The following is a 224,751-nucleotide window of genomic DNA, read 5'->3' on the forward strand; positions in this document are numbered from 1 at the left end:
GGCTCAGGCTCAGGCTCAGGCTCAGGCTCAGGCTCAGGCTCAGGCTCAGGCTCAGGCTCAGGCTCAGGCTCAGGCTCGATGACCGGGTCGGCAGCCAGTTCGTCCGGGGTCAGCCCGTCCTCCGGGCCTTCTTCCACCGGTTCTGCATGGACCGGCGGTTCGTCAGCATGTGCGTCGTCGAGCCGGACATCCGCATCCTGCGGTGCGGGCTCCTGTGGTCCTTCCGGAACAGGGGCCAGGACCGGATCGGCGGACAGTTCCTCCGGCGTCAATCCGTCTTCGGGAGCATGGTCGACGGGCTCGGCGTGTACCGGTGGTTCGCCGGGGCGCTCTTCGCCGGCTGGCACCGCTGCCTCAACCGCGGGATCGGGAGCCGGTGCGCCTTCCTTGTCTTTCCCGAAGGAGAAAACCTTTTTGATGAAGTTGAACGCCATGCGGGCTCGGTACCTTTTCGATGTCAGTCTGCGGCGAAATCCGCCGTTTGCATTTGATCCACCGGCCCGGCTACCACGTCGCCGGTCAGGTGATCCGCGGTGCGGCCATTGACCCTTACCAGAGCCATCTGGCCCCGTGGCGCGTCAGGCGCAACCACCGGGGTGAAATTTTCTGTTCGCGCGGTGCCTGAAAACTCGACCAGCACCGTGTGCGTCTGTCCCGCCGCAGCCATGGCGGAGAGGTGGGCATCATAGGCCTGTTCTCCCCGTTGTCTCAAGCGTGCGGCGCGCTGCTTGACCAGCCCGCGGTCGAGCTGCGGCATCCGGGCGGCCGGTGTTCCCTGCCGCGGCGAATAGGGAAAGACATGCAGGAAGGCAATGCCGCATTCGTCGATCAGTTCCAGCGAGCGGGCAAACATGTCCTCGGTCTCGGTCGGAAACCCGGCAATCAGGTCGGCCCCAAAGGCGAAACCGGGCCGCAAGTCGCGGACCTGACGGCAGAACCGCACCGCATCGTCGCGGCCATGCCGCCGCTTCATCCGCTTGAGAATCACATCGTCGCCATGCTGCAGCGACAGGTGCAAATGCGGCATGAAGCGGGGTTCGTTTGCGATCAGGTCCATCAGCGTGTCGTCGACCTCGATCGAGTCGATCGATGACAGCCGCAGCCGCCTGAGCTCGGGCACCTGCCTGAGGATGGTGGCGGCCAAGGTGCCGAGCGTCGGGCTTCCGGGAAGATCGGCGCCATAGCTGGTGGCGTCGACGCCGGTGATGACGGCTTCCTGGTAGCCGTTGCCGACGAGCTTCTCGATCTGTTCGACCACCGCGCCCATCGGCACCGAGCGGGAATTGCCGCGACCATAGGGGATGACGCAGAAAGTGCAGCGGTGATCGCAGCCGTTCTGAACCTGGACGAAGGCACGGGCATGGCCTTCGACCGCCTCGATCATCTGCGGCGCGGTCTCGCGCACCGACATGATGTCGTTGACGCGGATCTTCTCGCTTTCGGCAACACCGAAATCGGGCAGCTTGCGATAGGTCGCGGCCTGACCCTTGGCATCGTTGCCGATCACCGCGTCAACCTCGTCCATCGAGGCGAAGGTTTCGGGTTCGGTCTGGGCGGCGCAACCCGAAACCACGATGCGGGCTTCTGGGTTGTCGCGCCGGGCGCGGCGGATGGTCTGGCGGGCCTGGCGCACCGCGTCGGCGGTCACCGCGCAGGTGTTGACCAGGATCGCGTTGTTGAGGCCCGCCGTCTCTGCGGCCTTGCGCATGGTTTCCGATTCATAGGTGTTGAGCCGGCATCCGAAGGTGAGAACGCGAACACCGCTCACGCAGCCACCTCATCGGCCTGCCAGTCTCCGGTCAGCGGATCGACGGTTCCGGAAAATTCCCATTCGGCGGGGCCGGTCATGATGACGTGGTTGTCCTCGCGCCATTCGATCTTGAGCGGCCCGCCCGGCACATTGACGGTCACGGTCCGCCCGGTGCGGGTGGTACGGGCGGCGGAGACGCCGGCGGCACAGGCGGCCGAGCCGCAGGCCCGCGTCAGGCCGACGCCGCGTTCCCAGGTTCGCAGGTCCAGCGTCTTGTCGTCGATCACCCGGGCGATCGAGATATTGGCGCGCTCGGGGAAGATCGGGTGATTTTCCAGAAGCGGCCCGAAACGTTCGAGGTCATGGGACCAGACGTCATCCTTGACCCAGAAGATCGCATGCGGGTTGCCCATCGACGCCACCGAGGGGGAATGCAGCACCGGATCGTCAATCGGGCCGATCTGCAGCTCGATGCGGGTGGTGTCGTGAAATTCCTCCGCCAGCGGGATCTTGTCCCAAGCGAATTCCGGCCGGCCCATGTCGACGGAAATCAGCCCGTCATCATGTTCCTGGGCGGTGAGAATGCCGGCCAGCGTCTTGAAGGTGAAGCTCTTGCGCCCGGTTTCGGATGCCAGCGCCTGGACCACGCACCTGGTGCCGTTGCCGCAGGCCTGGGCGCGGGAGCCGTCGCGGTTGAGGATGTCGATGCGGTAATCGACACCGTCGATGTCGGTGTCGTGGATCGCCATGATCTGGTCGAAACCGGTCTTGTCGCCGCTGGCCAGCGCGATGGCGGCTTCAGGCGTCACGGCATCCTTGCTGCCACGCATGTCGATGACGACAATGTCGTTGCCCAGTCCGTTCATCTTGGCAAAAGGAACCGTTGATTCCATGACGCGCACCCGTTTCATGTTCGGGGCCTATATGGCGGAAAAATGCGGTGATTACCAGTGTCGGCGCACCGGCCGTTCACTCAGGCCACGGAAGGGTAATCCCAGGATTCGCCGACATGCAGCGGCCGGAAGCGGTCTTTGGAGACGCCTTTCTCGGCAAGCTTGGCCTGAAGCACTTCGGCGGGCGCCTCGCGGCCTTCGTCTGTGAGCTGGAAGGTGCCCCAGTGATGGCCCAGCGCATACTCGGCGCCCGACATCAGGTAGCCTTCGATCGCCTCGTCCGGATTCTGGTGCTGGTCCTTCATGAACCAGCGTGGCTCGTAGGCGCCGACGGGCAGGATCGCGGCGCGGAACCTGCCATGCCTGTCGCGGGCATTCTGGTAGGGCCGGCCGTTGTCGAAGCCGGTGTCGCCGATATGCAGGATCTTGCCGCCGGGCGTTTCCAGCACGAAGGCCGCCCAGAGCGCCATCGAACGGTCGTTCATGCCGCGCGCCGACCAGTGGTGGCAGGGCTCGAAATGCACCGTCGCCGGGCCGGATGTGATCGCGTCGCCCCAGTCGCCCGTCATCACGCGCATGGTTGGCACATGAGACTTGATGATCGCGTCATTGCCGAGCGGGGTGATGACCAGCGGATTATGCGACAGCCGGAGCCGTGCCAGCGTGACCAGGTCGAGATGGTCGTAGTGATTGTGGCTGAGCAGCACCAGGTCGATATCGGGCAGATCCTCGAACGCAATGCCGGGCGCGGTGACGCGTTTTGGTCCGGCGAAGGAAAGCGGGCTGGCGCGATCCGACCAGACCGGGTCGGTGAGAATATTGAGCCCGGCGGTCTGGATCAGCATGGTGGCATGGCCGACCATGGTGATGCGCAGGCGGTCACCCTCGATGCGTGGCTCGGGACGGGCCGGGGCGAACGGGCTTTTGACGATGTTCGGCCACTTGGCCTGGTTGCCGCCGAATTTCCATTTCAGCAGGTCGGAAAACCCCTTGGGGGCCGCGCCGTCGGGATTGAAAAACCGGGTGCCGTCGAAATGATCGCTGACCGGCCCCGAATGATAGGGATTGGAAGTGCGTGCGACAGCCATTGCGGTCCCCGATGCGCCAAGACCGAACAGGGCGGCGAGCGCTGAAAATTTGAGAAAGGAGCGGCGTTTCATGCGGTGAAATATGGGGGCGAGGGCTGAAGCGTCAAGGCAAGACGGAATTTGCCGGCCCTGATTGCATGCCTGGCGATCAGCGAATGGAAGATATCAGCTCGGGCCACTGTTTGAGGAAAGCCTTCCTGTTCCTGATCCCGGCGGAGCCTTTCTCGCGCTTTTCATCCTGATTGAGCCGGGCAAAAACCACTGTCCGATCTCCCTTTGTGGCCCATCCGACGAACCAGCCCCAGCTCTTTGCCCTGTCAAAAGATCCATCCGCCTGCCGGGGATAGGCGGCGCCGGTCTTGCCGAACACTCTCCAGCCATCGCCCGCAGGTGTGGCTTCGACAATTGCCATGGTCAGATCCATGGCGCGGGGTGCAACCGGCAAACCGCGATTGACGAGTTTGCGCAGGAAGGCGACCTGCTCCAGCGGCGCGATCTTCAGCGAGGAACTGATCCAGGAGCGTTCGAGCGCGTTGTTCTTGCCCGGATCGCCGGAGATATCTGCATTTCCATAGTCGAAAGCCTGCACGTATTTCTGCAGCTTTCCGATACCGAGATCAGCGGTAAGCCGTTGGGAATACCAGACCACCGAATATTTCATCCACCGGGCCGGATCGGTTGGCTGCGTCCAGTTCCTGCCGCCCCAATCTGGGTCTCCGGGCTTGAAGGGCAGAACCGGTGCGTTGATCGTGGTGAGAAAGCCTGAATCAAATCCCATCAGGCCGAGCGGGATCTTGAAGGTCGAGGCGGGGGTGACCCGGGTGCTGCAATCACCCTGGCTGAGCAACACCTCTCCGGATTCCGCATCGGCAATAAGGGTGCAGATGGTCTTCGCATTGGCGGGGGATGCCGACGAGATAAGCACGACCAAAAGCGGGAGGATGTATTTCATGGATTCGGGTCCGCAATACAGCACGGTTGGTTGGCCATAAATCGAGTTTTCGCACTGTTTTACGGCGGCCGCAACTTTGCAGGGGGCCTCGGCCTGCAAGTCACCAAGGCCACATGAACCGTTCATGAATGGTGGCTTCAGAAACGGTTCAAGCGAGGGGGATCAAGGTGAGGTCATTGAAACACACCACACCCGGAGCCAGACAATGTTCAACAAATCCATTCTCGCCCTCACCGCCGTCACCCTGACAACGCTGATGATCCAGACACCGGTTCAGGCGCGGGATTCATCCAGCACCGTCCGCGATCACCGCGGCACTGTTGAATTCAAGCTGCGTGACCACCGGGCTCCGGCGCAAGCCCAGACCCGCGACCACCGTGCCGGCAAGCAGGACAAGGTTCGCGATCACCGCAACGGCCGCAAGAATGAAGTGGTCAAGGTGAGCCGCAAGGATTGCCGCAGCGGTGCCGAAAACCTGCGCCGCTCGGGCTATCGGCAGATCAAAATGCTCGACTGCCGCGGAAGCGAATATTCCTACCTGGCCAAGAAGCACCACGCCCTGTTTGGCGCCAAGATGAACGCCTATTCCGGCAAGATCAAAGTCTCGTTCCTCGGTCCGGTGCGCTCGCACTAGACCTGGCAATTTCCAAGATTAATGCAATGAACCAGTCACAAACATCGTCAGGGAGGCCGGGGTTCGGCTTCCCTGACATCACATCACCGAACCAGTTGATGGATCACCGGGCCTGACGCAGTCAGGCGAAATGCTCTCGTGAGCTTTTGTCATGAAACGCATTTTACAAGTTACCGCCGGAAGTCCGGCGCTGGTGATAATCAATACCGCAACCCCAGCAACCGGCCAAGAAGGTCAGCAATGACAGGGCGGCGAGCGCGGACAATCCGAGAAATGAGCGACGTTTCATGCGGTGAAAAACGGGGCAAGCGGCGAAGGGCTTAAAGAGGAGGGCGCGCGGGATAGCCGCCGGACGCCGGACGGATGGCAAAGCTTCGTTAGGAAAACTCGCGTATGACTGGAGCAGAAATATCCGGACAGTGCGGCGGAAAGCCCGCTCTGCCGGATTGCCTGAAGGATTGACGATGAACTTTTCCACCCCGATCCTGCTTGTGATCGCGATGCTCGTGATCCTTTTGGTCGGACGAATCATCACGTCGCCGGAAGCACCCGGGCGAACAGCCTTCGGGCTGGCTGCCGTGGCATCGATCTGGTGGATCGCCATGGTCGTGCTTCGACTCAACAGTGCGGAACTGGCGGACAAGGTCCTCTTCAACCGACTCGCCTGGTTCGGCATCATTGCGACGCCGCTGTTCTGGTCGGCAGGTTTTCTTGATCATGCAGGCTTCAGTCAATTCACCAGGCGCCGGTCAATCACCATCATGCTCGTGATCACTGCGATTGCGGGTTTCGCTGCGTTGACGGATGGCTATCATCATTGGCTCTATGTGGAAATCATCAACATAGAACGGCCGAGCTTCTCCTACGGATGGCTGTTTTACGCGTTGTTGGGGGGAATGTATCTGTGCATGCTGATTGCCTGCCTGATGTCGATTTCCCAGTTGAAGCACGCTGCTCGTCTGCACAGGCGCCAAATGATCGCGCTCCTGGTTGCAACATGTGTGCCCTGGGCATGCAATGCGGCTTTCGTCCTGTTCGAATTCCGGCTCTTCAACGATGATCCGACGCCCTTTGCCTTCAGCGCGACCGTGCTGGCGGTGCTTTTTGCACAGCATCGCGGAAAGCTGTTTATTGCACCGCCTATTGCCCGGGACATCATTTTCTCGGTTTTGCCGGACCCGATCGTGGTGCTGGAACCGAGCGGCCTGGTTCTCGAGACCAATCCCGCGGCAGAAAAGCTGACAGGGTTCAGTGCAGATACCGTGGGAACGAAACTTCCGCCCACCCACCCGCTGATGGCCTTCATCGCAGAAGACATACAGACCGGACCCGCGAAGCCGATCATTCACTTCGACGCCATGGAAAAGACTTTCGAGGTGTCCGTCCAGCCGCTGGAGCAATGGGGCCGGCAAGGCAGTGTCATGATCGTGTTGCGCGACGTCACCGCCCGCGAAGCCGCGCAGAAAAGCCTTCTGGACGCCGGGGAAGCGCTGACGCTGCGCCTTGAAGAAAATCTGCGGCTGCAGCAAAAACTGGAACAGCAGGCTTTTCGGGACCACCTGACCGGCCTCTTCAATCGCCGTCACGCCAGCACCGTCATCCCGCCTGTGCTGGCGAGCGCGAGCGAGAATGCGCCGGTATCGTTGATCATCGTGGATCTCGATTACTTCAAGCAGGTCAACGACCGCTATGGGCACGATGTCGGCGACAACGTCCTGTCGTCCTTTGCCAAGATCCTCGGCGATAGCCTGAAAGGCGCAGAATTCGCGTTCCGCTATGGTGGCGAGGAATTCCTCATCGTGTTGCCCGCCACCGCCCGCGATTCCGCGCTCGAACGTTGTGCGCAGTGGCGGCACGAACTTGCCACCCTGACCATTGCCGAGCTGGGGGACGTCGCCTTGTCGTTCTCGGCCGGTATCGCAATCGCTCCCCAGGCCGGAACGTCATTGCTGGAGTGCACAAAGACGGCGGACATCGCTCTTTACCGATCCAAGATTTCCGGGCGCAACAAGGACACCGTCTGGGGCGAGCATCTTGACGGCATGGACCGCGGAGGGCCTGTCTCCAAGGGTCCTGCCGACGGCCACGACGGCCACGACGCCTGCACAGCCCTGTCAGGCCGTAAGGCAATGCTGCCTTGATCTGAACTTGGCAGAAGGCGCTCTGACTGGGGCTCTTTCATGCGTTTGTTGACCGGGCGAAGTCGCTGCCGACCGCCATGGTGGCGGCCCACCTGGCGCGGTAGCCGGTCACTGGTGGGCGTGTGTGGTGAGCGTCGAAAGGTTGGCGATCATGCCATGGATTGGATAACCTGCCGGCCTTGCCATCTCCAAGACAACTGAAAAACCGCAGGGAGAGACAAAAGCCCTTGCATTTGCATGCAAATCCTGTTGAATGCGCCTCACCACAGGGGTGCCGCGTAGAGCCGCGGCTGAGATGCGGGCGCCAAGCCCACGGACCCTCGAAGCTGATCTGGATAATGCCAGCGTAGCAAGGAGGAACCAAGATGTTCGCAGGCGCGCAAGTATCCCTTTACCCCATGACCGACGGGTTCGTGGACGTGATTTTGTCGTCGCTTGAGGCGCTCGATCCCTACCGCGAGCGGCTCAGGATCGAGACCGACGATATTTCCACCCTGATTGTCGGCCCACCCGAAGTGCTGTTTCCGGCGCTGCGCGATCTCTATGTCGCGGTTGCAGCCTCCCGGCATCACGTCGTGCTTCGCGCCACGCTGTCGCGCGGATGCCCCGGCGAGCCGGATGACCCGATCTGCCAGACCGGTGCATTGGCAAACCCGTCCGAACCGCTCGAAAGTCGCCAGGCCGGGGCCCTTGCCGCGCTGACTGAGGCACCGATGACCGGGGAGACCGCGCGGGCGCAGTTCTCGCTCTACGTGATGGGTGCCGGTGACCACATGGCCGAAATCATGGGCTGCATCGATTTTCTCAAACAGAGCGGCACCTTCGACCGGTCGAAGAATTTCTGCACACGGCTGATCGGCGATTCAGGCCCGGTGTTTGCCACCCTGCAGGAAGCCTTCTGCCGCTTCGGGCCACCCGCCGGTCACGTCACCATCGACCTGACGGTTTCAGCCAACAGCCCGTCGATCAGCTGATCTCATGGCTCATTCTCCGTCCGGTACTCCGGCGGCAAGGCTTATCCAGGGCCTGCCGGCCATTCTCAGTGTGCTCACCGCGCTTTGTGTGTGGGAGCTTTACGTGCGGCTGTCGGGCATCCCGGCGCTGGTGCTGCCCGCGCCGTCGCGGGTGGCCGAGCAGATCGTGGTCAACCGCGCCATGCTGTGGGCCAACACCTTGCCGACACTGCAGGCGACGCTGACCGGCTTCGCCTTCTCTGTTTCAGTGGCGTTTTTGCTGTCGCTGCTGATCGATTTCACCCCGAAGCTCAGACGGGCGCTGTTTCCGGTCTTCGTCATCAGCCAGACCCTGCCGCTGGTGGCGATTGCACCACTGGTTGTGCTGTGGTTCGGTTTCGGGCTGACGCCAAAGATCCTGCTGGTGGCGCTGGTCACCTTCTTCCCGATGCTGGTGGCACTGGTCGATGGCTACGCGTCCACCGAACCCGACATCGAGGCGCTGCTCGGCTCGATGGGTGCCTCGCGCTGGAGTATCTTCCGCCGCGCCCGGTTTCCCTCGGCAATGCCCTATTTCTTCGCCGGTCTGCGGATCTCGATCACCTATGCGGTGGTGGCGGCAATATTCGCTGAATATGTCGGCGCCCGCGCCGGCCTCGGCATTGTCATTCTCAACGCCAAGAACAGCTTTCGCCCCGACCTGATGCTGGCCGCGGTGGTGATCAGCTCGTTGCTGACGCTGCTGCTGTTCGGCGCCACTGCGCTGCTGCAACGGCTGGTCCTGGGCTGGCGCCATGCGGGGGCTGCGCCATGAATGCGCTGGACATCACAAATGTTTCCCTGACGCTGGGCGGCACGCCGGTGCTCGATGACATTTCGCTCCGCGTCGAAAAAGGCGAGTTCGTATCGATCCTCGGACCATCCGGCTGCGGCAAGTCGAGCCTGTTCCGGCTGCTCACCGGGGCGCTCACTCCGGACCGCGGCACGATCTGCGTCAACGGCGCGCCGCTGTCGTCAAAGTCCCGGGCCTTTGCCTTCATGCCGCAACGCGATGCGCTGATGCCCTGGCGGCGGATCATCGACAACGTCATTCTCGGGCTGGAAGTGCAGGGGATGGACCGGGGCGAGGCGCGGGTCAGGGTGCTGCCGCTGTTCTCGACCTTCGGCCTCGAAGGCTTTGAACAGCATTATCCGGCGCAACTCTCTGGCGGCATGCGCCAGCGCGCGGCGCTTCTGCGCACCATCGTGCAGGACCGGCCGATCCAGCTGCTCGACGAGCCGTTCGGCGCACTTGATGCGCTGACCCGGGCGGAGATGCAGGGCTGGCTGGAAAGCCGCTGGAGGCAAGCGCACTGGACCACGTTGCTGGTCACCCACGACGTGCGCGAGGCGGTGGCGCTGTCGGACCGGATCTACGTGTTTTCGCGCCGGCCGGCGCGGATCATCGCCGAATTCAACGTGCCCTGGCTACGTCCCCGCCTCGGCCGCGCGCTTCCCGCAGAAGCCAGCCAGCTTGAGGCGCAGCTTCTCGACACTCTTCTTGCTCAAACCGGAGACCGATCATGAAACACATTCTCACCGCGCTCGCACTGCTTGTTGCCGTGCCGGCGACGGCTGCCGAAAAGCTCACCGTCGCGCTCGACTGGACGCCCAACACCAACCATGTCGGGCTCTATGTCGCACAAGCCAAGGGCTGGTTCAGCGATGCCGGTCTCGACGTCGAGATCCTGCCCTATACCGACACTTCGTCGGGCACGCTTGTGTCGACCGGTATCGCCCAGTTCGGAATCCTCAGCGCCGTCAGCTTTTACAGCCAGCGCTCGATGGGCGCCGACATGACGGCGGTGATGGCCGTGGTGCAGCACGAAACCGGGCGGCTGGTGTTCAATGGCGAGCGCGAGGATATCCAGCGTCCCGCCGATCTCGACGGGAAGATCTATGCCGGTTTCGGCAGCGCCTGGGAAAACGCGTTGATCGCCTCAATCATCCGCCATGATGGCGGCGAGGGCACATTCGACACGGTGACGCTCGGCACCTCGGCCTATGAGGCGCTGGCCAACGGTTCGGTGGATTTCACACTGGAAGTCAGCACCTGGGAGGGCGTCAATTCGGTGCTTCTGGGCCGGCCGCAACGCGCGTTCGCCTATGCCGATTACGGCGTGCCGGACCAGCACACCACATTCCTGGGTGGCAACTCGTCCTGGCTTGCGGCGAACGCGGATACCGCGGACGCTTTCGTCAAGGCGGTGCAGCGTGGTTATGCTTTCGCTGCCGACAATCCGGAAGCCGCCGCCGATATCCTGATTGCCGGGACGGATGGCATGCTGTCCAACCCGGATCTCGTCCACGCCTCGATGAAGGCGCTGGTCGAGGATGGTTTCCTGCGGGATCCGGGCGAATCCGTCGGCCTGATCGATGACACTCTGGTGGCCGATTTTACCGGCTTCCTGTTCAAGGCGGGCATCCTGCGCGACGCCAATGGCGATACGCTCAAGGAGATGCCGGACGTGTCGGGCTGGACCACCAACGCCTATCTCGCCAGGTAGGGCCGAGACAAAACCGGAGCCGTCCCGATGGCTCCGGTTGATCTGCATACGCGTTGCGAAAACCGGTTGACCGGCAAATGCGGTCATGCAACCCAAGTCGGACTTGTGCACATCGCACGCCGCGCAACGGGATGGGTTTCATGACCACCGACCAGATCATGCTTTTCGGAATTCTGATCGTCCTCTTCGGCATGCTGGTCTGGGGCCGCTTCCGCTACGATCTCGTCGCCTTCGTGGCGCTGCTGGTCACGGTGCTGGCCGGGCTGATCGAGCCGGACCAGGCGTTTCACGGCTTTGGCCACCCGTCCGTTGTCATCATCGCTCTGGTGCTGATCGTTTCGCGCGGGCTGATGAATTCCGGCGCGGTCGAATTCATCGCCCGTTTCGTCACCAGCCCCGACCGGTCCCTGCCGGTGCATATCGGCATCATGGCGGTGGTCGGCGCCATTCTGTCGGCGATCATCAACAATGTTGCAGCGCTTGCGCTGCTGATGTCGCTCGACATGGACGCGGCGCGCAAGGCCAAGCGGGCGGTGTCGCTGACGCTGATGCCGTTGTCGTTCGGCACCATCCTTGGCGGCATGATCACGCTGATCGGCACGCCGCCCAACATCGTCATCGCGCAATATCGTCAGGACGTTCTCGGCACGCCGTTCTCGATGTTTGATTTCGCCCCGGTCGGCATCGCGGTGGCGGCGGTCGGGATCATCTACGTCGCCTTCATCGGCTGGCGGCTGATTCCGGCCCGGCCCGACGCGATGTCGCTTGAAGGCGATGCCGGGCTTTATGTCGCCGAGGCGCGGGTCAAGGAAGGGTCCAAGGCGATCGGCCAGTCGGTGGGCGAGCTCTATCCCGTCGCCGACGAGAACGACGTTACCATCCTCGGCCTGGCGCGGCAGGGCAAGCGGCTGCCCGGCCTGTCGCAGAGCCGGGAAATCCGCGAGGGTGACTTTCTGGTGCTGGAGGGCGATCCGAAACAGATCGAGGCCTTCATGGGCGCCGCCGAACTCGATGCCGTCGGCACCGAGGAGCACAAGGGCCTGATGGGCAAGTCGCTTTCTCTCGTCGAGGCCATCGTGCCGGAAGATGCCAATGTCGTCGGCCGCACCATGCTGGGGATGCGGCTGATCCAGCGCCACGGGGTGACGCTGCTCGGCGTTTCCCGGCAGGGCCAGAGGTTCCGCGAGCGGGTCAACAGGCTGACGATCAAGGCCGGCGACCTGCTGCTGCTGATCGGGCCGGACAAGAACCTTGCCGCCGCCAGCCAGTGGCTCGGCGTGCTGCCCTTGGAAAACCGCCGGCTCGAGGTGCTGCAGCGGACCAAGGCGCTCTTGGCCATCTCCATCTTTGCCGCGGCCATCGCGCTGTCGGTGCTGGGGATCACCTCGCTGGCGATTGCGCTGGGACTTTGCGTGGTGGCCTACCTGCTGCTCGGCATCATTAACGGCCGCGATTTCTATGCGCTGATCCAGTGGAAGGTGATCGTGCTGCTGGCCTGCCTGATTCCCGTCGCGGCAGCGCTGGAAGACACCGGCGGCAGCCAGCTGATCGCCGATCTGATCGTCACCCAGACCGCCAACCTGCCGGCCTGGGGCGTGCTGGCGGTGCTGATGATCATCACCATGACGCTGTCGGATTTCCTCAACAATGTCGCCACCGCGCTGATTGCCGCCCCGATCGGGGTCAGTGTTGCAAACTCCATCGGCGCCAGCCCCGATCCGTTCCTGATGGGTGTGGCAGTCGCCGCTTCCTGCGCCTTCCTCACCCCCATCGGACACAAGAACAACACCATCATCATGGGCCCCGGCAACTACAAGTTCGGAGACTACTGGCGCATGGGCCTGATGCTGGAAGTGCTGGTGATCGTGGTCGCGGTGCCGATGATCGCTCTCGTCTGGCCGTTCTAGCAGGGAGATTGCAGCGGCCTTTCCGGGTTGAGTTTCTTCGTTGCACATTGAGGATGCAGGGTACCTGGAGTGGTTTGAACCTTGATGGTTCAATGTGGTTCACATACAATCATATTGAACTAGGGAGAGTCATGACCATGTCCGCCTTTACTGTCCGCGTGCCCGACGAGACTGCCAAGCGGCTTGACCAGCTTGCCGAAAAGCAGGAGCGGTCCCGCTCCTATATGGCTGCGAAAGCCATTGAGGATTTTGTCGCCCGGGAAGAATGGCAGCTTGCCGAAATCGAAGCAGGGCTTGGAGAAGCCGAGAGCGGGCAGTTTGCCAGCTCCGATGATGTAGCCCGGGTTATTGCCAAATTTGTGCTGCCTGCTCCCCGGTCATGACACGCCGGACGATCCGGTGGACGCGCCTTGCCCTGAGGCGCCTGGACCACATTGGTGCATTCATTGCCCAGGATAACCGCGAGGCGGCCGTCCGCGTCATAACCCGCATTGTGACCGCGGTGGACGCCCTGGCTGACCAGCCTGCCATGGGGCGCGCCGGCAGGATCAAGACCACGCGCGAGCTGGTGCTGACCGACATTCCCTACATCATTGCCTACCGCGTCACGGACAATCACGTGGATATCCTGACCGTGATGCATGCTGCCCAGAAATGGCCGGAGACGCTTTAGCAAGTCGCGGGTGCTAAGCTTGAGCAACCAGGACACATAAACAATACTAGGTGCCATCCTGCTCGGGCAACGAAGTTTCGGGATTTTCGCGGCCGAGAATACGGACGATGAGAATCAACTCATCATCAATCCTGTAGTAGATGGAGTGCGCCTGATAGACGCTGCGACGGTAGCCTTGGCGAATGTGGTCGATGGCCTGATAGAGGTTCGGCTGCACGGCCAGTTTGTCGAAGCGCTGTTTCATGCCGTTCTGGTAGTCGAGCGCCTGGGCCAGACCGAACTGGTCGATGCCGAACTCAAAAATTCGCTCGAAATCCTGGTCTGCGGCTTTGGTAAGCCTATAGCGTGCCATTCTCGCGCCGCTTTTGGATCACGGCGCTGATGATCTCATCGGGACTGCGCGCGCTGAGTCCGCTGTTTTCGCCCTCGACAAGTGCTGCCTGCAAGGTGCTCACGGCCGTTTCGCGCTCCTCCAGAAGCCGGAGCCCGGCCCGGATGACCTCGCTGGTCGAGCCATATTTCCCGCTTCCGACCTGTGCGCCGACAAATTCCTCGTAATGATTGCCGAGGATGACAGATGTGTTCTTGCCCATGGCCACTCCTTTTGGTGGTACCACTAAACCATATTTGCTGGTATTTGTTCAAGGTCCGGCACCGTGTGGTGTCTTCATTGCGGGGGCCTTGCGGTGGCCGCCTTTTGCACGGTCGCTCACGAAATCGCCGATGCTGCTACAGCGAACCGGATTGCGTCACCAGAACCGAGATGGCCGCAAAAAAACAGGCAGAAGCTGCGATGACAAATCCATGCCAGATCGCGTTTGCGAACTTCATCGTCTTGGACGCATGGAAAACCACGCCAACGGTGTAGAGCAACCCACCGGCGGCGATATATCCAAATGGCAGTTTCCCCCAGGATGACCACACAAGGACAACGCTCATCCAGCCCATGATCAGATAAAGCGCAGGGCCAAAACGGCCAGGCGTGCTCCAGAACACCAGCTTGAGCGTCATGCCGATGATCGCCAGGGCCCAGACCACCCCAAGCACGACATAGGCCATGCCGCTGCCAATCATCACAACCAGTGGCGTATAGGTGCCTGCGATTTTCAGATAGATCGCGGCATGATCGATTCGGCGCAGAACCGGCCGGATGCTCTCCCACGGGGTCATGTGATAAAACGCCGAGGCTGTGAAAGTGGCAATCAGCGTGATCGCATAAATAGATATTGCAGCCACTTCCCAAGGCGAAGCGACCGGGGCAGACCACATCAATAACAGAACGGCCCCAAGCACCGACCCGATGACGCCAATGGCGTGCATGCTGCCGTCAGCAACGCGTTCAGATCTTGTATATTCGGGATACATTCTTTGCCTTCAAGTTCAATATCAAGATGTATTGATAGCAGGACAAGCGGGCAAGATTAAGGAGGACGGACCGGGAATTGTTGCTGCCGTTCGAGCAATTGGAATGGCAGATTGTCAAGGGGGGGCAAGAAGCTTGTCCGCTATGGGAAGAAAAGGCGCGCGTTTGTGAATCGCCCGACAGGCAGAAGGCTGCTGCCTTGCCCAGAACCGCAATGGCAATCCGGCTCGATGGGCTTGCAGTGGTTGCGAAAGCAGCAGTCAGCCTCACGGAACCAGAAACAGCACCTTCACATCGTTCTTCAGGGTGAAATCCTTGGCCGCCCATTCCATCGGCTTGTTCGTGGCTGTCAGCCCGGCGGGCACGCATAGCGAGGCCAGCGTGTCGGCACCTTCGTCCACCTTCAGATGAAATTCGCCGATTGGTCGGTCCGTGTCACGCGCGAGGTAGCCAAGAACCGCCACCTCGCCGAGCATGCCGGCGCGTTGCGCACGGTCCCCCAAAAAGTCCGGCGGGATGCAATAGGCCGTCTTGAAATCATCGGTCAGCCCATGCGGACCCATGTCGTTCGGGTAGCCGAGGATCGGCTTGTAGGTGATGTCGATCCCGGTCTCGCCGGGCGCAAAGGATTGCTGCCATTCATACACCGACTGATAATCCCAGCCCGGCATGATGCCGTCGCCGTGACCCGAAATGAGTTTTTGCATGGCAAGCTGATGCTTGATCTTGTCCGGCAATTGCCCAAGCTTTTCCCGCGCATCCCGGGTGGCGGCAAAAATCGGCACACCTATTTCCAAAAGGTCGGCAGTCAGGTTCCTGGTCCCGGACCAGGCAAATTCATGATGCTTCGGCGCAACCGGTTTCCCATCGACCAAAACCTGAAAGTCCATGTAGTTTTTCAGATTGTCCCGCGCCCTGCCTGGCGCCAGTTCGATGAGACTATCGGGTGTATCGTCCTGCGGCATCTTCGGCATGGCAAACCGCAAGGTTTTCACAACCGGAGCGGCGGCATTCGAGACCAAAACGTAGCGGACATGAACCCGAGCGGCCGAAAGGTCGATATCCTCGCGCGCAACCGATACGTCCTTGTCGGACTTGAACACCACGCCACCCGCCGGGTATCCGGAAACCGCGTCGTCTGCCAGCGCCTGGCCGGAGGCGAGAAACAAGGCCAGAAAACCAGCGCTGAGTGGGAATTGGAGCGTCATCGTCCACGTCCTTCCGGTATCGGAAATCTCTTGAGCGTCTCAACGGGCACAACCGGCCCGAAGGCAGAAACCTTCTGCCCAGACTATGCGGCTGGTCCATGAATGCCAATCGCAAGGCTGCGGTAAGTGGTACCGGCGCGCGCCTCAACATGCGCCTGCCGGAAAGCCAGCTTGCGACCGTCAAGGCCGAGGCTGGAAAGCGCGACATGAAATCCCGGCGTTTCATCCGTGAATTGCTTGATCGGGGAATGCAGACGCTGCGGTAATTTGGGCTTGGGACAGGTTGGTTGAGGCTATTGCGGGGCGCATAAGCCGGATTATGAACCCAAGCCATTATTGAACGCGCTTAGCTTTCACTCGGTTCTGTGAATTCTCTTTTTGCAGGCCATTCTCGGTCTTTTCGCGAATCTCAACGGTTTTCAATTCGCATCCGTTATCGTTTTGGACGGCAGCGGCTGACGTTATGAGAATGAGAGAGACTCCCCCGCTGATGATTTCTCTCATTCAAGTCCTGCCGCTTTTGGACCTGCTTGCGTGCTTAAGATAATCATAGGCGCCCGAATTCAGCGAGAGCGCTCATTGGGCGTCGTTTCAGACTGTTTTGCGCGATTGCCCTTTAGATACCTTCCGGAAAAGCTGAAAGCTAACGGTCTTGATTCTTGCCTTCCTAGGCGTATATATATGCGCATAACGGAGTGTTTCCGATGGAGCGGAACAGTCGGCAGATCATTCGGCGGCTCGAGAAAGACGGATTCGAGCTGGTCAAGGTTAGCGGCTCGCACCACAAATTCAGAAAGAACGGCAAGACCGTGACGGTGCCGCATCCGAAACGGGATCTGCCGGTCGGAACCGTCCGCGCCATCTACAAACAAGCCGGTTGGCTTGAGTGACAATTGGCTTGAGCGACAAGGAGAATTCCCATGCGTCATTATATCGGCGTCGTGCATCAGGATGGGGACAGCGCCTTTGGCGTTCATTTTCCCGATGTGCCGGGATGCTTTTCCGCCGCTGATGAGCTTGATGATTTGCTGGCCAATGCCAGCGAAGCGCTGGCGCTGCATCTGGAGGGTGAGCCGTTGCCGCAAGCGCGCACCCTTGAGGTCATTCGCGAAGATGCGGACGTGGCACGCGATCTCAAGGAAGGCGCCTTCCTGCTGGCCGTGCCCGTAATCCGATTGAGCGGCCGCACCACCAAGGCCAATATCACCATGGATGCGGGGCTTCTGGCGGCAGTGGACGCGACAGCACGCGAGCGTGGCCTGACACGTTCGGCGTTTCTGGCCGATCTGGCACGGCGCGAAATCGCCGGTTAAACCCGTCACACCCCCAAACCTTGACTCAGCCACGCTTTTCCTGTTTATCCCGCTCAAATCTGCGACGAGCATGACTCCGAGCCGCCGACCGGGACCCTAATTGGTATAAATCGATCCCGGAGGCCAACACCCGACAGCGCGATGCGCCCTCGGGTGCTGTTTGGCTTTGCTTGATGCTCGCCCCATATGTGCTGGAGATCTCTTCAGCAAAAACAGGACGACCCTATGTTTGAAAATCTCCAGGACCGGCTTGGCTCCATCCTCAACAATCTGACCGGGCGCGGCGCCCTGTCGGAGAAGGATGTGTCGGAAGCCATGCGCGAAGTTCGCCGCGCGCTTCTGGAGGCCGACGTGGCGCTGGAAGTGGTGCGCGGGTTTACCGACCGGGTGCGCGAGAAGGCCGTCGGCGCCGAAATCGTCAAGTCGATCAAGCCGGGCCAGATGGTGGTCAAGCTGGTCCATGACGAGCTGGTGGCGCTGCTTGGCGAAGAAGGCGTGCCGATCGATCTCAATGCCGCCGCCCCCGTCGTCATCATGATGGTCGGCCTGCAGGGGTCCGGTAAAACCACGACATCGGCGAAGATTGCCGCGCGGATGGAAAAGCGCGACCGCAAGAAAGTGCTGATGGCCTCGCTCGACACGCGCCGTCCGGCAGCGCAGGAGCAGCTCAGGCAGCTGGGCGAACAGACAGGCGTCGCCACCCTGCCGATCATTGCCGGCCAGTCGCCAACCGATATCGCTGCACGCGCGGTGCAGGCGGCGAAACTTGGCGGCCACGACGTGGTCATTCTCGATACCGCCGGCCGCACCCATATCGACGAGCCGCTGATGGCCGAAATGGCCGAGATCAAAAGCCGGGCCAATCCGCACGAGATCCTGCTGGTCGCCGATGCGCTGACCGGTCAGGACGCGGTCAACCTGGCGCGCAATTTCGATGAGCGCGTCGGCATTTCCGGCCTGGTGCTGACCCGCATGGACGGCGACGGCCGCGGCGGCGCGGCGCTGTCGATGCGGGCCGTCACCGGCAAGCCGATCAAGCTGATCGGTACCGGCGAAAAGATGGACGCGCTGGAGGAATTCCATCCCCGCCGCGTTGCCGACCGTATTCTCGGCATGGGCGACATCGTTTCGCTGGTCGAGAAGGCGGCAGAGAATTTCGACGCCGACAAGGCGCAGGCGATGGCCGCGCGGATGAAGAGCGGCAAGTTCGATCTCAATGACCTGGCCGACCAGCTCAGGCAGATGCAGAAGCTCGGCGGCATGGGCGGCATCATGGGCATGATGCCCGGCATGGGCAAGATGAAGGACCAGATGTCGGCGGCCGGCATGGACGACAAGACGTTTGCCCGCCAGCTCGCCATCATCGGCTCGATGACCAAGGCGGAGCGCGCCAATCCAGACCTTCTCAAGCATTCGCGCAAAAAGCGCATCGCGGCCGGTTCGGGTACCGATGCGGCGGCGATCAACAAGCTTCTGAAGATGCACCGGCAGATGGCCGACATGATGAAAGCCATGGGCGGCAAGGGCAAGGGCGGCGGCATGATGCGCGCGGCCATGGGCGGTCTCGCCTCGAAGATGGGCCTGCCCGGCGGCATGGGCGGAATGGGCGGCATGCCGGATCTGTCGAAGATGGATCCCAAGCAGCTCGAAGCGCTGCAGAAGCAGGCCGAAGCCGCGGGCCTCGGCAAGGGCGGCATGCCCGGCGGGCTTCCGGGTGGAATGCCGGGCGGTTTGCCAGGTTTGGGCGGCCCGAAGCTTCCCGGTCTCGGCGGCGGCCTTCCCGGCCTGCCGAAGAAGAAGTGAGGGGCGGGACATGACAACCAACACCGACGCGATCGCGCAGCTTCAGACTTTTCGCAAGTCGATCGACAATTTCGACGCCGCGCTGATCCACATCCTGGCCGAGCGCTTCCGCGTGACCAAGGCTGTCGGCGCGCTGAAGGCTTCGGCCGACCTGCCGCCATCCGACCCGAACCGCGAGGCCGAGCAGGTTGCCCGGCTGCGCGAACTGGCCAAATCCGCCGATCTCGACCCGGATTTCGCCGAGAAGTTTCTCGAATTCGTCATCCGCGAAGTGATCCAGCATCACAAGCAGGCGGCTGCGAAGTAATCACACCGATCTGGCGCTCTCCGGTGCCCGACAAAGACCAACCAAACAGTCAACAAAACTGCACAATCGAAGGAAAAGAAAATGGCACTGAAAATTCGTCTGGCCCGTGGCGGCTCCAAAAAGCGTCCTTACTACCACGTTGTCGTTGCCGACGTGCGCAGCCCGCGCGATGGCCGCTTCATCGAGCGTCTGGGCTACTGGAACCCGATGCTGGCCAAGGACGACGCCACCCGCGTCAGCCTCAACCAGGAACGCATCCAGCATTGGCTCGACCACGGCGCGCTGCCGACCGACCGCGTCGCCCGTTTCATGGCCGAAGCCGGCATGATGACCCGCGAAGCCCGCAACAACCCGAACAAGGCGCTGCCGGGCAAGAAGGCGCAGGAACGCGCTGCCGAGAAGAAGCAGAAGGAAGAGGATGCAGCAGCCGCCGCAGCCGAAGCCGCTGCAGCACCGGCTGAAGCACCTGCCGAAGAAGCAGCTGCAGAATAATCAGCACAGCGTTTGGTCATCCTGACGGATGCACGTTCTGCGCCATAGTGCGGGCGGCTTGATGCCGCCCGTTTCGCGTTGGTCTTTCACTCATGCATGTCGCGTTCACATGGTTTCATTTGAACGGTAACGTAGATGCATCGTTTTAGAATGTTTCAGCGGCCTTTGCGCATTCAAGGGAATGCGCGGCGCTGCAGCGGAGTTGTCCATGACCAAGCTTGAGCACCCCATTCTCATCGGCGTTGTCGGCGCCGCGCAGGGCATTCGCGGCGAAGTCCGGGTCAAGCCGTTCACCGAGGATCCGATGGCGATCGCGGAATACGGTGCGCTCTATACCAAGGATGGCCGCCGTTTCGAGATCCTCGATCACCGCTTTGCCAAGACGGTGGTTGTGGTGCGGTTCCGCGGCATCAACGACCGCAATGCAGCCGAAGCGCTGAAAGGCCTCGAGCTGTTCATCGACCGCTCCAGCCTCGATGACGAGGAACTGGAAGAGGGCGAATACTTCCACGCCGATCTCGAGGGGCTGGAGGCGTGGGATGCCGAGGGCCGGTTCTGGGGAACGATCTCCGGCGTGCTCGATTTCGGCGGCGGCGACCTTCTGGAACTGCGCGACGAGGGCCGGAAGCCGGTGGTGATTCCGTTCACGCTGGCGGCGGTGCCGAATGTCGATCTCGAGGCCGGGCGGATCCTGGTCGATCCGCTGGCGGCGGGGCTGATCGACACCGGCAATGATGACGAGGGCGATGGGGACGGCGGCGAGGCAGGCAAGTGAGTTTTCGCGCCACCGTGCTGACGCTCTACCCGGAGATGTTTCCGGGCCATCTCGGCCATTCGCTGGCCGGGCGGGCGCTGGAACGCGGCGATGCGCTGATCGAGCCGGTCAACATCCGCGACCATGCCACCGGCAAGCACCGCAATGTTGACGACACGCCCGCGGGCGGCGGCGCCGGCATGGTGCTCAGGCCCGATGTGCTGGCGACAGCCATCGATGCGGTCAGCCCCGAGGGTGATCCGCGGCCACGGCTGCTGATGAGCCCGCGCGGGCGTCCGCTGACACAGGCCCGGGTGCGTGAACTGGCCGAAGGGCCGGGCGTGGTGATTGTCTGCGGCCGGTTCGAGGGCGTCGACCAGCGGGTGATCGAGGCACGCAATCTCGAGGAGGTCTCGATCGGCGATTACGTGCTTTCGGGCGGCGAGCCGGCGGCGCTGACACTGCTTGATGCGGTGATCCGGGTGCTGCCCGGGGTCATGGGCAACGCGGAATCGGGCACGCAGGAGAGTTTCGAGACCGGGCTGCTCGAGCATCCGCACTACACGCGGCCGGCGGAATGGGAAGGCCGGGCGATCCCCGAGGTGCTGACTTCGGGCAATCACAAGGCAATCGAGGACTGGCGCCAGGCTCAATCCCTGAAGCTGACGCGGGACCGGCGGCCGGATCTTCTTGCAGGCAACGACGATCAGCTAGCGAAATAATAGCCCGTCAGCAGCAGGCCGATAACGACCACCACGGCACGGATCACCGCCTGTGGCACCCGCCGCGCTGCCCAGACGCCGGCGTGGCCGCCGAGTGCGCCTGCGGGGATCATGATCAGGGCCGGCACCCAGGCGACGACGCCGCCGCTGGAAAACACCAGGATGGCGACGAAGGCGATGACCACGGCGATGACATTCTTCAGCGCGTTGAGCTTGTGGTAGTCACCGCCCTTGGTCACGCCGAGCACGGCCAGCATCATGATGCCCATGCCGGCGCCGAAAAATCCGCCATAGATCGAGGTGACAAACTGGCCGACCATGCCCATCGGGGTAATCGGCTGTTCGGCATGCAGGTGTTTTGGCCGCAGGTAGGGCCCGGCGGCAAAGATCAGGGTCGCCGCCAGCAGCAACCACGGCACCAGCGAGCGGAACGAGGGGTTGGACATCGACACCAGGATCAGCGCGCCTGCAAGGCTGCCCACCAGCGACAGGCCTGCCAGCACCCAGACCTCGCGGCCGCCCTCGCGGATTTCGGTGCGGTAGGCCAGCGCCGAGGTGACGTAGCCGGGAAACTGGGTCACCGAGGAGGTGGCGTTGGCCATGATCGGCGGCACGCCGGCAAGCGTCATGGCGCCGAAGGTCAGGAATGTGCCGCCGCCGGCAATGGCATTGACGACGCTCGACAGGAAGCCGGCGCTGAAAAGAAGGATGACATCGAAGACAGACATGGCACGCCATTTGGAAAGCTGAAGTGACCGGCTATAGAGCATTGCGCAGGTCGCCTCGCAAGTCCGCGCACAATTTTGCTGCCGTGGGCGTGACAAAACAGTAGCGATGGTGTATCTGGCCCCCCGATCGGCAAAGTCCGACAGCCGTGTGATGCGGCGCCTGCCAAACAATGAATGGTGAACCCGCTCCTGCCTTTACCGGCATAGCCACCAGGATGATCCCGAAACCGGGACATGCCAGATGGCGAGATGAGAGCGCTCTGACCGTTTGAGAAGAACGAAAGGTCAAGGACCATGAACATTATTGCCCAGCTGGAGGCCGAACAGGCCGCCAAGATCGAAGCTTCCCGCAAGTTTCCAGAATTTTCCGCCGGTGACACCCTGCGCGTCCAGGTCCGCGTGACGGAAGGCAAGCGGACCCGTCTGCAGGCTTTCGAAGGCGTTTGCATCGCCCGCGCCGGTGCCGGCCTGAACGAAAGCTTCACCGTTCGCAAGATCTCCTACGGTGAAGGCGTGGAACGCGTGTTCCCGATTTACTCGCCGCTGGTTGAAGCCGTCGAAGTGGTCCGCCGCGGCAAGGTCCGTCGCGCCAAGCTCTACTACATGCGCGACCGTCGCGGTAAGTCGGCTCGTATCGTCGAGAACACCGGCACCCGCGCCCGCAAGCTCAACGATGCCGAGCGCGCAGCCCTGGCCGCCGAGAAGGCACGGCTTGAGGCCGAGAAGGTCGCAGCAGCACAGGCTCTGGCCGCCGAGAAGGCAGCAACCGAAGCCGCTGAAGCCGCAGCCGCAAAGGCAGCAGCCGACGAAGCAGCAGCGGCTGCAAAGGCTGAAGAAGCCAAGAGCGAATAAGCCGCTCCATCAAGAATTGACGATCCTTCGGGATCGGATGAAAAGCGCCGGGCAACCGGCGCTTTTTGCGTTCGGGGCAAGGACCGCCGCCGGGGCAGGGCACCCGTGTCCGGGCAATCGTTCAAATCTGCGGGTGCGGATTAATCTCCTGCTAATCCGGATGCGCGAGACTGGCGCTTCACTTGCAGGCGCAATTTTCCATGGCAGGACCAGAATGAGCCTTTCATCCGTGATGAGCACCGCGCTGTCGGGCATGCAGACCGAGCAGAACCGCCTGCTCACGGCCGCCGGCAACATCGCCGGTTCCGGCCCCATGTCCGAAACAGGTTCGGCATCGGAAACCGACGCCGAAATCGACCTCGCCAACGAGTTGCTCAACCTCAGGCAGGCGGAAATCGGCTACAAGGCCAACGCCCTGGTGCTCGAGGCCGGCGCCGACCTCTGGGACGTGCTGATGACCATCAAGCGGGATTGAGACGGCTAACTCCGTCCGGCGCCTGTCCGCCTTCATGCTCCAGCTATTCCGGGTCAATTGCGGGCAGCATCTTCCGGATGTCATTGGGGCACAGTCTCTCCGTCGTCATCCTCGGGCTTGACCCGAGGACCCATCCCGCAATCTCTCCAAAGGCTGTGGACAGGGAAAAATCACGGAATGGATCCCCGGCTCGATGGCCGGGGATGACGACGGAGCGCGGCACAAATCCTCCCACTTTTTCCACACCCTCCCGACCCCATGCCATAATCCGGGCGCTCCCGCTGCCGGATGGACCGCCAACGTGCCGGTCCAGGCGGGAGGAAGGCCTCCGGGGGCTTGTCGTAACGTGCGGCGGGTCGAGGGAGGAGGCGGTGCACCGGCGGGTTCCGCTGGCAGCAGGATCATTCTTTCCGGGATGATCGGCCAAGCCAGCCACCGGAGCCATCCTTGCCCCTTGTGCCCGGCCAGCGCCGGCCGGCTGTCAGGGTGAGGGTGGAGACGGGCCTGTGGCGGGCCGTCTTGCGGATGCGGGATGGGCGTGGCGTTCAATCGCCGTCGCCCTGGCGTGCCCGGATCGTCAACGCAAGGCCCAGCCCGTGCCGGACGAAGCCACCCGTCGCTTACGGTCGCCCGTGTCCGGGCGGCGAAAAAGCGGCAAGCAACTGCCTGCCGGGTGTGGACACCATCCGGCAAAGCTCGGGCCGCGCGCAAGCTGCGCCACCCCGCATGTCTCCGTTTCTGACGGAACATGCACACCAAACCCAATTCCGAACGGCACAGCCTGCGTGCGGCCCTCCGGACTTCAGCCTGTTCAAGCTCCGGCGTTGACGCGCGCGGGCGCAAGTCCTGCTGCCTGCTTCAATCTCCCTCTTGCGGCAGAGGGTGCGGCATTGCAAAGTGCGGCCCCAACCAGTACCCCCGGGGTACATCATTTTCAGCGCCCGAGACCTCATGAGGGAGCCCATTATGTCTTTCGCGAAATCCCTGATCTTTGCCGCCACTGCCGCCGCACTGGCCTTCACTGTTCCGGCCCAGGCCGAAGACCTGCCCGATATGGGTGGCGAAACCGTGGTGGTGGTCACCGAAAACGCCTACCCGCCGCTGCAGTTCATCGACCCGAAAACCGGCGAGCAGATCGGCTGGGAATATGACGCGATGAACGAGATTGCCAAGCGGCTGAATTTCACCGTCGAATACCAGAACACCTCGTGGGACGCGATGATCCAGTCGGTGTCGGACGGGCAGTACAATATCGGCATGACCGGGATTTCGATCAAGGAAGACCGCAAGGAGAAGGTGGACTTCTCCGATCCGTATCTGCGCTCTGAAATGTTCATGCTGGTGCGCGGCGACGAGGACCGGTTTGACGATGCCGAATCGTTCGCGGCGTTCGAGGACGGGCTGGTCGGCGCGCAGCCGGGCACCACGCCGTTCTACGTGGCCGTCTATGACGTGCTCGACGGCGACGAGCAGAACAAGCGCATCAAGCTGATGGAAACCTTCGGCGCCACCGTGCAGGCCCTGAAAACCGGCGATGTCGACATGGTTCTCACCGACGGCGTTGCCGGCAAGGGCTATGTCGAAGCCTCCGATGGCGGCCTCAAGCTGGTCGGCGGCCCGCTCGGCTCGGATGATTTCGGCTTCATCTTCCCCAAGGGCTCGGAGCTGGTCGGGCCGGTGAATGCGGCGATCGCCTCGATGAAGGCCGACGGCACCATCGACGCCATCAACAAGAAGTGGTTCCTCGACTACAAGCTCGGCGATTGAGCCGCTGATGCCGCTCGGTTTTGACGGTTACAGGCCGGGGGCGCCTGGCGCCGTTCTCGGCCTGCACATGGATTATTACGCGGGGCAACCCGGTTTCACGCTCAGCGTCCAGAGCGATGCCGACCAGTGGCAGGGCGGGGTGCGGGAGCAACTGTTCAGGCGCCCGGCGCCGGAGGGTGTCTCCGGGGGAAGTTTGCAGCCGTGACACCAGCGCCGAAATCGACCGACAAGCCCGACTTTCCCTGGTGGCTGCTGGCCGCCTGCGGCATTGCGCTGTTTCTCGCCGTCCAGATCGCGGTCAACGATCTCTACAGCCAGATTTTCACCATCGTCTCCAGGGGCGTCTGGATCACCATCTTCGTCACCATCGTCGGCTTCACGCTCGCCACCGGCTTCGGGCTGTTGCTGGCGGTGATGGGGCTTTCGAAATCGCTGATACTGCGTCAGATCGCGCGATTCTACGTCGAGATCATCCGCGGCATCCCGATCCTGGTGCTGTTGTTCTACATCGCCTTTGTCGGCGCGCCGGGCTTCGTGATTGCCTGGAACGCGCTGATGACGCCGCTGATCGAGGCAGGGCTGCTGGATGAATTGCTGGTGCGGGATGTGTCACTGCTGTGGCGGGCGATCATCGCGCTGACCATCGGCTATTCCGCCTTCATCTCGGAAGTGTTCCGCGCCGGTATCCTGTCGGTGGACGGGGGGCAGGTCGAAGCCGCCAAGGCGCTCGGGCTCACGCCGCTGCAACGCTTCCGCTTCGTCGTGCTGCCGCAGGCGATCCGCACCATATTGCCGCCGCTGGGCAATGACTTCATCGCCATGATCAAGGATTCCTCGCTGGTCTCGGTGCTTGGCGTTGCCGACCTGACGCAGATGGGCAAGGTCTATGCCTCGGGCTCGTTCCGGTTCTTCGAGACCTATTCGATCGTCGCCTATGTCTACCTGCTGCTGACGGTCGGCCTGTCGCTCGGCCTGCGGGCGCTGGAAAAGCGGCTCAGGCGGGCCGACGAGGAACGCTCGGGCCGGCGCGACTAGCCCATGCATGGCTGGCCGCAAAACCCCTGATATCTTGGTGGAAATTCCGGCAAGCGGTTGAATAATATCGGAATTCAATCAAAACACGCAATCGGTTTAGGGTTTTGTTAGCAGCCAGGATGCAGGTTCCGGCGAGTTCAACCCGGGGATCGATGCGTGCCTTCCAGACTCATTGCCAGGGCCTTTGTTGGCTGGTTCGTGCTGTTCGTCAGCCTGCTTGGCCTGGGTACGGTGTTCTTCGGCCCGGTGCTGTGGTTCACGGTTCCGGTTGTCGCCGGCAATGGTTGCATCGGCGGGGGAACCTGCAGCGCCATGGCGGCGGTGCTCGGCCTGTGGCTTCAACCGTCGCTGCTCGTTGCCGCGGCGCTGGTCGGGGCGATTGCATTCTATCGCCGCGGTCTGGCGGTCGGTTCGCGCTTGTGGGCCCTGTTTCCGCTGGCGCTTCTGCTGCCGAACCTGCCTTCGCTATTCATGCTCGGCAATGCCTGGGGTGTGAACCTTGCGGCCGCGTTTCTGTTCTTCCCGCGCTGGAGCCTGCTGGAACTGCTGCCGCTGATGGCGTTCGGGGTGCTGTTGTGCTTCCAGGTGGAATACATGCCGGGATTTGGCCAGTCGATCGCCCGGACGCGGCTTTACAACAGCGTCCCGGTCGGGCTGGCCTATGTCCTAACCTGCCTGTGGATCTGCTCGGATGTTGTGCTGGCGCTGTCGCCGCATTTCGGGCTGCCGGTCGAGGTGGCGCAGGATATTCGCGACGCCCTGCATTATCCGCTTTCCATCGCGGGTGGCGAAGTGTTCGCAGGGCTGCCGCCCTACGGCCAGCGGCCCGACCTGGTGGTTCCCCTCGGCACCCTGGTCAACCTGGTCGTCTTCACTGTTCTGGTGTTCGCGCTGGTGTTTGACGGCTCGGGCCGCCTGCGCCGGGCCGGGGCGCTGATTTTCATCGACAAGTTTGATGGCGATAATAGCAAGCCGCTGTTTCGCCCCGGACGCAAGGCTGGCGATTGACGGGCTCAATTGCGCGAAGCCAATCTGCTCGCGCAGAACAAACGGACCGTTGTCCGCACCGCCCGGCTACCGGATCACAACTATCCAGTTGGCCCGCGTCAGTGCTAAGTGAGCGTTCAGGGAGATTAAAATGACTGAACGCAGCAATGAAGAACTTGAACAGGTCTATGCGGCTAAATCTCCCGAAGAGCTGAGTTCGGCCTATGCGGCCTGGGCTGCGGGCTATGACCGCGACACGTTGGCCGCGGGCTACTGCCTGCCGTTTCAGGTGCTGGCCTGGGTTTCGCGTTACGTCAAACCGGATGCCGGCGCGCTGCTGGACGCCGGTTGTGGCACCGGCCTGTCCGGGCCTTATCTCCAGGCGCTCGGCTATGACCAAATTGCCGGGCTGGATTTCTCCGAAGAGATGCTGCGGGTGGCGGACTCACGCGGTGCTTACGATGATCTCAAGCGGGCAACGTTGGGAGAGAGGTTGCCCTGGGATGACAATCATTTCGCGGCGTTCTTCTCGACAGGCGTGTTCACCGAAGGTCATGCGCCGGCGTCGGGTCTCACCGAATTGTGCCGCATCACCCGGCCGGGCGGGCATGCGGTGTTCACGGTGCGGGACACGATTTTCCACACTGGCGGTTTCTCTGCGATAATTGCAGATCTCGCCGGCCGCGGGGTCTGGCGGCAGCTTGAACAAAGCCCGCCGTTCCGGGCCTTTGCACTGGATGAGCCGGACGTGCTGGTAACGGCGCATGTGTTCGAGGTTCTGGCCTGAGGGGTTTTGCGCGCTTCTTCCTATTTGTCCGTTTTAACCGGCGGCGCGGGCTCGGTTCTGTGCATGTCGGCTGAAACCGCCTTTGTGATCCATTCGCGGAATGCCTTGATCTTCGGAGTGTTGCGGCGGCTTGCCGGATGCACCAGCCAGATGCCGATATCATCGGTGCAATGGTGATTGAATGGCGCGACAAGGCGGCCGGTGGCCAGTTCCTCGGCATAATAGACATGATTGAGGATGGCGACGCCATGGCCGGCAAGGGCCGCGTTGCCGCACAGATCCTGCTCGACGAAATTGTGCCGTTTGTGACCTGACAGATCGGGCGTGGCGAGACCGGCAGTGGCAAACCAGTGCTGCCAGGATTCCTGCTGGGCGCCGATGATCGGCAGCCGCAACAGGTCCTCGGGTTTCGTGACCCCGCCGATGCTTTCGGCAAGCGCGGGGCTGAGCATAGGCGCATAGGAAAACCGGCCGAGCAGGTGGCAGTCATCGCTGGGCCAGGGACCAACGCCCCAGCGGATGGAGATGTCAGCGGGGTCGCGGTTGAAATCGGTGATCCTGCTCACGCGCAAAAGCCGCACCGCAAGGCTGGGGTATTCAAGCTGGAAGTTGCCGAGGTTGCGGGCCAGCCAGTGCGAGGCAAAGGTCGGCGAGGAATGGATCTCCAGGGTCTCGTTGGACATCTGGCTGGCCGACAGCATGGCTTCGGTCAGCAGCTCGAAGGCCTTGCCGACATTGGGCAGCATCCGGTCCGCGGCCTCGGTGTTGACGATCTGGCGCGGCTGGCGAAGGAAAAGCTGTTCGCCGAGAATGCCTTCCAGCAGCTTGATCTGGTAGCTCACCGCCGTTTGCGTCATGCCCAGCTCGTCTGCCGCACGCGAGAAACTGCCGTGCCGGGCGACGGCCTCGAACACGCGCAGCGCGTTGAGCGGAAACTTTCTCGACAGCTTCATGCATAAGCTCTCTTTATGGGCGTAGACGGGAATTCCGTTGGAATGTCCCCGCTTCGAGCGTCTATCTAGCCTCACGACATATCAAAAGGAAAGAGTGATGAGCGATCATGACCGCACTTCGCAAAGCCGCATCGCGTGGCTTGGCGGGCCGGGAAAGCTGTGGCGGTTGGCCCAGCGGCTGGCACGGCGGCTGTTCAGCTGGCTGTGCGGGCGGCGCCTGCATGTGCAGGCCGGTGTGCTTGATGCCCGGATGAGGCAGGACATCGGCATCCACGGCACCGGCCTGGACGATGCGGCGCGGCCGGATCCGCGCGATGATCACTACCGCCGCCTGCTCGGGACCGGCTATCGGCTCGGCTGAACAGGCGCGTCATCGCGGCCGGTTCGGGATCTTCTGGCGGGCACCCGGCGCAAAACAATTGCCCGAACCCGCTAAAATTGGTATGAGCCCGGCCATGGGATCGAAATTCAGATGTCTCGCGCCTCATGTCTTCGTGCTGCAGGATCACAAGCGCCTGCCGGCACGGTTTTTTGCGCGCATATCCGGGGCGCTTTCCGGCCTTCGCGGCTGAAGCCTGTGTCCTTTCTGCTGCTCACCGCGGCATTCGATCCACTTTTCTTCATCTTCCATACGGACCACCACCATGACCGCACCGCGCACACTCTACGACAAGATCTGGGACGACCACCTGGTCGACGAGCAGGAGGACGGCACCTGCCTGCTCTATATCGACCGTCACCTCGTCCATGAAGTCACCAGCCCGCAGGCATTCGAAGGCCTGCGCACCGCGCACCGCACAGTGCGCGCGCCGGAAAAGACGCTGGCCGTGGTCGACCACAACGTGCCGACCTCGCCCGACCGGGCGCAGGGCATCAAGAACGAGGAAAGCCGCATCCAGGTGGAAGCGCTGGCCAACAACTCGGCCGAGTTCGGCGTCGAGTATCTCAACGAGAACGACAAGCGCCAGGGCATCGTTCACATTGTCGGCCCGGAACAGGGCTTTACCCTGCCCGGCACCACCATCGTCTGCGGCGACAGCCACACCTCGACGCATGGCGCGTTCGGCGCGCTGGCGCACGGCATCGGCACGTCCGAGGTCGAGCATGTGCTGGCGACCCAGACGCTGATCCAGCGCAAGGCCAAGAACATGCTGGTCGAGGTCAATGGCGTGCTGCCCGAGGGCGTCACCGCCAAGGACATCATCCTCGCCATCATCGGCGAGATCGGCACCGCCGGCGGCACCGGCCATGTCATCGAGTTTGCCGGCGAGGCGATCCGCGCGCTGTCGATGGAAGGCCGCATGACGGTCTGCAACATGACCATCGAAGGCGGCGCCCGCGCCGGCCTGATTGCGCCCGACGAGAAGACCTACGCCTATTTCAAGGACCGACCCCGCGCGCCCAAGGGCAAGGCCTGGGACATGGCGGTCGAGTACTGGAAGTCGCTGCCGTCCGACGAGGGCGCGCATTACGACAAGATCGTCCGTCTCGACGCCGCCTCGCTGCCGCCGATCGTGTCCTGGGGCTCGTCGCCCGAGGACGTGATCTCGGTCACCGGTGTGGTTCCGAACCCTGACGACATCGCCGACGAAGCCAAGCGCACCTCGAAATGGCGGGCGCTCGATTACATGGGCCTCAAGCCCGGCACCAAGATCACCGACATTGCCATCGACCGGGTGTTCATCGGCTCGTGCACCAATGGCCGCATCGAGGACCTGCGCGCCGCAGCCGCGGTTGTCGAAGGCAAGAAGGTGGCTTCCACCGTCGACGCGATGATTGTTCCGGGCTCTGGCCTGGTCAAGGAGCAGGCGGAAGCCGAGGGCCTCGACGTGATCTTCAAGAATGCGGGCTTTGACTGGCGCGAGCCGGGCTGCTCGATGTGCCTGGCGATGAACGACGACCGGCTGAAGCCGGGCGAACGCTGCGCCTCGACCTCGAACCGCAACTTCGAAGGCCGCCAGGGCTTCAAGGGCCGCACCCACCTGGTCTCGCCGGCAATGGCAGCCGCCGCGGCAGTGGCCGGACATTTCGTCGATATCCGCGAGTGGAAGTAGGCGTTAGCCGGGCTGCCTGACGGCGGTCTTCAAACGAACTTTACAAAAGAACCCGCCGGTTGCCCGGCGGGTTCTGTGGTCTTGGGGGCTTGTTGGTGGCCGGGTCAGCTCAGGCGCAGATGGGCCTCGATGGCGGCGGCGATGAAGGCGTGGCGGGCCTTGCGGGGGATGGCGTCGCCATGGATCACTGCGTCGCAGGCCTGCTCGGCATCATGGTAGCGGCTGCCGTGCGCGTCCGGCCAGTTGCGGTGCAGCAGGTTTTTCGCCTGCCGGGCGGTCTTGACTGTCCGGTGAAACCCCGTCTCGGGATCATCGATGGTGATCGGAGTATTCCAGGCTGTTGATCGCATGATGCTACCTCCTTGGACTTGATGGAGACAGTGTCTGCCTATCCCGGCCCGAGGTCACGCTGATCCCGGCAGCATGGTTACACTGCGGTGTCGCAAAAATGCCGACAGGCGGGGATGTGTGCCGTTACGGAGCAGAAAGTGCGGCAAATGCAGCCGATGCGTCCGACTGGATCATTTTGTGACACTGGTGCGGACGGCAAATGGCCACCTGGGCGGCTGCCGGCAACAGCCGGGGTAAAGACGAGGAGATCGTTCCAGCGCCCGCTTGCGCGCTGCTATGGACGGATCACGCACACGCCGCCGCCGCCACAGGCGCCGGAGTTCTTGTCGATGGTGATGATCTTCGGACCCGGTTTCCTGGTCGAACCGGTCCGGGCATCGCGGTTGCGCCTGATGCGGATGGTCAGCTCGTCGTCGTCGCGGATGGTCCGTGATGCAGGCGCACGCGCCGGATCGGGCAGCGACGGGTCCAGCTTGCCGGCCTTCGAGCGCGAGCTGTGGTCATCCTTGTCGATGACGATGATGGTGACATCGCGGTCATTGTGCCGCTTGGTCTTGCTCGACGGGGGCTTGATTTCGGCGGCCAGCGAGGTGCCGCTCACTGCGAAGCCGATCAGCAGCGCAAGGGTTGCTGCCTGGACAGCTCTGCGGGCGCTTGCGGGCGAAAAAGGCTTGGCGGTCATTTGCGGTTTCCTTCTTGCAGGTCGGGGCTTGCAGGTCGGGGCTTGCAGGTGATGGCAGATGCCGGCAGACAATCCTCACGGTATTATGCCCTGAGCGCATTTTGCATGAGGTGGAAACCGGAGTCACGCCGGCGCCGCGGCAAATGCCGGTTAGAGTTAAAATACGCCGTGTGCCCGCCGGTCCGGGTTGGCGGTGCGATGAGACTTTCGACAGACTTGACCGGGACCGGAGTTTCGACGAAACATGCGGCCCATGGATACGCCCAAGAACATCGACATCTCGCTGTTGCGCCTCAATGACGCGCATCATTTCTCGCCCCTGCTGGCGGCTTACGTGCAGTCGCTCAAGCGTGGCGCGCCGCGTCGGCCGGACGATTTCTACGCCGAAACGCTGCTGCAGGACCGCGTCGCCCAGATTTTCGGCGCCCGGCTTGACGGCGAACTGGTCGGGTTCGTGATTTTCTACGATCTGCCGGACCCGGTGACCGGGATGCGGCTGGGCCAGGTCGACCATCTTTATGTCAGCCACCTGCATCGCAAGATGGGCATTGCACAGGCGATGCTCGACATGCTGGCGGAGGAAAGCGACGCACATGGCTGGTCGCGAATCATCCTCAACGCGCCGCGTTCGTCGGAAGAAGGCCGCAAGCTGTACGAAAAACTCGCCACCAAGGCGGATTTCAGCAGCTGGGAAATGCGATTCGACCATTCGCGCTAAATGTTTTTGCGTTGCAAACGGGTCGATGTTGGCTGATTGCAGGACGTGATTCCGCGCATTCTTGCCTTGTTAAGCATTTTGAATCGTTTGAAGCGTAATGAATGGCGAATTCCGGGTTTGTTTTCGACGAAAAGCGCATTGTTGACTGCAATCCGGGCTTTGACGCGGTGCATATAACGCACTAAAACCACCGCACAGCCGCCGCCGACCGCATCGCGGGTATGCGTGTGGCTCTCCTTGAGGGAAAAAAGGACAAGGTCCCGATGACCAATGTGACGCAGAACCGGCCGTTGTCGCCGCACCTGAGCATCTACAAACAAATTCCAACCATGGTGATGTCGATCATGCACCGGTTTACCGGCATGGCGCTTTATGCAGGCACGCTGCTGGTCGCCTGGTGGCTGGTGGCCGCGGCTTCCGGCGAAGCCTATTTCGACTGGGTCAACGGCATCTTCGGCTCGATCCTGGGCCGGCTGGTCCTGTTCGGCTACACCTGGGCGCTGTTGCATCATCTGCTTGGCGGGATCCGACATTTCATCTGGGACACCGGCCGCGGCTTCGATCCGCAAACCTCGACCAAGATGGCCTGGGCAACGATCGCCGGTTCCATCGTTCTGACGATCCTGGTCTGGATCGCCGGTTACGCAGCCCGTTTCTAGGAGAGAGACATGGATACCAAGAATATGCGTACACCCCTCTCCCGGGTCCGCGGGCTCGGTTCGGCCAAGGAAGGCACCGACCATTTCTGGCGGCAGCGGCTGACGGCGGTGGCCAACGTGCCGCTGATCCTGTTCTTCCTGTTCTTCATCATCGCCTATAACGGCGAACCCTATGAGGTGGTCGTCGGCGCGCTGTCCAATCCGCTGGTGGCGGTGGTGATGGGGCTGATGGTGATTTCGGGCATCATTCACATGAAGCTCGGCATGCAGGTGATCATCGAGGATTATGTTCATGCCGAGGGCATGAAGGTGAGCCTGTTGATCCTCAACACATTCTTTTCAATCGTGGTCGGCGCAGTGTCGCTGTTCGCGGTTCTCAAACTCGGCTTCGGAGGCTGACAGATCATGGTAATGACGTCGAGCGTCAACATTGGCGGACGCGCCTATACGATAGTCGATCACGCCTATGACGTGGTCGTGGTGGGTGCCGGTGGCGCCGGGCTGCGTGCCACTCTGGGCATGGCGGAACAGGGCTTCAAGACCGCCTGCATTTCAAAAGTGTTCCCGACCCGCTCTCACACGGTCGCGGCACAGGGCGGCATCGCCGCCTCGCTGACCAACATGACGCCGGACAGCTGGCAGTGGCACATGTACGACACGGTCAAGGGGTCGGACTGGCTCGGCGATGTCGATGCCATGCAGTACCTGACCATGGAAGCGCCGAAGGCGGTCTACGAGCTGGAACATTACGGCGTTCCGTTCTCGCGCACCGAAGATGGCCGCATCTACCAGCGGCCGTTCGGCGGCCACATGCAGAATTACGGCGAAGGCCCTCCGGTGCAGCGCACCTGTGCGGCTGCCGACCGTACCGGCCACGCCATCCTGCACACGCTTTATGGCCAGTCGCTGAAAAACAACGCCGAATTCTTCATCGAGTATTTCGCGCTCGACCTGCTGATGGAAGAGGATGGCCGCTGCACAGGTGTGGTTGCCTGGAACCTCGACGACGGCACCATTCACCGCTTTTCGGCGAAGATGGTGGTGCTGGCGACCGGCGGTTATGGCCGGGCCTATTTCTCGGCCACATCGGCGCATACCTGCACCGGTGACGGCAACGGCATGATCGCGCGTGCCGGCCTGCCGCTCCAGGACATGGAGTTCGTGCAGTTCCACCCGACCGGGATCTACGGCGCAGGCTGCCTGATCACCGAGGGCGCGCGCGGCGAAGGCGGCTACCTGGTCAACTCCGAGGGCGAGCGCTTCATGGAGCGTTACGCACCATCGGCCAAGGACCTGGCCTCGCGTGACGTTGTCTCGCGCTGCATGACGCTGGAAATCCGCGAGGGCCGTGGCGTTGGCAAGGCCAAGGACCACATCTTCCTGCACCTCGATCACCTCGATCCGGCGGTGCTGAACGAGCGGCTTCCGGGCATTTCGGAAAGCGCCAAGATCTTCGCCGGTGTCGACGTCACCCGTGAGCCGATCCCGGTGCTGCCGACGGTGCACTACAACATGGGCGGCATCCCGACCAATTACTGGGGCGAAGTGCTCAACCCGACAACGGCCGAGCCGGACCGGGTGACGCCCGGCCTGATGGCCGTCGGCGAAGCCGGTTGCGCCTCGGTGCACGGCGCCAACCGCCTGGGTTCGAACTCGCTGATCGACCTGGTGGTGTTTGGCCGTGCGGCGGCAATCCGCGCCGGCGAAGTGATCGACCGGTCTTCGGCTGTGCCGCAGGTCAACGAGGCTTCGTTCGAGAAGATCATGACCCGGTTCGACACCATCCGTCACGCCGATGGTTCGACGCCGACTGCCGTGCTGCGCGAGAAGATGCAGCGCACCATGCAGGAAGACGCGGCCGTGTTCCGGACCCAGGAATCGCTGGAATCGGGCTGCAAGCGGATGAGCCAGATCTGGTCGGAACTTCCCGACGTGAAGGTCACCGACCGCTCGATGATCTGGAATTCGGATCTGATGGAAACGCTGGAACTCGACAATCTGATGGCTTGCGCCATCACCACGGTCTACGGCGCGGAAGCCCGCAAGGAAAGCCGCGGCAGCCATGCCCGTGAAGACTATGTCGATGGTCCGTTCGGCGGCCGCGACGACGAGAACTGGCGCAAGCACACGCTGGCCTGGGTCGACGACAAGGGCAAGGTCACACTCGACTACCGCCCGGTCCACACCGAGCTGATCGCCGAGGGCATCGATCTCGCCAAGATCGCGCCCAAGGCACGCGTGTATTAAGAGGGAACAGAGACCATGGTTGAACTCACACTCCCGAAGAATTCGCAGCCGAAGCCGGGCAAGGTCTGGCCGAAGCCGGAAGGGGCCAAGAACACCCGCGAATTCAAGATTTACCGCTGGTCGCCGGATGATGCGGAAAACCCGCGCATCGACACGTTCCACATCGACACCGACGATTGCGGTCCGATGGTGCTCGACGGCCTGTTGTGGATCAAGAACAAGATCGACGCGACGCTGACGCTGCGCCGGTCCTGCCGCGAGGGCATCTGCGGGTCCTGCGCGATGAACATCGACGGTACCAACACGCTTGCCTGCACCAAGGGTCTCGACGAGATCGACGGTGCGGTGAAGGTCTATCCGCTGCCGCACCTGCCGGTGGTCAAGGACCTGGTGCCGGACCTGACCAATTTCTACGCCCAGCACCGGTCGATCGAGCCCTGGCTCAAGACCGTGTCACCGACACCGGCGAAGGAATGGAAGCAGAGCCACGAAGACCGGGCCAAGCTTGATGGCCTTTACGAGTGCATCCTGTGCGCCTGCTGCTCGACCTCGTGCCCGAGCTACTGGTGGAACGGCGACCGCTATCTCGGTCCCGCCGTGCTGCTGCAGGCCTATCGCTGGCTGATCGACAGCCGTGACGAATGCACCGGCGAGCGGCTGGATGATCTCGAGGATCCGTTCCGGCTCTATCGCTGCCACACCATCATGAACTGCGCGCAAACCTGCCCCAAGGGCCTCAACCCTGCCAAGGCGATTGCCGAGATCAAGAAAATGATGGTCGAGCGCCGGGTGTAGGCCAGGCAAGATCGGACATTGAAAAAGGGGAGCATCTGCTCCCCTTTTTTGTGTTTGATCATGGCCGAGAGTTTGGCGGTCCCCTGATCTCCCCCGCAAGGGGGAGATTGAGAAACTCCGAGTTCCGCACCTATCCCAGCGCTTGTGTCAGGTCAGCAATCAGGTCGTCCGCATCCTCGATGCCTACCGAAACCCGGATCAGGCTTTCGGGGATGCCGGTGTGGGGCTCGATGGTGTGGCGGTGCTCGACCAGGCTTTCGACGCCGCCGAGCGAGGTGGCGCGGTGAAACAGCCTGAGCTTGCCGACGACGGCGAGCGCCTCGGGGCTGCCGCCCTTGACCAGGAACGAGAACAGGCAGCCGAATCCGCCGTGCATCTGGCGTTTGGCGATGTCGTGACCGGGGTGGCTTTCAAGGCCGGGATAATAGACGTCGGCCACCTTCGGATGAGCTTCGAGAAATTCGGCGATGGTTTGTGTCGAGCGGCACATGCGTTCGACGCGCAATGGCAGCGTGCGCATGCCGCGCAGCAGCAGCCAGGCCTCGAACGGGCCGATCACCGCACCGGCGTCGTGGCGGTCGGCCTTGATCTCGGTCCAGATCCTGGCTGCGGGTGCCGAGGTGGCGAGCACGCCGGCGAGCACATCGGAATGGCCGTTGATCGCCTTGGTGGCGGAATGCATGACGATGTCGGCGCCAAGCTCGAGCGGACGTTGCAGGATCGGCGTCGCGGCGGTGGAATCAACCGCCAGCAGGCCGCCGGCCTTGTGGGCGCAGTTTGCGGCGTGGGCGATGTCGACCGTCTTGAGCCAGGGGTTGGATGGGGTCTCGATGAACACCAGATCCGGCTTGTGCTCCGCGCAGGCCTGTTCGAGCGCGGCCGGGTCGGCGGCATCGACCTCGTGCAGGGTGATCTGGCGGCGGGCGGAAAAATCCCTCAGCCACTTGGTGGTGCCCCAGTAGATGCCCGACTGCACCAACGCCGTGGCACCATTGGGCAATGTGCGGAACAGGGCTGCGATCGCTGCCATGCCGGAGGGAAACAGCAGCGCTTCCTCGGCGTTTTCCAGCCGCGCCAGCACGTTTTCGGCGATGCGGACAATGTCGGAATTGTCGCGCAGGTAGATGTTGTCCGGATTGACCAGCGCATAGTCCTCGTCGCGGACGAAGGTGGTCGAGGGCTGCACCGGCGGAACCACGCCGCCCGACGGCATGTCGATGACACCGCCGGCCTGGGCCGCGATGGTGGAGGGCTTGAGATCGTTGGGGAGGGTCATGTCGCGTCATCTTTCCCTGGCAGCGTGGCCAGATTCGGGGACGCCGGCGCGTCCTGTCCTTGCCCTCGTGTCTATGCAGTCCGGTGAGGAATTTCAACGGCCGTGTGCAGGCTTGCCGATCGGGTGGTTCAGGCCGGATCAAGGGTGATGACGACATTGCCTTTCCGCGCCGGACTTTGGAAATACCGGTGCGCGGCAGCAGCCTGATCAAGTGGAAAGCGCTTGTCGATGAAGGGCCGGAAGCGGCCGCTGGCTGCGAGATCGGCGAGAAAGCGCAGGTCTTCGGCGCGTTCGGGTGCATAGCCGCCATAGGCCTTGCGGCCGCCGGTCTTGCGGGCGAACAGCGTGGCTAGAAGTTGCCACAGGTTGGCGGAGACCAGAAGCAGTTGCCCGCCGGGTTTCAGCGCCGCGGCGTATCTTGCGTAGGTCGCGGTGCCGCTGGTGTCGAGGATGATGTCATAGGCTCCGGGGGCGGCGGCGGGATCTTCTTGTTTGTGGTCGATCACCCGGTCGGCGCCGAGGCCGAGCACCATGTCGAGCTTGGCGGGTGAGGCGGTGCCGGTGACGTCGGCGCCAAAGGCCTTGCCCAGCTGGATGGCGGCGCTGCCGACGCTGCCCGCAGCGCCGATGACCAGGACCCGGTCGCCGGGTTTGATGCCGGCCTTGTCGCGCAGGAAACTGAGCGCTGTCGCGCCGCCAAACGGGATTGCCGCTGCCTCGTCAAGGCCGAGGTTTTCCGGTGCATGGGCAATCGCGGCGGTTTCGGCAATCACCGCATGGTCGGCGTAGCCGCCAAAGGTCGCGCCGGGATAGGCAAAGACCCGGTCACCCGGTGCGAAGCGGGTGACGTCGCTTCCGACCGCCTCGACCACGCCCGAAAACTCGGTGCCGAGAACCTGCCGGCGCGGGCGGAACAGGCCGAATACCAGCCTGCCGACCGGGCCAAAGCCCGGCGGCATGTCGAGGCTGCGGGCGCGGTAATCACCGGAGGTAACGCTGGTGGCGTGGATCCGGACCAGGACTTCACCGGGTTTCGGCTCTGGCCGGGGCAGGGTGACGGGCCGAAGGACCTCTGGCGGTCCGTAGCTGGAATAGGCAATGGCTTGCATCTGTCTGATCTCCGTTTCGTGCCGGACATATACTCATGCGATAGCGTAGAATAAATTGACCAGATATGCCGATATGATATGCGAATATGCATGGATTGGAGATCGGTGAATTTCGACTGGAACCGGGCCCGGGCGTTCCTGGTCACGGCGGAGGAAGGCTCGCTGTCCGCGGCGGCCCGGGCGCTCGGCATGGCGCAGCCGACGCTGGGGCGACAGGTCACGGCGCTGGAGCAGGAACTCGGGGTGGCGCTGTTCGAGCGGGCGGGGCGGGGGCTGACGCTGACGCCGAGCGGGCTCGAGCTGATGGATCATGTCCGCGCCATGGGCGAGGCCGCGTCGCGGATGTCGCTTTCCGCGTCGGGCAAGGCGCAGGCGATCGAGGGGACCGTGTCGGTCAGCGCCAGCGAGGTCGATGCGGCGTTCCGGCTGCCGCCGATCATCCGCCAGATACGGGACGTTGCGCCCGGCATCGATGTCGAGATCGTCGCCACCAACACCGAGAGCGATCTGAGGCGGCGCGAGGCGGATATCGCCATCCGCAATTACCGGCCGACGCAGCCCAATCTTGTGGCGCGCAAGATCCATGACATTCATGGCCGGATCTACGCCACGCCGGGCTATCTCGAGAGCATCGGCAACCCGTCTACGCCGGAAGGGTTTGCGCAGGCGGATTTCATCGGCTTCAACCGCTCCGGCGAATTCATCGCCGCGATGCGCCGGTTCGGGCTGACGCTGACGCAGAAGAATTTTCCCATCGTCTCGGAAAGTCACCTGGTGCAATGGAGCCATGTGAAGCAGGGGCTGGGGATCGGCATCATGTCAGCCGATATCGGCGATGCCGAACCGGAGGTGGTCCAGGTGCTGCCCGATCTCGATCCGATCATCGTGCCGGTCTGGCTGGTGACGCACCGGGAGGTTCACACCAGCCGGCGGGTGCGGCTGGTGTTCGATCTGATGGCAAAAGAGCTGGCGCGGCCTTTCGCTGGCTGAGCCGGGCTGCCGCTTCACGGCTTTGTGCGGAAGCGTGAGTTGTCTTCGGCGGGGCCCCGGCTAGGTTCGTGTGAGACAAAGGAGATTTCCATGCTCAGACTGCTGCTGACGTCCGCCGTGTTTGCCACCGTCCTGACCGCAGCGCCGGCCCGGGCCGAAGAGACCGGTATCGCGATTTTTGCCGGGGGCTGTTTCTGGTGCGTGGAATCCGATTTCGATCATGTCAAAGGCGTGACCGAAACCATCTCCGGCTATATCGGCGGCAAGGCCGACAATCCGACCTACAAGAGCCACGTCGCCAATGGCGACCGCGAAGCCGTCGAGATCAGGTACGATCCGGCGGTGGTGAGCTATGCCGAGTTGCTGAAAACCTTCTTCCGGACCATCAATCCGACCGATGACGGCGGCCAGTTCTGCGACCGCGGCCACAGCTACACAACGGCGGTCTACACGCTCAATGACGAGCAGGCCGCACTTGCCAAAGCGGCGAAGGCCGACGCGGAGGCCGTGCTGGGCAAGCCGGTGGTCACGGAAATCGAACCGCCGGCCAGGTTCTGGCCTGCGGAAGACTACCACCAGGATTTCTACACAAAGAGCCCGGTGCGCTACAATTACTACCGCCGTGCCTGCGGCCGCGACCAGGACATCAAATCGCTTTGGGGCGAACAAGCAGCCTTCGGCGTCGTCAAATAGCCATGGCTGTCCGACGATGCCGCCAGGCCTTACGCCATTGACATCAGCCTGAAGGGCTGGCCAGTCTGGCAGTGTCCGGCCGGGTCCGCGACAGGAGAGCGAGATGGCAATGAAGCGCAGCAAGGAGCCGTGGATGGCGGCCGATGATTTCGGGCGCTCGCTGCCGCGGGGCATCGGCATCAACCTTCTGGTCCGTGACATGGCAGCGGAGATCGCATTTTGCCGCGATTGCCTCGGCGCGATGATCCTGGACAGCGACGAGGATTTCGCCGCCATCGAACTGTGCGGATCGGTGTTCATGCTGCATGCCGACCACAGCTATTCGAACCACCCGCTGTCGGGCATCGTTGCCGGGGCGGAAACCCGCGGCGCCGGGGTCGAGATCAGGGTCTACGGGCTTGATCCCGATAAGGTGGAAACACGGGCGCGGGCGCGCGGCGACCACGTGCTGGCGGGCAGCCTCGACAAGCCGCACGGGTTGCGCGAATGCTTCATTGTCGATCCGGAAGGCTATGTCTGGGTACCGGGTATACAAATACGCGGGTGACAATTGAGGTGCGACTGGTGTATTGGCGTCAATAACATTGGATTATCGTCCAGCTAATATGCTCCTTGGGCCGGTTTGCCTTGCAATTTCCATCCTATGGTCATTTTATGCGGTTTAATGGGGCGAACAGCGAAGCACATGTTTCGCGTAACCGGAGCTTATCTATGAAGATGCACACCTTGCTGGTCGCAGTTGCGGTTGCCGCAGCGCTTAGCGGATGCCAGCGGACATCCTTCGGTGGACTGAACACCCAGCAGCAGCCGGCGCCGTTGATGCCTGCCCCGGTGGGCGGGGTCGAATCGGGCCAGCTTGCGCCGCCGATGACGCCGCAGCCGGGTGAGTTTCCTGCCGCGCCGACAGCTCCCGAGCAGACCATGGCACCGCAGGTGGCCGCGACCAACGCACCAGAACTGACGCGCGAAGCGCTGATCGGCCGCTGGTCGGCGGCAAGCAGCGGCTCGACCTGTGACGTGTTCCTGTCGCTGACCAAGTGGACCGGCGGATACCGCGCGGCATCGCGCGGATGTGTCGGCAATGCGGCGGCAATCGCGGCATGGGACGTGCAGGGCAAGCAGGTCATTCTCGCCGATTCCAGCGGCAACCAGATCGCCCGGCTCTACCAGTCGGCCAACGAGCGCTACGACGGTTCGACCTCGACGGGTCAGCCGATTTCCCTTTCCCGTTAAGTTCAGGGTACAGCCTGACGCGATAGGCCCTGCCTTATGAGCTGGAAGAGACACGACACCGTTGCGAGCGCCTATGCGGCCCGCGTGGCAAGCGGCGAATTTTCCCCCGATCCGGCGCAGGTTGCGCTGGCCGAGCGGCTGGACGACCTGCTCAACGAGGTTTCCACCAAGCGGCTCGCCACCAAGTCAAGCGCGCTGGGCTGGATGTTCGGGCGCAAGCGGTCCTCGAACGTGCCGCCGCGCGGTCTTTATGTTCATGGCTCGGTCGGCCGCGGCAAGACCATGCTGATGGACATGTTCTTCGAGCTGGTGCCGGCGAAACGGAAGCGGCGGGCGCATTTTCTCGATTTCATGGCCGACGCGCATGCGCGCATCCATGCCCACCGGCAAAAACTCAAGAACGGCGAGACCAGGGAAACCGATCCGGTGCCGCCGGTGGCGGCCCAGCTGATCGATGAGGCATGGGTGCTGTGCTTCGACGAGTTTTCTGTCACCGACATTGCCGACGCCATGCTGCTCTCGCGGCTGTTCGAGCAATTGTTCCAGCGCGGCTGCGTGCTGGTGGCGACATCGAATGTCGAGCCGGACCAGCTTTACCGCGATGGCTTGAACCGGCAGCTGTTTTTGCCGTTCATCAAGTTGCTCAAGGACAATGTCGACATCATCAATCTCGATGCGCGCACCGATTACCGGATGGAAACAACCACCCGGATGCCGGTGTATCACCAGCTGGGCGATGGTGAAGGCGACGACGCCATGGACCTGGCATGGAAGCAGGTGACGGCAGGCAAGCTGACGGCGCCCGAGGTGGTCGAGGTGCAGGGCCGGGAAGTGGCCGTGCCGGATGCCGGCGCGGGGGCTGCGCGGTTCTCTTTTGCCGGTCTGTGCGAGGCGCCGCTGGGGGCCAACGACTACGCCGCGATCGCCAAGCGCTACCACACGGTTTTTGTCGACCGGGTGCCGGTGATGGCGGAAGCCAGCCGCAATGCGACCAAGCGCTTCATCACCCTGATCGACACGCTTTATGACCGCAAGAACCGATTGTTTGTCTCTGCGGAGGCGGCGCCTGACGGGTTGTATGTCGGCAAGACCGGGACCGAGAGTTTCGAGTTTGCGCGCACGGCTTCGCGCCTGAACGAGATGCAAAGCGAAGCCTATCTGGAAGCAAGCCAGGCAAATCATGCGCAATCAACGTCAGGCGGCGCGTAAAATATTTACGTTTACGTAAGAATTTCATAAGCTAACCGATTGAAAATGCTCATGTCGAAAGTTTGAGTTGCTACTCTTGGTCATTCGGTCTATGCGAAATGTCGAAATCGGGGCCAGGCGTTAGGCAGGTTCCAGAACACAACGACCTGTGGAGAATTTCGATATGGCGCGCAACAAGATTGCATTGATTGGTTCGGGAATGATCGGCGGCACGCTCGCCCATCTGGCCGGCTTGAAGGAACTGGGCGACGTTGTTCTGTTCGATATTGCCGAAGGTACACCGCAGGGCAAGGCGCTCGACATCTCCCAGTCCGCACCTGCCGAAGGTTTTGACTCCCGCCTTTCCGGCGCCAATGACTATTCCGCGATTGAAGGTGCCGATGTCTGCATCGTCACCGCCGGTGTCGCCCGCAAGCCGGGCATGAGCCGCGACGACCTTCTCGGCATCAACCTCAAGGTGATGGAACAGGTTGGCGCGGGCATCAAGAAATACGCTCCCAACGCTTTCGTGATCTGCATCACCAACCCGCTCGACGCGATGGTCTGGGCGCTGCAGAAGTTCTCCGGCCTGCCGAAGAACAAGGTTGTCGGCATGGCCGGCGTGCTCGACTCGGGCCGCTTCCGTCATTTCCTCGCCGAAGAATTCAACGTCTCGATTGAAGACGTCACCGCCTTCGTGCTTGGCGGCCACGGCGACACGATGGTTCCGCTGGCACGCTACTCAACGGTTGCCGGCATCCCGCTGCCTGACCTGATCAAGATGGGCTGGACCTCGAAGGAAAAGCTCGAGGAAATCATCCAGCGCACCCGTGATGGCGGCGCCGAGATCGTTTCGCTGCTGAAGACCGGTTCGGCCTATTATGCGCCGGCAGCTTCGGCGATCCTGATGGCCGAGAGCTATCTCAAGGACAAGAAGCGGGTTCTGCCCTGCGCCGCACATCTTTCGGGCCAGTATGGCGTCAAGGACATGTATGTCGGCGTGCCCTGCGTCATCGGCGAGGGCGGCATCGAGCGCGTCATCGAGATCGAGCTGAACAAGACCGAGCAGAAGGCCTTCGACAAGTCGGTCGAAGCCGTTGCAGGGCTTTGCGAAGCCTGCATCGGCATCGCACCGAACCTGAAGTAATCGGCCACGGATATCGAACGGAAAGCTGCAAACCGGCTTTCCGTTCAGATTTGCGTAAGAACATCGGGTTAGAGCGTTACCAGGCTTAACGAAACGTCAAGACGCTCTCGACCGTTTACTCAATCCAGGAGTTCCCATGAACATCCATGAATATCAGGCCAAGGCCCTTCTCAAGGGTTTTGGCGCGCCGGTGGCCGAAGGGGTCGCCATCTTCTCGGCTGACGAGGCGGAAGCGGCTGCGAAATCGCTGCCGGGTCCTCTCTATGTGGTCAAGAGCCAGATTCACGCCGGCGGACGCGGCAAGGGCAAGTTCAAGGAACTCGGCCCCGACGCCAAGGGCGGCGTCCGGCTGGCGTTCTCGATCGAGGAAGCCAAGGCGCATGCCAAGGAAATGCTCGGCAACACGCTTGTTACCAAGCAGACCGGTCCTGCCGGCAAGGTGGTCAACCGGCTTTACATTGAAGACGGCGCCGACATCGAGCGCGAACTCTATCTCTCGATCCTGGTAGACCGCACCGTCGGTCAGGTGGCCTTCGTGGTCTCCACCGAAGGCGGCATGGACATTGAGGCGGTTGCCGAAGAAACCCCCGAGAAGATCATCACCGTCGCCATCGACCCGATGGAAGGTGTGACGGCAGCGGATCTTGCCAAGCTCAACAGTGCGCTGAAGCTTGAAGGTGACGCGGCCAAGGACGGCGAGAAGCTGTTCCCGATCCTCTACAAGGCGTTTGTCGAAAAGGACATGGCGCTCCTCGAAATCAACCCGCTGATCGTGATGAAGAACGGTCGCCTGCGGGTGCTCGACGCCAAGGTGTCGTTCGACAACAACGCGCTGTTCCGTCATCCCGACATTCTCGAGCTGCGTGACCTGTCCGAAGAGGACGAGAAGGAAATCGAGGCTTCGAAATACGACCTCGCCTATGTCGCGCTCGACGGCAATATCGGCTGCATGGTCAACGGCGCCGGCCTCGCGATGGCGACGATGGACATCATCAAGCTGTATGGCCAGGAGCCTGCGAACTTCCTCGATGTTGGCGGCGGTGCGACGACCGAAAAGGTTACCGCAGCGTTCAAGATCATCACCGCAGACCCGGCCGTCAAAGGCATTCTGGTCAACATCTTCGGCGGCATCATGAAGTGCGACGTCATTGCCGAGGGCGTTGTTGCCGCGGTCAAGGAAGTCGGGCTGAAGGTTCCGCTGGTGGTGCGCCTTGAAGGCACCAACGTGGCGCTCGGCAAGAAGATCATCAACGAAAGCGGCCTTGACGTGATCGCGGCCGACGATCTCGACGATGCAGCCCAGAAGATCGTCAATGCGGTGAAGGGATCCTGAGACCATGTCCATTCTGATCGACAAGAACACCAAGGTCCTGGTTCAGGGCCTGACCGGCAAGACCGGCACTTTCCACACCGAGCAGGCGCTGGCCTATCACGGCACGCAGATGGTCGGCGGTATTCACCCGAAAAAGGGCGGTTCCACCTGGGAAGGTTCGGGCGGCGAGAAGCTGCCGATCTTCGCAACCGTTGCTGAAGGCAAGGCGCAGACCGGCGCCAATGCGTCCGTGATCTACGTTCCGCCGGCAGGCGCTGCGGCTGCGATCATCGAAGCCATCGAGGCCGAAATCGAACTGATCGTCTGCATCACCGAAGGCATCCCGGTTCAGGACATGATCCGCGCCAAGGCTGTTCTCGACAAGTCGAAGTCGCGGCTGATCGGCCCGAACTGCCCCGGCGTGATGACGCCGGACGAGTGCAAGATCGGCATCATGCCGGGCAACATCTTCAAGAAGGGCTCGGTGGGCATCCTGTCGCGTTCGGGCACACTGACCTATGAAGCCGTGTTCCAGACCACCAATGAAGGTCTTGGCCAGTCCAGTGCTGTCGGCATTGGCGGCGACCCGGTCAAGGGCACCGAGTTCATCGACATCCTCGACCTGTATCTCGACGATCCGGAAACCGAATCGATCATCATGATCGGCGAAATCGGCGGCTCGGCCGAAGAAGATGCGGCCGCATGGCTGATCGAGCAGGCCAAGAAGGGCCGCAAGAAGCCGATGGCAGGCTTCATCGCCGGTCGCACGGCACCTCCCGGCCGCACCATGGGTCATGCCGGCGCCGTGATTTCGGGCGGCAAGGGCGGTGCTGACGACAAGATCAAGGCAATGGAAGCTGCGGGCATCCGCGTCTCCCCGTCGCCTGCGCGTCTTGGCAAGACACTGGTTGAAGTCCTCAAGGGATAATCCCGGGGTCAAACAAAGGCTGGACCAATGAGCGACGCCGTGCGCGAAACGCTGGACCGCTACTACGCCGCGCTGAAAGCGGGCGATAGAAAGGCCCTGCGCGGCGTCGTTTCCGACGATATCGAGGTGCATTATCCGGCGCCTGAGGGGCTTCTGCCCTGGGCCGGAGACTGGACCGGGTTCGACGGCTTCGAAGCGTTCATTGCGACCGTGGGCGATCACCTGGTGATCGACACGGTCGAACCGCTTGCAATCCATGTCGCGGGCGACACCGTCATCACGGTGCTCAAGGGCGAATGGACGGTCAAGGCGACGGCACGCAAGGTGCGGACCGAAACAGTCAACATGTTCACATTACGAGACGGCAAGATCGTCCGGTACCAGGTTTTCAGCGACACGGCGGCGCTGGGAACCGGGTTGGGAAGGCTTGCCGCGGCGTGAGTGCCGCACAAGCCTCAAAGTCTAGGGATAGGGCCGGAGAGAGCCCGGAAACAAGGTGAGATCCATGGCACGCAACGACGAAGCCAACGACATCATGGCAGAAACCTCGTTCCTGTATGGTGGCAACGCTGCTTACATCGAGCAGATGTATGCCCGGTTCGAGGATGATCCGGGCAGCGTGCCGGCAGAATGGCAGGCATTCTTTGCCGAGCTGAAGGATGATCCGGACCAGGTGCGCAAGTCCGCTGCCGGGGCATCCTGGAAGCAACCGAACTGGCCAGTGCCTGCCAGTGGCGAACTGATTTCAGCCCTTGATGGCGATTGGGGGTATGTCGAGAAGGTCGTCGGCGACAAGCTGAAGGGCAAGGCCCAGGCCGAAGGCAAGCCGGCTGAAAGCGGCGATGTCACCCAAGCCACGCGCGATTCGGTGCGGGCGCTGATGATGATCCGCGCCTTCCGCATGCGCGGCCATCTGCACGCCAAGCTCGATCCGCTCGGAATCGCCCAGCAACCCGACAATGATTACAACGAGTTGTCGCCTGAAGCCTATGGTTTCACCGAGGCAGACTACGACCGCAAGATTTTCATCGATCACGTGCTCGGGCTCGAATACGCGACCATCCGCGAGATGATCGACATCCTGCAGCGCACCTATTGCTCGACGCTCGGTGTCGAGTTCATGCATATCTCCAATCCGGAAGAGAAGTCCTGGATCCAGGAACGTATCGAAGGCCCCGACAAGGGCGTCGAATTTACCGACATGGGCAAGAAGGCGATCCTGCAGAAGCTGATCGAGGCGGAAGGCTTCGAGCAGTTCATCGACGTCAAGTACAAGGGCACCAAGCGCTTTGGCCTTGATGGCGGCGAATCGCTGATCCCGGCGCTGGAGCAGATCATCAAGCGCGGCGGCAACATGGGGCTGAAGGAGATTGTCTTCGGCATGGCCCACCGCGGCCGCCTCAACGTGCTGACCCAGGTGATGTCGAAGCCGCACCGGGCGGTGTTCCACGAGTTCAAGGGCGGTTCGTTCAAGCCCGACGAGGTCGAAGGCTCGGGCGACGTCAAGTATCACCTTGGCGCATCATCCGACCGCGAGTTCGACGGCAACAAGGTCCACATGTCGCTGACGGCCAACCCGTCGCACCTGGAAATCGTCAACCCGGTGGTGATGGGCAAGGCCCGGGCCAAGCAGGATCTGCTGGCAACGGAATTCGAAGGCGACATCATTCCGCTGAGAGAGCGGGTCAAGGTGATGCCGCTGTTGCTGCACGGCGATGCCGCGTTTGCAGGTCAGGGCGTCGTGGCTGAAATTCTCGGCCTGTCGGGGCTTCGCGGCCACCGGGTCGCAGGCACCGTGCATTTCATCATCAACAACCAGATCGGTTTCACCACCAATCCGGGCTTCTCGCGCTCCTCGCCCTATCCCTCGGATGTGGCGAAGATGATCGAGGCGCCGATCTTCCACGTCAATGGCGACGATCCGGAAGCGGTGGTCTACGCCGCCAAGGTGGCAACCGAATTCCGCATGACCTTCCACAAGCCGGTGGTGGTCGACATGTTCTGCTATCGGCGCTTCGGCCACAACGAGGGCGACGAGCCGGCGTTCACCCAGCCGAAGATGTACAAGAAGATCCGCAGCCACGAGACGGTTGTGACGCTCTATTCGCGCCGCCTGATCGAGGAAGGCGTGATCACCGAGGGCGAATACGAAAAGATGAAGGCCGACTGGCGCGCGCATCTGGAAAGCGAATTCGACATCGGCCAGAGCTACAAGCCGAACAAGGCCGACTGGCTCGACGGTCAATGGTCGGGGCTTCGCACCGCCGACAACCAGGATGAGCAGCGCCGCGGCAAGACCGCCGTGCCGCTCAAGCAATTGCGCGAACTGGGCAAGAAGCTGTCGGAAGTGCCGGCGGACTTCAAGGCGCACCGCACCATCCAGCGGTTCATGGACAACCGTGCCAAGATGATCGAAACCGGCGAAGGCATCGACTGGGCCTTTGCCGAGGCACTGGCCTTCGGATCGCTGGTTCTGGAAGGCACCAAGATCCGGTTTTCCGGACAGGATGTCGAGCGTGGCACCTTCAGCCAGCGGCATTCGGTGCTCTACGACCAGGAAACCGAGGAGCGCTACATTCCGCTCGCCAACCTGGCGCCGAACCAGGCCCGCTACGAAGTCATCAACTCGATGTTGTCGGAAGAGGCCGTGCTCGGGTTCGAATACGGCTACTCGCTGGCGCGGCCAAACGCGCTGACGTTGTGGGAAGCCCAGTTCGGCGATTTCGCCAACGGCGCGCAGGTGCTGTTTGACCAGTTCATCTCCTCGGGTGAGCGCAAGTGGCTGCGCATGTCGGGCCTCGTCTGCCTGCTGCCGCATGGTTACGAGGGACAGGGTCCGGAGCACTCTTCGGCCCGTCTCGAACGCTTCCTGCAGATGTGTGCGGAAGACAACATGCAGGTCGCCAACTGCACCACGCCGTCGAACTATTTCCATATCCTCAGGCGTCAGATGAAGCGCGACTTCCGCAAGCCGCTGATCATGATGACGCCGAAATCGTTGCTCCGGCACAAGCGTGCGGTGTCGACGTTGGCGGAAATGTCGGGCGAAAGCTCGTTCCACAGGCTGTTGTGGGACGATGCCGAACTGCTCAAGAACGAGCCGATCAAGCTGGTCAAGGACAACAAGATCCGCCGCGTGGTGATGTGCTCGGGCAAGGTCTATTTCGATCTCTACGAGGAGCGCGAAAAGCGCGGCATCAACGACATCTACCTGCTGCGCCTGGAACAGCTCTACCCGTTCCCGGCCAAGGCCTTGATCAACGAGCTGTCGCGCTTCCGCAACGCCGAAATGGTCTGGTGCCAGGAAGAGCCCAAGAACATGGGTGCATGGTCGTTCATCGATCCGTACCTGGAATGGGTGCTGGCCCATATCGATGCCAAGTTCCAGCGTGTCCGCTACACCGGCCGGCCGGCATCGGCCTCGACGGCAACCGGCCTGATGTCGCGTCACCTTGCACAGCTTGAAGCCTTCCTCGAGGATGCGCTGGGCGGCTGATGCCGCCTGCGCTGCCGACAACTGAACTGTCTGTCTGACTGAAAAAGAACGGAAACAAATATCATGGCTACTGAAGTTCGCGTCCCGACCCTTGGTGAATCTGTCAGCGAAGCCACCATCGGCACCTGGCTCAAAAAGGTGGGCGACACCGTGAAGGTGGACGAGCCGCTGGTTGAGCTTGAAACCGACAAGGTTTCGATCGAGGTTCCCTCGCCCGTCTCCGGCGTTCTGAACGAGATTCTCGCCAAGGACGGCGAGACGGTCGAGGTCAATGCGCTGCTGGCACACATCGCCGAGGGCGAAGGTGCTGCGGCTCCGGCCAAGGCTGAAACAAAGGCCGAAGCGCCTGCCGCCAAGGCTGCGGCTCCGGCTCCGGCGGCTGCCGCCAAGAGCGAGATGCCGGCAGCTCCCTCGGCCCAGAAGCTGATGGCCGAAAACAAGATCGACGCCGGCGATGTGTCGGGTTCGGGTAAACGCGGCCAGGTGCTCAAGGGCGATGTGCTTGATGCCATCGGCAAGGGGTCGGCCGCTGCTCCGGCTGCTACCGCGCCGCGTTCGGCCTCCTCGGCTGATGATGCGCCGCGCGAAGAACGGGTGAAGATGACCCGTCTGCGCCAGACCATTGCACGGCGCCTGAAGGAAGCACAGAACACCGCCGCGATGCTGACCACCTACAACGAGGTGGACATGACCGCGGTGATGGATCTGCGCAAGAAGTACAAGGACCTGTTCGAGAAGAAGCACGGCGTCAAGCTCGGCTTCATGGGCTTCTTCACCAAGGCTGTCTGCCACGCGCTGAAGGAAGTTCCCGGCGTCAATGCCGAGATGGACGGCACCGACATCATCTACAAGAACTATTGCCATGTCGGCGTTGCCGTTGGCACCGACAAGGGTCTGGTTGTGCCGGTGGTGCGCGATGCCGACCAGATGAGCATTGCCGAAATCGAGAAGGATATCGGCCGTCTGGGCCGTGCAGCGCGCGATGGCGAACTGTCGATGGCCGACATGCAGGGCGGCACCTTCACCATTTCCAATGGCGGTGTCTACGGCTCGCTGATGTCCTCGCCGATCCTGAACTCGCCGCAGTCGGGCGTGCTCGGCATGCACAAGATCCAGGAACGTCCGATGGCGATCGGCGGTCAGGTGGTGATCCGGCCAATGATGTATCTGGCGCTCAGCTATGACCACCGGGTTGTCGACGGCAAGGAAGCCGTGACCTTTCTGGTCCGGGTCAAGGAAAGCCTGGAAGATCCGGAACGTCTGGTTCTCGATCTCTAGGGAGAGGTTGATGGCTTCGGCCCGCCTTGCAGCAACAATCCTTGCGGCCATGATGGTGGCCGCAAGCGGATTGCCGGCACGGGCTGCCTGCCCACAGGCGCTGGCGGTCTATGGCGATGCGGCCTCGGCTGCGGAAATCGCTTTTGCCGGGCCGCTGTCTGATGCCGATGGCATGCAGCACCGGTTCCGGCTGAGTTTTGCCGGCAGCGGTGTTATGATGGACGGCGTTGTGATGATGGCGGGCGAGCCGGACCGGCCCTGGGGCGTGATCCTGCACAATTGCCCGGAAGGTGATGCCACGGGCGCGGAGATCGCCGCCTGCACCGTCTGGGAAGGCCCGATCTATGCCATTGATGCAGAAGGTGAGGCCGGGTGGCTGCCTGTGCTGAATGCAAGTCAAAAGGCCAGCAACAGCTTGCTGCTGCCGGATTTTGCAGCCGCCGTGATGCAGTCCCAGGCCTGGTTGGCCAAAACGGTAACAAGACTTCCCGGCGATGTGTTTCAGCTGAAAGCCTGCCAGGAATGAATTTCGGATCATAAGGACAAGACCATGAGCTACGACGTCATCATCATCGGTTCCGGACCCGGCGGCTATGTCTGCGCCATCAAGGCAGCGCAGCTTGGCCTCAAGGTGGCTGTGATCGAAAAGCGCGCGACCTTCGGCGGCACCTGCCTGAACATCGGCTGCATTCCGTCAAAGGCCTTGCTGCATGCGTCGGAAGTGTTCGCCCACGCCAATCACGGCATGGAAAGCCTCGGTGTCGAGATCGGCAAGCCGAAGCTCAATCTCGAAAAGATGATGGCGCACAAGGATGCGACCGTGAAATCCAACGTCGACGGCGTTGCCTTCCTTTTCAAGAAGAACAAGATCGACAGCTTCATCGGCCACGGCAAGGTGCTGGGCGAGGGCAAGGTGTCGGTGACCGACAATGACGGCAAGGTCACGGAACTTGAATCGAAAAACGTGGTGATCGCCACCGGATCGGACGTCGCGGGCATTCCCGGCGTCGAGGTCGACATCGACGAGAAGGTCATCGTGTCCTCGACCGGCGCCATCGCGCTCGACAAGGTGCCCGGGCATATCGTGGTCGTCGGCGGCGGCGTGATCGGCCTGGAAATGGGATCGGTCTGGGGCCGGCTCGGCGCCAAGGTCACCGTGATCGAATATCTCGACAAGCTGCTCGGCGGCATGGATGGCGAGGTCTCCAAGCAGTTCCAGCGCATTCTTGCCAAGCAGGGCATGGACATCAAGGTCGGCGCCAAGGTGACCGGGGTGGAGAAATCCGGCAAGGGCGCCAAGGTTACCTTCGAACCGGTCAAGGGCGGTGACAGCGAGACAGTCGATGCCGACGTGGTGCTGATCGCCACCGGCCGCAAGCCGTTCACCGAAGGCCTTGGGCTGGAAAAAGCCGGCGTGGTGCTCGACGAGCGCGGCCGGGTGCGCACGGACCATCATTACCAGACCAACGTGCCCGGCGTTTACGCCATCGGCGACGTGATTGCCGGCCCGATGCTGGCACACAAGGCCGAAGACGAAGGCGTGGCGCTGGCCGAGATCCTGGCCGGTCAGGCCGGTCACGTGAACTACGATGTCATTCCGGGCGTGGTCTACACCCAGCCGGAAGTGGCCTCCGTCGGCAAGACCGAGGAAGAACTCAAGGCTGAAGGCGTAAAATACAAGTCCGGCAAGTTCCCGTTCTCGGCCAACGGAAGGGCACGGGCGATGGAGGCTTCGGACGGCTTCGTCAAGGTGCTGGCGGATGCTGAAACCGACCGGGTTCTGGGCGTGCACATCATCGGCTTCGGCGCCGGCGAGATGATCCATGAAGCCGCCGTGCTGATGGAATTCGGCGGATCGTCGGAAGATCTCGGCCGCACCTGCCATGCGCACCCGACCATGTCGGAAGCGGTGAAGGAAGCGGCACTGGCGACATTCTTCAAGCCGATTCACCTGTAGGCGAAGATCGATGAAGCGCGCGGGGCGGCGGACGTGACGAAAGCCCGCGAAATTGCCGTCTCGCTGCCGCATCCGGCCCTGCCGGGTGCGGACTGGGCCGATTGCTTCGAGACCCTGAATGATGACCCCGGCCTGACGGCGGAAGCTGCCGCGCGTCAGGCTTTCGAGCGCATGCCCAAGTGGGTCGACAGGCTGATGGCGCTGAGGAATGTCCTTGTCCGGCCATTCGGCCTGAAAGGTGATCCGGGCGCCGTTTCTGCGGGAGCGCCGCGTGTCGGCATGTTTCCGGTTCTCAGCAAGGATAGCGGCGAGATCGTGCTTGGCTTCGACGACCGGCACCTGGATTTCCGGATCGTGGTGCAGACCGAAGCTTCGGGCGAGCGGCAAGCAACAATCCGGATGATGACGTTGATCAGGCGGCACAACCTGCTTGGCCGTTTATACCTGGCGGTGATCATGCCGTTCCACAAGCTGATCGTCGCCACCACGCTGTCGCGGATTGATTAAGTAAATTGCGTTATCGGATTTTCTCTGATTTTCTGACAAATTCACGTAATCAAATTTTGATTGTCTTCAAGTATATTCATGGTTAATCTTTTTCTTGCTTTATTTTTGGCAAGTTGGGTTAAGCTAATGAAATTTTTGTGTTTTATATTGGTATTTGCTTTGATTCCGGCAAATGCATTTGCGAGTTGCAGTGACTATTTCAACTCAAAAAGAGAGAACCACAAGGCGCAAGCCAAGCTTTTGTGGGAGTACAAAGGCACCGCTGCAACAGTACTCGGATGCGCTGGAGTTTGTATGAATGAGCCGCCTGACAAAGTAGGCGGATGTGTGATTGCATCGTGTGGGCTCGCATGTCTGTTTATCGGTCTGGACAATTGTTTCGACTTTTTCACACAACAGTACGGGCTGGTGCAGAGTGAAAAACGTATTGAAACTTATGGCCGGCAACATCAGTGCAGTAGATGACACGTAGCAACTGCATTGGCCGATATGCAGGCAAACCGGATGCACCGATCGCCCCCTTCACACACTGCCGGCAATAGCGAAACCGCCCGGTGCGGGGCCGGGCGGTTTGTGGGGTTCCATCACTGCCGGGAGGGGAACTGGGTGTGATGGAACGCTCGCGGCCTAGCCGTTGGTGGCGGGCGCCGGGGAAGCGGTGCCATCAGGGTTTGCAGGAGCCGCAGCATCGGGGGCAATCAACGGTGCGTCAGGGGCGGGGACCGGACGGGCCGGTTCTGCGGCCGGGGCGACCTGCTGATTTACCTCGGCGCCGGGTGCCGCGGCGTCAGCCGTCACATTCTCGTCGGCCGTCCAGAAGACGAAACCTGCAATTCCCAGAAGCACGAGCAGAACCAGTGCTGCCAGCGCGCCAGTGGAATTGCCTGATCTGACGACCGTGGTTTCGCGAACATGCTCATGCGGACGACCCTGTTCGCCGGGGCGGGTATGCGGGGTGTAATCGACCATTGGACATCTCCTTTTCTGTCACAGGGCAATAACGTCCTGAACAGGAGATGGGTTCCGGCGAACTCACGCGCTGCCGGTCACGGTTTGTTACCGGACGGGACTGACCGTGTAGCCGGCATCCTGCAGCAGCGCCACCACGCCTTCTTCGCCGGGCAGATGCAGCGCACCGACGGCAATGAAGGCATTGCCGGCATCGAGGACCGGTGCGGCGCGCTCGGCCATGACATGGTTGCGCATGCGCACGATCCGCTCTTCGAACTGGGCATAGCCGTCGATGTCTTCCGCGACGTCTTGCGGCCCGGCTGCGAGGATAAGCGGCATGATCTGGGCGATCTCGCCCTTGAGATAGAGGTCGGTCATGGTTGCCATGATGTCGGGCATCAGGTCGGCGAGCTTGATGGTTTCGACCAGGCCGCGGATGTGGAACTCCATCGGCAGGTCCGCCATGGCGGCCATCTGTTCGCCGATGCTCTCGAGCCCGAGCAGCTGCTTGCCCTCCGCCCGGGCGATCTTGGCGATCTGGATATCGAGGAATTCCACGCCCCGGGCCTTGCGCGCCATCTCGCAGGCGGGCAGGGCGACCAGGCCCGAAATCATCCATGGTTTCATGTGGGAGACCATGGCAAAGGGAATGTCGCGGCGCGACAATTCGGCTTCGATCAGCTTGGCATCTTCCTCGTCGAGAAACGCGGTGAGCTTGGTGCCGTCGGTGAACATGGTGAGTTCGGGCCGTTGTACAAGCACTGCCTGGGCGATGGCCGGATCGAGGATTTCTATTGTCTCGATGACCACGGTTCCGGCGGCATCGAAGGCTGCCTGGGCGGCGTCGGGCATTTTGGTCACCCGGGGGTCGGTGACATGCATGGTGCCAAACAGATAGGAGGGTTCGACACCGGCTTTCTCCACCTTCCAAAGCAGGCCGCTGCCGTTGCGGGTGCCGCTGGCCCTGGCGCGGACCTCGGCCAGCTTCTGAGGGTTGGAGGCGGCGAGTTGCTTGACCAGGCTGACGCCTTGGCAGGCGGATGATTCATAGGCTCCGGCCTTGCCGGTTCCCAAAAGCAGGCCGGCAGCGAGCAGGATCAGAAGTACCAGCGGCAGCGAGATCGCCACTGCATAGACCAGGTTCGGAAATCGTGCGCACGTGGTCCACACTCGGGACAAGATGGGCATGTGATGCATGGCAGGCCGTTCCTTCAGGATCTCGCCCCCATGGTAACGTGAAGCACCTGACAATCCGGTTAACCGCAGCCAAAAATCCAACTGTGGTAAACATCACGTAAACCACCTGTTTTGCCGGATCTTAAGGCCGGCTCCCGCCTAGCTGCCGGGGCGCAGCGCGCCAAGATAATCGGCAATCAGCCCGGGCGTCCGATCATCGGAAATGACCCCGAGATGGGATTGCCCGTCGAGCAAACGGTACTGACCGTGCGGATTGACCGGCTGCATAAGCGGCTCATAGGCGGCAGCAATGAACGATTCGTCGTCAGTCCCGGCAATCAGCAGGAACGGCGGCAGCGCGGCGATGTCGGCGAGGTAGTCGTTGCGCGGCGCATAGGCGGTGTTGAGCCGGTAGCTGTAGCTTGCGGTCGCGGTCTTGCCTTCAGGACCGTCCAGCACCTCGGCGGGGAAATTGAACTGGATCGCGGTCAGGCCGTTCAGCGCGGTGATGCCTGCAGCATTGAGCATGGACAGGCCGATGATGCGGCGGGTCAGCGGGCGGGCCCAGCCGCCGGAATTGGGGCGTGTGGTGGGTGCATTGTACTTGAGATACGGTGCCAGCAGCACCGCACCGTCGAGTTCTGCGCCGTACTTGCCACCGGCATAGCGGATGACCAGGCCGCCGCCGCTCGAATGGCCGCCGAGCACCAGCGGTTGGCCCGGCTTGCGCAGTGCGGCTATCAGGTCGGCGATGTCATCCTCGAACTGGCCGATATGGGCGATGTCGCCGCGGGTTTGCGGGGCGGGGCCGTGGCCGCGCAAATCCGGCAGGGCCACCTCGATGCCGGCTTTTTCGGCAATGGTTCGGGCCAGTCCGTCATAGGCGCCACCGTGCCAGCCCGATCCGTGAATGAAGACGAGCAGCGGCGCATCACCGGCACCGCTGCCGTAATGGCGGTAGCCCAGCGTGGCGCCATCGCGCGCCTGGTAGGTCTGCAGCGGCGCGGGTTCGGGGCTTTCGCTGCCGGTCTGGCCGGAAAAATCGATGGTCGCGCCGGAAACCGTGTCGGAAGGCTGCTGGGAGAGGATCAGTCCGAATGCGATCAGGAAATAGATGGCGACGGAAATCACCGCGAACCGCAGGACAATAAGGAAAATATCGGATGCTGACATGGCTTTGTCGCTGCTCGCTGGCGGTGGGACGAAATGGCTCAGGCATGGTTTCAACCGGAATGGCCGCCTGATGCAAGGCGCGGCGGCCAAATTGTGCCTGTTCAGGCGCCCGGGTCAGGCCCTCGGGTGGGCGCGGTCGTAGATCTCGATCAGGCGGCTGGCATCGACGCCGGTGTAGACCTGGGTGGTCGACAGGCTGGCGTGGCCGAGCAGCTCCTGAATGGTGCGGAGGTCACCGCCGCCGGCCAGAAGATGGGTGGCAAAGGAGTGCCTGAGCGCATGCGGGGTGGCGCTGTCGGGCAGGTCGAGCGCGCCACGCAGACGTCGCATCTCCTTCTGCACGATGGCGGGCTGCAACGGTCCGCCGCGCGCGCCGCGGAACATTGGCGTATCGGGATCGGGCGAATAGGGGCAAAGCCGGCGGTATTCGGCGACCGCCTGCCTGGCGACCGGCAACAGCGGCACGATCCGGGTCTTGCCGCCCTTGCCGGTGATCCTGAGCGTTTCGCCGTCGCGGGGCAGGTCGCCCGCCGTCAGCGACAGCGCTTCGGAGATGCGCAGGCCGCAGCCGTAAAGCAGGGTCAGCACCGCGGCTGTGCGGGCGGCGATCCAGGGTTCGTCGGACATCTGCAGGTCGGTGTCGACCACGCGCAAGGCATCGCGGGCGCTTAAGGGTTTTGGCAGCGACTTGGGCTGGCGCGGCGCCCGGGTTGCCGAGGCGCCGGCGGCATTGGCCAGGCCCTTGCGCTCGAGGTGGCGCAGAAACGAACGGATGCCGGCAAGGCCGCGTCCGAGCGTTCTTGCCCCGGCGCCGCCGCGGCGGCGCTCGGCCATGAAGGCGCGCAGGTCGAGCGGCCGCAGGTCGGCCAGGTCGGCAATGCATGGAGGGCCGCCCAGATGGGTGGTCAGAAAGCTCAGAAACTGGCGCAGGTCGCGCTCATAGGCATCCGCCGTCTTGGGCGACAGGCGCCGTTCTTCGATCAGCTGGTTGAGCCAGCTTTGCTGTTCGGCCATGACGTCTGGTGCTGCTATGACAAGTGGTCGGGGCATGATGGATCCGTCATTCGGAACTGCCTGCCGGAGCGCTCCGGCGGAGGGGCTGCGCGGCCACCTCTGCGGCCAATCTTGGTGCCGACTATTGCATAGTGGCCTTAGCGGGGGGTAAACGGATGCGGTGGAATGATGTCATCATGGCATCATAAACTGTTGCCATAGGTTTTATCAGGCGGGCTAAAGAGGGTCGAATCCATGGCGTATGTGTCTGAGATTTCAGACCGGTTGCAGGTGCTGGCCCATGGCCGCCCCGGGCATATCGTTGATCAGCTGATTGCTGAACGCGGCGGACGGCTGGTCGAGCACCCGGCCTGGCCGCTGATGCGCCCTGTGCTGTATGCCACCTTGAGATATGGCGCGGCGGTGCGGATGGCCGATGCGGTTGCACCGATGTCCGGCCACGAAGCGTTTCAGCATCTGAGCAATCTGCTGCAACTGGATATCGGCTCGCGTGGCGCGGAGCGAATTCCGAAAACCGGCAAGTTCCTGCTTGTTGCTAACCACCCGACCGGCATTGCCGACGGCGTGGCGATGTACGATTTTTTGACCCGGTACCGGCCGGACATGATGATCTTCGCCAACCGCGACGCGGTGCGGGTCAGCCCGCGTTTCAACGAAATCATCATCCCGGTCGAATGGCGCGACGAATTCAAGAGCCGCGACAAGGCGCGTGAAACATTGCAGCTGACCAACCGGGCGGTCCGGGACGGAAAGGCAACCGTGCTGTTTCCGTCCGGCCGCATCGCGTTCTGGAATGAAGGCAAGCTGACCGAACGGCCATGGAAGGTTTCGGCGGTCACGCTGGCCCGGCGGCACGATCTGCCGGTGGTCCCGGTGAATATCGCGGCGCGCAATTCCGGCCTGTTCTACTGGCTGTCGAAGCATTCGACGGAACTGCGCGACATGACCGTGTTCCACGAGCTTCTCAACAAGAAGCGTCACCCGTTCCGCTTCACGGTCGGTGAGCCGATCCTGCCGGAGGCGCTCGACGGAGACCCGGCCGAGGTGATCAAGGCGCTCGAGTACCACACCGTGCACGGGCTGGCTGCGAACCCGGACCGGGCATTCGAGCCGGCGCCTGAAGGCTGGTCGCAGGCTGCCTGAGGGCGCCACTGCTTTTTCCCGATTGTTTGCCCGCCCGGACCTGACCCGATCCGGCCTCATGCGTTTTATGATACCCGCTCATGCAAACGGCCCGGAGTGACCGGGCCGCTGCAATCTGTCTGATCCGGCTTGAGGCCGGTTGCGCCTGGTCAGGCGATGGTCAAGCGATCGTCTGGCCGGTCTTCTTCCAGTCGGCGAGGAAGGCATCGAGGCCCTTGTCGGTCAGCGGATGCTTGACCAGCGCCTTGATGGTGGAGGCGGGAATGGTCGCCACATCGGCGCCGATCAGGGCTGCTTCCTTGACGTGATTGACGGTGCGGATCGAGGCCGCGAGAATCTCGGTGTCAAAGCCGTAATTGTCGTAGATCTGGCGGATCTCGCGGATCAGGTCCATGCCGTCGATACCCATGTCGTCGAGGCGGCCGATGAAGGGCGAGATGAAGCTGGCGCCGGCCTTGGCGGCAAGCAGGGCCTGGTTGGCGGAGAAGCACAGCGTCACATTGGTCATGTGGCCGTCCGAGGTCAGTGCGCGGCAGGCTTTCAGGCCGTCGAGTGTCAGCGGCAGCTTGATGCAGATGTTGTCGGCGATCTTGGCCAGGACAGCTGCTTCCTTCATCATCGCATCGTATTCGGTCGCCGCGACTTCGGCGGACACCGGACCATCGACGATGGAGCAGATTTCCTTGGTGACTTCGCGGATGTCACGGCCGGATTTCATGATCAGGGAAGGGTTGGTTGTGACGCCATCGATCAGGCCCAGCTCGTTGAGCTCCCGAATTTCGTTGACGTCGGCTGTGTCGACAAAGAATTTCATTTCAAACTCCCAAGATGCGCCAACCGGGCTTGTCCGGTGCGCCTATGAATAATTCCGGGTTCCCTTTAGCCCAAAGCGGGGGCAAGGTCACGCCACATGGCAAAAGATTCGCGACAAATTGAAGGCGGGCTGTTTCCCCGCAAGGTGGTTCCCGTGCTGATTCCGATGCCGGCGGAGCGGGCCTATTCCTATGCCTTGCCCGAAGGGGTGGATGCCGGGCCCGGTCAGATCGTGCAGGTGCCGCTGGGGCCGCGGCTGGTGGCCGGCATCGTCTGGGACGGTGAAGCCGACCAGGTCAACCCGGACAAGCTGCGCGAGATCACCCAGGTGTTCGACTGCCCGGCGGTTGTCGAGCCGATGCGGCGGTTCATCGACTGGGTGTCGGCCTACACGCTGTCGCCGCCGGGGCTGGTGGCGCGGATGGCGCTGAGGGCGCCGGCGGCATTTGACCCGGAACCGATGATCGACGCGCTGCGGCTGACAAGCGCCCGGCCCGAGCGGCTGACGCCGGCGCGCGAGCGGGTGCTGGCGCAGGCGGACAACGGGCTGGCCTGGAGCAAGAGCGGGCTGGCGCATGCGGCCGGCGTGACGCCGAGCGTGATTGACGGGCTGTTTGCGCAAGGGGTGTTCGAACCGGTGAAACTGCCGCCGCCGCCGGTGGTGGCAGCACCCGATCCGGATTACCAACCGGCGGTGCTGGAGGACGGGCAGGCGGAGGCCGCGGATGCGCTGCGCGAAACCGTCGCCAGGGGCGGGTTCGGCGTCACCCTGCTTGACGGGGTGACCGGATCGGGCAAGACCGAGGTCTATTTCGAGGCGATTGCCGAGGCACTGCGGAAGGGCCGGCAGGTGCTGATCCTGTTGCCCGAGATCGCGCTGACAAACTCGTTTCTCGACCGGTTTCACGCCCGCTTCGGGGCGCGGCCGGCGGAATGGCATTCGGAACTGGCGCCGCGGACGCGCGAGAAGGTCTGGCGGCAGGTCACCGAGGCGCGGGTCAGCGTCGTGGCCGGGGCGCGTTCGGCGCTGTTCCTGCCGTTTGCCGATCTCGGTCTGATCATCGTCGATGAGGAGCACGATCCGGCCTACAAGCAGGAAGACCGGGTGTTCTACAATGCCCGCGACATGGCGGTGGTCCGCGCCCGGCTCGGCGACATTCCGGTGGTGCTGGCGTCTGCGACACCGTCGATCGAAAGCCGGGTGAACGCGGCGCAGGGGCGCTACAGCCACCTGCTGCTGCCGAGCCGCTATGCCGATGCCGGGCTGCCTGATTTGAAGCTGGTGGATTTGCGGCGGCATGCACCGGCGCGCGGCGGGTTCCTGTCGCCGGTGCTGCTCAAGGCGATGGCCGAGACGCTGGAGCGGAAGGAACAGTCGCTCTTGTTCCTCAACCGGCGCGGCTATGCGCCGCTGACGCTGTGCCGGGTCTGCGGCCACCGCTTCGAATGCCCGCAATGCTCAAGCTGGCTGGTCGAGCACCGGTTCCGCGGGCAATTGCAGTGCCATCATTGCGGCTATGGCGAGCCGACGCCGCAGGCCTGCCCGTCCTGCGGGGCGCTGGATCACCTGACGGCCTGCGGGCCGGGAATCGAGCGGATCGCCGAGGAGGCGGACAAGCATTTCCCGGATGCACGGACCATCGTGCTGTCGTCCGACATGGCCGGCGGCACGCGGCGGCTCAGGATCGAGCTCGAGGCAATCGCCAATGGCGAGGCGGATATTGTCATCGGCACGCAGCTGGTGGCCAAGGGGCACAATTTCCCGCTGATGACCCTGGTCGGCGTGGTCGACGCCGATCTCGGCCTGTCGAACGGCGATCCGCGGGCGGCCGAACGGACTTACCAGCTGTTGTCACAGGTGACCGGCCGGGCCGGGCGCACGGGGCGGAAGAGCCACGGCCTGATCCAGACGTTTCAGCCGCAGCATCCGGTGATGCAGGCGCTGGCCTCGGGTGATCCGGAAGCGTTTTACGAGCGCGAGACCGATGAGCGCAACCGCGCCATGCTGCCGCCGTTCGGCCGCCTCGCCTCGGTGATCATCTCGGCGGCCACCCGGCCAGAGGCGGAAGGCCATGCGCGGGGACTGCGCTCTGCAGCGCCCGCCATGCCCGGCATCATGGTGCTGGGACCGGCGGAAGCGCCGCTGGCGCTGATCCGCGGCCGCTACCGCTTCCGGCTCTTGGTGCATGGCGAACGCGGGAAGGACATGCAGGGGTTCATCCGGCAAATGCTGGCGCAAGGCCCCAAGGCGCGCGGCTCGGTGCAGGTGCAGGTCGATATCGATCCGCAGAGCTTTTTGTGAGGGGTGGGAGGACGATCGCTCTGCAGGCGTTTCAGACATTCGCCACAGATTTTGGTTTGGTGAAAAATGGGCGAGGGAGCAGCCATTCGCTGCAGATCACACCAAGGTCTGCAATTCGGCCAAAGCAGACATGACGCCATGGAATGCCAGCAACCTGTTTTCTATTGGCAGACCTATTCGATGAAACCAAGTTCTTTTCATCTTAAGCGAAGCGACGTTGGACAGGCAGTGACAATTGACAATGCATAACCCGTCGGCTATGAAAAATCATAACCTTGGAGTTATGCTTTATGAACCGACCCACAGACGACATATTTAAGGCCCTTGCCGACCCCACGCGTCGCGGCGTTTTCGAGCATCTCTGCATTGAAGGGGAGCAGACGGTCGTTGCATTGACGAAACGTGCCGGAGTTTCGCAGCCTGCAGTCTCCAAACATCTCGCCATCCTTAAGAAGGGTGGCCTGGTTAGCGCTAAGCAAGAGGGGCGGGAGACACGCTATGCGGCCCAGACGAATGCCCTGGTTCCATTGGTCGATTGGACACGGCGCATGAGCGGGTTCTGGGATTCGAAACTCCAAAGTCTCGAAGACCTGCTCAACAGGATGGACCAATGACAGATGTGAAGAACGAGATGAGGGCAGTCGTCAAGGAGCGCCAGCTTGATCATCCTCCCGAGAAGGTCTGGCGGGCGCTGACGCAAAAGCACCTGGTCGGGGAGTGGCTGATGGAATGTGATTTTGAAGCCGAACCAGGTCATGAGTTCGAGCTACAAGCGAGCTGGGGAACTGTTGCCTGTATGGTACTGGCGGTGGAACCACCGAAGTTCCTCTCATATTCGTGGCAGGCACACGGTCTCGACAGTGTCGTTACGTGGACCCTGACAAATACCGAGACCGGCACACATCTGCGTATGGAGCAGACAGGTTTCGGGATGGATCAGGAGCAAGCGTATCGTGGAGCGACAGCTGGGTGGAACAATTTCCTCGGCAGACTCGAACAGGTCTTGTCCAATCAGGTCTCAAATTTGTCCAAAGGAGCATCGCGTTGACTATTTTTCTGTTGATCCTGCAAGTGCTCCTGGCCTTGCACACGGTAATCGGCGCGGGTTGGAAGGTGTTCAATTCGACGCAGTCGGTACCGACACTTAACGCCATCCCGAATGGCGTCTGGATGGGTCTAGTCCCATTTGAGCTGATCTGTGCCGCTTGTCTGGTCCTGCCTGCCTTCATGCCATCACTTGGTTTTCTGGTTCCACTTGCTGCCATCGGCATTGCAGCTGAAATGTTGCTGTTTTCGGGTGTCCACCTTTTTTCCGGGGCAGCTGACAACGGGCCGTTGCTCTATTGGCTTGGGGTTGCTGCCGTATGCACGGTCATCGCTTTGGGTAACTGGTTTGCGGTGCCACGCTAAGCATGACGATGGGTACCGAAATCAAGAATCTGCTAGCGCAGCCAGATTGGCATAATGAACGCAAGAAGCTGCGCTCGCTGGCCCGCGACTGCGGCCTAGAGGAACGAGTGAAGTGGGGAAAGCTCTGCTACGGACTTGGCAGTGCCAACGTCGTCATTATCTACGGCATGAAAAACTATTGCGCTCTCGGTTTTTTCAAGGGAGCTCTTCTTGAGGACGAGGACCATGTCCTCGTTCCACCCGGCAAGCATTCCCAGGCGATGCGACAGTTGCGGTTTAAGAGCCTAGAAGAAATCGAGCAGCTCACGGATGTGATCACGTCCTTCATTCGAAAAGCTGTTCAGGCCGAGAAAAACGGTCTCAAGATCGATTTTAAGGAGAAGCACTGCCTCGACTACCCCGAAGAGTTCCAGGAAGCGCTTGCTGAAGATCCTGAACTGGCAGAAGCCTTCAAGGACCTGACGTCAGGACGGCAACGCGGATATGTTTTGTATATTTCTGATGCCAAGCAATCCGAAACTCGAGCCCGCCGGGTTGAGAGAATCCGACCACGCATCCTTCAAGGTAAGGGTTTCAACGAACGATAGGTGGAGAACGGAAAGCTGGTGGTTATGAACCTCGTCGCTTCGAGAAGTATGGGCTCTAAGCGGGCCTTTGCTGCACAGAGATAAAACGATGACTTTGGGCTGAAAGTCCCTGTGCAAAGCGTCGCACGGAAGGTCTACATTCCCCCTCGACCCTCACGCATGCCGCTCGCCAATCCCCCACCGCACCCGTGCCCACACCCGCTCATGCACGAAGAAGAAGGCTAGGCCGCTTGCTGCCGTGGAGAGCGCGAAGCTCATGGCGGTGACCATGTCGCCGGTGTGAAACCAGGCCAGCGCGCCGGTCACGGCGAGGCCGAGAGCTTGCCATGTGATGGCTTTGGCGATGGTTCTGAGTTTCGATTCCATGGTCTGCGGTTTCTCCTGTCTGGTGATGAGATGCCTGATTCCTACACCTCCGCAGCATCTGCCGGAATTCTGTATCTTCGCCGCATAAATGCATGATTGTTGATAAAAATCACCATCTGTGGGAAAAGACGGCATGCACAAGAATGAACGCTCAGAACTGTTCCGCACCCGGCTGGCCGCCCGGCTGGCCCTGACCGGGATGAGCCGCAGCGCACTGGCGCGGGCTGCAGGCGTCGACCGCTCGACGATCGCGCAATTGCTGGCCGGCGACGAGGTGCGGCTGCCGAATGCGCATCTGGCGGCGGAATGTGCCGAGGCGCTGGGGGTCAGCGCCGACTGGCTGCTGGGGCTGTCGGACCGGCCCGAAACGGCGGCGGAAGTGCTGTCGGCGAATTTCCGGATGGAAACGGCGCAGCGGACGCCGGCGGACGAGCAGATCATCGCCTGGCACCAGGAGGCCGCCGGGCACAAGATCCGACACGTGCCGGCGATGCTTCCCGACATCCTGAAGACCGAGGCGGTGCTGGAATGGGAATATGCCGCCTTTCTCGACAAGACGCCGGAGCAGGCGCGTGGCGCCATGCACGAGACCACCGAATGGCTGCGGGCACCGGGATCGGATTATGAAATCTGTGTCTCGATCGACAAGGTGAAGTCGCTGGCGCGCGGTCACGGCTACTGGGAAGGGCTGGATGCCGCCACCCGTGCCGAGCAAATCGAGTTCATGGCGGACGGGTGTTCGCGGCTGTATCCGTCGCTCAGGCTCTATCTTTACGATTCGAAAAAAGTGTTTTCCGCGCCGGTATCGATCTTCGGGCGGCTGCTGGCGGTGGTCTATGTCGGGCAGTTCTACCTGGTCTACCGCGACAGTCTGCAGGTCAGCGCCCTGACCGAGCATTTTGACACGCTGGTGCGCGAATCGGAGGTCGAGGCGCGCAATGCCGGAAAGATCATCCGGGAGATTTTTGATCAGGCCTGAATTGGCCGGAAGGGCTGGCGGGTTCCGGCCAAGGATGTAGATTGGCCGTGCATGACACGGATGACGGGTGAGGATTGTGCCGATGACACGGATGCTGAGTGCGATTTTTGCGATGCTGCTGGCCGGACCGGTCGCCGCCCAGGATGGTGCGCCGCGGATCGACGACATCGTCTGGCACAATATCGACAGCTACTGCAGTTTCACGCGGGCTGATCACCGCTTCGCTTACAATGATCCGGAGAGCTGGCGCTGGGTGCTGTTTACAAATTTTCCGGCAGAGGATGGCGTCGATCCGATCGAATCACCGTTCATGCGGATCGACGGACAGCTGAAGCAGCTGGCGCAGACCGGCATCCGGTCACTCGATGGCGGTGCGGTGCGCTCCTACCAGTCTCACGACGCCAATCCCTATCTGGTCGAAGTCAGCCTGCTCGAAGGTGAGCGGGGCATTGAAAGTTCGGCGTTTTCGGGGGTGATCACCGTGTCGCGCAATGGCGCTTCGAGCGAGATTGCCTACAAGGGCGATTGCGGTGCTTGAGTCCTGTCCGGGATCGCCGGCCAGAAAGTTGCTTGAGGTTTTACAGAAACAGATAGGGTGCATGTGCTAACTGCATTCCAGTGAGTTCACCCTGACGCAGCGACCCAAACGAAAGCATTCCCTTGGATCCGATACCCAATCCCCGCCCGGCCCGGCACGATGTCGACCGCGAAGCCATGCCGCCGGTGGCGATGGTCATGGCGCTGTGCACGTTCATGTGCTTCGCCGTGCTGGATACGACGGCCAAATACCTGGTGACGGCGGGCTATGCCGCGATCTTCGTGGTCTGGTGCCGGTTTTTCAGCCATGTGGTGATTTCATTCTTTGCCTTCCAGGGATGGCGGCGGGCGGACATGTACCGGATGGACAGTGTGCCGCTGCAAGTCCTGCGCGGGCTTTTGCTGCCGGCAACCACCTTGTTCAACTTCATGGCCCTGCGCGAGCTGCAGCTGGCACAGACGGTGAGCATTTTTCTCAGCGTGCCGATGCTGGTGACGGCGCTTGCCGGACCGCTGCTGGGTGAATGGGCGGGGCCGCGCCGCTGGGCGGCGATCATGGTCGGCTTCGTCGGTGTGCTGATCGTGGTGCGTCCGGGAACCGACGTGTTCTCGGTGTCGATTGTCTGGTCGATCCTGGCGGCGATCACCCACTCGATCTATTCGATCGTGACCCGCAAGCTGGCATTGCAGGAAAGCCAGACGAGCATGGTGTTCTACTCCAGCATCTTTGGCGCCGTGCTGATGGCGCCGCCGGCGCTGATGTACGGGCAGATGCCGGGGTCGGCTTTCGAGCTGGTGCTGCTTGCCAGCCTCGGTCTGCTGGGGCTGAGCGGCCATGCGCTGCTGGTCAAGGCCAGCCGGCTTGCCAGCGCGTCGAAGGTGGCGCCGTTCATCTACAGCCAGATCTTGTGGATGACGGCGCTCGGCTTCATCGTCTTCGGCGACGTTCCCGACGGCTGGACGCTTGTCGGGGCTTCGATCATCTGCCTGAGCGGCATCTACATCATGAACCGGGAGCGGCAGATCGCCCGTAACGAGCGCAAGCTCAAGGAAAAATCCTGACGGACCTGCGGGCTTGCGGAAAGTTTCGGGTGACAGTGCCGGGGCTTTGGCGGGCGTGCACGGCGTGATAAAGCGGTGACGAGTGGGTTCGAGATCTGGCCTGATGCGTCACTTTGGCGCTGCCTGAAAGCCGAAGGCGCCGGAGAGGAAACGGAGATGCGGGAATGATTGAATTCTATTGGCCAATGACACAGGGCGAATGGGTCGCCTGGTCTTCGGCGCTGGTGACGATCCTGTTCGGGCTGATGCTGCTGTTCGCGCCGCGGCTGTCGCTTCGAATCCTGAGGCTGCAGACCGCGCCGGATCATCCGGAGGCGGTATCTGAGGCGCGGGCCACGATGGCGGGCTTCTATCTCGGGGTCGGCATCTGTGCGATGTTGTTCGCCCAGCCGCTGATCTACCTGGCACTGGGATGCGGGTGGGCGTTCACGGCATTCGGGCGAATCATCTCGATGATGTCGGACCGGGGCGTGACCATCTACAATCTGGCTTCGGTGGTGATCGAGATCTTGCTGGCGGCAGGGCCGCTGCTTTACGGGCTGGGATGGATCTGACCCGATCTGACCCGATCTGGCCTGATCCGGCCCGCCCCCACCTGGCCGGGGGGTGATTCAGCACCTTTGCGGACCCGCAAGTTGGCTGTCTCATCCTAAAGCAGGTGCGTTATGCCGCACCCGGCGTGTTGCGAGTCCTCACGCTCTATGCTAGACGGACCGCGCATTTCGGGAAAAACGAACTTTCGAGCTCGGGTTCCCCGAAATTTACCGTAACAAATTCAGAGGCTTGCCTTTCCGGCTTTCGGTCAAGTGCAGGCGTTTGGATGGCAATGAGAGACAATCCCGCCCGTGGCAGATAACTCCCATCAAATTTCCGGTGTCGCCGAACGGTATGCTTCCTCGCTTTACGAGCTGGCGGCAGACGCCAAGTCGATTGACGCCGTAGCGAAGGATCTTGACCGTTTTCAGGCCATGATCGACGGCAGCGCTGACCTGCAGCGCCTCGTCAACAGCCCCGTTTTTTCCGCTGAAGACCAGTCGCGCTCGATTGTGGCGTTGATGGCCAAGGCAGGCATTTCCGGCCTGGTCGGCAACTTCCTCAAGGTCGTTGCCCGCAACCGCCGGCTTTTTGCCGTGCCCGCGATCATCCGGTCCTATCACGAGACCGTTGCGCGTGAACGTGGCGAAGTGACTGCCGACGTCAAGACGGCGCATGCGCTGTCGGCGGCTCAGGAAAAAGAACTCAAGGCCGCGCTCGCAAGCGTGACTGGGAAAACCGTGACGCTCAACGTCACAGTCGATGCGTCGCTGCTGGGTGGTCTGATCGTCAAGATTGGCTCGCGTCAGGTCGACACATCGCTTCGCACTAAACTTTCCACCCTTAAGCATACACTGAAAGAGGTTGGCTGATGGATATCCGCGCCGCGGAAATTTCCGCAATTCTCAAGGATCAAATCAAGAATTTCGGCAAGGAAGCCGAAGTTTCCGAGGTTGGTCAGGTCCTGTCCGTCGGTGACGGTATCGCCCGCGTTTACGGCCTCGACAATGTCCAGGCTGGTGAAATGGTCGAATTCCCCGGTGGAATTCGCGGCATGGCGCTCAACCTTGAAGCCGACAATGTCGGCGTGGTGATTTTCGGTTCCGACCGGGACATCAAGGAAGGCGACATCGTCAAGCGGACCGGCGCCATCGTGGACGTGCCGGTTGGTCCGGAACTGCTCGGCCGCGTTGTTGACGCGCTTGGCAATCCGATCGACGGCAAGGGCCCGATCAAGTCCAAGACCCGCGCCCGCGTGGACGTCAAGGCTCCGGGCATCATGCCGCGCAAGTCGGTGCATGAGCCGATGTCGACGGGCCTCAAGGCCATCGACGCCCTGATCCCGGTTGGCCGTGGCCAGCGCGAGCTGATCATTGGTGACCGTCAGACCGGCAAGACCGCGATCATTCTCGACACCTTCCTGAACCAGAAGCCAATCCACGAGAATGGCCCTGAAGCTGAAAAGCTGTTCTGCGTTTATGTTGCTGTCGGCCAGAAGCGTTCGACGGTCGCGCAATTCGTCAAGATCCTCGAAGATCGCGGCGCAATGAAATACTCGATCGTGATTGCCGCTACGGCATCCGATCCTGCTCCGATGCAGTTTCTGGCACCGTTTGCCGGTTGTGCGATGGGCGAATATTTCCGCGACAGCGGCAAGCATGCCCTTATCGCATACGATGACTTGTCCAAGCAGGCTGTGGCTTATCGCCAGATGTCGCTGCTGCTTCGTCGTCCTCCGGGGCGTGAAGCTTATCCGGGCGACGTTTTCTACCTTCACTCACGCCTTCTCGAGCGCGCTGCGAAGCTCAACGAAGACAATGGTTCGGGCTCGCTGACCGCTCTGCCGGTGATCGAAACCCAGGCCAACGACGTGTCGGCCTACATTCCGACCAACGTGATCTCGATCACCGACGGTCAGATCTTCCTTGAAACCGACTTGTTCTTCCAGGGTATCCGCCCGGCCGTGAACGTCGGCCTGTCGGTGTCCCGCGTGGGTTCGTCGGCTCAGATCAAGGCGATGAAGCAGGTTGCAGGCTCGATCAAGGGCGAACTCGCGCAGTACCGCGAAATGGCGGCCTTCGCACAGTTCGGTTCCGACCTCGATGCGGCAACGCAGCGTCTTCTCAACCGTGGTGCGCGCCTGACCGAGCTGCTCAAGCAGCCCCAGTTCTCGCCGCTCAAGACGGAAGAACAGGTTGCGGTGATCTTTGCCGGCGTGAATGGCTATCTCGACAAGATCGGCGTTCGCGAAGTCGGCAAGTTCGAGCAGGGCCTGCTGGCTTACATGCGCAGCGAAGGCAAGGACGTGCTCGAGACCATCCGCAAGGAGAAGGCTATCAGCGACGACACCAAGTCGCAGTTGAAGTCGGCTATCGACACTTACGCCAAAACCTTTGCCTAACGGCAACAGACCGAGGACGGATAACGGATGCCTTCACTCAAGGATCTGAAAAACCGGATCGCCTCCGTCAAGGCGACGCAGAAGATCACCAAGGCGATGCAAATGGTCGCCGCGGCGAAGCTTCGGCGTGCGCAGGAGGCGGCCGAGGCCGCGCGGCCCTATTCACAGCGCATGGCAGCAGTGATGTCCAACATCGCCGAGGCTGTCGGCAGCGGTGATGATGCACCGCGGCTGATGACCGGCACCGGCAAGGACGACACCCATCTGCTGGTGGTCTGCACAGCCGAACGCGGCATGTGCGGCGGTTTCAACAGCCAGATCGCGCGTTTTGCGCGCGATCATGTGCGCCGGCTTCTGGCGGACGGCAAATCCGTCAAGATCCTTTGCGTCGGCAAGAAGGGCTATGACATCCTGCGCCGGGAATACGCATCTCTGATTATCGAGCGTGTGGATTTCCGCGACGTCAAGCAGATGAGCTTTACCCAGGCCGAAATGGTCGCGGAAAAGGTCATGGGTCTGTTTGACCAGGGTGGCTTCGACGTCTGCACTCTGTTCTACTCGGAGTTCAAGTCGGTGATCAGCCAGGTTCCGACAGCGCAGCAGCTCATTCCTGCTTCGTCGGGAACAACTGATGCGGATGCAAGTGCATCGGCGATCTACGACTACGAGCCGAGTGCCGAAGAAATCCTCGAGGATTTGCTGCCGCGTTCGATCAAGGTGCAGATCTTCAGGGCACTGCTTGAGAATGTTGCAGGTGAGATGGGCGCGAAGATGTCCGCGATGGACAACGCAACCCGCAATGCAGGCGAGATGATCGACAAGTTGTCGATGAGCTACAACCGTCAGCGGCAGGCGCAGATCACCAAGGAACTCATTGAAATCATTTCGGGCGCGGAAGCGCTCTAAGGTACACGGAAGAGGGTAAGATACATGGCTAAGGCAGCTACCCCGGCAAGCAAGCCCGCAGCGGCGACGAAAACCGCAGCGGCTAAGAAGCCCGCAGCAGCGACGAAGGCGAGCGCAGTCAAAACTGCCGCGGCGAAGTCCGGCGCAGTCGGCCGCGTGACGCAGGTCATCGGCGCGGTTGTGGACGTGGCGTTTGATGAAGGCACGCTGCCGACCATCCTGAACGCGCTTGAAACAGACAACATGGGCAACCGCCTGGTGTTGGAAGTGGCTCAGCACCTGGGCGAAAACGTCGTTCGCACCATCGCCATGGACTCGACCGAAGGTCTGGTTCGCGGCCAGAAGGTTGTCGATACCGGCGATTCGATCTCGGTACCGGTCGGTGAGGAAACCCTCGGCCGTATCCTGAACGTGATTGGCGAACCAGTGGATGACGCCGGCCCGGTCAAGACCAAGGCACGCCGCTCGATCCACCAGGACGCTCCCGAATTCTCCGAGCAGTCCACGGAAGCCGAAATTCTGGTCACCGGCATCAAGGTCGTCGACCTGCTGGCACCTTACGCACGTGGCGGCAAGATCGGCCTGTTCGGCGGCGCCGGCGTTGGCAAGACGGTTCTCATTCAGGAACTGATCAACAACATCGCGAAAGCCCACGGCGGCTATTCGGTGTTTGCCGGTGTTGGCGAACGTACCCGCGAAGGTAACGATCTCTATCACGAGATGATCGAATCCGGCGTGAACAAGGAAGGCGGCGGAGAAGGCTCCAAGTGCGCACTCGTGTTCGGCCAGATGAACGAGCCTCCGGGTGCACGTGCGCGTGTTGCGCTGACCGGCCTGACGATTGCCGAGCAGTTCCGCGACGAAGGCCAGGACGTGTTGTTCTTCGTGGACAACATCTTCCGCTTTACCCAGGCCGGTTCGGAAATGTCGGCGCTTCTGGGCCGTATTCCTTCGGCTGTGGGCTATCAGCCGACACTGAGCACCGACATGGGTGCGATGCAGGAGCGGATCACCACCACGAACAAGGGTTCGATCACCTCGGTGCAGGCCGTTTACGTGCCTGCCGATGACTTGACCGACCCGGCACCGGCCTCGACCTTCGCCCACCTGGACGCAACGACGGTGTTGAACCGTTCGATTGCCGAAAAGGGCATCTACCCGGCCGTTGACCCGCTCGACTCCAACTCGCGCATGCTCGATCCGCTGATCATCGGCGACGAGCACTACGAAGTTGCCCGTGGCGTGCAGGAAATCCTGCAGCGTTACAAGTCGCTTCAGGACATCATCGCCATTCTCGGCATGGACGAGCTGTCGGAAGAGGACAAGGTCACCGTGGCCCGCGCCCGTAAGGTCGAGCGCTTCCTGTCGCAGCCGTTCTTCGTGGCTGAAGTGTTCACCGGCGCGCCTGGCAAGCTGGTTGACCTCGCAGACACCATCAAGGGCTTCAAGGGCCTGGTGAACGGCGACTACGACCATCTTCCGGAGCCGGCCTTCTACATGGTCGGAACCATCGAAGAGGCCGTCGAAAAGGCCCAGCGCCTCGCCGCCGAAGTCGCCTAATCATGAAATTGCCCGCGCAGGTCGGCTTCGGCCCACCTGCGCGGCGCATCCGAACAGCACTGCGATAAAGTGAACGTCATGGCTGACAGCTTCAATTTTGAACTCGTATCCCCGGAACGGTTGCTCTTGTCGGCATCCGTGTCGGAAGTCGTCATTCCCGGTACTGACGGCGAAATGACGGTGATGGCGCATCATGCTCCGACCATGACCACGATCAAGCCGGGTGTGGTTACCGTGGTAAGCGCCGAAGGAAAAAGCGACCGTTTCGTGGTGTTTGGCGGCTTTGTCGACATTCTGCCCGATGGCTGCACCCTGCTTGCCGAATCTGCCGTTGCGGTGGCCGATATCGACCGGGATGCCCTGTCCAAGCGGATCCAGAACGCCCGCGAAGATGTGGCTGATGCAGCCAATGGCGCCGCCAAGCAGAAGGCGCAGGAGTATCTCGATCACCTGACGACGCTGGAAGCAGCAATCTAGGCTGACATCCCTCAGGTGATGATATTTCCAGGCGGCCTGCGGGCCGCCTTTTTTGTTCATCCGGCTTGATGCGGGAATGTCCTCTCGGTCACCGCAGTCTTTGCCCGTTCAGCTCAATCATTTGTGAAATGCTTCGGGATAGGTGAGCGGGCCAGACCAGCCGGCGAGAGCGTCGTGGCACAATTCCAGGGCCAGGAAACGGGGCCCCTGGCATGCAACATCGGCTCCATCGGCGGTGCGTGACTTGAAACCGAACCGGCAATAATAGTCGGGCTGGCCATACACGAACACCGACTTCCAGCCCCGTTCACGCGCCAGCCGCAGCGCATGGCGGACGAGTTCGGTGCCGATCTGCATGTCCCGGTAGGTTGGCTGAATGGCCAACGGTGCCAGAGCCAGGGCACGCTCGGGCCCGGCGGTGGCGGTCATCAGGATATGACCGATAACCTTTCCGTCGAGCTCTGCGACAAGGGACAGCGTATCGGAACGGCCCTGTTGCAAGGCCTCGGCAAGGCCCGCTTCCTCAGCAATGGCGTCCTGGCTGTCCAGCTCCCGGATCGCCGGGAGATCAGTGGGGGTGCTTTCCCGGTAGACTGTTTGGGATGCGAGGCTCATTCGGTCTTGCATAGGTCACTTCCAGTGCGTGTTTCACGGCTGCCTTGGCGTGCAGTCTGGTTGTGTCGTAAATGCGGATTGTGCCGCGGTCAGGGGGAACGATCGCGGTGAGCTCGGAACAGCCGAGAACGACAGCCTCGGCGCCACGGGCATGCAGTTCGTGGATGACTTCGGTGATGAAATCGCGGGCGCCCGAGCGCAGTATGCCACGGGAGAGCTCTTCATAGATGACGCGATTGATTTCGACGCGGTCCTTGGCCTCCGGCGTGATCACACCGGCCTGTGATTCGCTTTGCAACCGTTCGATATAGGGCTCACACTCCATGGTGGAGCGTGTTCCCAGCAGGGCCACGGTCTTGTGCCCGGCCTGCCGGATCTCGGCACCAGTCGGATCGCAGATATGGAAAAGCTCGATGCCGGCAGCATGCTCGACCTGTTCGGCAAACTGATGCATGACATTGCTGGCGATAATAATGAAATCCGCACCGCCGGCCTTCAGGCTGCGCCCGGCGTCGGACAAAACAGAGACCACCTGCTCGAAATCGCCGTTGTTCAAGCCCTGCCTGACCGCACCATTGTCGACCGAATGCAGCAGAATGCGCGCCGCATGCTGACCGCCCAGTTCCTTCTGGGTGAACTCGTTGAGCATCCGGTAATAGCTGGATGTGGCTTCCCACCCGAGGCCGCCCAACATCCCGATCAGCCTCATGTCGCCGGACCCGCAAGATGAGCGAAGGCCGCGACCACCTGGTCATAGGCTTTTCGTTTGAACGGAACGATCAGGCCGGGCAGATCCTGCATCGGTTTCCATTCCCAGGCGTCAAATTCGGCCTTGTGACCGCCCGGCGGTGGATTGATGCTGATCTCGCTTTCCTTGCCGGTGAAGCGCAAGGCGAACCAGCGCTGCCGCTGGCCACGGTACTTGCCCCTCAGGCCAATGCCGATGAGGTGGTCGGGGAGATCGTAATCTATCCAGTCGGGCGCTTCGGCGAGAAGCTCCACCGAATGCATTCCGGTTTCCTCGTAAAGTTCGCGCAGCGCCGCCTGGTAGGGAATTTCGTCGTCATCGATGCCGCCCTGGGGCATCTGCCAGAGTTGAGGCGAACCATCATACTCGGTGTTGCCCTCGGCGATGCGGCGGCCGGCCCAGACAAGGCCATCGCTGTTGAGCACCATGATGCCGACGCACAAGCGGTAAGGCAGGCTGTCGGGGTCGCTGGTGCGTTTGTCGCTGCTGGCCATGATATCCTGCCTATTTCTCCGGATCCTCGGCGGCGGCCGAGGCGGAAACAATTTCAATTCCCCGGGCCTTGGCTTCCTCCGCCCAGGTGGCGATTGCATCGACGCTGACATCGAAGGCCGAAGCAACACCGATGGCGATGCCGTTGCGTCGGGCCGTCCGTTCCAGGTCGTCAAGCTTGGAGAGAATGTAACCCCGCTCCTGGGTGGCGTCGAGCACCATGTCCGATGCGGCGAAGGGCATGCCCAGTGTTTTGGCGAATTGACCGGTCAATGATCGCGCCGAGGTTCCGTCGTCGAGGAACATGATGCCGCGTTCCGCGAGATCGCGCATAACCGGTTCCAGCGCTTCGGGATCGGCGAGAAAGCGGCCGCCCATGAAATTGGTGATGCCGGTGTAATTGGTGATCCGGGCCATCGCGGTGTGCAGGTCGGCAAGATTGGAGTCCGCGCCGGCCTCGACGGTCAGAGTGCCCGCACCGGGATCGTTGGCAGGGTAATCGTAGGGTTCGAACGGAATCTGAAGCAATATCTCGTGACCCTGCCGGCGAGCCTCCTGCATCCAGCGTTGCAGGCTGTTGCCGTTGGAGGCGAAAGCGAGGGTGATCTCTTCCGGAAGCGTCCTGATGGCGTATTGCGTCCCGGTCTGGCTCAGCCCCAGCCCACCGACGATGATCGCCACGCGGGCGCCGCGTGCGCCCGACCAGGGCCGCGCATAGATGTCGAAGGCACGCTCGCCATCGGGGCCGCGCACTGGCAGCGGACCGGCCCCTGTCTCCTCGATCACCGCCGGATCAGGCAAATGGGCAAGGCGTGGATGCTGACCGACCCTTCCCGGCGGGGTGAGCAGCACAGGCCGGTTGTCGGGGCGTTTGACCGGGACGATCTTGTTGATTTCCTCGCCGTCCTCGCCCAGCGTGGTCGAGACCTCGGCGCCGGAGCGTCCGTGCAGGGTCTTGAGCGCCGCATCATCGCCGGGCAGGGCATCGGCGCTGCTGTCGGAACCGGCCGGCTGTTGCGGACCGGTGGTGTCGTCAACGGGGGTCTCGGTCGATGCGGTTTCCGGCTGGTCGAGCATCACCACGGTGCCGCCGGTGTCGAAGCGGCTTCCCGAGAACGCCATCCATGCTGCGGTACCGATGACGGCACAGACCGCGACCGAGCCGAACAGCAGGGTTGACCAGGCGCGCTTAGGCCGGCCTGCCGAGGGTTTCCGCGGCTTCCGGTCCTGTCCCAGCGGTTGATGGATCTTGTCGCCCACGATCTTCTGTCCGAATCCCGATGAGGGCTGATTGAATCAGTCCGCCGCCCCGCATGCAAGCCAGAGAAAATCTGGCGCAGGCGGGGCGGCGGAACAGGTGTGCGTCAGTTCTTGATCGATGCCTGATCAGGATTGGGCGGGAAGGCCGGATCGGTCTTGACGCCACGCAGCAGGTCCAGCGCATAGCCGAGCTGGACGTCGTCCTTGGGATCCGGCGGGACATAGGCGATGGAGCCTGAGCCTTCCTCGTCCTCGTTCTCGCCCTGGATATGGCCGCGCAGCTCGCTTTCACCGGAGGGCTTCACCCGGCCGCGCAGTTCTTCCGGCACGGGCTCCTCGACGCGGATATCGGGCTTGATGCCTGTCCCCTGGATCGATGTGCCCGACGGCGTATAATAGAGCGCCGTGGTCAGGCGAAGCGCGGTTTTGGCATCCAGCGGAATGATGGTCTGCACCGAGCCCTTGCCGAACGATGTCGTGCCCAGAACCGTGGCGCGACGGTGATCCTGAAGAGCACCGGCAACGATTTCAGACGCGGAAGCCGAGCCGCCATTGATCAAGACAATGACCGGCTTGCCGCCGGTGAGATCGCCCGGGCGGGAATTGAACCGGCGGGTTTCTTCCGGATTGCGGCCACGGGTGGAGACAATCTCGCCGCGATCGAGGAAGGCGTCGGAAACGCTGATCGCCTGGTCGAGCAGACCGCCGGGGTTGAGCCGGAGATCGAGCACAAAGCCCTTGAGCTTGTCCTTGCCGACTTCATCGGTGATTTTCTCGATGGCATCGGAAAGATCGTCATAGGTTTTCTCGGTGAACGAGATCACCCTGAGATAGCCGACATCCTCCTCGACCCGGTAGCGGACAGCCTTGACGGCGATGATGTCGCGGACAACCTTGATCTTGATCGGCTGGTCGGCGCCTTCGCGCAGGACAGTGAGTTCGATCGCGGTGTTGACGGGGCCGCGCATCTTGTCGACGGCTTCGCCCAGTGAAAGGCCGCGAACCGGCTCGCCGTCGATTTCCGAAATGAAGTCACCGGCGAGAACACCGGCGCGGGCGGCGGGCGTTTCGTCGATCGGGGTGATGACCTTGACCAGTTCATCTTCCATGGTGACTTCGATGCCAAGACCGCCGAATTCACCGCGGGTCTGGGTGCGCATGTCGTCGGCGGCTTCCTGGTTGAGGTAGCTCGAATGCGGGTCAAGCGAGGTGAGCATGCCGTTGATGGCGTTCTCGATCAGCTTGTCTTCTTCCGGCGGCGTCACATACTGGGCGCGGACGCGCTCGAACACGTTGCCGAAGATCGCCAACTGCCGGTAGGTCTCGCTTCCCGCCGCGTTGGCGGAACCGCTGTAGGAGTTGATTGCGCTCACGGCTGTTGCGCCCATCAACGCGCCAACCATCACAAGAGTCACCTTACGTATCATTGCTTGCCTTTCTCGAAGACATATCGTCTTTCCACCACGATCGCGGGTCGACCGGTTGACCGTCTTTTCTGATCTCAATGTAGAGCGTCGGACGCTCCGATGCCAGCGACAAAGCCGCCGAACCTGCAAATCTCGTCTGCCCCATCGTCGCCAAAGGCTCACCTGCGACTACGAAGCGGCCGGCCGAGACCTTGATCTTTTCCATACCGGCCAAGACCACATGGTGGTTTTCGCCGGCATCGATGATAATCACCTGGCCGTAGCTGCGGAATGGACCAGCATAGGAGATCCAGCCGTCAGCCGGCGCGTGAACCGTTGCACCCTTTTCCGTGGCCAGAACTTCGCCCGTCAGGGTGTGCCCGGTGCCGTCGTCCGAGCCGAAGTAGCGCACCGTCTCGCCGGGCGCCGGCAGGGACAGGGTGCCGGTGAGTTTCGAAAATGCATATGCGGGCATAATGCGGTTTTTGTCGGGCACAGCCACCGCGGCGAAGGCCCGAGCCCGTTCCAGCCGCTCCGCCAGTTGGCGCTGGCGCTCTTCCTCTGCCTTGCGCGCGGCTTCGGCGGCCTGCTTGAGGGCTGTGATTTCGTCGGCCAGCGCGGCGATGACGGATTCGAGTTCGCTGGAGCGGACAGACAAAGCCTCCGCCCGCTGGCGCTCGCGGTCCAGGCGGCGGCGGCTTTCTTCCTGCAGGGCGGCTTTCTCTGATGCCAGATTGGCCAGGCGCTGCTCCTCGGCGGCGTTTTCCTCGAGCGCCGCGGCAAGTGACACACGTTCGGAGGCAATGGCCTGGCGCAGGGCAGCCAGTTCCTTCAGGTCACTGGCAAGCGCTGCTGTTTCGGCGCGGATTTCGGGAACCACCGCGCCAAGCAGGATGGCGCTTCTGACCGAGGACAGGGCGTCTTCCGGGCTGACCAGCAATGCAGGTGGCGGATCGCGGCCAATGCGCTGCAACGCGGCAAGCACTTCGGCCAGCACCGACCGGCGCGACACGAGAGACAGGCGCACGGCCTCCTGGCGCTCGGAGAGGTCGGTCATGGATTGTTCACCGGCGCTGATTCGCTGGTCGAGCTGTGCCCGCCGCGCTGCCGTTTCGGCAATCTTGCGGTCGAGCTCCTGCTGGTCGGACCGAAGCGCGGTGATGTCCGCCTCCAGGGCGGCAAGTGCCTTGGCCGCAAGGGCAGCTTCATCGGCGACAGATTGCAGTTCCAGCCGGCTGGCTTCCTTTTCCTGCTCGAGATCTGTGGCGACCCCGACGGAATCAGGTTCGGTCGCATCGGTGGCATGAGCAGGCGCCGGCCCGCAGGCCAGTATCAGGGCGGAGGTAACCAGGGTGATCGCCAGAGATGCACGCAGACCCCTGTCGACGCGCGTGCGCCTGCTGGCGGCAGCCATTGCTGCGCCAGACGAAACCTGCACGGATCGGGAGCTCCACATGGTTTCACCCTAGCGAATTTCGCGTTAACGCTCCATGAACCATATTGTCCCGGTGCATCAAATCTCCGCGAAGTCGAGGCTGTAGAGATCCCGGGAAAATGGCGAAGCGGCGCTGACACGGATTTCGGGGCCGGTCAGGCGCGGTGATAGGGATGTCCGGAGAGAATGGTGGCGGCGCGGTAGAGCTGTTCCGCGGCCATGATGCGCACCAGCTGGTGCGGCCAGGTCATGCGGCCGAAGCAGATCACGGCGTCGGCCTTTGCATGCAGTTCGGGATCCAGTCCATCGGCGCCGCCGATGGCGATCACCAGGTCGCGGCGGCCGTCATCGCGCAGCCTTGCAAGCGTGTCGGCGAAACCGGGCGAATCAGGTGTCTTGCCGCGTTCATCAAGAAGGATCAGCGCAGCGCCGTCGGGCATGTGGCGGAGGAGCTGGGCCGCCTCTTCTTTCTTGCGCAGCTCAGTGGTCGCGGCACGGCTTTCAGCCACCTCGACGGTCTTGGCGAAATCAAGCCCAAGCGCCCCGCCCGATTTGGCGAAGCGATCCAGATAGCGGCTTGAAAGCTCGCTTTCGGGGCCCGCCTTGAGCCGTCCGACGGCAAACAGTGTGATGCGCATGGTGCCTGTGTTTCTGTGTCGGGATCAGCGCAAGGAATTCTCGTGCCGCCCTGCCACGCATGACCGGGCGGCGTCAGACCTGATCCTGAAAACCGGCCTGCCTGACACCGCGGAGGGAGATCAGGCTATGCCGGTCAGTGCAGTTTTCCGTCTTCGATTTCCGGGGTCTGCCACATCTTCTCGATGTTGTAGAATTCCCTGATCTCAGGCCGGAAAACGTGAATGATGACATCGCCAGCATCGATGAGCACCCAATCGCCGGTCGCCAGACCCTCGACCCGCGGATTGCCGAAGCCGGCATCCTTGAGTTCGCTGATCAGGCGATCGCAGATCGATGCAACATGGCGGTTCGACCGGCCGGAGGCGACAACCATATGGTCCCCCAACGCCGATTTACCTGCGATGTCGATGGCTACGATATCTTCTGCCTTGGAGTCCGCCAAACTGTCGCGGACCAGTGTAAGCTGACGCAGAGCGGCCTGTTCGCCGCTTCCCGTTGCTTGCGAGAAATCGCCTTCGGCGTTTCCCTTCGCGTGTTCTGTTCTCAGAGTGGTTCCTTTCCGTGTCCTGAACAGTCCAACCCGCGTCCCAATCATCAAACCGATTGCGGCGCAGCATAAAGATAGTCACGGACCATGCGTTTTTTCAAGATGTGGCGGTTTTATTCATGGTGCGCTCACTGCGGATGGCGCTGGACGAGAGCGACGAGCGGGGGCCATGGATGAAGGTCCAGGCCGGCGCCTTGAGAAACGGCAACAGGGCCGCGTGGTTTTCATCGATACGGGCGTAGCTGTAAGTCTTGGCCATCTTCGATGACAGGTAGGCAAGTGTCGAACCCGGCCTGTCGATCACCGCGATGGGGAAGGTCTCGGCAATGGCGCGCCAGTCCTGCCATTTGTGAAACTGACGGAGATTGTCCGCGCCCATGATCCAGACGAAATTGATGCCGGGATTGCGGGCCTTGACGAAGGCCAGCGTCTGGGCGGTGTAATGCAGGTCGTGCGCGGCCTCGAAGGCGGTGACCTTGACCCGCGGGCCGGGGGCCATCTTGCGGCTCAGGGCGACACGCTCATCGAGACTTGCAAGCTCGTTGTGGTTCTTCAGCGGGTTTCCCGGCGTCACCATCCACCACAGCTGGTCAAGGCCGATGCGGCGCAGCGCGATTTCGGCAACCAGTTCGTGGCCCTTGTGCGGGGGATTGAAGGAGCCGCCGAACAGGCCGACGCTCATACCCCGCTCGACATGCGGCATCTTCAGGTAGGATGGGGACCTGGCGGACTGTCCGCTCAAGACCGGATCTGGCCCGTGCCGCGGACGCGGTACTTGAACGAGGTCAGTTGCTCGACACCGACCGGTCCGCGTGCATGCATCTTGCCGGTGGCGATGCCGATTTCCGCGCCCATGCCGAATTCGCCGCCGTCGGCGAACTGGGTCGAGGCATTGTGCAGCAGGATGGCCGAATCGACTTCGGTGAAGAAGCGCTCGACCACGGCCGGGTCCTCGGCAATGACGGCTTCGGTGTGGTTCGACGACCACCGGGCAATATGGTCGATGGCGCCATCGATGCCGTCGACAAACCGTGCGGCGATGATGGCATCGAGATATTCGGTGCGCCAGTCGTCCTCGCTGGCAAGGGTTGCCTCGGGCAGAAGCGCCATTACCGCGTTGTCGCCGTGGACCTCGCAGCCGGCGGCGGCGAGGTCGGCGAGGATGTCGGCTGCCAGCCCGCGATCCATGGCGCTGTCGAGCAGCAGGGTTTCGGCGGCGCCGCAAATGCCGGTGCGGCGCATCTTGGCGTTGACGACAATGGCGCGGGCCATGGCGGCATCGGCGGACTTGTCGACATAGATATGGCACAGGCCCTCGAGGTGGGCGAAGACCGGCACGCGGGCATCGGCCTGGACGCGGGCGACCAGGCTCTTGCCGCCGCGCGGCACGATGACATCGACCGTGCCATTGAGGCCGGTGAGCAATTCGCCGACGGCGGCGCGGTCGGAGACCGGGATCATCTGGATGGCGTCAGCCGGCAGGCCGGCGCTTTCCAGTCCCTCGACCAGGCAGGCATGGATGGCGCGGGAAGAATGGAATGAATCCGATCCGCCGCGCAGGATGACAGCATTGCCGGCTTTCAGGCACAGGGCGCCGGCGTCGGCGGTGACGTTGGGACGGCTCTCATAGATCACGCCGATGACGCCCAGCGGGGTGCGGACGCGCTCGATCTTGAGCCCGTTGGGACGCTCCCAGGCGGCAATGACATCGCCGACGGGATCGGCCAGATCGGCGATGGCGCGAATGCCGTCGGTGATCGCGTCGATGCGGCTGTCGTCGAGTTTCAGCCGGTCGACGAAGGATGCCGCCATGCCGCTTTTCAGGGCGGCTTCGACATCAAGCGCATTGGCAGCCAGGATCTCCTGCCGGCGGGCGGCAATCGCCTCGGCCATGGCGTTGAGAGCGGCATTCTTCTGATCGGTCGGGGCAATTGACAGCGGTCGCGCGGCGGCCTTGGCGCGGCGGCCGATATCGGCCATCAGTGCAGCGATGTCAGCTTTGCTATCGGTCTTGTCGAGCATGGTGCTCCTCCCGGCGTGCGATCAGGCAGGTTTCTTACGCAATCGGGGTGGCGCCGTAAAGACAGGACAGGTTTGCCCGGTCCGGCCGATGCCGGCTGCGTGACGCGTTAACCGATCACCATGTCGTCGCGGTGGATCATGGCGGCACGGCCGGAGTAGCCGAGAATGGTTTCGATCTCGGTTGTCTTGCGCCCGGCGATGCGGCGTGCCTCGTCGGCATCATAGGCCGAAAGGCCACGGGCGATTTCGCGTCCTTGGGCATCACAGACCGCGACCGGGTCGCCACGGTGGAAGTCACCGGTCACGTCCCTGACACCGGCGGGCAGCAGGCTCTTGCCGGAACGCAGAGCCTTTTCGGCGCCTGCGTCGATGGTCAGCCTGCCTGCCGGGTCCAGCTGGCCGGCAATCCAGACCTTGCGCGCCGACTGCGGCGTTCCGGATGGCTGGAACCAGCTTGACCTGGCGCCCTGGTCAATGGCGGAGAGCGGGTGATCGGTCTTGCCCGAGGCGATGATCATGGCGCATCCGGCGCCGGTGGCGATCTTGCCGGCATCGATCTTGGTCTTCATGCCGCCACGCGAGAGTTCAGACCCGGCATCGCCGGCCATGGCCTCGATCTCCGGGGTGATTGCCTCGATGGTTTCAAGAAAGCGGGCGTCGGGATCAAGATGCGGCGGCGCGGTGTAAAGCCCGTCGATATCGGACATCAGCACCAGCAGGTCGGCGCCGGCCATGGTGGCGACGCGGGCAGCCAGCCGGTCATTGTCGCCATAGCGGATTTCGCTGGTGGCGACGGTGTCGTTCTCGTTGATGATCGGGACTGCGCCATGGCGCATCAGCTCGGCCATGGTGGCGCGGGCATTGAGATAGCGGCGGCGCTCCTCGGTGTCGCCGAGGGTGAGCAGGATCTGTCCGGCGACAATGCCGTGCGTGGAGAGGCTGGCCGACCAGGCGCGGGCCAGTGCAATCTGGCCGACCGCGGCTGCAGCCTGGCTTTCCTCAAGCCGCAGGGCGCCTGCGGGCAGGCCAAGCACGGTACGGCCCATGGCGATGGCGCCGGACGAGACCACCAGAACCTCGGCCCCGGCCTGTTTCAGGCCGGCAATGTCGGAGCAGAGCGATTCGAGCCAGGCGGCCTTGAGACCGCTTTTGCGGTCAACAAGCAGCGCCGAGCCGATCTTGATGACAATCCGCTTGTGCGCGGAGACCGGTTTGCGATTGCCTGACATCTTCAGTCTTTCGTATCGCCCTTGCCGCCGGTCCTGGCGACCTCTGCCGCATCATCTTCAGCCTTGGCGCCGACGATGACATCGCGCAGGGCGCGCAACGCGCCGGTCATGCCTTCGCCGGTGATGGCCGAGATTTCGTAAGGCGCGCGTCCGGCTGCCTTCTTCAGTGCCTTGACCTTGGCGGCGCGCTGTTCCGCGTCGACCACGTCGACCTGGCTCAGCGCCACGACTTCGGGCTTGTCGGAAATGCCGTGGCCATAGGCCTCAAGTTCGTGACGGACGGTCTTGTAGGCCTTGGCGACGTCTTCCTCCAGCGCCGAGACCAGATGCAACAGCACGCGGGTGCGCTCGACATGGCCGAGGAAACGGTCACCGATGCCGACGCCTTCATGGGCGCCCTCGATCAGGCCGGGGATGTCGGCAAGCACGAATTCGCGTCCGTCGATGGTGGCGACGCCGAGATTGGGGTGCAGCGTGGTGAAGGGATAATTGGCAATCTTCGGCCGCGCCCGGGTGACGGAAGCAAGGAAGGTTGACTTGCCGGCATTGGGAAGGCCGATCAGGCCGGCGTCGGCGATCAGCTTGAGCCTGAGCCAGATGGTCTTTTCCTGGCCTTCGAGGCCGGGATTGGCGTGGCGCGGGGCCTGGTTGGTGGCCGACTTGAAATGGGCATTGCCAAAACCGCCATTGCCGCCGGCGGCCAGACGGTAACGCTGGCCGACCTCGGTCAGGTCGCAGATCAGGGTCTCGTTGTCTTCCTCGAAGATCTGGGTTCCGGCCGGCACTTTCAGGGTGACACTGTCGCCGCCGGCGCCGGTGCGGTTGCGGCCCATGCCGTGACCGCCGGTCTTGGCCTTGAAATGCTGCTGAAAGCGGTAGTCGATCAGCGTGTTCAGCCCGTCGACGGCTTCCACCCAGACATCGCCGCCGCGGCCGCCATCGCCGCCATCGGGGCCGCCGAACTCGATGTATTTCTCGCGCCGGAACGAGACGCTGCCGGCGCCACCGTCGCCGGAGCGGATATAGACCTTGGTTTCATCGAGGAATTTCATCTGGCTTTACCGATCCGGGCTTTCAACGCGCCTGAAGCGTCGCGGGTTTATTCAACCGCACGACGGACGCTTCAGTGATTTACATCTGCCGCAGGATTTTTACCTTGAATCCTATCTTATTCAAGCAATCCCGCGGATACCGGGCTGGCGTGCGCCTCCGGCTTTGCGGGCATCGATAAACGCCTGAGGCTGCAAGGTCAAAGCCTATTGCTGCAGGTGGTAAAGGCCCGGGCCGGTGCCAGTCAGGGTTTGATGGCCTTTGCGCCAGCGAGCGTGGCGGCGAAATTGACCCTGACCCGGGCAATCGGCAAGGCGAATTTGGTCACCAGCGCGGTGTTTCGCAAGGTGCCGTCGTCCTTGAGCACGAGCTTGTCGTGAAAGCGGACAATGTTGGGCTTGCCACCGGGATTGAGATCAACCCGGTAGGTGAAGCGGGCGGTGTTGCCCGACAGGCGGACGGTGGTTTCGCCGACAACATCCTCGCGGGTGCCGGAATAGGTGGCCGGCCCGGTGCGGGTGAAGATCCAGGTCTTGGTGTCGCGTTCACCGTCGTCGTAGCGGAAATCCTCGCGCAGCGTCAGCACCTTGCCGCGGACATGACCGGTGAGATCAACGCGGAAGGCGCGGCTCAGCCCGGTGATGGCGCCAAATGAGCCGTAGGCGTAGGTCTTGCCCTTGAAGAAGTCCTCCAGCCGGAGATCGGCGGCGTGAACCGGCGAGGAGGCGAGGGCGGCAAAAAGCACAAGGGCGAGCGGGCGCAGAAGGGTCATGAGGGTATCCTTTCGGGAGTCATGATCCTTCTACGCCGTTTCGCCCGGGCCGGATTGCTCCGGTCAGCGGTTTTCAGGCTAGCGCTGGTTTGGCCGGTTTTCGTTCGACCAGCTTATCAGCGAAACCCAGGTCTTGCGATCGAGCCTGAACCATTCGACAGCGGCACTGGCATTGATGGCAAGCACATTGATCATGCCGGTTCCCTGGAACTGGAAGCCGCTTTTCTGCAGCACCCGGCGGGAGGCCGGGTTGATGACCCGGCAGCGGGCGTCAATATGCTCGATGTCGCGGGTGCGGAAGGCCATGTCGACGAGGGCATGAACAGCCTCGGTGGCGATGCTACGTCCCCAGAACGGCTCTCCGATCCAGTAGCCCAATTCGAGCGCCTTGCCGTCGGCCGTGGTTTCCAATGAGCAGCAACCAAGCAGTTTGCCGGTTTCGGTTTCTGTGATGGCGTAGACGCAATTGCCATTCCCGCGTTTGGCGGACGTTCGCACAAAGGTTTCGGCGTCCGCGCGGCCATAGGGATGCGGGATGCGGGATACCATGGTGGCGATGGCCGGATTGTCGGCGAGAATGGCAATTGCGTCGATGTCCTCGGCGTGGGGTGCGCGCAGGACGAGGTTTTCGGTCACCAGGACCGGACAATCATAGCTCGAGGCTGTCTGCTCGAAACTTTCGGTGTTGCTCGGGCTTATACAGTCACTGAGGTTGTCTCTGGGGGCCCGCGCACTGACGCTCGGGCCGGAAGCTGGTTCTTGTCTCATGGTCATTCTCCGGTTTTGGACAAAAAGAAAGGGGAGATGGTGTCCCATCTCCCCTTGTCTCTGTCCGGTAGTCCGGAGGATGCCTGCAAAGGCCGGGTCGATGAGACACCGGCTTGCAAAATGCGATCCGGCTTATTCCGCTGCTTCGGCTTTCGCCACAACGGACACATAGGTTCGGCCGTTGGCTGTCTTGCGAAAGTCAACATTGCCCGGCTGCACGGCAAAAATGGTGTGATCCTTGCCAATGCCCACGCCTGTGCCCGGATGCCACTTGGTTCCGCGCTGACGAATGATGATGTTGCCTGAAATCACGGCTTCGCCGCCGAACTTCTTCACGCCGAGGCGCTTGGAGTTCGAATCGCGACCGTTACGCGTGGAACCGCCAGCTTTTTTGTGTGCCATGGGTCTGCTCCTGTTCCGCCCCTTGGGGCGATTTTCTGTTTGCGGCTTTTGGCCGCCAGGGCCCGAACGGGCGGTTGATTACTTGGCGAGTGCCTTGGCCTGTTCGCGCCAATCCGAGATCTGTTCGGCGCTGAACGGCATGGCTTCGTCAATGCGGGTGATGTCGGCGTCGCTCAGAGCGGCAACCTGGGCAAAGGTGGTGATGCCCTGCTCGGCAAGCTGACCGGCTGCGACCGGGCCGATGCCCTTGATCTTGGTCAGGTTGTCAGGCTCGCCTGCCGGTGCGGTGAACAAGGGTGCAGCGGTGGCAGCAGCTTCGGTCTTCGCCGGAGCGGCGGCCTTTGCTTCAGCCTTGGGTGCGGCTTCCTTCTTCGCGGCAGCCTTCTTGGATGGCTTGGCGCCACCGGTCAGGATGTCGGTGATCTTGACGACAGTCTGGTGCTGGCGGTGACCGCGAATGCGCTTGGAGTTCTGGCGGCGACGCTTCTTGAAGGCCAGAACCTTGCGGGCACGGCCCTGCTCGACAACTTCGGCAACAACCATGGCGCCTTCAACGAAGGGGGTACCAACAGTTGCGCCGGCGCCTTCGCCGACCATGAGAATTTCGGTGAACTCGACGGAATCGCCAGCGGCGCCCTCGAGCTTTTCGATCGTCAGAACGTCATTGGCGGCGACGCGGTACTGCTTGCCACCGGTTTTAATGACTGCGAACATCTTTTGTCCTTTCGTGTTCGTCCGGCTCTCACCTTGCGGCGGGCCGTCTTTTTGCCAGTCGGAACGAATCGGCCGGGCCCATTGGGGACACTGCCGGGTGAAGCCTGTCCGGGTTCCGGTGTTCCGGATGGCCCAGACAAAGGCCAACGGCGCAGGAAGCCCCACGCCGCATTCGGGTCGCGAGATACGTGAGACAGGGTCTGGAGTCAAGCCAAATTGGCGGTTCGGGCCCGGTTTGGGGTGCGACAGGCAAACTTACCTCTTGTGCAAGCCGCGCTGCGAGGTTATGGAAGCGCCCGCGCACTGATGTTGCGCCGACCAAAGCGCGGAGAGGTGGCTGAGTGGTCGAAAGTACCGCACTCGAAATGCGGCGTGGGGGCAACTCCACCGTGGGTTCGAATCCCACCCTCTCCGCCATTTGTTTCTTCTATCTGTTGATAGTCCGAAGATCTCTTCACGAGACTTCCCCTTGCCAGGGTGCGGTGCCGGGATTGGCCTGATGACGGGTGCCGGCGTTGGCGTGTGTCCGAACCGAGAGTTGGCTGAAATTTCCCAGGTATGACCGAGGCCAGAATCCTGCCTTGCGGGATGCGGTTGCCGGCTGAGCTGTCCCGGTCAATCGTTGGCGTGACCCGGGTTGGGGTGAGGCATTGGCCGCGCCAAGCCGTGCGGGCGGAATGCCGTCAGAAAACAGCGCATTGGACAAGATGAAGTCAGACGGTCGGGGGAGACTGCGCGAAAGCACTCGCCTGCATACCCATAATATTATCTAATGCTTATTTAACGCATGCTTAAGTTGTGTGTTCTACTGTTATGGGACCAGTCGCATGAACAGATGAAGCAGCAACTGGCAAGACCGCCATGTCGGTTCTTCGCAATGATGGTGCCGGATGCGATTAGAACGGCTGTTATTGATGTGAAACATCGTTTCTCGCGTTGCGAATACGGTGTTTTCGAAACGCAGTCCGTTTTTTGTCACATCAGCACGAAAGGTCATTCACCGATGTTGAGCGTTGCATCGCAAATAGCGGATTTCAGCATCGGCGCATCCGCGCCCGAGGTAACGATTTTCCGCAATGCATCGCGGCCTTCCGTATGCGTGGTCGGAGACGGTGAATTTCTGCTTGCCGTGGCGCTCATCCTGGAGCCGCTGAACTACGCCCGGGACATAGCCGGAAGCAGCGGTGTTTCCGCCGCCCTTGAGAATGGCGATGGCGACACGATCGCGGTGATCGACGGTTCGATCCCGGACAGCCTGGAAATTTGCCAGGGCCTTGGCCAGAACCTTCCGAAAATCCTGGTTTCCTCCGAGGCATCGTTTTCGTTCCGTGTGAAGTGTGCCCGCTCGCATGTGAACACGATCATCAGCAATCCGGTCGACCAGGCGGAGCTCATTCACTGGCTCGAGCATCTGGGCGGGCAGTTCAGCGAACAGCCGGCATCCATCCTGCTGGTCGATGACGATCCGCTGGCGTCGGCGGTCTATGCGGAGCTGCTGCGGGCAAACGGCATGATCGTTTCCGTTCTGAACGACCCGCTCAAGATCATCCAGGCGATCGAGGGGGCCTTCTTCGATATCATCATCATGGACCTGCAGATGCCTGGCACCGATGGCATCGAGATTGCCAAGATCATCCGTCAGTTCCAGAGCCATCTTTCGATTCCGATCCTGTTCCTGTCATCGGAGGAAAACAAGCAGATCCAGATGACAGCGCGGCAATTCGGAGGCGATGATTTCATCTCCAAGCGCGATGACCTCGAAGCCCTGGTCGCTCTCATTCAGCTGCGGGTGCAGCGGGCGCGGGTGATGCGGTCGCTGATCGAGCGGGACGGTTTGACGGGGTTGCTCAATCACCGCCGGTTCAAGGAACGTGTCGAACATGAAATGGCGCGAACCAACCGCACAAACCTGAAATTCTGCGTCGCCATGATCGACGTCGATCACTTCAAGAAGGTCAACGACAGCTGGGGGCACCCGGTCGGCGATCACGTCCTGTCCGTTCTGGCGCGCACGCTGAGCGGCTGGGTCCGGAAGACGGATGTCGTCGGCAGGTATGGCGGCGAAGAATTCGCCGTACTGCTTCTCGACACCTCTCCGGAGGCGGTTTTCGAGGTTATGGAGAAATTCAGAAAGCATTTTGCGGCGATGGTTTTCGACGGCGGGCCGGAGACATTCTCGCTGACCGTGAGCATCGGGATCGCGGGAAGCGAGGCCAACAGCGATTCCGCGGCGCTATTCGCCGAAGCTGACCGCGCACTCTACCTGGCGAAGAACAATGGTCGCGACCAGGTGGTCATTGCACAGACCAGCGAAGCTGAAGCGCCGGCCGCAACACTGCCGGAAGAGCCGGCCGGGAGCATCAATGAAGCTCTCTAGGCGACGCGCTTTGTGCAGCCCGGACACTGAAGGCACTTGTTCGTTCCGAAGGATTGGATCAGGAAAATGAATATCGCCTATCAACAGGCTGCCAATGGCAGCGGGATTGTTCTTGATGGCCGTTCGGTCTGCATTGTCGATGACGACAATCTCTACCGGCAGCATCTGTCGGCACTGCTGGGGCAGGTCCACATCAGAACGCTGGAGGCAAGCGACGGGCGCAGCCTGGTGAGCGTGCTGGACAAGGAAATGCCCGACTGCATCCTGCTTGATTACAATCTCGACTCCGAGAACGGGTTCCGGCTGCATGAGCAGCTGAAGCTGCGCTTTCCGGATCTCGCCCCGGTGATCATGCTGTCGGCGGATGAATCCCAGCGCACGGCGATCAAGGCGTTTCGCATGGGGCTTTACGATTTTCTGCCAAAGCGCAACCTGCGGATCGAGGAGATCACGGTCGCGATCAGCAAATCCATTGCCCGCCATGACGTGGAATCATCGCGCGATGAAGAGGTCTCCGCGCTGCGCAGGAAGGCCAGGTTCGACGACCTGACCGGCATGTACAGCCGTGACGAACTCGACAAGAAGCTGGAGCTGGTTTCGGCCGCGGCCAAACGCAAGAACACGGTCTTCGCCATTCTCGCCATCCGGCTGGCCGAGTACAGGAAGATCTGCACGAATTTCGGCGTTGCCGATGCGGACAAGGCGCTTCGCGATTTTGCAGGCCGGATCCGGGCCAATATCCGCGAGGATGATTTCTGCGGCCGCCACGACGACAATACATTCTACTACGTAATGGACCGCAATACGTCGGAGGCGGGCCTGCGCGAGCGGGTGGAGCGGTTCGCCGAACAGCTCACTTTCTCACACCACATCAAGTCGGCAGAGCTCAAGATGTCGCCAATGATAGCGCTGGCCGCATCCGGCACCAATGGCGAGAGCCCGCAACAGATGGTTCAGTATCTCTCCGGCGAGCTTGATGCCCAGCAGGATGCACGGGGACCGGGCGAGGCGGCCGAGAACTGGAGTTCGCTGCCGGGCGCAGACCCGGAGGCTGACGGCGGTGCGGACGAGAAGGAAAGGCGCAACTCGCTGCGCATGAGAACCCTCCAGCCGGCATTCATTGCGCTTGAGGAGTGGTCATCGAAAATCAGCTGCACCGTGCGCAACACGTCCGACGGCGGAGCGCGCATACGGCTTGAGCGTCCTTTGGCGCTGCCGGAGTATTTTTTGATAAAGATCACCGTGTCGGGTTCATTCCGGCGGGTTCGGAAATGCTGGCACGTGAATGATGAAATCGGCATCGAATTCTGTGACGAGGCGAAATAGGCAGGCTTTTGCGCCAGCCTGGGCGAATGCCGAAACCGGCCTGGCGCTGCGCCAAGGCGGTGTCGAGAGTTGCGCACCGTTGCCAACAACAGGGAGAGCAAGCCCATGGGTAATCAAACGGCGACCGCCAGCAAGATGGATCAACTGCCCGAAGCTGCCCGCGACAGGATCGAGCAGCTGCGGCTGCTTTTCATCGAGAGATCGAAAGAGAACCTGGCGCAGATACGGCAACTGCTTGATGCGCGGAAAACCGCGAACGACCCGCGCTCGATCGACGAGGGCCTGATGACACTGGCGCACTCCCTGGTCGGAGCCTCCGGAATTTTCGGGTTTCCGGAATTGGGTGACAAGGCATTCAGGGTGGAAGCCACCTTGCGCAGTGCCGATTACCAGGAGGCGGATTTCGCCGAGGTGACAAGCGAGCTGATCGAGCAACTCGCTTTGCTCGGCTGACGCGTCGCAAGCGGCAGCCACCGGCGCCTGCCGTGGTTGACCTCGACCCGTGCCGGGATCTTCAAGATCTTGTCAGATGCCAGGCTTGTACCGCTGGTCGATCACTCGCGACAGAGATCCGGATGATCAATTGCCGGCGGATGTGAGCAGGGTCCGGGCTTGCTCGGCCAGTGTCATCGGGTCGAACGGTTTCGAGATAACGCTCGTCGCGCCCAGTTCCATGAACCGCTCGATGTCCTCGGACTGGGTTCTCGCGGTGATGAAAACCACCGGGATATCCGACGTCGCCGGTTCCTGCCGCAGCCGTGCCAGGGTTTCGGGTCCGTCCATGTCCGGCATCATCACATCCAGCAGGATCAGGTCGGGTGTCCATTGGGTCGCGGTTTCCAGTGCGCCTGCGCCCGAATCGCAGCTTCGCGCAGCAATGCCGGAATCCAGCTCAAGCGCCATCACCGCAATTTCACGAATGTCGTCTTCGTCATCGACATAGAGTATTTTCAGCGTCTCGGTCATGTTTCCCTTTCGGTGCTGGTGGGGTTCAGGCGGCCCTGCGCTACCGGTCCTGGAGTGCAAGCTGTTGCTCTGCGATGAGGGTCTCGATTTTCTCGATGATCCTGGGTTCGGAAGCGCGGGATTTGACCATTGCCGAGGCAACCGACTTTTCAACTTCGCTCGACACTTCGCTGGCCGACAGGATCATGACCGGAACCGGCGGATCGGCCAGATCGGTGATGGTTTCAAGCAGCTGGAGGCCGGACCCGTCCGGCAGTTCGATATCCAGCACGACAAGATCGAAGTGTCTTGTCCGCAGCAATTCTTCAGCGTCCTTCAATGTTGCTGCGGGCACCACCTCGATTTTTCCCTGCAGTGACATGGACAGGACCCGGCTGAGATCCTCGTCGTCCTCGATATGGAGAAGCGTCGGCGCCTCCCGCTGCTTGCAATGAAGCAGGCTGCGCTGGATATCCGCCTGGTTTACCCGGCCGGTCACATGCGCTTGCGAGGGTTGCGGCAACTCGACCCAGAAGGTCGTTTCCTTGCCCGGTTCCGAGTCAAAGCCGATGGTTCCGCCCATTCTCTCGACAATCTGCTTGCTGATATGAAGTCCCAGACCACTGCCGCCCTTGATCCGGGTCGAGGAGGAATCGCCCTGCGAGAACTTGCCGAATATCTGGGGCCGGAATTCGTCGGGAATTCCGGAGCCGTAATCCTTCACCGATATGCGGATCCGGTCATTGATGCACCGGGCCGAGACATCGACATGACTGCCCCTGTTGGAGAATTTTGCGGCATTGGAGAGAAGGTTTGCCATTACCTGGGCAAAACGCGCGGCATCGACATTCGAGGAGAGACCGGGATCGATGTCGGCAACCTTCAGCACCACGCCTAGCTTGTCGGCGTAGGGCTGGTTGACCTCGACAGCCTGACGCAGCAATTCGCCGAGCTCTTCCGGCTTCATTTCAAAGCGCATCTGACCGGACTCGATCTTGTCGATATCGAGAATGTCATTGATGAGAAGCGTGAGCCGTTCGCAATTCTTGTGCGCAATGTCGATGAGACGGTTCGCCTTTTCCGGCAGCTCCTTGGCCATCGGCCCGGCTGCCAGTCCCAAAGCGCCGCGGATGGACGTAAGAGGGGTTCGCAGTTCGTGGCTGACGATGGAAACAAAATCGGACTTCAAACGGTCGATTTCCTTCCGCTTGGTGATGTCGAGAATGACACCGAGATAGCCGGTGATCTGTTGGGTTTCATCGCGCATCGGGGTCACGGTCAACTCCACGGGAAGGTGCGAGCCGTCCTTGCGGATGTAGGTCCACTCGTTCTCGTCGATCCCGTGCAGATCTGTTTTTCTGGTGAAGACTTCGAAGCCCGGTTCGACCGGAACACCGAGTTCGGTTGACAGGGCCTGAGCCCGCTCCATGACCTCGGTCTGGTCGTGCCACAAGGCCGGCGTCTGCTTGCCGACAACTTCCTCGGCGGTGTAACCCAGAACGGTTTCGGCAGCCTCGTTGAAAACCATCACGTTGCCATGCAGGTCGGTGGCGATGATCATGTATTCGGTGCTGGCCAGGATGGCTGACTTGAGCGTGTTGGATTCATGCAGCGCCTGGGCCGCGGCCACGGCTTCGCTGGTGTCGCGGATGGTTCCGACAAAGGTGCGCTTGCCGTCGAGGTTCATTTCATTGACGGAAAGATCGATCGGGAAAACCGACCCGTCCTTTCGCGATGCGCTGACCTGCCGGTCGGTGCCGATGATTTTTCGCTCGCCCGAGGTCAGGTATCTGTTCAGGTAGCCATCATGATCAGCCCGGTAGGGCATAGGCATCAGCATATTGATGTTCTTGCCGAGAATTTCCGCCTTTGAATATCCGAACAGCCGAAGCCCGGCCGGGTTGATGGTTTCGATCAGGCCTTCCGAATTGATAGTCAGAACGCCGTCGGAGACGGTGTTCATCACTGTCGAGTTCCGGGTCGCTTCTTCCTTGATGAGGGCGTTGGATTTTTCCAGATATGCAGTCTTCAATCGTGACAGCAATGTCATGTGCGCCGTCATCGCCGACAGGATCGCAATCAGGAAACCGGCGATCAGGACGACACTGGGAAGCTGGGTGCGTTGTGATCTGACGAACTCCGATGTCGGAGTTGTTTCAAGGATCCATTTCTTGTTCAGGATCTGGACTGCCATTTCGAAGGTCCAGCCGTCCTCCGTGGCTTGCGTCTGGTTGCCGAACATGAACTGGGTCTGGCCGTTGTGGGTAATCCGGAACTGGTACCTTTCCAGGACTTCGTGCGAAACATTGCCGTCGAAGAACTCGGCGACCGAGAAAACGCTTGCGAGATAGCCGCTGGAAACATCCGTCCCGGTGAGCGGGAAGTAGGCGACCAGCGCGCTGTCCTTCGCGGTCGTTACAACCGGCGCGCTCAGTCTCGGGTTGTCGTGTCGGATGGCGTTGCGGCCGAGCTGTCCGTTCGATCCCTGCAGAATTGCGTCAACCCAGACGGTGCGTTCATTGCGCGGCGATTGTTCGAATTGCAGCACCGAGCCTTCAGCACCGATCCTGGCAAGGACCCGCAACCCCTTCAGGTCCTCGAGGTAGTTATGGGCGTCCGCCTGCCAAAGCTCTGCCGATTGCCCCTGGGCGAGCTCCAGCCTGCCGACCATGCGTTTGAGCGCCGACATCTTGCTTTCGATCTCTGCAGCGACGAGCAAATCGTTTCTGTGCGTCTCGCTGCTGATCAGGGCCTGGATATTGTGCAATTCCTTGTCGGTGAGCGCTGAGTAGAGGGAGATGGAACCCACCGCGAGGACCGAGAACACCACGGCAGGCAGGATCATGACTTTCCGGCCCAGCATGCTCTCGAAGGTTTCGGTTCGCCAGATTGTCGTGACAAACAGGAACATCGCCAGGAGGAACGTGATCAGAAGCCCGCCGGCCAGGACCAGAATGGGATTGGTGTTGCGCGAGCTTTGCTCGAATCCAAGCGTGCTTTCCCAGACAATCAGCCATTTTTGCTGCATCACCTCGATCTGTTCACGCTTTGAAAAAGCAGGCGCGGAATCTTCGGTATGGCCGTTCCGGCTGTTGTAGATCAGCGCCGCCGGATCCTCGGTGTCACCGTCGTAAACCCGCATGTTGAGCGTGTTTCCCTGGCTTTCGGTGAGACCGTTCATGAAGTTCCTGGCGCTGAAGGGAGCATAGATCCAGCCGTCAAAAACGGAGTTTTCCTCGGTCGATGCGCCAGGCCCGGCTGCGGTATTGTACATCGGGTAGAGAAGCAGGAAACCGGGTGTTTTTTCCTCGTCCTGAACCAGGATGATGCGCTTCGTGATTGCCGGTTTTCCCGTGTCCCGTGACAGGTCGGCTGCCTGTTTCCGGTTTTCCTCGAAGGCAATGTTCAGCCCCAAAGCCTGCAGGTTGATCTTTTCCGGTTCGATGTAGGTAATGATGTAGTTGCCGTCCTTCACATCCCTGGGGTGAAGCTCGAAGGTCGGGGCGCCATCGTCACGTGTCGCCTGCACATAGTTGTCCAGTTCCCCGGGAGCCTTCGACGCGATCCATCCCAGGCCGTTGATGCCGGGAAGGCTTTCTTCAATGCGCAGCATGTCGACATAGCGGCGCCACTCGTCGCGGGTTATCCGCTGAGATCCCTGGAAAAAGGCAACCCCGCCAAGAAGGGCATTGTCATAGGAGATGATGCGGCTCAGGAGTGCCTTCTTGCTCTCTATGGTCAGCGCCTCAAACTGGATGTTGCCATTGTTTGCTGCGGCTTCGGAGGAGATATTCCAGGCGTAAAACGTCAAGCCAAGCGGGACGAGCACGATCAGCATGGCCGCCAACGGCAATTTGTCGAGGAAGTTGCCGCGCCATGTGAGCCTTTGCGGCGTGCCGGGGGCCATCATCATCAAGGGCAGGAACACGATGATGCCGAAGACATCGCCGGACCACCATGTCAGCCAGTTTTCGAGAACCTGGTCGGCGGGCAGAACTCCGGCGTAAAACAAGGCCATAACGCCGGTTGTGGCCGCCACGACACAGGTAACCGGACCGGCGACGATGAAAAGCAGCAACACTTCACGCAGCCGGTTGAAATTCAGCGGAAGCCCGATGAAGCGCCTTACCAGGGCGTAGCCGGCGAGTGATTGCAGGGTTGACCCGGTCGCGATCGCAAATGCGGTCAGCGCTTTCTCGGGAGCCAGCCCTGTCCCGGCGGAATAGGCACCGGAAATGTAGCTGTTGAGCAGAAACGATCCCAGAAGGATTGCCGGCCATAGCCGCCAGCCGAAGATGATCAGCGCGCCCAGAGCAATCCCCGATGGGGGCCAGATCACCGTGGCGTAGCCTGGCGGAACCGCGAGCAACAGGCCGAGCCGTCCTGATGCAAAATAGAGAACGGCAACCAGAAATGTCCGTGCCAGGAAAATGGCGATACCGTTCTGCATCATGTCGTAGCGTTCGCTCTCGGTCTTGTGTCCGTCCCATTCAACGAACGCGGAACCCGGCAAACTGACGATTTTATATTAATTTTAGCTTATGTTTGAGATCCTAATAAACCACTGGAAACCGCAATTACTTGTGGTCTGCCGTTTGATTGCTTGTAGAGTTCGGAACCGTTGCGGGTGCGAAGCCAGATCGGGCGCGCGGTGAGGTCATCATCGAAGAAGTGTGAGCCGGGCTCCAGTTGCCGCGCAAAACAGGTGAGGCAGCCTGTCACAAGGATCGCTTTCCAGCAGGAATGCAGCGGATGTATCGAGGCGCGTCTTCGCGTCATTGGTGCAATCAAGTGTTAACCACCGTGAAATCTTCCGGGCGATACTGGCCGGAAAACGTGCAATTTGGGTCTTCGTAAAGAAAATAAACAGTAGCTTGTGCTGTTATGTCGGGGTTGCATGCGAAGGAATAGTTGATGCCAGCAAAACGCGAGTCCGATTTATCGGCGTTGCAAACCGAGATACTTGAGGCCGTGGCCACAGGCAGCGCTTTTGCGCGGGTTGCGGATACCTTGTGCCAGCGTGCCGAGGCGCTGGCGCCAGGTGCAATCTGCACAATTGCCGCTATTGATGCCGAGGGCCTGATCCATCCGGTGGCCGGGCCCAGCCTGCCTGAATCCTACGGTATAGCGCTCGACGGTTCTGCCATCGGGCCGGAGGTCGGCTCCTGCGGAACCGCCGCCTATTTCGGCGTCCCGGTTGAAGTGACGGATATCGCCACGGATATTCGCTGGAAGGATTACGGTGACCTTGCGTTGCCGCTGGGGCTGAAGGCCTGCTGGTCCAGCCCGATCAAGTCGCCCGAAGGCCGGGTGGTTGGCACCTTCGCCTTCTATTACCGGGAGCCGCGCGGGCCGAGCGAGATGGAACGCCAGCTCGTCGCAACCTGCGTTCACCTGTGTTCCATTGCCATGGAACGGGCCGAAGTCAGCCGCCGGCTGCGGCATCTGGCCTATCATGACCAGTTGACCGGCCTGTCCAACCGGTATGCGTTTGAAGAAGAATTCACGGAAAAGATGACCGCTCCGGCAAGCCGCTTCGGCTTGTTGCTTCTGGACATGGACAATCTCAAGCAGGTCAATGACAGCATGGGCCATTCGGTCGGCGATGGTCTGATCCGCGAAGTCGGCCGCCGGCTTGCTGCGGTGAGTGCGGGTGCCTGTGTCTACCGGCTTGGCGGCGACGAGTTTGCCGTCCTGTGCCCCGATTGCAAAGATGCCGATTCACTGGCGGTGCTGGCAGAGCGCCTGATGAGCCAGATGGACGCGCCTTACGAATGCGATGGCAACACGATCGTGCCGCAAGTGACCATTGGCGGGGTTCTGAGCAACACGGATGGCGCCAGCGCCGATGAGTTGCGGCAGAATGCCGACCTGGCGCTTTACCACGCCAAGCATACGGCAAGAGGCGGGTTCATCCATTTCCACCCCGGCTTGCGTACCTCAATCCAGTGCCGCACCGAACAGACCGCCATGCTGGGCAAGGCGCTGGACGAAGGCCGGGTGTTCGCCCATTTCCAGCCGGTCGTCTGCATTCGACGGGCCAGGATCGTCGGTGTCGAGGCGCTTGCGCGGATCCGGACCGACGAGGGAGAGATCATCAGCGCCGGTTCCTTCGCCATGGGGCTGACCGATTCAAAGAACGCCTTTCGCCTGGCCAGTTGCATGGTCGAGCAGATAGCGGCGGCCATGCGCGGCTGGATCGATGAAGGGCTTGAGCTGCGCCACGTCGCACTCAACCTTTCGACCATCGACTTTCAGCGCGGCGATCTCGAGCAGCGCCTGCGTGCGGCTTTCGACAAGTACAATGTGCCGCTGCGCTATCTCCAGATCGAAGTCACCGAAAACGTGCTGATGGACCAGAACGTGGCCAACCAGGTTGCGCGGCTGAGAGCGCAGGGCATGCAGGTCGCGCTTGACGATTTCGGAACCGGTTTCGCGTCGCTCAGCCACCTGAAGGACTTTCCGCTCGACTACATCAAGATCGACAAGTCCTTTGTCGACAGCCTGCTTACGGATATTGCCTGTGGCGCCATTGTCGAAGCGCTGATCAGCATGGCGCACAAAATGCAGATCGGCATTATCGCCGAGGGGATCGAAACCGCCGAGCAGGCCGAGCGCCTGCTCGAAATCGGCTGTCCGCTGGGGCAGGGCTATCACTATTTCCGTCCCGTCGATGGCGAGACCATCACCACATTGCTGCGATCCCTTGATGGCAAGGCTCCGGCAGATGCGACCGGCACAGAGCCGTTGCGCAATTCCGCCTGAAGCCAAACCGCCCGCAGGATTCCCCTGAGGTCCGGGATGATGTTGCGGGCATTTGTCTGCTGGTTGTTCCTTATGCTTCGATATCGAACAAAACGATCCGGCATCATTTTGTGACGCCCGGTGACCGGGTGCAGTCAGGCGGCCCTGGCTTCGGGGCCGGGGAGCGTGGGCGTCGTGGGCCAGGACCGGCGCCACCCAAGAATTGTTGACCGGTAAAGCTGTTGTCCGTAGGGATGTTTTTCAGGCCGCCCCGCGAAACTATTCGAGTCGTTGAAATTCAAGGTTGAGGGGCGGCATGGCAGCAGTCTGGAGTGAACCATGAGCCTTGACGAGTCGAATCCGGCGCAACCTCCCGAGGCGAAGCGCAAGCGCGGCCAGGGCGTCGGTGCTGTCTACGAGACGCTCAAGCACGAGATCCTGAACCTGACGCTGGAGCCCGGCAGTCCGGTTGACGAGGTCAAGCTCGCCGAACGGTTCGGCATTTCGCGAACCCCGGTGCGCGAGGCGATGGTCAAGCTTGCCGGTGAAGGGCTGGTGGTCACGCTGCCGAACCGGTTCACCATTGTCGCGCCGATCGACTTTCCCAACCTGTCACAGTTTTTCGATGCGCTGTCGCTGATGTACCGGGTTACCACCCGGCTGGCCGCGGCGAACCGGACGGAAGAGGAGCTGGCGGCGATCCGGGAATTGCAGGACGGCTATACAAAGGCTGTCGAGGCCAGCGATGTGCCGGCGATGATCGAGGTCAACCGCAATTTCCATGCGGCGATCGCCCGCGCGGGCAAGAATCGGTATTACACCAAGCTGTTCATCCGGCTGCTCGACGAGGGGCGGCGGCTGCTGCGGCTCTACTATTCATCCTACAACGACCAGCTTCCGCGGATCTATCTGCAGGAACACGAAGACATGCTGGCGGCGATTGCGCAGCAGGATATCGAGGCCGCCGACAGGGTTGCCCGGGCACATGCCGAGCAGATCGTCCGGCAGATCCAGACCGCCATAGTCGAAGACCGTCGCCTGAATGCGGACATAAGTCTCTAATTTTACAATCGAAAACGGAGTGTTCCGGACCGCCTTGCGGCCAGCATTGCGGCGGATTTCTGCCGTTTGAAATTACCACATATTAATTGTCGACAACAAAAATACATTTATCTATAGTTTCCCTGTCTCCGGAGAGAGGCGCACGCGACGGGCTTTCGTTGAGGCGAGACCTGTTGCCGGTCAGAACACCATCAACCGTCCGCGTTGCTGCGCGGTCAGAACACAGAGGGTTCCATGTTTAAGAAAATCAGAAAGTGGGCGCTGGTCTCCATGCTATCTGTCGTGGCGATGCCGGCAGTTGCCCAGGAAGTTACGTGGCAGGTGCCGACATCGGTCCCGGAGGGCTCGCCCTTCTATGTCAATTTCCTTGAGCGTTTCGCCGAGAACGTCGACGTTCTCACCAATGGCCGCGTGCTGATCGAACCGTTCGGCGCAGGCGTTCTGGTTCCCGCGCTGCAGGTTTATGACGGCGTCCGCGACGGCATCATCCAGGCCGGTCACTCGACCCCGAGCTATCTCGTCAACCAGGATCCGGTCAACGCGATCTTCGCCGGCTTCCCCGGCGGCATGGGTCCTGAAGCCTATGTCACCTGGATCTACGAGAAGGGCGGCAAGGAAAAACTCGCCGAACTGCGCGCCAAGGAAGGCTTCAAGAACCTGATCGTCGGCATCGGTTCGTCGGAAGTGATGGCGCATTCGAACGTGCCGATCACCAAGGCCGAAGACCTCAAGGGCATGAAATACCGCACCTCCGGTCCATGGGCCAAGGTGATGGAAGAGTACTTTGGCGCGGTGCCGACCGTTGTTCCCCCGGGCGAAATCTACACGCTGCTGCAGCGCAAGGGCGTTGACCTGATCGAATGGGGTCCTCCGTCGGCCAACCTACCTGAAGGTTTCCATGAAGCGGCCAAGTACATCATCGTTCCGGGCGTGCACCAGCCGACCTTCCTGTGGGAAGTCGTGTTGAAGCAGGAAACCTGGGATGCGCTTCCCGATGATCTCAAGCCGCTGCTGGAGAAGGCTGCGGAACTGACAACCATGCAGGCGCTGTTGCATTTCTATGGCGACGACGTCGTGGCGATGGACACGTACCGCAAGGGCAAGAACGAGGTGATCACGCTGTCGCCCGAGTTCATCAAGCAGTTGTCCGACGCCGGTGTTGACTGGATCTCGAAGACAGCCGAGGCCCAGAAAGCCGAAGGCAAGGCCGAAATGGCCGACATCCTTGCCGATTACATGGCTTTCAAGACATTGTGGTCCGCCGAAAGCAGCTACCTGGTCCGCAACCAGGACTAACCGAGACAACGGAACCCACCGTCATGACCAGGCTTTTCAAACTTGTCGACGCATTTTCCCGTCTGCTGTCCTGGATCGCCCAAATCGTGACGGTGGTTCTGGTTATCTCGATGATCTACGAAGTGGCGGCGCGCTACGTGTTCAACGCGCCGACCATCTGGGCCTTCGATATCTCCTACATGTGCACGGGCACGCTGTTCGTTCTCGGCGCGGCCTACGCGCTGAAGGAAGACGCCCATGTGCGGATCGATTTTCTTGCCCAGAAAATGCCGATCGCGATCCGGCGCAAACTTGAAGGTTTCGTGTTCGTGTTCCTCATCGCGCCGATCTTCGGCGGGCTTTCCAAGTTCGCGGTCGAGCGGGCCTGGCGCGCCTGGGTGACCTCCGAGGTCGAGAATGTCAGCCCCTGGGCGCCGGTGATGTGGCCGTTCTTCGCAATTCTGGCCATCGGTCTGGTGGCGCTGACCCTGCAACAGCTGGTCCATGGCCTGCGGGTGTTCCGCGGCGAAGAAGACCAGCCGTTCAAACTGGAAGCCTGATCCATGACCATCGCCGCCCTGATGTTTCCTGCGCTGTTCGTGCTTGTGCTGACAGGCATTCCGATCGCGTTTTCGCTGGCGATCGTTTCGGCCGCCGCAGGAATCGCCAAATTCGGGCCCAATGCGTTTGCCCAGCTTTACGGCGCGTTCTATTCGGCCTCGACCAATTTCATTCTTGCCGCCATTCCGATGTTCGTCCTGATGGGCGCCATCCTCGAGCGCTCCGGCATAGCCGAGCGGCTGTTCAAGGTAATGCAGATCTGGATGTCCCGGCTGCCCGGCGGCCTGGCCGTCGCGACGATTGCCATGGGCGCGGTGTTCGCCGCAGCCGCCGGCGTGGTCGGCGCGGTCGAAGTGATGATCGGGATGATGGCCATTCCGGCCATGCAGCGCGGCGGCTACCGCAACAGCCAGATTGCCGGGACGATCTGTGCGGGCGGTTCGCTCGGCACCATGATCCCGCCGTCGGTGATCGCGGTGATGTATGCGTCGCTGGCGCAGATGTCGGTCGGCGAACTGCTTGCGGGCATGATGTTGCCGGGCCTGCTGATGGTCGGCCTGTTCATCATCTACCTGATCATCCAGGGGGTGCTGGCCCCGCCGCAGCCGAAGGGCGATGTCGCCGAGCCCGAGATTGCGCTCAGCGAGAAACTGCGCATCACCGTCACTTCGCTGCTGCCGATCTGTGCGTTGATCTTTGCCGTGCTGGGCTCACTTCTGGCGGGCATTGCCTCGCCGACCGAGGCTGCCTCTGTCGGCGCGGTCGGGGCGACGCTGCTGAGCATCTTCTACGGACGCTTCAACCTGGCCATGCTGTTCGATTCACTCAAAATCACGGTGCGGATCTCGGCGATGATCCTGCTGATCGTTGCTGCCGGGACCATGTTCATGGGCACCTTTGCCGCCAATGGCGGCTCGCGGATGATCCGGTCCTTTATCGAGGCCGCCGGATTTGGCGATGCGGGGATGATCGTCTTCTTCCTGCTGATCGTGCTGCTGCTGGGCTTCGTTCTCGACTGGACAGCCAATGTGCTGATCGCGGTGCCGCTGTTCACGCCGTTCATCCGGTCTTCGGGCATCGATCCGGTCTGGTTCGGGACGATGATGATCATCGTCATCCAGACCAGCTACCTGACGCCGCCGATGGCATCGTCGATCTTCTACCTGAAATCGATCGCACCTGCCGACATGACTTACGGCCAGATGTGCCGTGGCGTGGTGCCTTTCATCCTGTTGCAGATTGCAACCCTGCTTGCGGTTGCTCTTTTCCCGCCCCTGTCGACCTGGCTTCCGTCCCAGATCGTGGGTTTCTGATACCGGTTCATTGACATCAAAGGATACATACGATGGACAACTCAATCTTTACCGGCTGCATGCCGGCCCTCATGACACCCTGCAAACCCGACCGTACGCCGGATTTTGATGCGCTGGTGCGCAAAGGCCAGGAACTGATCGCCGCCGGCATGTCGGCCGTGGTCTATTGTGGCTCGATGGGCGACTGGCCGCTGTTGAGTGACGGGCAGCGCATGGAAGGCGTTGCCCGTCTCGTGGCTGCCGGCATTCCGACCGTGGTCGGGACCGGTGCAATCAACACGGCCTCGGCGGTCGCGCATGCGGCGCATGCCGCAAAGGTCGGCGCGCAGGGACTGATGGTGATTCCGCGGGTGCTGTCGCGCGGGACTTCGGTCAACGCCCAGTCGGCACATTTCAAGGCGATCCTGTCGGCTGCCCCGGATCTGCCGGCGGTGATCTACAACAGCCCCTATTACGGCTTCGCCACCCGCGCCGATCTGTTCTTCGCACTGCGCAAGGACCATCCGAACCTGATCGGCTTCAAGGAATTCGGCGGCGCCGCGGACCTGCGTTATGCGGCGGAGTACATCACCTCGGCGGATGACAGCGTCACCCTGATGGTTGGTGTCGACACCAATGTCTATCACGGCTTCGTCAATTGCGGCGCCACCGGTGCGATCACCGGCATCGGCAACGCGCTGCCGCGCGAAGTGCTGCAGCTGATGGACCTGTGCAAGAAGGCTGCGGCCGGCGATGCCAAGGCACGGGTGCAGGCCAAGGAACTGGAAGAGGCGCTCGGCGTGCTTTCCTCGTTTGACGAGGGCGCGGACCTGGTTCTCTACTACAAGTACCTGATGGTGCTGAACGGCGATGCCGAATACACGCTGCACTTCAACGAAACCGATGCGCTGACGGATTCGCAGCGGCAGTATGTCGAAAACCAGTATCAGCTGTTCAAGAGCTGGTACGCGAACTGGAGCGCCTGATCCTCTCTGCCGTTGATCAGTGCTGATGAAATCCAAACCGCCGGATGCGCAAGCTGATCCGGCGGTTTGTTTGTGTCTGCGCTTGCGTTGACTGGCGGTTCCGGCAAAGCTGGATGCTGCTGCCCCGGACCGGCGCCGGTGCGGAAAACCGATGTGATGTCCGAGAGCTGCCAATGCCGCATTTTGCCGCCAACCTGTCGATGATGTTCACCGAACGGGATTTTCCCGACCGCTTTCAGGCCGCGGCCGATGCGGGCTTCGATGCGGTCGAGTTCCTGTTTCCCTATGATTACCGGGCCGAAGACGTGGCGGAATGGTGCCGGGCGGCGGGGGTTGAGCAGGTGCTCTTCAACCTGTCGCCGGGCAATTGGGACGCGGGCGACCGGGGGCTGGCGGCTTTGCCCCGGCGAAAGGCCGAATTTGAGCAGTCGGTCCGGACCGCGCTCGATTATGCCGGGATCATCGGGACGCCACGGCTGCACATGATGGCCGGGATTGCCGATCCGGCGGACCCGGCTTGCCAGGCAAGCTACAAGGACGCGCTTGCCTTTGCTGCCGATGCGGCGGGGGAGAGAGGGATCTGCCTGCTGATCGAGCCGATCAACAGGCGGGACATGCCGGGCTATTTCCTCGACGATTTTGATCGCGCCGCCGAGCTGGTCGACAGTCTTGGCCATCCAAACCTCAAGCTGCAGTTCGATATCTATCACCGGCAGATCCTGCATGGCGACGTGTTGACGGGCCTCAAGTCACTGATGCCGCTGATCGGGCATGTCCAGACGGCCTCGGTGCCTGGCCGCAACGAGCCGGGGTCCGGAGAGCTTGACGATTTTCGGATATTCAGGGCTTTGGACGCGCTCGGGTATGAAGGTTATGTCGGTTGCGAATACAGGCCCAGAGCCGGCACGCTGGAGGGGCTGGGCTGGCTGCAGGGACTGCGCAGCGAGTAGGTCATCCGGCCTGCCGGTCGGCGTGCCGCATCAGGCCGGAAAAGACCAGGGGCATGACCACGAACACGGGCAGCGCCAGATAGATCGCCGAAAAACCGGTGTGCTCGGCGACAAAGCCGATCAGCGAGGGCGCGAACAGAATGCCGGAATAGCCCATGAAGGTGACCACGGAGATCGCCAGTCCCTGCGGCAGGCCGGGCAGGTTGCCAGCCGCCGAGAAGGCGATCGGCACGGTGTTGGCGAACCCGAGGCCGGCAACCGCGAAGCCCGCGATCGCCAGTTCCGGCGTTTGCGCCAGTCCTGCCGTGGTCAGGCCGATCATGGCCAGAATGGCCGATACCCTGAATGTTCTGACCGCGCCGAACCTGTCCCTGACCAGATCGCCGAGAAACCGCATCAACGCCATGGCGGCGGAGAAGGCGCCGAAAGCGAGACCGGACAGCGCCGGATCGGCACCGAGTTCCTCACGCAGATACAGGGCGCCCCAATCGAGAATGGCGCCTTCGGGCGTCATCATGATCAGGCAGATGAATCCGGTCAGCCAGACAGCTGCGCCTGCGGTGAGCAGACCGGGCCGCGGGATGCTTGCGGCGGACTGGTCCGGCTCGGGGCTTTGCCTGTGCGGCGGATCGGCCAGTATTCTCGGCCATGATATTGCGACGATGATGCCGGTCAGGACGGAAGCGACAACGGCGTGCACATGAACGCCGTAGAGTGCGATCAGCACACCGCCGAGACCGGCACCGGCCACGCCGCCGAGGCTCCAGAAACCGTGGCAGGACGACATGATGGCCCGGCCCTGGCGCTTTTCCACCTCCACTGCATTGGCATTCATGGCCACATCCATGCCGCCGATCAGCGCGCCAATCAGAAACAGCGCAATTGCCGCGGTCCAGACCGATGGTGCGACAGTGACGAACATCAGACAGGGGATGGTCGATGCCGCGACGACGCGCATCACCGTGCGGGAGCCGTTCTTTGAAATCAGCGCTCCGACGGCGGGCATGGCACAGAGCGAGCCGATGCCGAAGCACATGATCATCAGCCCGAGTTCGCTTTCGTCCAGCTCCAGGCGGGTGGCGAATTCGGGAATCTTGGGCGCCCAGCTGCCAACCACGAAACCGTTGGCGAGAAACATCAGCGAAACGGCCAGCCGCTGCGGAGACAGCAACGGTGGTGCGACAGGACTGGAGATCGACATTCAGGACTCCGGCTTAAATCGATTGAAAGTCAGGTAATCTGGTTTTGCCCTGAGGTAAATCCGTCCTCTGGTAACACTTGCAGTGACGATGTGACACATCGTGAATTGGAGATTGCGCGAGAAAAAGATGCCGTTTTGGCGGGCGCCGTGATATTGCCGGGCAACTATGTGCCGAGAGCAGCGACAATTGCCCGGCAGGCGAGGAAACAATTCTAGGAGAAATACGAATGGTGACAGGATCAGCGCGGGAGTGGGTGCGCCGTCTGCAACCCTACAGGTTGCCAAGCGATGGGCGCAGCGCGTTCGAGACGGCGCTGACCTTCGGACTGCTGGTGTCGTTCTGGGCGTTGATGTGGTTCGCACTGTCCTACAGCATCATTCTGGCGCTCGCGCTTTCGGTTCCGGCAGCGCTGCTGATGGTCCGTCTGTTCATCATCCAGCATGACTGCGGTCATGGATCGATGTTTACCACAGCCAAATGGAATGACCGGGTGGGCCGGGTTCTCGGGGTGATCACACTGACACCCTACGATTACTGGCGGCGGTCGCATGCGATCCATCATGCCGGATCGGGCAATCTGGAGCGGCGCGGCATCGGCGACATCGATACGCTGACGGTCGAGGAATATCTGGCCCTGTCAGGCGTCGGCCGCTGGAAGTACCGGCTTTACCGGCATCCGCTGGTCATGTTCGGTCTTGGACCGGCCTTCATCTTCATGCTGCAGCACCGCCTGCCGGTGACGGCGCTGAAGGACGGGATCATGTCTTGGAAGAGCGTGATGGCGACCAATCTGGCGATCCTGGTGATGTGGGTTGCGCTGGGCATGCTGGTCGGATTCAAGGCATTTCTGATCATCCACCTGCCGATCATGCTGATCGGTGCCTCGATCGGGGTCTGGATGTTCTATGTGCAGCACCAGTTCGACCCGACCCACTGGGACCATGCTCCGGAGTGGGAGCGGGAATATGCGGCGCTGCATGGCAGTTCGTTCTATGACCTGCCCAAGCCGCTGATGTGGGCGACCGGCAATATCGGCATTCACCATGTTCACCATCTCTCCAGCCGGATTCCGTTTTACCGGTTGCCGCAGGTCCTCAAGGACTTTCCGGAGCTGGGCCAGATCGGCCGGCTGACGTTCTGGCAGAGTCTGCGCTGTGTTCCGCTGGCGCTGTGGGACGAAGAACGGCGTCGGCTGGTGCCGTTCCGTTCGGTGCGTGGCCGGGTTGCCGGGGCGGCCGCGGCTGCCTGATGGACCTTGCGATTGCAGGACAAGAACATGCAGGCGGGCCGGGTTTTCCGGCCTGCTTTATCGCTGATCACGCTTTTGCTTGTGTTGGCGCAAAAAACAGTGTAGAACTGTTCTATCGATTTTTGGACCGGACGACTTGGTCGCTCACCGCCTGAGGCGGAGACACGCTCAACACTTCACTTAAACTCGATGACGAACGCCTGCGCCGAGCGCTTTGAAGAGCGCTTGCGCCGGAAATTATATTCATGGACATAAAGGACTCCCCCCATGAAAACCGGTACAGTTAAATTCTACAACGACCAAAAGGGCTTCGGCTTCATCGCACCTGACGACGGCAGCAAGGACGTTTTCGTCCATGCAACTGCACTTGAGCGTGCTGGCATGCGCGGTCTGGCCGAAGGCCAGAAGGTGTCTTTCGACACTGCTGAAGACCGCCGCACAGGCAAGACTGCAGTTTCGACCATCGAAGCTGCCTGAAAAGCCACTTCAGAGGTCGGCTGGCTAGACTGGTCACTCTGAATTGAATTCGCCCGGGAACTTTCGGTTCCCGGGCGTTTTTCGTTTTGTGCCCGGGAATTTCAGTCTCACTTGCGGTCGTGGGATATTGCAGGCGGCGCGGCGAGCCGGATCCGGCTGGCGCCTTTATGTCGCAGGGCCACAACGAAAAAAGCCGGCCCGCGAGGACCGGCTTTCAAGCCATCAAAGCTTTGAGAAAGCTTATGCGCTTTCCTTCGGCGTCAGAACCTGGCGGCCGCGATACATGCCGGTCTTCAGGTCGATGTGATGCGGGCGGCGCAGTTCGCCGGAATTCTTGTCCTCGACATAGGTCGGGGCCTTGAGAGCGTCAGCGGAACGGCGCATGCCGCGCTTGGACGGTGTAGTTTTTCGCTTCGGAACAGCCATAATAAACTCCTATTGAGCGTACAGGCATGTCCAACGGTCGACCCAAGGGCCGAAACTGACACATGCCGATTTCGGAAATTTGCCGGGCTTATACATGGCATTTGCAGGTTTGACCAGCGGTAGACGCGTTTTTTTGACTCTAGGTCGCCTGAACCGTCCGTGCGGTTTGCCAGCACCGCCTCAGGCTTCGTCCTCATCCACTGTCCATGGTTCGGCCCGGCCGGCCGCTTCCCACTCGCGCCAGGCCGGCAAGGCTTTCATCCTGGCCATATAGTCACTCACGGCCGTGCCGGTTTCGAAGGCGTAGACGTCAAGCCGATTGACGACCGGGGCGAACATGGCGTCGGCAATGGAGAAGCCACCGAACAGGAACGGGCCGCCGCTGCTTTCCAGGCAGCCGCTCCAGAGCTGCTGGATGCGGGCGACATCGGCCAGAATGGCGGGCGAGGTTTCAACCGGCTTGCGCTCGCGCCGCATGTTCATCGGGCAGGCCGAGCGCAGGGCCGGAAATGACGAGATCATTTCGGAGCTCATCGCCATCGCCCTGGAACGGTCTGCCGGGTTGGTAGGCCAGAGACCGGCTTCAGGGTGCTTGCGGGCGACATGATCGAGGATTGCCAGAGATTCCCAGATGGTTACATCGCCATCGACGAGAACCGGAACCTTGCCGGTCGGGGAAAAGGCCCTGAAAGCGGGATTGCCGCCGGCCATGTCGAACGGCACCAGCTTCTCCTCGAAGGCGATGCCGGCGGTGCGCATGCCGATCCAGGGCCTGAAGGACCAGGACGAGTAGTTCTTGTTGCCAATGTAAAGGACCGGGGCGGTCATGTCGGACACCTCATGCTGATGAATGATCGATACCTGGCATGGGTGGACTGGCCGGAAAAGCCAATTCCGTTGAACTCAGTCATAAAGACATTTGATGTAGGCGCCCGACTGCCGGGCCCGCTTCTCGATGACGCCTGCCAGCCGCACCATGCCGCGCGAGGGATTGGCGGCGTTGCGCTTGACCGGGTTGGGCAGGGTGACAGCCAGCAGGGCGGACTGACGCGCCGAGAGCTTTGCTGCGGGGACGCCGAAATAGGCCTGGGCCGCGGCCTCGATGCCATAGATGCCCGGGGCCCATTCGGCGATATTGAGATAGATCTCCATCAACCGCCGCTTGGACCAGAGCAGATCCATCCACATCGCCAGCGGGATCTCCAGCGCCTTGCGCAACACCGAGCGGGTGGACGGCAGGAACAGGTTCTTTGCCGTCTGCATCGGAATGGTGCTGGCGCCGCGGGTGGCTTCGCCATCCAGCGCATCGTCGATCACCAGGTTGAGCGCCTGCCAGTCAATGCCGGAATGGGCGCAGTACTGTCCGTCTTCGGACATCATGACCGATTGCACGAGAACCGGGGCAATGGCATCGAAGTCGACCCATTGCCGCTCGTAGGCCCGGCCGTTCAGGGTTTCGCCAAGCATCAGGGTGGAGACGGGGTGAACCTGGGGCAGCTTGTAGACCGGGATCAGCAGATAGGGCAGCAGCAGCACCAGGATGATGATGCCCAGGCACCATGTCAGCAGCCGGCGCAGCAGCGAACGGCGTGGCGGTTTGCCTGCTTTTTGCTGTGACCTCGTGGTCTGGCTGGTTTTCTGCTTGGCCACCTGGCTTATCCTGGATGATCGATGCCGCCGCCGGCGGTCCTGATATGGGTGCATAACGATCTTGTCGGCGCAAGGCCAGACCGGCGAGGTGATGTCAGCGGCATGAGCGGCGAAAAACCGGTGGCAGAGAAAGCTTCAAACAAACCGTTGCTGCCTGCGGCGCGGCATGGCAAGAGACCGAAATGAACAGGGATATGACAGACAATTTCGCCGCACGGCTTGAAACGACGGCGCAAGAGGTGGCGGCGGCGCTGGAAGCGCTGCTGTCAGAGACCGTGCTCGACGGTGAAATCGCCCGGCCCGGTTACCTGCTGGCGGCGATGCGGCACGGCGTTCTCAACGGCGGCAAGCGGCTGCGGCCGTTTCTGGTTGTGGAGACAGCCCGGCTTCTGGGAGCACCGGAACTGGCGGCAAGACGGGTCGCGGCGGCGCTGGAGTGCATTCATTGCTATTCACTCATTCACGATGACCTGCCTTCGATGGATGATGATGATCTCAGGCGCGGCCAGCCGACGGTGCACGTTGCCTTTGACGAGGCAACTGCAATCCTGGCCGGCGACGCGCTTTTGACGCTGGCATTCGACATCCTGTCCTCGCCTGAAACGGATCTGCCGGCTGACGCCAAATTGCGGCTGGTCAACCAGCTTGCACGGGCGTCCGGCATCGGCGGCATGGTCGGCGGCCAGTCGCTCGATCTGGATGCGGAGCGGGTGGCGCCGGATGAGGCGGGCATCGTGAAGCTGCAGGCGATGAAGACCGGGGCGCTGCTGCGTTATGCCTGTGCCGCGGGCGCGATTGCGGCGGGCGCTGATGACCAGGTGCTGGCGCGGATGACCAGGTTCGGGGAAATCATCGGCCTTGCGTTTCAGCTTGCGGATGACCTGCTGGACGTGACTTCCGATGCGGCGACACTGGGGAAGGCCGCGGGCAAGGATGCCGGGCGGGGCAAGGGGACGCTGGTGTCGCTGCACGGTGTTGCCGCCGCGCGGCAGCGGCTGGATGGCTTGGTCGAAGAAGCGGCAGAACTGCTTGAGCCATTTGGCGGCAAGGCCGAGACATTGCGGCAGGCAGCCGGTTTTATCGCCAGCCGGGAACACTGATCCCAACGGCCATTTTCCCTCCTGGGATGGAAAAGATGTGCTGTCTGTAGGTTTTTAATTAACGATCTCACGGCATTATCCTGACAAACGGATGCTGCCAGAAACATGACTGAAAAAAGCAAAATTCAGGATGAAACCGCTTTTGCGCGAAGATCGGTTATCTCACTCAGGATTGGCTATATTGTTTCCCTGATGGCGATTGCCGTCATCTGCACGTTCTTTTTTTTCGAGCAGCGCGAACGCAACCGGATGATCCAGCAGATCGGTGCGGTTTCGACGGATTTTGCGGAAGTTGATCATGCCCTGCGGGCGATCGCTGACCGCAGCAAGCGGCTTGCACAGACCTATGTCGACTACCAGGCTTTCGTGGATTCCAGGCTTGATGGCGCAACCCTGGCCGAGAAACGCACGATCCGCGAGAGCCTGCGGGTGGATCCGGATATTGTTTCGGCATTGTCCAGCCTGCGATTCCGGTTCGAGAGAGCGCGCTGGAAAATCAAGCATCTCAATGACAAGTGGAATGAGCTGCCCGCCGACCTGACACACAGGATCCAGGCGCAATCCCGGTACATGAACAATGACGATCCGTTCCTCAACCACCGGCAGATGCTTGGGGCCGAACGGCTGGACGCGGCGCGGACGAAAAAGGACATGTACTGGGCGGGGCGCGAAATCAGCGCCATGTTCGAAGAGGTGATCCAGCCGTCAGACCTCTTTGTGCAGGAACAGTTCCGCGACTATCTTGCCCAGCAGTCACTGGCGCAGGGTGCGCTGCTGCAGAGATATCTGCTGGCAACCATCGGCGTGCTGGTGGTGCTTGGACTGGGTGTCTTCATTCCCATCGACATCATCATCCGCCAGATGATCAAGCGGCTGCAGAACAAGACCCGCGAGATCGACGCGGCGCTGACAAAGGCCAAGATGGGGGATCGGGCCAAATCCGAATTCCTGGCGACGATGAGCCACGAGATCCGCACGCCGATGAACGGTGTGCTTGGAATGGCCGAGCTTCTCACACGTACCGAGCTTGATACGCGGCAGCGCACCTTTACCGATGTCATTCTCAAGTCCGGCAATGCGCTGCTTGAAATCATCAACGACATTCTCGATTTTTCCAAGATCGACGCCGGTCAGCTGACGCTCAGCCCGAAACCCTTCAACCTGGTGGACACAACCGAAGACGTGGCAACGCTGATGTCGTCGCGCGTGGTTGAAAAGGACATCGAGCTGGTTGTCCGCATCGCGCCGGGTCTGCCGGACAAGCTGATCGGCGATCCCGGACGGATCAGGCAGATTCTGACCAACCTGGTGGGCAATGCGGTCAAGTTCACCGAGCATGGCCACGTGATGGTGGAGATCAACTGGGATCGGGTCGAGCCGGTCGATGGTGTGGACCGGCTGGCGATCTCGATTGCCGTGCGTGACACCGGGATCGGCATACCGGCAGACAAGCAAGCGACGATTTTCGAGAAATTCAGCCAGGTCGACGGGTCCTCGACCCGCAAGCATGAAGGCACCGGGCTTGGCCTGGCGATCGCCACCCGGCTGGTGGAGATGATGGGCGGCAAGATCGAGCTCGAGAGCGAGGTCGGGGTTGGCTCGACCTTCAGCTTCACCGTCGAGATGGATGTGGATGCGCAAAGCAGCGCGGCCACCGAAGCGCCGTCGGACCTGCTGCCCGGCCGCCGGGTTCTGGTGGTCGATGACAACGCCATCAACCGGATGATCCTGACCGAGCAGATCCGCGGCTGGGGCTTTGACTGCGTGGCGGTGGAAGGCGGGGAGATTGGCCTGGACCTGTTGCGCCATGCGCGCTCGCAGCTCGGCATCGGCATCGACCTGGTGGTGCTGGATTTCCAGATGCCCGGCATGTCCGGCGCCGAGGTTGCCCAGGCGATCCGCTCCGATCCCCAGATTGCCGATACGCCGATCCTGGTGCTGTCCTCGGTCGACCAGGCTGACCAGCTCGAAGCGCTCAACCATCTCGACATCTTTGCCCAGCTGACCAAGCCGGTCCGCACCGCGCAGTTGCGCAAGACCGTGGAAATGGCGTTGCGCTCCTGCAAGCCCAGCCATGAAGCTCCCAGGCCGGCGGCCGTGGCGATGCCGGAACCGGCTACGCCGCAGGCACCCGTGCCCGAGGCGCCTGTTGGCGAGGTCAAGCCGGCAAGCGCCGAGCGGAGCGAACCGCTGGTGCTGGTGGCGGAGGACAATCCGATCAACCAGATCGTCTTCCAGCAGACGCTGGACGGGCTGGGGTTGACGCACAGTCTCGCCGTCAACGGGCGCGAGGCAGTCAGGATGTGGGGCGAACTCCGGCCGACGATCGTGCTGATGGATGTGTCGATGCCCGAAATGAACGGGCTGGAGGCCACCCAGGCAATCCGCGATATCGAGAACGATCAGGGGCTTGTCCCGACGCCGATCATTGCCGTCACCGCGCATTCGCTGAAGGGCGATGAAGACCGCTGTCTTGCGGCCGGAATGGATGATTATCTCTCCAAGCCGATATCGCCGGAAAAACTCGGCGCGATGATCGACCGCTGGATCCCGAACAACCAGAGCAGGTCACGAGCGGGCTGAGTGCTACCCGCCCGGCAATTCCCGGCCGGTTGCAAACGGACGGGTCAGCCTGACTGGCCGAAGCGCTTTTCGATGTAATCGGCGACCATGGCCTGGAAATCTTCCGCGATGTTGGGGCCGCGCAGGGTTGCAGCCTTCTTGCCATCGATGAAGATCGGTGCGGCAGGGCTTTCGCCGGTTCCCGGCAACGAGATACCGATATCGGCATGCTTGGATTCGCCGGGACCGTTGACGATGCAGCCCATGACCGCGACCTGCAGGCCTTCGACGCCAGGATACTTGTCGCGCCACAGCGGCATGTTGCGCCTCAAGTCGTCCTCGATGGTTCGGGCAAGCTGCTGGAACACGGTCGAGGTGGTGCGGCCGCAACCGGGGCAGGCGGCGACCACGGGCACAAATTGCCTGAAGCCCATGACCTGCAGCAATTCCTGGGCGACGATGACCTCGCGTGTGCGGTCTCCGCCCGGTTCCGGGGTCAGGGAGACGCGGATGGTGTCGCCGATGCCCGCCTGCAACACGATGCCCATGGCCGCTGACGAGGCAACGATGCCTTTGGAGCCCATGCCGGCCTCGGTCAGTCCCAGGTGCAGGGCATGGTCGGAGCGGCGTGCCAGTTCGGAGTAGACCGCGATCAGGTCCTGGACCTGGCTGACCTTGGCCGACAGGATGATGCGGTTGCGCTCGAGCCCGGTTTCCTCGGCCAGTGCGGCCGAATGCAGCGCCGACTGGATGATGGCTTCGCGGGTGACGTCACGGGCCGAGAGCGGCGAGCCGTTTTCGGCGTTTTCATCCATCAGGCGGGTCAGCAGAACCTGGTCGAGCGAGCCCCAGTTGACGCCGATGCGCACCGGCTTGGAATGGCGGATCGCCATTTCGATGATCTCGATGAACTGCCGGTCCTTCTTGTCCTTGAAGCCAACATTGCCCGGGTTGATCCGGTATTTGGCCAGCGCCTCGGCGCAGGCGGGATGATTGGCCAGCAGCGTGTGGCCGATATAGTGGAAGTCGCCGACCAGCGGCACATCGAGGCCGAGCCGCTCGAGGCGCTCGCGGATCTTCGGAACCGCGGCAGCGCTTTCGTCGCGGTCGACGGTGATGCGGACAATCTCCGAACCGGCCTTGTGAAGGGCTGCAACCTGGGCAACGGTGGCGTCAATATCGGCGGTGTCGGTGTTGGTCATGGACTGCACCACGACAGGCGCGCCACCGCCCACGATCACGCCGCCGACATCGACTGCGACACTGCCCCGGCGGGGTTGCGGGGCAACAAAGGGGGAAATGGTCATGCTTGCCTCGGTTGCTGTCTGGGAAGGCGGAGAGCCTCCGGTGTGTCCGCTTCCTAAAACGGGCTGCCGCGAAATGGAAGCTGTTTGATGGCATTGGTCGATCTTCGCGAGAGCCTGGTGCCGGATTTCCCCGGCTTGCATGCTCAGCCGGGCGCCGCGTCCGGGTTGAGCTTCCAGACCGAGCGATTGAGCGTTGCCGCGGTTGCGACCCAGGCCGCGTAGGGCAGGAACAGCAGGGCGGCTGCCTGCGAGACCGGAGCCGCGACTAGAATGAAGCCAATAATCGTGATGAGCAGCAGGCTGACATCGACAAAGGCCAGATCCATGCGTTTCCGGCCGAAGAACAGCCACGACCAGGCCGCATTGAACACCAGCTGGGCGAGCCACAGCATCATTGCGATCCCCATGCCTTCGGCCTGCCAGACCAGCCAGCCGGCAAGGCCGATGGCGATGTAGAGAATGCTCCAGACCAGCGGGAAGGCCCAGTTCGGCGGGGTCCAGGACGGCCGCCGCAAGCCGCGGTACCATTCGCCCGGCTTGAACAGGGCGCCGCTTGATGCGGTCGCAAGAACCAGTAGGGCGATGATGATGGCAGACATTGTGAACTCCGGGTTCCGGCCGCAACGTTCACCAGAACAGGCAAGATCGGGATCGCGGCCTTGCGGTGATAGGTAGTGGCGCTTTACCTGATTACCAGACTGCCCTTTACCGGACTGGCCGGCGTTGCCTCTTTCGGGCCGGCGCCTGTGCAATCCGGTTTGTTGATCAGGATCATTGAAGAAACAGGCCAGGTTGGGCACAATCGCGACTTGGTACGAGGGGAATGAGGGAGGACATCATGCCCAACACGACAGAGGGATTGACGAGAGCCAATCCGGCTGGTGCGCCGCCTATAAGGGAGCTGTCCCTCGGTGATGTGCGTGCGAGCCTGAAAGACGGGTGGGATGACTACAAGGCGTACCCCGGCTACGGCCTGTTCTTCGGGGCAATCTACATGCTTGGCGGGCTGCTGATCCTGGCGTTTCTGACCCGCATCGGATCGCCCTGGATGATCATTCCGCTGGCGATCGGGTTTCCGCTGCTTGGACCGTTCGTTGCAGTGGGGCTTTACGAAGTCAGCCGCCGGCGCAGCATGGGCGAGCCGATCACGGCCAAGGGCGTTCTGGCGCAGGTGTTCTACCAGCGCGAACGGCAGCTTGGCTGGATGGCCTTCGTGGTGATGTTCATTTTCTGGATTTGGGTCTACCAGGTGCGGCTGCTGCTGGCGCTGTTCCTGGGGTTCAAGTCGTTTTCCAGCTGGGACCGGTTTGTCGACATCGTGTTGTCGACCCCCGAAGGCTGGGGCTTTCTGGGCGTCGGCACCCTTGTCGGCGCATTCCTGGCGACGGTGCTGTTTTCGACGACGGTGATCGCGCTGCCGATGCTTGCCGAGCGGGAAGTGGATTTCGTCACGGCCATGATTACCAGCGTCGCGGCGGTGGTGAAAAACCCGGTGCCGATGCTTGGTTTCGGTGTTGTCGTTGGCGTGAGCACGCTGCTGGCGCTGTTGCCGGTCTTTGCCGGGCTGCTGCTGGTCCTGCCGGTGATGGGGCACGCGGCATGGCATCTCTACCGCCGGGCAACATCGCCGGGCTGAGACAGGGTCAGGTGCAGGAGAGCTGGCGGATGATGGGCTGGCAGAGATCCGGATTGCCGCCGCAGCAATCTTCAAGCAGGAAGCCGAGCAGGCCGCTGATGCCCGAGTGATCGGCATGGTAGCGGACATTGCGCCCGTCGCGTTCGCGCCGCACCAGCCCTGCCTTGAGCAGAATGCCGAGATTGGTCGACATGGTGTTCTGGCGAACGTTCAGGCGTTCACCGATCTCGCCGGAAGTCATGCCTTCCGGACCGGCCGATACCAGCAGCCGGAACACGGCAAGCCGGGTTTCCTGACTGAGGGCCGAGAAGGCGTCCAATGCGGTTTGCTGGTCCATATCCGATGGGTATTGGAAGCTGCGGATTTGTGCAAGCTTGCTCTAAGACCTCCAACCGGGCGATGGTCGGTTCTCCGAGCCGGGATGTTCACATCAGCGGCCCGGCAGGTTGTTCCAGTGAATGTCCTCGAGCGCCTGCATGCGGGCGCGGGCGCTGTCGGACTGGGCGCGGGAAACACGGTCGATCAGCGCTTCCGCCAATGCCATCAGGGTGACGCTCGAATCCCAAGTGCGATCGGCGTCGACCACGCAGGGCAGAACCACACGTGCCGAGCGGGCAATCGGTGACAGCCAGGGATCGGTGATCAACAGGATGCGGGCCTTGCGTTCGACCAGCAGTTCTCCGAGCCGAACCAGATCGGACTGATAGCGGCGGATATCAAACAGGACCGCGACATCGCCGGAGCGGACATCGAGAAGCTGGTCACGCCAGGTTGATGTCTGGCCGTCGAAATGCCTGACATTGGGCCGGATGATCCTGAGGTGCGCGGCCATGTAGGCGGCAATGGTGTCGGTGAACCTGCCGCCCAGAAAATGGCAGGTGGACTTGGGGTCGGACAGCAATTCACAGGCCGCCTCGAATTCGCTCTCGGGCACCGCCTTCAAGGTGGCGTCGAGATTGGCGGTGATCCTGGCGAAGCTGGCCTTGAGCGCCGGGTTGTCCGTGTCCGGCCCGGTGCTGCGGGCGCGTTCAAGCGGAGACATCAGTTGGGCCTGGACGTCGCTGCGCAGGACGCGCTGGAATTCGGGGTAGGAGTCAAACCCGAGCCGGGCGACAAAACGCAAGACCGTCGGGGCGCTGGTGCCGGCAAGGGCTGCAAGCTCGGCAATCGTCGACAGTCCGATACTGGGATAATTGGCGAGAAACGCGTGGGCGATCTTTTTCTCGGCGCCCGGCAGGGTTCCGAGTGCTGCCTGAACCTGTTCGCGTATGGCCATGTGGGTCCCGTTCCGGTGTGTCACCAAGATGTAACAAAAATTACAGGATTGACAACGGGAGGGCAATCCTAATCAATGTTACGAGAGTGAAGAATGCCGTGACGGCTGCCGGGGGCCCGTAACCAGAATGCGCGACGATATGCTGATCGACCCATCGGAAGGGCCTGCCTTTGCCGTCCTGCGTCCCGGCGGAACGAGCGATGTGGTGCTGATCTGCGAGCATGCCTCAAAGACCATGCCGAAAGCTCTGGAAACCATGGGGCTCGACGAGGCGGTGCTGGAAAGCCACATCGCCTGGGACATCGGCGCGCAAAGCGTGGCGGAGCTGTTGTCCGAACGTCTCGACGCAACGCTGGTCTCACAGCGGTTTTCACGGCTGGCTTACGATTGCAACCGTCCGCCGGAATCATCCGGGGCCTATCCCGAGCGCAGCGAAATCTTCGATGTTCCCGGCAACATCGGGCTCAGCGCCAGCGACAAGGCGCGCCGTGCCGACGCGCTCTACCATCCGTTTCACCAGGCAATCGACGCGCTGATCGACGAGCGGCTGGCCAAGGGCCGCAACGTGGTGCTGGTGACCGTTCATTCGTTCACGCCGGTCTATTTCGGCAAACTGCGTGACGGGCACCTGGGTATCTTGCATGATGAAGATCGCAGGCTGGCCGATGCCATGCTCGATGCAGCCGCATCGGCAAAGCTCGAACTGGTCCGGCGGAACTATCCCTACGGCCCGGAGGACGGGGTGACCCACACACTCAAACGGCATGGATTGACCCGGCAAATTGCCAACGTCATGCTCGAGATCCGCAATGATCTCGTTTCCGATGAAGCCGGCCAGCGCCAATGGGCCGGATCGATCGCGGATCTGCTTGAGACGTCGCTGGAGAAGCTGAAAACAGAAGGGGGACGTCTTCATGCGTGAGTGTTCCAGTCCGGCGGATGGACGTGTTGCGGCCGTCTGCCCCGGAGTCCCGAAACCATGAAGTTCATCGAGAGCTATATCCGCACGGTCGACGCCTTCAACAGGCGGGTCGGGCGGTTTGCAATGTACCTGATCTTCGCGCTGATGGGCGTGCTGTTCTGGTCGTCGGTAACCAAATATGCCGGTGCGCCGGCACTGTGGACGCTCGAATTCGCGCAGTTCATCATGGTCGGCTACTACCTGCTCGGCGGCGCCTACTCGATGCAGATGGGCGATCATGTGCGGATGGACCTGATTTACGGAACATGGTCGCCGCGCCGCAAGGCAGCGATCGATTCGATCACGGTGCTGTTCCTGATCTTCTATCTTTGCGTGCTGCTCTATGGTGGGATTTCGAGCACGACCTACGCCATCGAATATGGCGAGCGGGCACATTCGGTCTGGCGGCCCTACATGTGGCCGGTCAAGCTGGTCGGCGTCATCGGCATTTCGCTGATGCTGCTGCAGACCATTGCCGAACTCTTCCGTGACATTCTTTTCCTGCGCGGCGTCAGCGTAAACCATGCAAGTGAGGCGGGCCTTTGAGCTACGAACTTATCGCCCTGTTCATGTTCGCCTCGATGATGGCGCTGCTCCTGACCGGGCAGCGCGTGTTCGGTGTCATCGGTGCCGTAGCGGTGATTGCCGCCCTGCCGCTGTGGGGCACGGGTGGCGTCGAGATCGCGTTCACGCAATCGATCAAGCTGATGAAATGGTATCCGCTGCTGACGCTGCCGATGTTCATTTTCATGGGCTACATGCTGTCGGAAAGCCGCATCGCCGATGATCTCTACCGGATGTTCCACGTCTGGTTCGGCCCGGTTCCGGGCGGTCTCGCCATCGGCACGATCTTCCTGATGGTGGTGATTTCGGCGATGAACGGGCTGTCGGTGGCCGGTATGGCGATCGGCGCCACCATCGCGCTGCCGGAACTGCTCCGGCGCAATTACGACAAGGTGATGATTACCGGGGTGATCCAGGGCGGGTCATCGCTCGGCATCCTGATTCCGCCTTCCGTGGTGCTGGTGCTGTACGGCATGATCGCCCGGCAGCCGGTCAGCCAGCTGTGGCTTGCCGGTGTGTTTCCGGGCCTGCTGATGGCCGGATTGTTCATCCTCTACATCGCCATTCGCTGCCAGCTGCAGCCGCATCTCGGGCCACCGCTTCCCAAGGAAGAGCGTGACGCGATCACTTGGAAAGAGCGGATCGGCCTGCTCCGCGCCGGCTTCCTGCCATTCATGATCTTCTTCCTGATGAACGGGCTGTTCCTGATGGGCTACACCAGCCTTGTCGAAAGCTCGGCGGTGGGTGCGCTGGCTTCGATGGCGGCGGCCTTCATCAAGGGCCGGCTGAACCGCGAGGTGATGGAAAATGTCATGCGCAAGACGCTTGGCATCTCCTGCATGTTCATGTGGATCATCCTGGCGGCGCTGTGTTTCGGTGCGGTGTTCGATGGTCTTGGCGCGGTACGTGCCATCGAGAACTTCTTCCTCGGCCAGCTTGGCCTGGAGCCATGGCACGTGCTGATCCTGATGCAGCTGAGCTTCCTGCTGATGGGCACGTTCCTCGATGACACGGCGATGCTGGTGATCGTGGCGCCGCTCTACGTGCCGCTGGTCAAGATCCTCGGTTTCGACCTTGTCTGGTACGGCGTGCTCTACACCATCACCTGCCAGATCGCTTACATGACGCCGCCGTTCGGCTATAATCTGTTCCTGATGCGCGCCATGGCGCCGCCCGAAATCAAGCTGCGCCATATCTACCAGTCCGTCATTCCCTTCGTCGCGGTCATGCTGCTCACATTGGTGATCGTGATGATGTTCCCGGAACTGGCATTGTGGCTGCCGGAGCAATTCCGCGGCAAACTCCAGGGCTGACGTGAGCAAATCCGAAGAAGACGAAACCATAAAGGAGAACAGCATGAGCAATATCAAGAGGCGTCAATTTCTCACCAAGGCCGGCGTTGCCGCCGGTGCCGCAGCCGGTACAGCGCTTGCCGCTCCGCCGGTGCTTGCACAGGAACCGATCCGCTGGCGCATGCAGACCTATGCCGGCGCAACGCTCGGCCAGTTCGTTACCCAGCCTTTCGTCGATGCCTTCAACAAGGCAGCCAATGGCGAGATGGTGATCGAGCTGTTCTTTGCCGACCAGATCGTGCCGACCGGCGAATTGTTCCGCGCCATGCAGGCCGGCACCATCGATGCTGTTCATTCGGATGACGATTCGATGGCGTCGCCGGTGGAAGTGGGCCTGTTCGGCGGTTACTTCCCGTTCGCAACCCGCTCGATTCTCGATGTGCCGGTGCTGTTCCAGCAGTACGGCCTCGCCGACATCTGGCGTGATGCCTATGCCGGAACCGGCGTTGTCTGGCTCTCGGCCGCCGGCCAGGATCCGTGCAACTTCAACACCAAGAAGGAAATCAAGAGCGTTGCCGATCTCGATGGCCTGAAACTCTACACCTTCCCGACAGCCGGTCGCTTCCTGACCCAGTTCGGTGTGGTGCCGGTGTCGATTCCTTACGAAGATGCCGAAGTGGCGGTGCAGACCGGCGAACTCGACGGCATGTCCTGGTCGGGGATCACCGAGGACTACACTGTCGGCTGGGCCGACGTGACCGACTATTTCCTGACCAACAACATCTCCGGCGCCTGGATCGGTTCCTGGTTTGCCAACGAGAAGAAGTGGAACGAGCTTCCCGAGCACCTCAAGGCGCTCTACATGTCCTGCATGGAAGCCAGCCACACCTTCCGCAACCAGTGGTACTGGGGCGGCGAAGCCAAGCTGCGCGCCACGGGCGACAAGCTGCAGCTCCGCTCCGTGCCGGGGGCCGAATGGAAGCAGGTCGAGGATGCCGCGGTGAAGTTCTGGGACGAAGTGGCCGAGGAGAGCGAAACCAAGGCCAAGGTCATCTCGGTGTTCAAGGAATACAACAAGGTCATCAACAATGCAGGTTTCCCTTACGGTGAACTCTGAGCGATACCACTTCTGAGATCTCCGCCTCCCGGCTTGCTTCGGGGGGCGGTTTGCCGCTACAGCGCCTCACAAAATCCAAGCCCTCCGGGGCTGCTTACCAGGATCAGATCACATGGCCGGAAACCTTACCTTTGACGAGTTGAAATCTGCTGCCAAGTCCGGCGACATCGACACCGTGCTGGTGTGCTGCGTCGACATGCAGGGACGGTTGATGGGCAAGCGTTTCCATGTCCAGAACTTCATCGATTCGAGCCATGAGGAAACCCATTGCTGCAATTACATGCTGGCAACGGACATCGAGATGGCAACGCCGGATGGCTATGCGACCACCAGCTGGCAGGCCGGTTACGGCGACTACGTGATGAAGCCCGATCTTTCGACCATGCGCCGGGTGCCCTGGCTGGAAGGTACGGCGATGGTGCTGTGCGATCTTCTCGATCACCACACTCACGAGCCGGTGCCGCAGTCGCCGCGACAGATCCTGAAGGTGCAGATCGCCCGGCTCAAGGAGCTGGGCTTTGAGGCGATGATGGCGACCGAGCTGGAATTTTTCCTGTTCGAGCAGAGCTTCCGCGATCTGGCCCGCTCGGGCTATCGCGATCTGACGCCGATCAGCGCCTACAACGAGGATTACCACATCCTGCAGACCACCAAGGAAGAGAGCATCATGCGCCCGGTGCGCAATCATCTCTTCGCCGCCGGTATTCCGATCGAGAACTCCAAGGGCGAGGCCGAGACCGGCCAGGAAGAACTCAACATCCGCTATGCCGCAGCGCTCGACTGCGCCGATCACCACACCATCGCCAAGCACGCGGTCAAGGAGATCGCCTGGGCCAACGGCCGGTCGGTGACGTTCCTGCCGAAGTGGCACCCGCAGAAGGTCGGCTCGTCCTCGCATGTCCACATGTCGCTGTGGCAGGGCAAGATCCCGGCTTTCCGCGATGAAAACGGCGAGCATGGCATGTCTGACCTGATGCGCCACTTCATGGCAGGTTTGATCGAGTATGCGTCGGACTACACCTGGTTCCTGGCGCCTTATGTCAACAGCTACAAGCGCTTCATGAAGGGCACCTTCGCGCCGACCCGCACGGTCTGGTCGGTCGACAACCGTACCGCCGGTTTCCGCCTGTGCGGCGAGGGAACCAAGGCCGTCCGTGTGGAATGCCGCATCGGCGGATCGGACATGAACCCCTACCTGGCCCAGGCAGCGCTGCTGGCTGCCGGGATCAAGGGGATCGAACAGAAGCTGGCACTGGCTCCGCCGACGGGCGGGGACATCTATGAAAACGCAGAAGCCAGGCACATTCCCTCGACGCTGCGGGCTTCCACCGAAACCTTGCGCAATTCCAAGATGCTGCGTGAAGCAATGGGGGATGCAGTGATTGATCACTATGTCCGCTGCGCCGAATGGGAGCAGGAAGAATTCGACAAGGCCGTCACCGACTGGGAAATCGCCCGCGGTTTCGAGCGCGCCTGACGAAAACAAGACACCAATACGAGTGATGGTCGGCGCTGCAGGACACTGACGGGCCGCCAGATGGAGACCAAGCAATGAGCAGTTTGAAACTGATATCGCCGGTTGACGGGTCGGTCTATGCCGAGCGTTCGGTGATGGGCGTCGACGATGCGGCAGCGGCTGTCGCCCGGTCGCGCAAGGCGCAGAAGGACTGGGCCCGGCGGCCGCTGGAAGAGCGCATCGCGCTGGTGAGGGCCGGTGTAGCGCGGCTCAACGAAATGAGCGACGAGGTGGTGCCGGAACTGGCATGGATGATGGGCCGGCCAATCCGCTATGGCGGCGAGTTCGGTGGTCTCAACGAGCGCGCCAACTACATGGCCGACATTGCAGTACGGGCGCTGGCGCCGATCGAGATCGAGAACTCGGCCCAGTTCGATCGCCACATCGACCGCGTGCCGCATGGCGTCGTTTTCGTGGTGGCGCCGTGGAATTACCCCTACATGACCGCCATCAACACGGTCGCCCCGGCACTGATCGCCGGCAACACCGTGGTGCTCAAGCATGCCACACAGACGCTGCTGGTTGGCGAACGCATGGTCCGCGCCTTCAGCGAGGCCGGGTTGCCGGAAGACGTGTTCATCAACCTGTTCCTCGACCACCAGGGAACGGAAAAGCTGATCGCGGCGGGAAGCTTCGATTTCATCAACTTCACCGGTTCGGTCGGCGGCGGCAAGGCAATCGAGCGGGCTGCGGCAGGCACCTTCACCGGTCTCGGGCTGGAGCTTGGCGGCAAGGATCCCGGCTACGTGATGGAAGACGCCGATCTCGACTGGGCGGTCGATACGCTGATGGACGGGGCGATGTTCAATGCCGGGCAATGCTGCTGCGGCATCGAACGGCTTTATGTCGCCCGGCCGCTGTATGACGCCTTCGTCGAGAAGGCCGCGGCCTGGGTCACGTCGGGTCTCAAGCTTGGCAATCCGCTGGAGCAGGAGACCACGATCGGGCCGATGGCCAATGTGCGCTTCGCCAGGGAAGTCCGGGCACAGACCGCGGAAGCCATTGCCAGCGGCGCGCGTGGCCTGATCGATCCGAATCTGTTTCCTGCCGATGATGGCGGCGCCTACCTGATGCCGCAGATCCTTGTCGACGTGACCCATGACATGCGGGTGATGCGTGACGAGAGCTTCGGTCCGGTGGTCGGCATCATGCCGGTCGACAGTGACGAGCATGCACTTGCGCTGATGAACGACAGCCAGTTCGGCCTGACTGCGTCGCTGTGGACCAATGATGCCGAACGCGCCCAGCGCATCGGTGCCGAAATCGAGACCGGCACCGTCTTCATGAACCGTGCCGATTATCTCGATCCTGCGCTGTGCTGGACCGGCTGCAAGGCCACAGGCCGTGGCGGCTCGCTGTCGGAGATCGGTTTTCACAACCTCACCCGTCCCAAATCCTACCATCTGAGAAAGAAATCCGCATGAGCCTGCGCGCCAACTGGTCTTATCCCACCGCAATCCGTTTTGGAGCCGGCCGCATTTCGGAGCTCGCCGAAGCCTGCGCCGCGGCGGGCATGAAAAAACCGCTCCTGGTCACCGACCGGGGGCTTGCCTCGCTGCCGATCACGGCCAATGCACTCGACCTTCTGGATGCCGCAGGCCTTGGCCGTGCGGTGTTCGCCGAAGTTGACCCGAATCCGAACGAGAAGAACCTCGAAGCCGGTGTTGCCGTGTTCAAGGCCGGCGGCCATGATGGCGTGATCGCCTTTGGCGGCGGCTCCGGTCTCGACCTGGGCAAGCTGATCGCCTTTCAGGCCGGTCAAACTCGTCCGGTCTGGGATTTCGAGGACATCGGCGACTGGTGGACCCGCGCCAATGGTGATGCCATCGCCCCGATCATCGCGGTGCCGACGACAGCGGGTACCGGGTCGGAAGTCGGCCGCGCAGGCGTGCTGACCAACTCGGTTACCCACGTCAAGAAGATCATCTTCCATCCCAAACTTCTGCCTGCGGTGACGATCTGCGATCCGGAACTGACAGTGGGCATGCCGAAGATCATCACGGTCGGCACCGGCATGGATGCATTCGCGCATTGCCTGGAAGCCTATTCCTCGCCGTTCTACCACCCGATGAGCCAGGGCATCGCGCTCGAAGGCATGCGGCTGGTCAAGGAAAACCTGCCGCTGGTTGTGGCCGACGGTTCGAACATCGATGCCCGTGCGGAAATGATGAGTGCGGCGGCGATGGGCGCGGTTGCGTTCCAGAAGGGCCTCGGCGCCATCCATGCGCTGTCGCATCCGATCGGCGCGGTCTACAACACGCACCATGGCATGACCAATGCGGTGGTGATGCCGCCGGTGCTGAAGATGAACCGTCCGGCCATCGAGGATCGGATCGCGCGGGCCGCGGCCTATATGGGCATTGATGGCGGCTTCGACGGATTTTACGATTACGTGCTGAAGCTGCGTTCTGATCTTGGCGTGCCTGACAAGCTGGCAGCGCTCGGCGTCGGTCGCGACCGGATCGATGAAATGACCGCCATGGCGCTGGAAGATCCCAGTGCCGGCGGCAATCCGGTGAAGCTGACCAGCGAGAACACCAGGGCGTTGTTCGAAGCCTGCATCTGATCTACTGCCGCTTCTTGTCCGGTCTTGTCCGGACCAAACCGGTCCGCGCTTTCTTGCGCGGGCCGGTTTTCGTTTGCGGTTTGCGCCGGGTATTCTATCTCGTGGGGAGATTGCAAAGAAATTCTGGCGCAACTGCAAGATTTAGGATTACAATGGCCCCCGAATCCTGATTTTACTGGCAAATACTATTGATTTATAACAATAAACGCCAAATTTGATCCTTTGGGGGAGATTATGGAAATGAACGCCGTTCTGCAGTTTCTTGATGCTGAAAGAAACGAAGAAGAAGGCGCAGAGAGCATCCGCGTGCGGATCCGGAAGGTGATCCAGGAGCTCGGGTTCGACTATTTCACGCTTGTCCGGCAGCCCGGTCCGGAGAGCCAGGCGTCCGATATCATGCTTGAAGGGCAGTGGCCGAAAGGCTGGCCCGACGTCTATGTGAAGCGGAAATACGCAGCCATCGATCCGATAGTGAGATATCTCGGTCACAGCCAGCGCGGCTATCGCTGGAGTGAGCCGATCGAGGCTTTCAAGCAGGATCCGCATCACAAGCGCATTGACCGCATGATGGCCGATGCGCGCCGTCACGGGCTTGAGGACGGCTATGTTTTTCCCGTCCACGGGCGGCGTGGCCTGGTCGGGGTGCTGACGGTTGCCGGCCGTCCGGTCGAGCTGTCCCCGTCGGAAATGGCGATGATGGACGCACTGGCCAAGAAGGCGTTCTGGGAGCTTCTCGAGGCGCTCGATCCTGGCGCGCATGAACGGATCAGCCGGCCTGTGAGCATGCCGCTGACCCGCCGCGAGATGGAAACGCTGGAATATCTCGGTTACGGCATGACATCCAACGAGATGGGCGCGACGCTCGGCCTTTCGGCGCACACGGTTGATTGGTACATGAATGGCATCCAGGACAAATTGCAGGCCAAAAACCGCCATCATGTGGTGGCGATCGCATTCAGGCTTGGTCTGATCTCCTGATTTGCACTGCAGCAAAACAGACGCTAATGATTGCGGGCAGGGCTCGTTCTGATCCTGTTTCTTTCGCCCAAACCCGGGAGCCTGTCCGTGCCGATTTCCAAAATTCTTGTCGCCAACCGTTCGGAAATTGCCATTCGCGTGTTTCGCGCAGCCAACGAGCTGGGCATGAAAACAGTCGCGATCTGGGCAGAGGAAGACAAGCTTTCACTGCACCGGTTCAAGGCCGACGAATCCTACCAGGTTGGCCGCGGCCCGCATCTTGAGCGCGATCTCGGCCCGATCGAAAGCTACCTTTCGATCGAGGAAGTGATCCGGGTGGCAAAGCTGTCGGGCGCGGATGCGATCCATCCGGGCTATGGCCTGCTGTCGGAAAGCCCGGAATTTGCCGATGCCTGCGCGGAAAACGGCATCATCTTCATCGGCCCGAAGCCCGACACGATGCGGCGGCTGGGCAACAAGGTGGCTGCGCGCAACCTTGCCATCGAGATCGGCGTTCCGGTGGTTCCGGCAACCGATCCGCTGCCCGACGACATGGATGTCGTGGCGCGAATGGCCGAGGAAATCGGCTATCCGATCATGCTCAAAGCCTCCTGGGGTGGTGGCGGCCGCGGCATGCGCGCCATCCGCGACCCGAAGGACCTGGCCCGCGAAGTGACCGAAGCCAAGCGCGAGGCGATGGCCGCCTTCGGCAAGGACGAGGTCTATCTCGAGAAACTGGTCGAGCGGGCGCGCCATGTCGAAAGCCAGATCCTTGGCGACACCCACGGCAATGCCGTGCACCTGTTCGAGCGCGATTGCTCGGTGCAGCGCCGCAACCAGAAAGTCGTCGAGCGTGCGCCGGCTCCCTACCTGAGCGAAGAACAGCGCCAGGAACTGGCGACCTATTCACTGAAGATCGCCAATGCCACCGGCTATGTCGGTGCCGGCACGGTCGAGTATCTGATGGATATCGACACCGGTGCGTTCTACTTCATCGAGGTCAATCCGCGCATCCAGGTCGAGCATACGGTGACCGAGGAGGTCACCGGCATCGACATCGTCAAGGCGCAGATCCACATTCTGGAAGGCGAAGTCATCGGCACCCCGGCGTCGGGCGTTCCGGCGCAGGCCGATATCCGGCTCAACGGCCATGCACTGCAGTGCCGCATCACCACGGAAGATCCCGAGCAGAACTTCATTCCCGACTACGGCCGGATCACCGCCTATCGTGGCGCCACCGGTTTTGGCATCCGGCTGGATGGCGGCACGGCCTATTCCGGCGCGGTGATCACGCGGTTTTACGATCCGCTGCTGGAGAAGGTTACCGCCTGGGCGCCGACGCCCGAAGAAACGATCCGCCGGATGGACCGGGCACTGCGCGAATTCCGTATCCGCGGCGTGGCCACGAACCTGACCTTCCTGGAAGCGATCATCGGCCACCCCGAGTTTCGCAACAACACCTATACGACGCGGTTCATCGACACCACGCCGGAACTGTTCGAGCAGGTCAAGCGCCAGGACCGCGCCACCAAGCTTCTGACCTACCTGGCCGATGTGACCGTCAACGGCCATCCCGAGACCAAGGGCCGGCCGCTGCCCATCGCGGAAGCCGCACCGCCGCGGGTGCCCCATGTCGAAGGCGAAGTCCGGCCCGGAACGCGGCAGCTGCTCGACGAGCTCGGCCCGAAAGGCTTCGCCGGCTGGATGCGGGAGCAAAAACGCGTCCTGATCACCGACACGACAATGCGCGACGGGCACCAGTCGCTGCTCGCCACCCGCATGCGCACGCATGATATCGCGGCCGTGGCCGGCGCCTATGCACGGGCGCTGCCGGATCTGCTGTCGCTGGAATGCTGGGGCGGCGCCACCTTCGACGTGTCGATGCGGTTTCTGACCGAGGATCCGTGGGAGCGGCTCGACATGGTGCGCCAGCGTGCGCCCAACCTGCTGCTCCAGATGCTGCTGCGCGGCGCCAATGGCGTCGGCTACAAGAATTATCCCGACAATGTGGTCAGGCATTTCGTGCGTCAGGCGGCGCAGGGCGGAATTGACCTGTTCCGGGTGTTCGACTGCCTCAACTGGGTCGAGAACATGCGCGTGTCGATGGATGCGGTTTGCGAGGAGAACAAGCTCTGCGAAGCGACCATCTGTTACACCGGTGATATTCTGAACTCGGCGCGACCGAAATATGATCTGAAATACTACACCGGGCTTGCAGCCGAGCTTGAGAAGGCTGGCGCGCATATCATCGCGGTCAAGGACATGGCCGGGCTGCTGAAGCCGGCTGCGGCGCAGCAATTGTTCAAGGCCTTGCGCGAGGCGACCGATCTGCCGATCCATTTCCACACACACGATACGTCCGGCATTTCGGCTGCGACGGTGCTGGCGGCAATCGACAGCGGTGTCGATGCCGTGGACGCGGCGATGGACGCACTTTCAGGCAACACCTCGCAGCCATGCCTGGGTTCGATTGTCGAAGCGCTGAAGGGACACGAACGCGATTCCGGTCTCGATACCGACTGGATCCGCCGGATTTCGTTTTACTGGGAAGCCGTGCGCAACCAGTATGCGGCGTTTGAAAGCGATCTGAAAGGACCGGCCTCGGAAGTCTACCTGCACGAGATGCCGGGCGGCCAGTTCACCAACCTGAAGGAACAGGCCCGCTCGCTGGGACTGGAGACCCGCTGGCACGAGGTGGCGCAGGCCTATGCCGACGCCAACCAGATGTTCGGCGATATCGTCAAGGTGACGCCCTCATCGAAGGTGGTCGGCGACATGGCGCTGATGATGGTCAGCCAGGATCTGAGCGTCGCCGATGTCGAGAATCCGGACAAGGATGTGTCGTTCCCCGAATCGGTGGTCTCGATGATGCGCGGCGATCTCGGCCAGCCGCCGGCCGGTTGGCCCAAGGCGCTGCAGAGCAAGGTGCTCAAGGGCGAGGAAGCCTATACCGCGCGTCCGGGTTCGCTGTTGCCGGACGCCGATCTTGAAGCCGAGCGGGCCGAGATCGAAGCCAAGCTCGAGCGCAAGGTCAGCGAGAACGAATTTGCGTCCTACCTGATGTATCCGAAAGTGTTCACCGATTTCGCGCTTGCGACGGAAACCTACGGACCGGTCTCGATGCTGCCGACACCGGCCTATTTCTACGGAATTCCGGTCGGCGGCGAACTCTTCGTCGAGATCGAGAAGGGCAAGACGCTGGTCGTGCAGAACCTGGCCCAGGGTGAACCCGACGACAAGGGCATGGTGACCGTGTTCTTCGAACTCAATGGCCAGCCGAGGCGGGTCAAGGTGCCGGACCGGGCGCATGGCGCATCGGGTTCGGCCGCTCGTCGCAAGGCCGAAGTTGGCAATGATGCGCATGTTGCAGCCCCGATGCCCGGCGTGATCTCGACGGTTGCGGTTGCGGCAGGCCAGGAAGTCACCGCGGGCGATGTGCTGGTGTCGATCGAAGCCATGAAAATGGAAACGGCGATTCATGCCGAGCGCGACGGGGTGCTGGCCGAAGTTCTGGTCAAGACCGGCGACCAGATCGACGCCAAGGATCTGCTGATCGTCTACGCCTGAGGCGCCCACCCACGCCTGATCCGCCGCTGTGTTCGGCGGCGGATCGGTCACAACAGTCCATAATATGATAAAATGCTGTTTGATCTGCTTGCGCTCGGCGGATTGATTTCGCATTGTCGCAGCGATTGTGCCGAAGAGGGACAATGACCAGGGTGCTGCCGGCTGGCTGCACCAGGAAAATTCAGTCAAGAAGGGTTCCCATGCTCGCTGCCGTACCGCTGATGATCGTACCGCTGATTGCGTATAACCTGGTCCTGATCGGGCTGATTGGCGGCGGCGTTGCCGGGCTTGGATCGACGATCACCTCGCTGTCGATGATGTCGGGCGCCACCTGGACGATGAGCCTTGGAGACCTGCTGATCGTGGTCTCGCTGGTGCTTTTGTTCATCGAGGTGCTGAAGGCCACGCGCACCGGTTCATGGTCGGTGATCGATCACATGCTGTCGATGTTCGTGTTCGTGGCGTTCCTGGTCGAGTTCCTGCTGGTGCGCGATGCCGCCACGCACGTGTTCTTCATTTTGATGGTGATTGCGCTGGTTGATGTGATCGCCGGGTTCTCCGTCTCGATCCGTTCGGCGGGCCGGGACGTTTCGATCGGGCTGTAACCCGGCGACCGCAATTCCGGTCAGGCTGGCTCAGCCCGCGTCGGGCGTGAAGCCAGCGCCCTCGATGCCGGCAATTGCCGCTTTCTCGTCATTGTCCGAGGTGTCGCCGGTGATGCCGACCGCGCCGATGATGGCGCCCTTGCGGTCCTTGATCAGCACGCCGCCGGGGACGGCCACGATCTTGCCGCCTGAGACAGCCGAGAGACCTTCCAGAAAGTGCGGGCGGGTCTCAGCCTGGGCATTGAGCCAGCGCGATCCGACACCCACGGCCAGCGCGCCGTACGCCTTGCCGCTGGCAATCTCGAAGCGCATCATTGATGCCCCGTCCTGTCGCTGGAAGGCTTTGACGTGGCCGCCGGCATCGAGCACCACCACGGCAAGTGGCTTGAGGCCGAGTTCCTTGCCCGTTGCGAGTGCTGTGGTGATGATCTTGAGTGCTTTGGCCAGGGGAAGATCGGTCATCGGGAAAGCCTTTCGGGTCAGTATCAGAAACAGATCGCACGCTTATAGGCCGTGAACCGGGCCTTGCGCCACTGACCTGGCCGGAATGGACGGAGGAAAGCTGTTTCGCCTGAATGGAAACAATGCGCAGCGATTATACGCGCCAGGTCAAAGACAAGGCGGAGTTGATGCCCTTGCCGCAGGACGTCCGGGGTGTCCCGGTCAGCTGTCGATGGAGTTGATCTTGTCCTGGAGCTGCTTGAGCTGGGTCTTGAGATCATCGATATCCTTGGACGTGTCCGACTTTTTCGGCGCTTCCTCGGACTGGGTCGAATGGGCGAGCGCGAAGGGCGAAAACATCTGCATCGCCTTCTGGAACATTTCGGTGTTGCGGCGGACCTGCTCTTCGACCAGCTGGATCGGCAACTGGATGTTGCGCGCCACCGGATTGTCGCCGAAGGCCTTGGTGATCTGCTCGCGGACCTGTTCCTGCTGTTCGGTCAGGGCCGACATCGAGTGTTCGAGGTAGCTCGGAACCACCATCTGCAACTGGTCGCCATAGACCGAGATCAGCTGCCTCAGGAAGGAAACAGGCAGCAATGTGTTGCCGGTCTTGGATTCCTGTTCGAAGATGATCTGGGTCAGAACCGAATGGGTGATGTCGTCACCGCTCTTGGCGTCGAGCACGACGAAATCCTCGCCCTTCTTGACCATGACCGCGAGGTCATCGAGCGTCACATAGGTGCTCGTGCCCGTATTATACAAGCGGCGATTGGCGTATTTCTTGATCGTGATGGTGCCGCTGTTCTTCGCCATATTCGCTCTCCTCAAAGGTCTCCCCAGACCTGAAACTCGCCTTGTTGACCCAGACTGTAGGCGAAAAAGGTTGATAAAGACAATTCCTTTGTGCGATGCGGCGAAGGCAGCGGCAATTCATCAGACTATGGTCCTGATTAAACCGATTGCATGCAAAATTCGACGTTCAGGCATTTGACATGAACTTCAAGCTCCGTCACGGTCTGAGCAACTCCTCACAATCACATGACAGGGAAAATCCATCATGAGTTCAATCGTTATCGCCAGTGCCGCCCGCACCCCGGTCGGGTCTTTCAACGGTGCTCTGTCCTCCGTTGCAGCGCATGATCTGGGCGCGGTTGCCATCAAGGCCGCGCTTGAGCGCGCCGGTGTTGCACCGCAAGAAGTCGACGAAGTCATTCTCGGCCAGATCCTGACTGCCGGCCAGGGCCAGGGCCCGGCGCGGCAGGCAGCGATGGCAGCCGGTATCCCGCAGGAAGCCACCGCCTGGGGCCTCAACCAGCTCTGCGGTTCGGGTCTGCGCGCGGTCGCGCTCGGCATGCAGCAGATCGCCATGGGCGACGCCAACATCATCGTTGCAGGCGGCCAGGAATCCATGTCGATGGCGCCGCATGCGATGCATTTGCGCAATGGCGTGAAGATGGGCCCGGCCGGCATGGTCGACACGATGATGCTCGATGCGCTGACCGACGCCTTCTACAATTACCTGATGGGCAACACCGCCGAGAACGTTGCCAAGAAGTGGCAGCTGTCGCGCGAAGAGCAGGATGCGTTTGCTGTCAATTCGCAGAACAAGGCGGAAGCCGCGCAGAAGGCCGGCAAGTTCAAGGACGAGATCGCCGCCGTGACGATCAAGGGCCGCAAGGGCGACACGGTCGTCGAGGAAGACGAATACATCAAGCATGGCGTGACCATCGAAGGCATCGCCAAGCTGCGTCCTGCCTTTGACAAGGAAGGCACAGTGACTGCCGCCAATGCGTCGGGCATCAACGACGGTGCTGCCGCAACGGTGCTGATGAGCGAAGCCGAGGCCTCCAAGCGCGGCATCACCCCGATGGCGCGGATTGCCTCTTGGGCAACGGCCGGCGTTGATCCGCAGATCATGGGCACAGGCCCGATCCCGGCTTCGCGCAAGGCGCTGGAAAAAGCCGGCTGGAGCGTTGGCGATCTCGACCTGGTGGAAGCCAACGAGGCGTTCGCGGCACAGGCCTGTGCGGTCAACAAGGAGATGGGCTGGGATCCGGTGATCGTCAACGTCAATGGCGGCGCGATTGCCATCGGTCACCCGGTCGGCGCATCGGGTGCGCGTATTCTCAACACGCTGTTGTTCGAGATGGTTCGCCGCGACGCCAAGAAGGGTCTTGCGACGCTGTGCATCGGCGGCGGCATGGGTGTTGCGCTCTGCGTCGAGCGCGGCTGATCGGCGAGTAGTATTCAACCGGGAGAAACAGCATGAGCAAAGTGGCTATTGTGACTGGAGGGTCACGAGGGATCGGGGCAGCGATTTCGATCGCGTTGAAGGCGGCCGGATATACGGTCGCTGCCAACTATGCCGGCAATGACGAGGCGGCGGCGAAGTTCACCGCCGAGACCGGCATCAAGACCTACAAATGGTCGGTTGCCGATTATGATGCCTGTGTTGCCGGTATTGCCCAGGTCGAGGCCGATCTCGGTCCTGTCGCCGTGCTGGTCAACAATGCCGGCATCACCCGCGACGGCATGTTCCACAAGATGACGCCGCAGATGTGGAACGAGGTGATCAACACCAACCTCACCGGGCTGTTCAACATGACCAACCCGATCTGGGGCGGGATGCGCGAGCGCAAGTTCGGCCGTGTGATCAACATCTCCTCGATCAATGGCCAGAAGGGTCAGGCCGGGCAGGTCAACTATTCGGCCGCCAAGGCGGGCGATATCGGCTTTACCAAGGCTCTGGCCCAGGAAGGCGCACGTGCAGGCATTACCGTCAATGCGATCTGCCCGGGTTATATCGGCACCGACATGGTCAAGGCCATCGACGAGAAGGTGCTCAAGGAACGCATCATCCCGCAAATTCCGGTCGGTCGTCTCGGCGAGCCCGAGGAGATTGCCCGTTGCGTGGTGTTCCTGGCTGCCGATGATGCCGGTTTCATCACCGGGTCGACCATTTCTGCCAATGGCGGTCAGTATTTCAGCTGACGGTTCCGGTTGTGAACGAAAATTGCGCCCGGCGGGAAACTGCCGGGCGTTTTGCTTGGTGCGCCCTTGCCGGTTCCGGGGCGCGTCTGGCGGTCAGCAGCAATCTCCGCCAGAATCGGCGCTCCCGGTGGTGAAAGACATGCCGGGATCTTGAGGGATCTCGTTCAGGGAGAAGGCGGCAATGGCCGATTACACGCTTTATTATTGGCCCATCCAGTTTCGCGGGCAGTTCGTCCGCGCCGTTCTTGCCCATGCCGGTTGCACGTGGGAAGAGGCTGGATACGAGAAGACGCTGGCGCAAAGGGCTTCAGAGCCTGACAAGCAGCTGATCGCGCATATGGGACCGCCTGTCCTGACCGATCACAGCCGCAACATTCACCTTTCGCAGATGCCTGCAATTCTGGCCTACCTTGGAGACAAGCACGGGCTCATAAGCGCCGATCCGGTGATGAAAGCCATGTGTCTCAAGCTGGTTTGCGATGCCAATGACGTGCTCTACGAGATGACCCGCTACAACGGGGCGCAGATGTGGACGGAGGCGTCCTGGCGAGTATTCCAGCCCAGGCTTCACCGCTGGATGGAAATTTTCGCGGAGACAGGCCGGCGCAACGGGCTGACCGCGTCCGCGGGCTTCATGCTGGGGGGCGATGCTCCCGGTCTCGCAGATATCGTGACAGCAACGCTGTGGGGCACCATGACCGCAAAGCTCCCGCCGCTCAGGCCGGTGCTCGACGGGCATGCGCCGGCAATTGCAGGTCTGTCGGACCGGATCGCAACACTCGCCTGCCAAAGTGATCTCAGGGCCAGAAGCGACACCGAGTTCGGGGACGCATGGTGCGGCGGTCAGATCGAGGCGTCGCTCCGGGCGGTGCTGTAGCCGGGAAGGTGCAGCAGAGGCCGATTGGTTAACAAAACCGGCTGTCAACCCGGCAATTCAGGCCTCGCGTCGCGGCCGGATAGACCGCACTGCGCGCCGCAACACAAGATCTGGTATGGAACAAACCGGGAAATCCGGCATGAGGCTGATTCGTCGCCGATTCGTTCCGCCGCTGTTCCGGAAGTTAACAAAACTAAGAAAATGCCACCAAGCGCGTTAACGAAGTGTTTGGAATATTTAACGAAATCTGAACGACGTGAAGGCGACCAAAAAGTCCGCAATGGTTGCTCCGCGGAATTGCGGCCTGGCGGAAAAGGTTAATCTTGGCCGCGATCCGCGTCTATAACGCGATCCCGGGCGTCGCGAAATAGTGGCAGGACCACTGCCGAAAATCCATATGTTGTGGTGAACAAAAGGCCAACAAGGCCAGGTCAGTGATTCGTCGCCGATTCGTTCCGCGGCTGTTCCAAAGGTTAACCGGATCGTTCAAATATCGGAAAAACGATTAACGAAGTGTTTGGAATTATTACCAAATCCTTAAAATTCACGACTGCGTGCAGTGCGCCAGACCGGCGTGGAATTCAAAGGTTAACGCTGGTGCTCCAATCGCAGCCATCTGTCCTCCGGGCGATTCAGCATGTGGTGGCGCGATTGCCCTGATGGGGCAGATATTGCGGTGAACAAAAGCGGAATCAGGGGGAGTCATTGATTCGTCGCTGATTCGTTCCGCCACTGTTCCAATGGTTAAAATGCCAGCTATCGGACTCTTTGAGATTAGCCACTGTTTCGCCTTCCGTGATGTGTTAGTAACACCCGACTTGATCTGAATACGGACGACATGCCCGCTTTCCCCAGCCATCCCCCGAAACCATTGATCCTGTCCGGACGCGGCGTCACAGCCGTGCTGGGTCCGACCAATACCGGCAAGACCCATTTCGCAATCGAGCGAATGGCTGCGCATTCGTCCGGGGTGATCGGGCTGCCGCTGAGGCTGCTGGCGCGCGAAGTCTATGGCCGCATGGTCGAGAAGGTCGGCGTGAGCCATGTGTCGCTGATCACCGGCGAGGAAAAGATCACGCCGCCCGGCGCGCGCTACTCGGTCTGCACCGTGGAAGCGATGCCGCAGGAAACCAACGCCGCCTTCGTTGCCATCGATGAAGTGCAGATCGCCGGCGATCTCGAGCGCGGGCATGTGTTTACCGACCGGATCCTGTCGCTGCGTGGCCGGGAAGAGACCCTGCTGCTTGGATCGGCCACGGTGCGCGGAATCCTGGAGCAGTTGCTGCCCGGCATTACCATCGTCGAACGTCCGCGCCTGTCGGAATTGCATTATGCCGGATCGAAGAAGATCACCCGGCTGCCGCGGCGCTCGGCCATCGTGGCGTTCTCGGCGGACGAGGTCTATGCGATTGCCGAGCTGGTGCGGCGTCAGCGCGGCGGCGCCGCGGTGGTGCTCGGTGCCCTGAGCCCGCGCACCCGCAATGCCCAGGTCGAGCTTTACCAGAACGGCGACGTCGATTACCTGGTGGCCACCGACGCCATCGGCATGGGGCTCAATCTCGATGTCGACCATGTGGCCTTTGCCCAGGACCGCAAATTTGACGGCTATTCCTACCGGCAGCTGACGGCGTCCGAGTTCGGCCAGATTGCCGGCCGTGCCGGCCGGCATCTGCGCGACGGCACCTTCGGCGTCACCGGGCAGGTTCAACCTCTGCCCGAGGAGCTGGTGCAGCGGCTTGAAACGCACGTGTTCGAGCCGGTCAAGATCCTGCAATGGCGCTCGAAACAGCTGGATTTTTCTTCTCTGAAGGCGCTGCAGGCAAGTCTCGAGCAAATCCCGTCGGTGCAGGGGCTGACCCGCGCGGTGCCGGCGGTGGATCAGCGTGCGCTCGAGCACCTGGTCAATGATTTCGAGGTGCGGGATCTGGCCAGCACTCCGAAGAATGTCGCCACGCTGTGGGACGTTTGCTCGCTGCCCGATTACCGGCGGATCGCGCCGGCGCAACATTCCGACCTGATCGCCACGATCTACCGCGACCTGATCCGCACCGGGTCGGTGAACGAGGATTTTCTGGCCGAACAGGTGCGTAGAACCGACTCCACGGATGGAGAAATCGACACCTTGTCGGCCCGGATTTCACAAATCCGGACCTGGACATATGTATCAAACAGACCTGAATGGCTTGCCGATCCGACACACTGGCAGGAAAAGACGCGCGAAATTGAGGACCGATTGTCCGATGCGTTGCATGAAAGGTTGACGAAACGCTTTGTTGACCGCAGGACATCTGTGCTCATGAGGCGCCTGAGAGAGAACGCGATGCTCGAAGCTGAAATCAGTGTAAACGGTGATGTCTTTGTTGAAGGTCACCATATTGGACAATTAGCCGGATTCCGTTTCATGGCGGATGCGTCGGCGGACGGGCCGGATGCCAAGGCCGTGCTCGCTGCTGCGCAGAAGGCACTGGGGCTGGAGTTCGAAGCGCGGGCGGCACGCCTGCATGCTTCAGGCAATTCCGACTTTGCCATCGGCGCGGACGGAACCGTGCGCTGGCTGGGCGATCCTGTTGCCAAGCTGGCGAGCGGCGATCACATTCTCAAGCCGCGCACCATCCTGCTGGCCGACGATCAACTGACCGGGACCGCGCGCGAATTCGTTGCCGCCCGGATAGACCGGTTCGTCAATCATCATATCGCCACCGTGCTCAAGCCGCTCGACGACCTGACACGGGCGGAGGATCTTGACGGTCTGGCCCGCGGCCTGGCTTTCAGGCTGGCCGAGAATCTCGGTGTCCTGTTCCGCCGTGACGTGGCCGAGATGATCAAGGATCTCGACCAGTCGGCACGCGCATCCTTGCGCAAATACGGCATCCGTTTCGGCGCCTATCACATTTTCATGCCGGCGTTGCTGAAGCCGGCTCCGGCCGAACTGGTGACGTTGTTGTGGGCGCTGGCCAATGACGGGTTCTCCAAGCCCGGCTATGGCGATGTGACGCCGCTGCTGGCCGCCGGCCGTACGTCGGTTGCCACCGATCCCGAGATCGACCGCGAGTTCTATCGCCTCGCCGGTTTCCGGTTTCTTGGCAAGCGCGCGGTGCGCATCGACATTCTCGAGCGGCTGGCCGATCTGATCCGGCCGGCGCTGCAGTGGAAGCCGGGTTCGCAAGGTGCACGCCCGGAAGCCGCCTATGATGGCCGCCGGTTCATCACCACGACCGGAATGCTTTCCATTCTCGGCGCCACGCAGGACGACATCGAGGAAATCCTCAAGGGGCTGGGCTACCGCGCCGACGCGGTTCCGGCTGAAGAAGCACAAAGCCACCTCGCCGCACTCGATTCGGCGCAGGCGGAAGCCGCGGGAGCAAATGGCGCCGGACCGGTGGTCGAGGTCGTTGTCTCACGCACGGCTGCCGATCGCCCGCACAAGCAGGCAACGCCCGATGGCGAACAGCCTGCCGCTGCCGAACCCGCCGCAGAGGCAACTGCGGACACTCCGGCCGAAACCGCTGGAGCGGCTGAAACGCCGGCATCGGGCGAAGAGGCTGCTGTTCAGCCGGCCGAAGTTGCCAGCGAGTCCGTCACGGACAAGGCAGACGCAACTGCTGCGGAAGCAACCCCTGCAGGCGACGCGCCAAAGGCGGAAGCCGAAGAAGAAGCCGAAGCGCCACGTCCGGTCTTGCTGTGGCGGCCGGGTGGCCGTCAGGACGGACAGCGCGGACCGCGCAATGCGCCCGGTGAAGGCCGTGGCCGGCGCGAGGGTGGAAACCGCAATGCCCGTTCCGGCGACAAGCCGGAAGGCGAAGCCGCTGCGGACGGTGAAGGCCGGCCCAACAGGGGACACCGCGGAAAGCCCGGTCACCAGGGCAAGGGCGGCCCCGGCAGGGGCGGCCCGGGCAAGGGTGGACAGGGCAAGGGCGGTGACGCCAATCGCGGCGGGCGCAACGACAGGCCGCAACGCAAGGAGAAGCCGATCGATCCGGATTCACCTTTCGCAGCCCTGGCAGCCTTGCGTGACCAGCTGAAAAAATAGGTGCGGATCCGGTGGAGCAGGCGGCGCGGCAGCGGATAGACAAATGGCTGTTTTTCGCGCGCATCATCAAATCCAGAACCCTGGCCGGGAAGTTTGCGGCCGGGGGCAATGTGCGGATCAACAGCGAGAAGATCGACCAGGCGAGTGTTCTGGTAAAGCCCGGCGACGTGCTGACGATCACGCTGGAGCGGCGTATCCTGGTGCTGCGGGTGCTTGGCTGCGGGCAGCGCCGCGGTCCGGCACCCGAAGCGCAACTGCTTTACGAGGATATTTCGCCCAAGCCGGCCGCAGCGGGCGAGGCGGAACCCGTTGCCGCGCAGCGCGAGCCGGGTTCAGGCCGCCCGACCAAGCGGGACAGGCGAAAAATAGATCAGTTTCGCAATCCGGATGATGACGCATGAAAATCCCTTGACCCTTGATGTCGGGGAGAAGCTCATTCGCAAATCGGGCCGGTGGGAGCGAGGTTTGTTCACCGGCGCTTTGCTGCGGCGCTTTGCCAACATCTGATGTCTTGCAATACGGCGTCAAAGCCGGTACCTCACCGCCGTTGATAGCTACAGTGCGAGCTTCGTTCCGACGATCGCGATATTCACTGTAACGCTCTGGAAATGATGCATTTGCGGGCAGCCGGACCCAAGCCGACCGAGCCTGTATGCAAGGAGCCTCAGGAGAGACGTATGACCTATGTGGTGACTGACAACTGCATTCGCTGCAAATATATGGATTGCGTTGAAGTTTGCCCGGTGGATTGTTTCTACGAGGGCGAGAACATGCTGGTCATTCATCCCGATGAATGCATCGACTGCGGTGTGTGCGAGCCTGAGTGCCCGGCCGAAGCGATCAAGCCGGACACCGAGCCGGGGCTTGAGAAGTGGCTTGAGGTCAACACTGAATTTGCCGACAAATGGCCCAATATCACCATCAAGCGGGATGCGCCTGCCGACGCAAAGGAATTTGACGGCAAGGAAGGCAAGTTCGAGCAATACTTCTCGCCCGAGCCCGGCGAAGGCGATTGATCGCCCAAACCAGTCAGTGATATTGCTGCAATGCGGTGATTTGGCCTGTGCGCCGCCGCATGGTTAACCAAATCGTAACATGTTTTGCCGCGGGCTGTTCAGCCGTTCGCGCAAATCATTGATTTACACCATTTTTTGTGATACATATCTTATTACTGACATCTTCAAGGCGCCGCCAGGGCGAAACAAGAAGCAAAAAACGGAAGCAAACGTCCCTTACAGCGGTGGCCCTTTCCTTGCAGTGCAAAGCTGTCGGATTGCCATATTCCGCGCGGTGATCGGCTGCGATTTTTGACTTGTCTTGCTCTTGATAGCGTTGTCAGTGCGATGGGCCTGCCGGCCGTCGCAGGACCGGTCCGGGCAAGCCATGCCCGGCTCCCAGTGTCCGTTTCCGTAACAGGGAGTTTTGAAAACGCATGACAACCCAGCAGAAAAAGCCTTCACAGAGACAGGGTTTCAAGACCGGTGAATCGATCGTCTATCCAGCCCACGGCGTTGGACAGATCGTTGCAATCGAAGAACAGGAAGTTGCAGGCCACAAGCTTGAATTGTTTGTGATCGATTTCGAAAAGGACAAGATGCGCCTCAAGGTGCCGGTCGCCAAGGCATCGACAATCGGCATGCGCAAACTGTCGGAAACAGATTTTGTCGAGCGCGCGCTGAAAGTTGTTCAGGGCCGTGCCCGGGTCAAGCGGACCATGTGGTCGCGCCGTGCGCAGGAATATGATGCGAAGATCAACTCCGGCGATCTGATTTCGATCGCGGAAGTGGTTCGCGATCTTTACCGCGCTGAAAACCAGCCCGAGCAGTCCTATTCGGAGCGCCAGCTTTATGAAGCGGCTCTTGACCGGATGGCTCGCGAACTCGGTGCCGTCAACAAGATGTCCGACACCGAAGCCGTGCGCCTGATCGAGGTCAACCTCAACAAGGGGCCGAAGCGCGGCAAGGCCAATGACGAGGACGGCGCACAGGAAGAGGCTGCCTGAGCCACTCCTCCTTCCGTCTTGGAAATCAAGCCCGGGCTGCCCCAAGCGCCCGGGCTTTTTGATTCCTGCATGCGCTGCCCGCCGGTTTTTTCCGAGCACTGCTGCCCTGTTGAGGCGATGTAACCAGCCTGGGCAATGAACATATCCGAAGTACGCAGCCTGGTATTCTGCGGGAATGCTGACCGGAAAGAGTCCCGGCAGTGATGCAACAAGACCGCGCAGAGCATTGGCAAAAAACAACTGTAATCTGTTTGCCGATATTTCGGTTGTGGCTCTCCCCGGTCAGAAATGATGGAACCATTTGTCTTCAAATGTGTTTCCCCAAGGGCGTTGTACTTTCGCGTCCGGGTGTTCCTGATCACACTTATTTCATCAGGCTTGATGATCCATTCAGCTCTCGCCCACGTAGAGTCAGATGATCAGTCGAAAAGACCGGAGGGTGTCATGACAGCGATTTCCGCAAACAGACAGATGGTGCGTGCTGCGATGGCTGCTCCGTACCTTGAACGGCAACAGGAACACGATCTGGCCGTGCGCTGGAAAGACAACAAGGATCAGGACGCGCTGCACCAGATCACCATGGCGCATATGCGGCTGGTGATTTCGATGGCGGCCAAGTTCCGCAATTTCGGCCTGCCGATGAACGACCTGATCCAGGAAGGCCATGTCGGACTGCTCGAATCCGCCGCCCGGTTTGACCCGGAACGGGAGGTCCGGTTTTCAACCTACGCCACCTGGTGGATCCGGGCTTCGATCCAGGACTACGTGCTGCGGAACTGGTCCATCGTGCGCGGCGGAACGAGTTCGACCCAGAAAGCACTGTTTTTCAACTTGCGGCGGCTCCGCGCGCGGCTTGCCCAGGATGAGCCATCGCTTCCCGAAAGCGCCATCCATTCCCAGATCGCGACCACGCTCGGCGTGCGTGCCAAGGATGTCGAGGTGATGAACGCGCGATTGTCGGGATCGGATTCATCGCTGAATGCGCCGATGTCGAATGGCGAAGACGGCGCCTCGTCCGACCGGATGGATTTTCTCAAGAGCGATGAGCCGCTGCCCGACGAGCAGGTTTCGACCATCATCGACGAGGAACGCCGCAACATCTGGCTCGATGATGCGCTCAACACGCTCAATCCGCGCGAGCTTCGGATTATCCGCCAGCGGCGGCTGAGCGAGGATGGAGCGACGCTCGAAGCGCTTGGATCGGAACTCGGCATTTCCAAGGAGCGGGTACGTCAGATCGAAAACCGTGCGCTGGAAAAGCTCAAAGCGGTGCTGACGACCGAGACGCCTGAAATCGCAGGCCTCTGAAGGTTTCGGGAGTTCTTTCGGCGAGAGAGCTTTTGCCGCCGGATTACCGGTCGGTGACGATCTTGACCTTTTGTCCCGGTGACAGGACAGATGTCGACGAGACCGCATTGAGCAGCTTGAACAGCTCGAGTTTGCGCTCCACACCCGTCATCTTCGCGGCGAGCGACGCCACCGTATCGCCAGGGGCGACGGTGACAATCCTGATCCGCAGGGGCTGCAGGTCCCTGATTTCACGGGCGGACATCTTGCGGAAGCCGGCCCTGACGACCGAAGCAGCCGGTTCGAGCTTGTCGCTGCCGCTCGGAGCCGCGGTCAGGAACCGGTAAATCCGGTCTTTCAACCTGATCACGGTGATATCGAAGTCCCAGCGGTCGGCACTGGCGCGTGCGGTTGCGGCCGGCAAGCCGTCAACGCGGGTCTGCCTGATGGTGGACGGATCAAGACCGGTGACCCAGCCGCTGGCAATATAATCCGTCATTGATTGCCTGCTGTTGTCGGTCACGCCGTCAAAGCGGATCGCCAGATCTCCGGGGCCCGTCGCCATGACCGCATCGGCGTTGTTGTCTATGCGGAATCCTGCCGGCACCCGGAATTTCACGCCCAGAACCGGATGGAGGAATTCGGTGCCGCGGACATATCCCTCGTTTGGACTGTCGCCAAACAGCAACCCGTCGATGCCATCGAGATAATAGTCGCGGCCGCGGTCTCCAACGCCTTCCTGACCGAATGCTCTCGCATGGTTCTTTGCCAGCTGGATCCGCTGCGGTGGGTTGGGGTGGCTGGCAAGAAAGTCGAGGCTTGAATCCGCGTCGGGGTCGACCGAGTTGAAATGCTGGTTGGCATTCATGGATTCGAGGAACCGGGCTGCCGCATAGGGGTCATATCCTGCCTCGCCGAGCATTCTGACGCCGATGACATCGGCCTGCAGTTCCTGGTTGCGGGAGAAGGCGGCCAGGGACAGCTTGCCGCGGGCAACGGCGCGGCGGCCGGCGATGGAATTGGCGAACAATTCCTCGGCCACCTGTCCGGCAAGTTCGACTTCCTGTTCGCGCCGCTGGCGCTCCAGTCCGTGGTTGGCGGTGACATGGGCCATTTCATGCGACAGCACGGCGGCCACTTCCGACGCGTCATTGGCGAGTGCGAGCAGGCCGCGGGTGACGTAGAGATAGCCACCGGGCAGGGCAAAGGCGTTGACGGCGGGCGAGTTGAGCACGGTGATCCGGTAGGCCTGGCTTGGATTTTCCGAAACGAGCGTCAATGCGCCGACGATGCGGGCAACCAGCCGTTCGGTCTTGGCATCGCGGAACTCGCCGCCATAGCTGGCGATGATTCGCGGGTGCTCGTTGGCGCCAATGCGGGTGCGTGGGTCGGAAGCACCGGCCTTTTCCGCCGTCTGCGGGGTGTCGGACGGCCTGACGCTGGGCTGATAGACATCAACCCCGAGCGTCTGGCAGCCAAACAGCAACAGGCTGCCCGTCATCACCAGAGCGAGGCGAAGCTTGTTGCCGATCAGCGGGTTCGTTTTTGTGTGGGGCGCAGCGATCTTGGCCATGGTCCGGATTGTTGTTTGGTCATCTTGATGCCGGGACGGAAGCTGAAAATCTCACAAGCCGGAACTCAGGCTCAGGTCTATCCCAATTTGCGCCGCTTCTCCAGTGGCAAACACTCGCGTCGAAATTGTGGCGTCGCCTCACTCTTCGGCGCTGCCCCCAAGGTATGCCGCCAGATCCGGCAGATCGTGGCGTTGGAAAAAGCCTGCTGCGGGTGCATCGGCGGCAATCCGGCCTTTGGCTATGAACAGGATCTGATCGGCTGCATTGCGGGCCTCGTCGGGGTCGTGCGTGACCATCAGCACGGTTGCGCCGACTTCTGCGCGCAGTTCGAGCATCAGGCCAAGCATGTCGGCGGCGAGGCCGGGGCCGAGGCCATCAAACGGCTCGTCGAGCAACAGCAGAGGACGGCGGCGGGCAAAGGCGCGGGCGAGCGCCACGCGCTGCCGTTCGCCACCGGACAGGGTGGCGGGCATGCGCTTTCCAAAGCCTGCAAGGCCAACCCGTTCGAGCGCCATCTCGACCCGTGCCCAGCCGGCCTTGTCCAGCCGCAGCGAAGGATCGATGCCAAGCCCGATATTGGTGCGGATATCGAGATGGGCAAACAGGTTGTTGTCCTGAAACACCATCGAGATGCCGCGACCGGATGGCTCAAGCCCGGTGACATCCCTGCCATCAAGCAGGATCCGGCCGGCGTCCGGATTCAGGAAACCTGCGGCGAGATTGAGCAGTGTTGATTTGCCGGCGCCGGAAGGCCCGAGAATGGCGGTCACGGTCCCGGCCTCCCGCCGGAAGGAAAATTCGGTGCTGAGATTGCCGATGCCATAGACAACGCCGTCAAACACAATTGCAGGTTCATGTGTCATCGTTGTCCGCTTCCGTTCCGGTTGCCGAGCCTGTCGGCCAATAGCATGAGCCCCATGGTCAACCCTCCGAGCAGCAGCGCCAGTCCGGCGGCGTCGCTGGTCCGGTAGCTTCCCAGTTTCTGGTACAAAAGCCAGGGCAGGGTCATGATCCGATCGCTGCCAAACAGCGCAATGGCACCCAGATCCCCCAGCGACAGTGCCACGGCGAAGACGAAGCCGGTCGCCAGCGCCGGCAGCATGGCCGGAATGTCGATCTGCCAGAGCCGGTTGATGCCGGCAAGGCCGAGCGACACGGCCAGCCTTCCGTTGCGGTCCATGGTGCTTGAATGCGCAGGCTCGATCACCCGCATGACGAATGGCAGCGCCATCAGCGCGTTGACCAGAATGATCACCGCCAGGGGCGCGAGCAATTGCCCCGTGCCGCCGCCAAGCATGAGGAACCATCCGGCGCCGAGAACGACGGGTGGGACAAGAAGCGTCAGCGATCCGGCCGCACCCGACAATCCCGCCAGCAAGCCCATCATGGGTGAGCGGGGCGGGGTGTCGGCCGAATAGCGGGCCCGCACCAACAGGCTGGCAAGCAGGACCGACAGGGACGCGGCGGCGACACCGATCAGCAGGCTGGTTGCCGTGGCGCGCCAGAACAGGCTGTCGCCAAGCAGGCGGGAGATATCGGCGTTCAATCCGGAAACGATCACGGCGATCATCGGTGCGCCAACGAAAAAACCACCCAGGCCGATCAGCATCGCATCCGGGACGGCATGCAGGCCGCCTCTTGCATCCGGTCGGTTCGTGGCGCCGCCCTTGGTGTCTCCGGTATCGGTGGGAACCGAGATCAGCCTGAGCGCCAGCATCACCACCAGGGTCAGGCCGACCTGCACGAGCGAGAGCAGCACTGCCCGGCCCGGATTGAAATCAAAGCGCAGCGCCTGATAGATCGCGACTTCCAGCGTGGTTGCCGCCGGTCCGCCGCCGAGCACCAGCACGAGGGTGAAGGATGTGGCGCAGAGCATGAACACCAGTCCGGCAGCGCCCGCCGCGGCGCGGCGCATGGCCGGCCATTCGACAAGGCGGAACAGGGAAAGGCCGCCGATGCCGAGATTGGCGGCGGTCTTCCAGTATTCCGGCGGCAGGCGTTCGATCGTGGGCAGGATCAGCCGGACGGCAAGCGGCAGGTTGAAGAACACGTGGGCGATGAGAATGCCGCTGAGGCCGTAGATGGAAAACGGGGTTTCGACACCAAGAACGGACAGGCCCTTGTTGGCGATGCCATTGCGGCCCCAGATCTCGATCAGCCCGAGGGCGGCCACCAGGGGCGGCAATCCAAGCGGTACGGCAAACAGGTTGATCAGCCAGCGCCGCCCCGGAAAGACGGGGCGGCGGGCAAGGGAGCGGGCCAGAGGCACCGCGAAAGCCACGCTGAGAAGGGTCGAGAGACCCGCCTGCAGCAGGGTGAAGCGGGTGATGCGGAGTAGGTAATCGCCCTGACCCGATGACAATCCGGCCCCACCGCCGTGAGACACGAGAACCGCCACCGGCACCGCCAACGCCAGGCCGACGCACAGCAGAGCGGCAATGCCTGCCATTCGTGATGTGCGGTGCTCGGCCCGGGTCAGCATGGCAAGGGGATCAGCGGCTCATGGCGCCAAGCCATTCCTCGATCCAGGCAGCACGGTTCTCCGCCACTTCCTCAGGCGAGTAGAGGAACGTCTTTTCCGGCGAGACCAGTGTGGCGAAAGCTTCCGGGAGCTCCATGGTGATTTCAGCGGCCGGCATCATCCAGTTGTTGGTGGGAATCTCGTTCTGGAAGCCCGGGGTCATCATGAAGCCCAGGAACTGACGTGCCAGATCCTTGTCCGGTGCGTTGGCGAGCAGGCCTGCGACCTCGATCTGCAGGTAATGGCCTTCGGAGAATTCGGCTGCCTGGTAGCGGTTCGTCTCCTCGGCGACCATGTGGTAGGCGGGCGAGGTGGTGTAGGAGAGAACCATCGGCGCTTCGCCCGAGGTGAACAGGCCATAGGCTTCCGACCAGCCCGGCGTGACGGTCAGGACGCGCTTGGAGAGCTTTTCCCAGGCCGCGGCGGCGTCATCGCCATAGACCGATTTCATCCACAGCAGCAGGCCCAGGCCCGGCGTCGAGGTGCGCGGATCCTGAATGACGATCTTCTGGTCCGGGTCGCCTTCGACCAGGTCCTTGAGGCTTGCTGGCGGAGTGGCGATGGTCTCGGTGTCATAGATCACGGCGAAATGGCCGTAGTCATAGGGAATGAACACCTCGTCGCTGAAGCCGCCGGGAACGGAAACCGCGTCTGTTGACAGGCCATGGTCTTCAAACAGGCCGGTGGCCTTGGCTTCGGCAACCAGGTTCGTGTCCAGTCCGAGCACGATGCCTGCCTCGGCCTTGTCACCTTCGAGCTTGAGGCGGTTCAAGAGTGCGACGCCATCGGCAACGCCGACCCATTTGAGATCGCAGCCGCACTCGGCTTCAAAGGCTTTCTCGATCTTCGGGCCGGGACCCCATTCGGCAATGAAGCTTTCATAGGTGTAGACCGTCAATGTCTTGTCGGCACTGATGGCGGGCGTGGCGAAGAAGGGAAAAAGAGCTGCCAGTGCAGCAGGGACAAATCTGTAATTGCGCATTGGATCGCGCCTCCTTTGGTTCAGAAAAAACAGGAATAGGCGCGATGTGCACGTCTAATCCCTCCGCCGGTACAAACCGGATCAGGTTCTTCGGGTTGACCATCTGGTCTCTCAGCATGGCAGACGCCAGGCACCCCGTTAGAGCGAGACAAGACATAGAATTTCTTCCAGACGCTGGCAAGTGCGCGCAAAGCTGCTATTGGCTTGCGCCATGAGTTCACATTCCACTTTTGCAATCCTGCTGGGCGGGGCGCTCGAGATTGACGACCGGGTTCTGGCACTGACCGGGGGCGCGCGGGCGATTGCTGCCGATGGCGGCATGGCGCACGCGCAAGCGCTCGGGATGACGCCCGAATTGTGGGTGGGCGATTTCGATTCAACTTCCCCTGATCTGACCACACGGCATGCGGCTATCCCGCGGCTGCCGTTCCCTGCGGAAAAGAACTTCACCGACGGCGAACTGGCCATCGAACAGGCGATCGAGCGTGGCGCCACCCGGCTGATCCTGGTCGGCTCCTTTGGCGGTGCGCGCACCGACCATGCGCTGTCGCACCTGCTGCAGGCCGTTACGCTTGCCGAACGGGGACTGGATGTGGTGCTGACCTCCGGCGTGGAGGAGGCGGTTCCGCTGCTGCCCGGATCGCGCGATCTCGATCTTCCCGCCGGGTCGCTGTTTTCGGTTGTTGCATTCACGGCGCTGAACGGGCTCAGCCTGTCGGGGGCGAAGTATCCGCTCGACAATGCCGATATTGCATTTGGCGCGTCACGCACCATCTCGAATGTGGCCGAGGGGCGTCTGACCGCCAGCCTTGTGTCCGGACGCGCCCTCATCGTCGCCCGCCCTCATGATTTTTCCGGAGCCTGAGCATGGCGCCTCCCATTCTGAAACTTGACGACATCACGCTTTCCTTTGGAGGGACGCCACTGCTTGACGGGGCGGAGTTGCAGGTGGAACCGGGCGACCGGATCTGCCTTGTCGGTCGCAACGGTTCGGGCAAGTCGACACTGCTGAAGATCGCCGCCGGACAGGTTGAGCCACAATCGGGCGAGGTTTTCAGGCATCCGTCCTCGACCATCCGCTACCTGCCGCAGGCACCTGACTTCGAAGGCTTTTCGACGGTTCAGGCCTATGCGGAAGCGGGGCTTGGCCCGAGCGACGATCCGCACAGGGTCAGTTATCTTCTCGAGCATCTCGGCCTTGACGGGGAAGCCGATCCGCAGACGCTTTCGGGCGGCGAGGCCCGCCGGGCGGCGCTTGCGCGGGTGCTGGCGCCGGAGCCGGATATCCTGCTTCTGGACGAGCCGACCAACCATCTCGACCTGCCAACCATCGAGTGGCTGGAAGAGGAACTCACGCGCAGCCGCGGTGCGCTGCTGGTGATTTCGCATGACCGGCGGTTTCTTGAACGGGTCAGTCGGGCCACCGTCTGGCTCGACCGTGGCCGGTCGCTCAGGCTTGATCGTGGGTTTGCGCATTTCGAGGCCTGGCGGGATTCCGTACTGGAAGCCGAAGAGCTGGAGCAGCACAAGCTCGGGCGGCAGATCGAGCGCGAGGAGCACTGGCTGCGCTATGGCGTGACGGCACGGCGCAAGCGCAACATGCGGCGGCTGTCGGATCTCAAGACCATGCGGGCCGAGCATCGCGGTCACAAGGGTCCGCAGGGGCGGATCAATGCACAGGTTGCCGAGAGCCGCGATTCGGGCAAGCTGGTGATAGAAGCGGAAGGCATCTCGAAGAGCTATGGCGATGCGCCGGCAGTGGTGCGCGATTTCTCGATGCGGATCAATCGCGGTGACTGCATCGGTATTGTCGGCCCCAACGGCGCGGGCAAGACGACGCTTCTGAAAATGCTGATCGGCGAACTTGAAACCGACACCGGCTTTGTCCGGCACGGATCGAAGCTTGACATCGCGGTTCTGGACCAGCGCCGCGAAGTGCTCAATCCGGACGAAACACTGGCGCATTATCTCACCGACGGGCGTGGCGACAGCCTGATCGTCAATGGCGAAGCCAAGCATGTCACCGGCTACATGAAGGATTTCCTGTTCCAGCCGGAGCAGGCACGGACCCCGATCCGCAACCTGTCGGGCGGCGAGAAGGCGCGGCTGGTGCTGGCGCGGATCCTGTCGCGGCCTTCCAACCTGCTGATCCTCGATGAGCCGACCAACGATCTCGACATGGAGACGCTGGACCTGCTGCAGGAAGTTGTCGCCTCCTATCCGGGAACCGTGATCCTGGTCAGCCATGACCGTGATTTTCTCGACCGGACGGTCACATCGACCCTGGCGCCGGCGAATCCGTCGCAACCGGACGGGCGATGGATCGCCTATGCCGGCGGATATTCCGACATGCTGACGCAACGCGGCACGGAGGCGCGGGAGAAAAAGGCCCGGGCGGCACAGGAGGCCGGCAACACGGCTTCGGCGCCCAAATCCCAGGCGGCCAACCGGGATTCATCGCGCAAGCTTTCCTACAAGCAGAAATTTGCGCTGGAGTCGCTTCCCGGCAAGATCGAGGAAGCGCAGGCCAAGCTCGCGAAAATCGAGGCGGAAATGGCTGATCCGGCGCTGTTTGCCAAGGACCCGGACGGGTTTGCGGCGCGCGCCAAGACCCATGATGCGCTCAGGAGCGAGATCGAGGCGATGGAAGGCGAATGGATGGAACTCGAGATCCTGCGAGAGGAAATCGAGGGCAGCTGACAAGAAAGTTGCGCTCAGCGGAGGCCGCTTGAGCGCAACATGCATTCACCAGCGCAGGGGCTGATGTTTCAATCGGCCTTTGTGACCGAAGCGATGACGAACGTATGCAGTTCGTCCGCACCGTGATCGCGGATCGAGATGTATTCCCCGGTCTTGAAGACGTGGTTGGAGAGCCGGAAACCGGTTTCGTCATCACTTTCGTCGGCGGGGTCATAGTCGAATACCCAGCCGCCTTTCGGATGATGGACGAGATAGCCCAACTCGGAGCGTTCACCATCCCAGAAGCGCACAACGGTTGCCGATGACGGATCCTTTTCCCAGGCTTCCTTGTCGAGATGACCGTCCTTATCCAGCGGTGCATGGATGTCATAGCCGCGATGGACATTGCCATCGGGGAATTCCTTGTTGCGGGCCATGACCAGATGAATGTGGTAAAGCGTCATGTCATTCTCCAATTGATGCGATGCGCAGGTCACGATCATCCTGTCCCGCCGTTGCGGGCGTTGCCTTGATCTGGCGCAAACTGCTGACTTTGCACACACTGCCGATCTCGCGAACGGGTTGCGTCACGCGCCCGAGTGTGGTGTTGAAGACGGTATGGAACCAAGCCGCCGGAAATGTGGTGCATGGAGGAAATATGCAGTTTGAAGGCACATCCGCCTATGTCGCGGAAAAGGATCTCACCGTTGCGGTCAACGCGGCGATCCGGCTCGAGCGGCCGCTCCTGGTCAAGGGCGAGCCCGGCACCGGCAAGACGGAACTTGCCGTGCAGATCGCCAAGGCGCTGGGACTGGAGCTGATCGAATGGTCGGTGAAATCCACCACCAAAGCACAACAGGGGCTCTACGAATACGATGCCGTCAGCCGTCTGCGCGACAGCCAGCTTGGCGACGAGCGCGTCAATGATGTGGCCAACTACATCCGCCGCGGCAAGCTGTGGGAAGCCTTTGCGTCCGAGAAGAAAACGGTGCTGCTGATCGACGAGATCGACAAGGCGGATATCGAGTTCCCGAACGACCTGCTGCAGGAACTCGACCGGATGGAGTTCTATGTCTACGAGACCGGCGAGACAATCCGGGCCAAGCAGCGGCCGATTGTCATCATCACCTCGAACAACGAGAAGGAACTGCCCGATGCGTTCCTTCGCCGCTGTTTCTTCCATTACATCCGCTTTCCCGACATGGAGACGCTGCAACGCATTGTCGATGTGCATTACCCGGGCATCAAGCAGACCCTGGTCAGGGAGGCCCTGGCCCAGTTCTACGAGATCCGCGAGACGGCGGGGCTGAAAAAGAAGCCTTCGACATCCGAGGCTCTCGACTGGATCCGGCTTCTGGTGGCTGATGACGTGGAGCCGGAAACGCTTCGCGGAGACGCCAAGAATGCGCTGCCGAAACTGCACGGGGCGCTTTTGAAAAACGAGCAGGATGTGCACCTGTTCGAGCGGCTGGCGTTTTTGGCCCGGCAGCGCGGAAATTAGTTAGATCTGGTAATTAATTGGCTAGGTTTGGCTGATAGCGTTGGTCCTCCGGACACTCGCGAAAGGCCGACCCACTTGCCGTATGCCAACCTGTCATATGAATGGCTCGGGCCAGCAATCTTCGTGTCTGCTGCCGGTGCGTTCCTGCTGTTGTACCTGCATGACCGCAGGCAGTTGCCGATACTCAGGCTGGCCGGCGCATGGCTCTTGTCGGTGATCGGTTTCGTCGTGGTCATGCTGGTTGATGTCGACCTGCAGCCGGCTTATCAACTGGTCATCATGGGGTCGCTTTTCAGCGGCCATTTCCTGTTGGTCTGGGGCGTGGCTTCGCTGATGGGCAAAGATACGCCGTGGCTTCCCATCGGGATCGCGACATTGCTCGTCCTCGGCGCCGTTTTCTATGCCAATTACCACGGGTCGCTGTTCTGGCTGCGGGTCATAGCCGTCAACGCGTTCACGGCTATCGTGTACCTGAGCTGCTGTCAGCTTGTCTGGCGGGCCAGAAGCCACCGGACCGATGTGGTGCTGGCCTCGGTGTTCCTGATCCAGGTGCTGATGTCGGTGAGCCGGATTGCCCGGATCGGATTGTCCAACCTGGATCTGTCGACGCACGCCTCCTTCAAGAGTTCCCAGTTTGCCCTGTCGATGCAGACCGAGAACGCGATCTTTGCCATCATGCTGGGCCTTGCCCTGTTTGCCCGCTACTCCGTGGCGCTGGTGATGCAATTGCAGCGCCATGCGGAAACCGACCCGCTGACCGGCCTGTTCAACCGCAGGGCATTCGAAGCCAAGGCGCAGGCACTGCGGACGGCCTCCGAGCCGTTGCCTGCGGGATTGATCATCTGCGATATCGATCACTTCAAACGGGTCAATGACAGCCACGGGCACGCGGTCGGCGATCGGACACTGAAGGCGTTTGCCCGGTTGCTGGAACGGGAAACACCCGATGCGGCGATATGTGCCCGGCTCGGTGGCGAGGAGTTCTGCATTCTGATCGCCGGGCTTGATGAAGAGGCAACACGGCTCCAGGCAATCCATCTCCGTGCTGCCGTGGAACGGTTGCGCATTGTCCTCAATACCGGGCACCTGAGACTGACAGCGAGTTTCGGATACAGCGCGCTCGATGCCGGGGACGAGCTGTGGACCGCGGTGTCCGCCGCCGATGCGGCGGTCTATCAGGCAAAGAATGACGGCCGCAATCTGGTGCGGGGAATTGCATCGCCGGTGGCGAAAACCGGGCAGGCCAAATTGGCCTGAGTGCAGCTGTCGCTGGCTTCGTGACATGCATTCAAGTCCGCCGTGGCGGACCGTGAACGGGCGTCATTGACACGAGATTGACCTTGCAGGCGCACGTCACTAAATTGGTTTTTGTGGTGATTTGGCCGGCCGGCTTGCAGCCACGTTAAACAACTCGCTAAATGGCCGACGGGGCGCGTTCCCACCGGACCGGTAGCGTTGTATTCGCGGCCGGTTTTTTTGTTGGAGCTGAAAGCGTCATGCCAATCCGTATCCCCGATGGTCTTCCCGCCCGCGACGCGCTTGTGCGTGAAGGCGTGCAAATCATGGATGAATCAATTGCCGTGCGGCAGGATATACGTCCGTTGCACATCGGGCTTTTGAACCTGATGCCCAACAAGATCGCCACGGAAACGCAGATTGCGCGGTTGATCGGGGCTTCGCCGCTTCAGGTGGAGCTGACGCTGGTGCGGATCGGCTCGCACGTTGCGAAGAACACCTCGGAAGAGCACCTGATCAATTTCTATCACACCTGGGACGAGGTGAAGCACCGCAAGTTCGACGGCTTCATCATCACCGGTGCGCCGATCGAGACACTGCCATTCGAGGACGTGACCTACTGGCAGGAGATGGAGCAGATCCTCGACTGGACGACGACGCATGTCCATTCCAGTTTCTTTGTCTGCTGGGGGGCGATGGCCGCGGCATGGCACTTCCACAGAGTGCCAAAGCGCGCGCTTGAGGAGAAGGCGTTCGGAGTCTACCGGCACCGCAATCTCAATCCTGCATCGCCCTACCTGATGGGGTTCTCGGATGATTTCCAGGTGTCGGTGTCGCGCTGGACGGAAGTCCGGCGGGAAGATCTGACGCCGGATTTCGATGTGCTGATGGAAAGCGAACAGACCGGTTTGTGCCTGTTGCACGAGGCATTCGCCAACCGGCTCTATATCTTCAACCACATCGAATATGATTCCGGCACGCTTGCGGAGGAGTATTTCCGTGATGTGAAGGCGGGTACGTCGATCAAGCCGCCGGCGAACTATTTTCCCGATGACAACCCGGACAAGAAGCCGTCGAACCGATGGCGCAGCCATGCCTTCCTGTTGTTCGGCAACTGGATCAACCAGGTTTATCAAACCACGCCGTTCGACATGGAAGATATCGGCGAGGACCGGTCATTGGCAGATTCCGGGGAGTGAATGGATGACCGGAAAAGTTGAAATCCGGCCGATTGTGGCTGCCGATGAACCCGAATGGCGCCGGCTGTGGACGTCCTATCTGGAATTCTACGAATCCACGGTTCCGGAAGAGGTCTACCAGACCACGCTGTCGCGGATTGTTGGCGCGCACACAGTTGGCGAAGCATCGTTTTACGAGCCGCGCGGCCTGCTGGCACTGGTGGATGGCAAGCCCGCCGGCCTGGTGCACTATTTCTATCACCGGCATGGCTGGAAGATCGAGCCGGTTTGCTATCTTCAAGATCTTTACGCGGCGCCGGAGGTTCGTGGCACCGGCCTCGGCCGGGCCCTGATCGAGGCGGTCTATGCGCAAGCCGATGCCGATGGTTGCCCGAGCGTCTACTGGATGACGCAGGAGTTCAACGCGACCGCGCGCAAACTCTATGACCGCATTGCCACCCTGACGCCGTTCGTCAAGTACAGCCGCTAACATGGCTTGATGCCGCACACTTGAACATGTGGGCTATTTTGGCTATTTTGGCTAAAATGGCCAAACCGGCTGTTCATTGAATGGAGAGCGGCTATGAAAGTCATGCAGGCAAGTGAAGCCAAGAACCGGTTCGGCGAACTCCTGGAAGCGTCGGGAAATGAACCCGTTGCCATTCGCAAGAATGGCCGGGATATCCGGGTCATTCTGTCAACGGAAGAATACGAGCGGCTCACCGGCGGCAATTCGGTCGATCCGAAGGTTCAGACATCGTTGGAACGCAGCATGAAGCGCTGGAACAAAGTGTATGAAGCACTGGCCAAGTAGGCCATGCGATATCTTACTCTTCACGAAGCGCTCCACGTCCACGCCATGTTGCTCAAGGCCTATGGCGGTGCGCCGGGAATCCGGGATCGAGGGCTTATCGAGGCCGCGCTCCTGCGGCCACAGACTGGCTATTATACTGATCTGATTGAAGAGGCGGCGGCGCTTTGGGAGAGCCTTGCCATGAATCATGGCTTCGTCGATGGCAACAAGCGTGTTGGGTTTGCATGCATGGAAATTTTCCTGGACCTCAATGGTCTTGAACTTACCGCCGGTGAGGATGAAACAATTCGGTTCATTTATGAGCGACTTGAATCCGGAACCTTCACCAAGGATACTCTCGACGTCTGGCTCAGAGCGAACACGGCTTCGATCTGAAAAACTGTGATCGCTGAACAGTCGCTAAACCGGTTGGCAACCGAAGTGCATTGTGGCTATTGTCGCGCGCATGTTTCTGCCATTTTTTCTTGAGCTCAAAGCCGCCAGAATTCCGGTCTCGCTGCGTGAATACCTCACCCTGATCGAAGGATTGGAGGCGGGGCTGTCGCGGTACGATGTCGAGGGTTTCTATTACCTGGCGCGCTCGGCGCTGGTGAAGGACGAGCGTCACATCGACCGGTTCGACCAGGTGTTTTCGCACTATTTCCGCGGTGTCGAGGCAATCGGCGGCGAGGGTGGCGTGGATGCACGCAACCTGCCCGAGGAATGGCTCCGGCGGATGGCCGAGAAGCACCTGGACGAGAACGAGAAGAAGCTGATCGAAAGCCTTGGCGGGTTCGAAAAGCTGATGGAAACGCTCAAGGAGCGGCTTGAAGAGCAGCAGAAGCGGCACCAGGGCGGATCGAAATGGATCGGTACCGCAGGCACCTCGCCGTTTGGCGCCTATGGCTACAATCCCGAAGGCGTGCGGATCGGCCAGGACGAGAGCCGTCACCGGCGTGCGGTCAAGGTCTGGGACAAGCGCGAATTCAGAAACCTCGACGACACGGTGGAGCTTGGCACCCGCAACATCAAGGTGGCGCTGAGACGGCTCAGGCGCTGGGTGCGCGAGGGCGCGGCTGATGAATTCGACCTTCCCGCCACCATCCAGTCAACGGCGGAACATGGCTGGCTTGACGTCAAGACCCGGCCGGAACGGCGCAACGCGGTCAAGCTTCTGATGTTTTTCGATGTCGGCGGTTCGATGGATGATCACATCAAGGTGGTCGAAGAGCTGTTCTCGGCGGCCCGCGCCGAATTCCGGCACATGGAATATTTCTATTTCCACAATTGCCTCTATGAGGGCGTTTGGCGCGACAACCGCCGGCGGCGCCAGGAATTGCTGCCGACCGAGGAAGTGCTGCGCACCTACGGATCGGACTACCGGGTGATCTTCGTCGGCGATGCGGCGATGAGCCCCTACGAGATTGTCTCGACGGGGGGATCGGTGGAGCACTGGAACGAGGAGCCCGGCCAGGTCTGGCTCACGCGCGTGCTCAATCATTTCCACAAGGTGGCCTGGCTCAACCCGACACCGGAAGCTTACTGGGCGCATACCCACTCCACGGCGCTGATCCGGCACCTGTTCGGGGACAGGATGTTTCCGATGACGCTTGCCGGGCTCGAAGCAGCGACGCGTCAGCTGACACGCTGAGGCGCTCTTGCGCCGCGAGCCAAACCGGGCCATGCCATTCTCCGGAATCATTGCCACCTGATCAACGGGAGAGACAGCATGACGATTGAAGCTTTCGGCCAGACTGCGGAAGGTGAGACCGTCCACCGGGTCACGATCAAGGGCGGCGGATTGACTGCGAAGATCATGACCTGGGGGGCGACGCTGCAGGATCTCAGGCTGGACGGTCATGCCTCGCCACTGACGCTGGGGTTTCCCGATTTCGAGAGCTATCCAGCCCATTCGCCCTATTTCGGCCAGACTGCGGGCCGGCATGCCAACCGGATCGCCGGCGGACGCTTCGTTCTTGATGGGGTCGCCTACCAGCTCGAATGCAACGAGCGCGGCATCAACCACCTGCATGGCGGCAGCGCCGGGATCGCCAAGCGGGTGTGGACACTGGAAAGCCACGGTGCGGACCATGCGGTGTTCTCGATCATCGATCCGGACGGCCAGTCGGGCTATCCCGGCACGGTGAAAATCGAGGCGCGCTACGAGCTTCGTGCCGGTGGCTGCATGGCCATCACCTACACCAGCGTTACCGACCGGCCGACGCTGGTCAACATTGCCCATCACAGCTATTTCACCCTCGATGACGCCGATGACATTCTCGATCACGAACTGATGATTGCCGCGGACCATTACCTGCCGGTCGATGCGAACCAGATTCCCACCGGCGAAATTCGGGATGTGGATGGCACGGATTTCGATTTCCGCGACTTGCGGGCTATCCGCCGCAACGGGCCGGACGGGCAGGTGGCCTATGATCACAATTTCTGCCTTTCCACCGAGCGGCAGCCGGTCCGGACAATTGCGCTGGCGCGATCGATGCGTTCGGGGATTGCGATGGAACTTCGTTCAACCGAGCCGGGCCTGCAGTTTTACACCGGTTTCAAGATCCAGCCTTCCGTTGCCGGACTGACCGGGAAACCCTATCCGGCCTGCGCCGGGTTCTGCCTTGAAACCCAGAGCTGGCCTGACAGCCCCAATCATGAGGGTTTTGCAGGCGCCGTCTTGCGGCCCGGCGAGACACTGGTCCAGCACACCGAGCATGTGTTCATCCAAAGCTGAAGACAAAACCGGCACGCAGTTCCGGTCTTGACAGGAGCCGGGAAATAGAAGCCCATAGCGCAAGTCTTATATAAGACACGGTGACGCGCATTGGCTGACGGCCCTGGGGGAGGACCAAGACCATGACGGTTATTCTGGCGGCGCTCAAACCTCTGGCGGGCTTGAATACCCTGCTTCTGCGCCTGGGCCGCAATTTTGCCTGGATGGCGATGGGGCTGATGGTCCTGATCATCATCCTGCAGGTGTTTTTCCGCTACATTCTCGGCAATGCGCTGGCCTGGCCGGATGAGGGGGCACGCTTCCTGATGCTGTGGATGACGGCACTGATTGCACCGACGGCCTACCGCTGGGGCGGCTTCGTCTCGATCGAGATGGTCAAGGATCTGCTGCCCGCGCGGATCGGGGCGCTTCTCGGGCTGGTGCTGCTGGCGTTGTCGCTGATCGTGCTTGTCTACGGGTTTCAGCTGGGGCTCAATCACGTCAAGTCGGGGTGGTTGTTCAATTCGAGTTCACTCAAATTGCCGCTCGAGTTCATGGGGCTGGGCCTGGTGCGGATCAAGCTGGCGTGGATGTACATGTCGCTGCCGGTCGGCCTGTTCATGATGATCCTGGTCAATATCGAAATGAGCCTGAAGGCGATCGCCATGCTGGTTGACCCGGACGTGGAGCTGCCTGAGGATCATGACCGTGTGATCGTGGCGGTGGAGTAGGCGATGCTGTTTTTCTTCCTGCCGTTGTTTCTGGTCTTCCTGATGATCGGCCTGCCGGTGTTCTTCGGCATGCTGGCTGCGCCCGGCCTTCTGCTCTGGTTGAATGGCCAGGAGCGCGATATCGCGCTGCTCTACCGCAATGTCTATACGGGCATGGACTCGTTCCCGCTGATGGCGATTCCGTTCTTCATGCTGGCGGGCGAATTGATGAACCGGGGTGGCATCACCATGCGGATCGTCGAATTCAGCCAGGCGATGATTGGCCACCTCAAGGGTGGTCTGGCGCATGTCAACATCCTGTCCTCGATGCTGTTTGCCGGGCTTTCCGGTTCGGCTGTAGCGGATGTCTCGGCGCTTGGATCGATGCTGATCCCGGCGATGGAGAAGAATGGATACACCCGCAAGTTCGCTGCCGCGGTGACGGCGGCCTCGTCGGTGATCGGGCCGATCATCCCGCCTTCGGGCATCATGATCATCTACGCCTACGTGATGGGGGAATCGGTCGCGGCGCTGTTTCTGGCGGGCATCGTGCCTGGCATTCTGGTTGGTGTCGGGCTGATGATGGTCGTTGGCTTCCTGGCCAGGCGGCATGATTTTCCCGTCGCCGCCCGGCGCGCGACATGGCCGGAACGGGGTCAGGCGAGCCTGAAGGCGTTCTTCCCGCTGCTCACCCCGGTGATCATTCTGGGGGGCATTCTGGGCGGTGTGTTCACACCGACGGAGGCATCGGCCGTGGCCGCGGTCTACGCCTTCATCGTCTCGCTGTTCATCCTCAAGACCATGGGCTGGGCTGATCTGCCAAAGGTGCTGACGAAGGCTGCGATGACCACATCGGTGGTGTTGCTGCTGGTGGGGGCGGCGATGGCGTTCAAGACGGTTGTCAGCCTGTCGCACACGCCGGAAATCCTGGCCAATTTCATTCTCGGGCTGTCGGACAATCCCTATATCCTGCTGTTCCTGATCAATGTGCTGCTGTTCATTGTCGGAATGTTTCTTGATGCCGGGCCGGCCATCATCATCCTCGGGCCGATCCTGGGGCCGATCTTCACCGATCTTGGCGTGCATCCGGTGCATTTCGCCATCATCATGAGCGTCAACCTGACCGTGGGGCTGGCAACGCCGCCGATGGGGCTTGTGCTGTTCGTCACCTCCAGCGTGTCGGGCGAACGGGTGGAAACCATTGCCAAGGCGATCCTGCCGTTCCTGCTGGTCGAGGTGGCGGTGATTTTCCTGATCACCTTCATCCCGCAGATATCGCTGTTCGTGCCGCAATTGTTCGGTTTTGCCCGGTGAGTGTCATGCGGGCGACATCGAAGTTCTGCCAAGACGTGCGATTGACAAGACCGGAACCGTCATCAATCTTGTGTCTTATATAAGACAATAATAGCAACAGGTCTCAACGGGAGGGTTATCGATGATCTTGAAGCAGGCAATGAAAACACTGACGGCGGCTGCATTGGGCCTGACGGTCCTGGCCGGCGGCATGATGACTGCGGCGCAGGCGGCTGACATCAAGCTGCGCGCGACGGCCAACTCGAACGAAAACGACGAGGACTATGACGGTCTGGTCGTGTTCAAGGATTATGTCGAGAAAGCCTCCAACGGCGCCATCGAGGTGGAACTGTTCATCGGTACCCAGCTGTGCTCGACCGGGGCTGAATGCCTTCAGGGCATCGCCGACGGGTCGATCGACATCTACATTTCCACGTCCGGCGGCGCATCGGGGATCTTCCCCTACGTGCAGGTGCTCGACCTGCCCTACCTGTTGCGCGATGACCGCATTGCGGAAGCCGTGCTGACCGAAGGCACCTTCACGCGCGCACTGCGCGAGCAGATGCTGGCCGATTCCGGCGGCATGATCCGGCTGATGACGATCGGCAATACCGGCGGCTGGCGGAATTTTGCCAATACCAAGCGTGAAATCCGGTCGCCGGCGGATATGGAAGGGCTGAAGATCCGGACCGTGGTCGCCGATCTGCCGCAGGAACTGGTTCGTTCAATGGGCGCTTCGCCAACCCCGATCCCGTGGCCCGAACTGTTCACCTCGTTCCAGACCGGTGTGGTCGAAGGAACCCAGAACGGCATTACCGACATCATGGGCATGAAGTTCCCCGATGCCGGGCTGAAATACCTGACGCTTGACGGTCACTCCTACATGGGCGCGCTGTGGTACATGAACAATGACCGCTTCATGGGGCTGGACGAAGGCCTGCGCCGCGTCGTGGTCGACGGTTTCGCCGCCCTGCAGCAGGCGACATTCGCTTCGCCCAAGCGCAAATCGATCGAAGCCTACAAGGAATTCGCCGAGGTCGGTGGTTCGGTTTACGTGCCGACCATGGAAGAAAAGGCCCAGTTCAAGGAAGCCGCGGCACCGGTGTTCGAATGGTTCAAGGCCAACGTCCAGGGTGGGGCGACTTTCTACGACCTGCTGGTTGCGGAAGCCGCGAAAGCGTCGGAAGTGATTGACGGCGGCGCGATGAAGGACATGCAGTAAAGCCCTTGTGAAAGTGCTGAAACGCAGGCCGCCCGGTTCATGCCGGGCGGTTTGTTTTTTGCCCGCGCCCCTATCGAAACGGATACATCCAGGGCCGGTAATCGTTGATCAGCACCTCGGCGCGGCGGATTTGGTCTGGCGTCATCTTCTTTGCCACTTCCTCGATCGAGATCGCGGCATCCGGGTCGCCGCCGATGGCGGAGAGACCGTACCAGAGATAGGCGCGGACCAGATCGACCGCCGTGCCGCGGCCGACCTCGAAATACCATCCGATGCCGGATTGTGCACCGGGATGGCCCTTCATGGAGGCGCGAAGATACCACTCGAAGGCGCGCTCATCATCACGGTCGACGCCGAGACCCATGGCGTACATGACGCCGATCAGCTCCTCGGCATCGGCATTGCCGGAGCGGGCGGCCGGCATCAGTTCTTGCATGGCCGCCTCGAACTGGTGGCTCTCCATCAGGTCGCGGGCTTTCTCGATTTCGGCCCTTGCGGGAAAGGTGATGCTCAAGGCCAGTCCAAGCGCGATCAGGCCGGGTTTGGCGTTTGCAAGCGGAATTCTCATTTGTCATTCTTTCGCTCAGCAGTCGTGGAGCCGACAATAGGGGTGGGGCAGCCGGGCTGGCAAGGTGACGGTCGGGCAAGGTGACGGGCCGGCGAGCTGGAGGAGGAGCGTTCGCATGGATGGAAAGCGGCGGCCGGGATGGTCAGGCGAAGACCCGCGCGGCAGCGGTTTTCGCCGTGCGCTGATTGCCGCAGCCGTTGTCGTCATGGCCACGCTTCCGGCTGTCGAAGCCTTTAGCGGGCAAGACCTGCCGCCGCCGCTGACAGAGGCGGATTTTCATGAATTCGATCCCCGGCTTGCGCAAATCGGGCGGCTGCTGTTTTACGATCCGGTCCTGTCGGGCAACCGCAACATTTCCTGCGGCACCTGTCATCACCACGATTTGGCATCGGGTGACGGGCTGGCGCTCGGCGTCGGCGAGGGTGGCGAGGGGCTGGGCAGCAAACGGACCACCGGCCGTGGCGCCGACCTGATCGAGAAACGGGTGCCGCGCAATGCGCCGGGGCTGTTCAATCTCGGCGCCCGCGAGATCCGGGTGCTGTTTCATGACGGGCGGCTGAGTATCGAGGACATATTCGGCAATGGCTTCAATTCGCCGGCGGAGGAGTATCTGCCCAAAGGGCTGAAGGGAATTCTGGCGGCGCAGGCGCTGTTTCCCCTGGCATCGGAAACCGAGATGGCCGGAAACCCGGAAGAGAACAAGATTGCCGGGGCAGCCTATGACCGGATCGACTATGTCTGGCCGCTGCTGGTCGAGCGCGTGCGGGCAATCCCGGCCTATCTCGACATGTTCCGCGGGGCTGACCCCTTGGTGGAAACAGCCGGTGACCTGACGATTGTTCACATTGCCAATGCGCTGGGTGATTTCATCAATTCCGAGTGGCGCAGCATGGACAGCGGCTTTGATCGCTATCTCGCCGGAGATGCTGCAGCGCTGTCAGGCAAGGCGCGGGCGGGAATGGAGCTGTTTTACGGCAAGGCGAAGTGCGCCACTTGCCATTCCGGACCGCTGATGACGGACCAGGACTTTCATGCGCTGGCGCTGCCGCATTTCGGACCGGGCAGAACCCGGAGGTTCGATCCCTATGTGCGCGATGTCGGACGGATGGCGGAATCGGACCGGCTGGAAGATGCCTACCGGTTTCGTACGCCGATGCTGCGAAACGTGGCGCTGACCGGGCCATGGGGGCACAACGGCGCCTACGCGACGCTGGAAGGGATTGTCCGGCATCATCTCGACCCGGTTTCGGCGCTGGATGTCTGGACACCGGAGATGGTCGAGCTGCCGGTCGACGACAGGTTGGCGGGAGTCGATTTCATCGCGTTTGAAGACCACCGCGAGCGGGAGAGATTGAGGTCGCGGGTGGATATCGAGCCGGTCGGGCTCGCTGACAGGGAAATCCTGCAGCTTGTCGCCTTTCTGGAGGCATTGACCGGTGAGGCCAAGGGGCGGCTGGGGCGCCCTGCTTCAGTGCCAAGCGGATTGCCGGTCGACTGAGGCCTTCGGCGCCCGGATGCACGTCCGCTGCACAAGCTGCGTATTCTATCTTGTGTCTTATATAAGACTTGATAAGGTCAGGTGAGGGCGGATCGTTTCCGCCTGCCGGAAACGTGCCTGGGAACAATAGCTGCAATGACAAGAATCGTGACCACCGGGGTCGCAGTCGTGGACTTCGTCTTCTTTCTCGACGAGATGCCGCGGCTGGCCGAAAAATACCGGGCGAATGGTGCCGAGATCACCGGCGGCGGCGGCGGCGCCAACGCTGCGGCTGCAATTGCCCGGCTGGGCGGGCATGCGATGCTGGCGAGCCGGCTGGGGTCGGACCAGGTGGCCGAGATGATCGCTGCCGGGCTCGAAGCCGATGGTGTCGATTGCAAGATGCTACGGCGATTTGCGGGGCGGCGATCCTCGTTCTCGTCGGTGTTCATCGACAAGGCAGGCGAACGCCAGATCGTCAATTACCGCGATCCCGATCTGCCGATGGACGCAGGTTGGCTGCAGGCGGCGTTGCCGGACCAGTTCGATGCGGCGCTGGCCGATACAAGATGGCCGGACGGGGCGGAAGTCCTGATGCGAACCGCGCGTGAGCGCGGCCTGCCAGGGGTTCTCGATGGAGAGGCGCCAATCCGGGAAGCCGAGGCGGCGCTGCATCAGGCAAGCCATGTCGCTTTCTCGGCGCAAGGCTTGCGCGACTGGGCGGAGCATGACGATCTGGACAAGGCGCTGGCGGATGTGGCTGCCGAGACGGGGTCTTTCGTCTGTGTCACGGATGGCGCCAGGGGTGTGGTCTGGAGACAGGGTGAGGCATCGGGTTTTGAACCCGCCTTCGCAATTACACCCGTCGATACGCTGGGTGCAGGCGACGTCTGGCACGGCGCCTTTGCCTTGCGGCTTGGCGAGGGTGCCTCGCCGACCGAGGCGATCCGTTTTGCCAGTGCCGTAGCGGCGATCAAATGCACCCGGACCAACGGCCGCGCCGGGTATCCGACACGGGCCGAAGCCGAAACCTTCATGAAAGAGGCACCGTTATGCAGCTAAGCGCAGGCAAATTGTGGGGCATGCGCCGCATGGCCGATGACAGGGGGCTTTTCAAGATGACGGCTGTCGACCAGCGGCCGCCGATAAAGGGCCCGATCGCCAGGCATCATGGCGTGACAGAGGCGCCGTGGCAGGCAGTGGCGGATTTCAAGACATTGCTGATCGAGACGTTGCAGGGCCAATCCTCGGCGATGCTGCTTGATCCGCATTTCGCCATTCCGCGCGGCATCGGAAAATTGTCGCCAACCAAGGGGCTGATCGTGACGCTTGAGGATTCGGTGTTCGAGGAGACGCCGGACGGGCGGCTTTCGGGCGAGATCGACGACTGGTCGGTGGCCAAGATCAAGCGGATGGGCGGCGATGCGGTCAAGATTCTGGCCTGGTACCGGCCCGATGCGCCGCAGCACAATCGGCAGAAGCAGAAAGACTTCACCAAGCGGATCGGCGAGGCCTGCGCGCGCTACGATATCCCGTTCCTGTTCGAGCTTCTGGTCTATCCGCTCAAAAGCGATGCGCACCAGACCAGTGATTACATCGAGATGACCGGCAAGCGCACCGACCACGTGCTGCAATCGGTGGCTGACTTTGCCGTACCCGAGTTCGGGATCGACGTGTTCAAGCTGGAAAGCCCGGTTGCGGCGAAGGATGTTCCCGAGGGCGAAGACCGGGAGGTTCAGGCAGCGTTTGACGAGATGGGGCGGCTTGCAGGCCGGCCCTGGGTGATGCTGTCAGCCGGCGCCGGCAAGACCGAGTTCCGCAACATCCTGACCCATGCCTACCGGGCCGGGGCTTCGGGATACCTCGCGGGCCGTGCGATCTGGCTCGAGCCCTTCGGGCTTTACCCGGACTGGGAGGCAATGCGGCTGGGGCTGGAAACCTCTTCGGTGAACTACATGCGCGATCTCAATGCGCTCACCGACCAGGCCGCAACGCCCTGGGACCGGCATCCGGTGTTCGGTCCCGAAGGCGCGCACTTCAGCCCCGCGGACCAGAGCTTCCGTCACAATTACAGCGATTTCGGCTGATGCGGGAGCGAGGCTCAGTCCAGCAGCAGGCGGTTGATGACGCGCGGCTTGTCGCCGGGATTGGCGCCCGGCGCGATGATGACAGCCTCGCCTTCGCGCGGCGTGGTTCCGGAGATGGCCTTGATCAGCGCAGGATGGGTGACCATCAGAAGATTGCCGGGGCCGTAGAATTCCTCGACGGCGGTGATCAGATCGGGCGGAATGACACCTGGATCCGCGCCGCCGACAATCGAATTGAGGTAGGCCTTGGTCTCGATATTCCTGCGGCCGAATGCAAGCTCGGCGGTCTCGACCGCACGGCAGAATTCACCGGAATAGATCGAGTTGATCGAGACCGCGCGGGCCGCAAACCGCATGCCAATGCGGCGGGATTCCTGAATGCCGCGGTCAGTCAGGCTCTTGCGCTTGTCGCAATCGCCAAGATCGGGCCTCAGTGGTTCGCCACCACCGGGGGTTCGGGAGTATCCGAGCAGGATGGTGTATCCGCCCTGCGCCAGACGCGCCCAAGCGGCCTCTGTGGCCGCGCTTTTGGAGGAGGGGGCAATGGCAAGGATCGCCATTGCGAGGATGAGGGCCGCTGGCCAACGTCGCAGGTTCAACTTCATGACTGCAATCTAGTGTTTTTACCAGATGATGTAAGGGGGCATGTCGATGTCCGGTGAATCTCTCACCATAGGCGTGCTGCCGCTTGGGCGGCCAACTTTCGATGTGGCTTTTGCCGAGGAGATGCTGGCAGGCATGATGGCCGATCTCCGGGCAACCGGGCACCGGCTCGTCGGGTCGGCGCATCTGCTGATGGACGCTGCTTCGACGGAAGCGGCGATGGCTGACATCAAGGCGGAAAATCCAGACCGCATTGTCGTTCTGCAAGTCACCTTCACCGATGCCGCGATGACCTGCCGCATCGCCGACGCGTTCGAGCAGCCGCTGGCGATCTGGGCCGTGCCGGAGCCTCGGTTGGGCGGGCGGCTGCGGCTCAATGCCTTCTGTGGGCTCAATCTGGCCTCGCATGCGCTCGGGCTTCGAGGCCGGCTGTTTTCCTGGCGGTATGCCCCTCCCCATACTTCGGGTATTGAGGCGATGCTGACCGATACGCCGATGGTCACGCCGCTGATTGCCGGGGATTCAGTCGCGGATCCGGCACAGGGTGCCGCGTTGCTGGCACAGCTTGCGGGCAAAAGCATTGCCCGGATCGGCGTACATCCCGACGGCTTCGATACCTGCGCCTATGACAGCGAACGGCTTGCGAAACTGACCGGCATGCGCGTGACCGGTTTCGAGCTGCCGGAGCTGTTTTCCCGTGCGCGGGCTGCGCCGGAAGCCGCGGCAAGCGGGCTTCGGGCCACGCTGTCGGAAAACCTGTCGGGACTTGACCACGTCGACCAGGCGGAGCTTGACCGGTCGCTGCGGCTGAAGCTTGCGCTGGACGGAATGAAGGCCGACGGCGGTTTCGATGCTTTTGCCATCCGCTGCTGGCCGGAAACATTCACCGAGTATGGTGGCGCTGTCTGCGGGCCGGCCTCGATGATGGGCGAGGGCCGGGTGCCCTGTGCCTGCGAGGCCGATGTCTATGGCGCGGCGACGCAATTGCTGCTGCAGGCGGCCAGCGATCAGCCGGTTTTCCTGGTTGACCTGGTGGACATGGACGCGAGCGACGATACCGGCGTGATCTGGCATTGCGGGCAGGCGCCGATCTCGATGGCGGACCCGGACGTGGTGGCGCGGGCCACGATCCACACCAATCGCAAGATGCCGCTGTTGTTCGAATTTCCGCTCAAGCCCGGTCCGGTGACCTTCGTCCGGCTGAGCCAGGCGCGCGGACAGCAATGCCTGGTGATTGCGCGGGGCAAGATGCTGAAGCGCGAGATGGCGTTTACCGGCACTTCCGGCGTGGTGAAATTCGAGCGGCCGGCGGGCGAGATGCTCACCCGGGTCATCGACAGCGGGCTCGAGCATCATATGGCGCTTGCCTATGGCGATCATGTCGCTGTGCTGGAAAGTTTCGCCGCCGCAGCCGGCTTGCCGGTCATTCACCTGTAGGGCGCTGTCATGACAGACATCAGATACGGCATCATCGGTTCCGGCATGATGGGGCAGGAGCATATCCGCACCATCGGGCTTCTCGAGGGGGCGCGGGTGACAGCGGTGTGCGATCCGGATGAGGGCATGCGGTCAGCTGCTGCACATCTGGCTGGAGCGGAGTGCGCCCAGTTCTCCAGCCATGGTGCGCTGCTGCAATCGGGGCTGTGTGACGCGCTGGTGATCGCGGCTCCCAATCATCTGCATTACGGGATTCTCATGGACGTGTTGCCGGCCGATCTGCCGATCCTGGTGGAGAAGCCGCTGTGCACGACGCTGGCCGATTGCGACGATATTCTGGCACGTGCGGCGGGACGGAGATCGCAGGTCTGGGTGGCGATGGAATACCGCTACATGCCGCCGGTGCAGCGCTTGATCGATGCCGTCCATTCGGGCGAGACCGGTGTGCCGCGGATGATCTCGATCCGTGAGCACCGGTTTCCGTTCCTGAAAAAGGTCGGAGACTGGAACCGCTTCGAGGCCAAGACCGGCGGGACGCTGGTGGAGAAATGCTGCCATTTCTTCGATCTGATGCGGCTGATTGCGCGGGCCGAGCCGGTTCGCGTCTATGCGTCGGGTGGCGCGGACGTCAATTTCCCGGACGAGGAATATGATGGTGCGCGCCCGGACATTCTCGACAACGCTTTCGTGGTGATCGATTTCGACAATGGCCTGCGCGCCATGCTGGACCTGTGCATGTTTGCCGAAGGCTCGGGCTGGCAGGAGGCGATTGCGGTGACCGGCGATGTCGCCAAGGCCGAGGCGTTCGTGCCGGGGCCATCGCGGTTTTCGCCCGATGGCAAGGAACGGCATTCGGAATTCGTGCTGTCGCCGCGCGCGACCAAGCGGGAGAGCCGCGAGATCGTTGATGTCGATGCCGCGATCCTGGCCGTCGGCGATCATCACGGGTCGACCTATTTCCAGCATCAAAAATTCCTGGCGATGATCCGCAATGGCGGGGTGCCCGAGGTGTCACTCGAAGACGGGATGAAGGCGGTGCGGATGGGGCTTGCGGCGGAGCGGTCCGCCAAGACCGGCGCTGCCGTCAGCCTGTGAGGCTCACCGCAGGTTCACCGCATAGTGAATGTCGCGGGTTATGCAGCGGGACCATCTCAGTTCGACAGGGCGGTTTTCGAGATCGCGGGCAATGCGGCTGATCAGAAGCAGCGGTTCTCCCTTCTCGCACCCCAGTTTGGTGGCATCGCGGGCACTGGCGGCTATCGCCTTGAGCCGCTCCTCGGCGCTGCCGATGGTGATGCCCCAGCGCTCGGAATACAGCCTGTAGACATTGTTGGGGATGACCGTCAGGTGATCGAAATCGGGGAACCGGTTTGACGGCAGGGTGATGGTTTCGATCAGCAGCGGCTGGCCTGACAGCGAACGAATGCGTTCGATGCGGATGACCTCATCGGTGCTTTTCAGGCCGAGTGCCTCTTTCTCCGTCTTTGTCGGCTTGGCGCTGCCGGTGCTGAGCACCTGCGAATCCGGAAAGTTCGGGCTGCCTTCGTCCGGCGAAAGCCGGAAGAACTGGAACATGATGCGGCTTTCCTCGGGTTCGGCCACATAGGTGCCGCGCCCCTGGCGGCGCAGCAGCAGATTGTCCGCCGTCATCGAATCGAGCGCCTTGCGCACCGTGCCCTGGCTGACATTGAGCTGGCGCGCGAGTTCCATTTCGCTGGGCAGCAGCATGCCGGGCGACCAGTCGCCCTCGACAAGACGGCGCATCAGCCGTTCGCGGACCTGGGCATAAAGCGGCTTGAAGCCGATTGCCTCGCCGCTCGCGGATTCCGCCGCTTCCAGCACCTGATTTTTCTTTTCCATGCTCTGCCCCGGTTGACTTTTTGCGCATACCATATCTTATGTCTTATATAAGACCTGTCCGTCGGACGCCAATAGATTACACCTTATCCACATTGGAGGACAAACGTGACCACCCCCCATTTGCTAGTTCATGACCATGCGGACAATGTCGGCGTCGTCGTTGTCGAGGGCCTGAAGGCCGGTACCAAGATGCTGTGTGTTGTCACGCACGACAATTCCAGTTTCGAGCTGGTGTCGAACGCGGATGTGCCGATTGGCCACAAGATCGCGCTCAGGGATATCAAGTCGGGCGAGACCGCGATCAAGTATGGCGAGGATATCGGCAAGTTTGTCGCCGATGTCGAAAAGGGCGCCCACGTCCACACCCACAACCTGAAAACAAAGCGCTGGTAGGAGCCCTGATCATGGCATCAAAATACTCAAACATGACGTTTCAAGGCTACCGGCGCGAGAATGGCCGGGTTGGCGTGCGCAATCTCGTCGTCATCCTGCCGGTTGACGATATCTCCAATGCGGCCTGCGAGGCCGTGGCCAACAACATCAAGGGCACGCTGGCCCTGCCGCACGCCTATGGCCGGTTGCAGTTCGGCGAAGACCTGGACCTGCATTTCCGCACCATGATCGGCACCGGGGCCAACCCGAATGTCGCTGCAGTCGTGGTCATCGGCATTGAGCCGGGCTGGACCAAGAAGATCGTTGACGGCATCGCCGCTACCGGCAAGCCGGTCACCGGCTTCTCGATCGAGCAGAATGGCGACCTGAAGACCATCATGGACGCTTCGCGGGTGGCCAAGGAATATGTTCATTTCGCAACGGAGCTGCAGCGCGAGGAGTGCTCGATTTCGGAACTGTGGGTCTCGACCAAGTGCGGCGAAAGCGACACCACGACCGGTCTCGGCTCCTGCCCGACCGTGGGTAACATGTACGACAAGCTGCTTCCCGAGGGCATCTACGGCTGCTTTGGCGAGACCTCGGAAATCACCGGGGCCGAGCACATCTGCAAGGCCCGCGCCATCAACGAGGAAGTCGGCGAACGCTGGTACAAGATGTGGAAGGCCTATCAGGATGACGTGATCTTCGCGCACCAGACCGACGACCTGTCCGACAGCCAGCCGACCAAGGGCAATATCGAAGGCGGTCTGACCACGATCGAGGAAAAGGCGCTGGGCAATCTCGAGAAGATCGGCCGGACCTCGAAATACATCGACATTCTCGAACCGGCGGAAGCACCGGCATCCGGCAAGGGGTTGTACTTCATGGACTCGTCCTCGGCGGCGGCGGAATGCGTTACGCTGATGGCGGCGGGTGGCTATGTGGTTCACACCTTCCCCACGGGCCAGGGCAACGTGATCGGCAACCCGATCGTGCCCGTGATCAAGATCACCGCCAATCCGCGCACGGTGCGGACCATGGGCGAGCATGTCGATCTGGATGTTTCCGGGATCCTGAGGCGGGAAATGACAATCGACGAGGCCGGCGATGCGCTGATCGAAATGATCATCCGCACATCGAACGGACGGGCGACCGCGGCGGAAGCGCTGGGCCATCGTGAATTCTCCATGACAAAGCTCTATCGTTCCGCCTGATTCAAGAGGAACAAACGGGGTTATCATGGCAGATATCGTCATTACCGAATTCATGGACGAGGCGGCGGTTGGCCGCCTCGTCCAGGCCCATGACACGCTTTACGATCCGAAACTGGTCGATGACCCGGCGGCGCTGCACGAGCATCTCGCATCGGCGCGGGCGCTGATCGTGCGCAACCGCACCCAGGTGCGCGAGACGCTTCTGAGCATGGGGCCAAAGCTGCGGGTGGTCGGGCGGCTGGGTGTCGGGCTCGACAATATCGATGTTGCCGCGTGCAAGGCGCGTTCGATAGCTGTCATTCCGGCGACCGGCGCCAATGATCTTTCCGTGGCCGAATATGTCATCACCTCGGCGCTGATGCTGTTGCGCGGCGCCTTCATGCGGTCGGCGGACGTCGCTTCCGGCGACTGGCCGCGGCAATCGATGATGGGGCGCGAACTGGCGGGCAAGACCATCGGCCTGATCGGCTATGGTTCGATTGCCCGGGAAGTGGCCTGGCGGGCGCATATGATGGGCATGCAGATCGTTGCCTATGATCCGTATCTGCCGGCAGATCATCCGGGCTGGCAGATCGCCCGCAATGTCTCGCTCGATGCGGTGCTGGAACTTGGCGATGTGGTGTCGCTGCATACGCCGCTGACCGATGCGACGCGGCACATGATCAATGCCGAGGCGCTGTCACGGATGAAACCGGATGCGATCCTGATCAACGCGGCGCGTGGCGGCATTGTCGATGAAGCGGCCCTTGCCGAAACTCTGAAGGCCGGCAAGCTTGGCGGGGCGGCGCTGGATGTGTTTGAAACCGAACCGCTGACGGCCGAAGCGGGGGCCAAGTTCAAGGATCTGCGCAATCTTGTGCTGACACCGCATATTGCCGGGGTGACCGGTGAATCCAACGAGCGGGTCAGTCACCTGATCGCCGACAAGGTGCTTGAAGCACTGGGAAGCAAGGCGTGACAGACATGCTGACAATGACGCCCGAAGCAATCACCGAGCTGGTAACCGGGGCGCTGATGCGCAGCCGGACCTCGAGGGAAAATGCTGCTTCGGTGGCGCGGGCGCTGCTTGCGGCCGAACTCGCCGGTCAGAACGGGCACGGTCTGAGGCGTGTCGAGGCCTATGCGGCCCAGGCAAGAACCGGAAAGGTGGATGGCTTCGCCGTTCCCAAGGCGGAAACAACACGGCCGGGGGCCTTGGAGATCGATGCCGGCAACGGTTTTGCCTATCCGGCGATGGATCTGGCGCTGGACTGGCTGCCCGGAGCTGCACAGACACAAGGTATTGCCATCGCCGGCATTCGCCGTTCACATCATTGCGGTGTTGCAGGCGTGATTGTCGAGGCGCTGGCCGAGCGTGGTGTGGCCGCACTGATGCTGGCCAATTCGCCGGCCGCGATGGCGCCCTGGGGCGGGCGGCGACCGTTGTTCGGAACCGATCCGATAGCCTTTGCCGCACCGCTGGGCGGGGGCGCGCCGGTGGTGGTGGATGTCTCGCTGTCCAAGGTGGCGCGCGGCAAGATCATGGCGGCGGGCCAGAAGGGCGAGCCGATCCCGGAAGGGTGGGCGCTTGACGCTGATGGCCAGCCCACCACCGACGCCAAGGCGGCGCTTGCGGGGACGATGATCCCGCTCGGCGATGCCAAGGGCACGGCACTGGCGCTGATGGTGGAGCTTCTCTGCGCGGGACTGACCGGGGCGAACTATGCCTGGCAGGCAACTTCGTTCTTTGACGGCGAAGGCGATCCGCCGGGAACCGGGCAGGCAATCATCGCCATCGATCCGGATGCGTTCGGGCCCGGGGGCGAGGAGCGCATGAAATTGATGGCCGACATGGTGGCTGGCACCGAAGGCGCACGGTTGCCCGGACGGAGGCGGCAGCAGATCCGCGCCGACTATCTCGAAAACGGAATTCCGGTGGATGCCGGCCTAGCGGCCTCGATCCGCGCCATCGGAACCTGAGCCCGGCCGCGGCCGGGCCCGCACCGCTTCTCCGTCAGTAAAGCAGCCTGACGGCGACGAGAGTGATGGCCGGGAACATGGTCAGGATGGCGACACGGATGATGTCGGTCATGACGAAGGGAAACACGCCGCGATAGGTGGCGGACAGCGGTGTGTCCTTGGCCATCGAATTGATGACGAAGAGGTTCATGCCGACCGGTGGCGTTATCAGCCCCACCTCCACGACGATCAGCACGATGATGCCGAACCAGAGGGCGAATTCCTCCGGCGGCAGGCCGAAATCAAGCGCGGACATGATCGGGAAGAAGATCGGAACCGTCAGCAGGATCATCGACAGCGAGTCCATGACGCAACCGAAAATCAGATAGAGCAGAAGCACGGCGACCATCACCAGCCAGGGGTTGAAACCCTGGCTGCCGACATAGGCGGCTGCCGTCTGCGGCAACTGGCTGAGCGCCAGGAAGGCGTTGTAGACCCCGGCACCGAAGACGATGAGAAAGATCATGCCGGTTGCCCCGGCGGTGGCCAGGATGGAAGCCTTCAGGGTCGAGCGGTTCAATCCGCCATTGAGCAAGGCGATCACGCCGGTGCCGAAGGCGCCGATGGCGGCTGCTTCGGTGGGAGTGAAGATGCCGCCGTAGATGCCGCCGACAACGGCGATGAAGACGATCAGCACCGGCCAGACCGCAACCAGGCTGCTGAGCCGCTCGGAATAGGGCGCCCGCTCCCTATGACCGGCGGAACCGGGCTTGACCCGGACATAGATTGCGATGGCGATCATGTAGCCGATTGCGGCAAGGATGCCGGGAATGAAGGCTGCGACAAACAGCTTGGCGATGTTCTGTTCGGTCAGGATGGCGTAGATGACCAGGATGACCGAGGGCGGGATGAGGATGCCCAGCGTGCCGCCGGCGGCAAGTGCGCCGGTGGCCAGTTCGCCGGAATAGCCGTAGCGGCGGAGTTCGGGCAGCGCGACCTGGCCCATGGTTGCCGCCGTTGCCAGCGAAGAGCCGCAAATCGCGCCAAAGCCTGCACAGGCGCCGACCGCGGCCATGGCGACGCCGCCCTTCCTGTGGCCCATCCAGGTTTCAGCCGCCTTGAACAGGGCCTGGGACATGCCGCCCAGAGTGGCAAACTGGCCCATCAGCAGGAACAGCGGGATGATTGAAAGCGAGTAGCTCGAAAACGTGCCCCAGGTCAGGTTCTTGAGCTGGGCGAAGATCATCAGGAACGAGCCGTTGATGAAATAGCTGCCGCCGATCCCGGTGAGCAGCATGGCGAGCCCGATCGGTATCCGCAGGAAAATGAGCAGCAACAGAACGGGAAAGGAGAGCAGGGCGATGTCGATATTGGTCAATGTACAGTCTCTCCATGGGACTGGTCCTGGCCGGTCAGCAGCGCCCTGAGGCTCAGGATGGTGCACCAGATGCTGACCAGAACAAAGCCAAAGGCGCCGACGAGGCCCGAGGCGTAGGCCCACCAGATCGGGTACTGAATGATGAAAGTGGTCTCGCCGTAGGCGAATTTGTCCAGCGTGCCGTCCCAGTGCTTCCAGGTGAGAAGGACGGCAATGGTGAGCATCAGAAGATCTGCGACAAGGTCGATCAGCCGGTTGGCGGTGCTGCCCAGATGCATGGTGAGAATCTCGACCGACGCATGCTGGCGATTTATCTGAACCCAGGGCAGGAAGGAGAATACCGCAAAGCCGGTGCCGAGTTCGACAAGTTCGAAATCGCCGCGGATGGGGCCAAGTCCGATCCAGAGCAGGGCTCTGCCGGTGACCGAGGCAACGGTTGCCAGGATGACGGCAATCAATACCAGGCCGCCCAGTATGGCCAGGAAGGCAGCAAGCGACCGCATCAGTCGGTCAATCCGGTCAAACATCTCAAACCTCCCCCGGGATGGCTGTGCGCCATCTTGGACATCGCATGGCGAAAACCAAAGAGGGGTGTGACGGACCAGCCTGGCCTTGTAAAGGCCGGATGTCTGCGGATGAGCCGTCCAGGGTGTCCTGGATGCCGTTCCGGTAGCCAGTCAGCATGCAACTTGTTCCGGCAAGTTGAGCAGGACCGGCGCCGATGCCCCTCATTAGTATTCTTGATATGGCTCCGGCGGGGTTCGTCTTCGCAGACAAGCCCCGCCGGAGTTCAAAGGTCTCTCGATTACTTGGTGTACTTGGCGATCAGTTCCTGCGCCTTGGCGTAGAGCGCTTCGCCGTCGATGCCCTTGGCATCCATTTCATCGAACCAGTTGTCCCGCACGGTTTCGGCAACAGCCTTCCAGCGAGCCACTTCGGCTTCGTCCAGCACGATCATTTCATTGTCGGTGGCTTCGGCAATGGCGCGACCGCTGGCATCAAAGCCTTCCATGGTCTTGCCGGCATAGGCGGAGAATTCCGCACCGGTGTTGTCGTCCAGAACCTTCTTGAGGTCATCAGGAAGGCTGTCGTACTTGGCCTGGTTCATCGCCAGAACGAAGGCGGCGGTGTAAAGCGCCGTCCCGCCGGAAAACTCCGTGTGGGTGTCGACGAGTTCCGCAATCTTCAGTGACGGTGTGACTTCCCAGGGAATGACGGTGCCGTCAATCACGCCCTTGGAGAGGGCTTCCGGAATTGCCGGGACCGGCATGCCGACAGGCTCGGCGCCAAGTTCGGCGAGCAGGCCGTTGATGACGCGGGTCGGTCCGCGCAGCTTCTTGCCCTGCATGTCTTCAAGCTTGCGGATGCCTTCGCCCTTGGCGTGAATGACGCCGGGGCCGTGGACCCAGGTTCCGAGAATCTTGACGCCCTTGAATTCGGTGGCTTCCATGTCGGACTTGAACAGGTCCCAATAGGCCCGCGAAGTTGCTTCTGCGCTGGTCATGGTGAAGGGAAGTTCAAACACCTCGACGCTGGGGAAGCGGCCGGGGGTGTAGCCGGGAAGAGTCCAGACGATGTCGACAACGCCGTCGCGGGCCTGGTCCATCAGCTGGGGAGGCGTGCCGCCGAGCGACATCGCGGAGAACACCTCAACCTTGATGCGGCCGCCGGATTCGGTGCCTATCTTTTCTGCCCACGGAATGAGGATGCCGGCAGGGACGTTCGCCTGGGCCGGCAGGAACTGGTGCATGCGCAGGGTGACTTCCTGTGCAGCCGCGCCGATCGACGATGCGCCCATTGCGGAAAGCGCGAGTGCTGCAACTGCAGCGGATTTAAGGAAATTGCGTTTTTTCATGGTGTCCTCCCAAATAGGATTGCGGTTTGATTGCCGCGTCTTCCCCAGAAACTAGGGATATTTTTTGTAACTGCCTAGGGCCTGCGCGTATCACCACATCAGGCCTTAGGCCAAGGTTATGTCATTTCACAGTGCCATCCGGAAGCCAGCCATAATATGTGGCTTTCAGCCTTTCGGATAAGGTTATCTGCGTCCTCCAGTCTCAATAATCGACCGTCCGGTCAGTTTGTAGTTTGGAACCGGTTGGGCGGCAACAATTTTCTTGCTTCAGCCTGATCCGACAATGCTTCAGGCAGGGCAAGTCCGCCAGCCCAGGGTGATGTCGCCTTGCCGGACAGGCATCGTGCAGGGCTGCGCGGCGGGCGCTGGCGAAGCGGTTGAAGATTATTCCGAGTTTTGCGGTTGATCCTTTCTCAAAAAAGGAAAATGATGCCTTCAGGGTGAGTGAGGACTGTACACCCCAAGGAGGAATTTATGGCGAATGTATCGATGACCGTGAACGGGCGCTCCGTTTCCGGCCAGTGTGAGGACCGGACCCTTCTCGTCCAGTTCATCCGTGAAAATCTCGGACTTACCGGAACCCATGTCGGATGCGACACGTCCCAGTGCGGGGCCTGCGTGGTCCATGTCGATGGCAAGGCGGTCAAATCGTGCACCATGCTGGCTGCCCAGGCCGACGGCTCGGAGGTCGTGACCATTGAAGGCCTGTCGTCCGGCGGCGAATTGCATCCGGTTCAGGCAGCATTTCGGGAGCATCACGGCCTGCAGTGCGGATTCTGCACGCCCGGCATGATCATGTCGGCTGTCGACATGATCGAGCGGCATGGCGGCAAACTCGACGAGAAGACGGTGCGGCAGGAGCTGGAGGGCAACATCTGCCGCTGTACCGGCTACCACAACATCGTCAAGGCCGTGCTCGATGCCGCGTCCAAGATGGGCGAAGGCGCCAAGGTCGCAGCTGAATAGACATGCCTGATCAGGCAATGGCGAAAAGCTGCGGACACCGGGAATGACCGGGAGGTGGTCAAGGGATTGATGATCCGAATTGCACGGGCGGGGAGACATCCGCTGCCTTTGCCAGATTCTGATCCTGATCCGGCGCCACGACCGAGGATTTCCGTACCGGCTTTTTTCCATCACCCAACCGGAGGAGTTTGAGACATGGGAATGGAAGGCATTGGCGCCCGCGTGGCGCGCAAGGAAGACAAGCGGTTCATTACCGGCAAGGGCCGCTACACCGACGATATGGTCGTACCGGGCATGAAGCATGCCCACTTCATCCGTTCGCCGCACGCTCATGCGAAAATCAAGAACATCGATATTTCTGCCGCTGAAAAAATGCCCGGCGTGATCGGTATCCTCAACGGCAACCAGCTTGCCGAGGATGCAGTCGGCAACATCATCTGCGGCTGGATGATCCATTCCAAGGACGGCACGCCGATGAACATGGGCGCATGGCGCCCGCTGGCCCAGGACACGGTTCGCTATGTCGGTGACGCGGTCGCGGTCGTGGTGGCAGACACCAAGGCTCAGGCGCGTGATGCGGCGGAAGCTGTCGTCATCGACTATGAAACCCTGCCGGTGGTGACGACCGCGGTGGAAGCGCTCAAGGACGGTGCGCCGCAGCTCCATCCCGAGGCCAAGAACAATCTCATTTTCGACTGGGAGATTGGCGACAGCGCAGCCACCGATGCGGCAATTGCTTCGGCCGCACATGTCACCGAAATGAAGATCATCAACAACCGGCTGGTTCCCAACCCGATGGAACCGCGGGCTGCACTTGGCGTCTATGACGAAGGCGATGATCATTATACGCTCTGGACCACGTCACAGAACCCGCATGTGGCCCGGTTGGTGCTCAGCGCGTTCTACAACGTGGCGCCTGAAAACAAGCTTCGGGTGATCGCGCCTGACGTTGGCGGCGGCTTCGGCTCGAAGATCTACATCTACCCCGAGGAAATCGTCTGCCTGTGGGCTTCCAAGCGCACCGGCGTCCCGGTCAAGTGGAATTCGGACCGCACCGAGGCGTTCCTGACCGACGCGCATGGCCGTGATCATGTCTCGACGGTGAAGATGGCGTTTGATGCCGACAACAGGATCACCGGCTTCAAGGTCGACACGATTGCCAATCTCGGCGCCTACATGTCGCTGTTTTCGAGTTCGGTTCCGACCTATCTCTACGCGACCCTGCTGTCGGGCCAGTACAACATCCCGAACATCCACGCCAATGTGCGCACGGTCTATACCAACACGGTTCCGGTGGATGCCTATCGCGGTGCCGGTCGTCCGGAGGCCACCTACCTGGTCGAACGGACAATGGAGACTGCCGCGCGGGAGCTCGGCATCTCGCCGGCGGAACTGCGCAAGACCAACTTCGTGCGCGAGTTCCCGCATCAGACCCCGGTGATCATGTGCTACGACGCAGGTGATTTCGAGGCTTCGCTCAATGCGGCGATGAAAGCGTCCGATTATGCGGGCTTCCCGGCGCGCAAGGCCGAAGCCGAGAGCCGCGGCAAGCTGCGCGGTATCGGCATGAGCTGCTACATCGAAGCTTGCGGCATTGCGCCGTCGGCGGCGGTGGGGTCGCTTGGCGCCGGTGTCGGGCTCTGGGAGTCGGCCGAAGTGCGGGTCAATGCGGTCGGCACCGTTGAAGTTCTGACCGGCTCGCACAGCCACGGCCAGGGCCATGAAACCACCTTTGCCCAGCTGGTCGCCGACCGTTTCGGCGTTGGCATCGACACCGTTTCCATCGTTCATGGCGACACCGACAAGGTGCAGATGGGCATGGGCACCTACGGCTCGCGCTCGGGTGCGGTCGGCATGTCGGCGGTGGTCAAGGCGCTCGACAAGGTCGAGATCAAGGCCAAGAAACTCGCAGCACACCTTCTGGAAGCTGATGAAAGCGACATCGTCATCGAGAATGGCGAGCTCAAGGTCGCAGGCACGGACAAGAGCGTGCCTTGGTTCCAGATGGCACTGGCTGCCTATACCGCGCACAACATGCCCGAAGGCATGGAGCCGGGTCTGAAGGAAGGCGCGTTCTACGACCCGTCCAACTTCACCTTCCCGGCGGGCTGCTACATCTGCGAGGTGGAAGTCGATCCGGAAACCGGAAAGACCGAAATCATCCAGTTCGTGGCCGCCGATGATTTCGGCAAGATCATCAACCCGATGATCGTCGAGGGCCAGGTGCATGGCGGGGTGGCGCAAGGCATCGGCCAGGCGCTGCTGGAAGGAACGCATTATGATCCGGAAACCGGTCAGCTGCTGACGGCAAGCTACATGGATTACACCATGCCGCGCGCCGACGACCTGCCGTCGTTCCAGGTTTCGACCACGGAGACGGCCTGCCCGTCCAATCCGCTCGGAATCAAGGGGTGCGGAGAGGCCGGTGCAATCGGCTCTCCACCGGCGCTGATCAACGCCATCACCGACGCAATCGGCACCAATGACCTGACGATGCCCGCGACCCCGCAACGGGTCTGGGCAGCGCTCCGGTCAGCTCAGTAGGAAAGGGAGGCAGACACCATGTATGCAACCAACTATCACCGCGCCTCCTCGGTCGAGGATGCAGTCAAGCTGGCTTCGGCAAATGACGAGGCCAAGTACCTCTCCGGCGGACAAACCCTGCTTCCGACCATGAAGCAGCGGCTCGCCGCGCCTTCGGACCTGGTGGATCTCCGCCACGTTTCGAGCCTGAAGGGCATCACCGTCAGCGGTGGGTCCATCCGGATCGGGGCGGCGACGACCCACGCGGAAGTGGCAAGCTCGTCCGAGATTGCCGCGGCCTGCCCGGGGCTGGCTCACCTGGCTGCCCATATCGGCGATCCGCATGTCCGGCACATGGGCACCATCGGCGGCTCGATTGCCAACAATGACCCGGCGGCGGACTATCCGGCTGGTCTGATGGCGCTCAATGCCACGATCGTCACCAACAAGCGCTCGATCAGCGCCGATGATTTCTTTACCGGCATGTTCGACACGGCGCTCGATGATGGCGAACTGATCGTGGCGGTCGAGATCAACGCTCCGTCAAAATCGGGCTATGCCAAGTTCCCGAACCCCGCATCGCGCTATGCGATGACCGGGGTGTTCGTCGCCAAGCATGGCGATGGATCGGTGCGGGTGGCGGTCACCGGCGCGGGGTCCGACGGCGTGTTCCGCCAGGCGGACATGGAGCAGGCGCTGGCTTCCAACTTTTCCGCAGATGCGCTTGACGGCATCACGGTCGACGATTCCGACCTGATGGCGGACATCCACGCCTCTTCGGCCTACCGGGCGAACCTGGTCAAGGTGATGGCCAAGCGGGCAGTTGCCGCCGCGGCGGGCTGACAGGGCACGAAGCATCAACACTGGATACAGGGGCGGGTCTTCGGATCCGCCCTTTTTCATCGAAGAGAAAACTCAGGCTGACTTTCGCAGCAACTCCGCCGCGGCCCTGCGGGCGTCCTGATCGGCAGCGTAAACATCGTCAATGGACAGGGCCTCGCGTCCATCATCGAGCCGGTTCATGACGGAGGCGACGATATCGGCGATGTCGAGAAAGCCGGTTTGGCCGGCAATGAAGGCTTCGAGTGCTGCTTCCTTTGCGCCGTTGAGGACCGCGCCCTGAAGGCCGCCGCGCTGCATGGCGGTGCGGGCGAGGCCGAGCGCGGGAAAGCGGTTTTCGTCGGGGGCGAAGAAATCGAGACGGGCGAGCCTGGCAAAATCAAGCCGTTCGATCGGCAGGTTGGCGCGGCGGGGGTGGCTTATGGCGTAACCGATCGCATGGCGCATGTCAGGCGCACCAAGCTGGGCAAGGACCGAGCCGTCCGAATAACCGACCATAGAGTGGATAATGGACTGCGGATGGACGATGACCTCGATCTGTTCAGGCTTGACCCCGAACAGATGCCGGGCCTCGATCATTTCCAGCGCCTTGTTGAACATCGACGCGCTGTCGATCGAGATCTTGATTCCCATCGACCAGTTGGGGTGCGCGGCGGCGACTTCAGGGGTGACGGCGGCCATCTGCTCGCGGGTAAAATCGCGGAACGGTCCGCCCGATGCGGTCAGGATGATCCGTTCGACGGCGTGGCGCTGGTTTTCTTCCAGCACCTGGAAAATCGCATTGTGCTCGCTATCGACCGGCAACAGCTTGCCACCACCGCGGGTGATTGCGGCAGTGAAGAGATCACCGGCGGATACCAGGCATTCCTTGTTGGCCAGCGCGATGTCGGCGCCGTTCGCAGCCGCGGCAAGTGTCGGCGCCAGGCCCGCAATGCCGACGATGCCGGCAATCAGAAGATCGGTGTTCCGTGCTCCGGCTTCGATCAGCGCCGCGGGACCGGCGCCGGTCTCGATGCCAGATCCGGCCAGCGCGGCTTTCAGGTCAGCATAGCGGTCGGGGTCCGCGGTCACGGCGAAACCGGCACCGGTTTGCCGCGCCTGTTCGGCCAGCAGCTCGATGTTTCCCATTCCGGTGATGGCCGGCACTTCAAACGCGTCCCGGCCACCGAGGTGGTCCATGATATCGAGCGTGTTGCGGCCGATAGAGCCTGTCGCCCCGAGAATGGAGATGCGGCGTTTGCTGGTCGGGGTGCTATTGTTCATAGTTTACCGTGGATGGCTCGGGGTTTGCGGTCAAACGCGTGGCGCCGGCGAACGGCCGTTGAGATCAAGCAATTCGACGAACAGGGCGGAATGGTCAAGGTTGCCACCGTCAAGTTCGGTCATCAAACGCACGAAACGGTCGCGAACCGCCTCGACCATGGGCAGCCTGATGCCAAGATGCCCTGCTTCCAGAAGCACATTGTCGAGATCCTTGATCTGCACGGATACACGGCCCCGGGGAGCGAAGTCGTTTGCCTGCATGCGCTGCCCGTGCACCTGCAGGATCGTCGAATCGGCGAAGCCGCCGGCAAGGGCCGAACGGAAGGCCTCGAGATCGCCGCCACCTTCCGAGACCAGCAACGTGGCTTCGGAAATGGCGCCGATGGCGATGCCGACGATGGCCTGGTTGGCAAGCTTGGCGAGTTGTCCGGCTCCGCTTGGACCGACCCGGACGGCGCGGCCCATGGCGCTGAGCAGGCCTGAAGCATTGTCGAACACCTGCTGGTCGCCACCGGCCATGATCGCCAGCGTTCCCGCTTCGGCGCCGCCGGTGCCGCCGCTGACCGGCGCATCGAGGTGAAAAACACCCAGACGGGAGAGGCGTTCAGCATGGGCACGGGCCTGGCCCGGCTGGATCGAGCTCATGTCGATGACGGTTGCGTCGGGGGAGATGGCCTCGGCGACGCCGGTTTCAAACAGGACATGGCCGACGACAGTGCCATCGGTCAGCATGGTGATGATGTGGCTTGCACCCTTGACCGCATCCGCGGCGCTGGCAGCCACAAGGGCGCCTTCGCCGGCAAGTGGCGCGGCTTTCGACGCATCGCGGTTCCAGACCGTCAGCTTGTGCCCTGCGCCAAGCAGCTGCCGCGCCATCGGCAGGCCCATCAGTCCAGTGCCGAGCAATGCAATCGATGTCGTCATGTCTGGCTTCCCCTCACGCATGCCATGATGTCTGGCAGCAGTACAGATGCCAGGGCGGCGTGGCAATTTCCAATCCCGGTTTGAGTCTCGATCTGGCTTGAAGTAAATGCCTATACAATAGTCATTTTGCCTCATAACGTGGTCAGTATGAATGAGTCCCAAACCCTTGACAGCCGGTATTCCTGGACGCGGCTGGGCGTGACCCTTGCCATTGCCGTGCTCGGCAATGTCGGCATGTGGTCGATCATTGTCATTATGCCGGCGGTGCAGGCGGAATTCGCCATCGCCCGGGCCGATGCGTCGCTGCCCTACACACTGACCATGATTGGTTTTGCGCTGGGCAACCTGGCGATCGGGCGCGCCGTCGACCGGTTCGGCGTGACGATTGCGCTGATCGGTTCGGCGCTGACCATGGCTGCGGGGTTCGGTCTCGCGGCTGTCAGCAATTCGGTCGTGATGCTGTCGGCCATGCAGTTCATTGTCGGGTTCGGCACTGCGGTGGGGTTCGGGCCGCTGATTGCCGATATCTCGCACTGGTTCTATCGGCGACGGGGCATTGCCGTGGCGATCGCGGCGAGCGGCAACTACCTTTCCGGGGCGATCTGGCCGCTTTTGCTGAGCGGTGTGCTGAGCGATTACGGCTGGCGCGCCGCCTATACGGTGCTTGCGATCGTGCCGGTGGTGCTGATGATCCCGCTGGCGCTGCTGCTCAGGCGCCGGATTCCGGAAGAGGCAACGGCGCATGCCAACCGGCTGTCGCTGGCCAATGCGCGCTCGGTCCGGTTTTCGCCGACCGCGCTGCAATGGATGCTGGGATTGGCCGGCATCGGCTGCTGCGTGGCGATGTCCATGCCGCAGGTTCATATCGTGTCCTACTGCGCGGACCTGGGTTACGGCCCGACGGTCGGCGCCGAGATGCTGTCGCTAATGCTGATGGGCGGTGTCGTCTCGCGGTTGGTGTCAGGGCTGATCGCCGACCGGCTCGGCGGGGTGATGACGCTCTTGATCGGTTCGACGCTGCAGTGCATCGCCCTATTCCTGTACCTGCCGTTTGACGCGATGGTGCCGCTCTACATCGTCAGCCTGATCTTCGGCCTGTCGCAGGGCGGAATCGTGCCGAGCTATGCGCTGATCGTGCGCGAATACCTTCCGGCGAAAGAGGCCGGCGCAAGGGTCGGATTCGTCATCATGGCGACCATCGTCGGCATGGCGCTGGGCGGCTGGATGTCGGGCTGGATCTACGATCTGACCGGATCCTACCAGGCGGCGTTCCTCAACGGGATCGCCTGGAACTTCCTCAATATCGGCATCATGACGGTGATCCTGCTCAAGTCGCGCACGAGACGCGGCGAGGCCGTGCCGGCGTAAGGAAGTGCTGATCCGGATCTGATTCGGGGATTGTCTTCAGGCAGTTTGGTGATCCCGGCAGGATTCGAACCTGCGACACCAGGATTAGGAATCCTGTGCTCTATCCCCTGAGCTACGGGACCACGCGGAAATCTGCATACAGAAACGGAGGGCGGACTTCAACAACCGATGCTGACGCGATCGCAGGAAGCGGGCAAACCGGCGGCGTTTTGCATGAGGCCGCCGGTTTGCCGGGGTTCAATCAGGCGGCGAGCGCCTTTTCGGCGAGCTTGACCCAGTAGGAGACGCCGACCGGAATGGCGTCGTCGTTGAAATCATAGGCCGGGTGATGCAGGCCTGCGGTATCGCCATTGCCCATGAAGATGAAGGCGCCGGGGCGGGCTTCGAGCATGAAGGAGAAATCCTCGCCACCCATTGTCGGCGGCTGTTCGCGTTCGACCATTCCGGGACCGGCAATGCTTTCGGCGATGTCGGCGGCGAAATCGGTCTCGTCGGCGTGGTTGAATGTCACCGGGTAATTGCGCAGGTAATTGACCGAACCTTCCGCGCCGTGGGCGGCGGCGACGCCCTGGACGATCTCGGTGATCCGGGTTTCCGCCAGATCCCGCATTTCGGGTGAAAGGGTGCGGACGGTGCCGGCCAGCTCAACCGTTTCGGGGATGATGTTGTAGGCGGAGCCGCCGATGAACTTGGTGATCGAGACAACGACCGATTCCAGCGGATTGGCGTTGCGCGAGGCAATCGACTGCAGCGAGGAAACGATGGCCGAGGCGGCGACGATCGGATCGATTGTCTGGTGCGGCATCGCCGCATGGCCGCCGCGGCCCTTGATGGTGACGTCGAATATGTCGGTCGCCGCCATGATCGGTCCCTTGCGGATGGCGAACTGGCCAACAGGCAGGCCCGGCAGATTGTGCATGCCGAAAACCTTGGTAATGCCGAAGCGTTCCATCATGCCGTCATTGACCATCTCGCGGCCGCCGGCACCGCCTTCTTCGGCAGGCTGGAAAATCACGGCGACGGAGCCGGTGAAGTTGCGGGTCGCGGCAAGGTGGCGGGCAGCGCCGAGCAGCATGGCGGTATGGCCGTCGTGACCGCAGGCATGCATCTTGCCGGGTGTGCGCGATGCCCAGGGGACACCGGTGATCTCGTTGATCGGCAGTGCATCCATGTCGGCGCGCAGGCCGATGGCGGGGCCGTTGCCGCCGGGGCGGCCGTGAATGATGCCGACAACGCCGGTGCGGCCGATGCCGGTGACAACTTCATCACAGCCAAATGACTTGAGCTTGTCGGCAACGAAGGCTGCCGTGTTGTGCACGTCGTAAAGCAATTCCGGATCGGCATGAAGCGTACGGCGCCATGTTGTGACTTCGTCCTTCATTGAAACAACATCATCGACAAGCTGCATTTGATACCCCTATGGCTTCGTGATTGTTATGTCCGGCAAAACGGGAAAACCTGATATCGCCTTTTGCCATCTACCTGCCATATAGGCTAAGTAGGGGATCATGACGAGTGAAAAGCGGTGCATGTGCGACTGCGAACAGGCCGCCGAGAAGCCCAGTCGCATCGAAAAGCCGCTTGAAACATTGCAAAATCGGAAGCCCGGAATGAGCTTTTTGTTACAGTCGCGACGGATAGGCGCAGCATTGGCGGTTCTGGTGCTGGCAGCGGCGACCTCAGCCGGTGCGCTGGCCAATCCGAAGATCGCCGTTGACGTGAATTCGGGCCGTGTCATTGAACACGAGGATGCGTTTCAACGCTGGTATCCGGCGTCGCTGACAAAACTCATGACGATCTACGTCGTCTTCAACAGGGTCAGGTCAGGCCAGATGACGATGCAGACGCCGGTGGTCATGTCGGTTCATGCCGCCAAGGAACCGCCGAGCAAGATGTATTTCAGGCCGGGAGAACGGTTCCCGCTGGATTCGGCGCTCAAGTACCTGATGATCAAGTCCGCCAATGATGTTGCTGTGGCAATTTCCGAGGCTGTATCGGGCACGGAGGAAGCGTTTGTCCGGGAGATGAACGCGGCCGCGCAGAAGCTGGGCATGACCTCGACGCGGTTCATCAATCCCAACGGACTGCCCGGTGAAGGCCAGTACACGACGGCCCATGACATGGCGCTGCTGGCGGTGGCGCTGCGGCGCGAGTTCCCGGAATTTGCGCATTATTTTGCCTATGAGGGCTTCGCCTACGGCAAGAAGTCCTACACCAATTACAATCTGCTGATCGGCCGGTTTCCCGATGCCGACGGCATGAAGACCGGGTTTATCTGCGCCTCGGGTTTCAACCAGGTCTCGTCGGCGACCCGCAAGGGAAAAACCGTGGTCAGCGTGGTGTTGGGCGCGGCCTCGCAAGAGGAGCGGGCGGAGGAATCCGCGCGGTTGCTTCACAAGGCGCTGACGACGACGGCCTGGGGTGGCTCGACACTCTACAATCTCCGGCCATACGGTGAAGGCCGTGACCGGGTGGCGGATATCTCCGGCAGCATCTGCACGGCCGAAGCGCGCGCTGCACGATACGAGGGCCGCGATGTCGAAGGCAAGATGGTGCTCGATTCCCCTTACCTGGTGCCGATGACGCGCAAGCCGCGGCTGGTGCAGGCCCCGGCCGGACTTCCGCGTGCAAGTGTCGAAGTCGCGTTGTCGCGGGTTCCGATTCCGGTACCACGTCCGGGCGGCACGCTTTCAGGCCAGGCCGAACCATTCGCGGCGTCCGCGTTCACCGCGCCGGCCAAGGCCGCCGAGGTTGTGCCGCTGAGGCCGAGTGTGCCGATTCCGGTTCCGCGTCCGGAAATCTGACCATGAAACACCCCTGCCGATGAGTGCCGAACACCAAGCCGCACCCGCGTGGAGCGCTCCGCGCGGTGTGCCCGTGTCGATCCTGACCGGCTTCCTGGGAGCAGGCAAGACAACATTGCTCAATCGCCTCATCGGCGATCCGTGGCTCAGCGACGCGGCTCTTATCATCAATGAATTCGGCGATGTCGGCATCGACCACCTGCTGGTCGAAAGCTCGAGCGATGGCGTGATCGAATTGTCCGACGGCTGTTTGTGCTGCACCGTGCGCGGCGAATTGGTGGATACGCTGGCAGACCTGATGGACCGGATGCAGACGGGACGTATCCGGCCGTTCTCGCGGGTGGTGATCGAAACCACCGGACTGGCCGACCCGGTGCCGGTGATGCAGTCGGTGATCGGTCATCCGGCGCTTGGCCAATCCTACCGGCTCGAGGGTCTGGTGACAGTGGTCGATGCGGTCAATGGCCTTGCGACGCTGACGGAGCACGAGGAAGCGCGCCGGCAGGTTGCCGTGGCCGATACGATCGTTGTTTCCAAAACAGCGATTGCGGAGAACTGGGACGAACTCGGCTCACGGCTCGAGACGCTCAATCCGCTGGCACGGGTGATCCGCGCCGAAGATCCGGAGCTGACGGCGCAAGGCCTTTTCAACACCGGCGCCTATGATCCTGTCGCGCACAGCCTGGATGTGGCGCGGTGGCTGAGTGCGGGGCAGGACGATCATGCCCACGATCATCACGGGCACGGGCATGACCACAGCCACGGACACGGGCACGGGGCAGCCCATGCGCATGACGTGAACCGGCACGACCAGCATATCCGGGCGGACTCGATGATATTCGAGAAGCCGATCACGCCCGAGGCGCTGGCGATGTTTCTTGACCTGTTGCGGTCGGCTCACGGACCGAACCTGCTGCGGATGAAAGGCATCATCAAGCTGTCGGATGATCCGTCGCGGCCGCTGGTGCTGCATGCGGTGCAGGCGCTGATGTCCGAACCGGTGCGGCTTCCGGCCTGGCCGGAAGGGGCCAGGGACGAGACAAGGCTGGTGGTGATCACGCGGGACATGCCGGAAGGCTTTATTGCCGAGCTGTTTTCGTCCTTTGCGGGCGAGCCGGGGATTGGACGGCCCGACCGGGATGCGCTGACCGGCAACCCGCTGGTGATTCCCGGCATGCCGGCACGGCGCTAACGCCGCCTGGCCGCAACATCGAGCTGACCGGGATCAGCCTTTTTCGATGACGAAGACATGCCCGCCCTCAACCGGGGCGTTGCTGATCAGTTGATGCCCGTCCTCGCGGCAGTAGTGCGGAATGTCGATCACTGCCAGCGGATCGGTGGTTTCAATCCGGATCTGCGTGCCGCTGGCAAGGGCCCGCATGTGTTTGCGGGTCTTGAGAACGGGAAGCGGACATTTCAGGCCGCGAAGATCCAGCACGGTTTCGTTGCCGCTACTCAATTGCTGCTCCAGATTTTCCAGAACGGCTTGCTGGACTGGCTGGCCTGCTGCGCCGGTCCGGCATTGGCGGCTGATGATGGAAGGTCAGGATTTGGCGTGGGGACCGGTACACCCGGTGACGCGGGAGCGGCCACGACCGGGGTCGTGGTTTCGCCCGAAGCCGCAGCCTGTGAAGCCGTGGCACCATCCGGGGCAGCTGGTGCCGAGCCCGGGGTCAGGGCCTTGAGCGGATTGCCGGTCGAAAACAGGCTGAGCACCGGAATGGCGGGAGCTTGCCCGCCATTGGCAGCGATCCGCGCCGCCTTTTCGGCTTCGCGCTCTGCCCTCCGTGCTTCGGCTTCGGCCCGGGCCTCATTGGCGGCTATCTGGTTGGCTTCCTCGCGGTCGTACTTGGCGACCGCTTCGACGAAGTTCTTGTTCCAGCTCTTTTGGTAGGCGTGGTAGGCGGATGCCAGCGTGGGCGGGACGCTTGCCGGAGGGCAGGTCGCATTGGCGACGAAGGCTGCGTTGTCGATCTGCGGGACCTGATTGAAAACATATTGCCGCTCGCAGACATCAACCTTTGGCGGCCGCTTGGTCAGCTCGAAATGGTCGTAGCCGACCTTCAGCATTTTCCAGAACTCGAAATGTTCGCTGTCGCGGTGCCGGGCCATGTTTTCGGGCGTCATGCGGAACGGCAGCGCCTCGACCAGAAAGTACTCCTGTCCGCCCTTGAAGGCGTCGCGGGCGAAACCGTAGATTTCCAGAACCTGTTCGTCGGTCATCGAGTAGCAGCCGGCCGAAGAGCAGGCGCCATGAACCATCAGGTTGGAGCCGGTGCGGCCGTAGGACCGGTCGTAGCTGTTCGGGTAGCCCATGTTGAAGGACAGGTAATAGCTGGAATTCGGATTCATCTGGTAGGGATAAATCCGGTAGTAGCCTTCGGGCGCCTGGCGGTCGCCTTCCTTGAACTTGGGTCCGAGCTTGCCCGACCATTTGCAGATCTCGTAGGAGGCAATGATGTCGAAGCGGCCGTTGCCCTTCTGCTTCCAGACCTCGAGAATCCCCTCTTCCTTGAAAATCCGCATCATGATCGGCGACCGCGTGCTCATGTCGTTCGCCTTCATCTTGTTGACGAGCTTGGCGGGCAGCGGGTGTTCGACCTTGTTGGAGACGGAATCGAGCGCGTCCTGACAACCGTAGAGGCCCAGGAGCAGGACAGGCAGGAAACGCAGCGTTCGTATCGGTGTCATGGGGACTCTTGGACTTTGCAGTTGCCAGTTCCGGGGCATTCTGACCACTCGGGGAGCGATCTCAGGCCGGGCATTTGATCGCAATATTTACACCAACATGGTTCATGAAGCATTACCGTTTCAGCTTCGGCGGCGTGCGGCAAGCCGATTTTGCCGACATGCGTGGCTGTCTGTCCACATCGCGTCCGGCGTGGAATTGCTGCTGCCCGTGTCAGCTTCATATCAGTCATCGGCCGCGTGACGTCCACGCGGCTGATGAGCGGATTGCTTTATTGGCGTGTCAAATGTGGCCCCAGTGGGGCGGCCGTCAGCCGATGTGACGGCCGATCTCGAGGAACTTCTTGCGGCGATCGGCGCGCAACTCGTCGCCGGAGCGTCCCGACATTTCTTCCAGTGCGGCCGAAATCTTGTCGCCGGCGCGCGCGATCACGCTTTCGGGATCGCGATGGGCGCCGCCCACGGGTTCAGGAATGATGCCGTCAATGACACCCAGAGAAAGCAGGTCTTCCGCGGTGATCTTCATCGAGGTGGCCGCATCGCGTGCCCGTGTCGGATCGCGCCAGAGGATCGAGGCGGCACCTTCGGGGGAGATAACGGAATAGATCGAATGCTCGAGCATGAAGACCCGGTTGCCGGTGGCGATGGCGATGGCCCCACCCGAACCACCTTCGCCGATGATGATCGAGATCAGCGGGGCGCGCAGATTGAGGCAGGTTTCGGTCGAGCGGGCGATGGCTTCGGCCTGGCCGCGTTCTTCCGCGCCGACGCCGGGATAGGCGCCTGCGGTATCGACAAGGGTGATGACGGGAAGCTGAAACCGGTCGGCCAGTTCCATGATGCGGATTGCCTTGCGATAGCCTTCAGGCCGCGCGGAACCGAAATTGTGCCGGATGCGGGTTTTCGTGTCGTGGCCCTTTTCCTGACCGATAACCACAACCGGCTGGCCGCGGAAACGGGCAAAGCCTGCCTGGATGGCGGCGTCTTCGGCGAATTTGCGATCCCCGGCGAGCGGAGTGAACTCATCGAACAAGGTCTCGGCATAGTCCTTGAAATGCGGCCGGTCGGGATGCCTTGCAACTTGCGTTTTCTGCCATGGGTTGAGCTTGCCATAGATCTCGGCCATCGCATCGCGGGCCCTGGTTTCGAGCCGGGCGATTTCATCGCCTGTGTCGATGCTCTCGTCCTCACCGGCGAGTTTCCTCAATTCGAGGATCTTGCCTTCCAGGTCGGAGATCGGTTTTTCGAAATCAAGATAATTGTGCATTGAGTTTTTCCACGCGGGCCATCGCATTTTTCGTCGTCACGACCAGTCAAGCCTAGTCTGACATGTCTGTCACGCATTCATTTGGCGTGTTGCGAGCGGGCTTAATCGCGACTTTTTGTGGCTTTTGCAAGGGGGTGATGTTCATTGACCAATTGCCGCAGGCGCTCATCGAGCACATGCGTGTAGATTTGGGTGGTGGATATGTCGGCATGACCCAGCAATTCCTGGACAGCACGCAGATCGGCGCCGCCGGCCAGCAAATGGCTGGCGAAAGCATGGCGCAGCACATGCGGCGAGATTTTTGCAACCGGGATGCCGGCGCGAGCGGCAACCTCTTTGAGTTCACGGGCAAAAACCTGGCGCGAGAGATGCCCTTCTGCGGAATTTGCCGGAAACAGAAAGCCGGCTTCCTCGGCGGTTTCACCAATGGCGGCCAGCCAGGCATCGAGGGCAGCGCGGGAGGGGCGTGACATCGGCACCATGCGTTCCTTGGCGCCTTTTCCCCGAATGACCAGAAACCGGCCATCATCGGCAAGGACGCGGTAGGGAAGGCTGACCAGTTCGCTGACCCGCATTCCGGTGGCGTAGAGCAGCTCCAGCAGCGCCCGGAAGCGGATGCGCCGCAATGCTTCTTCCTTGTCCTGTGTCAGGGTGATGTCGGTTTCAGCCTGGGCCAGCAGCCGGGAGACATCTTCTATGCTGAGCACTTTTGGCAGGGAACGGGCCTTGCGCGGCGAATCGACGACACTGGTCGGATCGTCGTTGCGCAAACCCTCGGCGTGCAGGAACTTGTAGAACTGGCGCAGCGCGGAAAGCCGCCGGGCCTGGGACGCGGGTGAGAAGCCTCGGGCTGCCAGATCGCTGATCACGCCGCGGATGTCATCGGCCCTGGCCTTGACCAGCGTGGTGCCGAGCGACCTGAGCACGGCGGAGGCGTCATCAAGGTCGCGGCGATAGGCTTCAAGCGTGTTCTCGGCCGCACCGCGCTCCGCACTCATCATCTCGAGGAACGCTTCTGCGTTGGCGGCGCTGAGATCGCGCATGACTTGCAAGGTTCCTGTCAGTTGTTGAGTTTTTCGGTCGGGACGCGCACGGTGACCTCACGGTCCACCGGTTCAACATAGACCACCAATGCGAACATGGCGCCGTAGACGATACCGGCAAGCACGGCGCACAGGAACAGGAACCGAAACAGGGATGGCATGGGCACTCCGGCGAACTGGTAATGGTGGTGTTATGCGGCAGCGGGCGCTTCGTTTCAAGGCCGACAGGCAAACCGGCGCATGCTTGACGCGCAGACGGACATGGCCAATAGAAGGCTCGGATCAATGGCCTGAGGGCGGGGAAGAACGTTGACGCAATCGCAGGCTATCGCGCTGGAACAGGATATCGAGAAGGCGCGGCGTGTGCTTGGCCAACGCAATCTGGTGTTTGTCGGGCTGATGGGAGCCGGCAAATCCGTCATCGGCCGGCTGGTGGCGCAGATGCTCGAGATCCCGTTCGTCGATTCCGATCACGAGATCGAGCGGGTTTCCCGCATGACGATCCCGGAACTGTTCGAAGCATACGGAGAGCCCGAGTTCAGGGCGCTGGAAGCCCGCGTGATCAAGCGGTTGCTGAGAACCGGGCCTCGCGTGTTGTCGACCGGCGGTGGCGCGTTCATGAATGACACCACCCGCGCGATGGTGCTGGCCAATGGATTGTCGGTTTGGCTGAAAGCGGATCTCGATGTGTTGTGGGCACGGGTTTCGAAGCGGGACTCACGACCGCTTCTGAAAACCGCCAATCCCAGGCAGACGCTTTCCGATCTGCTCGATCAGAGATATCCGGTCTATGCCAAGGCCGACGTGACAGTGCAATCGCGTGATGACGACAAGGAAATTATCGCCGCTGAAACAGTTATTGCGCTCGCGCGGCTGGACAGCGGCCAGGAAACGGTGCCGAAATTATGAGCCAGACACTTCCCCGTGAAACCGTTCGCGTTGATCTCGGCGAGCGCAGCTATGACATCGTGATCGGCCCGGGATTGATTGCCCAGGCGGGCGCGGAGATCGTGGTACGCAAGCCCGGTGCGCGCTGCGCCGTTGTGACAGACCGCAATGTGGCCGCGGTGCATCTGGACGCGCTGCTCGAGAGCCTGGCCAAAAGTGGTGTGGAGGCGGCTCCGCTGGTGCTTGAGCCTGGCGAAAAGACCAAGAGGTTCGACGAGCTGGTGCATGTCTGCGACCATGTGCTGGGTGCCCGGCTGGAACGGGGGGATGCGGTGCTGGCGCTGGGCGGCGGCGTGATCGGCGACCTTTCGGGATTCGCCGCCGGGATCGTCCGGCGCGGCATGGGCTTCATCCAGGTTCCGACCAGCCTGCTGGCACAGGTGGATTCTTCGGTTGGCGGCAAGACCGGGATCAATTCGTCGCATGGCAAGAACCTGATCGGGGTGTTTCACCAGCCCGAGCTGGTGCTGGCCGATACCGACGTGCTCGACAGCTTGCCGATCCGGGAATTCCGGGCCGGTTATGCCGAGGTGGCGAAATACGGGCTGATCGACCGGCCCGAGTTCTTTGCCTGGCTCGAGCAAAACTGGCGTGAGGTGTTTTCAGGCGGGCCGGCGCGGATCAGGGCCATTGCCACCGGCTGCCAGGCGAAAGCCGAGGTTGTGGCCGCCGATGAACGTGAACACGGTGCACGGGCGCTGCTCAATCTCGGCCATACATTTGGCCACGCGCTGGAAGCGGCAACCGGTTATGACGGGCGGCGCCTGGTGCATGGCGAGGGTGTGTCGATCGGCATGGTGCTGGCACATGAGTTTTCCGCGCGGATGAACCTTGCAAGTCCGGACGATGCTGCCAGGGTGCAGCACCATCTGCACGAGGTTGGCTTGCCGACCCGGATGTCGGATATTGAAGGTGAGCTGCCTGCGACCGATATACTGATGAAACACATCGGGCAGGACAAGAAGGTGCAGCGCGGTGCGTTGACCTTTATTCTGACGCGCGGCATCGGCCAGTCCTTTATTGCCGACAACGTGCCGGCAGATGAAGTGTTTCGGTTCCTTGAGGAAAAGCGGGCATCATGATCCTGGAAACAATAGGCGCAATCGTTAGTGAACATGGCCTGACCATCCTGGCGATTTTGGTATTGATCGGGCTGTCGGGTTTCTTTTCGGGATCCGAGACGGCGCTGACGGCGGCATCGCGTGCCCGCATGCATACGCTCGAGACCAATGGCGACGCGCGGGCAGCCACCGTCAACACGCTGATCGAGCGCAAGGACAGGCTGATCGGAGCCCTGCTGATCGGCAACAACCTCGTCAACATTCTCGCCTCGGCGCTGGCAACCAGCGTGCTGTTGTCGATTTTCGGCGATTCGGGCGTTGCGGTGGCAACCCTGACCATGACCCTGCTGCTGGTGATCTTCGCTGAAGTGCTGCCGAAGAGCTGGGCGATTTCGACTCCGGACCGGTTCGCGATGGCCGTGGCGGGCGTGGTCAAGGCCTTCGTTGTCGTGGTTGGTCCGTTGTCGAGCTTCGTCAACTGGATCGTGCGCAACATCATGTCGCTGTTTGGCGTCACCTTCGCATCGGAAACCTCGATGCTGTCGGCGCATGAGGAAATCCGTGGCGCGGTTGATCTGCTGCATCGCGAGGGATCGGTGATCAAGGCGGATCGCGACAGGCTGGGCGGCGTGCTTGATCTGGGCGAACTGGAAGTTTCGGACGTGATGATCCACCGGACGTCAATGCGGATGCTCAATGCCGACGAAACGCCTGAAGCCAATGTCCGGGCGGTTCTCGAAAGTCCCTACACCAGGATGCCGATCTGGCGCGGATCGACCGACAACATCATCGGCATCGTTCACGCCAAGGACGTCTTGCGGGTGCTTGCGGAAGTGTCAAACGAGCCGCACCGCATGGATGTGGTCAAGATCGCCCAGAAGCCATGGTTCGTGCCTGACACCACCAGCGTGCCGGATCAGCTCAATGCATTTCTGAGGCGCAAGGCCCATATTGCCATCGTCGTGGATGAGTATGGCGAGGTGGAAGGGCTGGTGACGCTGGAGGACATTCTCGAGGAGATTGTCGGCGATATCACCGACGAGCATGACACCGAGGTCCAGGGCGTCAGGCAGGAGGCCGACGGCTCGATTGTCGTTGACGGCTCGGTTCCGATTCGCGACCTCAACAGGGCGCTCGACTGGACGTTGCCCGATGACGAGGCAACAACGGTGGCGGGTCTGGTGATCCATGAATCCCAGACCATTCCGGAAGAGAAGCAGGCGTTCACGTTCCACGGCAAGCGCTTCATCGTGATGAAGCGGGACCGGAACCGGATTACTCGGCTGAGAATCCGGCCGATGGACAAGGGCTGAGCTTGCCGCTTTCCGCCGTCAGGTGATAGATGGCGCCGAGGCGCGGGGAGATTACCAGCGGGTCGGTTCGCCAGGGGCAGACGCTTCAACCGCCATGGCATGCAGCCCGCTTTCGAGTTCATCCTTGAGCAATGCGTTGACGGCGCGGTGGCGCTCGACACGGCTCATGCCCGTAAATGCCGGTGACACGATGCGGATGCGGAAATGGGTTTCGCCGGTGCCGTCGAAAGCATCGTGATGATCGCTGCCTGAATGATGATGCCCGGCGTGCAGGTGGCTTTCGTTGATCACAACCAGCCGTTCGGGAACAAATTTTTCTGTCAGAGCTGTTTCAATGCGGTTCTGGCGGGACATGACGATGCTCCTGGGGTATCTTGCGCGGTCACAAAATTTGTCTGTTGCAATTTGCGTAGTGGCATTCGAAGTCGAGACGGGGTACGCAGCTTGAATCACCCTTGTCAATCCTTGTTCGCAAACCTGTAGAGCTCCATAACTGTCGATATGAAACTGGATTCCAAATATTTTGACCGCATCCGGGTCCGCCGCAAGGGCGCACGCCCGGTCGAGCCCGAGACGCCGGAATGTCAATGGGACGGATGCACCAAGCCTGGTACACACCGTGCTCCTGTGGGGCGCGATGCCGAAGGGCAGTACTTCATGTTCTGCGTTGATCACGCACGCGAGTACAACAAGGGCTACAACTACTTTTCGGGCCTCTCCGACGGCGAGATTGCGCGCTACCAGAAAGAGGCACTGACCGGACACCGGCCGACCTGGAAGATGGGCGTTGACCGTTCGGCGGGCAGCGGGCCGACGCAATCGACTGCGAAATCCGGTTCTGCCGGCGCCCAGGCGCGGATGCGCGATCCGCACGGGTTTTTCAACGAGACCCGCCCCAACCGGCCGGTCCGTGCGCGCAAGCTCAAGTCGCTCGAGTCGAAGGCGTTCGATACGCTTGGTCTGGCCGCAAATGCGACATCCGCAGAGATCAAGACCCGTTACAAGGATCTGGTCAAACAACACCACCCAGACGCCAATGGCGGCGACCGCGGTTCGGAAGACCGTTTTCGCGCCGTCATCCAGGCCTACCAATTGTTAAAGCAGTCTGGTTTCTGCTAAGCGAAGAGTCTAAAGCAGGATCGGACAGGAAAGACGGCCCGCGGGCTTATTAAGCCAGGCCTTGGAGACATGATGAGCAAGATCGACCTCGACATCACCAACCTGCCAGACACCACCGTCAACGTGCGTGAGGTGTTCGGCATCGATTCGGACATCAGTGTCCCGGCCTACAAGGAGCGGGACGCCTATGTGCCTGACCTTGACCCGGACTACCTGTTCGACCGTGACACCACGCTCGCCATTCTGGCCGGGTTTGCCCACAACCGCCGCGTGATGGTGTCGGGCTACCACGGCACCGGCAAGTCGACCCATATCGAACAGGTCGCAGCGCGGCTCAACTGGCCCTGCGTGCGCGTCAACCTCGACAGCCACGTCAGCCGTATCGACCTCGTCGGCAAGGATGCGATTGTCGTCCGCGAAGGCATGCAGGTCACCGAATTCAAGGATGGTATCCTGCCCTGGGCGTACCAGCACAATGTCGCTCTGGTATTCGATGAATACGATGCCGGCCGTCCGGACGTGATGTTCGTGATCCAGCGGGTGCTGGAATCATCGGGCCGCCTGACGCTGCTTGACCAGAGCCGCGTCATCCGGCCGCACCCTGCGTTCCGCCTGTTCGCCACCGCCAACACGGTTGGCCTTGGCGATACCACCGGGCTCTATCACGGCACCCAGCAGATCAACCAGGCGCAGATGGACCGCTGGTCGATCGTGACCACGCTGAACTATCTGCCGCATGACCAGGAGGTCGATATCGTTGCCTCCAAGGTCAAGGGATTTGCCAAGGGCGATGGCCGCGAGACGATTTCGCGCATGGTGCGGGTTGCCGACATGACCCGCTCGTCGTTCATCAATGGCGACCTTTCGACGGTGATGAGCCCGCGTACGGTAATCACCTGGGCAGAGAACGCCGAGATTTTCGGCGATGTGGCGTTTGCCTTCCGCCTGACCTTCCTCAACAAATGCGATGAGCTGGAACGGGCGCTGGTGGCCGAGCACTATCAACGGGCGTTTGGCGTCGAGTTGAAGGAAAGCGCCGCCAATATCGTTCTCAGCGCAACTGCCTGACGGATATTGCCATGGCCGGACGCGGCGACAATTCCCGAGCAAAACCAAGCGGTACCGTTGACGCCGAGCCATTCCGGCGGGCGCTGACGGGCAGCGTGCGGGCGATTGCCGGCGACCACAATCTCGAGGTCGCCTTCGGCACTGACCGGCCGGGGATTTCGGGTGAACGGGCACGATTGCCGGATTTGCCGAAGCGGCCGACGCGGAACGATTTTTCCGTCACCCGCGGTCTCGGCGATTCAATGGCGCTGCGCAAGGCCTGCCACGATGACGCGGTTCATAACCGCATGGCGCCCGAGGGCCCCGATGCCCGCGCGGTCTATGATGCGGTCGAGCAGGCCCGGGTCGAGGCGATCGGCGCGCGGCGGATGACCGGCGTCGGCGACAACCTGACCTCGATGCTCGAGGACAAGTACCAGCGGGCCAATTACCAGGGAATCGTCAATCGCGAGGATGCGCCGCTCGAGGAAGCGCTGGCGCTGATGGTTCGCGAGAAGCTGACCGGCCGCAAGCCGCCGCAATCGGCGGGCCAGGTGGTCGAGCTGTGGCGCGATTTTGTCGAAGACAAAGCCGGTAACGTGCTGGATACGCTCGAAGGATCCGTCGAAGACCAGCAGGCCTTTGCCCGTGTCGTGCGCGAAATGCTTTCGGCCATGGAAATGGCCGAGGAGTACGGCGACGACGACAGCGAACAGGACGAGCAGGACGAAGTCTCCGACGATGACCAGCCGCGCAGCGAGGAGGAAAACGACCAGTCCTCGCAGGAAGATGCCGGATCGGACGCAGCGCCGGCGGAGGAGAGCGAAACCTCCGACGAGCAGATGGACACCGGCGAGATGGACGGCGCGGAAGCCGGCGACGACGACACCATCGACGACAGCGACGACGATGCCGACACGCCGGGCGAGACCCGCAAGTCCAGCGACCCGTTCGACGAACTCAACGAGAAGATCGACTACAAGGTATTCACCACCGAATTCGACGAGGAAATCTCGGCGGAAGAACTCTGTGACGAGGCTGAACTCGAGCGGCTGCGCGCCTTCCTCGACAAGCAGCTGGCGCATCTGCAGGGCGTGGTCGGACGGCTGGCCAACCGGCTTCAGCGCCGGTTGATGGCGCAACAGAACAGAGCCTGGGACTTCGATCTCGAAGAAGGCTATCTCGACAGCGCGCGGCTGACACGGATGATCATCGATCCGATGCAGCCGCTGTCGTTCAAGATGGAACGCGACACCAATTTCCGCGATACGGTGGTGACGCTGCTGATCGACAATTCAGGCTCGATGCGGGGCAGGCCGATCACGGTTGCTGCGACCTGCGCCGATATCCTGGCGCGCACGCTCGAGCGCTGCGGTGTAAAGGTTGAACTGCTGGGCTTTACCACCAAGGCCTGGAAGGGCGGTCAGAGCCGCGAGAAATGGCTGACCAGCGGCAAGCCGGCAACACCGGGCCGGCTCAACGATCTGCGCCACATCATCTACAAGTCCGCGGATGCGCCATGGCGGCGCGCCCGGCGCAATCTCGGCCTGATGATGCGCGAAGGACTGCTCAAGGAGAACATCGACGGCGAAGCGCTGATCTGGGCTCATTCGCGGCTGACGAGACGGCCCGAACAGCGCAAGATCCTGATGATGATTTCCGATGGCGCACCGGTCGACGATTCAACGCTTTCGGTCAATCCGGGCAATTATCTTGAGCGGCACCTGCGTGCGGTCATCGAGGAAATCGAAACTCGTTCGCCGGTTGAACTTCTGGCCATCGGTATCGGCCATGATGTCACCCGCTACTATCGTCGCGCCGTGACAATCGTCGATGCGGAGGAGCTGGCCGGCGCAATGACCGAGCAACTGGCGGCGCTGTTTGCCGATGAAGGCGATGGACGGCAATCCCGCCGCGGGCGCAAACAGGCGTGATCCGATCGCGCACCATGGCGCGGCTGTCGATCATCGGCAGTGCGCTCATGTTCTTGACGGCTTCGGCAGTCTTGCCGCTTCGCGCCGACGATGAGATCCTGCCGATAAATTCCAGGCTGATCTCCCATTTCAAGGTTGGTTCGGACCAGACCCGGTTTGGCGCTTTCGAATTCGTTGGCGGGCTGGAACTGAGTTCACCGAGTGCTGCGCTGGGCGCCATGTCGGCGATCCGGCTGTCTGCGGACAGGCAGAGCTTCCTCGGCGTCATGGATACCGGCTTCTGGTATGCCGGCCGTTTCGAACGCGGTCCAGACGGCCAATTGATCGGGATTGCGGATTTCTCGGTTTCACCGATCCTCGATGCCGAGGGCGAATCCTCGAAGCAAAAGTGGCGGGTCGACGCTGAAGGCATGGCGGTGCGCGGTGACGAGGTGCTGGTCAGTTTCGAGCGCCGCAGCCGGGTGGATGTCTATCCGGCCAAGGCGCCGGGCAGATCCATCCCGCTGGGGTCATTGCCGGTGCAGATCCCGCTCGAGGAGCTGCGCAACAATCGCGGCCTGGAGGCGATCATGGTCGCACCGTCGGCTTCGCCGCTTTCGGGCGAGGTGGTTGCCGTCTCGGAGAAAAGCCTCAATGCCAGTGGCGATATCTACGCGGCCGTGCTGACCGGACCGTCGAAAGGCGTGTTCTTCGTCAAGCGGCATGCGCCCTATGACGTGACGGACGGTGATTTCCTGCCCAATGGTGACCTGCTGCTGCTGGAGCGGCGCTTTTCGATTGCCGAGGGCATCGGCATGCGCATTCGCCGCATCGACGGCAGCCGGCTGGGGCCAGGAAACCTGGTGGATGGAGAGGTTGTGCTGGAAGCGGATTTCGGCGAGCAGATCGACAATATGGAAGGTCTGGACGTGAGCACGGATGATGCAGGGCAGACATTCGTCACGCTGGTGTCGGACGACAACCATTCTATCCTGCAGCGGAACCTGATGCTGGAATTCCGGTATCTCGGCGATGCCAAATAGCCACGTCTGCCGAGGGCCGGGGCAGCTTGGTCAGGCGCGGCTGCGGGGCGTCAGAACCGGCATCAGAATGCCGTAGGGCAGCAGCATCGACAATCCGACGACCAGCTTGACGGCGAGATCGCCCAGCGCCCACGACACCCAGCGCGGCAATTCCGTGGCGAAGACGCCCAGCAAGGGGGCCGTTTCGCTGGCGAACGCGTCGCCCGGACCGATGATGTTGGCGGCTTGCGAAAAGGCGAGGCCAAAGAAGATCAGCGTGTCGAGACCGGAGCCGATAATGGTGGAGACCAGCGGCGGAAGCCACCAGACGCGGTTGCGCAGACGGTCGAAGAGGGAAACGTCAAGCAGCTGCGCCAGCAGAAATGCAGATCCCGAGGCGACCGCGATGCGCGGCGTGGCAAGCCAGACCGACAATGCAACGGCGATGACGAAGCCGCAGAACACCACCAGGCGGGCGGTGGCCGGGCCGAAGCGACGGTTGGCAAGGTCGGTGACGAGAAACGCAACCGGATAGGTGAATGCACCCCAGGTCAGCAGGTCGGCGAGATTGAAGGCACCGATGGTGTAATCGACGGGGAACTGAACCAGAAAGTTCGATGCCACGACGACAGCGGCCATGAGGGCCATGAACGGCAAGACAGAGGGGATCGTTCGCATTTTTTTATCCTGGGTTGATGCCACCAGTTGAAAAAGATGATGGCGGGCATAAAGCCCGCCATCTCAAATCAGAAACCTTCAGCCTTATTCAGGCAGCGGCTTTTTCGTCGAGCTTCTTTGCGATCTGACGCTTGAGCAGACGGGCGCGCATCGACAGTTCGGCGTCCTTGGCCTTGGCCAGGAATGCGTCGAGACCGCCGCGATGCTCAACCGTGCGCAGGGCGTTTGCAGAAATGCGCAAACGATAGCGCTGGCCGAGTGCGTCGGAAATCAGCGTGACGTTGCACAGGTTCGGCAGAAACCGGCGACGGGTCCGGTTGTTGGCGTGGCTGACATTGTTTCCGGACTGTACAGCCTTACCGGTCAATTCACAGCTGCGTGACATTTTGCACCTATATCTCTTCGCCAGCGGACGGGCCGAGCCAGGTAGGAGGCTCACCCAAAGGACCGCAGGCCTTTATCGGAAGTCGCGTGTCTATAATCAGACCAGCCAGCCGCGTCAAGCCGCCAATGACGGCAAACCGGCAATCCCGGGCTCCAGGTGGCAATAAAACTGATTTTCGGCGCTGTGGCCAGGAGATGATAGGGTGTTCAGTCTGGGTTCAGGATGGAAACTGGATAAACGTGGCAATTGAGATGATGGGAAAGGAACCCCTATGGCACGTGTAAAGATGTTTCTGTCAGGTCTGATGGCGGTTGCGGCGCTGGCGACAGCGCAACAGGCTGCGGCGGAGCCGGTTCAGGTCCACACCGATTACAAGGTTTCGCTGGTCGGATTTCCCGTGGCGTCTGCCAAATTCGTCACCGAAGTGGATGGCAAGTCCTACAAGATATCAGGCGATATGCGGTCCTCGGCGTTTTCGGACCTGTTTTCCAGGGTGCGCGGCAATGCCAGTGTTTCGGGAACCGTCACTGCCGACAAGCTCCAAGCGTCGGACTTTCTTGTCAGTTACACCAGCGGCAAGAAAAAGCACCGGACCGCGGTCAAGTTTGTGAACGGCGATGTCCGCTCTGCGACCAACGAACCGGAAAGCAAGACCAAGGCGGATGACTGGGTGCCGTTGCTCGAGGCACATCTGCGGGCGGTGCTGGACCCGCTCTCGGGTCTACTGTTTCCTGCCGGGACTGCCGTTTGCCCGCGCAGCCTGCCGATTTTCGACGGGGAATCCCGGGCCACCCTGCATCTGACCCCCATAGGTGTGCGTCCTTACCGGACGAAGGGCTTCAAGGGCGATGCCATTGTCTGCGGCGTCCGGTTCGAGCCAAATTCGGGCTACCGGAAGAACTCGTCCGGCATCAAGTACCTCAAGGGGATCAAGGGCATGGAAGTGTGGTTTGCCAAGCATGAGAGCCTGGGGCTGTACGGACCGGTTTATGCCAAGGTGCCGACGAAGATCGGCAAGGTAATCGTTGCAGCCACGAGAATTGGCGGATAAATGACAAAACCCCTTGGGCAGGATGATCTTGCGCAAGGGGTTTTCATGATTGCCTTGAAGCCATTTTCGCGCGTGCCGATCCTGCGCGGTGGATCGCGTGCGATGGGAGTTGGATAATGCGAAGTATTCCCACGCTTGTCGGATTTTCCGCAGTTGTGATGTGGTCGGCGCTGGCGTTGCTGACCGCCGCATCCGGTACCATGCCGCCTTTCCAGCTTTCGGCGATCTGTTTTCTGATCGGATCGCTGATCGGGCTCACCGCGATGCTCAGGGACAGGAAACGGTTCGCGGCCTTCCGGCAACCGGCCAAGGTCTGGGCGCTGGGGCTGTTCGGGCTGTTCGGCTATCATTTCCTCTATTTCACCGCGCTGCGCAATGCGCCCGCCGTCGAGGCGGGGCTGATCGCCTATCTCTGGCCCTTGCTGATCGTTGTCGGTTCGGCGCTGCTGCCGGGGGAACGGTTGGGCTGGCACCATGTCGCCGGCGCGTTGATGGGGCTGGCGGGGACAGCGCTGATCCTGGTGCGGGGCGCCGAGGGCGGTTTTGGCGGCGGCAACATGATCGGTTACGCGGCCGCGGGCCTGTGTGCCCTGACATGGTCAGGCTATTCGCTGATATCGCGGCGGTTTGGCGAAACCCCGACCGATGTGATTGCCGGCTTCTGCGTGATCTCGGCGGTGCTGTCGGCGGTTTGCCATGTCTTTCTCGAAACAACGGTGTGGCCGGACACGACGGGTCAGTGGCTGGCCGTCATCGGCCTGGGCCTCGGGCCGGTCGGGTTGGCGTTCTACGCATGGGATTTCGGGGTCAAGAAGGGTGACATCCAGGTGCTGGGCGTAGCGAGCTACGCGGCCCCGCTGCTGTCGACGCTGATCCTGATCCTGTTCGGTCACGGCAAGGCGAGCATCGGCATCGCGGTGGCCTGCCTGCTGATCACCGGCGGTGCATTTCTGGCGGCCAAGGATCTGCTCAAGGGCAGGCGGTCGGCGTGAGCGATTATCTTGACAGCCCTGATGCGCTTGCGACTGCCCTGACGGTGATTTCCGCGCTCGGCTTCGTGATCTACCTGTTCATGCTCGACCAGCCCGTCTCGATCGTGCGGACTGTCGCCAAGACAGCGGCTGTGGGGGCGCTGGCGGGCCTGGCGCTGCATGTTGGCAGTCCGGTGCTGCTGGTGCTGGCGCTGGCCCTGTCGGCGCTTGGCGATGCTTTTCTGGCGCATGAGGGCGATGTGGCGTTCCTGGGCGGGCTGGGCAGTTTCCTTGCCGCCCACATCGCCTATGCGGTGCTGTTTGTCTCGATAGGGCCGGGATTTGCCGATGCGCCGCTGCCAGGCTTGCTGGCGGTGGTTCTGTTCGGCGCCGGCATGGGCACGCTGATGGTCAGCAAGGCCGGCCCGCTGGCATTGCCGGTGGCGGCCTATGTGCTGGCGATCGCGGTGATGGGGCTTGGCGGGGTGACGCTTGGCGGGCTGGTTCTGCTGGGGGCAGCGTTGTTCATGGCGTCGGACGCCATTCTCGGATCGGAGAAGTTTCTCATGTCCGAGACCAGTTCCCTGCGGCAGCTGACCAGCCCGGCGGTATGGGGGCTTTACTATGCGGGCCAGGTGCTGATCACGCTCGGCCTTTTGGCCTGACCGGCGCGCCCTCGAATGGCGAGGGCCGCCAATCCGGCGGAGCCATTTCAAAGCTTGCGAATTCAAACCCCGGCGCCACCGTGCAGCCGACCAGCGTCCAGGCGCCGAGCGAGGCGGCGGATTGCCAGCAATTGGCGGGCACCACGATCTGTGGCCTTTCGCCGGAAGCCAGATTCATGCCGAGCCGGTGGGATACGGCATTGCATCCATCCTCAGAGAGAGTGAGGGCCAGCGGACCGCCACCGTACCAGTGCCAGATCTCGACCGCGTCGGTGACGCGATGCCAGTGTGAGCAGTCGCCGCCTTCAAGCAGGTAATAGATCGCGGTTGAATTGCCGCGCTCGCCGCCGGCGGTGTCGCGGAAGGTTTCGCGGTACCAACCGCCTTCCGGGTGCTGCTGCATTTCCAGGAGGGTGATGATTTCACGGGCGGACAGGTTTGCGTTCATGATCAGAAACTGTCCTTGCGGCGGCGCAGTTCGGCGAAGACCTCGACATCGCTTGCCGTCTCCATGCCAAGTTGCTTCCGAATCGCCGGGTCGCCTGTGCGCATGAACGGATTTGTGCGCTTTTCGAACCCTATCGTGGTCGGAAGCGTCGGCAATCCCTTGGAGCGAAGATCGTTGATGTCCTGCATGCGCTTGGCAAGTGCCTCGTTGTCCGGGTCTACGGAGACGGCGAAACGTGCGTTCGACTGGGTGTACTCATGTCCACAATAGACGCGGGTTTCGTCGGGGAGCTCGGCAAGGCGGCTGAGCGACCTGAACATGTCTTCGGGCGAGCCTTCAAACAACCGGCCGCAACCGAGCGCGAACAGCGTGTCGCCGGCAAACAGCAATCCTTCGTCGGGAATGTAAAAACAGACATGGCCCGCGGTGTGGCCCGGTGTCGAAATCACCTGCACGGTTCTGCCCGCGAACTCGAATGTGTCGCCATCGCCGACAGTTTGGGTCAGGCCGGCAATCTTCGCCGCCTCGGCCGCGGGGCCGATGATTGTCAGCGGCGAAGCCTGCGCGAGCGCCGGAATGCCTTCGACGTGATCGGGGTGATGGTGGGTGACGAACAGGTGGGTCAGCTTCCATCCATCCTGACCGAGGCGACCGGTGATCCTTGCCGCGTCCGGTGCATCGATGCTTGCGGTTTCGCCGGTCAGCGGATCATGCAGAAGCACTCCGAAATTGTCCTGCCTGCAGGTAAATTGCTCGATCATGAGGCTGGTCATCGGGTTCCCTATCGCAATTGCTGAATCAACCATGCGAGCATAACCGGCAGCATCGGCTTCGTCACCTTGGGCGGCGGTGATTTGACAGGACCATGGAGAGTTTAGGCATGACCTCGCCGCAATGATGGTTTTGACTGCCGGTGGCCTGCCGCCGCTGGTCCAGCCTCTTGCCCGCAAACAGTTTCTGCCGCAGGGTACAGCCATGCACGCCGATATCGTCGATTTGAGACAGTTCTATCATTCCCGGCTTGGCATGGTTGCCGAGCACTCGGTCTCCATGGCGTTGTCATCGATCTGGGCAAACCTGCCGGGCGAGCGGCTGATGGGACTGGGCTATGCCACCCCCTATCTGGACCGGTTCGGCCCCGATGCGGAACGGACGTTTGCGTTCATGCCGGCGGGGCAGGGTGCGGTGAACTGGCCGGCCGGAGGTCCTTCGGCGACGGCGCTGGTGTTCGATGAAGAACTGCCATTGCCCGATGCGTCGCTTGACCGTGTGTTGATGGTGCATTCGCTGGAATTCGCCGAGAGCCCGCGCGAAACGCTGAAAGAGCTCTGGCGTGTGCTCGCGCCCGGCGGACGGCTGGTGATCGTTACCCCCAACCGGCGCGGAATGTGGGCGCGGTTCGAACACACGCCGTTTGGCGCCGGGCGTCCCTATTCGCGCGGGCAGCTTGTCTCGATCCTGCGGGAAAGCAATTTCACCCCCGGGGCTTTCGCCGAGGCGCTGTTCTTCCCGCCCTCCAAGCGCGGGATGGTGCTGCGCATGCAGCGGGTTTTCGAACGATTCGGCCGCAGATTGTGGCCTGTGTTTTCAGGCGTGATTATCGTCGAGGCGCAGAAGCGGCTGTACCAGGGATTGCCGGTGGCGGCGCGCGCCTCCCGCCGTGTCTTCGTGCCGGTGCTTTCGCCGCAAACGTCGCGCGCCTCGCATCGCCAGACCAAATCGAACAAGGCGCCTGTCTGAGACCGGGCACCGCTCTCGACAAGATCGCCGCGAGAGGCTATTTCCGCGGTCTAAGCCTTGGTTTTCAGCTTGCAAGGAAGCTTCTTCATGAGCAGTACCGACATGCCCCGCCCGAAACCGGGTGTTATGGATATCGCGGCCTATGTGCCGGGGCGCGAGACCGCCCATGGCGCGACCAAGGTCTACAAACTGTCATCCAATGAATCTCCGCTGGGACCAAGCCCGAAGGTGGCCGAGGCGCTGGCGGCCAAAAATGCCGACCTGGCGCTTTATCCGGATGGTTCCGCGCATGTGCTGCGCGATGCGATCAGCCGGAGCTATGGCCTCAACCCCGGCAACATCCTGTGCGGCAACGGCTCGGACGAACTGCTCGGGCTGTTGTGCCAGACCTACCTGGCGCCCGGCGATGAGGGTGTTTTCACCGAGCATGGATTCCTGGTCTACAAGATCCAGATCATGGCCGCTGGTGCCACCCCGGTTTCCGTTCCGGACACCGACGACCTGACGAGCGATGTCGACCAGATTCTGGGTGCGGTCACCGAGCGGACCAAGCTGGTGTTCCTCGCCAATCCCAACAACCCGACAGGCACCTATCTCCCGGTCAGCGAAGTCCGGCGGTTGCATGCCGGATTGCCGGGCCACGTGATTCTGGTTCTCGATGCGGCCTATGCGGAATATGTCCGGCGCAATGACTACGAGGCGGGCATCGAGCTGGTGTCGGCCAATCCGAATGTGGTGATGACCCGGACGTTCTCGAAGATTCACGGGCTTGCAGGCCTGCGGATCGGCTGGATGTATGCGCATGAAGCCATCATCGATGCCTGCAACCGGGTGCGTGGACCTTTCAACGTCAATGCGCTGGCAATCACCGCCGGTGCCGCGGCGATCGGTGACAGGAGCCATGTCGAACGGGCTGTCGAGCACAATGAAAAATGGCTTGGCCAGGTCACCGAGGCGGTCGAGGCGCTGGGGCTGTCGGTGACGCCTTCGGTCGGCAATTTCGTGCTGATTCATTTCCCCACGACGCCTGGCAAGACGGCAGCCGAGGCTGACGAGTACCTGGGCAAGCGCGGTTACGTGTTGCGGCGTGTGGCGGGCTATGGCCTTCCCGATGCGCTGAGAATGACAATCGGAAGTGAGGAAGCCAATCTCGGCGTGATCAACGCGCTGAAGAGCTTTATGGCCTGACAATCATGACCAAACCGCTGTTTGATACCATCGCGCTGATCGGCATCGGCCTTATCGGCTCGTCGCTGGCGCGGGTGATCCGCGCCAGGGGGCTGGCCGGGCACGTGGCGATTGCCACACGAAGCGAAGCGACGCTAGAGGCGGCGCGAAGGCTTGGTCTGGGTGACAGCTATTTCAGTTCGAACGCGGAAGCCGTCGCCAATGCCGATCTGGTGATCGTCTCTGTTCCGGTCGGGGCATCGGAAACGGTGGCGCGGGAAATCGGGCCGCATCTGAAGCCGGGCGCAATCGTCACCGATGTCGGCTCGACCAAGGCGTCGGTGGTCCGGCAAATGCAGCCGCACATTCCCCAGAGCGCCCATTTCATTCCCGGACACCCGATTGCCGGTACCGAGCAGAGCGGTCCGGAGGCCGGATTTGCCGAACTGTTCGAAGGCCGCTGGTGCATTCTGACGCCACCGGCGGGCACCGATGCCGAAGCTGTCGCGCGGCTGGCCCGGTTCTGGGAGGCGTGCGGATCAACGGTCGAGGAGATGGATCCCGATCACCATGACCTGGTGCTGGCGATCGTGTCGCATCTTCCGCATATCATCGCCTACAACATTGTCGGAACCGCCGATGACCTGGAAGCGGTGACAAAATCCGAAGTGATCAAGTACTCGGCCTCGGGTTTCCGCGATTTCACCCGTCTGGCAGCATCCGATCCGGTGATGTGGCGCGATGTCTGCCTGCACAACAAGGATGCCATCCTTGAAATGCTGGCGCGGTTTTCCGAGGACCTGTCGTCATTGCAGCGCGCCATCCGGTGGGGCGACGGCGACAAGCTGTTCGAGCTGTTCACCCGGACCCGCGGCATTCGCCGTTCGATCGTCGAGGCCGGGCAGGACACCGATGCGCCCAACTTCGGCCGCAACGCCGCCAAGCCCGACGCGGCCGAGTAGGGCTCAGAACGCAGGCAGCTCGCCGAGCGGGATAATGCCAAGCGAGACCTGGCCGTTCCGGATTGTCAGCGGCAGGGTCGTGGCATCGTCGCCGGGCCTGGTATCGAGCGCCGAGATCATCGGTCCGAAACGCCTGATCATATCTGCACTTTCCGGATTGAAGCCTGCGACGAGTTCGGAGAACTGCTGCACATTGCTGATGGTCAGCTCAAGATTGCCGGACATGCGCCCGTCAGCCGCAACCTGGACCGGGCCTGCGAGTTCGAGCGACGAGGTTTCATCGAGCTCGATTGTCACCCGGTGCAGCATTGCATCGAAGGGACCGTGCAGCGGTGTGAAGGGGATCCGCAACAGGTCCGATCGCCCGGACAGGGTCGCCTCGAATGCCAGGGCCTTGGCGTTCAGTCCCGCGAGCAGGGAGTTGCGCAGGTTTTCGCTGTAGGCGGCAACATCAAGATCCGCGCCATTTCGCCGGGCGTGGGCCGTGATCCGGTCAGCCTGCACCGCGAGGCGCTGGGTCAGGCCGGTTCCATCAATGTTGAAGCTGGTGTTGCGGGCTTCGATCGATCCACGATCAAGTCCGTCGGAAACCGCCTGAACGCTGGCTTTGAGAAGCTGCCAGTCGGCGCGCAGGATCAGGCCTGAGGCATCAAGCACAAATGGCCCGTCCACCTCGGCTACCGCATGTTGCGGCTGGTAGACCTGTGCGGCCGAGCGGAAGGCGCCAGCCGTGGCGGTGATGCCCTCGGCAGCGTTTGCGTAGGTCAGGGTTTCGCAAAACAGGCCGACGCGGAAAGGGTATCCGCGGACATCGGCCTGGGTGCATCCGGCGGTGGCGTCAGGGCCGGTGATCTGCGCCAGCGTTGAGGGAAGGTGATCCTCGATCCTGGCGGCAAAAAAGAACCAGCCGATTGTCCAGAGCAGGACCGCTGCAACGATGGCGCCGGCCAGCCAGGCGAATTTTCGCGAGGCCGGAGAAGAGACATTGGCGGATGGTGGCATTGCGTTCTCCGTTGGTGGCCTGCAATAAGAGCCGAGATGGCGGTTATGCCTGGAACATGATGTTACAGCGGCTTCCTGCCGGCAACATGGGCTGCGATATGGACGATTTTTGGGTGTTTGGCTACGGATCGCTGATGTGGCGTCCGGGTTTTGATCATGAGGAAACCCGGCAGGCACAGCTGTTTGGCTATCACCGGGCGCTATGCGTGCGCTCCTTTGTTCACCGCGGTACGCCGGAACGGCCGGGGCTGGTGCTGGGGCTGGACCGCGGCGGCTCGTGCCACGGGGTGGCATTCAAGGTGCCTGCTGAGAACCGCGAGACGGTCACCGGCTACCTGCGCGAACGCGAACTGGTCACCAATGTGTATCTCGAGACCACGCGCAAGGTGCGGCTGGCTGATGGCCGGGATGTCCGGGCGCTGACCTATGTCGTCGATCGCGGGCACGAGCAATATGCCGGCGCGCTGTCGGTCGATGATGCGCTTTCGCAAGTGTCGGGCGCGGTGGGCCAGTCAGGGCCGAACGAGGACTATGTGATCAACACGGTCGAGCACCTCAGGACCCTGCGTATTCGCGATCATCACCTCGAGTCGATCGCGCATGGCCTTGAACTCTCAGGACGCCTTGCTGATCAGTGAAGCCGGGTCACTGAAGCCGCGGGTCTGAAGGCAGCGCACCGAGCTCCTTGAGCCTGCGGCGGGCATCTTCACGCAACGGCAGCTTGGGATTGGCTTTCACGGTCTCGACCAGCAGCTTGTCGCTGGCAGCTTCCATGACCTCGACCAGCTTGTCCATGAAGGCATCGGGATCCATGCCCGGCGCAATCGGCGGCAGGATCTGAACCTTGAAATGTCCGGGATAGCGCAGGAACTTGCGCCGCGGCCAGAACAGGCCGGGATGCATGACCACGGGCACGACCGGCACGTCGAGATCGCGGTAAAGCCGGGCAATGCCGTATTTGTAATTCGGTGGAGCGCCGGCGGGACGGCGGGTGCCTTCGGGATAGATGATGAGCTGGCGGCCGCTCCGGATCTCCTGCTTGGTGCGCTCGAGCACTTCGGCCATGACCTTGCCGCGGGCGCCGCGATTAACCGGAATCATCTTCATCTTGGTGATATACTGGCCGAAAAGCGGGATCCAGGTGAGCTCGCGCTTGAGGATGTAGAACGGATCGTCAAGCCAGGGCAGCAGTGCGTAGGCATCCCAGAAAGACTGGTGCTTGGGTGCAAAGATGTAGCCGCCTTCAGGGATGTTCTCGAGGCCTTCGATCTCGAATGTCGTTCCGACGATTTTCTCCTGCAGCCAGTGATTGGCCCGAACCCAGTTCTTGGGCACGCTCCAGGCGGCCTTTCTGTCGGCCAGAAAGTAGTAGGGCGAGAAAACGATCATGCGGACGATCAGGTTCAGGTAGAACGCAAGATTGAAAAGTATGGATCGAATGGCAATCATCGAGAAATCCGGATTTGCATGTGGCCCTGTCAGGCAGAAGCTTTGGTCCGGGTTACACTATCGACGATCAGCCGAAAACCTGTCGCCTGGGAAAAATCACTGCAGGCTGGCAGCCACCGGAGGCTTGCCGCCCGCATCGGCGCGCAAGCCGCTTGCGGGTTTGGCGCCGCTCCAGTAGCGCAGCCTTGCAAGCGAGTACTTGGCGTATTCGACAAAAAGGGTACGCAATGCGACCGGATCGGCGAGCCAGGTCTCGGTTTTCAGATCGGCATGGGTGACCGGATAGGCAAGAAAGGTCACGTCGGGGCTGGCCTGTGAGAGTTCAAGCAGGCTGCGCGGCATATGGTAGTTGTTGGTGACCACCAGGATACGGCTGTAGCCGCGCTGGCGGATCCAGCCGGCTGTCTCATTGGCGTTGCCGATGGTGTCGAGGGCTTCGTAGCCAATATCGACACAGCAGGCGAAGGTTGCCATTTTCGTGCCGGTGGCGCGGCGCAGCGCTGCGCCGCTCGTGGACGGGTTGACGCCGGAAATCAGCAGACGGTCGCCGATTCCCTTTTCAAGCAGCGCCAGGGCCTGATCAATGCGCTGATACCCGCCCGTCAGGGCCACGATGGCATCGACTTCGCCGGTTGTTTCGGTGGCCTTCAATTCGGCGATGGTGTCGGTGAAACGAAAAAAGCCCATTGCAATCAAGGCTATGCCAACAATGATCGCAATTGTAAGCAGGCGCAGGCCATGGTGACCCACCCGGCGCAGACGTCGGAGCGCGTCGGTCTTGGCGGAGCCGGACGTCGCCGGATCAGGTTGTGCGGTTTCCACGCTCATGAACCATGAATACCCCGAGATTCAGGCAAGGACCAGTCGGATTTGCGGCAAAAACCGGGCAGTTAACCTATTTCCGCAAGTGACGGATCTGCGCGCTGGCGATCAATTTCGCGGATCGTGCGGATGACGGTCAAACGCGTGGTCACCGCCGTCATCGCAGATATCAGCACGACAATGCCGACAATACCGAAATAGCCGGCGCCGCTGAGGGTGAAACGGCCGAACAGGGCGGTTACCTGATCGTTGAGAGCGGTGGCCATGGAATTGGATTGCCATGCTCCCAGCAGTAAAAACCCGAGCGCTGCAATGCCGCCGCCAAAGGCTGCGCCCTTGAGGCCGATCAGCAGGAAGCGTTTCTGGAATTCGGACCCGATGAAACTTGTTTCGGCGCCGACGAAATGCAGCACTTCGACGATGTGGCGGTTGCCGGCCATTGCGCCGCGTGTGGCGAAGATGACGGTCAACATGGTGGTGGCGAACATCAGTGTCAGGATGCCGACCCCGATCAGAACGGTGATCCGGGCCATCGAAATCAGCCGGTTGGCCCAGGCGCGGTGATCATCCAGCGTTGCCGCGGGGACGTTGTCTGCCAGCTCCTGGCGGATGGCGGAAAAATCCGGAGGCGCGGACTCGTCGATGGTGACGATGACCAGCCGGGGAACCGGAAGCTCGTCCATGTCGAAACCTTCACCAAGCCATGGCTCCAGCAGCCTTGCGGTTGACGCCCGGTCGACGATCTCGGCAGAGAGCGTTCCGGGGAAGGACAGGGCGATGGTCCTGACCTCGGTGAGGGCGGCCTCCATGTCGAGGCCATCGTCGGGTTTGACCTGGATGGTGATCTCGCGGGAGACGTCGCCCTGCCAGGCCTCGGCCTTCTCCTGCACCATGGTCACGGCGCCAAGGGTCATGGCGCAGAGGAACGACATGATGGCGATGACCACCATCAGCGCATGGCCGGAGACATTGACCGGCGGCACGATCGGCGCCATCGGACGCAGGGTGACCATGCGTTCCCGCTTCTGGTTGTCGCTGGGGCCGGCTTGCTCAGTCATAGATATCGAGCCGTCCTTCCGACAGGATCATCCGGCGGGCATCGACCCGGTCCATCAGGGTCAGGTCGTGGGTAGCGATGACAACGGCCGTGCCAAGCCGATTGAGCTCGGTGAACAGGTTGAGCAGGCGTTGCGCCATCGGCGGATCGACATTGCCGGTGGGTTCGTCGGCGAGCAGGATCTCGGGTTGGTCGATCAGTGCGCGGGCGATCGCCACACGCTGTTTTTCCCCACCCGACAAAACCGGCGGCAGCACGTTGATGCGCTCGCCCAGTCCGACCCATTTGAGCAGTTCGATCACATCGGAGCGGTAACTCGCCTCGTCCTTGCCGCGTACCCTGAGCGGGAGAGCAACATTCTCGTAGGTGGTCATGTGGTCGAGAAGCCGGAAATCCTGGAAAACGATACCGATCCGGCGACGCAACAGCGGCAGCTCCTCGCCCGGAATCACGGAAATGTCGCGGTCGAACATGCGAATCAGCCCGCGCGTGGGCTTAAGCGACATGAACAGAAGCCGCATGAGCGTGGTCTTGCCCGCGCCCGACGGGCCGGTCAGGAACTGGAAGGATCTCTTGGGGATATCAAAGGTCAGGTCACGCAGGACCTCAGGTCCCATACCGTAACGCAAGCCGACATTTTCGAAATGGATCAACGGTCACTTCCTGTCCCGGGGGTCATACTGCGCAACGACCGGGCCGCAGAGTCGCCGGGCATGGTTAATGCAGAGTTAATACACCCGCCCAAACAGCTGGTATACGCGGCTTGTTCGCCAAGCGTTAATCATTTCCATTTACGGATCGGTAAGAGATGTTTCAATGCCTTCTGCATCGCAGGGGTGGAAAAGGGGTGCCTCATGGGCGGTACAAGCCGTGTGACACATGCGATCGACCCGGGAGCCGGCGACCTGCTGATGCCGGGCCGGGGCCGAAAGCTGGACGCAGCCCGCAGACGCGACGTCGAGGATGCCTGCTTTGAGCCTGTCAGCGCTCCGCGCGATGTGTTTTCGGCGCGTCCGCGGGACAATGCCGCCAATGGTGTTTTCAAGTCGCGGATCATGCAGCCCGAGGCTGATGGCCCGATCCCGCGTGATTTCGCCGGCAAAACCATGGTGCAGGGCAAGCGGCTGGGCGTTTTCGCCGGAAGCAAAAACGGGGCAGCCCCGCGTGGATTGATCTCGCCGCTGGCAGCCCTTGCACTTGCGGTGTGTGCAAGTGCCGCAGCCTTCTGGATGGCCGGTGGCCATGCGCTGGTCCTGCCGTCCGGCAGCGACCAGTCCGCCTCAAGGGTCAGCGCGCCGGTGGTCTCGGTTGGCAAACCTGCCGCTTCATCTCCCGATCCGGTGGTGACGTCCTCCATACCGGCTGCGAAGGCCAGGACCACAGAAGCTGGCTTCACCGCTCCGATGCCGCGTCCGGCCCGGATCGAACGCGCGGGATCAATCCTGATGATCCGCCCGGCGGGTGATTGAGACGCTCCGGACCGAAGTGAAATCCCGGAAACCTGCTGCTTTGCGCCTGCCCCGGTCGAAACGGCTTGGGCCTGCAGGAGGCAAAACGGGATCAAATTGCTTTCAATTGACCGCGAAGGGCTCTAGGAGTGGGCTGAATTGTTGAGCCAACGTCCTGGAGAGCGCGAATGCCGGTTGTGCGCGGAAAAATCATCGAACCCCTGTTTACGCCGGATGTGATTGCGAAGCGCAATCGCGAGATGGCAAAAGAGATTGCCGCCAGTCCGAAGAAGGATCTTCTGGTCATCTCGATCCTCAAGGGCTCGTTCATTTTTGCGGCCGACCTTATCCGGGCGCTGCATGATGCCGGGCTTGAACCTGAAGTCGAGTTCATCACCCTGTCGAGCTATGGCCGCGGCACCACCAGCCAGGGCGTCAAGATCATCAAGGATATCGATAGCGATGTGCGTGGACGCGATGTGCTGCTGATCGATGACATTCTCGAATCCGGCCGGACGCTGAGATTTGCCCGCGACCTGATGTACGAGCGCGGCGCCAACGACGTCGATATCGCGGTGCTGCTCGACAAGCGGTCGCGCCGGGAAGGCAGTCTCGATGCCGACTATGTCGGGTTCGAATGCCCGGACTATTTTGTCGTCGGTTACGGCATGGACGTGGCCTATGCGTTCCGCGAGCTGCCGTTTGTCGGGGTGGTCAAGGGCGACGCCTGATTCCGGGCTTCCGGTTCACGGCATGCGCCCCGGCACGAAGAATGCTGCGGGCGTTCACCTTGCAGCAATATTTGCGCCCTAGGTTCCCATCACCAGCAGGGAGCACATGATGGCAAGAATTCTGATCGCCGAAGACGAAGATTCTCTCAGGCGCTTTGTAGCGCGGGCGCTTGTCATGGACGGGCACGAGATCGTCGAAGCCGGCGATGGCGCCGAGGCGCTGGATCATCTGATGGACAGCAGTTTCGATCTGCTCCTGTCCGATATCCGGATGCCGGTGATGGATGGCATTGCGCTTGCGACTGCGTCGGCTGAACAGCGTCCCGGCATGCCGATCCTGCTGATGACCGGCTATGCCGAGCAACGCGAGCGGGCCGAACCGCTGATGCGAATCGTGGTCGATGTGGTGCCCAAGCCCTTTACGCTGCCTGATATCCGCCAGGCAGTGGCGGATGCGCTGACGCAGCAGGCTGCCTGAACCTGGCCCACCCGTTTCATTGCAGGTCTAGCAAGCGTTCGAGATAGCGTTTCTCCAGATCCGGCGACAGCTGGTCGCCCAGACGCTTGCGGATGGCATCAAGGATCTCGCGGGCGCGCTGGATATCAATCTCGTCAGGAACCTTGACCCGGCTGCCGAAATCCGGCCCGGTGGTGGCGCGCGGCCGGCCGAGGGGATCACGATCGTCAGCCGCACGGTTGCCGTTGCGGTCCGGCCCTTCGCCTTCGGCGTCGCCTTGCTGGTTGCCCATTGCCTGCATCATCTGGTTCATCATGTCTTCAGCGCCCTGCCTGAGCGCCTGCAAGGCCCGGCCCTGGTCACTGAGCGCCTGGCCGGTTTCCCCACCCTCGAGATTGCCTGCCGCATCGCCCATGGCTTCGCCGGCCTCGCCGAATCCTTCTGACGGCTGGATTCCCATGCCCTCGAGGTCGCTCTGCAATTGTCCCAGCGCATCGCGCAGCTGCTGCTGGCTGCGGCCCAGCGCTCCGAGCATCTCTTCAAGGGACTGGTCGCCCTGACCCTGCTGACCCTGGTCGTCGCCCTGGCCGGGATTCTGCTGGCCCTGCTGCTGGCGGTCACGGCCTTCGCCGGACTGGCTCTGGCGCTCGCGGTCGGCGCGCATGGTCTCGTCCATCAGCTGCTGCTGCTGGCGCATCAATTCACCGAGCTTGTCCATCTGCTGGCGCATCGGGCCGCCCTGCTGCTGTTGGCGCTGTTGCCGGCCGGCCTGCAGGTTGTTCATCATGCGCTGCAGTTCCTGCAGCATCTGCTGGGCTTGATCCCGGGCGCCGGAACGGGCGAGGTTCTCGATCTGGTCGAGCATGTTGTCGAGATCGCGCTGGCGCAGCATGTTTTCCGGCATGGCCTGCTGGTTCTGACCATCCTGGCTGCCCGGATTCTGCCGGGCCATTTCCCGCAGGTATTCCTGCATGGCCTCGCGTAGCTCATCCATCAGCTGGGCGATCTCTTCGTCTGTGGCGCCGTTTTCCAGTGCTTCGGCGAGCGCATTCTGGGCTTCGCGCAGACGGCGTTCGGCGAGGGACAAATTGCCGTCTTCCATCTGCAGGGCGACGCCCCACATGTAATCGATCGCCGCGCGCAGGTCGTCATCCGACCGGGCGTATTCGAGCCTGCCCCTGACCGATTCCAGCAGCAGGTAATGGGTGAGGTTGGGAATGGTTTCATCGGGCGCAATGGTCAGCGCGTCATGCAGATCGAACACCCGGCCAAGGTTGTTGGCGTCAAGCGCCAACACGCCGCGCTGTTCGACAATTGCTGCGGCCAGCGGTTCGGAGAAACGCCGCCCGGGAAGCACTGTCTCGAGAGTTTCGCTGCGGCCTTGCTGCCCGGCTCCGTCGGTGGCGACGAGGGTGATTCGGACCTTCTGTCCGGCTAGTGGATGCTCGGTGAGATCATGGCTGGCAACAGCACGGTTATCCGTGGACGAGCGCCGGGGCAGGGTCAGCCGGTACTTTGGCGGATCAAACAGCGGCCGGGCGTCGGGGCCGGGCTCGCTTGCAGGGACGATTTCGGCTTCTGCCGAGGCGATGCCGTGATCGTCGGTCAGGGTGTAATCGAGTTCCAGCGCGCCATTCGCGGCACGGCGCGGGGGGGCGGCGAAGGCCGCAACCGGCGGCTCGTCGGGGATCAGGCGAATGGAGAAAGCGGTCTCGGACCTGCCGGCAGTGATTTTCAGCTCGCCATCAATGTCGGGCGTGATGGTCCAGGTTGAGGCGCCGGTTGACGGTGCTAGGTTTGCCGATGCGGTGCCTGCCGGTTCTACCGGAACCAAGGTGGCTTCACTGGCGCCCCACAGCACTTCTGCATCCGTGGCGCTGCCGCCGACACGAATGGTGATTTCACTGCCCTCGATGGCGCTGACGGCTTCGCCCACCGGACGCGACTGCCCGGTGAGGAAGACCGGCGCCTGATTGACGTAAGGCGGTGGCGTGATCCAGGCATCGATGCGGACATCCGGCAGCCCGCTGTCTGAATGGCTGACGAAGGCATCAGTCGGCTTGCCGGCGTTTCCGGAGAAGGAATAGCCGAAGGCAACAAACAACAGCAGGGCGACTGCGACGCGAATGCCCCAGGGGTCGCGCCGGGGCAGGCTGGATCGTGGAATGCCGGTTTCGAGCGTTCCGATCTTGCCGGCCATGCGGCGGCGATGTTCTTCCCACAAAGCGCGGGCGAAGGGATCGGTTGCGGAAATCGTGTCGTCCTGCGTTGCAATCGCTTGGTTGGCGATCCGGTTTTCGGCTTCGAGGCGCTCGTCGATTTCGGTGCGGGTGGGCGGAGTGAAGCGGAGCAGGGGCCAGAGCGATGCGATGAAGCCAAGGCCGAACAGACCAAGCAGCGTCAGGCGCACCCAATCCGGGACGATCCGGAAGATACCGAACCAGGAAAAACTGAAATACAGCGCGATTACCGCCAGAAGCGGGGCAGACAGGGTGAGAAGGCGGCCGAGCGACAGGTTGAGCCGCATGCGCAGGCGGCCGAAGGAGACCAGGCGGCCAACATGATTGTCCGCCGCTTCGGTCTTGCGGCTTTCGGAATGCGTTTGCCTGCCGTCGGCTTTGCCTGCCATCTCATTTTCCTTCAGCGTCGGAGTTGAAGATAGCAGTCTTTGCGGCCAAGGCGAGGCCTGTGCCAAAAAAGTGAAGCGGGATTGTCGCCGTTAAGGAAAATATCCTTTGCCCGGCAAACCGGCCAGCAAAGGCCGCAGGTTCAATCGAGCCAGCCGGGCAGCGAATCCATGCCGATCAGGTCGTCATAAGACGGGCGCGGACGGACAACGTGGAACTGGTTGCCATTAACCAGCACCTCCGGAATCAGCAGCCGGGTGTTGTAGGTGCCGGCCTGAACCGCACCATAGGCGCCTGCCGAGCCAACGGCGATCAGGTCCCCGGCCTTGAGTGCCGACATTTCGCGATCCTTGGCAAGGTAGTCGCCGCTTTCGCAAACCGGACCGACAATATCGGCGCGAATCCGCGGTGCGCTTGCCGCCGACAGCTTCACCGGGCGGACCTCGTGCCAGGCTTCGTAGAGCGTCGGCCGGATCAGATCGTTCATGGCGGCATCGACGATGACGAATGTCTTGTCGCCGCCGTCCTTGATGTAGATGACTTCGGAGACCAGCACGCCGGCATTGGCGACAATCAGGCGTCCGGGCTCGAGGATCACCTTGCAGCCGAGGTCGCGCAGCCGCGCCTTGACCATATTGCCGTAGGCGTCCGGATCGGGCGGCGTTGCGTTGTCATCGCGGTAAGGCACGCCAAGACCGCCGCCGATGTCGAAATGGTCGATGGTGTGGCCATCGGCGCGCAGCTGGGTAATCAGTTCGACCATCAGCTTGAGTGCATCGTCAAACGGCTGCAGATCGGTGATCTGGCTGCCGATATGCATGTCGATGCCGGTGACGCGGACACCCGGAAGGCTTGCGGCGTGGCGGTAGACCGCCGGTGCGCGCTGCCAGGAAATGCCGAACTTGTCTTCCTTCTTGCCGGTCGAAATCTTGGCATGGGTCTTGGCGTCGACGTCGGGATTGATGCGGAAGGAGATTGGCGCGACCTTGCCCATGGCAAGTGCGCGGGCATTGAGCACCTCGAGTTCGGGTTCGGATTCGATGTTGAAGCAATAGATGTCGGCGGCGAGTGCCGCTTCCATCTCGCGCACGGTCTTGCCGACGCCGGAGAACATGATCTTCGAGGCGGGAATGCCTGCGGCCAGGGCGCGGCGCAGTTCGCCTTCAGAGACCACGTCAACGCCGGACCCAAGCTGGGCAAGGGTCTTGAGCACTGCCTGATTGGAATTGGCCTTCATGGCGTAACAGACCATCGAATCGATGTCGGAGAACGCGCCTGAAAACACCTTGTAGTGGCGGGTCAGCGTGGCGGTCGAGTAGCAATAGAACGGAGTGCCGACCTGGGCTGCGATGTCGGGCAGACGGATGCCTTCGGCATGCAGAATGCCATCGCGATATTCAAAATGGTTCACTGGGTGCGCCTATTCGAGAAGACCATCGAGGATGAAATGCCGTTCCCTGACTGCGGGAGCCGGGGTCTCTTCTGCCGTGGCAGACGAGCCAGCCGGGACAGGTGTGACATTGGGGCGTTCGAGTTCGCCCCTGCGGCCGCATCCGGTCAGGACCGCGCTCAGCAGGGCCACTGCGCATATCGATTTGATCCACACGCCGGTCGTCATTCGCTGTTCCTCACACTCGCCTGCGCCGTTTCCGGTGCGCGGGGCTTACATACATGGTTTTGGCATACAAGTTTTTGGCGCAAAGTGCACCCGGTTTGTCCGCACACATCAGGCCCCGTGCGCTAGACGCGTCCGCGCCACCAGGCAATCTGCTTGCGGACCTGGGAAGGCGCCGTGCCGCCAAAGCTCTGACGGCTGGCGACAGACGCATCGACCGTCAGCACGTCGAAGATGCCTTCGGTGATTGCAGGATTGATGGTCTGCAGATCGGCGAGCGACAATTCTGCCAGTTCGCAGCCTTTTTCCTCGGCCATGGCAACCGCGCGGCCCGTGGCATGGTGGGCATCGCGGAACGGCAGGCCTGCCTCGCGCACCAGCCAGTCGGCAAGGTCGGTCGCCGTCGAGTAACCCGATCCGGCAGCCTTGCGCATCTGGTCGCCGCGGATTTCCATGTCGCTCATCATGCCGGTCATGGCTGCGATAGACAGCTCCAGGCTCTCGGCAGCGTCGAAGACCTGCTCCTTGTCTTCCTGCATGTCCTTGGAATAGGCCAGCGGAAGCCCCTTCATGATGGTCAGAAGGGCGATCAGCGAGCCGTTGATGCGGCCGGTCTTGGCGCGTACCAGTTCGGCGGCGTCGGGGTTTTTCTTCTGTGGCATGATCGATGAGCCGGTGGAGAAGGCATCGGAAAGCCGGACGAAGCCGAATTGCGGCGTCGACCAGATGACGATTTCCTCGGCCAGCCGCGACAGGTGAACCGCGCAAATGGAGGCAAGCGACAGGAATTCGAGCGCGAAATCGCGGTCGGACACGGTGTCGATCGAATTGCGGGTGGGTTCGCGGAAGCCAAGTGCCTTTGCCGTCATCTCGCGGTCGATGGGAAAGCCGGTGCCGGCAAGGGCTGCAGCACCGATCGGGCTTTCATCCATGTGCTCGATGGCGTGACGCACGCGCTGGCGGTCGCGGCCGAACATCTCGACATAGGCCATGCAGTGATGGCCGAAGGTGACCGGCTGTGCGGACTGCAGGTGGGTGAAGCCCGGCATCACGGTGTCGGCGTGCTGTTCGGCCTTGTCGAGAAAGGCCGTGATCAGCCGGGTCAGCGCAGCTTCGGTGCGGCCCAGTTCTTCCTTGACCCAGAGGCGGAAGTCGAGCGCGACCTGGTCGTTGCGCGAGCGGGCGGTGTGCAATCGTCCGGCCGTTGGTCCGATCAGTTCGGCCAGCCGCGATTCGATGTTCATGTGAATGTCTTCGAGCTGGCGCGAGAAAACGAACTTGCCGTCCTCGATTTCTGACAGGATCGTGTTCAGTCCGTGAGAAATCTTGTCGCGGTCTTCGCTCGAAATTATGCCAGTCTTGGCAAGCATGGCCGCATGTGCGAGGGAACCACGAATGTCCTGGGCATAGAGCTTGCGGTCGAAATCGATACTGGCGTTGATTTCCTCCATGATGGCATCTGGTCCGGAGGCAAATCGGCCACCCCACATCTGGTTTGACGCCTGTTTGTCCTTATCTGTCGACATGAGCCTGCCTTGGAGTTTGTCATGAGCCAATCGCGCAAAAGCCTTTCCACCGGAGCCCTCGTTGCAATCGCAATTGCACTGGGCGCCGTTGTCGGGGCAGCCGGGATATACTGGAAAGCATCGCCCTCTGGCAATGCGCCTGCCACCGAAAGTCTCGCGACGGCCGATAGTGCGGCGTGCAAGGCAGACCCGGAGATGCTGGCGAAGCTGAAGCCGCTGGCCAGGGGCGAGGTGGCCGCGATGGCCGTCCGGGACGAGCCGATCGCCCTTCCGGAGCTGGCTTTTGTCTCCGAACAAGGCGATGCACTGACGCTTGCCGACTTTGCCGGTCAGGCCTTGCTGGTCAATCTCTGGGCAACATGGTGTGCTCCCTGCCGTGCGGAAATGCCGGCTCTGGCCGAATTGCAGTCCGAACTGGGCGACGATGGCTTCAAGGTGCTGGCGATCAACATCGATACCGGCGACGTTGCGAAACCGAAGGGGTTTCTGGACGAGATCGGGGTCGCCAATCTGGGGCTTTACCGCGATGCGTCCATGGGCGTGTTCAACACGCTGAAAAAGGAAGGTCTGGCCTTCGGGCTGCCGGTGACGCTGATGATCGGCAAGGACGGCTGCATGCTGGGGGCCATGAACGGCCCGGCGGAATGGGCCAGCAAGGACGCCAAGGCCCTTGTCTCTGCCCTAAAGGCGGTCTGAGAACAGATAGGGCGCAGACGTCAAATGCCGTCCGCGCCCTTTTCGGAAGTCTTGGTTTTGGGTCGTTCTGTGCGTCTTAGTTGAAGGCGCAGCCGGATTTCACGCCGAGTTTCTTGAAGACCATGGCTGCGGGACAAAACCCGGTGAACGAGGACTGGATCAGGTTGAACCCGACGAAAACGGTCAACAGATGCCAGTAGGGCGATACGTAAACGCCAAGAGCCACAGACACGAGAACCATGAATCCCGCGAACACCAATATTACACGATCAAGCGCCATTTCGATTTCCTTTACCCGGTTAGAGGCTTAGCCCATGCCACCAGTTGTCCGGCGGCTTCAATTTCGATTCACATATAGCGGCAAAACAATCAATATTCAAGATGTTTTATATAAATGAATTGGTATTGACGCAAATCTCCATGACGCCATTGAAGGGCGGGCTTGATCGAGGCGATGCGTGGGGTTTGGTGTTCGTCAGCCGCCGATGCGGTTCCTGGTGTCCGGCTTTCGCCTGATATGCAGGGTCTTGGTGACGCGCGCGACGGGATCTCCGTCAGTGTTGACGATATCAACCGGGAAAGTGCGCAGGTACCTGGCGTCCTCTTCCGCGGTGTTGGCGCGAATATCGTCCAGCATGTCTTCGCTCAGGCGGAAACTGGCCGAGACAGTGCCGCGTCCGGGGCGCAGGAATTCGATTTCAGCGGATTTGTCCCAGACCGTGTAGCTGCGGTCGAGATTGCGCATCACCATCAGCATCCAGAACGGATCCGTCATGGCGAACAGTGAGCCGCCGAAATGGCAGCCGACATAGTTCTTGTTGTAGAACCGTTCGCGCAGTTCAACATCGACTGCGCGAAAATCATCGCTGATATGGCGTATGCGAATGCCGGCAAACAGCAGCGGCGGCCACAGGTTCATGCCGCGGCGCAGGGCATTGGCTTTCATGGGGGGGTTACCGTGTAGGGACCGGCGTCTCGCCGCGATAGTCGTAAAACCCGCGGCCCGACTTGCGGCCCAGCCAGCCGGCCTCGACATATTTGACCAGCAACGGACACGGCCGGTACTTCGAGTCCGACAGTCCGTCATGCAGCACCTGCATGATCGACAGGCAGGTGTCGAGCCCGATGAAATCCGCCAGCTGCAGCGGCCCCATCGGATGATTGGCGCCAAGCTTCATCGCTGTGTCGATGGCTTCTACCGAACCGACGCCCTCGTAGAGCGTATAGATTGCCTCGTTGATCATCGGCAGCAGGATACGGTTGACGATGAAGGCCGGGAAATCCTCGGCGACGGTAATTGTCTTGTCGAGCGAGTCGATGAAGGCGCGTGCGGTCTTGAAAGTGGATTCCTCGGTGGCGATGCCGCGCACCAGCTCGACCAGTTTCATCACCGGAACCGGGTTCATGAAGTGAATGCCGATGAAGCGCTCCGGCCGGTCGGTCGCCGACGCCAGGCGTGTGATCGACAGGGACGAGGTGTTGGTGGCAAGCAGCGCCTCGGGATTGAGCAGCGGGCAAAGCTGCTGGTAGATCTTGCGCTTGACGGTTTCGTCTTCGGTGGCGGCCTCGATGACCAGATCCATCGCCGCAAGGCCGCTCATGTCGGGGACGAACTGGATCCGCGCCAGCGCTGCCTCGCGTTCGGCTTCCGTGGTTTTGCCGGATGCTACCTGGCGGGCGAGGTTGCCGCTGATGGTGGCCAGCATTTCCTGCAGCGTGTCCGCAGAGACATCATGAACATAAACGTCGTAACCCGCCATCGCGCAGACATGGGCGATACCGCCGCCCATCTGCCCTGCACCGATAATGCCGACACTCTTGATCTGGTTGCCCATTTGACCCGCCTGACTGATTTTAGGATGCCGTTGACTGCGCCGGTGTAGGCACGTCCAGATGCGCAAACTAAATGGCCGGGATGGAGACGTCCAGCCCGGCCATTGATCTTGCCGTCAAATTCTGACGGTTCAGAGCGCTTTTTCGAGTTCCGGCAGGGCTTCGAACAGGTCAGCGACCAATCCGTAGTCCGCCACCTGGAAGATCGGAGCTTCCTCGTCCTTGTTGATGGCGACGATGACCTTGGAGTCCTTCATGCCTGCAAGGTGCTGGATGGCACCGGAAATACCGCAGGCGATGTAGAGATCAGGTGCCACGACCTTGCCGGTCTGGCCGACCTGCCAGTCGTTGGGGGCATAGCCGGCATCGACGGCGGCGCGGGACGCACCGACGGCGGCACCGAGCTTGTCAGCCACCGGCAGAATGACGCTCTGGAACTTCTCGGACGAGCCGAGTGCGCGACCACCGGAGATGATGATCTTGGCGGAGGTCAGTTCCGGACGATCGCTTTCGGCAATGGCGTCCTTGACGAAGGACGACAGGCCCGGATCGCCGGCCGAAGCGACAGTTTCGACCGAAGCCGAACCGCCTTCGCCAGCCACCGAGAAGGAGGCGGTGCGCACGGTGATGACGCGCTTGGCGTCGGTCGACTTGACCGTCTGCAAGGCGTTGCCGGCATAGATCGGCCGCTTGAAGGTGTCCGCGGCAATCACTTCGATGATGTCCGAGATCTGCATGACATCGAGAAGGGCTGCAACCCGCGGCATGACGTTCTTGCCGGATGTGGTGGCAGGCGCCATCAGCGTGTCGTAGCCATCGGCAAGCGAGACCACGAGGGCTGCAAGCGGTTCGGCGAGCCGGTTGGCGTATTCGTCGCCTTCGGCATGCAGCACCTTGGAGACGCCGTCGAGCTTGGCTGCAGCGTCGGCTGCTGCCTTGGCGTTCTTGCCAGCAACCAGAACGTGGATATCGCCACCGATCTGGGATGCAGCGCTGACTGCCTTTGCGGTCTGGTCGGACAGCGAAGCGTGGTCGTGTTCGGCTATGATGAGAATGGTCATGACTTGATCTTCCTTTCCCGCGCTTACAGCACGCCTGCTTCGTTCTTGAGCTTGTCGACGAGTTCGGCCACCGAGCCGACCTTGACGCCAGCCTTGCGGCCGCCCGGCTCTTCGGTCTTGATGACCTCGAGGCGCGGTGCAATGTCGACGCCGTAATCAGCGGCGGTTTTCTTGTCGAGCGGCTTCTTCTTTGCCTTCATGATGTTGGGCAGCGAAGCGTAGCGCGGTTCGTTGAGACGCAGATCGGTGGTGACGATCGCCGGCAGCTTGACCGAAATGGTCTGCAGGCCGCCATCGACTTCACGGGTGACGTTGGCCGAGCCATCGCCGATTTCGACCTTGGAGGCGAATGTGGCCTGGCTCCAGCCGAGCAGGGCGGAGAGCATCTGGCCGGTCTGGTTGGCGTCGTCGTCGATTGCCTGCTTGCCCAGGATCACCAGATCCGGGCTTTCCTCGCCGACAACACCCTTGAGGATCTTGGCGACAGCAAGCGGTTCAACCAGCGTATCGGCCTCGACAAGGATCGCCCGGTCGGCGCCCATGGCGAGTGCGGTGCGCAGGGTTTCCTCGGCCTTGGCCGGTCCGATCGAAACGGCGATCACTTCGGTGGCCTTGCCGGCTTCCTTGAGCCGCAGGGCTTCTTCGATAGCGATTTCGTCAAACGGATTCATCGACATCTTCA

The 224,751-nt window shown here is 61.7% G+C and carries 226 protein-coding genes, 2 tRNA genes, 1 pseudogene and 3 riboswitches (1 of these 232 only partly in view); of the genes and pseudogenes, 140 read left to right on the top strand and 89 right to left on the bottom strand.

All coding sequences use genetic code 11. The features are described from left to right. From WNY80_RS05285 to blaOXA, 5 genes and pseudogenes are all read right to left on the bottom strand, one after another. A pseudogene (locus WNY80_RS05285) lies at positions 1-434 on the bottom strand (hypothetical protein); the annotation flags it as partial. 23 nt (positions 435-457) lie between these two features. Further along, positions 458-1,768: a tRNA (N(6)-L-threonylcarbamoyladenosine(37)-C(2))-methylthiotransferase MtaB gene (mtaB, locus tag WNY80_RS05290; RefSeq protein WP_342886321.1), complete on the bottom strand. Its 1,311-nt coding sequence runs from the start codon at positions 1,766-1,768 to the stop codon at positions 458-460. Next, positions 1,765-2,643: a diaminopimelate epimerase gene (dapF, locus tag WNY80_RS05295; RefSeq protein ID WP_342886322.1), complete on the bottom strand. Its 879-nt coding sequence runs from the start codon at positions 2,641-2,643 to the stop codon at positions 1,765-1,767. Before dapF ends, mtaB begins: the two co-directional genes overlap by 4 nt. 80 nt (positions 2,644-2,723) lie before the next feature. Continuing rightward, positions 2,724-3,731: an MBL fold metallo-hydrolase gene (locus WNY80_RS05300; protein WP_342886323.1), complete on the bottom strand. Its 1,008-nt coding sequence runs from the start codon at positions 3,729-3,731 to the stop codon at positions 2,724-2,726. A gap of 148 nt (positions 3,732-3,879) precedes the next feature. Continuing rightward, entirely contained in the window at positions 3,880-4,683 is an 804-nt protein-coding gene (blaOXA, locus tag WNY80_RS05305; RefSeq protein WP_342886324.1) for a class D beta-lactamase, read from the bottom strand. A 205-nt stretch (positions 4,684-4,888) separates the two neighbouring features. Here blaOXA and WNY80_RS05310 point away from each other — a divergent pair, with 205 nt between their 5' ends. Beyond that, positions 4,889-5,317 (top strand): hypothetical protein, encoded by a 429-nt coding sequence (locus WNY80_RS05310; RefSeq protein ID WP_342886325.1) that lies wholly within the window; start codon positions 4,889-4,891, stop codon positions 5,315-5,317. 163 nt (positions 5,318-5,480) lie between these two features. Here WNY80_RS05310 and WNY80_RS05315 read toward each other — a convergent pair whose 3' ends face one another. Beyond that, positions 5,481-5,921 (bottom strand): hypothetical protein, encoded by a 441-nt coding sequence (locus tag WNY80_RS05315; protein WP_342886953.1) that lies wholly within the window; start codon positions 5,919-5,921, stop codon positions 5,481-5,483. On the opposite strand from WNY80_RS05315, the gene WNY80_RS05320 reads away from it, so the two are divergent. The 8 genes from WNY80_RS05320 (at position 5,818) to WNY80_RS05355 (ending at position 13,537) form a co-directional block, all read left to right on the top strand. Beyond that, positions 5,818-7,458 (top strand): diguanylate cyclase, encoded by a 1,641-nt coding sequence (locus tag WNY80_RS05320; protein ID WP_342886923.1) that lies wholly within the window; start codon positions 5,818-5,820, stop codon positions 7,456-7,458. The genes WNY80_RS05315 and WNY80_RS05320 overlap by 104 nt on opposite strands. A 257-nt stretch (positions 7,459-7,715) precedes the next feature. Further along, a riboswitch (TPP riboswitch) is annotated at positions 7,716-7,829 on the top strand. Beyond that, a complete protein-coding gene (locus WNY80_RS05325) occupies positions 7,824-8,432 on the top strand; it encodes a YkoF family thiamine/hydroxymethylpyrimidine-binding protein (RefSeq protein WP_342886326.1) in 609 nt (202 codons plus the stop codon). (Overlaps the previous riboswitch by 6 nt.) A gap of 4 nt (positions 8,433-8,436) precedes the next feature. Then, a complete protein-coding gene (locus tag WNY80_RS05330) occupies positions 8,437-9,225 on the top strand; it encodes an ABC transporter permease (protein ID WP_342886327.1) in 789 nt (262 codons plus the stop codon). Then, positions 9,222-9,977 carry an ABC transporter ATP-binding protein gene (locus tag WNY80_RS05335; RefSeq protein ID WP_342886328.1) on the top strand — a complete coding sequence of 252 codons (756 nt, stop codon included), beginning with the start codon at positions 9,222-9,224 and terminating at the stop codon, positions 9,975-9,977. Before WNY80_RS05330 ends, WNY80_RS05335 begins: the two co-directional genes overlap by 4 nt. Next, a complete protein-coding gene (locus WNY80_RS05340; RefSeq protein ID WP_342886329.1) occupies positions 9,974-10,957 on the top strand; it encodes an ABC transporter substrate-binding protein in 984 nt (327 codons plus the stop codon). The genes WNY80_RS05335 and WNY80_RS05340 overlap by 4 nt, the downstream gene beginning before the upstream one ends. A 140-nt stretch (positions 10,958-11,097) precedes the next feature. After that, positions 11,098-12,864: an SLC13 family permease gene (locus WNY80_RS05345; RefSeq protein WP_342886330.1), complete on the top strand. Its 1,767-nt coding sequence runs from the start codon at positions 11,098-11,100 to the stop codon at positions 12,862-12,864. Positions 12,865-12,995: 131 nt separating this feature from the next. Continuing rightward, positions 12,996-13,247, top strand: coding sequence for a CopG family ribbon-helix-helix protein (locus tag WNY80_RS05350; RefSeq protein WP_342886331.1), 252 nt, complete (start codon positions 12,996-12,998; stop codon positions 13,245-13,247). Then, on the top strand, positions 13,244-13,537 hold the full coding sequence (locus tag WNY80_RS05355) for a type II toxin-antitoxin system RelE/ParE family toxin (RefSeq protein ID WP_342886332.1): 294 nt from the start codon (positions 13,244-13,246) through the stop codon (positions 13,535-13,537). The genes WNY80_RS05350 and WNY80_RS05355 overlap by 4 nt, the downstream gene beginning before the upstream one ends. Before the next feature lie 46 nt (positions 13,538-13,583). On the opposite strand, the gene WNY80_RS05360 is transcribed toward WNY80_RS05355, so the two are convergent. The 4 genes from WNY80_RS05360 to WNY80_RS05375 all read right to left on the bottom strand — a co-directional run bounded on the left by WNY80_RS05360 (position 13,584) and on the right by WNY80_RS05375 (position 16,108). Beyond that, entirely contained in the window at positions 13,584-13,889 is a 306-nt protein-coding gene (locus WNY80_RS05360) for a type II toxin-antitoxin system RelE/ParE family toxin (RefSeq protein ID WP_342886333.1), read from the bottom strand. Next, a complete protein-coding gene (locus WNY80_RS05365) occupies positions 13,876-14,130 on the bottom strand; it encodes a type II toxin-antitoxin system ParD family antitoxin (RefSeq protein WP_342886334.1) in 255 nt (84 codons plus the stop codon). Before WNY80_RS05365 ends, WNY80_RS05360 begins: the two co-directional genes overlap by 14 nt. A 136-nt stretch (positions 14,131-14,266) precedes the next feature. Continuing rightward, a complete protein-coding gene (locus tag WNY80_RS05370; protein WP_342886335.1) occupies positions 14,267-14,902 on the bottom strand; it encodes a hemolysin III family protein in 636 nt (211 codons plus the stop codon). A gap of 264 nt (positions 14,903-15,166) precedes the next feature. Further along, positions 15,167-16,108: a DUF4424 family protein gene (locus WNY80_RS05375; RefSeq protein ID WP_342886336.1), complete on the bottom strand. Its 942-nt coding sequence runs from the start codon at positions 16,106-16,108 to the stop codon at positions 15,167-15,169. 98 nt (positions 16,109-16,206) lie between these two features. Here WNY80_RS05375 and WNY80_RS05380 point away from each other — a divergent pair, with 98 nt between their 5' ends. The 8 genes from WNY80_RS05380 (at position 16,207) to trmD (ending at position 21,499) form a co-directional block, all read left to right on the top strand. Further along, positions 16,207-16,374: a hypothetical protein gene (locus WNY80_RS05380; RefSeq protein WP_342886337.1), complete on the top strand. Its 168-nt coding sequence runs from the start codon at positions 16,207-16,209 to the stop codon at positions 16,372-16,374. Between the two features lie 438 nt (positions 16,375-16,812). Further along, positions 16,813-16,998, top strand: coding sequence for a type II toxin-antitoxin system HicA family toxin (locus tag WNY80_RS05385; protein WP_342886338.1), 186 nt, complete (start codon positions 16,813-16,815; stop codon positions 16,996-16,998). A 30-nt stretch (positions 16,999-17,028) separates the two neighbouring features. Beyond that, positions 17,029-17,421, top strand: coding sequence for a type II toxin-antitoxin system HicB family antitoxin (locus WNY80_RS05390; RefSeq protein ID WP_342886339.1), 393 nt, complete (start codon positions 17,029-17,031; stop codon positions 17,419-17,421). Positions 17,422-17,646: 225 nt separating this feature from the next. Further along, positions 17,647-19,224 (top strand): signal recognition particle protein, encoded by a 1,578-nt coding sequence (gene ffh / locus WNY80_RS05395; protein ID WP_342886340.1) that lies wholly within the window; start codon positions 17,647-17,649, stop codon positions 19,222-19,224. A 10-nt stretch (positions 19,225-19,234) separates the two neighbouring features. Then, positions 19,235-19,531: a chorismate mutase gene (locus WNY80_RS05400; RefSeq protein ID WP_342886341.1), complete on the top strand. Its 297-nt coding sequence runs from the start codon at positions 19,235-19,237 to the stop codon at positions 19,529-19,531. 81 nt (positions 19,532-19,612) lie between these two features. After that, positions 19,613-20,023: a 30S ribosomal protein S16 gene (rpsP, locus tag WNY80_RS05405; RefSeq protein WP_342886342.1), complete on the top strand. Its 411-nt coding sequence runs from the start codon at positions 19,613-19,615 to the stop codon at positions 20,021-20,023. 208 nt (positions 20,024-20,231) lie between these two features. Then, positions 20,232-20,798, top strand: a complete 567-nt coding sequence (rimM, locus tag WNY80_RS05410; protein ID WP_342886343.1) for a ribosome maturation factor RimM — start codon at positions 20,232-20,234, stop codon at positions 20,796-20,798. Beyond that, on the top strand, positions 20,795-21,499 hold the full coding sequence (gene trmD / locus WNY80_RS05415) for a tRNA (guanosine(37)-N1)-methyltransferase TrmD (protein WP_342886344.1): 705 nt from the start codon (positions 20,795-20,797) through the stop codon (positions 21,497-21,499). The genes rimM and trmD overlap by 4 nt, the downstream gene beginning before the upstream one ends. On the opposite strand, the gene WNY80_RS05420 is transcribed toward trmD, so the two are convergent. Beyond that, on the bottom strand, positions 21,484-22,227 hold the full coding sequence (locus tag WNY80_RS05420) for a sulfite exporter TauE/SafE family protein (protein ID WP_342886924.1): 744 nt from the start codon (positions 22,225-22,227) through the stop codon (positions 21,484-21,486). The genes trmD and WNY80_RS05420 overlap by 16 nt on opposite strands. 294 nt (positions 22,228-22,521) lie before the next feature. Here WNY80_RS05420 and rplS point away from each other — a divergent pair, with 294 nt between their 5' ends. From rplS to WNY80_RS05450, 6 genes are all read left to right on the top strand, one after another. Beyond that, positions 22,522-23,079, top strand: coding sequence for a 50S ribosomal protein L19 (gene rplS, locus WNY80_RS05425; protein ID WP_342886345.1), 558 nt, complete (start codon positions 22,522-22,524; stop codon positions 23,077-23,079). Positions 23,080-23,293: 214 nt separating this feature from the next. Next, on the top strand, positions 23,294-23,554 hold the full coding sequence (locus WNY80_RS05430; protein WP_342886346.1) for a flagellar basal body rod protein: 261 nt from the start codon (positions 23,294-23,296) through the stop codon (positions 23,552-23,554). Positions 23,555-24,520: 966 nt separating this feature from the next. Further along, complete coding sequence (locus WNY80_RS05435; RefSeq protein WP_342886347.1) at positions 24,521-25,321, top strand: transporter substrate-binding domain-containing protein; 801 nt, start codon at positions 24,521-24,523, stop codon at positions 25,319-25,321. A 201-nt stretch (positions 25,322-25,522) separates the two neighbouring features. Then, the gene (locus tag WNY80_RS05440; RefSeq protein WP_342886348.1) at positions 25,523-26,356 is read left to right on the top strand and encodes an amino acid ABC transporter permease; all 834 of its coding nucleotides are present in this window, start codon (positions 25,523-25,525) and stop codon (positions 26,354-26,356) included. 156 nt (positions 26,357-26,512) lie between these two features. Beyond that, positions 26,513-27,364, top strand: coding sequence for a hypothetical protein (locus tag WNY80_RS05445; protein WP_342886349.1), 852 nt, complete (start codon positions 26,513-26,515; stop codon positions 27,362-27,364). Positions 27,365-27,494: 130 nt separating this feature from the next. Continuing rightward, positions 27,495-28,130 (top strand): class I SAM-dependent methyltransferase, encoded by a 636-nt coding sequence (locus WNY80_RS05450; RefSeq protein ID WP_342886350.1) that lies wholly within the window; start codon positions 27,495-27,497, stop codon positions 28,128-28,130. A gap of 20 nt (positions 28,131-28,150) precedes the next feature. Here WNY80_RS05450 and WNY80_RS05455 read toward each other — a convergent pair whose 3' ends face one another. Then, positions 28,151-29,083: a LysR substrate-binding domain-containing protein gene (locus WNY80_RS05455; RefSeq protein ID WP_342886351.1), complete on the bottom strand. Its 933-nt coding sequence runs from the start codon at positions 29,081-29,083 to the stop codon at positions 28,151-28,153. 97 nt (positions 29,084-29,180) lie between these two features. On the opposite strand from WNY80_RS05455, the gene WNY80_RS05460 reads away from it, so the two are divergent. After that, positions 29,181-29,444 carry a hypothetical protein gene (locus WNY80_RS05460; protein WP_342886352.1) on the top strand — a complete coding sequence of 88 codons (264 nt, stop codon included), beginning with the start codon at positions 29,181-29,183 and terminating at the stop codon, positions 29,442-29,444. A gap of 283 nt (positions 29,445-29,727) precedes the next feature. Further along, a complete protein-coding gene (gene leuC, locus WNY80_RS05465) occupies positions 29,728-31,137 on the top strand; it encodes a 3-isopropylmalate dehydratase large subunit (RefSeq protein ID WP_342886353.1) in 1,410 nt (469 codons plus the stop codon). 104 nt (positions 31,138-31,241) lie between these two features. Here leuC and WNY80_RS05470 read toward each other — a convergent pair whose 3' ends face one another. Both WNY80_RS05470 and WNY80_RS05475 read right to left on the bottom strand, forming a co-directional pair. Next, complete coding sequence (locus WNY80_RS05470; RefSeq protein ID WP_342886354.1) at positions 31,242-31,487, bottom strand: DUF982 domain-containing protein; 246 nt, start codon at positions 31,485-31,487, stop codon at positions 31,242-31,244. 275 nt (positions 31,488-31,762) lie between these two features. Further along, positions 31,763-32,170 (bottom strand): hypothetical protein, encoded by a 408-nt coding sequence (locus tag WNY80_RS05475; RefSeq protein WP_342886355.1) that lies wholly within the window; start codon positions 32,168-32,170, stop codon positions 31,763-31,765. Between the two features lie 253 nt (positions 32,171-32,423). Here WNY80_RS05475 and WNY80_RS05480 point away from each other — a divergent pair, with 253 nt between their 5' ends. The 5 genes from WNY80_RS05480 (at position 32,424) to WNY80_RS05500 (ending at position 36,589) form a co-directional block, all read left to right on the top strand. Beyond that, positions 32,424-32,888, top strand: coding sequence for a GNAT family N-acetyltransferase (locus WNY80_RS05480; protein WP_342886356.1), 465 nt, complete (start codon positions 32,424-32,426; stop codon positions 32,886-32,888). Positions 32,889-33,151: 263 nt separating this feature from the next. Beyond that, positions 33,152-33,547, top strand: a complete 396-nt coding sequence (gene sdhC, locus WNY80_RS05485) for a succinate dehydrogenase, cytochrome b556 subunit (protein WP_342886357.1) — start codon at positions 33,152-33,154, stop codon at positions 33,545-33,547. A 9-nt stretch (positions 33,548-33,556) separates the two neighbouring features. Then, complete coding sequence (sdhD, locus tag WNY80_RS05490) at positions 33,557-33,946, top strand: succinate dehydrogenase, hydrophobic membrane anchor protein (RefSeq protein ID WP_342886358.1); 390 nt, start codon at positions 33,557-33,559, stop codon at positions 33,944-33,946. 12 nt (positions 33,947-33,958) lie between these two features. After that, positions 33,959-35,794 carry a succinate dehydrogenase flavoprotein subunit gene (sdhA, locus tag WNY80_RS05495; RefSeq protein WP_342886925.1) on the top strand — a complete coding sequence of 612 codons (1,836 nt, stop codon included), beginning with the start codon at positions 33,959-33,961 and terminating at the stop codon, positions 35,792-35,794. A gap of 15 nt (positions 35,795-35,809) precedes the next feature. After that, positions 35,810-36,589, top strand: coding sequence for a succinate dehydrogenase iron-sulfur subunit (locus tag WNY80_RS05500; protein WP_342886359.1), 780 nt, complete (start codon positions 35,810-35,812; stop codon positions 36,587-36,589). A 130-nt stretch (positions 36,590-36,719) separates the two neighbouring features. Here the strand turns inward: WNY80_RS05500 and WNY80_RS05505 are convergent, their stop codons facing one another. Next, the gene (locus WNY80_RS05505) at positions 36,720-37,865 is read right to left on the bottom strand and encodes an aminotransferase class I/II-fold pyridoxal phosphate-dependent enzyme (protein ID WP_342886360.1); all 1,146 of its coding nucleotides are present in this window, start codon (positions 37,863-37,865) and stop codon (positions 36,720-36,722) included. Positions 37,866-37,993: 128 nt separating this feature from the next. Beyond that, positions 37,994-38,974 carry an NAD(P)-dependent alcohol dehydrogenase gene (locus WNY80_RS05510; RefSeq protein WP_342886361.1) on the bottom strand — a complete coding sequence of 327 codons (981 nt, stop codon included), beginning with the start codon at positions 38,972-38,974 and terminating at the stop codon, positions 37,994-37,996. Between the two features lie 90 nt (positions 38,975-39,064). Between WNY80_RS05510 and WNY80_RS05515 the strand changes: the two genes are divergently transcribed. From WNY80_RS05515 to WNY80_RS05585, 15 genes are all read left to right on the top strand, one after another. After that, positions 39,065-39,964 carry a LysR family transcriptional regulator gene (locus WNY80_RS05515; protein WP_342886362.1) on the top strand — a complete coding sequence of 300 codons (900 nt, stop codon included), beginning with the start codon at positions 39,065-39,067 and terminating at the stop codon, positions 39,962-39,964. 90 nt (positions 39,965-40,054) lie between these two features. Then, the gene (gene msrA, locus WNY80_RS05520) at positions 40,055-40,657 is read left to right on the top strand and encodes a peptide-methionine (S)-S-oxide reductase MsrA (RefSeq protein WP_342886363.1); all 603 of its coding nucleotides are present in this window, start codon (positions 40,055-40,057) and stop codon (positions 40,655-40,657) included. 103 nt (positions 40,658-40,760) lie between these two features. Continuing rightward, positions 40,761-41,204, top strand: a complete 444-nt coding sequence (locus WNY80_RS05525; protein WP_342886364.1) for a hypothetical protein — start codon at positions 40,761-40,763, stop codon at positions 41,202-41,204. A gap of 164 nt (positions 41,205-41,368) precedes the next feature. Next, the gene (locus tag WNY80_RS05530) at positions 41,369-41,890 is read left to right on the top strand and encodes a protease inhibitor Inh/omp19 family protein (RefSeq protein ID WP_342886365.1); all 522 of its coding nucleotides are present in this window, start codon (positions 41,369-41,371) and stop codon (positions 41,888-41,890) included. Between the two features lie 36 nt (positions 41,891-41,926). Beyond that, positions 41,927-43,099, top strand: a complete 1,173-nt coding sequence (gene zapE / locus WNY80_RS05535; protein ID WP_342886366.1) for a cell division protein ZapE — start codon at positions 41,927-41,929, stop codon at positions 43,097-43,099. Between the two features lie 163 nt (positions 43,100-43,262). Next, on the top strand, positions 43,263-44,225 hold the full coding sequence (gene mdh / locus WNY80_RS05540) for a malate dehydrogenase (RefSeq protein WP_342886367.1): 963 nt from the start codon (positions 43,263-43,265) through the stop codon (positions 44,223-44,225). A gap of 136 nt (positions 44,226-44,361) precedes the next feature. Continuing rightward, complete coding sequence (sucC, locus tag WNY80_RS05545; protein ID WP_342886368.1) at positions 44,362-45,558, top strand: ADP-forming succinate--CoA ligase subunit beta; 1,197 nt, start codon at positions 44,362-44,364, stop codon at positions 45,556-45,558. Between the two features lie 4 nt (positions 45,559-45,562). Beyond that, positions 45,563-46,465 carry a succinate--CoA ligase subunit alpha gene (gene sucD, locus WNY80_RS05550; protein WP_342886369.1) on the top strand — a complete coding sequence of 301 codons (903 nt, stop codon included), beginning with the start codon at positions 45,563-45,565 and terminating at the stop codon, positions 46,463-46,465. A 27-nt stretch (positions 46,466-46,492) separates the two neighbouring features. Beyond that, positions 46,493-46,906, top strand: coding sequence for a nuclear transport factor 2 family protein (locus tag WNY80_RS05555; RefSeq protein WP_342886370.1), 414 nt, complete (start codon positions 46,493-46,495; stop codon positions 46,904-46,906). Between the two features lie 64 nt (positions 46,907-46,970). Further along, a complete protein-coding gene (locus WNY80_RS05560; protein ID WP_342886371.1) occupies positions 46,971-49,961 on the top strand; it encodes a 2-oxoglutarate dehydrogenase E1 component in 2,991 nt (996 codons plus the stop codon). A gap of 63 nt (positions 49,962-50,024) precedes the next feature. After that, the gene (gene odhB, locus WNY80_RS05565; RefSeq protein WP_342886372.1) at positions 50,025-51,239 is read left to right on the top strand and encodes a 2-oxoglutarate dehydrogenase complex dihydrolipoyllysine-residue succinyltransferase; all 1,215 of its coding nucleotides are present in this window, start codon (positions 50,025-50,027) and stop codon (positions 51,237-51,239) included. Positions 51,240-51,249: 10 nt separating this feature from the next. Then, on the top strand, positions 51,250-51,765 hold the full coding sequence (locus tag WNY80_RS05570; RefSeq protein WP_342886373.1) for a hypothetical protein: 516 nt from the start codon (positions 51,250-51,252) through the stop codon (positions 51,763-51,765). Between the two features lie 24 nt (positions 51,766-51,789). Continuing rightward, a complete protein-coding gene (gene lpdA / locus WNY80_RS05575) occupies positions 51,790-53,196 on the top strand; it encodes a dihydrolipoyl dehydrogenase (protein WP_342886374.1) in 1,407 nt (468 codons plus the stop codon). 33 nt (positions 53,197-53,229) lie between these two features. After that, a complete protein-coding gene (locus WNY80_RS05580) occupies positions 53,230-53,703 on the top strand; it encodes a DUF2867 domain-containing protein (RefSeq protein ID WP_342886375.1) in 474 nt (157 codons plus the stop codon). A gap of 78 nt (positions 53,704-53,781) precedes the next feature. After that, complete coding sequence (locus tag WNY80_RS05585; protein WP_342886376.1) at positions 53,782-54,168, top strand: hypothetical protein; 387 nt, start codon at positions 53,782-53,784, stop codon at positions 54,166-54,168. A gap of 162 nt (positions 54,169-54,330) precedes the next feature. On the opposite strand, the gene WNY80_RS05590 is transcribed toward WNY80_RS05585, so the two are convergent. The 4 genes from WNY80_RS05590 to WNY80_RS05605 form a co-directional block, all read right to left on the bottom strand. Beyond that, positions 54,331-54,672, bottom strand: coding sequence for a hypothetical protein (locus WNY80_RS05590; RefSeq protein WP_342886377.1), 342 nt, complete (start codon positions 54,670-54,672; stop codon positions 54,331-54,333). Positions 54,673-54,759: 87 nt separating this feature from the next. Continuing rightward, positions 54,760-55,851 (bottom strand): TraB/GumN family protein, encoded by a 1,092-nt coding sequence (locus WNY80_RS05595; RefSeq protein ID WP_342886378.1) that lies wholly within the window; start codon positions 55,849-55,851, stop codon positions 54,760-54,762. Between the two features lie 138 nt (positions 55,852-55,989). Continuing rightward, positions 55,990-57,003 carry an alpha/beta fold hydrolase gene (locus tag WNY80_RS05600; protein ID WP_342886379.1) on the bottom strand — a complete coding sequence of 338 codons (1,014 nt, stop codon included), beginning with the start codon at positions 57,001-57,003 and terminating at the stop codon, positions 55,990-55,992. Between the two features lie 114 nt (positions 57,004-57,117). After that, positions 57,118-58,053 (bottom strand): tyrosine recombinase XerC, encoded by a 936-nt coding sequence (locus WNY80_RS05605; RefSeq protein WP_342886380.1) that lies wholly within the window; start codon positions 58,051-58,053, stop codon positions 57,118-57,120. Between the two features lie 198 nt (positions 58,054-58,251). Here WNY80_RS05605 and WNY80_RS05610 point away from each other — a divergent pair, with 198 nt between their 5' ends. Next, entirely contained in the window at positions 58,252-59,160 is a 909-nt protein-coding gene (locus tag WNY80_RS05610) for a 1-acyl-sn-glycerol-3-phosphate acyltransferase (protein WP_342886381.1), read from the top strand. A gap of 160 nt (positions 59,161-59,320) precedes the next feature. On the opposite strand, the gene fsa is transcribed toward WNY80_RS05610, so the two are convergent. Further along, the gene (gene fsa / locus WNY80_RS05615; protein WP_342886382.1) at positions 59,321-59,974 is read right to left on the bottom strand and encodes a fructose-6-phosphate aldolase; all 654 of its coding nucleotides are present in this window, start codon (positions 59,972-59,974) and stop codon (positions 59,321-59,323) included. Positions 59,975-60,070: 96 nt separating this feature from the next. Between fsa and WNY80_RS05620 the strand changes: the two genes are divergently transcribed. From WNY80_RS05620 to WNY80_RS05640, 5 genes are all read left to right on the top strand, one after another. Continuing rightward, entirely contained in the window at positions 60,071-62,275 is a 2,205-nt protein-coding gene (locus WNY80_RS05620) for a primosomal protein N' (protein ID WP_342886383.1), read from the top strand. A gap of 290 nt (positions 62,276-62,565) precedes the next feature. Continuing rightward, the gene (locus WNY80_RS05625; RefSeq protein ID WP_342886384.1) at positions 62,566-62,889 is read left to right on the top strand and encodes a metalloregulator ArsR/SmtB family transcription factor; all 324 of its coding nucleotides are present in this window, start codon (positions 62,566-62,568) and stop codon (positions 62,887-62,889) included. After that, positions 62,886-63,323, top strand: a complete 438-nt coding sequence (locus WNY80_RS05630) for an SRPBCC domain-containing protein (protein ID WP_342886385.1) — start codon at positions 62,886-62,888, stop codon at positions 63,321-63,323. The genes WNY80_RS05625 and WNY80_RS05630 overlap by 4 nt, the downstream gene beginning before the upstream one ends. Continuing rightward, positions 63,320-63,685, top strand: coding sequence for a hypothetical protein (locus WNY80_RS05635; protein WP_342886386.1), 366 nt, complete (start codon positions 63,320-63,322; stop codon positions 63,683-63,685). The genes WNY80_RS05630 and WNY80_RS05635 overlap by 4 nt, the downstream gene beginning before the upstream one ends. Positions 63,686-63,687: 2 nt before the next feature. Next, the gene (locus WNY80_RS05640; protein WP_342886387.1) at positions 63,688-64,272 is read left to right on the top strand and encodes a YdeI/OmpD-associated family protein; all 585 of its coding nucleotides are present in this window, start codon (positions 63,688-63,690) and stop codon (positions 64,270-64,272) included. A gap of 153 nt (positions 64,273-64,425) precedes the next feature. Here the strand turns inward: WNY80_RS05640 and WNY80_RS05645 are convergent, their stop codons facing one another. Continuing rightward, positions 64,426-64,638, bottom strand: coding sequence for a DUF2061 domain-containing protein (locus tag WNY80_RS05645; RefSeq protein ID WP_342886388.1), 213 nt, complete (start codon positions 64,636-64,638; stop codon positions 64,426-64,428). 133 nt (positions 64,639-64,771) lie between these two features. Here WNY80_RS05645 and WNY80_RS05650 point away from each other — a divergent pair, with 133 nt between their 5' ends. The 9 genes from WNY80_RS05650 (at position 64,772) to WNY80_RS05690 (ending at position 73,094) form a co-directional block, all read left to right on the top strand. After that, positions 64,772-65,617, top strand: a complete 846-nt coding sequence (locus WNY80_RS05650; protein ID WP_342886389.1) for a helix-turn-helix transcriptional regulator — start codon at positions 64,772-64,774, stop codon at positions 65,615-65,617. Between the two features lie 82 nt (positions 65,618-65,699). Then, complete coding sequence (locus WNY80_RS05655) at positions 65,700-66,155, top strand: hypothetical protein (protein WP_342886390.1); 456 nt, start codon at positions 65,700-65,702, stop codon at positions 66,153-66,155. 122 nt (positions 66,156-66,277) lie between these two features. Further along, positions 66,278-67,216 (top strand): DMT family transporter, encoded by a 939-nt coding sequence (locus WNY80_RS05660; protein ID WP_342886391.1) that lies wholly within the window; start codon positions 66,278-66,280, stop codon positions 67,214-67,216. Between the two features lie 167 nt (positions 67,217-67,383). Continuing rightward, positions 67,384-67,770, top strand: a complete 387-nt coding sequence (locus WNY80_RS05665) for a DUF4345 family protein (RefSeq protein ID WP_342886926.1) — start codon at positions 67,384-67,386, stop codon at positions 67,768-67,770. 291 nt (positions 67,771-68,061) lie between these two features. Beyond that, positions 68,062-68,622: a F0F1 ATP synthase subunit delta gene (locus WNY80_RS05670; protein ID WP_342886392.1), complete on the top strand. Its 561-nt coding sequence runs from the start codon at positions 68,062-68,064 to the stop codon at positions 68,620-68,622. Further along, the gene (atpA, locus tag WNY80_RS05675; protein WP_342886393.1) at positions 68,622-70,151 is read left to right on the top strand and encodes a F0F1 ATP synthase subunit alpha; all 1,530 of its coding nucleotides are present in this window, start codon (positions 68,622-68,624) and stop codon (positions 70,149-70,151) included. The genes WNY80_RS05670 and atpA overlap by 1 nt, the downstream gene beginning before the upstream one ends. A 27-nt stretch (positions 70,152-70,178) precedes the next feature. Continuing rightward, positions 70,179-71,057, top strand: a complete 879-nt coding sequence (locus WNY80_RS05680) for a F0F1 ATP synthase subunit gamma (RefSeq protein WP_342886394.1) — start codon at positions 70,179-70,181, stop codon at positions 71,055-71,057. Between the two features lie 24 nt (positions 71,058-71,081). Then, complete coding sequence (gene atpD / locus WNY80_RS05685) at positions 71,082-72,617, top strand: F0F1 ATP synthase subunit beta (RefSeq protein ID WP_342886395.1); 1,536 nt, start codon at positions 71,082-71,084, stop codon at positions 72,615-72,617. A gap of 78 nt (positions 72,618-72,695) precedes the next feature. Next, the gene (locus tag WNY80_RS05690; RefSeq protein WP_342886396.1) at positions 72,696-73,094 is read left to right on the top strand and encodes a F0F1 ATP synthase subunit epsilon; all 399 of its coding nucleotides are present in this window, start codon (positions 72,696-72,698) and stop codon (positions 73,092-73,094) included. Between the two features lie 117 nt (positions 73,095-73,211). Here the strand turns inward: WNY80_RS05690 and WNY80_RS05695 are convergent, their stop codons facing one another. From WNY80_RS05695 to WNY80_RS05770, 16 genes are all read right to left on the bottom strand, one after another. Continuing rightward, complete coding sequence (locus WNY80_RS05695; RefSeq protein ID WP_342886397.1) at positions 73,212-73,709, bottom strand: N-acetyltransferase; 498 nt, start codon at positions 73,707-73,709, stop codon at positions 73,212-73,214. Next, positions 73,663-74,418, bottom strand: coding sequence for an amino acid racemase (locus WNY80_RS05700; protein WP_342886398.1), 756 nt, complete (start codon positions 74,416-74,418; stop codon positions 73,663-73,665). Before WNY80_RS05700 ends, WNY80_RS05695 begins: the two co-directional genes overlap by 47 nt. Beyond that, complete coding sequence (locus tag WNY80_RS05705; RefSeq protein ID WP_342886399.1) at positions 74,415-74,951, bottom strand: RNA pyrophosphohydrolase; 537 nt, start codon at positions 74,949-74,951, stop codon at positions 74,415-74,417. The genes WNY80_RS05700 and WNY80_RS05705 overlap by 4 nt, the downstream gene beginning before the upstream one ends. A 10-nt stretch (positions 74,952-74,961) precedes the next feature. Next, entirely contained in the window at positions 74,962-76,209 is a 1,248-nt protein-coding gene (locus WNY80_RS05710) for a divergent polysaccharide deacetylase family protein (protein WP_342886400.1), read from the bottom strand. Positions 76,210-76,313: 104 nt separating this feature from the next. Beyond that, on the bottom strand, positions 76,314-77,636 hold the full coding sequence (locus tag WNY80_RS05715) for a S41 family peptidase (protein WP_342886401.1): 1,323 nt from the start codon (positions 77,634-77,636) through the stop codon (positions 76,314-76,316). Beyond that, complete coding sequence (locus WNY80_RS05720; protein WP_342886402.1) at positions 77,626-79,029, bottom strand: peptidoglycan DD-metalloendopeptidase family protein; 1,404 nt, start codon at positions 79,027-79,029, stop codon at positions 77,626-77,628. The genes WNY80_RS05715 and WNY80_RS05720 overlap by 11 nt, the downstream gene beginning before the upstream one ends. Before the next feature lie 176 nt (positions 79,030-79,205). Then, positions 79,206-79,688, bottom strand: a complete 483-nt coding sequence (gene rlmH, locus WNY80_RS05725) for a 23S rRNA (pseudouridine(1915)-N(3))-methyltransferase RlmH (RefSeq protein WP_342886403.1) — start codon at positions 79,686-79,688, stop codon at positions 79,206-79,208. A 134-nt stretch (positions 79,689-79,822) separates the two neighbouring features. Further along, complete coding sequence (gene rsfS, locus WNY80_RS05730) at positions 79,823-80,284, bottom strand: ribosome silencing factor (protein WP_342886404.1); 462 nt, start codon at positions 80,282-80,284, stop codon at positions 79,823-79,825. Between the two features lie 49 nt (positions 80,285-80,333). Further along, on the bottom strand, positions 80,334-80,939 hold the full coding sequence (locus WNY80_RS05735) for a nicotinate-nucleotide adenylyltransferase (RefSeq protein ID WP_342886927.1): 606 nt from the start codon (positions 80,937-80,939) through the stop codon (positions 80,334-80,336). A gap of 35 nt (positions 80,940-80,974) precedes the next feature. Next, positions 80,975-82,258, bottom strand: a complete 1,284-nt coding sequence (locus WNY80_RS05740) for a glutamate-5-semialdehyde dehydrogenase (protein ID WP_342886405.1) — start codon at positions 82,256-82,258, stop codon at positions 80,975-80,977. 107 nt (positions 82,259-82,365) lie between these two features. Then, positions 82,366-83,487 (bottom strand): glutamate 5-kinase, encoded by a 1,122-nt coding sequence (gene proB / locus WNY80_RS05745; protein ID WP_342886406.1) that lies wholly within the window; start codon positions 83,485-83,487, stop codon positions 82,366-82,368. A 2-nt stretch (positions 83,488-83,489) separates the two neighbouring features. Then, a complete protein-coding gene (gene obgE / locus WNY80_RS05750) occupies positions 83,490-84,539 on the bottom strand; it encodes a GTPase ObgE (RefSeq protein ID WP_342886407.1) in 1,050 nt (349 codons plus the stop codon). A gap of 242 nt (positions 84,540-84,781) precedes the next feature. Beyond that, entirely contained in the window at positions 84,782-85,309 is a 528-nt protein-coding gene (locus tag WNY80_RS05755) for a DUF3833 family protein (protein ID WP_342886408.1), read from the bottom strand. Positions 85,310-85,387: 78 nt separating this feature from the next. After that, positions 85,388-86,083 (bottom strand): GNAT family protein, encoded by a 696-nt coding sequence (locus WNY80_RS05760; RefSeq protein WP_342886409.1) that lies wholly within the window; start codon positions 86,081-86,083, stop codon positions 85,388-85,390. Between the two features lie 126 nt (positions 86,084-86,209). Then, positions 86,210-86,479 (bottom strand): 50S ribosomal protein L27, encoded by a 270-nt coding sequence (gene rpmA, locus WNY80_RS05765; RefSeq protein ID WP_342886410.1) that lies wholly within the window; start codon positions 86,477-86,479, stop codon positions 86,210-86,212. Positions 86,480-86,557: 78 nt separating this feature from the next. Next, the gene (locus WNY80_RS05770) at positions 86,558-87,193 is read right to left on the bottom strand and encodes a 50S ribosomal protein L21 (protein WP_342886411.1); all 636 of its coding nucleotides are present in this window, start codon (positions 87,191-87,193) and stop codon (positions 86,558-86,560) included. A 327-nt stretch (positions 87,194-87,520) separates the two neighbouring features. Here WNY80_RS05770 and WNY80_RS05775 point away from each other — a divergent pair. From WNY80_RS05775 to WNY80_RS05790, 4 genes are all read left to right on the top strand, one after another. Continuing rightward, a tRNA-Ser gene (locus WNY80_RS05775) sits at positions 87,521-87,610 on the top strand. Between the two features lie 586 nt (positions 87,611-88,196). Beyond that, positions 88,197-89,570, top strand: a complete 1,374-nt coding sequence (locus WNY80_RS05780) for a diguanylate cyclase (RefSeq protein WP_342886412.1) — start codon at positions 88,197-88,199, stop codon at positions 89,568-89,570. Between the two features lie 66 nt (positions 89,571-89,636). Continuing rightward, entirely contained in the window at positions 89,637-90,896 is a 1,260-nt protein-coding gene (locus WNY80_RS05785) for a response regulator (protein ID WP_342886413.1), read from the top strand. Positions 90,897-91,001: 105 nt separating this feature from the next. Beyond that, a complete protein-coding gene (locus tag WNY80_RS05790) occupies positions 91,002-91,349 on the top strand; it encodes an Hpt domain-containing protein (protein ID WP_342886414.1) in 348 nt (115 codons plus the stop codon). A 126-nt stretch (positions 91,350-91,475) separates the two neighbouring features. Here the strand turns inward: WNY80_RS05790 and WNY80_RS05795 are convergent, their stop codons facing one another. Then, complete coding sequence (locus tag WNY80_RS05795) at positions 91,476-91,862, bottom strand: response regulator (protein WP_342886415.1); 387 nt, start codon at positions 91,860-91,862, stop codon at positions 91,476-91,478. A gap of 40 nt (positions 91,863-91,902) precedes the next feature. Further along, positions 91,903-96,354, bottom strand: coding sequence for a CHASE domain-containing protein (locus WNY80_RS05800; RefSeq protein ID WP_342886416.1), 4,452 nt, complete (start codon positions 96,352-96,354; stop codon positions 91,903-91,905). Positions 96,355-96,755: 401 nt separating this feature from the next. On the opposite strand from WNY80_RS05800, the gene WNY80_RS05805 reads away from it, so the two are divergent. The 7 genes from WNY80_RS05805 to otnI all read left to right on the top strand — a co-directional run bounded on the left by WNY80_RS05805 (position 96,756) and on the right by otnI (position 104,711). Further along, positions 96,756-98,606, top strand: a complete 1,851-nt coding sequence (locus WNY80_RS05805) for an EAL domain-containing protein (protein ID WP_342886417.1) — start codon at positions 96,756-96,758, stop codon at positions 98,604-98,606. A gap of 318 nt (positions 98,607-98,924) precedes the next feature. Continuing rightward, a complete protein-coding gene (locus tag WNY80_RS05810) occupies positions 98,925-99,647 on the top strand; it encodes a GntR family transcriptional regulator (protein ID WP_342886418.1) in 723 nt (240 codons plus the stop codon). Between the two features lie 234 nt (positions 99,648-99,881). Continuing rightward, positions 99,882-100,943, top strand: a complete 1,062-nt coding sequence (gene dctP, locus WNY80_RS05815; RefSeq protein ID WP_342886419.1) for a TRAP transporter substrate-binding protein DctP — start codon at positions 99,882-99,884, stop codon at positions 100,941-100,943. 23 nt (positions 100,944-100,966) lie between these two features. Then, a complete protein-coding gene (locus WNY80_RS05820) occupies positions 100,967-101,482 on the top strand; it encodes a TRAP transporter small permease subunit (RefSeq protein ID WP_342886420.1) in 516 nt (171 codons plus the stop codon). A 3-nt stretch (positions 101,483-101,485) separates the two neighbouring features. After that, positions 101,486-102,796: a TRAP transporter large permease subunit gene (locus WNY80_RS05825; protein ID WP_342886421.1), complete on the top strand. Its 1,311-nt coding sequence runs from the start codon at positions 101,486-101,488 to the stop codon at positions 102,794-102,796. A 32-nt stretch (positions 102,797-102,828) separates the two neighbouring features. Further along, the gene (locus WNY80_RS05830; RefSeq protein WP_342886422.1) at positions 102,829-103,761 is read left to right on the top strand and encodes a dihydrodipicolinate synthase family protein; all 933 of its coding nucleotides are present in this window, start codon (positions 102,829-102,831) and stop codon (positions 103,759-103,761) included. Positions 103,762-103,934: 173 nt separating this feature from the next. Further along, positions 103,935-104,711, top strand: coding sequence for a 2-oxo-tetronate isomerase (gene otnI / locus WNY80_RS05835; RefSeq protein WP_342886423.1), 777 nt, complete (start codon positions 103,935-103,937; stop codon positions 104,709-104,711). Between the two features lies 1 nt (position 104,712). Here the strand turns inward: otnI and WNY80_RS05840 are convergent, their stop codons facing one another. Then, positions 104,713-105,912: an MFS transporter gene (locus WNY80_RS05840; RefSeq protein ID WP_342886424.1), complete on the bottom strand. Its 1,200-nt coding sequence runs from the start codon at positions 105,910-105,912 to the stop codon at positions 104,713-104,715. Between the two features lie 227 nt (positions 105,913-106,139). Between WNY80_RS05840 and WNY80_RS05845 the strand changes: the two genes are divergently transcribed. Together WNY80_RS05845 and WNY80_RS05850 are read left to right on the top strand one after the other, a co-directional pair. Further along, the gene (locus WNY80_RS05845) at positions 106,140-107,162 is read left to right on the top strand and encodes a fatty acid desaturase (protein ID WP_342886425.1); all 1,023 of its coding nucleotides are present in this window, start codon (positions 106,140-106,142) and stop codon (positions 107,160-107,162) included. A gap of 267 nt (positions 107,163-107,429) precedes the next feature. Further along, positions 107,430-107,639 carry a cold-shock protein gene (locus WNY80_RS05850; protein WP_152011254.1) on the top strand — a complete coding sequence of 70 codons (210 nt, stop codon included), beginning with the start codon at positions 107,430-107,432 and terminating at the stop codon, positions 107,637-107,639. Between the two features lie 240 nt (positions 107,640-107,879). Here WNY80_RS05850 and rpmF read toward each other — a convergent pair whose 3' ends face one another. The 3 genes from rpmF to WNY80_RS05865 form a co-directional block, all read right to left on the bottom strand. Next, positions 107,880-108,065 (bottom strand): 50S ribosomal protein L32, encoded by a 186-nt coding sequence (gene rpmF / locus WNY80_RS05855; RefSeq protein WP_097106820.1) that lies wholly within the window; start codon positions 108,063-108,065, stop codon positions 107,880-107,882. Between the two features lie 180 nt (positions 108,066-108,245). Beyond that, complete coding sequence (locus WNY80_RS05860; protein ID WP_342886426.1) at positions 108,246-108,893, bottom strand: glutathione S-transferase family protein; 648 nt, start codon at positions 108,891-108,893, stop codon at positions 108,246-108,248. A 75-nt stretch (positions 108,894-108,968) separates the two neighbouring features. After that, on the bottom strand, positions 108,969-109,646 hold the full coding sequence (locus WNY80_RS05865; protein ID WP_342886928.1) for a transglycosylase domain-containing protein: 678 nt from the start codon (positions 109,644-109,646) through the stop codon (positions 108,969-108,971). A gap of 251 nt (positions 109,647-109,897) precedes the next feature. Here WNY80_RS05865 and WNY80_RS05870 point away from each other — a divergent pair, with 251 nt between their 5' ends. Both WNY80_RS05870 and WNY80_RS05875 read left to right on the top strand, forming a co-directional pair. After that, entirely contained in the window at positions 109,898-110,815 is a 918-nt protein-coding gene (locus WNY80_RS05870) for a polyprenyl synthetase family protein (protein ID WP_342886427.1), read from the top strand. Positions 110,816-110,920: 105 nt separating this feature from the next. Beyond that, the gene (locus WNY80_RS05875) at positions 110,921-113,398 is read left to right on the top strand and encodes a response regulator (RefSeq protein WP_342886428.1); all 2,478 of its coding nucleotides are present in this window, start codon (positions 110,921-110,923) and stop codon (positions 113,396-113,398) included. A gap of 44 nt (positions 113,399-113,442) precedes the next feature. Here WNY80_RS05875 and ispG read toward each other — a convergent pair whose 3' ends face one another. Both ispG and WNY80_RS05885 read right to left on the bottom strand, forming a co-directional pair. Further along, positions 113,443-114,684, bottom strand: coding sequence for a flavodoxin-dependent (E)-4-hydroxy-3-methylbut-2-enyl-diphosphate synthase (gene ispG, locus WNY80_RS05880; RefSeq protein WP_342886429.1), 1,242 nt, complete (start codon positions 114,682-114,684; stop codon positions 113,443-113,445). Between the two features lie 143 nt (positions 114,685-114,827). Continuing rightward, positions 114,828-115,283, bottom strand: a complete 456-nt coding sequence (locus WNY80_RS05885; RefSeq protein ID WP_342886430.1) for a TspO/MBR family protein — start codon at positions 115,281-115,283, stop codon at positions 114,828-114,830. Positions 115,284-115,522: 239 nt separating this feature from the next. On the opposite strand from WNY80_RS05885, the gene WNY80_RS05890 reads away from it, so the two are divergent. After that, positions 115,523-116,320: a DUF2189 domain-containing protein gene (locus WNY80_RS05890; RefSeq protein WP_342886431.1), complete on the top strand. Its 798-nt coding sequence runs from the start codon at positions 115,523-115,525 to the stop codon at positions 116,318-116,320. A gap of 7 nt (positions 116,321-116,327) precedes the next feature. On the opposite strand, the gene WNY80_RS05895 is transcribed toward WNY80_RS05890, so the two are convergent. Further along, entirely contained in the window at positions 116,328-116,657 is a 330-nt protein-coding gene (locus WNY80_RS05895; protein ID WP_342886432.1) for a helix-turn-helix domain-containing protein, read from the bottom strand. Positions 116,658-116,750: 93 nt separating this feature from the next. Then, positions 116,751-117,596 carry a MurR/RpiR family transcriptional regulator gene (locus tag WNY80_RS05900; RefSeq protein WP_342886433.1) on the bottom strand — a complete coding sequence of 282 codons (846 nt, stop codon included), beginning with the start codon at positions 117,594-117,596 and terminating at the stop codon, positions 116,751-116,753. 127 nt (positions 117,597-117,723) lie between these two features. Here WNY80_RS05900 and WNY80_RS05905 point away from each other — a divergent pair, with 127 nt between their 5' ends. From WNY80_RS05905 to WNY80_RS05950, 10 genes are all read left to right on the top strand, one after another. Beyond that, the gene (locus WNY80_RS05905) at positions 117,724-118,518 is read left to right on the top strand and encodes an N-formylglutamate amidohydrolase (RefSeq protein ID WP_342886434.1); all 795 of its coding nucleotides are present in this window, start codon (positions 117,724-117,726) and stop codon (positions 118,516-118,518) included. A gap of 57 nt (positions 118,519-118,575) precedes the next feature. Continuing rightward, positions 118,576-119,103: a TRAP transporter small permease subunit gene (locus tag WNY80_RS05910; RefSeq protein ID WP_342886435.1), complete on the top strand. Its 528-nt coding sequence runs from the start codon at positions 118,576-118,578 to the stop codon at positions 119,101-119,103. Continuing rightward, positions 119,100-120,434 (top strand): TRAP transporter large permease subunit, encoded by a 1,335-nt coding sequence (locus tag WNY80_RS05915; protein WP_342886436.1) that lies wholly within the window; start codon positions 119,100-119,102, stop codon positions 120,432-120,434. Before WNY80_RS05910 ends, WNY80_RS05915 begins: the two co-directional genes overlap by 4 nt. A 43-nt stretch (positions 120,435-120,477) precedes the next feature. Continuing rightward, positions 120,478-121,530 carry a TRAP transporter substrate-binding protein gene (locus tag WNY80_RS05920; protein WP_342886437.1) on the top strand — a complete coding sequence of 351 codons (1,053 nt, stop codon included), beginning with the start codon at positions 120,478-120,480 and terminating at the stop codon, positions 121,528-121,530. A gap of 112 nt (positions 121,531-121,642) precedes the next feature. Continuing rightward, the gene (locus tag WNY80_RS05925; RefSeq protein WP_342886438.1) at positions 121,643-123,007 is read left to right on the top strand and encodes a glutamine synthetase family protein; all 1,365 of its coding nucleotides are present in this window, start codon (positions 121,643-121,645) and stop codon (positions 123,005-123,007) included. Positions 123,008-123,081: 74 nt separating this feature from the next. Continuing rightward, a complete protein-coding gene (locus tag WNY80_RS05930; RefSeq protein ID WP_342886439.1) occupies positions 123,082-124,470 on the top strand; it encodes an aldehyde dehydrogenase family protein in 1,389 nt (462 codons plus the stop codon). After that, the gene (locus WNY80_RS05935) at positions 124,467-125,612 is read left to right on the top strand and encodes an iron-containing alcohol dehydrogenase (RefSeq protein WP_342886440.1); all 1,146 of its coding nucleotides are present in this window, start codon (positions 124,467-124,469) and stop codon (positions 125,610-125,612) included. Before WNY80_RS05930 ends, WNY80_RS05935 begins: the two co-directional genes overlap by 4 nt. Positions 125,613-125,852: 240 nt before the next feature. Further along, positions 125,853-126,590 (top strand): autoinducer binding domain-containing protein, encoded by a 738-nt coding sequence (locus WNY80_RS05940; protein WP_342886441.1) that lies wholly within the window; start codon positions 125,853-125,855, stop codon positions 126,588-126,590. A gap of 87 nt (positions 126,591-126,677) precedes the next feature. Beyond that, entirely contained in the window at positions 126,678-130,136 is a 3,459-nt protein-coding gene (pyc, locus tag WNY80_RS05945) for a pyruvate carboxylase (RefSeq protein WP_342886442.1), read from the top strand. 200 nt (positions 130,137-130,336) lie between these two features. After that, positions 130,337-130,741, top strand: coding sequence for a hypothetical protein (locus tag WNY80_RS05950; RefSeq protein ID WP_342886443.1), 405 nt, complete (start codon positions 130,337-130,339; stop codon positions 130,739-130,741). A gap of 30 nt (positions 130,742-130,771) precedes the next feature. Here WNY80_RS05950 and WNY80_RS05955 read toward each other — a convergent pair whose 3' ends face one another. Both WNY80_RS05955 and phaR read right to left on the bottom strand, forming a co-directional pair. Further along, positions 130,772-131,203, bottom strand: a complete 432-nt coding sequence (locus tag WNY80_RS05955; protein WP_342886444.1) for a heme-binding protein — start codon at positions 131,201-131,203, stop codon at positions 130,772-130,774. A 201-nt stretch (positions 131,204-131,404) separates the two neighbouring features. After that, positions 131,405-131,998, bottom strand: coding sequence for a polyhydroxyalkanoate synthesis repressor PhaR (phaR, locus tag WNY80_RS05960; protein WP_342886445.1), 594 nt, complete (start codon positions 131,996-131,998; stop codon positions 131,405-131,407). A 244-nt stretch (positions 131,999-132,242) separates the two neighbouring features. Here phaR and WNY80_RS05965 point away from each other — a divergent pair, with 244 nt between their 5' ends. From WNY80_RS05965 to WNY80_RS06000, 8 genes are all read left to right on the top strand, one after another. Further along, complete coding sequence (locus tag WNY80_RS05965; RefSeq protein WP_342886446.1) at positions 132,243-133,418, top strand: acetyl-CoA C-acetyltransferase; 1,176 nt, start codon at positions 132,243-132,245, stop codon at positions 133,416-133,418. Positions 133,419-133,450: 32 nt separating this feature from the next. Then, positions 133,451-134,176, top strand: coding sequence for an acetoacetyl-CoA reductase (gene phbB / locus WNY80_RS05970; protein ID WP_342886447.1), 726 nt, complete (start codon positions 133,451-133,453; stop codon positions 134,174-134,176). A 181-nt stretch (positions 134,177-134,357) separates the two neighbouring features. Then, positions 134,358-135,053, top strand: coding sequence for a glutathione S-transferase (locus tag WNY80_RS05975; protein ID WP_342886448.1), 696 nt, complete (start codon positions 134,358-134,360; stop codon positions 135,051-135,053). A gap of 838 nt (positions 135,054-135,891) precedes the next feature. Beyond that, positions 135,892-139,083, top strand: coding sequence for a helicase-related protein (locus WNY80_RS05980; protein ID WP_342886449.1), 3,192 nt, complete (start codon positions 135,892-135,894; stop codon positions 139,081-139,083). An 11-nt stretch (positions 139,084-139,094) separates the two neighbouring features. Further along, the gene (locus WNY80_RS05985; RefSeq protein WP_342886450.1) at positions 139,095-139,484 is read left to right on the top strand and encodes an RNA-binding S4 domain-containing protein; all 390 of its coding nucleotides are present in this window, start codon (positions 139,095-139,097) and stop codon (positions 139,482-139,484) included. Between the two features lie 276 nt (positions 139,485-139,760). Next, positions 139,761-140,099: a ferredoxin FdxA gene (fdxA, locus tag WNY80_RS05990; protein ID WP_342886451.1), complete on the top strand. Its 339-nt coding sequence runs from the start codon at positions 139,761-139,763 to the stop codon at positions 140,097-140,099. Between the two features lie 416 nt (positions 140,100-140,515). Beyond that, the gene (locus tag WNY80_RS05995) at positions 140,516-141,085 is read left to right on the top strand and encodes a CarD family transcriptional regulator (RefSeq protein ID WP_269388360.1); all 570 of its coding nucleotides are present in this window, start codon (positions 140,516-140,518) and stop codon (positions 141,083-141,085) included. Between the two features lie 444 nt (positions 141,086-141,529). Then, entirely contained in the window at positions 141,530-142,393 is an 864-nt protein-coding gene (locus WNY80_RS06000) for an RNA polymerase factor sigma-32 (protein ID WP_342886452.1), read from the top strand. A 43-nt stretch (positions 142,394-142,436) separates the two neighbouring features. On the opposite strand, the gene WNY80_RS06005 is transcribed toward WNY80_RS06000, so the two are convergent. The 4 genes from WNY80_RS06005 to thiB form a co-directional block, all read right to left on the bottom strand. Further along, positions 142,437-143,873 carry a M48 family metalloprotease gene (locus WNY80_RS06005; RefSeq protein ID WP_342886929.1) on the bottom strand — a complete coding sequence of 479 codons (1,437 nt, stop codon included), beginning with the start codon at positions 143,871-143,873 and terminating at the stop codon, positions 142,437-142,439. Between the two features lie 210 nt (positions 143,874-144,083). Beyond that, entirely contained in the window at positions 144,084-144,809 is a 726-nt protein-coding gene (locus tag WNY80_RS06010) for an ATP-binding cassette domain-containing protein (protein WP_342886453.1), read from the bottom strand. Then, positions 144,806-146,395, bottom strand: a complete 1,590-nt coding sequence (locus tag WNY80_RS06015) for a thiamine/thiamine pyrophosphate ABC transporter permease ThiP (protein WP_342886454.1) — start codon at positions 146,393-146,395, stop codon at positions 144,806-144,808. The genes WNY80_RS06010 and WNY80_RS06015 overlap by 4 nt, the downstream gene beginning before the upstream one ends. A gap of 43 nt (positions 146,396-146,438) precedes the next feature. Then, entirely contained in the window at positions 146,439-147,449 is a 1,011-nt protein-coding gene (gene thiB, locus WNY80_RS06020) for a thiamine ABC transporter substrate binding subunit (RefSeq protein WP_342886455.1), read from the bottom strand. A 41-nt stretch (positions 147,450-147,490) separates the two neighbouring features. Then, a riboswitch (TPP riboswitch) is annotated at positions 147,491-147,597 on the bottom strand. Positions 147,598-147,660: 63 nt separating this feature from the next. Here thiB and WNY80_RS06025 point away from each other — a divergent pair. Both WNY80_RS06025 and WNY80_RS06030 read left to right on the top strand, forming a co-directional pair. Further along, entirely contained in the window at positions 147,661-148,314 is a 654-nt protein-coding gene (locus WNY80_RS06025) for a thiamine diphosphokinase (protein WP_342886456.1), read from the top strand. A gap of 2 nt (positions 148,315-148,316) precedes the next feature. Further along, a complete protein-coding gene (locus WNY80_RS06030; protein ID WP_342886457.1) occupies positions 148,317-150,149 on the top strand; it encodes an ABC-F family ATP-binding cassette domain-containing protein in 1,833 nt (610 codons plus the stop codon). 68 nt (positions 150,150-150,217) lie between these two features. On the opposite strand, the gene WNY80_RS06035 is transcribed toward WNY80_RS06030, so the two are convergent. Then, complete coding sequence (locus tag WNY80_RS06035) at positions 150,218-150,592, bottom strand: hypothetical protein (protein ID WP_342886458.1); 375 nt, start codon at positions 150,590-150,592, stop codon at positions 150,218-150,220. 194 nt (positions 150,593-150,786) lie between these two features. On the opposite strand from WNY80_RS06035, the gene WNY80_RS06040 reads away from it, so the two are divergent. The 11 genes from WNY80_RS06040 to dctP (WNY80_RS06090) all read left to right on the top strand — a co-directional run bounded on the left by WNY80_RS06040 (position 150,787) and on the right by dctP (WNY80_RS06090) (position 160,780). Then, positions 150,787-151,629 carry a MoxR family ATPase gene (locus WNY80_RS06040; RefSeq protein WP_342886459.1) on the top strand — a complete coding sequence of 281 codons (843 nt, stop codon included), beginning with the start codon at positions 150,787-150,789 and terminating at the stop codon, positions 151,627-151,629. A 123-nt stretch (positions 151,630-151,752) separates the two neighbouring features. Further along, positions 151,753-152,886 (top strand): GGDEF domain-containing protein, encoded by a 1,134-nt coding sequence (locus tag WNY80_RS06045; RefSeq protein ID WP_342886460.1) that lies wholly within the window; start codon positions 151,753-151,755, stop codon positions 152,884-152,886. Between the two features lie 103 nt (positions 152,887-152,989). Then, a riboswitch (SAM riboswitch) is annotated at positions 152,990-153,067 on the top strand. 58 nt (positions 153,068-153,125) lie between these two features. Next, on the top strand, positions 153,126-154,064 hold the full coding sequence (gene metA / locus WNY80_RS06050) for a homoserine O-succinyltransferase (RefSeq protein WP_342886461.1): 939 nt from the start codon (positions 153,126-153,128) through the stop codon (positions 154,062-154,064). Positions 154,065-154,068: 4 nt separating this feature from the next. Beyond that, positions 154,069-154,533: a GNAT family N-acetyltransferase gene (locus WNY80_RS06055; RefSeq protein WP_342886462.1), complete on the top strand. Its 465-nt coding sequence runs from the start codon at positions 154,069-154,071 to the stop codon at positions 154,531-154,533. 93 nt (positions 154,534-154,626) lie between these two features. Beyond that, on the top strand, positions 154,627-154,857 hold the full coding sequence (locus WNY80_RS06060; protein ID WP_342886463.1) for a type II toxin-antitoxin system Phd/YefM family antitoxin: 231 nt from the start codon (positions 154,627-154,629) through the stop codon (positions 154,855-154,857). Between the two features lie 3 nt (positions 154,858-154,860). Beyond that, a complete protein-coding gene (locus WNY80_RS06065; protein ID WP_342886464.1) occupies positions 154,861-155,232 on the top strand; it encodes a type II toxin-antitoxin system death-on-curing family toxin in 372 nt (123 codons plus the stop codon). Between the two features lie 70 nt (positions 155,233-155,302). Further along, a complete protein-coding gene (locus tag WNY80_RS06070) occupies positions 155,303-156,487 on the top strand; it encodes a VWA domain-containing protein (RefSeq protein WP_342886465.1) in 1,185 nt (394 codons plus the stop codon). A 78-nt stretch (positions 156,488-156,565) separates the two neighbouring features. Further along, complete coding sequence (locus WNY80_RS06075; protein WP_342886466.1) at positions 156,566-157,576, top strand: aldose epimerase family protein; 1,011 nt, start codon at positions 156,566-156,568, stop codon at positions 157,574-157,576. Between the two features lie 122 nt (positions 157,577-157,698). Continuing rightward, entirely contained in the window at positions 157,699-158,286 is a 588-nt protein-coding gene (locus WNY80_RS06080; RefSeq protein WP_342886467.1) for a TRAP transporter small permease subunit, read from the top strand. A 3-nt stretch (positions 158,287-158,289) separates the two neighbouring features. Next, positions 158,290-159,579, top strand: coding sequence for a TRAP transporter large permease (locus tag WNY80_RS06085; protein WP_342886468.1), 1,290 nt, complete (start codon positions 158,290-158,292; stop codon positions 159,577-159,579). A gap of 124 nt (positions 159,580-159,703) precedes the next feature. Continuing rightward, positions 159,704-160,780: a TRAP transporter substrate-binding protein DctP gene (dctP, locus tag WNY80_RS06090; protein ID WP_342886930.1), complete on the top strand. Its 1,077-nt coding sequence runs from the start codon at positions 159,704-159,706 to the stop codon at positions 160,778-160,780. Between the two features lie 70 nt (positions 160,781-160,850). Here the strand turns inward: dctP (WNY80_RS06090) and WNY80_RS06095 are convergent, their stop codons facing one another. Beyond that, the gene (locus tag WNY80_RS06095) at positions 160,851-161,348 is read right to left on the bottom strand and encodes a tetratricopeptide repeat protein (protein WP_342886469.1); all 498 of its coding nucleotides are present in this window, start codon (positions 161,346-161,348) and stop codon (positions 160,851-160,853) included. Positions 161,349-161,463: 115 nt separating this feature from the next. Between WNY80_RS06095 and WNY80_RS06100 the strand changes: the two genes are divergently transcribed. The 3 genes from WNY80_RS06100 to WNY80_RS06110 all read left to right on the top strand — a co-directional run bounded on the left by WNY80_RS06100 (position 161,464) and on the right by WNY80_RS06110 (position 164,912). Continuing rightward, positions 161,464-162,846, top strand: coding sequence for a cytochrome c peroxidase (locus WNY80_RS06100; protein ID WP_342886470.1), 1,383 nt, complete (start codon positions 161,464-161,466; stop codon positions 162,844-162,846). A 135-nt stretch (positions 162,847-162,981) separates the two neighbouring features. Beyond that, positions 162,982-163,887: a PfkB family carbohydrate kinase gene (locus tag WNY80_RS06105; protein WP_342886471.1), complete on the top strand. Its 906-nt coding sequence runs from the start codon at positions 162,982-162,984 to the stop codon at positions 163,885-163,887. Then, a complete protein-coding gene (locus WNY80_RS06110; RefSeq protein WP_342886472.1) occupies positions 163,878-164,912 on the top strand; it encodes a tagatose 1,6-diphosphate aldolase in 1,035 nt (344 codons plus the stop codon). The genes WNY80_RS06105 and WNY80_RS06110 overlap by 10 nt, the downstream gene beginning before the upstream one ends. 14 nt (positions 164,913-164,926) lie before the next feature. Here the strand turns inward: WNY80_RS06110 and WNY80_RS06115 are convergent, their stop codons facing one another. Continuing rightward, positions 164,927-165,517: a histidine phosphatase family protein gene (locus WNY80_RS06115; protein WP_342886473.1), complete on the bottom strand. Its 591-nt coding sequence runs from the start codon at positions 165,515-165,517 to the stop codon at positions 164,927-164,929. Positions 165,518-165,563: 46 nt separating this feature from the next. Between WNY80_RS06115 and WNY80_RS06120 the strand changes: the two genes are divergently transcribed. Together WNY80_RS06120 and WNY80_RS06125 are read left to right on the top strand one after the other, a co-directional pair. Further along, positions 165,564-166,952 (top strand): hypothetical protein, encoded by a 1,389-nt coding sequence (locus tag WNY80_RS06120; RefSeq protein WP_342886474.1) that lies wholly within the window; start codon positions 165,564-165,566, stop codon positions 166,950-166,952. Positions 166,953-166,961: 9 nt separating this feature from the next. After that, positions 166,962-168,047, top strand: coding sequence for a Gfo/Idh/MocA family oxidoreductase (locus tag WNY80_RS06125; RefSeq protein ID WP_342886475.1), 1,086 nt, complete (start codon positions 166,962-166,964; stop codon positions 168,045-168,047). A 3-nt stretch (positions 168,048-168,050) separates the two neighbouring features. Here the strand turns inward: WNY80_RS06125 and WNY80_RS06130 are convergent, their stop codons facing one another. Further along, positions 168,051-168,812, bottom strand: coding sequence for a GntR family transcriptional regulator (locus WNY80_RS06130; protein WP_342886476.1), 762 nt, complete (start codon positions 168,810-168,812; stop codon positions 168,051-168,053). Positions 168,813-168,917: 105 nt separating this feature from the next. Here WNY80_RS06130 and WNY80_RS06135 point away from each other — a divergent pair, with 105 nt between their 5' ends. Genes WNY80_RS06135 through WNY80_RS06150 form a run of 4 tightly spaced genes read left to right on the top strand, consistent with a single transcriptional unit; the run spans position 168,918 to position 172,357 of the window. Beyond that, the gene (locus WNY80_RS06135; protein ID WP_342886477.1) at positions 168,918-169,205 is read left to right on the top strand and encodes a UxaA family hydrolase; all 288 of its coding nucleotides are present in this window, start codon (positions 168,918-168,920) and stop codon (positions 169,203-169,205) included. An 11-nt stretch (positions 169,206-169,216) separates the two neighbouring features. Beyond that, positions 169,217-170,398, top strand: coding sequence for a UxaA family hydrolase (locus WNY80_RS06140; RefSeq protein WP_342886478.1), 1,182 nt, complete (start codon positions 169,217-169,219; stop codon positions 170,396-170,398). Between the two features lie 25 nt (positions 170,399-170,423). Further along, on the top strand, positions 170,424-171,356 hold the full coding sequence (locus WNY80_RS06145) for a hydroxyacid dehydrogenase (RefSeq protein ID WP_342886479.1): 933 nt from the start codon (positions 170,424-170,426) through the stop codon (positions 171,354-171,356). Positions 171,357-171,361: 5 nt separating this feature from the next. Continuing rightward, entirely contained in the window at positions 171,362-172,357 is a 996-nt protein-coding gene (locus WNY80_RS06150) for an Ldh family oxidoreductase (protein ID WP_342886931.1), read from the top strand. Between the two features lie 34 nt (positions 172,358-172,391). Here WNY80_RS06150 and WNY80_RS06155 read toward each other — a convergent pair whose 3' ends face one another. The 3 genes from WNY80_RS06155 to WNY80_RS06165 form a co-directional block, all read right to left on the bottom strand. Then, entirely contained in the window at positions 172,392-173,714 is a 1,323-nt protein-coding gene (locus WNY80_RS06155; protein WP_342886480.1) for a TRAP transporter large permease, read from the bottom strand. Next, positions 173,711-174,241 (bottom strand): TRAP transporter small permease, encoded by a 531-nt coding sequence (locus WNY80_RS06160; RefSeq protein WP_342886481.1) that lies wholly within the window; start codon positions 174,239-174,241, stop codon positions 173,711-173,713. Before WNY80_RS06160 ends, WNY80_RS06155 begins: the two co-directional genes overlap by 4 nt. Before the next feature lie 278 nt (positions 174,242-174,519). Next, entirely contained in the window at positions 174,520-175,569 is a 1,050-nt protein-coding gene (locus tag WNY80_RS06165; RefSeq protein WP_342886482.1) for a TRAP transporter substrate-binding protein, read from the bottom strand. A 474-nt stretch (positions 175,570-176,043) separates the two neighbouring features. Here WNY80_RS06165 and WNY80_RS06170 point away from each other — a divergent pair, with 474 nt between their 5' ends. The 3 genes from WNY80_RS06170 to WNY80_RS06180 all read left to right on the top strand — a co-directional run bounded on the left by WNY80_RS06170 (position 176,044) and on the right by WNY80_RS06180 (position 179,901). Next, positions 176,044-176,535, top strand: coding sequence for a (2Fe-2S)-binding protein (locus tag WNY80_RS06170; RefSeq protein ID WP_342886483.1), 492 nt, complete (start codon positions 176,044-176,046; stop codon positions 176,533-176,535). Between the two features lie 195 nt (positions 176,536-176,730). Beyond that, complete coding sequence (locus WNY80_RS06175) at positions 176,731-179,079, top strand: xanthine dehydrogenase family protein molybdopterin-binding subunit (RefSeq protein WP_342886484.1); 2,349 nt, start codon at positions 176,731-176,733, stop codon at positions 179,077-179,079. 18 nt (positions 179,080-179,097) lie between these two features. Next, positions 179,098-179,901: a xanthine dehydrogenase family protein subunit M gene (locus WNY80_RS06180; protein WP_342886485.1), complete on the top strand. Its 804-nt coding sequence runs from the start codon at positions 179,098-179,100 to the stop codon at positions 179,899-179,901. Positions 179,902-179,973: 72 nt separating this feature from the next. Here WNY80_RS06180 and dxr read toward each other — a convergent pair whose 3' ends face one another. Both dxr and WNY80_RS06190 read right to left on the bottom strand, forming a co-directional pair. Then, a complete protein-coding gene (gene dxr / locus WNY80_RS06185; protein WP_342886486.1) occupies positions 179,974-181,161 on the bottom strand; it encodes a 1-deoxy-D-xylulose-5-phosphate reductoisomerase in 1,188 nt (395 codons plus the stop codon). Positions 181,162-181,191: 30 nt separating this feature from the next. Then, a complete protein-coding gene (locus tag WNY80_RS06190) occupies positions 181,192-182,085 on the bottom strand; it encodes an NAD(P)-dependent oxidoreductase (protein WP_342886487.1) in 894 nt (297 codons plus the stop codon). 147 nt (positions 182,086-182,232) lie between these two features. Here WNY80_RS06190 and WNY80_RS06195 point away from each other — a divergent pair, with 147 nt between their 5' ends. Continuing rightward, positions 182,233-183,453 carry an MFS transporter gene (locus WNY80_RS06195; RefSeq protein ID WP_342886488.1) on the top strand — a complete coding sequence of 407 codons (1,221 nt, stop codon included), beginning with the start codon at positions 182,233-182,235 and terminating at the stop codon, positions 183,451-183,453. Between the two features lie 46 nt (positions 183,454-183,499). On the opposite strand, the gene WNY80_RS06200 is transcribed toward WNY80_RS06195, so the two are convergent. Both WNY80_RS06200 and WNY80_RS06205 read right to left on the bottom strand, forming a co-directional pair. Next, positions 183,500-183,575: transfer RNA gene (locus WNY80_RS06200), tRNA-Arg, on the bottom strand. A 119-nt stretch (positions 183,576-183,694) separates the two neighbouring features. Beyond that, a complete protein-coding gene (locus tag WNY80_RS06205; protein ID WP_342886489.1) occupies positions 183,695-184,861 on the bottom strand; it encodes a M20 aminoacylase family protein in 1,167 nt (388 codons plus the stop codon). A 202-nt stretch (positions 184,862-185,063) separates the two neighbouring features. On the opposite strand from WNY80_RS06205, the gene WNY80_RS06210 reads away from it, so the two are divergent. Then, a complete protein-coding gene (locus tag WNY80_RS06210; RefSeq protein ID WP_342886490.1) occupies positions 185,064-186,257 on the top strand; it encodes a D-alanyl-D-alanine carboxypeptidase family protein in 1,194 nt (397 codons plus the stop codon). 19 nt (positions 186,258-186,276) lie between these two features. Continuing rightward, a complete protein-coding gene (locus WNY80_RS06215; RefSeq protein WP_342886491.1) occupies positions 186,277-187,449 on the top strand; it encodes a GTP-binding protein in 1,173 nt (390 codons plus the stop codon). Between the two features lie 33 nt (positions 187,450-187,482). Here the strand turns inward: WNY80_RS06215 and WNY80_RS06220 are convergent, their stop codons facing one another. The 5 genes from WNY80_RS06220 to WNY80_RS06240 form a co-directional block, all read right to left on the bottom strand. Further along, complete coding sequence (locus WNY80_RS06220) at positions 187,483-187,716, bottom strand: sulfurtransferase TusA family protein (RefSeq protein ID WP_342886492.1); 234 nt, start codon at positions 187,714-187,716, stop codon at positions 187,483-187,485. Beyond that, positions 187,713-188,948 carry a L,D-transpeptidase family protein gene (locus tag WNY80_RS06225; protein WP_342886493.1) on the bottom strand — a complete coding sequence of 412 codons (1,236 nt, stop codon included), beginning with the start codon at positions 188,946-188,948 and terminating at the stop codon, positions 187,713-187,715. Before WNY80_RS06225 ends, WNY80_RS06220 begins: the two co-directional genes overlap by 4 nt. Positions 188,949-189,255: 307 nt before the next feature. Next, on the bottom strand, positions 189,256-190,212 hold the full coding sequence (locus WNY80_RS06230) for an acetyl-CoA carboxylase carboxyltransferase subunit alpha (RefSeq protein ID WP_342886494.1): 957 nt from the start codon (positions 190,210-190,212) through the stop codon (positions 189,256-189,258). Positions 190,213-190,313: 101 nt separating this feature from the next. Beyond that, positions 190,314-191,255 (bottom strand): site-specific tyrosine recombinase XerD, encoded by a 942-nt coding sequence (locus WNY80_RS06235; protein ID WP_342886495.1) that lies wholly within the window; start codon positions 191,253-191,255, stop codon positions 190,314-190,316. A 17-nt stretch (positions 191,256-191,272) separates the two neighbouring features. After that, positions 191,273-191,416, bottom strand: a complete 144-nt coding sequence (locus WNY80_RS06240; RefSeq protein ID WP_342886496.1) for a histidine kinase — start codon at positions 191,414-191,416, stop codon at positions 191,273-191,275. Between the two features lie 148 nt (positions 191,417-191,564). On the opposite strand from WNY80_RS06240, the gene WNY80_RS06245 reads away from it, so the two are divergent. Genes WNY80_RS06245 through WNY80_RS06255 form a run of 3 tightly spaced genes read left to right on the top strand, consistent with a single transcriptional unit; the run spans position 191,565 to position 194,577 of the window. Further along, positions 191,565-192,164 (top strand): shikimate kinase, encoded by a 600-nt coding sequence (locus WNY80_RS06245; protein WP_342886497.1) that lies wholly within the window; start codon positions 191,565-191,567, stop codon positions 192,162-192,164. Continuing rightward, positions 192,161-193,285 carry a 3-dehydroquinate synthase gene (gene aroB / locus WNY80_RS06250; RefSeq protein WP_342886498.1) on the top strand — a complete coding sequence of 375 codons (1,125 nt, stop codon included), beginning with the start codon at positions 192,161-192,163 and terminating at the stop codon, positions 193,283-193,285. Before WNY80_RS06245 ends, aroB begins: the two co-directional genes overlap by 4 nt. Further along, entirely contained in the window at positions 193,282-194,577 is a 1,296-nt protein-coding gene (locus tag WNY80_RS06255) for an HlyC/CorC family transporter (RefSeq protein WP_342886499.1), read from the top strand. The genes aroB and WNY80_RS06255 overlap by 4 nt, the downstream gene beginning before the upstream one ends. Positions 194,578-194,628: 51 nt before the next feature. Here the strand turns inward: WNY80_RS06255 and WNY80_RS06260 are convergent, their stop codons facing one another. Continuing rightward, positions 194,629-194,931, bottom strand: coding sequence for a BolA family protein (locus WNY80_RS06260; RefSeq protein WP_342886500.1), 303 nt, complete (start codon positions 194,929-194,931; stop codon positions 194,629-194,631). A 147-nt stretch (positions 194,932-195,078) separates the two neighbouring features. Between WNY80_RS06260 and WNY80_RS06265 the strand changes: the two genes are divergently transcribed. The 4 genes from WNY80_RS06265 to WNY80_RS06280 all read left to right on the top strand — a co-directional run bounded on the left by WNY80_RS06265 (position 195,079) and on the right by WNY80_RS06280 (position 199,699). Continuing rightward, entirely contained in the window at positions 195,079-195,696 is a 618-nt protein-coding gene (locus WNY80_RS06265; RefSeq protein ID WP_342886501.1) for a J domain-containing protein, read from the top strand. A 72-nt stretch (positions 195,697-195,768) separates the two neighbouring features. Further along, entirely contained in the window at positions 195,769-196,764 is a 996-nt protein-coding gene (gene cobS, locus WNY80_RS06270; protein ID WP_342886502.1) for a cobaltochelatase subunit CobS, read from the top strand. An 11-nt stretch (positions 196,765-196,775) separates the two neighbouring features. Beyond that, complete coding sequence (gene cobT, locus WNY80_RS06275) at positions 196,776-198,677, top strand: cobaltochelatase subunit CobT (protein ID WP_342886503.1); 1,902 nt, start codon at positions 196,776-196,778, stop codon at positions 198,675-198,677. Then, positions 198,674-199,699 carry an esterase-like activity of phytase family protein gene (locus WNY80_RS06280; protein ID WP_342886504.1) on the top strand — a complete coding sequence of 342 codons (1,026 nt, stop codon included), beginning with the start codon at positions 198,674-198,676 and terminating at the stop codon, positions 199,697-199,699. The genes cobT and WNY80_RS06280 overlap by 4 nt, the downstream gene beginning before the upstream one ends. 30 nt (positions 199,700-199,729) lie before the next feature. On the opposite strand, the gene WNY80_RS06285 is transcribed toward WNY80_RS06280, so the two are convergent. Together WNY80_RS06285 and rpmB are read right to left on the bottom strand one after the other, a co-directional pair. Then, positions 199,730-200,356: a queuosine precursor transporter gene (locus WNY80_RS06285; protein ID WP_342886505.1), complete on the bottom strand. Its 627-nt coding sequence runs from the start codon at positions 200,354-200,356 to the stop codon at positions 199,730-199,732. Positions 200,357-200,444: 88 nt separating this feature from the next. Continuing rightward, positions 200,445-200,741, bottom strand: a complete 297-nt coding sequence (rpmB, locus tag WNY80_RS06290; RefSeq protein WP_269388451.1) for a 50S ribosomal protein L28 — start codon at positions 200,739-200,741, stop codon at positions 200,445-200,447. A gap of 271 nt (positions 200,742-201,012) precedes the next feature. On the opposite strand from rpmB, the gene WNY80_RS06295 reads away from it, so the two are divergent. The 3 genes from WNY80_RS06295 to WNY80_RS06305 all read left to right on the top strand — a co-directional run bounded on the left by WNY80_RS06295 (position 201,013) and on the right by WNY80_RS06305 (position 203,428). Next, positions 201,013-201,792, top strand: a complete 780-nt coding sequence (locus WNY80_RS06295) for a DUF3108 domain-containing protein (protein WP_342886506.1) — start codon at positions 201,013-201,015, stop codon at positions 201,790-201,792. Between the two features lie 116 nt (positions 201,793-201,908). Then, positions 201,909-202,784 carry a DMT family transporter gene (locus WNY80_RS06300; protein ID WP_342886507.1) on the top strand — a complete coding sequence of 292 codons (876 nt, stop codon included), beginning with the start codon at positions 201,909-201,911 and terminating at the stop codon, positions 202,782-202,784. Next, positions 202,781-203,428: a lysoplasmalogenase gene (locus WNY80_RS06305; protein ID WP_342886508.1), complete on the top strand. Its 648-nt coding sequence runs from the start codon at positions 202,781-202,783 to the stop codon at positions 203,426-203,428. The genes WNY80_RS06300 and WNY80_RS06305 overlap by 4 nt, the downstream gene beginning before the upstream one ends. Here WNY80_RS06305 and WNY80_RS06310 read toward each other — a convergent pair. Then, positions 203,406-203,876, bottom strand: a complete 471-nt coding sequence (locus WNY80_RS06310; RefSeq protein WP_342886509.1) for a cupin domain-containing protein — start codon at positions 203,874-203,876, stop codon at positions 203,406-203,408. The genes WNY80_RS06305 and WNY80_RS06310 overlap by 23 nt on opposite strands. A gap of 2 nt (positions 203,877-203,878) precedes the next feature. Next, positions 203,879-204,649 (bottom strand): hydroxyacylglutathione hydrolase, encoded by a 771-nt coding sequence (gene gloB / locus WNY80_RS06315; RefSeq protein WP_342886510.1) that lies wholly within the window; start codon positions 204,647-204,649, stop codon positions 203,879-203,881. Between the two features lie 202 nt (positions 204,650-204,851). Between gloB and WNY80_RS06320 the strand changes: the two genes are divergently transcribed. From WNY80_RS06320 to WNY80_RS06330, 3 genes are all read left to right on the top strand, one after another. Continuing rightward, positions 204,852-205,616 carry a class I SAM-dependent methyltransferase gene (locus WNY80_RS06320; protein WP_342886932.1) on the top strand — a complete coding sequence of 255 codons (765 nt, stop codon included), beginning with the start codon at positions 204,852-204,854 and terminating at the stop codon, positions 205,614-205,616. An 87-nt stretch (positions 205,617-205,703) separates the two neighbouring features. Continuing rightward, positions 205,704-206,804, top strand: coding sequence for a histidinol-phosphate transaminase (gene hisC / locus WNY80_RS06325; protein ID WP_342886511.1), 1,101 nt, complete (start codon positions 205,704-205,706; stop codon positions 206,802-206,804). 5 nt (positions 206,805-206,809) lie between these two features. Beyond that, entirely contained in the window at positions 206,810-207,745 is a 936-nt protein-coding gene (locus WNY80_RS06330; RefSeq protein ID WP_342886512.1) for a prephenate/arogenate dehydrogenase family protein, read from the top strand. Between the two features lie 3 nt (positions 207,746-207,748). Here WNY80_RS06330 and WNY80_RS06335 read toward each other — a convergent pair whose 3' ends face one another. Beyond that, positions 207,749-208,747, bottom strand: a complete 999-nt coding sequence (locus WNY80_RS06335; protein WP_342886513.1) for a DUF2125 domain-containing protein — start codon at positions 208,745-208,747, stop codon at positions 207,749-207,751. 98 nt (positions 208,748-208,845) lie between these two features. On the opposite strand from WNY80_RS06335, the gene WNY80_RS06340 reads away from it, so the two are divergent. Further along, a complete protein-coding gene (locus WNY80_RS06340) occupies positions 208,846-209,385 on the top strand; it encodes a gamma-glutamylcyclotransferase (RefSeq protein ID WP_342886514.1) in 540 nt (179 codons plus the stop codon). Between the two features lie 7 nt (positions 209,386-209,392). Here WNY80_RS06340 and WNY80_RS06345 read toward each other — a convergent pair whose 3' ends face one another. From WNY80_RS06345 to ftsE, 4 genes are all read right to left on the bottom strand, one after another. Next, complete coding sequence (locus WNY80_RS06345; protein WP_342886515.1) at positions 209,393-210,196, bottom strand: 1-acyl-sn-glycerol-3-phosphate acyltransferase; 804 nt, start codon at positions 210,194-210,196, stop codon at positions 209,393-209,395. 96 nt (positions 210,197-210,292) lie between these two features. Continuing rightward, entirely contained in the window at positions 210,293-211,024 is a 732-nt protein-coding gene (locus WNY80_RS06350; RefSeq protein WP_342886516.1) for a YdcF family protein, read from the bottom strand. A gap of 62 nt (positions 211,025-211,086) precedes the next feature. Further along, entirely contained in the window at positions 211,087-212,076 is a 990-nt protein-coding gene (locus WNY80_RS06355; RefSeq protein ID WP_342886517.1) for an ABC transporter permease, read from the bottom strand. Continuing rightward, positions 212,069-212,728, bottom strand: a complete 660-nt coding sequence (gene ftsE / locus WNY80_RS06360; RefSeq protein WP_342886518.1) for a cell division ATP-binding protein FtsE — start codon at positions 212,726-212,728, stop codon at positions 212,069-212,071. The genes WNY80_RS06355 and ftsE overlap by 8 nt, the downstream gene beginning before the upstream one ends. 201 nt (positions 212,729-212,929) lie before the next feature. Here ftsE and WNY80_RS06365 point away from each other — a divergent pair, with 201 nt between their 5' ends. The 3 genes from WNY80_RS06365 (at position 212,930) to WNY80_RS06375 (ending at position 214,732) form a co-directional block, all read left to right on the top strand. Then, positions 212,930-213,544, top strand: coding sequence for a hypothetical protein (locus WNY80_RS06365; RefSeq protein ID WP_342886519.1), 615 nt, complete (start codon positions 212,930-212,932; stop codon positions 213,542-213,544). 167 nt (positions 213,545-213,711) lie between these two features. Further along, positions 213,712-214,254 (top strand): hypoxanthine phosphoribosyltransferase, encoded by a 543-nt coding sequence (gene hpt / locus WNY80_RS06370; protein WP_342886520.1) that lies wholly within the window; start codon positions 213,712-213,714, stop codon positions 214,252-214,254. Between the two features lie 109 nt (positions 214,255-214,363). After that, complete coding sequence (locus tag WNY80_RS06375; RefSeq protein WP_342886521.1) at positions 214,364-214,732, top strand: response regulator; 369 nt, start codon at positions 214,364-214,366, stop codon at positions 214,730-214,732. 16 nt (positions 214,733-214,748) lie between these two features. Here WNY80_RS06375 and WNY80_RS06380 read toward each other — a convergent pair whose 3' ends face one another. From WNY80_RS06380 to argH, 4 genes are all read right to left on the bottom strand, one after another. Continuing rightward, positions 214,749-217,340 carry a TIGR02302 family protein gene (locus WNY80_RS06380; protein ID WP_342886522.1) on the bottom strand — a complete coding sequence of 864 codons (2,592 nt, stop codon included), beginning with the start codon at positions 217,338-217,340 and terminating at the stop codon, positions 214,749-214,751. Positions 217,341-217,480: 140 nt separating this feature from the next. After that, positions 217,481-218,749, bottom strand: coding sequence for a diaminopimelate decarboxylase (gene lysA / locus WNY80_RS06385; RefSeq protein WP_342886523.1), 1,269 nt, complete (start codon positions 218,747-218,749; stop codon positions 217,481-217,483). Positions 218,750-218,758: 9 nt separating this feature from the next. Then, on the bottom strand, positions 218,759-218,956 hold the full coding sequence (locus tag WNY80_RS06390) for a hypothetical protein (RefSeq protein ID WP_342886524.1): 198 nt from the start codon (positions 218,954-218,956) through the stop codon (positions 218,759-218,761). Positions 218,957-219,078: 122 nt separating this feature from the next. Beyond that, positions 219,079-220,479, bottom strand: a complete 1,401-nt coding sequence (gene argH, locus WNY80_RS06395) for an argininosuccinate lyase (protein WP_342886525.1) — start codon at positions 220,477-220,479, stop codon at positions 219,079-219,081. A gap of 21 nt (positions 220,480-220,500) precedes the next feature. On the opposite strand from argH, the gene WNY80_RS06400 reads away from it, so the two are divergent. Then, positions 220,501-221,175, top strand: a complete 675-nt coding sequence (locus WNY80_RS06400; RefSeq protein WP_342886526.1) for a TlpA disulfide reductase family protein — start codon at positions 220,501-220,503, stop codon at positions 221,173-221,175. Positions 221,176-221,251: 76 nt separating this feature from the next. Here WNY80_RS06400 and WNY80_RS06405 read toward each other — a convergent pair whose 3' ends face one another. From WNY80_RS06405 to WNY80_RS06425, 5 genes are all read right to left on the bottom strand, one after another. Next, complete coding sequence (locus WNY80_RS06405) at positions 221,252-221,455, bottom strand: DUF2892 domain-containing protein (RefSeq protein WP_342886527.1); 204 nt, start codon at positions 221,453-221,455, stop codon at positions 221,252-221,254. 195 nt (positions 221,456-221,650) lie between these two features. Beyond that, positions 221,651-222,121 carry a DUF4442 domain-containing protein gene (locus WNY80_RS06410; RefSeq protein ID WP_342886528.1) on the bottom strand — a complete coding sequence of 157 codons (471 nt, stop codon included), beginning with the start codon at positions 222,119-222,121 and terminating at the stop codon, positions 221,651-221,653. Between the two features lie 7 nt (positions 222,122-222,128). Further along, the gene (locus tag WNY80_RS06415; RefSeq protein WP_342886529.1) at positions 222,129-223,010 is read right to left on the bottom strand and encodes a 3-hydroxybutyryl-CoA dehydrogenase; all 882 of its coding nucleotides are present in this window, start codon (positions 223,008-223,010) and stop codon (positions 222,129-222,131) included. 129 nt (positions 223,011-223,139) lie between these two features. Further along, entirely contained in the window at positions 223,140-224,069 is a 930-nt protein-coding gene (locus WNY80_RS06420; RefSeq protein WP_342886530.1) for an electron transfer flavoprotein subunit alpha/FixB family protein, read from the bottom strand. 23 nt (positions 224,070-224,092) lie between these two features. Further along, a protein-coding gene (locus WNY80_RS06425; protein ID WP_269388483.1) for an electron transfer flavoprotein subunit beta/FixA family protein crosses the window boundary here: on the bottom strand, positions 224,093-224,751 show its 3' portion. The gene runs 91 nt beyond the window's last position; the window shows 659 of its 750 coding nt (coding positions 92-750); its start codon lies beyond the right edge, outside the window; the stop codon is at positions 224,093-224,095.

The organism is Hoeflea sp. AS16, from assembly GCF_038900095.1.
Lineage (GTDB): Bacteria > Pseudomonadota > Alphaproteobacteria > Rhizobiales > Rhizobiaceae > Hoeflea.

Coding starts and splice junctions, on each gene's coding strand:
- WNY80_RS05905 (WP_342886434.1), top strand. CDS start 117,724: ATGCGCGACGATATGCTGATCGACCCATCGGAAGGGCCTGCCTTTGCC.
- WNY80_RS06400 (WP_342886526.1), top strand. CDS start 220,501: ATGAGCCAATCGCGCAAAAGCCTTTCCACCGGAGCCCTCGTTGCAATC.
- WNY80_RS06340 (WP_342886514.1), top strand. CDS start 208,846: ATGGACGATTTTTGGGTGTTTGGCTACGGATCGCTGATGTGGCGTCCG.
- fsa (WP_342886382.1), bottom strand. CDS start 59,974: ATGAAATTCTTTGTCGACACAGCCGACGTCAACGAAATTCGGGAGCTC.
- WNY80_RS05330 (WP_342886327.1), top strand. CDS start 8,437: ATGGCTCATTCTCCGTCCGGTACTCCGGCGGCAAGGCTTATCCAGGGC.
- obgE (WP_342886407.1), bottom strand. CDS start 84,539: ATGAAATTCCTCGATGAAACCAAGGTCTATATCCGCTCCGGCGACGGT.
- rlmH (WP_342886403.1), bottom strand. CDS start 79,688: ATGCGCATCACACTGTTTGCCGTCGGACGGCTCAAGGCGGGCCCCGAA.
- WNY80_RS05760 (WP_342886409.1), bottom strand. CDS start 86,083: ATGACCATGAGACAAGAACCAGCTTCCGGCCCGAGCGTCAGTGCGCGG.
- WNY80_RS05910 (WP_342886435.1), top strand. CDS start 118,576: ATGAAGTTCATCGAGAGCTATATCCGCACGGTCGACGCCTTCAACAGG.
- rpsP (WP_342886342.1), top strand. CDS start 19,613: ATGGCACTGAAAATTCGTCTGGCCCGTGGCGGCTCCAAAAAGCGTCCT.
- WNY80_RS05335 (WP_342886328.1), top strand. CDS start 9,222: ATGAATGCGCTGGACATCACAAATGTTTCCCTGACGCTGGGCGGCACG.
- thiB (WP_342886455.1), bottom strand. CDS start 147,449: ATGCGCAATTACAGATTTGTCCCTGCTGCACTGGCAGCTCTTTTTCCC.
- WNY80_RS05595 (WP_342886378.1), bottom strand. CDS start 55,851: ATGCATCACATGCCCATCTTGTCCCGAGTGTGGACCACGTGCGCACGA.
- hisC (WP_342886511.1), top strand. CDS start 205,704: ATGAGCAGTACCGACATGCCCCGCCCGAAACCGGGTGTTATGGATATC.
- WNY80_RS05895 (WP_342886432.1), bottom strand. CDS start 116,657: ATGGACCAGCAAACCGCATTGGACGCCTTCTCGGCCCTCAGTCAGGAA.
- WNY80_RS05505 (WP_342886360.1), bottom strand. CDS start 37,865: ATGACCCTCCCCAACGATCTCAAGCCCTCCACCATCGCGGCCCAGGCC.
- proB (WP_342886406.1), bottom strand. CDS start 83,487: ATGTCAGGCAATCGCAAACCGGTCTCCGCGCACAAGCGGATTGTCATC.
- sucC (WP_342886368.1), top strand. CDS start 44,362: ATGAACATCCATGAATATCAGGCCAAGGCCCTTCTCAAGGGTTTTGGC.
- WNY80_RS05460 (WP_342886352.1), top strand. CDS start 29,181: ATGAGCGATCATGACCGCACTTCGCAAAGCCGCATCGCGTGGCTTGGC.
- WNY80_RS06175 (WP_342886484.1), top strand. CDS start 176,731: ATGGGAATGGAAGGCATTGGCGCCCGCGTGGCGCGCAAGGAAGACAAG.
- WNY80_RS05700 (WP_342886398.1), bottom strand. CDS start 74,418: ATGAGGCTGATCGGGATGTTGGGCGGCCTCGGGTGGGAAGCCACATCC.
- WNY80_RS05770 (WP_342886411.1), bottom strand. CDS start 87,193: ATGTTCGCAGTCATTAAAACCGGTGGCAAGCAGTACCGCGTCGCCGCC.
- WNY80_RS05780 (WP_342886412.1), top strand. CDS start 88,197: ATGTTGAGCGTTGCATCGCAAATAGCGGATTTCAGCATCGGCGCATCC.
- hpt (WP_342886520.1), top strand. CDS start 213,712: ATGCCGGTTGTGCGCGGAAAAATCATCGAACCCCTGTTTACGCCGGAT.
- WNY80_RS05795 (WP_342886415.1), bottom strand. CDS start 91,862: ATGACCGAGACGCTGAAAATACTCTATGTCGATGACGAAGACGACATT.
- WNY80_RS05400 (WP_342886341.1), top strand. CDS start 19,235: ATGACAACCAACACCGACGCGATCGCGCAGCTTCAGACTTTTCGCAAG.
- WNY80_RS06405 (WP_342886527.1), bottom strand. CDS start 221,455: ATGGCGCTTGATCGTGTAATATTGGTGTTCGCGGGATTCATGGTTCTC.
- WNY80_RS05720 (WP_342886402.1), bottom strand. CDS start 79,029: ATGGCTGCCGCCAGCAGGCGCACGCGCGTCGACAGGGGTCTGCGTGCA.
- WNY80_RS05900 (WP_342886433.1), bottom strand. CDS start 117,596: ATGGCCATACGCGAACAGGTTCAGGCAGCACTCGGAACCCTGCCGGGC.
- odhB (WP_342886372.1), top strand. CDS start 50,025: ATGGCTACTGAAGTTCGCGTCCCGACCCTTGGTGAATCTGTCAGCGAA.
- WNY80_RS05830 (WP_342886422.1), top strand. CDS start 102,829: ATGGACAACTCAATCTTTACCGGCTGCATGCCGGCCCTCATGACACCC.
- WNY80_RS05980 (WP_342886449.1), top strand. CDS start 135,892: ATGCCCGCTTTCCCCAGCCATCCCCCGAAACCATTGATCCTGTCCGGA.
- WNY80_RS05975 (WP_342886448.1), top strand. CDS start 134,358: ATGGCCGATTACACGCTTTATTATTGGCCCATCCAGTTTCGCGGGCAG.
- WNY80_RS06295 (WP_342886506.1), top strand. CDS start 201,013: ATGGCACGTGTAAAGATGTTTCTGTCAGGTCTGATGGCGGTTGCGGCG.
- WNY80_RS05560 (WP_342886371.1), top strand. CDS start 46,971: ATGGCACGCAACGACGAAGCCAACGACATCATGGCAGAAACCTCGTTC.
- WNY80_RS05480 (WP_342886356.1), top strand. CDS start 32,424: ATGGATACGCCCAAGAACATCGACATCTCGCTGTTGCGCCTCAATGAC.
- WNY80_RS05870 (WP_342886427.1), top strand. CDS start 109,898: ATGAACAGGGATATGACAGACAATTTCGCCGCACGGCTTGAAACGACG.
- WNY80_RS06170 (WP_342886483.1), top strand. CDS start 176,044: ATGGCGAATGTATCGATGACCGTGAACGGGCGCTCCGTTTCCGGCCAG.
- WNY80_RS05625 (WP_342886384.1), top strand. CDS start 62,566: ATGAACCGACCCACAGACGACATATTTAAGGCCCTTGCCGACCCCACG.
- lpdA (WP_342886374.1), top strand. CDS start 51,790: ATGAGCTACGACGTCATCATCATCGGTTCCGGACCCGGCGGCTATGTC.
- otnI (WP_342886423.1), top strand. CDS start 103,935: ATGCCGCATTTTGCCGCCAACCTGTCGATGATGTTCACCGAACGGGAT.
- WNY80_RS05375 (WP_342886336.1), bottom strand. CDS start 16,108: ATGACGCTCCAATTCCCACTCAGCGCTGGTTTTCTGGCCTTGTTTCTC.
- msrA (WP_342886363.1), top strand. CDS start 40,055: ATGCTCAGACTGCTGCTGACGTCCGCCGTGTTTGCCACCGTCCTGACC.
- rpmA (WP_342886410.1), bottom strand. CDS start 86,479: ATGGCACACAAAAAAGCTGGCGGTTCCACGCGTAACGGTCGCGATTCG.
- WNY80_RS06210 (WP_342886490.1), top strand. CDS start 185,064: ATGAGCTTTTTGTTACAGTCGCGACGGATAGGCGCAGCATTGGCGGTT.
- WNY80_RS05515 (WP_342886362.1), top strand. CDS start 39,065: ATGGATTGGAGATCGGTGAATTTCGACTGGAACCGGGCCCGGGCGTTC.
- WNY80_RS06335 (WP_342886513.1), bottom strand. CDS start 208,747: ATGCCACCATCCGCCAATGTCTCTTCTCCGGCCTCGCGAAAATTCGCC.
- WNY80_RS06365 (WP_342886519.1), top strand. CDS start 212,930: ATGGGCGGTACAAGCCGTGTGACACATGCGATCGACCCGGGAGCCGGC.
- WNY80_RS06005 (WP_342886929.1), bottom strand. CDS start 143,873: ATGACGGGCAGCCTGTTGCTGTTTGGCTGCCAGACGCTCGGGGTTGAT.
- WNY80_RS06125 (WP_342886475.1), top strand. CDS start 166,962: ATGACAGACATCAGATACGGCATCATCGGTTCCGGCATGATGGGGCAG.
- WNY80_RS05810 (WP_342886418.1), top strand. CDS start 98,925: ATGAGCCTTGACGAGTCGAATCCGGCGCAACCTCCCGAGGCGAAGCGC.
- WNY80_RS05315 (WP_342886953.1), bottom strand. CDS start 5,921: ATGGCGATCCACCAGATCGATGCCACGGCAGCCAGCCCGAAGGCTGTT.
- WNY80_RS06375 (WP_342886521.1), top strand. CDS start 214,364: ATGGCAAGAATTCTGATCGCCGAAGACGAAGATTCTCTCAGGCGCTTT.
- WNY80_RS05885 (WP_342886430.1), bottom strand. CDS start 115,283: ATGTCTGCCATCATCATCGCCCTACTGGTTCTTGCGACCGCATCAAGC.
- WNY80_RS06415 (WP_342886529.1), bottom strand. CDS start 223,010: ATGGGCAACCAGATCAAGAGTGTCGGCATTATCGGTGCAGGGCAGATG.
- WNY80_RS06165 (WP_342886482.1), bottom strand. CDS start 175,569: ATGAAAAAACGCAATTTCCTTAAATCCGCTGCAGTTGCAGCACTCGCG.
- WNY80_RS06350 (WP_342886516.1), bottom strand. CDS start 211,024: ATGAGCGTGGAAACCGCACAACCTGATCCGGCGACGTCCGGCTCCGCC.
- WNY80_RS05325 (WP_342886326.1), top strand. CDS start 7,824: ATGTTCGCAGGCGCGCAAGTATCCCTTTACCCCATGACCGACGGGTTC.
- WNY80_RS06310 (WP_342886509.1), bottom strand. CDS start 203,876: ATGAACGCAAACCTGTCCGCCCGTGAAATCATCACCCTCCTGGAAATG.
- WNY80_RS05950 (WP_342886443.1), top strand. CDS start 130,337: ATGCTCGCTGCCGTACCGCTGATGATCGTACCGCTGATTGCGTATAAC.
- mdh (WP_342886367.1), top strand. CDS start 43,263: ATGGCGCGCAACAAGATTGCATTGATTGGTTCGGGAATGATCGGCGGC.
- zapE (WP_342886366.1), top strand. CDS start 41,927: ATGAGCTGGAAGAGACACGACACCGTTGCGAGCGCCTATGCGGCCCGC.
- WNY80_RS05705 (WP_342886399.1), bottom strand. CDS start 74,951: ATGGCCAGCAGCGACAAACGCACCAGCGACCCCGACAGCCTGCCTTAC.
- WNY80_RS05500 (WP_342886359.1), top strand. CDS start 35,810: ATGGTTGAACTCACACTCCCGAAGAATTCGCAGCCGAAGCCGGGCAAG.
- WNY80_RS06070 (WP_342886465.1), top strand. CDS start 155,303: ATGTTTCTGCCATTTTTTCTTGAGCTCAAAGCCGCCAGAATTCCGGTC.
- atpD (WP_342886395.1), top strand. CDS start 71,082: ATGGCTAAGGCAGCTACCCCGGCAAGCAAGCCCGCAGCGGCGACGAAA.
- WNY80_RS05610 (WP_342886381.1), top strand. CDS start 58,252: ATGGCGTATGTGTCTGAGATTTCAGACCGGTTGCAGGTGCTGGCCCAT.
- WNY80_RS05350 (WP_342886331.1), top strand. CDS start 12,996: ATGACCATGTCCGCCTTTACTGTCCGCGTGCCCGACGAGACTGCCAAG.
- WNY80_RS05430 (WP_342886346.1), top strand. CDS start 23,294: ATGAGCCTTTCATCCGTGATGAGCACCGCGCTGTCGGGCATGCAGACC.
- WNY80_RS05755 (WP_342886408.1), bottom strand. CDS start 85,309: ATGACCCTTCTGCGCCCGCTCGCCCTTGTGCTTTTTGCCGCCCTCGCC.
- WNY80_RS06000 (WP_342886452.1), top strand. CDS start 141,530: ATGACAGCGATTTCCGCAAACAGACAGATGGTGCGTGCTGCGATGGCT.
- WNY80_RS05890 (WP_342886431.1), top strand. CDS start 115,523: ATGCCCAACACGACAGAGGGATTGACGAGAGCCAATCCGGCTGGTGCG.
- dctP (WP_342886419.1), top strand. CDS start 99,882: ATGTTTAAGAAAATCAGAAAGTGGGCGCTGGTCTCCATGCTATCTGTC.
- WNY80_RS05355 (WP_342886332.1), top strand. CDS start 13,244: ATGACACGCCGGACGATCCGGTGGACGCGCCTTGCCCTGAGGCGCCTG.
- WNY80_RS06110 (WP_342886472.1), top strand. CDS start 163,878: ATGCAGCTAAGCGCAGGCAAATTGTGGGGCATGCGCCGCATGGCCGAT.
- sdhA (WP_342886925.1), top strand. CDS start 33,959: ATGACGTCGAGCGTCAACATTGGCGGACGCGCCTATACGATAGTCGAT.
- WNY80_RS06100 (WP_342886470.1), top strand. CDS start 161,464: ATGGATGGAAAGCGGCGGCCGGGATGGTCAGGCGAAGACCCGCGCGGC.
- WNY80_RS05435 (WP_342886347.1), top strand. CDS start 24,521: ATGTCTTTCGCGAAATCCCTGATCTTTGCCGCCACTGCCGCCGCACTG.
- WNY80_RS05570 (WP_342886373.1), top strand. CDS start 51,250: ATGGCTTCGGCCCGCCTTGCAGCAACAATCCTTGCGGCCATGATGGTG.
- blaOXA (WP_342886324.1), bottom strand. CDS start 4,683: ATGAAATACATCCTCCCGCTTTTGGTCGTGCTTATCTCGTCGGCATCC.
- WNY80_RS06240 (WP_342886496.1), bottom strand. CDS start 191,416: ATGCCATCCCTGTTTCGGTTCCTGTTCCTGTGCGCCGTGCTTGCCGGT.
- WNY80_RS06060 (WP_342886463.1), top strand. CDS start 154,627: ATGAAAGTCATGCAGGCAAGTGAAGCCAAGAACCGGTTCGGCGAACTC.
- WNY80_RS06190 (WP_342886487.1), bottom strand. CDS start 182,085: ATGACGACATCGATTGCATTGCTCGGCACTGGACTGATGGGCCTGCCG.
- WNY80_RS05790 (WP_342886414.1), top strand. CDS start 91,002: ATGGGTAATCAAACGGCGACCGCCAGCAAGATGGATCAACTGCCCGAA.
- WNY80_RS05690 (WP_342886396.1), top strand. CDS start 72,696: ATGGCTGACAGCTTCAATTTTGAACTCGTATCCCCGGAACGGTTGCTC.
- WNY80_RS05740 (WP_342886405.1), bottom strand. CDS start 82,258: ATGCTCGACAAGACCGATAGCAAAGCTGACATCGCTGCACTGATGGCC.
- ffh (WP_342886340.1), top strand. CDS start 17,647: ATGTTTGAAAATCTCCAGGACCGGCTTGGCTCCATCCTCAACAATCTG.
- rplS (WP_342886345.1), top strand. CDS start 22,522: ATGAACATTATTGCCCAGCTGGAGGCCGAACAGGCCGCCAAGATCGAA.
- WNY80_RS06040 (WP_342886459.1), top strand. CDS start 150,787: ATGCAGTTTGAAGGCACATCCGCCTATGTCGCGGAAAAGGATCTCACC.
- WNY80_RS06120 (WP_342886474.1), top strand. CDS start 165,564: ATGTCCGGTGAATCTCTCACCATAGGCGTGCTGCCGCTTGGGCGGCCA.
- WNY80_RS06225 (WP_342886493.1), bottom strand. CDS start 188,948: ATGACACCGATACGAACGCTGCGTTTCCTGCCTGTCCTGCTCCTGGGC.
- WNY80_RS06330 (WP_342886512.1), top strand. CDS start 206,810: ATGACCAAACCGCTGTTTGATACCATCGCGCTGATCGGCATCGGCCTT.
- WNY80_RS05525 (WP_342886364.1), top strand. CDS start 40,761: ATGGCAATGAAGCGCAGCAAGGAGCCGTGGATGGCGGCCGATGATTTC.
- WNY80_RS06235 (WP_342886495.1), bottom strand. CDS start 191,255: ATGCGCGATCTCAGCGCCGCCAACGCAGAAGCGTTCCTCGAGATGATG.
- WNY80_RS05650 (WP_342886389.1), top strand. CDS start 64,772: ATGCACAAGAATGAACGCTCAGAACTGTTCCGCACCCGGCTGGCCGCC.
- WNY80_RS05930 (WP_342886439.1), top strand. CDS start 123,082: ATGAGCAGTTTGAAACTGATATCGCCGGTTGACGGGTCGGTCTATGCC.
- WNY80_RS05850 (WP_152011254.1), top strand. CDS start 107,430: ATGAAAACCGGTACAGTTAAATTCTACAACGACCAAAAGGGCTTCGGC.
- WNY80_RS05825 (WP_342886421.1), top strand. CDS start 101,486: ATGACCATCGCCGCCCTGATGTTTCCTGCGCTGTTCGTGCTTGTGCTG.
- WNY80_RS05555 (WP_342886370.1), top strand. CDS start 46,493: ATGAGCGACGCCGTGCGCGAAACGCTGGACCGCTACTACGCCGCGCTG.
- WNY80_RS05955 (WP_342886444.1), bottom strand. CDS start 131,203: ATGACCGATCTTCCCCTGGCCAAAGCACTCAAGATCATCACCACAGCA.
- WNY80_RS05475 (WP_342886355.1), bottom strand. CDS start 32,170: ATGACCGCCAAGCCTTTTTCGCCCGCAAGCGCCCGCAGAGCTGTCCAG.
- WNY80_RS05310 (WP_342886325.1), top strand. CDS start 4,889: ATGTTCAACAAATCCATTCTCGCCCTCACCGCCGTCACCCTGACAACG.
- WNY80_RS05645 (WP_342886388.1), bottom strand. CDS start 64,638: ATGGAATCGAAACTCAGAACCATCGCCAAAGCCATCACATGGCAAGCT.
- WNY80_RS06205 (WP_342886489.1), bottom strand. CDS start 184,861: ATGCAGCTTGTCGATGATGTTGTTTCAATGAAGGACGAAGTCACAACA.
- WNY80_RS06355 (WP_342886517.1), bottom strand. CDS start 212,076: ATGACTGAGCAAGCCGGCCCCAGCGACAACCAGAAGCGGGAACGCATG.
- leuC (WP_342886353.1), top strand. CDS start 29,728: ATGACCGCACCGCGCACACTCTACGACAAGATCTGGGACGACCACCTG.
- WNY80_RS06345 (WP_342886515.1), bottom strand. CDS start 210,196: ATGATTGCCATTCGATCCATACTTTTCAATCTTGCGTTCTACCTGAAC.
- WNY80_RS05385 (WP_342886338.1), top strand. CDS start 16,813: ATGGAGCGGAACAGTCGGCAGATCATTCGGCGGCTCGAGAAAGACGGA.
- WNY80_RS06010 (WP_342886453.1), bottom strand. CDS start 144,809: ATGACACATGAACCTGCAATTGTGTTTGACGGCGTTGTCTATGGCATC.
- WNY80_RS06230 (WP_342886494.1), bottom strand. CDS start 190,212: ATGCACAATTATCTTGATTTCGAAAAACCGATCTCCGACCTGGAAGGC.
- WNY80_RS05450 (WP_342886350.1), top strand. CDS start 27,495: ATGACTGAACGCAGCAATGAAGAACTTGAACAGGTCTATGCGGCTAAA.
- WNY80_RS06300 (WP_342886507.1), top strand. CDS start 201,909: ATGCGAAGTATTCCCACGCTTGTCGGATTTTCCGCAGTTGTGATGTGG.
- WNY80_RS05860 (WP_342886426.1), bottom strand. CDS start 108,893: ATGACCGCCCCGGTCCTTTACATTGGCAACAAGAACTACTCGTCCTGG.
- rpmB (WP_269388451.1), bottom strand. CDS start 200,741: ATGTCACGCAGCTGTGAATTGACCGGTAAGGCTGTACAGTCCGGAAAC.
- rimM (WP_342886343.1), top strand. CDS start 20,232: ATGACCAAGCTTGAGCACCCCATTCTCATCGGCGTTGTCGGCGCCGCG.
- WNY80_RS05620 (WP_342886383.1), top strand. CDS start 60,071: ATGGCAAAAGATTCGCGACAAATTGAAGGCGGGCTGTTTCCCCGCAAG.
- WNY80_RS05585 (WP_342886376.1), top strand. CDS start 53,782: ATGGTTAATCTTTTTCTTGCTTTATTTTTGGCAAGTTGGGTTAAGCTA.
- WNY80_RS06065 (WP_342886464.1), top strand. CDS start 154,861: ATGCGATATCTTACTCTTCACGAAGCGCTCCACGTCCACGCCATGTTG.
- WNY80_RS06140 (WP_342886478.1), top strand. CDS start 169,217: ATGGCATCAAAATACTCAAACATGACGTTTCAAGGCTACCGGCGCGAG.
- WNY80_RS05920 (WP_342886437.1), top strand. CDS start 120,478: ATGAGCAATATCAAGAGGCGTCAATTTCTCACCAAGGCCGGCGTTGCC.
- gloB (WP_342886510.1), bottom strand. CDS start 204,649: ATGACCAGCCTCATGATCGAGCAATTTACCTGCAGGCAGGACAATTTC.
- WNY80_RS05925 (WP_342886438.1), top strand. CDS start 121,643: ATGGCCGGAAACCTTACCTTTGACGAGTTGAAATCTGCTGCCAAGTCC.
- WNY80_RS05845 (WP_342886425.1), top strand. CDS start 106,140: ATGGTGACAGGATCAGCGCGGGAGTGGGTGCGCCGTCTGCAACCCTAC.
- WNY80_RS05360 (WP_342886333.1), bottom strand. CDS start 13,889: ATGGCACGCTATAGGCTTACCAAAGCCGCAGACCAGGATTTCGAGCGA.
- WNY80_RS05470 (WP_342886354.1), bottom strand. CDS start 31,487: ATGCGATCAACAGCCTGGAATACTCCGATCACCATCGATGATCCCGAG.
- WNY80_RS06075 (WP_342886466.1), top strand. CDS start 156,566: ATGACGATTGAAGCTTTCGGCCAGACTGCGGAAGGTGAGACCGTCCAC.
- argH (WP_342886525.1), bottom strand. CDS start 220,479: ATGTCGACAGATAAGGACAAACAGGCGTCAAACCAGATGTGGGGTGGC.
- phaR (WP_342886445.1), bottom strand. CDS start 131,998: ATGGCGAAGAACAGCGGCACCATCACGATCAAGAAATACGCCAATCGC.
- WNY80_RS05300 (WP_342886323.1), bottom strand. CDS start 3,731: ATGGCTGTCGCACGCACTTCCAATCCCTATCATTCGGGGCCGGTCAGC.
- WNY80_RS05640 (WP_342886387.1), top strand. CDS start 63,688: ATGACGATGGGTACCGAAATCAAGAATCTGCTAGCGCAGCCAGATTGG.
- WNY80_RS05530 (WP_342886365.1), top strand. CDS start 41,369: ATGAAGATGCACACCTTGCTGGTCGCAGTTGCGGTTGCCGCAGCGCTT.
- WNY80_RS06025 (WP_342886456.1), top strand. CDS start 147,661: ATGAGTTCACATTCCACTTTTGCAATCCTGCTGGGCGGGGCGCTCGAG.
- WNY80_RS06380 (WP_342886522.1), bottom strand. CDS start 217,340: ATGGCAGGCAAAGCCGACGGCAGGCAAACGCATTCCGAAAGCCGCAAG.
- WNY80_RS05695 (WP_342886397.1), bottom strand. CDS start 73,709: ATGAGCCTCGCATCCCAAACAGTCTACCGGGAAAGCACCCCCACTGAT.
- WNY80_RS06105 (WP_342886471.1), top strand. CDS start 162,982: ATGACAAGAATCGTGACCACCGGGGTCGCAGTCGTGGACTTCGTCTTC.
- WNY80_RS05605 (WP_342886380.1), bottom strand. CDS start 58,053: ATGCCCCGACCACTTGTCATAGCAGCACCAGACGTCATGGCCGAACAG.
- WNY80_RS05455 (WP_342886351.1), bottom strand. CDS start 29,083: ATGAAGCTGTCGAGAAAGTTTCCGCTCAACGCGCTGCGCGTGTTCGAG.
- WNY80_RS05345 (WP_342886330.1), top strand. CDS start 11,098: ATGACCACCGACCAGATCATGCTTTTCGGAATTCTGATCGTCCTCTTC.
- WNY80_RS06160 (WP_342886481.1), bottom strand. CDS start 174,241: ATGTTTGACCGGATTGACCGACTGATGCGGTCGCTTGCTGCCTTCCTG.
- WNY80_RS05630 (WP_342886385.1), top strand. CDS start 62,886: ATGACAGATGTGAAGAACGAGATGAGGGCAGTCGTCAAGGAGCGCCAG.
- WNY80_RS05785 (WP_342886413.1), top strand. CDS start 89,637: ATGAATATCGCCTATCAACAGGCTGCCAATGGCAGCGGGATTGTTCTT.
- WNY80_RS06285 (WP_342886505.1), bottom strand. CDS start 200,356: ATGCGAACGATCCCCTCTGTCTTGCCGTTCATGGCCCTCATGGCCGCT.
- WNY80_RS05995 (WP_269388360.1), top strand. CDS start 140,516: ATGACAACCCAGCAGAAAAAGCCTTCACAGAGACAGGGTTTCAAGACC.
- WNY80_RS05840 (WP_342886424.1), bottom strand. CDS start 105,912: ATGTCGATCTCCAGTCCTGTCGCACCACCGTTGCTGTCTCCGCAGCGG.
- cobS (WP_342886502.1), top strand. CDS start 195,769: ATGAGCAAGATCGACCTCGACATCACCAACCTGCCAGACACCACCGTC.
- rsfS (WP_342886404.1), bottom strand. CDS start 80,284: ATGATTGGGACGCGGGTTGGACTGTTCAGGACACGGAAAGGAACCACT.
- WNY80_RS06260 (WP_342886500.1), bottom strand. CDS start 194,931: ATGTCCCGCCAGAACCGCATTGAAACAGCTCTGACAGAAAAATTTGTT.
- WNY80_RS05735 (WP_342886927.1), bottom strand. CDS start 80,939: ATGCCGCATGTCGAGCGGGGTATGAGCGTCGGCCTGTTCGGCGGCTCC.
- phbB (WP_342886447.1), top strand. CDS start 133,451: ATGAGCAAAGTGGCTATTGTGACTGGAGGGTCACGAGGGATCGGGGCA.
- atpA (WP_342886393.1), top strand. CDS start 68,622: ATGGATATCCGCGCCGCGGAAATTTCCGCAATTCTCAAGGATCAAATC.
- WNY80_RS05510 (WP_342886361.1), bottom strand. CDS start 38,974: ATGCAAGCCATTGCCTATTCCAGCTACGGACCGCCAGAGGTCCTTCGG.
- WNY80_RS06390 (WP_342886524.1), bottom strand. CDS start 218,956: ATGACGACCGGCGTGTGGATCAAATCGATATGCGCAGTGGCCCTGCTG.
- WNY80_RS05340 (WP_342886329.1), top strand. CDS start 9,974: ATGAAACACATTCTCACCGCGCTCGCACTGCTTGTTGCCGTGCCGGCG.
- dxr (WP_342886486.1), bottom strand. CDS start 181,161: ATGAACAATAGCACCCCGACCAGCAAACGCCGCATCTCCATTCTCGGG.
- WNY80_RS06015 (WP_342886454.1), bottom strand. CDS start 146,395: ATGGCAGGCATTGCCGCTCTGCTGTGCGTCGGCCTGGCGTTGGCGGTG.
- WNY80_RS06320 (WP_342886932.1), top strand. CDS start 204,852: ATGCACGCCGATATCGTCGATTTGAGACAGTTCTATCATTCCCGGCTT.
- WNY80_RS05655 (WP_342886390.1), top strand. CDS start 65,700: ATGACACGGATGCTGAGTGCGATTTTTGCGATGCTGCTGGCCGGACCG.
- WNY80_RS05935 (WP_342886440.1), top strand. CDS start 124,467: ATGAGCCTGCGCGCCAACTGGTCTTATCCCACCGCAATCCGTTTTGGA.
- WNY80_RS06255 (WP_342886499.1), top strand. CDS start 193,282: ATGATCCTGGAAACAATAGGCGCAATCGTTAGTGAACATGGCCTGACC.
- WNY80_RS05715 (WP_342886401.1), bottom strand. CDS start 77,636: ATGATACGTAAGGTGACTCTTGTGATGGTTGGCGCGTTGATGGGCGCA.
- aroB (WP_342886498.1), top strand. CDS start 192,161: ATGAGCCAGACACTTCCCCGTGAAACCGTTCGCGTTGATCTCGGCGAG.
- WNY80_RS05680 (WP_342886394.1), top strand. CDS start 70,179: ATGCCTTCACTCAAGGATCTGAAAAACCGGATCGCCTCCGTCAAGGCG.
- WNY80_RS05365 (WP_342886334.1), bottom strand. CDS start 14,130: ATGGGCAAGAACACATCTGTCATCCTCGGCAATCATTACGAGGAATTT.
- ispG (WP_342886429.1), bottom strand. CDS start 114,684: ATGACCATTTCCCCCTTTGTTGCCCCGCAACCCCGCCGGGGCAGTGTC.
- cobT (WP_342886503.1), top strand. CDS start 196,776: ATGGCCGGACGCGGCGACAATTCCCGAGCAAAACCAAGCGGTACCGTT.
- sdhC (WP_342886357.1), top strand. CDS start 33,152: ATGACCAATGTGACGCAGAACCGGCCGTTGTCGCCGCACCTGAGCATC.
- fdxA (WP_342886451.1), top strand. CDS start 139,761: ATGACCTATGTGGTGACTGACAACTGCATTCGCTGCAAATATATGGAT.
- WNY80_RS06035 (WP_342886458.1), bottom strand. CDS start 150,592: ATGACGCTTTACCACATTCATCTGGTCATGGCCCGCAACAAGGAATTC.
- WNY80_RS05965 (WP_342886446.1), top strand. CDS start 132,243: ATGAGTTCAATCGTTATCGCCAGTGCCGCCCGCACCCCGGTCGGGTCT.
- rpmF (WP_097106820.1), bottom strand. CDS start 108,065: ATGGCTGTTCCGAAGCGAAAAACTACACCGTCCAAGCGCGGCATGCGC.
- WNY80_RS05320 (WP_342886923.1), top strand. CDS start 5,818: ATGCTCGTGATCCTTTTGGTCGGACGAATCATCACGTCGCCGGAAGCA.
- sdhD (WP_342886358.1), top strand. CDS start 33,557: ATGGATACCAAGAATATGCGTACACCCCTCTCCCGGGTCCGCGGGCTC.
- WNY80_RS06410 (WP_342886528.1), bottom strand. CDS start 222,121: ATGAAAGCCAATGCCCTGCGCCGCGGCATGAACCTGTGGCCGCCGCTG.
- WNY80_RS06420 (WP_342886530.1), bottom strand. CDS start 224,069: ATGACCATTCTCATCATAGCCGAACACGACCACGCTTCGCTGTCCGAC.
- WNY80_RS06080 (WP_342886467.1), top strand. CDS start 157,699: ATGACGGTTATTCTGGCGGCGCTCAAACCTCTGGCGGGCTTGAATACC.
- dapF (WP_342886322.1), bottom strand. CDS start 2,643: ATGGAATCAACGGTTCCTTTTGCCAAGATGAACGGACTGGGCAACGAC.
- WNY80_RS06085 (WP_342886468.1), top strand. CDS start 158,290: ATGCTGTTTTTCTTCCTGCCGTTGTTTCTGGTCTTCCTGATGATCGGC.
- WNY80_RS05590 (WP_342886377.1), bottom strand. CDS start 54,672: ATGGTCGATTACACCCCGCATACCCGCCCCGGCGAACAGGGTCGTCCG.
- WNY80_RS05875 (WP_342886428.1), top strand. CDS start 110,921: ATGACTGAAAAAAGCAAAATTCAGGATGAAACCGCTTTTGCGCGAAGA.
- WNY80_RS06115 (WP_342886473.1), bottom strand. CDS start 165,517: ATGAAGTTGAACCTGCGACGTTGGCCAGCGGCCCTCATCCTCGCAATG.
- WNY80_RS06215 (WP_342886491.1), top strand. CDS start 186,277: ATGAGTGCCGAACACCAAGCCGCACCCGCGTGGAGCGCTCCGCGCGGT.
- WNY80_RS05820 (WP_342886420.1), top strand. CDS start 100,967: ATGACCAGGCTTTTCAAACTTGTCGACGCATTTTCCCGTCTGCTGTCC.
- WNY80_RS06095 (WP_342886469.1), bottom strand. CDS start 161,348: ATGAGAATTCCGCTTGCAAACGCCAAACCCGGCCTGATCGCGCTTGGA.
- WNY80_RS06195 (WP_342886488.1), top strand. CDS start 182,233: ATGAATGAGTCCCAAACCCTTGACAGCCGGTATTCCTGGACGCGGCTG.
- WNY80_RS06055 (WP_342886462.1), top strand. CDS start 154,069: ATGACCGGAAAAGTTGAAATCCGGCCGATTGTGGCTGCCGATGAACCC.
- WNY80_RS05420 (WP_342886924.1), bottom strand. CDS start 22,227: ATGTCTGTCTTCGATGTCATCCTTCTTTTCAGCGCCGGCTTCCTGTCG.
- WNY80_RS05370 (WP_342886335.1), bottom strand. CDS start 14,902: ATGTATCCCGAATATACAAGATCTGAACGCGTTGCTGACGGCAGCATG.
- WNY80_RS06265 (WP_342886501.1), top strand. CDS start 195,079: ATGAAACTGGATTCCAAATATTTTGACCGCATCCGGGTCCGCCGCAAG.
- metA (WP_342886461.1), top strand. CDS start 153,126: ATGCCAATCCGTATCCCCGATGGTCTTCCCGCCCGCGACGCGCTTGTG.
- WNY80_RS06130 (WP_342886476.1), bottom strand. CDS start 168,812: ATGGAAAAGAAAAATCAGGTGCTGGAAGCGGCGGAATCCGCGAGCGGC.
- WNY80_RS06030 (WP_342886457.1), top strand. CDS start 148,317: ATGGCGCCTCCCATTCTGAAACTTGACGACATCACGCTTTCCTTTGGA.
- WNY80_RS06150 (WP_342886931.1), top strand. CDS start 171,362: ATGCTGACAATGACGCCCGAAGCAATCACCGAGCTGGTAACCGGGGCG.
- WNY80_RS05940 (WP_342886441.1), top strand. CDS start 125,853: ATGAACGCCGTTCTGCAGTTTCTTGATGCTGAAAGAAACGAAGAAGAA.
- WNY80_RS05390 (WP_342886339.1), top strand. CDS start 17,029: ATGCGTCATTATATCGGCGTCGTGCATCAGGATGGGGACAGCGCCTTT.
- WNY80_RS05805 (WP_342886417.1), top strand. CDS start 96,756: ATGCCAGCAAAACGCGAGTCCGATTTATCGGCGTTGCAAACCGAGATA.
- WNY80_RS05600 (WP_342886379.1), bottom strand. CDS start 57,003: ATGTCAGCATCCGATATTTTCCTTATTGTCCTGCGGTTCGCGGTGATT.
- sucD (WP_342886369.1), top strand. CDS start 45,563: ATGTCCATTCTGATCGACAAGAACACCAAGGTCCTGGTTCAGGGCCTG.
- WNY80_RS06180 (WP_342886485.1), top strand. CDS start 179,098: ATGTATGCAACCAACTATCACCGCGCCTCCTCGGTCGAGGATGCAGTC.
- WNY80_RS05380 (WP_342886337.1), top strand. CDS start 16,207: ATGAATGCCAATCGCAAGGCTGCGGTAAGTGGTACCGGCGCGCGCCTC.
- WNY80_RS06145 (WP_342886479.1), top strand. CDS start 170,424: ATGGCAGATATCGTCATTACCGAATTCATGGACGAGGCGGCGGTTGGC.